Genomic DNA, 230,686 nt, shown 5'->3' with positions numbered 1-230,686 from the left:
GGCACCGACCTGGATGACGAGATCGGCGGCCATGCCGCCGAGTGCGGAGAAAACCGGGCCGGTGACGACGGCCATGAGTTCCTCGACGAGGAGGTGCTCCGCCTCCTTCAGCAGCCGCCGGACGACGACGCGCGTGGCCTGGGTGGCGCCGAGCGCACCGACCTCGGAGAGCCCGAGCGTGAACGGAGCAGCGGCCTGGGCGGCGATGATCTCCGCAGCGAGGATGGCCAGCTGGATGATGGCCGCCACCTTGGCGCCGGCCACCGCGACGGCCGCGCCGTCCAGAGCCATCGCACCGAGATCGGCCGCCTCGGCGAGGCGTTCCAGATGGGTGCCGCTGACCTTGCCCCAGTGCTTCTCGAAGGCCGCGGTTGCCAGGCCCTCGTTGGCCTCCAGGTACTCGCGGACGACGCCCTCCGTCGCGTCCTTTCCGTCCCGCATCTGAGAGGCGAAGGAGCGCAGGCTGTCGGCCATGTCGCGGTAGTCGTCCTCGTCGACATTGGGCCACTCAACGCCGATGAGGTCCAGCACCCAGGCCGCCTCGTCGGGCAGCACGACTCCCATCCCCGTTCCCCCTCCGCCTTGAGGACCACTTCTGATCACCTCTGCGAAGATCGAACCCTACTACTAATAGGAATATGCCCAGTCGTCCGACTAGCCGGTTGAAACTGTGACCTGCGGAAACGACCGGCACAGCGCCAAGTGCGACCGTTCGGGCCGTCCAGTTACGGACGGCTGCACCCCCAGGATGTTGCAGCCCGTCGGCTAAGCAGTCCCTGATGGTTCGCAGACGCCGAAGACGGCTTCCTATCCAGGCGGTGCCGGCACGGTCAGCCCACCGCGGGGAAATGGGTGGCGTGAGACAACACGGCTCGGGTAGTGCACCGCAAGTAGAGGCCGAGGCCACACCACAGCCGTCGGGTGTCCTGGGCTCGTCCCCGCGGCCATACGGCGCAGATGACGCCACTGCACGTCCACCACGGTCGACCTCGACGCACCCACGCTCCGCACACCAGCCGCCCTGCCAGCCGTCACCGCCCCACGCGTGGCCTCGGCGCCCCACGCCCCGCAAGGCGACCAGCCGCTATCCGGCGCCATTCACGGACAGCTGGCCGACCACCATTGCAGCCGCCCGGGGGCCCTCCGAGCCGCCCCCTCTTGAGTGACGCCCCACAGGATCCCATGAACGACGAATTACCGGTGAACCCTAAGGATTCAACCGGTAATTCGTGAACACGCGGGGAGCGATCTCGCGAACGTCCCATGAGTTGTGTGTCCGAGGGGGGACTTGAACCCCCACGCCCGATAAAGGGCACTAGCACCTCAAGCTAGCGCGTCTGCCATTCCGCCACCCGGACTAGGTGTGATCTTCGCGGGGCGTTCCCCGCGGCGACATGGACAACAATACCAAGGTTTCGGAGTGCCTTTCACCTGCGTATCCGCTCGCCACATAACCTCGATTTATGGGCAATGAGGGACATGTCGCGCATATCAGTGGTCCCCGCAGGCCACGGGCGCTCTCGCCGCTGCGGGAGCATCTGCGGGACACCTTCTGGTTCGCGCCGGCCACGGGGCTGGCGGGCGCGGTGCTGCTGTGGTGGGCGGCCTCGTCGCTCGACCTCAAGATCATCGAGTTGCTGCAGGGTGCGCACGCGTACGGGGCGGTCCGGGAACTGGCCTCCATCGCCGAGGACACCAAGACGATCGTCACCACGATCAGTTCGGCGATGATGACCTTCATCGGTGTGGTGTTCAGCATCTCCCTGGTCGCGGTGCAGATGGCGAGCGGTCAGCTCACACCGAGGGTGGTGCGGATCTTCATCCGGAGCCGGATCACCAAGACCACCCTCACGGTCTTCCTGGCGACCTTCCTCTTCTCGCTGCTGGTGCTCACCTCGTACGAGAGCGAGACCGATGTCCGTCAGGTCACTTCGGTGCCTGTGGTGCAGAGCCTGCTGACGATGGTGCTGGTGGGGCTCAGCCTGCTCCTGTTCATCGCCTATGTGTCGGCCACCTTGCGGTTGATGCAGGTGGGGCCGGTGGTCGACCGGATCACCCGGGAGGCGCTGCGGATGCTGGCGCGGCAGGGCACGGGTGGGGAAGGCGGGGAGGACGGCGCTCTTCTCGCGCCCGAGACGGGGCGGATCGCGCACGAGGGGCGCGCGGGGGTCGTCCGGGATGTGCATGTGGCGCGGCTGGTGCGGGTGGCACGGCGGCAGGGGGTCGTCCTGCGGCTGATCCCGCGGATCGGTGACTTCGTGATGCCGGGGACGCCGGTACTGGCGGTGCACGGCGGAGCGCCGCCGCCGCGGCGGATACTGCGGTACACGGTCTCGGTAGGGGTGGAGCGCACCTTTCACCAGGATCTCGGGCTCGGGCTGCGGCAGCTGTCGGACATCGCGCTGCGGGCGCTGTCGCCGGCGGTGAACGATCCGACCACGACCGTGCAGTGCCTCGACCGGATCGTGCAGATTCTGGCGGCGGTGGTGCAGCGGCCGCTCGGAGCGGTGCAGCACCGGGATCGCCGAGGGGTGGTGCGGCTGGTGCAGAACGTTCCCGGTTGGGCGGATCTGGTGGACCTGGGGCTGACCGAGGTCCGGGTGGCCGCGGTGCACAGTCCACAGGTGACCCGGCGGATCGTGGCGGGCATCGGTGATCTCCTGCTGCTCGCGCCGGAGGGACGGCAGGCGCCACTGCTGCGGCACCGCACGCTCCTGTTGCAGGCGGTGGAGGGTGCGGTGCCGGCAGCCGCCGACCGGCGGTTCGCCCTGCACCCCGACCGGCAGGGGATCGGGTAGGGCGGGTCCGGTGGGGTGGAGCGGGCCCGTTGGGGTGGAGCGGATCCGGTGGGGTGGAGCGGGTTCGGAGGTCTTGCGGCGGTGCGGCTACGGCATCAGGTGGTAGTCGGGGAAATTGCCCGGCAGCCGCTCGGCGGCCGGGCCCTCGGTCACCGCGCGGACCAGGAGTTCACCGCCGACGAAGGCACCGCTCCAGGAGTTGCCGAAGCCGCCGAAGAGCTCATCGCGGTCGCCGCGGGAACGGGGCTTGCCGTGGCCGACCTTGAAGGCCCGGATCTGCGGGGCGAGACGGTCGTAGGTGCCCTTGTCGTCGCAGGACAGGCTGGCGACCAGGGCGCCGTTGCTGGCGTTCATGGCGGCGAGGAGTTCGGCCTCGGTGTCGACGAGAACGAGGGTGTCGACGGGGCCGAAGGGCTCGGCGTGGTGGAGCGGGGAGGAGGAGGGCGGGGCCAGGAGGGTGGTGGGCGGGAAGTACGCCGAGGTGTCCTGGGAGGGCAGGAAGTGGCCCTCGGCGAGGCTGCCGCGGTGCAGGGGAACGGCGCCCCGGGAGATCGCCTCGGTGGTGAGGTCGGCCAGTTCCTTGGCCTTGGCGGCGTTGATCAGCGGGCCGAAGTCGAGCTCGGGGAGCGGGTCGGCGGGGTCGGCGACGGCCAGGGGGTGGCCGAACCGGACGCTGCGTACGGCCGGGAGGTACGCGGCGAGGAAGTCGGCGAACGCCTCGCGCTGGACGACGAAGCGGGGGTAGGCGGTGCAGCGCTGCTTGGCGTAGTCGAAGGTCTTGCGCACCAGGGGGGTCAGGGACTGCCAGTCGGTGTAGTTCCAGATGCCCCAGGTGTTGAGGCCCTCCTGTTCGAGGACATGGCGTTTGCCGAGGTCGGCAACGGCGGTGGCGACGCGGGCACCGGTGTCCCGGCCGCCGACGAAGGAGACACAGCCGATTTCCGGCGAGCGGACGAGGGCGGGCGAGAGCTCCTTGCCGCTGCCGCTGACGAGGGTGGCCGGGACCCCCTCGCGGGCGGCCAGGGCGCAGGCGAGGGTGAGACAGACCAGACCGCCGTCGGTGGGGGTCTTGGCGATCACCGCGTTGCCGGCCAGCGCCTGGACGAGCATCGCGTGGATCAGCACCGACATCGGGTAGTTCCAGCTGGCGATGTTGCTGACCGGACCGGGCAGCGGCGTGCGGCCGGCGACCATCCGGTCGATCTCGGAGACGTACCAACGGACGCCGTCGATGGCGCGGTCGACATCGGCCTGTGCGAGCTTCCAGGGCTTGCCGATCTCCCAGACGAGCAGCAGCGCAAGCAGTTCGCGGTGTTCGGTCAGCGCGTCGAGGGTGGCGGAGATCCGGGCCTTGCGTTCGGTCAACGGGACGTGGCGCCAGGCCCGGTGCTGGTCGAGACAGGCGCGCACGGCGTGCAGCGCGGCGTCCGCGTCGAGGCGGGGTGGGCCGGCGATGGGGGTGTTGTCGATGGGGCTGGTGGCGGGCAGCGGGTCACCGTCCGGATGCCAGGCGCCGGCCCAGAGGTTGAGGGCCTGGTCGTCGCGGAAGGCCTCGGGGGCCGCGGCCAGGCTGCGCCGCCAGGCGTCCTGCCAGGACGCTCCGGGTTTGAGGAGGAGCGTCGGGGCGGGCGCGGGGTGCTCGTTCCGCTGCGGGTTCGAGGTGGATTCGGTGGTGGGGGCCATCGGATGTCTCCGCTCTCGGTGCACGGCCGGAGGGGCAGGGTCATGGCGCTCGGGCGGCTCCCGGAGGAACCGTGTTACTGGACGGTAGTGGGCAGGGTGGCACCGCGGGACGGTCCGGCGTCAGGTATGGCGAGTGTCACTCGGCGCGGGCGACGGGGCCAGCGGGGTGAGGCGACCGCGTGGCCCCCGGCGGCGGCACGGGCCTCCCGCGGACGGCGGGCACTCCCGGCGGCCGTCACCAACACGGCGTGGTGGGCGGACAGTTCCGTTTTCCGGCAAAGGGCTGGGTTGCCGCGAGACCGGCCCGGCATACGCGACGAGGGTGGGCGGTGCCCTCGCGGCACCGCCCACCCTCGTCGGTCGTGCGTACGGTCTCAGCCGGCTGCGGGCTCGGCCGGCTCCCCCGTCCCCTCCTGCGTACGGTCGGCGATCGCCCGGTGGTGGCGGACGACCTCCCCGATGATGAAGTTGAGGAACTTCTCGGCGAATGCCGGATCGAGCTTGGCGTCCTCGGCCAATCGGCGCAGCCGCTCGATCTGCGCGGCCTCGCGGGCCGGATCGGCGGGCGGCAGGCTGTGCCGGGCCTTGAGCTCGCCGACCTGCTGGGTGCACTTGAAGCGCTCGGCGAGCAGATGCACCAGGGCGGCGTCGAGGTTGTCGATGCTGCCGCGCAGATAGCTCAGCCGTTCACGGGCCGCCTCGTCGGCGACGGCGGCCGCTTCGCCGGCCGCCGGTGCTGTCCCCTCGCTCATGTGCGTCTCGCCATTCGTGATCGGTCGGTACCTGGTGCGGTGTCGTGCTGCTGATGCTTGATGTCTTGATCGGGTGCACATTACCCGGCCGGTGGCCGGCGGCCGGGCGGGTCTCGCGGATCGGACCGGAGGGGACCCGTTCCGGCGGGAGTAGCCGGCAAGGCGTTGAAGAGGAGGCCGCTGACGGTCGTGACGGCGACGAGAGCGCGACGGAGGAAGCCGGGGAACCCGCTCATCGGTGGCAGCGCGGCAACGAGAAGGGCCGGGTGCCCATATTTTGCTGTGCCAATTGTCAGCAGCCTCTGACCGGCGGGGTGGCGCCGGGGGAACCACGGAAGATTTCCGGACGGACGCCGGGCCATGAGGTCGTTCCGCCTCGGATGGCCCCAGGGCACTTCAAAATGAGTTTCGACAGCAGCCTTCTGATCCTTCGCCCGGATGACGTTCCCGGGACGGCGCTTCACCCCGATCCACGGCGCGTCAGGGGTTGCTGCGGGCTCGCCGGCCTGGACGGAGCCAGCCTCGTCCGTGCCGGATGCGGTGTCGACGTCGCGACGAAAGAGTCCGGCTGCTGGACCGACGACCTCGTGGCATTGATCGTTGCCAGCGTGACGGACGGGCCCAGAGTGTCGTAGAGGTACGGCCCGGGCGAGGGGGCAGCGGGTCGGCCTTCCTGGCCTCGAGGGCGAGACGGTAGTGGTCGGCCTCGCGCAACAGGTCCCGGTAACGCAGCTGATGGATCTCGATGTTCATCCTTGCTCCTCCTCAACCGGGCACGTCAGCCGGCCCCCTGATGCTGTGGCTTCTCCCGGGGGCAAGGTCAACGAGCGGCCGCGTCCCCTGGCAGGAGGCGCCCAGGAGGTGCCGTCGATCGGCGCTGTCCAGAGCGTGTGGGGGCTGCCTCGTTGACCGATATGATCCGTCGTTCCCGCCGCTGAACGGGACAGCCTGTTCACCGAGGGCAGCCCCGGCACGGAGCTCCACCCCGACGTGACGGCCCGGCACGGCGAGATCGTGGTCACCAAGAGGCGGGGGAGCGCGTTCTCGGGCAGCGGCCTCGACCTGGTGCGAAGCCCTCGCCTCGTAAGCGCCCCCGAACGAGGGGGCTCCGATTGCGGAAGCAGTGGCCGAGCGGTCCCCCGCGTAGCTGACGCCCGGTGGCGGGATCCCCCACAGATCCCGCCACCGGGCCGCTCTTCATGGGTCGCGGCACTCGGCCGGCCCCGGGACCACGGCGCTGCCAGGGTCCCGATTCATGCACATACCCAGGTCACCACCCCGCCACCCCTCCTTCAGGAGCTTCAGGGGGACGGTTCGGGCGGGTGGCGGTGCAGGGGCGGCGCGGGGAGCGGTTTCGGTGAGCGGCCGGGGCGGCACCGCGCTGCGAAGATGTGCCCGGTCACACCAGGCAGCCGACCGACCACCGGCGCCGGACAACGCAGGGAGTATCCGCGTATGAGCAGGGACCGCATCAGGATCGCAGGAGCCGACGTCGCCGTCGTGGGCGGCAGCATCGCCGGTTGCGCCACGGCACTGGCCGCGCACCGGGCCGGCGCCGGCCGGGTCACCGTGTACGAACGCACCGCCGGCCGCCTCGCGGACCGTGGTGTCGGCCTCGCGGTGCACAACGCCCGGTATGCCGAGCTCGCCGCCGCCGGGTATCTGGACACCGCCATGCCTTGGGTGCAGCTGGCCACCCGTCGCTGGTACGTACGCGACGGCTCCGGACCGCTCGGCCGTCAGATCGGCGCGCTGCCCTTCCCGTTCCGCTCGTACTGCTGGGGGCCGCTCTGGCAGGAGTTACGGCGGCGGCTGCCGGAGGAGACCGTCTTCCGGCCGGGGGTACGGGTGGACGCGGTCAGCGACGCGGCGGACGGCGCCACCGTCCATCTCGGCGGCGGCGAAGGAACCAGAGCAGGCGAGGGCGGCTCGGGCAGCGGCGAACGGCGCGGCGCCGACGGCAGCAGCCGCCGTACGGAGCGCTTCGACCTGGTCATCGGCGCGGACGGCTACCGTTCGGTGGTCCGCGAGACCGCCTTCCCCGGTGTGCGGCCCGGCTATGCCGGCTACCTCGCCTGGCGTGGCGCGGTTCCGGCCGACCGCCTGACGGAGCTCAGCTTCCCCGGCCTGCCGGCCGCCCCCTGGGCGGAAGAGGACTGCATCTACGGCGTCTTCCCCGGCGGCCATGTCATCATCTACCGCATCCCGGACGGCCAGGGGGGCCACCGCGCGAACTGGGTCCTGTACACCGCCCCGCCCGCCGGCCTCGACCTGGGACTCGACACCCCCACCAGCCTGCCGCCGGGCACCCTCACCGATGCCCTGCACGCCCATTTCACCTACGTCACGGACGAGTTGCTGCCGCCCTACTGGGGCGGGCTGATGCGGCTGACGCCACGTCAAGAAGTCTTCATCCAGCCGATGTACGACTTCACCGCGGCGCGCTACACCGCCGGCCGGCTGCTGCTCGCGGGCGATGCGGCCACCGTCGCCCGCCCGCACACCGGCGCCGGTGCGGTCAAGGCGCTGCAGGACGCCGCCGCCCTGGAGACCGCGCTGCGCGCCGTACCGGAGCGGCCCGACGCGCTCACCGCATACGGGACCGAGCGCGGCGCGACCGGCCGGACGATGGTCGAGCTGGGTCGCCGGCTGGGGCGGACCCTGGTCCAGGACACCCCGGACTGGCGGACCCTGGACCAGGCCGGTCTGGAGGCCGCCTGGGCCGCGGCCGACGGCTCGGGCGCATTCGGCGGCCGTGAGCTGAGGAGCTGACACCTCCACCGACACCCCCTCCGGACACCACGCACCACGCACCCACGCACCACGCACCGTCGGCCGGCTGACCTGCTGCCCGGCTGACCGGCCGACCCGCCGACCCGCCGACCCGCCGACCCGCCGACCCGCCGACCCGCCGACCCGCCGACCCGCCGACCCGCCGACCCGCCGACCGAGCCTGTGGCACGTGGTGCGTGGTGCGTGGTGCGCCGCCGACCATCACCCCGTACTCCCCGTGCAGGAGAATGGGAGCGTCGAGGTCACTTCGCCGCACAACCTCCGGTGGCCACGGCGGCAACCACCGCATCGAGCAGCACCGAACAGCGGCGAGCAACACCACGTCGCACCAAGGGCTGCTTCGGCTCTCCATACAGACACCACCGCGCCGATCCGGCCCGGTGAGGACAGGACTGATCAGACATGGGACGGGTCACCGAGCGACGCCGCGTCATCCGCATCCGCGACGGTGCCGTGAGCACCCGCCCTGACACCCTCGTCGCCGAGGAACCGCTGGAGATACGGCTCGGCGGCAAGCCGCTGGCGATCACGATGCGCACACCGGGCGACGACTTCGCACTCGCCGCCGGATTCCTCGTCAGCGAGGGCGTGCTGGCGAGCGCCGACGAGCTGGCGAACATCGTCTACTGCGCGGGGGCGACGGCGGACGGGGAGAACACCTACAACGTCGTGGACGTCCGGCTCGCGGACGGGGTACCGGTCCCGGAGATCACCCTGGAGCGCAATGTCTATACGACGTCGTCGTGCGGGCTGTGCGGCAAGGCCAGCCTGGACGCGGTACGCACCACCACCCGCTGGCCCCTGGACTCCTCCCCCGCCACCCCGGTCGGTATCGACCCGATCCGTATCGATCCGATCCGTATCGGCCCGGCGACCCTCGCCGCCCTCCCCGACCGGCTGCGGGCCGCTCAGCGGGTGTTCGAGCGGACCGGGGGCCTGCACGCCGCGGCGCTGTTCACGACGGACGGTGAGCTGCTCGACATCCGGGAGGACGTGGGGCGGCACAACGCCGTCGACAAGATCGTGGGGCGGGCGCTGCAGCAGGGGCGGCTGCCGCTGTCGTCGAGTGTGCTGATGGTCTCCGGCCGGGCGTCGTTCGAGCTGGCGCAGAAGGCCGTGATGGCGGGCATTCCGGTGCTGGCCGCGGTCTCGGCGCCCTCCTCGCTCGCCGTCGATCTGGCCGCCGAGACCGGGCTGACGCTGGTCGGGTTTCTGCGCGGCTCCTCCATGAACGTCTACGCGGGTGAGCACCGCATCGCCCTGCCCGCAGAGGCCGCCACGCCTACGGACTGAGGCCGCGGGCCCGCCACACCGGCCGGCGCACGGCCCGTCGGCCAGGCAGGCGCACGGCCCGTCGGCCGGGCCGGCGCACGGGCTGTCGGCCGGGCCGGCGGCCCCTACAGGCGGGGGCGCCCCGGCGCCGACCGGCCTCGTGGCTCACTCCCCCGGGAGTGCGATCCGGGTCAGCAGGGCGACCAACTGCTCGCGTTCGGCCGGGGTGAGGTCGGCGGTCAGCTCCGCGTTGGCCTCGTCGCCGAGCTGTTGGGTGCGGCGCAGCCGCCGTCGGCCGTCGGCGGAGATCTCGACGGCGTTCTTGCGCCGGTCCCGGGGATCGGGGGTGCGGGTCACCAGCCCTTCCCTCTGCAGGTCGTTGACGAGCGCGACCATGTCCTTGGGGTCGATGTGCAGCGTCCGGCCGAGCTCCGCCTGCGAGACCGGGCCCAGTTCCCCGACCGCCGACAGCACGGCGTGGTGCATCATCCGCATGCCTTCGCCGGCCAGCGCATCGGCGACCAGGCGGTGGCCGCGGGCGGCGGCGCGGCCCAGCAGCCAGCTGGGGAGCGCGCGGATGTGGCGGGGGGCGTAGGGGGTGTCGGCCATGGGGCCACCGTACCGAGCGTTCCCTTGGCGAGCCCAACGAAAAACCATTGGCTGAGCCAACGATTAAGGCTATCGTTGGGGAACCCAATGAAAACCGCCCGGCGCGTACCGTCCGGCGACAGGGCAGCCGCCGGGCTGCCCGTCCGCCGCCGCGCGCCGGGCGACGATCCCGGAGGTGTCCGCCCATGCGCCGAGTCCGATTCCATACCTACGGCGGCCCCGAGGTCCTGTGTGTCGAGGAGGCCGAGGCACCGGTACCCGGTCCCGGTGAACTGCTGGTGCGCACGGAGGCGATCGGGGTCACGCTGCCGTGCGTGCGACGGGTGCGCGGGGACGGCAAGGGCGGCGGCGATCCGCTCCCCGCCATGCCCGGCGGGGAGATCGCCGGTTCGGTCGTGGCCGTCGGCCCGGACGTCACCGGATTCACCCCCGGCGACCGCATCACCTCGCTCACCCTCACCGGCTCCTACACCGAACTCGCCCTCGCGCCCGCCTTCCTGGCGAGCCGGATACCGGACGGCGCCGACGCCGTGCAGGCGGTGGCGCTGGTGCGCAGCGGCCAGGTCGCGCTCGCAGCCCTCAGCACCGCGGCACCGCAGGCCGCCGAGTCCGTACTGATCACCGGCGCGGCCAGTGGCACCGGGCATCTCGCCGTGCAACTGGCCAGGCTCCAGGGGGTGCCACGGGTGGTGGCCGCCGTCAGCTCGCCCGCCAAGGCGGAGTTCCTGTACGGGCTGGGGGCCGATGAGGTGGTGGTCTACGACCAGGAGTCCTGGGGCGAGCCGGTCGACATCGTCCTGGACGGCGTCGGCGGCGAGCTGCTGCCGCGCGCACTGGCCGCGCTGGCTCCCGGTGGCCGGCTGATCTTCTTCAACTCCGGCGGCGGGACGGTCCCGGCGCACGAGCTGCTGGCGGGCGCCAAGACCATCACGGGACTGACGATGCGTCGTTTCTCCACCGTCCACCGGGAGCTGTACGAGCAGCACGGGGCGCGGCTGTGGGAGCTTGCCGGATCCGGCCGGCTGCGGGCCGCGGTCCATGCCGAACTTCCCCTGGACCAGGCCGCGCAGGCACACGAGATCATCGAGGCCAGGGCCAACCTCGGGAAGGTGGTGCTCCGGCCGTGAGGCACAGCGGTCGCGGGCGGCACCTGCGGCACACCGGGCACCCACGGCGCGCCCGGCCCCCGGATCGCACCGGGCGGGCCCGGCCCTCGTACCGCACCCGGCCCCCGTGTCGCGCCGGGCGCGCCCGGCGCAGCTCCTGCGGGCCGGGAGAGTGAATCGGGAGAGTGAATTGCGGCCGCGGCGCGGAGAACCCGCGCACGCTCCTTGTCGCGGTCCGCACACGGCAGTACCTTCCGTCGCGATGCACATAGGACGTGGGATGTCCTGATGACCCGACGCCGATGCCTCGAAGGGCAGGCCGGACCATGACGTCAGTTCTCCGCGCACACCCCAGACCCCCCTGCAGACCCCGGTGCCACCGCGCCGCGGCCCTGCTCACCGCGCTGACCGCCACCGCCCTCGCCCTCCTGCCGACCGCCCCCGCACAGGCCACGCCTGACAGGGCATCGGGCAGCACCCGTACCGCCGCGGCGCCCTCCCCCGCCGGCGGCTTCGAGCAGCGGATCCTCTTCAAAGCCTCCCAGGAACAGGGGTACTTCTGCTTCCGTATACCGGCCGTCGTGAAGTCCGTGCGCGGCACCCTCCTGGCGTTCGCCGAGGGCCGGCGGCACGACTGCGGTGACGCGGGCGATATCGACCTCGTCCTCAAGCGCTCCACCGACGGCGGCCGGACCTGGGGCCCGCTCCAGGTCATCAACCACGGCAACGGCGACACCCATGGCAACCCGGCGCCCATCGTGGACCGCCGCACCGGCCGGATCGTGCTCGCCGAGACCTACAACAAGGGCCGCGCCGACGGCCTCAGCTGCGAGGTCCCGTGCGACCGCACCCCGCACCTCCAGTACAGCGATGACGACGGAGCCACCTGGTCCGCGCCCCGGGACCTGACCGCCGCCGTCCGTCCCCCGCAGTGGAATTCGTGGTACGCCACCGGGCCCCTGCACGGCATCCAGCTCACCCGGGGACGGCACGCGGGCCGGCTGGTGTTCGGCATCAACTCCGAGAGCTACGCGGACGACCGGGTCACCGCCAACCATGCAGCCCTGGTCCACAGCGACGACGGCGGCGCCACCTGGAAGGTCGGCGCGCTGGACACCTGGCCCATCGCCGCAGACGGCACGTTCCGGCAAAAGCCCTCGGAAATGGCGCTCCTGGAACGCTCGGACGGCTCGGTCTACGTCAACGGGCGGGAACAGGACGGCACCGACCTGGGCCACCGCACCGCGGCGGTCAGCCGTGACGGCGGCAACTCCTTCGCCGCCCCCTTCCGCGCCCTCCCTGACCTCTACGCCCCGATGGTGCAGGGCTCGGCGCTCCGGCTGCCGAACCCGCGCGCCGGCCGCAGCCGCACCCTGTTCGCGGCGCCCGCCGACCCCGACCGGCGCCGGACCATGACCGTCCGCTCCTCCTGGGACGAGGGCCGCACCTGGGAGAGCGTCGACCGGGGTGCCCGGGTGACCACCGACTGGTCCGGCTATTCGGACCTGGTCGCCGTCTCCGACGACGTCACCGGCCTGATGTACGAGGGCGGCGCGGCCGACGCCCGGGACGAGATCCGCTTCGCCCGCTTCACCGAGGACTGGCTCGGTCCGCGCCGCGGCCCGGATCCCACGACGGCCGACTCCGCCCCGGGCGCCCGGCCGGCCTTCGTCCTGGGCGGCGCCCGGACCACCGGCGGCCGCTTCGGCCGGGCGCTGTCCTTCGACGGTGCCGACGATGCGGTACGCCTCCCCTTCCGCGGTTCCCTCCCGCTCGGCACCCACGACTTCACCTGCAGTCTGTGGTTCCGCCATGAGGCCACCACCGGCGAACAGCCGCTGTTGTGGACGGGCGGCGTGGGCAGCAAGTCCCCGCAGGTCGCGGTGGAGGGCGACCCCGGCCACGACCGGATCATCGCCCGTGTCACCGCGGTCGACGGCCCCGCACCGGCCGCCACCGCCCAGGCCGTGACCCACGGCGGGTACCACGACGGGCACTGGCACCACCTGGCGCTGCGCCGGACGGGCGGCCGGCTGCTGCTCACCGTGGACGGCGGGGAGACCACCGTCGTCCCCGACGTCCCGGGGTCGGTCAGCCGCGGCTCGGTCTTCGGTGTGCACCTGGGGCAGCGGCCCGACGGCCGCGCCCAGTTCACCGGTGCGCTGGACGAGGTACGCGTCTACCGGCGGGCCCTGACCGACGCCGAACTGTCCGGCGTACGCAGGGGCAACGCCCCGGTGGGCGGCCCGCTGGTCCTGGGGCTGTCGCTGGACCGGGTGCGCGGGGGTGCCGAGCGCTGAGCCGCACCGGCCGGCGAGACACGAGGGCCTCGCGGAGGCCGGGCGGCCCGGACGGCGACCATGACGGCCACGGCGGCCATGACGGGCCCCCGGGCCGGGCGGCCACGGTGGCGGCTTCGGCGGGTTCCCGCACCGCTGGCCTGTGGTGACACAGCCAAGGCGACCCGGAGCACATCGCCGCATCGCAGGAGATCCTGATCTGCGCTGCGCCTGCCGGCCAGAGCGTCCGAGACCTAGCCTCTGACCAGCGGCGACCAGCCCTTACCGGCGGCCTGGCGAGGACGGGAGACTCCGAGGACCGGCCCCGCTGAGCCACCGGACACGCCCTTGGTCACGGGCCCCGTACCGGGCCGGCCGGCCGAACCCGTGCCGGTGCCGGTGCCGGTGCAGAGATTTGGTGCAGATATGGTCCCGGCGTCGTGATCGTCCGGCGTTGAACCAGCTGGGTCATGTCCAGGCTTCTCCGAAGTGGCCCGATTTCGGCGGTTGGCCAGATCCCATGCCGCCGGGTTCACGACGTGGTACGGCTCTGCCGGATGCGGTCACGTTGGGGTACGGTCGCGGCCTTGTGAGCAACACCACGAGGAGCTGGGTCATTGCGCGAGTTCACCGTCCCGCCACTGGCGACCGCGCCCCGGGTCGGCGGGCTGGCGGATGTCGTCTACGAACAAGCCGAAGCCGATCCCGGACGCGTCTCACTGGCGCGTAAGGACGATGAGGGAAACTGGCAGAACGTCACCGCCGGACAATTCCGGGACGAGGTTCTCGCCCTGGCGAAGGGGCTGCTCGCGCAGGGCGTCCGGTTCGGTGACCGGATCGGCATCATGTCCCGTACCCGCTACGAGTGGACCCTGTTCGACTTCGCGCTGTGGTCCATCGGTGTCCAGTCCGTACCGCTGTATCCGACGTCGTCGGCGGAGCAGGTCTTCTGGATGCTGCACAACGCGGGCGTCTCGGCCTGTCTGGTCGAGCACGAGGACCATGCGATGACCATCGGTTCGGTCATCGACCGGCTGCCTCACCTGCGCAAGCTGTGGCAGCTGGACGCCGACCCGGTGGCCGAACTGACCGCGGCCGGTGCGCATATCGATGATGACGTGGTGCACCGGCACCGGATGGCCGTCACCCCGGACGCCACGGCGACAATCATCTACACCTCCGGCACCACCGGTCGCCCCAAGGGCTGTGTGATCACCCACGCCAATTTCATGGCCGAGTCCGACAACATGGTGCTCCGCTACGAGAAGGTCTTCCACTCCAAGCCGGGCGACGAGGCATCCACCCTGCTCTTCCTGCCGCTGGCGCACGTTTTCGGCCGGATGGTGCAGGTCGCCGCGATCCGCGGCCAGGTCAAGCTGGGCCACCAGCCCGAGCTGGCGGCCCGTGCCCTCCTGCCCGATCTGCAGTCCCTCCAGCCGACGTTCATCCTCGCGGTGCCGTACATCTTCGAGAAGGTCTTCGCCGCGGCCCGGCGCAAGGCGGAGGCGGACGGCAAGGTCGGCCCGTTCGACAAGGCCGTCGAGATCGCGATCCGCTACGCCGAGGCACAGGAACACAAGGCCTTCGGCACCGGGTCAGGACCCAGCGCCTCGCTGCGCATGCAGCATCAGTTCTTCGACAAGGTCGTCTACAGCAAGGTCAGGGCCGCGATGGGCGGCCAGGTGCGGCATGCGATGTCGGGTGGCTCGGCGATGGAGCGGCGCCTCGGGCTGTTCTTCGCCGGCGCCGGCGTACGGATCTTCGAGGGCTACGGCCTGACGGAGAGCACCGCGGCCGCCACCGCCAACCCGCCCGAGCGGACGCGCTTCGGCAGCGTCGGCACCCCCGTCCCCGGCACCACCGTGCACATCGCGGAGGACGGCGAGATCTGGCTGTACGGCGGGCAGATCTTCCACGGCTACCACAACGACCCCAAGGCGACCGATGCCGTGCTGCACGACGGCTGGTTCTCCACGGGTGACCTGGGCGAGCTGGACGAGGACGGCTATCTGACGATCACCGGCCGCAAGAAGGAAATCCTGGTCACCTCCGGCGGCAAGACGGTCTCGCCGGTGGGCCTGGAGGAGCGGGTGCGGGCGCATCCGCTGGTCGCCCAGTGCATCGTCGTCGGCAACGACCGGCCGTTTATCGCGGCGCTGGTGACCCTGGACCCGGAGGCGGTCGCGCACTGGCTGGCCATGCGGGAGAAGCCGAAGATGCCGCCTACCGACCTGGTGCGCGACCCGGACCTGGAGACCGAGATCCGGCGCGCCGTGGTCGCCGCCAACACGCTGGTCTCGCAGGCCGAGTCGATCCGTACCTTCCGGATACTGGCCAACCAGTTCAGCGAGGAGCACGGGTTGCTGACCCCGTCGCTGAAGCTCAAGCGCAAGGCGATCGAAACGGCGTACCAGGCCGAGGTGGACGCGCTGTACCAGACGTGACGGGCGGGGCGCGGCTTCCCGGGGCCGCCGGGGAGGTCTCCCGGGAAGCCGCGCCCCGGCAGGTGGTGCTCCGCACCGGCGCGTTCACTCTCGGCGAACTCACTGCCGCGACGGCGTGGCATGCCCCGCAACAGCGGCGTCGGGGCGCGGCCGGCCGGTCCCGCTCACGGCGCGTTCCCATGAATACTCGGCCTTCCCCCGCATCCCGTCGGCCCGCGCGGGAATGCGCGTCCACGGATGATCGTTGACATCAGTGAACGAGAAAGCCGACGTAAGGATCGATTCCCCCGTGAGCAAGGTTCCCTCCATCACGCTCAACAACGGCGTCGCGATGCCGCAGCTCGGCTTCGGCGTCTGGCAGGTCGAGGACGACCAGGCGTTCACCACGGTCGGCCAGGCCCTGGACGCCGGATACCGCAGCATCGACACCGCGGCGATCTACGGCAACGAAGAGGGCACGGGCAAGGCGCTCGCCGCTTCCGGAATCGCCCGTGACGAACTGTTCGTCACGACCAAGCTCTGGAACGCCGACCAGGGTTACGACTCCACGCTGCGCGCCTTCGACGCCTCCCTCACCAAGCTCGGCCTGGAGTATGTGGATCTCTACCTGATCCACTGGCCGCTCCCGTCGAAGGACCGCTACGTCGAGACGTACAACGCCCTGGAGAAGATTCAGGCGGAGGGCCGCGCCAAGGCCATCGGTGTCTCGAACTTCCGGCCCGAGCACCTGGAGCGGCTGCTGGGCGAGACCTCCGTCGTCCCGGCCGTCAACCAGATCGAGCTGCACCCGCAGTTCCCGCAGGCCGAGTCCCGCGCCTTCCACGCCCGGCACAACATCGTGACCGAGGCCTGGTCGCCGCTCGGCCAGGGCAAGGGCCTCCTGGAGGACCCGACAATCGCCACGCTCGCCGCCAAGCACGGCAAGACCCCCGCACAGGTGGTCCTGCGCTGGCACCTCCAGCTCGGCAATGTCGTCATCCCGAAGTCCGTCACCCCTTCGCGCATCGCCGAGAACATCGACGTCTTCGACTTCGAGCTGACGGACGACGACCTCGCCACCCTCGCGGACCTGGACACCGGCAACCGGATCGGCCCGGACCCGGCCACCTTCGACGTGGCCTGACCGCCGCTCGGTAACGGCCTTCCGTAGCGGCGCCGCCCGGCTCGTCCGGGCGGCGCCGTTGCCGTACCCGAGTGGCGGGCTCGGCGGACGGCAGGAAGTGTGGAGGTGAGCGTGGGGCGGACCCGGCATATGCCGGCCGGGGCCGGTACCCCTCGCTTTGCCCTGCGCCTCCCCCGTGCCCTGGCAGGGGAGGTGCCCCCAGCGAGGAGGCACGATGCCTGCAGTCACCTCTCCCTACCAGCCCGGAACGCCCTGCTGGATCGATCTCGCGGCCCCTGACCAGCAAGCCGCCATCGACTTCTACTCCGAGGTCTTCGGGTGGGCCGGAGAGATCGGGCCCGCGGAGACCGGGGGCTATGCCGTCTGCACGCTGAACGGCAAGCCGGTGGCCGGAATCATGGCCGCCGTCCCGATGGGCGGTCAGCCCGCGCCGCCGACCGTGTGGACCACCTACCTGTCGGCCGCCGACGCGGACGCCACCTCCGAAGCGGTGAGCCAGGCCGGCGGCACGCTCCTGATGCCCGTCACGGACGTGATGACGCTCGGCCGGATGTGTATCGCGGCCGAGCCCACCGGAGCGGTGTTCGGTATCTGGCAGCCCGTGGACTTCCCGGGCGCCGGCATCGTCAACGAGCCGGGCGCACTGGTCTGGAACGAGCTCAACACCACCGACCCGTCCGCCGCCGCCACGTTCTACAAGGCCACCTCCGGTATCGACAGCGCCCCCATGGAGGGCGCCGAGAACTACTACGCCCTCACGGTGAACGACCGGCCGGTGGGCGGTATGCAGCCGATGTCGGAACAGATGCCGTCCGGCACTCCCTCGCACTGGCTGGTGTACTTCGCGGTGACGGACACCGATGGCACGGTTGACAAGATCACCGCGGCCGGCGGTGCGGCGCTGCAGCAGCCCTTCGACATGGTCGCCGGCCGGATGGCCGTGGTGACCGATCCGCAGGGCGCGACCTTCGCCGTGATCAGCCCGAAGCCGATGAATCAAGGCTGAGGGGCCGTTGACCGCTCGCTACTGCGCGCGGGCCGTGTGGACGGTCTGCACGCAGAGCAGGAAGGCATCGGGGCGGCGGACGATGCCGAAGGCGTCATCGGGGTCGGCGAGGCGGGCGAGGGTGGTCTGGTCGTCCTCGTCCAGCCGGTCGCCATAGAGCTCGAGACCCTGGGTCAGGGTGTCCTGGACGTAGGCGCGCGCCTCGTCGGTCAGCGGGGCCGGCAGGTCCAGCAGGAAACTGCGGGTGCGCGGGGTGCGCAGGCCGGCGTCGGCGAGGAAGGCGGGCCAGTCCTCGGTGTCGTCGACGGCGCCGGGCAGCGCCGCGCGCATCTCCACGAACCAGTCCTCGCGGGCCGCCTCGAGCCGGGACTGCAGTCCCGGACGCCCGATGCCGATGTCGCGCGGCAGGAAGCGGGGGGCGAGGCCGCCCTCGGAGACGGCGAGCAGCCCGCCGGGCCGCAGATGAGCGCCGAGGGCGGCGACCCCGGCACGCTGGTCACCGACATGGTGCAGGGTCCTGGCGGACCAGATGAGGTCGGCGCCGCCGAGGGCGTCCAGCCCGTCCGGGAGTTCGGCGAGATGGGTGCGGACCCGGTCGCCGAGGCCGAGGCGCCCGGCCCGGGCATGTGCCCGCTCCAGCAGTGCCGCGCCGGCGTCCACGGCCACCACTTCGGCGGCGGGGAAGGCCCGGGCCAGCAGACAGCTGACGACGCCCGGCCCACTGCCGACGTCGAGCACCCGGTCCACCCCCTGGTCGCCGGCCGCGGCCGTCCCGACGAGGAGCTGCCGCAGCCAGGCCGCGGCCTGCTCGTAGAGCGGCAGGTGCAGCTCGGCCCCCCGTTCGAGGAGCGGGCCGAACACCTCCCAGTCGATCTGCGCCGTGTCCTGAGGGCCGTGCCCGGGCGCGGGCCGTTCGTCGTTGCTCATGACATCGAGCCTCCGTTACCGGTCAAGCGCGTGCAATCCGCGTTGCCGCTCCGGCAACCCCGGATTCCGGCGGGACAGGGCGCAACCGTAGGGTCTGCCCGTGGCTACTCCGGGATGGATACCGCCGACGGATACCGAGCGGCGGCTGTACGAAGCGACGGCGCGTGGTGACTGGGACGGTCAGATCGCGGCGATCGCCGGTGAGGATCTGTATCTGGCGGCACCGCAGCAGGGCCAGGACCCGCTGCCCGTCTACGACGATCCGGCGGCGGGTGGTAAGTGCATTCCCGTCCTGACCCGCGGCATGCTGCCGCCGTGGCAGCCGCAGCAGTTCTTCGACCGGGTTTCGCTGGAGGAGCTGGCGCAGGACTGGCCGAACGACAAATGGCGGCTCGCGGTCAACGCCGGGACGCCCTGCGCCGCGTACCTGGCCGCCTCCCCGGCCCACCGCACCGGCTGGCTGCAGCGGCGCGCCCAGGTCGGGGCCCGGCCCGGCGGCCTGCTCGTCACGCACTTCGGCGGTCCGCTGCACGGCCCCGTGGCGCAGGGGCTGGCGTGCGGTGCGCCGCTCGCGGTACACCACAGCCTGCCGTGGAACGAACTCGGCACGGCCTTCCTCGATCACGCCACCGACGCACAGACGCTGCGCGAACAGTGGTCGGTATCCGATGCCGCCGGTTGGCAGCAGCGCCTGGACCAGTTGCTCGCCGGGCAGTTCGTACCGGCGGAGACGGAGACGGCGCTGCGGGCACGGGCCGGCGACCCCAGCGCCGGGGCCGTTGCGGACGCGGCGAACGAGGCGGACAAGGTGAACGAGGGGGACGCCGCGGACAAGGGCCGGACCGGTGAGGCCGGGGCGGGCTCCCCGGACACCGCCGCCACGCCGGCCGTTCCCGAGCTCGTGACCCGGTACGAAGAGCGGTTCCGCGCCGACGGACTGCTGCCGGCCGACGGCCGGGTCGTGTCCCTCGTCGCGCTGGACCTCGCGCATGCCGTCGCTCTCGTCCGCTGGGGCCTGGGCGCCCGTCTGTGCGCACCGCAGCAGGCCGAACAGGCCGTGACGCAGGCCGGCGCGAAAGCCAGGGAGGTGTACGGCTCGTGGGAGGAGTTCGCCGCGGGCTATGCGCTGGGGCGGATGCTGGCGTTCGACAACGGCTGGTTCGGACCGGAGTACGCGCAGGCCGTGCACCTGCACCGGGTCCTCACCCAGGACCCGGCCTCGCCGTGGCGCGGTCTGCCGTTCGCTTGACGGCGGGCCCGTCGCTTGGCGGGGCGCGTCGGTCGATGGGGAGCGGGTCATCTGCCGGACCGCGGGGCCCCCCGCCCCCCGGGGGGCCCCCCCCCCCGCCGGGGCCCGGGGCCGGGGGGGGGGGGGGGGGGGGGGGGGGGGGGGGGGGGGGGGGGGGGGGGCCCCCCCCCCGCCGCCCCCCCCGGGGGGGGGGGCCCCCCCCGGGGGGGGGGGGCCCCCCCGGTCCGGGTTCGGTGTAGACGTAGGGCATGGATGTAGCTGTTTGCCTGTTCAGCTCCGACCTCCGGCTGCACGACCAGCCGGTGCTGCATGCCGCGCTGCGCTCCGCGGCGCAGGTGGTACCGCTGTTCGTCGTCGATACGGGGATCGCTGACGCGGGATTCATGGTGCCCAACCGGGCGGCATTCCTGGCCGGCGCGCTGGCGGATCTCGATGCCGGGCTGCGCGGTTGCGGCGGCCGGCTGGTCATCCGTACGGGGGATGTGGTGGCGGAGGTCTGCCGGGTGGCGGCGGAGACCGGAGCCGGCGAGGTGCATCTCGCGGCAGGGGTGAGCGGCTATGCGCTGCACAGGGAACGGCGGTTGTCCGACGGGCTGGCGGCGGCGGGGCGGGCCCTGGTGGTGCACGACGCGGTCATCACGGCACTGCCGCCCGCCGCGGTGCTGCCCTCCGGCCCGGGCAAGGACCACTTCGCGGTCTTCACGCCGTACTTCCGGCGCTGGCAGGCCGCGGGGCTGCGGTCGGTGCTGCCCGCGCCGCGGTCCGTACGGGTCCCGGACAAGGTCCGGTCCGAGGACCTGCCGTCGGCAGCGGACCTGTGCCCGGGCGGGAAACCGTCGCCCGCGCTCCCGGAGGGCGGCGAACGGGCGGGGCGCCGCCGGTTCGGGGCCTGGCAGCGCTCGGGTATGGCCGACTACCAGGACCGGCAGGACGACCTGCCGGGCGATGCCACGTCGCGGCTCTCGCCCTATCTGCACTTCGGCTGCCTCTCGCCGGTGGAGCTGGTGCACAAGGCGTCGGCCCGCTCGGACGCCGGTGCCGAAGCGTTCGTACGGCAGCTGGCCTGGCGGGACTTCCACCATCAGGTACTGGCGGCCCGCCCCGGCGCGGCAAGCGCCGACTATCGCACCAAGGGCGACCGCTGGCGGTACGACGACACCGAGGTGACGGCGTGGAAGGAGGGCCGCACCGGCTATCCGGTGGTCGATGCGGGGATGCGGCAACTGCTGCACGAGGGGTGGCTGCACAACCGGGCGCGGATGCTGGTGGCGAGCTTTCTGACCAAGACGCTGTACATGGACTGGCGGGTGGGCGCGCGGCACTTCCTGGACTGGCTGGTGGACGGCGATATGGCGAACAACCAGCTCAACTGGCAGTGGGTGGCCGGGACCGGCACCGACACCCGCCCCAACCGGGTGCTGAATCCGCTCGTCCAGGCCAGACGGTTCGACCCACAGGGCGAGTACGTACGGCGCTGGGTGCCGGAGCTGGCCGGCCTCGCGGGCGCGGCGGTGCACCAGCCGTGGAAGCTGACCCGGCCGGAGCGCGCGGCGTACGACTATCCGGATCCCGTCGTGGACCTGGCGGACGGGCTGGTGCGGTTCAAGCGGGCACGCGGGCTGGAGTAGCCGGGGGTGGAGCGGCCGGGCCGGAGCGGCGGGGGTCCGCGGACGGTCCCCGTGTCGTCGGCGGCAGCCGTGCCGTGGCCGGCAGCCGTGCCGTGGCCGGCAGCCGTGCCGTGGCCGGCAGCCGTGCCGTGGCCGGCAGCCGTGTCGTGGGCGGCAGCCGTGCCGGGAGATGATGCAGGGCGGAATACGTCGGATGCGACGGAGAGGACGGATACGACATGGCCGGGAGCGGTATGCGCCGCGGGCTGGACCGGACGCTGCTGGACCGCGCACTCGGGGCGGCGGGGCCGAGGCAGCCGGCCGCGCTGCCGACGTGGGCCCAGTTCCGTACCGCACTGCGCCGTACACCGTTGTCGGTATGGCACGACGATGTGACGGACTGGGCCGCGAGCCTGACGTACTACTCGGTGCTGGCGCTGCTGCCGTCGCTGATCGTCACGGTGTCGCTGATCGGTCTCGCCGATCCGGCGGCCACCGAGCAGCTCATCAACCAGATCACGTCGATCGCACCGGCGCAGTCGGGCCCGACCGTGCACCGTGCGCTGGTCGGCATGGCGCATCAGCGCACCGCCGCCTGGGTGGTGCTGGGCGGCGCCCTGGTCAGCGCCCTGTGGTCGTCCTGCAGCTATCTGGCCGTCTTCCGCCGCGCGCTGCATGCCATGAACCGCGCCAAGGACGACCGCCCGCCGTGGCGCAAGGCACCGCGGATTCTGATGACGGCGCTGCTGCTGATGGCCCTGCTGATCAGCAGCGCGGTGGCACTGCTGGTAAGCGGTCCGATCGCGACCGCACTGGGCCGGGCCGTCGGACTGGGCGAGGCGGGCGAGGCGACCTGGAACCTGCTGAAGTGGCCGCTGCTGCTGCTCCTGGCCACGGTGCTGGCGATGGTGCTGTTCCGTTCCGGCCCGCCCAGCTCCCGCGGCGTGCGCAGAGCCGCGCCCGGCGGCGTCGTCGCCGTACTCCTCTGGCTGGTCTCCTCCGCCGGCTTCGCGGTCTACACCTCGTACGTCGGCACCTTCAACCGGCTCTACGGTTCGCTCGCGGGGCCGGTGGTTTTCCTGATCTGGCTGTGGTTCTCCCATCTGTCCCTGCTGTCCGGCGCCCAGTTCAATGTGGAACTGGCCCGCGCGGGACGGGTGGTACGACCGCGCTCGGGGAGCTGAGGCCGACGCGGGGCGGTGCGGCCGCGGGGCCGGGGTCGGTCACGGTGGTGCGGCCGCGGGGCCGGGGTCGGTCACGGCGGTGCGGCCGCACTCCGGGAACGGTGCCCCGGGGCAGCGGATCAGCGGCTCCGGACCCCGGACCCCGGACTCCGAGCACCGAGCACCGAGCACCGAGCACCGAGCACCGAGCACCGAGGAGACCGTTGCGAATCAGCGGGCTCCGTGCCCCGGGGCGATCGCCTCGATCCGGTGGGCCAGGCCGAAGTCGAGATGAGTGATCCGTCCGCCGATGCTGTGGGTGTTCACCGAGACCGCGAGCCGGTTGTACCCCAGCGTCAGATCGGCGTGATGGCCCAACTCCTCCTGGATCTGCGCGATATGGATGACCATGGCGGCGGCCGGGAAGTGCCCGTGGAAGGCGTAGCCACGGCACAGCAGCCCGCCCTCGACGGACCAGCCGGGCAGCTCCGCGAGGCGGTCCTCGATCTCCTTGAAGCTGAGCGGTTCCAGCTGAGCAGTCATGGCGTTCGCCTCTCCCCGTGTGCCGGCCGCCGATGAGCCGGTTCCCGATACGCATAAATATGCAAGGTTGCCCCGGCCGCCCGCCCACTGCCGCGGCGGCCGCGACCATTCCAGCGTGGCACGCCGACGACACTTTCGCGCACTCACGGCACGCGCCCCTCCGGTACACCCCGCCGGCACCGGCGCTCGACTACCGTCCCTCCCATGACAACTGCTGAGGCGTCCTCGCCGGAGACGACCACAGGCGTGGGCTCCCTGCTGCGCGAATGGCGCGACCGGCGCCGGATCAGCCAACTGGAACTGGCCCTGCGCGCCGACTCCTCCGCCCGCCACATCAGCTTCATCGAGACCGGCCGCTCCCGCCCCAGCCAGGAGATGGTGCTCCGCCTCGCCGAACACCTCGACGTCCCCGTACGGGAGCGCAACGCCCTGCTGATCGCCGCGGGCTACGCCCCGACCTTCCCGGAGACGCCGCTGGACGACCCGTCGATGGCCGCCCTGCGCTCCGGCATGGAACGCCTCCTGACCGGCTACGAGCCCTTCCCCGCCCTGGTGGTCGACGGGACCTACCACGTACAGGCGGCAAACCGCGGCGTCACCCTGCTGCTGGACGGCATCGCCCCCGCCCTTCTCCAGCACCCGCTGAACTCCATGCGCCTCACCATGCATCCCGATGGTCTGGCCCCGCGCATCCGCAACTACCTGGAATGGCGCAGCCACCTCCTCGCTCAGATGGAACGCCAGTTGGCCGTGATGCGCTCCTGTCGCCTCCGCGCGCTCTACGACGAGGTGAGCGCCTACCCCCTCCCCCCGGGCGGCCGCGAGAAAGCAGCCTTCGGCGAACACGCCCCCTTCGCGCTCCCCATGATGCTCGAACACCACAACACCGTGCTGTCCTTCATCTCGACCATCGCCACGTTCAACACCCCGATGGATGTGACCGTCTCCGAGCTGGCGGTGGAGACCCTTCTCCCGGCTGACCCGGAGACGGCGGCGTATCTGCGGGACGCGGGCCTGTAGCGGGCGGCGGCCGCCCGGGCCGTACGGGACGCCCCGGCCCGTACGGAAGGCCCGGGCCGGACAACGGGACTGGACAACGGAGGGCCGGGACGGTGGGCCGGACGACGGCCTCCCCCGCGGGATCACACGACGGGGTCGCCCGACGGGGTCGCCCGACCGGCTCAGACTGCCGACGGCACCCGGTCCAAGAACCCACACACGGACCGAATCCGTCCGTCCTCCCCCAGCCGCACCACATCGAACCCGGCCACCGGCGCCGAACCATCCGCCACACTGACCAGCTCCCACCCGAACCGCGCGATGTCATGGTGACCGTCCACGCCCCCCAACTGCCGGAACACAAACCCGGGGAACTGCGCATGCGCCCCCGCGATAACCGCCGCCAGCCCCTCGTGCCCCACGACATCGGCCAACGGATCGGTATACGTGGCGTCCTCGCCGAAGGCCGCCGCGACGGCCTTACCCCGTGCCCCCTCGCCCGTCGCATTCCACGCCGCGAAGTACCGCGCAACCGCCGCCGCGTACCGCTCCCCCGCACCCGAGGACTCCTGCGCGACCTTCTGCTCCTGCTTCTCCTGCTGAGTCATGACGTACCCCTGCTCCTGATGAGATCCGAACGGCACCGATACCGGGCTCTGTTGCCGGTACCGCTTCACGGGCCGGAGTGCGCCGGCCCGTGAACCGATGGCTTCACCTTGCCGGGCGGGCGGGGTGGGGGTCGATTACCCGGGAGGTAATGGCAAACGCGGCAGGTACGACAGGTGCGACGGTCAGCAGTACGGCGGCTGGCCGGTAAGGGATGCCGCGACCCGCATCCATATGCCGAATTGGCGGTAGAGGGTGGGGAGTTGACCTTCCGCCTGGACGGTCCGGCTGTCCACGGAGGTGACTCCGGGGATTCCCAGAAGCGTCGATGCCACCGAGGACGACTGCCAACGGACTCGGAGGGCGGACGAACTCGGCGTCGCGGCGCGCCGGGGCGCTTTCCGCGGTACGGAGAGACTGGCCGTGACCGCTTCCTCGATCGCCTGGCGCGCTTCTGCAGCCGGGCGCAGCTTCGCGGCGAAGCGATCATGTGCGCTCTTCACGGCCACGGTGGTGACGGAATCGTCCCACGCCAAGGTCTCCGCACAGGCGCTGTCGTCACCGGTGAGGGCCGCCATGGGCACGCCGAGCATCGCTGCGGTGGCGTGGGTCAGGCCGATCTCGCCCACCGGCATGCCGTCCAGCCATATGTCCTCGATCTCGTGCCCCATAAAGCTGTGGCTCAGCACACCGAGCGTGCCGGCTCGAGAGTGGTAGCCGACGCAGATCATGGCATCGTGTTCGGGGGTGAGGCCTTCGAGCATGCCCATGTGCTTGGGCTTGCCGCGGATGAGGCGGGCCTCTGGGTGCAGCGTCTCGGGCACCAGATTGCGCATGGGGCCGTGTGCATCGTTGACGACGATATCGGTGGCGCCCGCCGCCAGAGCACCGCGGACGGCGGCGTTGACGTCCTCCGCCATCATCAGACGTCCGCGCTCGTAGTCCCGACCGCCGGGCTGGACGTCGTCGGCGTCGACGAGCCCTGTGATGCCTTCCATGTCCGCGCTGAGATAGATCCGCACTTCGCATACTCCTCAAGCCTCACGTTTGACCGCTTGGGAGACGCTGAGCGCTCCTCGCCCGGTTCCTGGGCGCAGGCGTGGCGGGGAGGAGCGGACACCGTACGGAGGGAAGGCCCGGAAGCGAAAACGGCGGAGAAGCGGAAAAGCGGAGAAACAGAGAGGCAGAGAGGCAGAAAGCTCCTCAGGGGACGAGCCTTGCCGACGGCTGACTGAACTCCTGTATCTGCGGGATCAGTCAGCCGGGAACGAACGCAGCCCCGCGCGCAACGCGCCGCAGCGCCCCGGGTGGACGAATGCCCCCTCGTGCCGGAGCGGAGAGGGGGCGTGGTGTCACGTTCGCGGGGTCAGGACAGGGTGGCGGTGAGGGTGATGGTGGTGCCGGTGAGGGCCTGGCTCACCGGGCAGTTGACCTTGGCGTCCTCGGCCGCGGACTTGAAGGCGGACTCGTCGATGCCGGGCACCTGGCCCTCCACGGTGAGGTGGATTCCGGTGATGCCGGTGCCGGGCTGGAAGGTGACCGCGGCCTTCGTCGTGAGCCGCGTCGGTGGGTTTCCGGCCCCGGTGAGCGTGTTCGACAGGGCCATGGAGAAGCAGCTGGAGTGGGCGGCGGCGATCAGCTCCTCGGGGCTGGTCTTCCCGTTGGGCTCCTCGGCGCGGGAGGCCCAGGTCACGGGGAAGTGGCCGACTCCCGAGGAGTCGAGCGTGACCTCCCCCAGGCCCTTGAAGAGCTCGCCCTCCCACTCGGTGTGAGCGTTACGTGTAGTGGCCATGGTGAACCCTTTCTGTAAACGGATACGCGGTGTGTACGGATGACGTCGACGCTCCGATCGTCCGCCCTGGGACGGTCTGCCCGGGTTCACGACGCGCCGCACCACCCGACTCAGCGGTCCGTCTGCACTCCGAGGCGTCGCCCGGCCGGCCACCCGACCAGCCGCCTGACCAGGCCGATCGTGGTCATTGCCGATTCCCTGACCGGGAACGTTGCGGAGAACGTGGGGCGGCTTAGCCTTGGAGGTATTGCCACGCTTGCCCCGGCCCCATGCCGCTGGGCGGCATCCGGCGGCGACTGCGGCAACCGCGCCGACCCGTGTCGAGCGGGTGGCCGGTGAGCAACGCCGACGAGAGGACAAGCCATGAGCCCCCTGACCCCGGACGAAAACGCGCCCCCGACCGGAGACCCGTCCACCGACGGCACACAGTCCGCAGCGGAGGCGGCGGACACCCAGGCCGCCCTGGTCGAGCTCGCGGCCAGCGTGGCTCTGCTGCCGCAGGCGCCACCGGCCGAGGGCGAGGAGGAACGGCCCGAGGGCGCTGTCTCCCTGCCGGTGATCGAACAGGACGGCAACCGATACGTCCCCGTCTTCACGACCGAGAATGCGCTGCTGACGGCCGGGGGCGACCTGGAGACCGCGCTCCGCATCCCCGTCGTCGACCTGGCCGCGAACTGGCCGGCGGACGACCTGTGGATGGCGGTCGACCCGTCTTCCGAGGAGGGCCTTGCCCTTCCCCCGGACCTGGTGCGGGCGCTGCCTGTCTTCAGCCGGCACGCCGATGACGCGACCGGCCGGCCCGGCGAGGCCGGCGCGGAGGGAATGGAGGGCTCGTAAGGGGGCGGAGACGGAGAACCTGATCCGCCCAGGGCCGGATAACTCGCATTGTCCGCCGCGCAACGGGGGGTATGGCTGCCATGAACCGGCTGCACGAGCTGAGCACGAGCGGATGCGCCGGCCACGAGCCTGGTCCCCACCCCGGAGGGGTCCATCCACGTGCAAGCCGGTCTCCGGAGCGTCAGCCAAGCTCCCGCGGTCCGTAGATGGCGTGGCCGGCGCCGGTGGCAAGTGCCCAGTAGCGATCGCCGTAGGACCAATGCCACCACTCAGTGGGGTAGTTGACCATGCCCGCCGCGGTCAGGGCCTCAGCGAGGATCTGCCGGTTCGCACGCGCCTCCGAACTGATGTTGCGCGCAGCGGTATAGCAGGCGCCCTCACTCACTTCCGGGCTGGCATCCACCGGCGTTCCCATGCCAAGTTCCTGGCCATCGGCGGCGACGAGAGTCACGTCGACGGCAGCGCCGGCGCTGTGCGGGGCGATCTCCGGGGGAGACACGAACCGGCTTGCGGCAGCACGAACCTGCTCCGAAGACCAGCCAGGGTTGTCGTTCCGGAGCCGTTCGGCATACCGCTCGAAGTAGAAACTTTGCACCGCAGGCGGCCGATACCCCTCGATGAACAGCAACTGGATGCCGTGCGGCAGAAGTTTCCGGGCATCGAGAAGGCGATTGAAGACACCTTCGCGCACGTGTGCGAAGGCCCCGGCATCGTCTTGCTCACGAGTGTCGACGGGGAAGGGATCCCGACGTCGGACATCAAGGAGTGGTTCGTCGCAGTCCTTCACCGGTATGGCTGCGATCTTCGGATCTGACATCAAGACGATCTCGGTCATGCACTGATCATTGCGCACCGGCCTCGACGACGTTCGCTCAACCGCCTGATCAGAGCCACGCGGTCCACCGGCTGCAATGAGGCGATGGCGCCTGACAGCACGGTGAGGACACCCGCCGCACGCCTCCCCCCTGCTCCAACCCACCTGCAAAATTGGTCACTTGAGAGGACTGCGCTTCTCGTACTGTCACGATCAGTAAGTGGCAGGATCAGGTCATGACCGATGACTTACTGGCCCGTGCGCGGAGTGTCTGGGAGCAGTTGGCGGAGGTGCCTGTGTCGTTCCCGTCCAGTGGTGGCGCCGTGGTCGTTGTCTCCGCCGCGTCGCAGCTTTGCCCACCCGCCTGGGTGGGGATCGCGAAGCTGGGCGATGCCGCGGTGATCACGGTGCCGGACGAGGCTCAGGCGCTGCTGTTCCGTCGTGCGGTGGTGGACACGCCGGTTGAGACCCTGATGCGCACCAGCACGCTCCGGGCGCTGCTGCCGGTGGTCGACATCCTCGGCCCTGCCGCGCTGGCCTACCTCTCGAAGGACGACTTCCGCCCTGAGCGTGGTGGGGCGGCGGTCGGGTGCTTGCCACCGGGCCATGGTGACCTTCGGGCGTTGGCGCAGTCGGCGGGGCCGGAGGATGCGGCTGAGAGCGGCATCGACGAGATCGGCTCTCCGGTGTTCGTGGTGCGTGACGGCCCCGAGGTCGTGGCTGCCGCGGGATACCGGAGGTGGCCGGCGTCGACCGCGCACCTGTGTGTGCTGACTGCTCCGCAATGGAGAGGGCACGGTCTGGCGCGGCAGGTGGCCTCCCGGGCGGTGGCCCACGCGCTTGACGCCGGTCTGTTGCCACAGTGGCGTGCGCGTCCCGAGGCCTCCCGACGGGTGGCTGCCACGCTCGGATTCCGGGAGATCGGCGGCCAGTTGAGTGTTCGGCTGGGGCTCGATCAGGGCGTGTGACGAAAGTCGGTCAAGTAGGTTCGGTTCATGGGGCTATGTAGATCAAGCCGACCTCGGTGGGGGCTGGAGTTCCCGCCTACCGGCTTTGATGTGCGAGGGGCGGGAACGGTGGAACGTGCGGGAACGGTGGAAGGGGCAGGAGTGGTGGAACAGGCGGGAGCGGTGGACGTTCGCGTGCGGACCCGTGTTTCGGCGTACGCCATCGCGGTGGAGGAAGACCGGTTGCTCGTGGCCCGTCTGTCTGACGCGTCACCGATCTTCAGTCCAGGGCTGTGGCACCTGCCGGGTGGCGGAATCGACCCCGGCGAGCAGCCCGTGGAGGCTCTGGGCCGTGAGCTCCGGGAAGAGACAGGGCTCGAACTCACCACTGCTCAACTGCTCGACGCGCGGACATACGCAGCTCAGCGACACGGAGTCAGCTGGCACCTCACCGCACTGTTCTACGCCGTCGGCCTCAGGCCCGGGGCGCCCACCGTGACCGAGATCGACGGTTCCACCGACGCGGCGGTCTGGACCCCCGTCGCGGACCTGCAGGAATCCGTGCTGTCGCCGCCGGCGGCCGATGCGCTTCGCCTGTTTGTGCCCGGGGTTCGGCGTGGGAGTGCCGGCCAGGGCCAGGCCTTGCCGCACGGCATCGTTCTTGGCTCCGAGCCGGCCTCAGCCGATTCCGTGTAGAGCTTTTCCGGCCCCAAGCCCCCCTCCTCCGGTGGTGGTAGCCCCCGCCCGGTCCGGGGGTGGACCGGCCGTGGACGCGGGGGTGGACCAGCTATCCGGACGGGGGTGGACCGGCTGTCGGGGCGGGCGCCGCGCCAGAAGACTCGTCCGTATGACGACGAGTCTTGAGACCCCTCCCCCACCCGCCGATGCGGCAGCACCCGTCGGCAGCGACTTTGCGCGGCTGTCGCGGCGTATCGTCGCGGCCGGGCTGCTGAAACGCCGGCCCGGGTACTACGCGGTACGGCTGTCGGCCGTGAGCGCGGCGTTCGCCGGGGGTTGGGGGGTGTTCTTCGCGCTGGGCGACAGTTGGTGGCAACTGGCCGTGGCCGTGTTCCTGGCGTTCGTCTTCGGGCAGATGGCGCTGGTCACCCATGATGTGGCGCATATGCAGGTGTTCCGTCGGCGTCGGCCCAGTGGGATCGGTGGGCGGCTGTTCGGCAACCTGGGTGTGGGCATGTCGTACGGCTGGTGGATGGACAAGCACACCCGGCATCACGCCAACCCCAACCATGAGGAGCTGGACCCGGATGTCGCGCCGGACATCCTGGTGTGGTCGCAGGACCAGGCGCGGGCCGCCACGGGGCTGCCCCGTTTCATCGGCCGCCATCAGGCGCAGTTGTTCTTCCCGCTGCTGACGCTGGAAGGGTTCAATCTGCGGGTGGCGAGCATCCGCGCGCTGCGGTCGCCCACCATGAAGCACTGGGGCAGCGAGGCGGCGCTGCTGCTGACGCATATCGGCCTCTCTCTCGCCGCGCTGTTCCTGGTGCTGTCACCCGGTAAGGCGCTGGCCTTCCTCCTCCTGCACCAGGCCGTCTTCGGCGTGTATCTGGGGTCCACCTTTGCGCCCAACCACAAGGGGATGCCGACGCTGACGGGTGACGCACGGCCGGACTTCCTGCGCCGTCAGGTGCTGACCTCGCGCAACATCCGGGGCGGGGTGCTGACCGACTTCCTTCTCGGCGGGCTCAATTACCAGATCGAGCACCACCTCTTCCCCAGCATGCCGACGCCGCATCTGCGCCGTGCACAAGAGATCGTGCGCGCCTACTGCGCCGAGATCGGTGTCCCGTACCACGAGACGGGGCTGATCAGGTCGTACGCGGAGGCGCTGCGGCACTTGCGGCGGGTGGGGGAACCTCTTCGGAGGCCGCGGGCGTAGGTACCGCCGCCGTGGCCGCCTTTTCCGCGGTCTCCGCCGTGTCCGGGGTCTCCGCGGTCTCCGCCTGCCGTGCCGTACGCCGGGCCGCCATGAACGCGTAGACCAGGATCCCGGCGAACAGGAAGAGCACGCCCTGGTAGATCGCGGCGTAGCCGGCGCCGGCGACGAGCCAGAAGGTGAAGCCGAAGGCGGTCAGGGCGAGCGTCAGATCGCGGGCGAAGCGGGCGGGGCGGACCTTGTCGCGGCGGCCGGTGAGCAGGAAGTAGACCTGGGCGCCGGCGGCGAGGAGGTAGGGGACGGTCGCCGAGAAGGTGGTGATCAGGACGAGGATCTCGAAGACGCCGCCGGACCCGGTGAGGTAGTTGATCACCGTGAGGGCGCTGGCCAGTACTCCGGCGGCCAGGACGCCGAAGGTCGGGACTCCGCGCCGCTTGGTCAGGAACGGCGCGGGGAACAGCCCGTCCTTGGCGGCGGCGTACGGGGACTGGGCGCTCATCAGGGTCCAGCCGTTGAGGGCGCCGATGATCGAGACGACGGCGGCGAGCGCGACGACCGTGCCGCCCCAGTGGCCGCCGAACATGGCGTTCACCGCGTCGGAAAACGGCGCCTGGGACTTCACCAGCTTGTCGTGGGCGACGGTGCCGAAGACGGCGACGGTGCCCAGGAGGTAGACGACGGCGGAGCCGATGGTGCCGAAGACGGTGGCCCGGCCGACGTTCCGCTCCGGGTCGCGGACCTCGCCCGCGCTCATCGCGGCGGACTCCACACCGACGTAGGAGTAGAGGAGGATCGCGGCGGCCGCGGACATCCCGCCGGCCACGCTGCCGCTGCCTTCGTGGAACGGGCCGAGGTTGGCCGGGTCGAAGAAGAACAGGCCGACGACGGCGATGAAGAGGAGCGGGATGAACTTGAGGACGGTGGAGATCGTCTGGACCAGGCCGACGTAGCGGGTGCCGGCGAAGTTGGCGATGGCCGGCAGCCAGAGCGCGCCGAGGGCGATCGCGAGGTCGGCGCCGCGGGAGGGGTGCCCGGGGAGCAGGACGTGGACGTAGCCGACGATGGCGACCGCGAGCGCCGCGTTGCTGACCCAGGTCATGGTCCAGTACGACCATGCGGAGAGGAATCCGGCGAAGTCGCCGAACGCCTCGCGCGCGTAGACGTAGGGGCCTCCGGTGTCCGGATGGCGCTCGGCGAGCCGTCCGAAGACCAGGGCGAGGGCGAGCGCGCCGATGGTCAGTGCGCCGAAGGCGACCAGGCTGACGGTACCGAACGGGGCGACCGAAGCCGGCAGCAGAAAGATGCCGCCACCGATGATGTTCCCCATCACCAGGCAGGTGGCGGTGAACAAGCTCATCCGAAACGGGGTCTTGGCTTGAGTTTGCAGGTCAGAGCCGGTCTCGGAGTGCTGAGCGGCAGGGCTGCGGTGCATGTGGGGCGCATCTCTCGTCGTGCCGGGCTGTCCGGTGCGCCGGACTGGTGCACATGGTCACCGGATCGGCGGCACGCTTCAAAATCGCCGTGAATACTCCCGCCACAGGGGCTTCCAGATGAAAGATCTGCGGTCAAGTGAGCGGAATGCAGGATTCCCTGGGCAGGGATCGCTTATTGCGTATGCTGTGCAATAGCTAAAACTTTGCAGCTATGCAATACCTGGCCGCTGCCGTGTGCGAGATGCGAGATGCGAGATGCGAGAGGAGAACGGCGTGGGTGGGACACCCGTGGTGCTGGGCATCGAGTCGTCCTGTGACGAGACGGGCGCCGGCCTGGTGCGGGACGGCCGGCTCCTGGGGCATGCCGTGGCGTCGAGCATGGACGAGCACGCCCGGTTCGGGGGCGTGGTGCCGGAGATCGCCGCCCGCGCCCATGTCCACTCGTTCACCCCGGTGGTGCACCGGGCGCTGCGGGAGGCCGGGCTGCGGATGTCCGATGTCGGGGCGGTCGCGGTGACGACCGGGCCGGGGCTTTCCGGTGCGCTCCAGGTCGGGCTGGCCGGGGCGAAGAGCCTGGCGTACGCGCTGGACGTGCCGCTGTACGGGGTGCACCATCTGGCGGGCCATGTCGCGGCCGACACCCTGGAGCACGGTCCGCTGCCCGACCCCTGCGTGGTGCTGATCGTCTCCGGCGGCCACACCTCGCTGCTGCTCGTCCGCGACCTGGCCCGCGACCCGATCGTGCACCTCGGCGATACGTTGGACGACGCGGCCGGCGAATGCTTCGACAAGGTCGCCCGGGTCTTCGGCCTTCCCTACCCCGGCGGGCCGGCCATCGACCGGACGGCGCGCGAGGGCGACGCGGGGGCCGTGCGTTTTCCCCGTCCGCTGACCGGGCCGCGTGATGATCCGTACGGCTTCTCGTTCTCGGGGCTGAAGACCGCCGCCGCACGATGGGCGGAGCGGCACCGCGGCCAAGTCCTGCCGGTGGCGGACGGAGCGGCCGGGCTGCAGGAGGCGGTCGCCGACGTCCTGACCCGCAAGGCGGTGGCCGCCTGCACCGCCCACGGCGTCGGCACCCTCGTCGTGGTGGGCGGGGTGGCCGCCAACTCCCGGGTCCGGAGCCTGGCGGAGGAGCGCTGCGCCGCCGCCGGGATCACCCTGCGGGTGCCGCCGCTGCGACTGTGCACCGACAACGGCGCGATGATCGCCGCCATCGGGGATCTGCTGGTCCGGGCGGGCGCCGAACCGGCGCCGCTGGATGTCTCGATCGACCCGTCGGCACCCCTGGAGTACGCCGCGCTGCACCCGGTCGCCCGTGCCGCCGTCGTGAACGTCCCCGCCTGACAAACACCTCCCGCCTGACAGCCCACCTCCCGGCTGACAACCAAGCTCCCGCCTGGCAATCACAGACCGGGTCCGGGGTCGCATCCGGCGGGCTCTGGCGAGCGGGAGCGGGAGCCGGGGGGGCGGGAGCCGACGGGCCAGGGCAGGGACCGGCGCGCGGAAGCAGGAGCCGACGGGCCGGGGACGGTAACTGGCGGGCCGGGGACGGGGACTGGACGGGCGGGGCGCGATGGTGATCAGCCGTCCGCGGAGGTCGTCAGCCCGGCCAGCGCCCGCGACAGGGCGGTCAATGCCTGGGTGACGTGCGGGAGTTCCAGTGGGTCCGGCGCGGCCAGGACGCGTTGTCGCAGCTCCCGGTCGGCGCCGAGCAGCGCGTCGGCGCCGAGGCGTACCCGCAGGGCGCCCGGCGCGTCGCCGAAGCGGTGTCCGCCGCGCGCGCCCCAGGGCGCCAACTTCCGCTCCAGCGCGCGGGATTCCACGGTCCCATGGGCGGCCATCGGCCGGCGCAGTGGTTCGAGGTCGACGTAGAGATGGCTGCCGGAGTGCGGCGGGCGGCAGAGGGCGCCGGCCTCGGTGACGATGTGGTGGAGCGCCGCGGCGAGCACCCCGTAGACCCGGGCGACGGTGGCCGTACGGGCGCGTACCTCGTCGGGTTCGCCGAGCGCATGCGTGACGGCACAGCCGACCGGCCCGGGAATCGGCACCGGGACCGCGGTGAGCGCGTCCAGCGCGGCGGCCCGCAGGACGGCTCCGCGGTCGGTGCCGGGGAAGCGGGCCAGCGCGGCCGGCCAGGAGGCGGGCACCAGGGTGGCCCGCAGGTCGGTGAGTACCACGACCGCGCCGGGCAGCATCTCGGCGGGGCTGAGCAGCACGGTGTCATGCGGATCGTGCAGCAGATCGCGGCGCGTCTCGTCGCTGATGATCCACAGCCCTTCCTGCGCCGCCGCTTCACAGACCTCGTGCAGTTGCTCGGGCGCGGGGCCGGTGCCGGTCGGATCGTCGGCGACGGACAGGACCAGGACGCGCGGGCTGTCGCCGTGCATCCGGGCCCGGCGGACCGTCTCCAGCAGTGCGAACGGGTCGGGGACACCGCCCGATTCCGCCGGTACGGGCGCGAGATGCACCGGCCGCCCGAGCTGGCGGGCGGGCGGTGCGTACCACTCGGAGCAGGGCCGCGGCAGCACCACCGCCCCGTCGGTCGCGGCGTAGAGCGCGAGGAGCAGGGCCGGCGCCCCGGGGGCGGCGAGGACCCGGTCGGGGGTGGTGACCAGGCTGCGGCGTTCCCAGTAGCCGCAGGCGGCGGTGCGCAGTGGCGCGCTGCCGCCGAGGGGCTCGGCTTCGGTGCGGTCCGCTGCCGCGGAGAGGTACGCGGCGAGCGCCGGCAGGACCGGCAGGCCCACCGGCGGATCCGGGTCCGGCTCCCGCTGCGGATCCTGGGCGGTCCGCTGCATCCGTACCTCCACTCCACGACGGCGGGTCGATCGTGGGCCCCTCACTCCAGGGAAACACCCCAAGACACCCCCTGGGGCGGCCCCGTCCACCTTGGCAGATCGCGGGGGTGGCGGCGGGGCGACACGTCAGCGCGGGGCGGGACCCGCGCTCAATGCGCCGGGCGCGCCGCGGCGGACTCGTAGCGATGCACCCACACCACCTCACCGCCGCCCCACTCCTGCCGCTCGGTGGCGCGGCGGACCCAGCCCAGCCGCTCATAGAGGCCGATGGCCGCGGTGTCGGTGGCCTTCACCTCCAGTACGGGGCGCAGTCCACGGGCGGCCGCCGCCGTCTCGACGGTGCGCAGCAGCCGTCCGCCGAGGCCCGCGCCGCGGGCGGAGGGGGCGACACACAGCCGGCTGACCTCGTGTCCGCACAGCGCCGCGTGGCCGACGACCGTACCGTCCGTCTCGGCGACCCAGGCGGCGGTCAGCGAGTCGGGGGTCAGCCAGCCCGCCGGATCGTCCGGCCACTGGTGCGGATAGCCGCTGTGGGTGTGCACCTCGGCCAGGAGCGCCACACAGGCGTCGAGGTCGGTGTCGCGCCGTTCCCTGATCATCCCGACATCGAAGCATGGATGGTGGGCGCACGGGAGGTCGGGGCACACGGGCGGCCGGGGCAGAGGGACGGCCGAGGCGGGGGCGGCCGGGCCAGAGACGGCCAAGGCGGGGGCGGCGGCCGGGGCGCAGCCCGGTCTGCGTGCGGCACCGCCCCACAACGGCCACGCACGCCCCGCAACGGGCCATGCACCGCCCCACAACGGCCGCGCACCACCCCACGAACGCCGCGCACCGCCCCCAGCAGCTCCTTCCTGCCTGGTGCGCCGAGTCTGGGGTACAAGAGGGCGCATGCGATCGCTACTTCCCCAAATCGACCGGCGGACCTTCCACCTCATCGCCTCCCGCGAATGGCCGGGCGCGCAGCGGGTCCTGCCCCGGCTGACCCGCAGCGCCAACCACGGGCTGCTGTGGTTCGGCATCGCGGCAGGCGCGGCGGCACTGGGCGGCCGGCCGATGCGCCGGGCCGCGCTGCGCGGGGTGGCATCGCTGGCCGTGGCGTCGGCGACGGTGAACACCCTCGGCAAGCGCTCGGTGCAGCGCCAGCGACCGCTGCTGGACGCGGTGCCGGTCATACGGCAGCTCCACCGTCAGCCCTTCACCTCCTCGTTCCCGTCCGGGCACGCGGCCTCGGCGGTGGCCTTCGCGACCGGTGTGGCCTTCGAGAACAAGTGGTGGGGCCTGGCGCTGGCGCCGGTCGCCGCCTCCGTTGCGTTCTCCCGCGTCTATACGGGCGTGCACTATCCGGGTGATGTGCTGGCGGGTGCCGCGCTGGGGGCCGGTGCGGCGTTTGCGGTCCGGGGTTTCGCGCCGACCCGCGCCCAGCTGGCGCCGCCGGCCAGACCCCGCGCCGAGGCGCCCGCGCTGCCGGGCGGCCGGGGTCTGGTCGTGGTGGCGAACCAGGGCTCGGGGCAGCGCACGGGCCCCGGACCGGACCGCGCCGAGGAGGTGCACGGGGTGCTGCCGCAGGCCGAGGTGACGGTGTGCAGCGGGCCGGACGGGGAGCCGCTGGACAAGGCCCTGGAAGATGCCGCGGAGCGGGCCAAGGCACTGGGCGGTGCGCTGGGAGTGCTCGGCGGGGACGGCACCGTCAATGCCGCGGCGGAGGTCGCGCTCCGGCACGGGCTGCCGCTCGCGGTGCTGCCCGGCGGCACCCTGAACCACTTCGCGTACGACCTCGGGATCGAAACCTATGCGGCGGCGGCACGCGCCGTGGAGACCGGTGAGGCCGTCGCGGTGGACGTGGCGCGCTTCCGGGCCCGGCCGCATCCGGAGGCACGGCACTTCCTCAACACCTTCTCGATCGGCGCGTATCCGGAGCTGGTGCGGATCCGGGAGCGGTGGGCCGGGAAGATCGGCGCCTGGCCCGCGGGGGTGCTCGCGGCGTGGGAGGTGCTGCGCACCGCCGAGCCGCTGACCCTCACGATCAATGGCGAGCGGCGGGCCGTGTGGCTGCTGTTCGCCGGCAACTCTCAGTACCGGGGGCTGGGGTTCGCTCCGGTGCGCCGGCACGACCTGGCGGACGGGGTGCTCGATGTGCGGGTGGTGCACGGTGGCCGGCTGGCCCGCACCCGGCTGCTCGCCGCGGCCCTGCTGGGCACCCCGCGCAGCTCTCCGGTGCTCGGTGAGGCGCGTTTGTCCCGACTGCGGATCAGCGGGCTCCCGGAGGGCACGACGCTGGCCTTCGACGGTGAAGTAGCCCCCGCTCCGGCCGAGTTGACCCTGGACAAGCAGAACGAGGCGCTGACCGTCTATCGACTGCTGCCCGAATAATGAGACCCCACTCTCATGATGCGAGATTGCGGCGTACGGTGTGATCACCACACCGCAGAGCGGCCGCGCGGGGTACGTGCGGCCGCCCGGGCGGTGGACGGGATGCCGTGTGCACCCCGTCCACCGCTCCCCGCATGCGAAGGAGCCGGTTATGCCGCAGGAATCCGCTGTCTACACCCACGGCCACCACGAGTCCGTACTGCGCTCCCACACCTGGCGCACCGTCGACAATTCGGCCGGATACCTCCGGGACTCGCTGCGGCCGCACATGCAGATCCTGGACGTCGGCTGCGGCCCCGGCACCATCACCGCCGACCTGGCGGCCCTGGTGCCGGACGGGCAGGTCACCGGCCTGGAGCACGCACCGGACGTCCTGCGGCAGGCACGCGCCACGGCCGCCGACCGGGGCCTGACGAACGTCCGCTTCGCGGTCGGCGATGTCCACGCACTGGACTACCCCGATGACACCTTCTGCGTGGTGCACGCACATCAAGTGCTGCAGCACGTCGGCGACCCCGTCCAGGCGCTGCGCGAGATGCGCCGGGTCACCAAGCCCGGCGGGATCGTCGCCGTCCGGGATTCGGACTACTCGGCCATGACCTGGTACCCGGAGGTCGACGGGATGGCCGAATGGCAGCAGCTGTATCTGCGGGTGGCCCGCGCCAATGGAGGCGAACCGGACGCCGGGCGCCGGCTGCACGCCTGGGCGCGGCAGGCCGGTTTCGCCCCGGACGCGGTCACCGTCACCACCGACACCTGGTGCTACCACACTCCTCAGGAGCGCTCCTGGTGGAGCGAGCTGTGGGCGGAGCGTACGGTCAGCTCCTCCTACGCACGGATCGCGGTGGACGGCGGGCACGCCACAACGGAACAGCTGGACCGGGTCGCCCAGGCCTGGCGGGCCTGGGGCGCCGAGGAGGACGGCTGGTTCGGCATCCTGCACGGCGAGATCCTGTGCCGCGTCTGACGACCGGGACCACCGGGGCCACCGGGGCCACCGGGGTGGCAGATCCGCGGGGCCTGCCACTGGTGGCCGGGGTCCGGAGGGCCGGGGGGCGGGGGTCAGGCTCCGTCGTCCGGGGCACCTCCTTGTCACAAGACCCGACGGAGAGCGGTCGATGATGACCAAGTGATCGCGTACCCGCCGGCCATCCAACTAGGGTTGCCCGTATGGACATTCTGGGGACCTCATTGCGGGTGTGCGTCGGCGATCTCGATGCGGCGGTCGGCGTCTACGAACGGCTGACCGGCGCCGAAGCGGTCCGCTTCCAGCGTGGCGGAGTGGCGGTCGCGGCCGTCGGGTGCTTCTTCCTGATGAGCGGTCCCGAAGCGGAGTTGTCGGTGCTGCGGAAGATCACAGCGACCCTCGCCGTCAAGGATGTGGACGATGCGGTGGCCGACCTGAGGGCCGTCGGCGCGGACATCGTCGCCGGTCCGCTGCCGACACCCATCGGCCGCAATCTGGTCGCCCGCCACCCGGACGGCTCGATCTTCGAGTACGTCGACCGGAAGCAGGAGGCGGATGCCTAGGGTGCGTGGGGGTGCGTAGGGGCGTGCAGGAAAGGCGCAGGCCCCGCCCCCTCTACCCCGCGACCGCCTCTGCGGCCGTCCCCACCCCGAGCGCGACGAGCACCCCGCCCGTCGCGCGCTCCAGGTTGCGGTGCACGCGGGGTCGCCGCAGCCGCTCCAGGAGTCGGCCGGCGCAGACGACGACCAGCAGCAGCCAGCCCGCCGCGATGACGGCATCGATCGCGCCCAGGAACAGCGTCGCCCCCAGGACCGAGTGCCCGTCGGGCAGGAACTGCGGCACCACGGCCACGAAGAAGATGCCGACCTTGGGGTTGAGCAGACAGCTCAACAGCCCCTGCCGGAAAGCCCGTACCGGCCCCAGGTATGCGGCGGAGCGGTCCGGTGTCGCCGCCGCCGAGGGCACGTCCGCGGACTCGGCGACCGCGCCCGACCGCCGGTGGGCCCACAGCGCCTGCGCGCCCAGCACTGCCAGATAGGCCGCGCCGGCCAGCCGTACGACGGTGAACGCCGCATCCCACCGCTGCAGTGCCGCCGCGAGCCCGACCGCCGCGGCGACCGCCCAGGCGAGCGAGCCGAGCGCGGCGCCGGCGGCCGTGGCCGCCCCCGTACGCCGTCCGCCCCGCACGCAGTTGCGCAGCACCAGCAAGGTGTCCGGGCCGGGAGTCATCGTCATCACCAGGGCGAACAGCGCAAAGCCCACTACCGCAGCCGTCACGGCGACCTCCTGTCGTACGAGGATCCGGCCGGACGACCCTATCCGGCACCCCTGCCCTTCGGCTCTACCCCTCCGGCTCTGCTCTTCCTGCTCTGCTCTTCCGGCCCTGACCATCCGGCAGGGCCCGAGGGAGCCCGAGAAGGCCGGGCAGCCCTTAGATGTCGCCTGTCAGTTCTCCGACGGTGCGCTCCAGCCAGGCGCGGTCGGCCTTGCTGGTGGCGTGGGCGAGTTGGAGCATGCCGCGCCGGAAGCGGTCGGTCATATCGCCGGCGCGCAGCGGGCGGCCGTCCTCGTAGAAGTAGCTGCCGGGCTCGTCCATGAAAGCGAGGCGGCGGCGTAGTACGCGGGCCTGGTCGGCCGGGTCGGGCAGCCGGCCGAGGAAGGCGAGCAGGATGAAGAAGGAGTTGCGGTCGGTGATTTCGAGGTCGGCGGGCTCGCGTAGCCGGCGCAGGAATTCGGCCCGTCCGGATGCGGTGAGGGTGAGGACCTGGCGGGGCGTGGCACGTTCGCCGGGTTCGGTGTGGCGGGTGAGGTGCCCGGCGGCCTCCAGTCGCTTGATGGCGGGGTAGAGAGCGCCGTCGCTCACGGGGCGCACATGGCCACTGAGGCCGGAGATGCGGGCGCGCAAGTCGTAGGCGTGCAGGGGTTCCTCGTCGAGGAATCCGAGGATGCAGAGGGTGAGCACCGGGCCTCCGAGGTGCGTACTTCGCGGTCGTCGTGGCTGTCCAGAGTAGCCGCGCCGGAGCCTATACCTCTACTAGAGATGCCTCTAATAGAGGTACCTCTGTTAGAGTCAAAGACATGACGACGGCAACCACGCAGTACTTCCGCACCCCGGACGGCATACGGCTCGCCTACCTCGACCTCGGTGGCGCCGGCCGCCCCGTCCTCGCACTGCACGGCGCCTATGGACGCGGCCGCTCCCTGCTCGGGCTCGCCGACCACCTCGGCCCCGGATACCGGCTCATCGCGCTCGACCAGCGCGGCCACGGCCTCTCCGACCACCCCGACGACCACGGGCGGGAGGCCTATATCGGCGACGCGGCGGCCCTCGTCGAACACCTGGGACTCGGCCCCGTGGCGATCGTCGGACACTCACTCGGCGGCATCACCGCATACCAACTGGCCGCGAGACGACCGGAATTGGTCTCGGCCGTGGTCGTGGTGGACTTTCCGGCGGAGTACCGGGCACCACTCGGCGACGATCAACTGCTCGCACTGCCGACGCACTTCCCGAGCATGCGGGCGATGCTGGACGCACTCGCGTTCGTGGACGAGCCCCGGCACTTCACCGAGAGCGCGGTGGAGGATCCGGAGGGCTGGCGGTTCCTGTGGCGGGCGGAGGAACTGTATGCCGCCAAGGTCGCCGTCCGGGGCGACTGGTGGGACGACTTCACCGCCGCCCAGCAGCCGCTGATGGTCGTACGGGGCGAACGCAGTGCGGTCGTGCCGCGCCGGCACGCCGAGGAGATGGTGCGTCGCCGGCCCGGCACTGAAGTCGTGACGATCGACGGGCACCACGACTTCTACCTCACACACCAGGCGGAACTGGGCGTGACGGTAAGGGAATTCCTCGACCGCACGGCCCCCTCGGCGGCGTAACGCCTCCTCGCGACGACCGGAACGGCAAACTCTGCGCACGCGAACCGGTTTGCCGATAGCCTGGAAGGCTTTCCACTCCTGTGGATGGCGCCCCTGCACTGCCGGCCCGCCGGACCGGAGAGGGACTGGGGGGCGGCCCATTGCCGTGGACGCGTGGTTGCCGTGGCGGGTCCTGGTGGGTTCACCAGGACCCGCACAAGGGGCTGATTCCGTCCGGCCGGAGCGCAGAAAACCACTGGCCGGTGCCGCAGACGAAGGAAGGAGCGTGTCGCCGTGAAGTGGCGAACCCAGCCGCCCGCCCGGAAGGTCCGGAGCCCGGGCGGCGGTTCCGGAAGGAACGAGATGTCCCGTACGGACAGGACGAAGCCGTTGTGGGTGCGCTACGCGGAGCACGACCCCCGGCCGGTCCACGATCACCGCTACGGTGCCTGTGATCTGCCGCCGGACCCGGCGCAAACGGCAGAGGCCCCGGACACCCGCTGCCGGTGGGAACACCCCGGCACGCTGCTGTTCGGTCGCACCTGCTGTTCGGGGTGCAGTGTGCGCGGCTGCGTCAGGGAGCGCCAGCAGATGGCCAGGCAGAGCAACCGCAAGGAGCGCTACGCGGGTCGGCGCGAGGCCCGCCGTTTTGTCGTCGGCGAGGTCAGCGACTGACCGGTCAGAGGTCAGCGACTGACCCCTCCTCGGTCACGGCCCTGTGCCGTCATCACGGTGGTGCGGGCCGCCGCCTCCGCCAGGGGGCGGCGGCCCCGATGCCATTGCGCCCCGCTCCCACGGCGCCCCACGCCCGCTGCGCCGGTCGGCGGTTGCGCACCGGACGTGGTCAGGACACCTCAAGGACGATCTTGCCGCGCGCCCGCCCGGCCATGCTCCGCCGGAACGCCTCGGCGGCCTCGGGCAGCGGGAGGATCGCCTCGATCGGCACGGCCAGCTTCCCGGCGTCCGCGAGTGCCCCGAGCGCGGTCAGATCGGCGGTGTCCGGGCGCACCCACACCATGTGGCCGCCCTTGTTCTTGACCTCGCCGTCGGCGATCGACGCCACCCGGCTGCGGTCCTTGAGGAGTTCCTGCGAGACCTCCACGACACCACCGCCGACGAAGTCCACGGCCGCGTCGACTCCTTCGGGCGCCAGGGCCCGCACCCGGTCGGCGAGGCCGTCACCATAGGTGACCGGCTCGACGCCCAGGGAGCGCAGGAAGTCGTGGTTGCGCTCGCTCGCCGTGCCGATGACGCGGGCGCCCTGTGCCACCGCGATCTGGACGGCGAGGGAGCCGACACCCCCCGCGGCGGCATGCACGAGGACCGTCTCGCCCGCCTGCGTGCCGACCCGCTTGAGCGACTGATAAGCCGTCAGCCCGGCGAGCGGCAGCCCGGCGGCCTGCTGCCAGCTGAGCGAAGCGGGCTTGCGCGCCAGCGTCCTGACCGGCGCGGCGACCAACTCGGCGTAGGTGCCGTGCTGCACCTCGTCCCTGCGCACATAGCCGATGACCTCGTCGCCGACCGCGTACTCCGTGGCGTCGGCGCCCACCGCCTCGACCACGCCCGCCACGTCCCACCCGGGAGTGAGCGGGAAGTGCCCGTCCATCATCGGGTCCAGATAGCCGGCGACGATCTTCCAGTCCACCGGGTTGACCCCGGCCGCCTTGACCCGGATCAGGAAGGAGTCCGGGCCCACCTTCGGATCGGGACGGTCGGTGTATTCAAGGACCTCGGGGCCGCCGTAGCTCTTTGCGATGATTGCCTTCATGGCCGTCACAACGCGTGACGGCCGGGGATCATTCCAGGGTCGCGGAAGGTCACCGAATCGGCGTACGCGACGTGCGACGAGCGGGGGGCGGCGGCGGTGACGGCCCTCAGCCCGAAGCCCCGGCCCGGGGTCTGGCTCAGCCGGACGGCGCTCCCACGGCGCGCAGCAGGAACGGGAGGAGTTCCCGGGTCGCCGCCTCGCCGGACGAAGGGCCGTCCGTCGTGCCGGAGTGGGCCGCGTCAGGGGTCAGGAAGAGGCGGCTGACCATCGAGCCGACGACCAGGTCGGCCAGCACATGCGCGTCCTGGAGCGGTGGGATGTCGCCGCGGGCGACCGCACGGCACACCACGTCGGCGGCCCGGTCGCGGACCGGCTGGATGATCGCGGTGTCCAGGACGCGGGCCAGCGCCTCGTTGTGCGCGGCCTCGCCGATCAGGACGTGCAGCAGCCGGCCGCCGGGGCCCTCCAGGGTTTCGGCCTTGTCCTTGAGCAGGGCGGTGAGGTCGCCGTCGAGGCTTCCGGTGTCCGGCTGGGGGCCGAGGTCGCTCGCCCAGCGGACGGCGGTGCCCACGACCAGATCCTCCTTGGAGCGCCAGCGGCGGTAGAGGGTCGCGGTGGAGACCCCGGCCCGTTTGGCAACCGCAGCGGTGGTGAGGCCGCCGTAGCCGCTTTCCTGGAGGACCGCGACGGTGGCCTCCAGCAACGCCCGGTCGCGTCCGGCGTCCCGCGGCCTGCCGCGGGACGGCTGCCGCGCTGTGGATGCGGGCCGGCTGCTCTCGGTGCGTTCGGTCACACCGGGAGTCTACCGGCAGCATTACGAAACGAAATGTTTTCGTTTCCTGTAGCCTCGCGGCCATGGCCTCACAGACCCCCTCCCCCGAACTGGACGCCGCCGCTGCCGTCAGCCGGCTCCGCCGCACCTTCGCCACCCGCCGTACCGCCGCCACGGACTGGCGGCGCGGCCAGCTCGCCGCCCTGCGCACCCTGCTCACCGACCACAGCGACGAACTGCTCGCCGCGCTCGCCACCGACCTCGGCAAGGGCCCCGAGGAGGCCTACCGCACCGAGATCGGCTTCACCCTCCACGAGATCGACCACACCCTGGCCCACCTCGACGCATGGCTGGCGCCCCGGCCCGCCGAGCTGCCCGACCGGCTGCTCCCGGCGACCGCCCATGTCGTCCGCGAACCGCTCGGCGTCGTCCTGGTGATCGCGCCCTGGAACTATCCGCTGCAACTGGCACTCGCCCCGCTCGTCGGCGCGCTGGCCGCGGGCAACTGCGCCGTCGTCAAGCCGAGCGAACTCGCCCCCGCGACCTCGGCCGCCCTTGCCCGGCTGCTGCCGCGCCACCTGGACCCCGAGGCGGTGACCGTCGTCGAGGGCGCGGTACCGGAGACCACCGCCCTGCTGGCCGAGCGCTTCGACCACATCTTCTACACCGGCAACGGCACCGTCGGCCGGATCGTGATGACGGCCGCGGCGCGGCATCTGACGCCGGTCACCCTGGAGCTGGGCGGCAAGAGCCCGGTCGTACTCGACCCGGGTACGGATCTGGCCGCCGCGGCCCGGCGGATCGTGACCGGCAAGTTCCTCAACGCCGGCCAGACCTGTGTGGCGCCCGACTACGTCCTGGCGATCGGTGACACCGCCCGCGCCATCGAGCCGCACCTCGCCGAGGCGGTGCACGAGGTCTACGGCGCCGATCCGGCCGGCGCCGACGAGTACGGACGGATCGTCAACGAGCGGCACTTCGACCGGCTGACCGCTCTTCTCGACAGCGGCCGCACGGTCCTCGGCGGCACGCACGACCGCGCCACGCGGTACCTCGCACCCACCGTCCTCGCCGATGTCGCCCCCGACGCACCGGTGATGCGGGAGGAGATCTTCGGCCCGGTCCTGCCGATCGTGCCGGTGTCCGACCTCGACGCGGCGATCGCCTTCATCAACGGGCGCGACAAGCCACTGGCGCTCTATGCGTTCACCGCGTCCGACGCCACCAAGCAGCGGCTGCTGACCGAGACCTCCTCGGGCGCGCTCTCCTTCGGGCTGCCGGTCGCCCATCTCACCGCGCCCGACCTGCCGTTCGGCGGGGTGGGCGAGAGCGGGATGGGGCGCTACCACGGCGAGTACTCCCTCGACACCTTCAGCCACAGCAAGGCGGTGCTCGACAAGCCGCTGGGGTGACGGCGGGCACGCGGCGGTGCCACCCGCCGGGCGCAACGGCCGGGCCGGGCGGGCCGGGCGGGCCGGGCGGACCGGGCGGACCGGGCGGACCGGGCGGACCGGGCGGACCGGGCGGAGCCTTCCGGGCCGGGTGGCCCACCGGAGCCCGCTGGACCGGGCGGACGCCGGAGCCGGCCGGACCGGCTGGAGGGGCTACGGCGGCTGCACGGCCTACACCGGCCGCATCCGGTATTCGTACCGCTCCGGGAGCGGATGCCGGGAACGGGCCTCGGCGCGGACCTGTTCGGTGACCGGACCGCCGCCCGCGACCAGCCGCTCGGCGATGGCGTACCAGGTGTCGGCCGGCGCCTCCTCGCCCTCCCGCAGCGCGGCGATCTCGAAGCCGGCGTCGAAGATCTCCCGGGCCGCGGCCGGCTGCCCCTGGGCGAGCAGCACCTGTGCGGTCAGCAACCGGAAGCGGCCGTCGGCCGGAGCGGGTTGCGGCAGGTCCGCCAGCAGCCGCGCCGCCTCGTCAATGCGGCCGGCCGCGAGCAGCACGGGCACCGCCTCCCGGACGAGCGCCAAGAGCACCGGCCGCCAGTCCCGCGCGGCCGGCCCCGGCTCCGCTGCCGCCCGCGCCGCTTCGTCGCAGGCCTGCAGAGAGCGGTCGGCGGCGCGCCCGGTCTCGCCCGCCTCCGCTTCGGCCACGGCCAGGCAGTACAGCGCCAGAGCGCCGGCGCCGTGCCCGAGCGCACGCTCCCAGCTGCGGACGGCCTGGGCGCGGTCACCGGCATGCCACTGGGCGAGCCCCAGGTGATAGTCGGTGGCCGCGCCCGAGGGGGCGGACTCCAGCAGCTCGCGCCAGGCCGGCCCGACCAGTGCCGGTCCGGGTACAGGGCGGGCAGCCGGCAGATCCCCGGTTCTGAGCAGCGTCAGCCAGGGCTCCTGCTCCGCGCCCAGCGTGGCCGCGTCGAAGGGCGTACCCGGCAGGTCCAGGCCCGCGCGGGCGGCCTCCAGTGCACCCCAGCCGGAGCCGGTCGCCAGCGACTCCTTCGGTTCCTGGTCGGCGTACGGCAGCCAGGCGGCGTACGCGGCATCGACGTCCGCGCGCGGCAGGGCGGCTTCCAGCCGGTCCGCGACCTCGTGGCGGGCCGCGTCCCAGTCCGCGCCGTGCACGGTCGCGGCGTCGGCGCCCAACGGCCCGTAGGCCTCCAGCCAGGCGAACTCCCCACCCGCGTCGAGCGGTACCTGCTCCAGTTGCGTACGGGCCAGACCTGCCTGGATCTCGGCGTAGCCGCCGGTGCCCGGCTCGGTGAGCCACTGCTGCCAGCGCCGCCCGGCCCGGCCGGCGCCCCACAGGAAGAGCTTGCGGCCGCGCAGGGTGTCGGTGGAGGTCTGCACCAGGCCGCGGCCGTCGGCGTCGAGGGAGGTGATCCAGCGGCGGGCGCCGTCGGGCACCTCGTAGAAGTAGTCGGCGGGGAACTCGCTGCGCAGCGGGTACGTCCGGTCGATGCCGTCGAAGCCGGGGACCGGAACGCGGCGCAGGCACCGTTCGTAGCCGAAGTGCCAGGCTTCGTCGGCGGGGGCCAGGACACGGGTGCGCTCGCCTTCGGGAACGGCGATGTTGGACCACCAGTAGACGGGGACCGTGTGGTGGTGCGGGTTACGGATCCGGACGCCCACGTGGAGGAAGTCGGAGCCGTCGGGCAGCCACAAGTCCACCTGGAAGGGCAGGTCGCGCAGCCGTTCCCACTCCCACAGCCGCAGCATCTCCCCGCCGTCCGGGGCCGGGACACGCGCGGCGTGCAGCGGGGCGCAGGAGAGGGTGGTGTGGCCGGTGGCCCCGATGTTCCATTCGATGCCGCCGGAGAACCAGGCGCCGTTGAGGGCGAAGGCCGCGGGCTGCCACACCGGATTGCGGTACAGCAGTTCACGGCCGGTGGGCTTGTGGTGCAGGGAGTACACCCGGCCGCCGAGGCCGGGCAGGACGGTGGCGCGCAGCCGGTCGTTCTCGATGACCAGCGCGTCGAGGCCGGTGGGACGGCGGGTGCGGCCGTAGCCGTCACGCATCCGTGTCGGCAGGATCGAGCGCAGTGGCGCACCGTCGATCTGCCGTGCCATATCGGCGGGCAGGCCGGCATCCCGGGTCTCGATGCGGTGCGGGTCCTGTCCGCCGCGCAGCGCGGGGAGGGGGTTGTCGGGGCCGAGGGGGGCTGCGGGGAGGGTCAGGGTGGTGCGTCGCACTCTCGTGGCCACGGCTGCCTCGCAATGCTGGACCGGGCCACCCCGGCTGCGGCGGCCTCCTGTTGACCATGGAACCGCGTGCCCGCCCCTCTGCACAGGGCTTCTTGCGGCCGGGGGAGGTCAGGGTTGCGCAAAAAGGTCCTCAAGGAGGTCGGCGAGCAGCGCCGCACCGGTTCCTTCGGGGTCGCGGTCCGGGTCGTAGATGGTGACGTTGATGCCGGCACAACGCGGTGAGGCGGCCAACGGGTCCAGCAGTGCGCGGAGTTCGGAGGCGAGCAGGCCTCCCGGGTCGGGGCTGTCGACGGCCGGCATGACCGACGGGTCGAGGACGCCCGCGTCGAGATGGATCCAGAAGCCGTCGAGGGGCGAGCGCGCGAAGTGGGTGAGAACGTCGCGGGCCACCGCCTCCGGGCCGCGGCGGCGGATCTCGCCGACCGGGGCGTGGCCGATGCCGACGGCGGTCAGCTCCTCCTGGTCCTCGTCGGCGTCGCGCAGACCCAGCGCGCGCAGATCCTCATCGCGAACGTACGGCCGCAGCCCCTCGATGTCGGTGAGATCCGCCTGCCCGCGCCCGGTGATCTGCGCCAGGCTCTCCCCCGCCGCGGCACCGAGCGGTCCGGAGACCGCCGTATTGCCCGGGTGCCGGAAGTCGCCGTGACCGTCGAGGTAGACCACGCCGTACCGCCCCAGCCGCCGCAGCGCGAGCACCACCCCGAGCAGAATGCTGCAGTCCCCGCCCAGCACCACCGGGAAGTCACCGCTGCCGACGTGCTCCTGGACGCGTGTGGCGAGCTTGCCCGTATAGGCGGCGAGGGCGGGGGCGTTGAAGTCTCCGTCTCCCTCCCGCCACTCCCCCAGGTCGTAGCGGGGCGGCACCACCACACCGCCCTCCAGCGCGCCAAGCCGCCGCAGCAGCCCCTGTTCGCGCAGTGCGCCCGCGAGCTTGTAGCAGCCGGGGACGGTGCCGGGCGCGGGCGGCCGCAGGCCCAGGTTGGAGGGGGCATCGATCAGTACGGTCCGGCGCATACGGGGATCGTCACATATGCGTACGGAAAATGTGGAGGCATCGGAAGATCCTCCGGCATAGTCTGTCCCCTCGGCTCACCGGCGAACGGCAGAACGGACAACGGTCCCCATGGCGCCCCAGCACACCTACCGAGTCATCGTCCGCGGCAAGTGGGACGGCCTCACCCCGCGGTCCCGGGCCGGGCTGCTCGCCGAGGTGGACGACCACGGCCTGGCACAGCACCGGTTCACGCCCGACGGCTCCCTGGTGTACGACAGGGCGCTGCACTCCTTCAGCTACCGCTTCGTCATCGTCTCGGACGCGGCGGACGGCGAGGAGATGGCGGCCGCGCTCGCCGAGGACAAGGCGGAGCGTGCGCTGAAGGCCGCCGGCCTCGGCTGGCGCGAACTGCGGTCCACGGCCACCGACATGGATACCATGAAGATCAATCGCAAGTCCCGCTAGGGCGTGTCCCGCGAAGTCCCGTCGCCCGGCTCGTTGAAGCGCAGCCGGTTCCCGAAGGGGTCGGTCAGGGTGAGCGAGGTCCCCGTCTCGTCCTGCTCCAGACCGGGGCGCAGATACGGATAGTCCTTGCCGACCAGTTCGGCATGGAGCGCGCGCACCCCGCTGAGCTCCGTGTAGAGCGTGGAGCCGGGCGTCGCATCCCCGTGGTGCTCCGACAGATGCAGCACCAGGTCACCGCGCGAGACCTGGGTGTAGAGCGGCATACCGGGCTCGAAGCGGTGCTCCCAGTCGACCGTGCAGCCGAGGTAATCGACGTAGAACTCATGGGCCTTGGCCACGTCGAAGATCCGGAAGACCGGCACGCTGCGGTGGAAGACGATGTCCATGGCGGACAGAGAATCACATGGTGTCCCCGGCGGCCATCTCGGCGGCGACCATCTCGGCAGTGATCGCCCAGCGCTCGTGGTCACGCCAGGCGCCGTCGATGAAGAGGAAGTCCGGGGAGAACCCCTCCAGCCGGAATCCGGCCCGCTTGACCAGGGCGATCGACCGCTCGTTGGCCGGCTGGACATTGACCTCCAGCCGGTGCAGCCCCATCTCCCCGAAGGCATGGTGCAGGACGAGCCGCAGGCCCTCGCTCATCAGCCCCCGCCCGGCGGCGTGCGCAAAGGCGCCGTAGCCGATCGCGCCGCAGCGGAACGCGCCGTGCACGATGTTGTTGATCGTGAGGTAGCCGGCGATCCGGCCGCCGTCGAGCTCGCAGACCAGGAAGCCCTCGCGCTGCGGGTCCTGGAGCCGGTGCAGATAGGCGGCGTAGGCGGCGTCCTCGGCCGGCGGGAAGAGCCAGGGGCGGTGCTGCTCCGCGCTCTGCCGGGCCAGCGCGGTGAACTCGTCCCGGTCGGCGGCGGTGAAGTGCCGGATGCCCACCCGCGGGCCGTGTGCGAGGTAGCGGTCGTTGGTCGTCACCGGAGGATCGTACGGAGGGGGAGGGCAGCGGACCAGCGGTTTGCGGTGGTGCCGCCGCGGGGCCCGCCCCTACCGCCACAACGGCGCATCCGTGCCGCAGCGGCCGGGCGGGGTCGCCCAGGTGGCCGGGGCGCCGTCGAAGGAGACGGGCGGGAGGGCGTGGCGGAGCCGGCCGAGGGGGCTGTCGGTTTCGCGGAGGTGGTGCACGGGGTCGTAGCTGTCGGCACCGGGCGCCTCCGGTTGCGGTCCGGGGGCCCCGGGTCCGGGGTGCGGCTCGCCGTCGTCCGCCAGGTCGTGCATCAGCCATCGCGCGGTGCGGGCCAGGGCGAGGGTGGCGAGGTACGAGCCGCCGGTGCGGGACTGTTCGGTGAGGGCGCGGAGCACGGCCGCGGCCAGCAGATAGCCGGTTCCGTGGTCGAGTGCCTGGGCGGGGAGTGCGCCGGGGGTGCCACTGCGCATCGCTCCGCCTCCGCTCTCTTCCGCATCCCCGGGTACGGAGCCCGCGTCCGCTTCGACGGCGGCGATCCCGGTGGCCACCTGCACCACACTGTCGAAGCCGCGCCGGCCGCCCCACGGCCCGTCGTCGCCCCAGGCGGAGATCCGGGCCACCACCAGCCCCGGGCGGCGCGCGGCCAGCGCCTCGGGGCTGAGGCCGAAGCGGTCGAGTGCGCCCGGACGGTAGCCGGTCACCACCACATCCGCACGGGAGAGCAGCTCCTCGAAGGAGGCGCGGCCGGCGGGTGAACGGAGGTCGAGCGCGGTGGACCGTTTGCCGAAGCCGGTGTCGCTGTGGGCGTCCTGGCTCTCCGGCAGTTGCGGGGGGTCGATCCGCAGGACCTCCGCGCCGAGCAGGGCCAGCGTGCGGGTGGCCACCGGCCCGGCGATCACCCGGGTCAGATCGAGCACCCGCAGCCCGGCGGCCGGGAGCGCCGGTGGGCCGGCCGGCGGCGGCAGCCGGCGAGCCGGGGCGTCACCGAGGGAGGCGAGGGTCAGCAGCGGGTGGGCGGCCACGGCGGCGCCCTGCGGGTGGGCGCGCCACTCCTCGGGGGTGCGGGCGGCGACGGCCAGTCCGCCCGCGGCACAGACCGTCTCCTCGATCTCCTCGGCCCGGCGGCCGGACAGCGCGGCCCCGGCCTCCGCTTCCCCGGCGGTCTCGGGGAGGTCCAGCGCGCGGAGCAACCGGGCGCGGTGGTGCGCATAGTTGGCGTGGGTGCGTACCCAGCCGTCGGCGGTGCGCCAGAAACGGGAGAGCGGCGCGAAGGACGAGCAGGCGCGGCCGTCGACCCGCAGGTGGCGTTCGCTGAGGAAGGCGGTGGCCACCGCGCCGTCATCGACCCGTACGGCGGGCACCGGGCCCCCGTTGCGCCGGGCTGCCAGTTCGGCCGCGGCCAGCGCGCAGACCGCGACCGTGGACCGGGCCAGCGACATGACCGGCAGCCGGGCCGGCAGCAGACCGGGGGGACCGCCGTAGGCGATCCGTTCCGTCAGGGCCGGGTCGCCGCCCAGGGCCGCCCAGGCCAGATCCGTTCCGCCGTGCCGCGCACCCGCTTGCCCTCGCCCCATGGCGGCAGTCTGCCACGAGCCCAAAGCAGGCCCGTCGGGCGCCGGGGGAAACGGCGCAGCACCCTTGGTCCGTACGCCCGAGGAGGGAAGCCCGCCGGCCCTGCCCCGCCACACCTGCCCTTCCCAGCTCGTCCCCGCCCGGTGATCGAAACCCTCGTCCGGCCCCTGAACGGAGGTGATGCTTCCGAAAATGTGCGAACCTGAACGAAAATGGCCGAACTGCGCGTAGACGTGTCCGGCACCCGAGGCATGAGGTGAGATCAGCGCGGCGAACACGGCGCGCTTCAGCATTGACATCTCACACCCGAGCAGCTCGATCCACTTGAGCTCCTCGTACGGGAGGAATTCCGTGACCGAAGCCATCTCCTACTTTCAGGACCGCACCTGTCCCTACCACCCGCCCGCCGACTACCAGCCGCTGCGGGAGACCGGACCGCTGACGCATGTCACGCTCTATGACGGCCGCAAGGTATGGGCGGTAACCGGCCACAGCGAGGCGCGGGCACTGCTGAGCGACCAGCGGCTCTCCTCCGACCGGCAGAACCCCGCCTTCCCGATGCCGGTCGAGCGCTTCGCGGCGATCCGCCAGGTCAGGACCCCGCTGATCGGGGTGGACGATCCCGAGCACAACACCCAGCGCCGGATGCTGATCCCCAGCTTCAGCGTGAAGCGGGTCGCCGCGCTGCGGCCGGACATCCACCGGATCGTCGACTCACTGCTCGACCGGATGCTGGCGGAGGGCCCGCCCGCAGAGCTGGTCTCCGCCTTCGCGCTGCCGGTCCCCTCGATGGTGATCTGCTCGCTGCTCGGCGTCCCGTACTCCGACCACGAGTTCTTCGAGGGCGCGTCCAGCCGTCTGCTGCGCAGCCGTACGGCCGAGGCGGCGGAGGCAGCCCGCATCGAGCTGGAGGAGTACTTCACCGAGCTGATCGCCCACAAGGTGAAGAACCCGGGCGAAGGGCTGCTGGACGAGCTGGTCGAGGAGCGGCTGCGGCCCGGCGACCTCGCCCACGAGGACCTGGTCCGGCTCGCCATGATCCTGCTGGTGGCCGGCCATGAGACCACCGCCAACATGATCTCGCTCGGCACCTTCACCCTGCTCGAACACCCCGAGCAGCTGGCGCAGCTGAAGGCCGAGGAGAGCCTGATGCCGGCCGCCGTCGAGGAGCTGCTGCGGTTCCTGTCCATCGCGGACGGCATGCTGCGGGTGGCCACGGAGGACATCGAGATCGGCGGGCAGCTCATCCGCGCCGACGACGGCGTGCTGTTCCCCACCTCGCTGATCAACCGGGACGAGGCCGCCTATCCGTCGCCGGACGAGCTGGACCTCGACCGTTCGGCCCGCCACCACGTGGCGTTCGGCTTCGGGATCCACCAGTGCCTGGGGCAGAACCTCGCCCGCGCCGAGATGGACATCGCGCTGCGCTCGCTGTTCACCAGGATCCCGGACCTGCGGCTCGCCGTGCCGGCCGCGGAGATTCCCTTCAAGCCGGGCGACACTCTGCAAGGAATGATCGAACTGCCGCTGGCCTGGTAGCAGCCATGACGGCAGACGAACGAAAGGGGTCCGGGATGCGGATCACCATCGACACCGACCGCTGTATCGGCGCCGGCCAGTGCGCCCTGACCGCGCCGGGAGTCTTCACCCAGGACGACGACGGTTTCAGCGCCCTGCTGCCCGGCCGTGAGGACGGCGCGGGCGACCCGCTGGTGCGAGAGGCCGCCCGCGCCTGCCCCGTACAGGCCATCTCGGTCACGGACGACTGAGCCACCACCCCCGCGGACGGCCCGGCTGACGCGCGCGGCTTCCGGCTGACACCCGGCCCGCGGTGCGCCCGGCACCTTCCGCCCTCCTCCTTCTGTCCCTACGGCATCCACCCCATCCGCTACCGCAACACCCCTTGTGTGACGGGAAGTTCCAGCACTCCGGTGTCCGAGGGTGCAGAGCGGACCGTCACCGGCTTGATCCCCCGGTTGCCCGCATAGGCGTCGTCGCTCGCGGCGAGGACCAGGCGCAGCCGGTGCCCCGGCTCGTAACGGTGCACGATGCCCGGCAGTTCCACGGTGAACCTCCGGGTCACATCGGCCACCCGGGCCGGGGCCACCAACCGGTGCACCAGCGTCTTCCCGCCGTCCGGCGCGATGTCGTAGAGCTTGACGAAGAGCACCAGCCTGTCGGCCGCGTCCGAGGAGTTCCGCACCCGCTCGGCCTGCGGCGAGGAGACCTTCAGCGTCACCGTGGGCACACCCACCACCTCCACCGGTCCGCCGCTCACCGGCCGCGACGTCCAGTCCAGGTAGGTGCCCCTGGCGTCGTAGGGCGCCACGTCCGGCAGGCCGAGCAGCCCGGCCAGTGAACTCTCGGAGTGGCTGGTGGCCGTCCGCAGATTGCGGTACTCCCGGCTGCCGCGCACCACCTCGCCGCGGCGGCCGACGAGTGTGCCGTCCCCGGAGAGGTACAGCCGCCGGCTGCCGCCCGCCGGGAAGACGGGCGAGGTGGCGTAGGCGGCCCCGTCCGTCACCCAGTCCCGGTAGTAGGCGAAGGCCGGGCCGGTGGCGGCAGCCGTCCGACGGCGCAGATACCGGTCGAACCACGCAAGGACCCGCCGCCCGGCATAGCTGGTGTCCAGATTGCCCTGTGCCAGGTCGAGTTCCCCCTGTGCCGGCTTCCTCATCCCGCCGCTGTGGCCCCAGGACTGCCAGATCATCGCGGCCGGGGTGCCCTGTGCGGCCAGCGTCCGGTAGCTGGCGGTGGCCTCGTTGAGGTTGAACAGGCTGTCGTTCTGGCCCTGGACCAGCAGTGTCGGCGCCTTGACCGAGGCCAGATAGGAGACCGGGGAGACGCTGCGCGCATAGGCGAGCACGGCCCGGGTCCGCCGGGGCGGGTACCTGCCCGAATCCAGCAGCCGTTTGGTCTCGCAGGCCTGCGCGACGAAGTGCAGACAGCCGGCGCCGCCGGCCCGCGACGGGTCGAGTTGCGGGTGCAGCAGCCCCTGCGCCTCACCGATCAGGAAGAACCCGTTGGTCCACTGCCACTTGTACGCACCGGGCAGCGGCCCGCCGGCGCCCTGCGTACGGCCGGCGTTGTTGGGGTCGAGAGAGTAGGAGAGGTCGTTCCAGGTGATGAGGGGGACCAGCGCGTCGACCCGGTGGTCGACGGCGGCGGTGGCCAGTTGCACCGCCCCGCCGTAAGATCCGCCGATCATGCCGACCCGCGGATCGCCCGGCCCGTCCTTGGCGACATAGTCGATACGTGTCCCGTCGTCGGCCGTCCGGGCACCGGCCAGCAGGTCGACCAGCCCGCTTGCCGCCCGGCCGTCGATCCGGGGGTCGTCCAGGGAGATCGGGCAGTTGGTCTTGCCGAAGCCGAGTCCGGAGTAGGCCAGCGCCACATAGCCGCGGGCTGCGAAGGCCTTGGCGAGGGCGTCGGTCGGGCCGTCCGCCTTGTCGCCGCCGAAGCCGTTGGTGGTCAGCACGGCGGGCGCCGGACGGGCGGCGACGGCACCGGCCGGCCGGTAGACATCCGTGTCAAGGGTGCACTGGCGGTCACCGGCCCGGACGGTGACCTTCAGCGCGGTGACGGTGTACGGGGCGGTGGCGGCCACCGCGGGTGCGGGGGCGGTCAGGACGAGCGGGGTGACGAGGGCGGAACCCGCCAGCAGGGCGAGGGACATACGGAGCAGGGGGCGGCGGGACACGCCTCGGGGCACTCCTTGGAACACGCCTCGGGACACGCCTTGGGACATGCCTCGGGACACGCTGGGCACGTAGACCTCCACACACGTCGTACCAACCAGTCGGTAGCGGCGCGCTCATGCTGTGTCACGGGGAGGGGGAATGCAACGGCCGCGGCGTGCGTCGTCGTTAGGACGTCAGTTCAGCGCCGCCCCCGTTGCGCGCCCGGCGGACGCCCCCGTTGCGACACGGGGCGACGCGGCAGGCCGACCACCCCGGAAGCGACGGACAGTGGCGGGCCATCAGGAGAATGACGGACCCGTTCAGACGGTCGCCGTTCGCTCGAAGGTCAGCGTGCCGGCCGTCGTGTCCAGCTCCGCGGGGACGCCCAGCGGCAGGGTCAGCGCACTGTCGCCGTGCCCGAAGCCGAACTCCTCGGCCACCGGCACCCCGAGCCCGCCCAGCCGGTCCCTCAGCACCGCCCGCACCCGGTCGTAGGGACCGCAGCCGGCCCAGGAGCCGAGCACGATCCCGGCGACACCGTCCAGCCAGCCGGCGCGCAGGAGTTGGGTGAGCGCCCGGTCGAGGCGGTACGGCGGCTCCCCGATGTCCTCCAGCAGCAGGAGGCCGCCCGCCGCACCACGCCTGGCCCGCGGGGCGCCCACCTCGGTGGCGAGCATGGTCAGACAGCCGCCGAGGGTGACGCCGCGGGCCCGCCCGGGCACCAGGGGCCGGGCGGTCGGCGACACCAGGGTCCGGACGGTCTCGGGCGCGAAGAGCGTGCGCCGCAGATGCTCGCGGGTGGCGTCGTCCTTGAGGAAGACCTCACCCGCCACGGCCGGTCCGTGCAGGGTGGACACCCCGGCGCGCACCGCGAACGCCTCGTGCAGCACCGTCACATCACTGAAGCCGACCAGTGGTTTGGGGGCCGCGGCCCGGAGGGCGTCCCAGTCCAGCAGATCGACCATGCGCTGGGCGCCGTAGCCGCCCCGCGCCGCGAACACGGCCTTGACGTCGGGGTCGCACCACGCCTCCTGCAGGTCGCGGGCCCGTTCCTCGTCGGCCGCGGCCAGATAGCGCAGGGTCGGGTGGGTGTCCCTGGCATGGGGCGCGGCGACCGGGTCGAGGTCCCAGCCCCGCAGTACGTCCAGCCCGCGGTCCAGCCGCTCCGGTGCGAGGGGGCCGCTGGGTGCCACCACCGCCACCCGGTCGCCGGGCCGCAGCCGCGGCGCCCGTACCGGCTCCGCCGCGGTCATCCGCGCAGCTCCAGCACCGGGACATCGCTCCGGGCGAGGCCGAAGGTCTGGGAATACAGGGAGAGTTCGGCCTCCAGGGCGCGCACGATGGTGTCCGCCCGGCGGAAGCCGTGCCCCTCCCCGGCAAAGGCCAGATAGGCGTGCGGGATACCGCGCCCGGCGACCGCGGCGAGGAACCGTTCACACTGCGCGGGCGGGCAGATCACATCGTCCAGGCCCTGGAGCAGCAGGAACGGCCCGGCGATACGGTCCGCACGGTGCAGCGGCGAGCGTTCACGGTAGCGGTCGGGCACCTCCGCGATCGGGCCGACCAGCGACTCCAGATACTGCGATTCGAAGTCATGGGTCTCGTCGCCGGCCCAGCCGGTCAGGTCCAGGATCGGGTAGCTGATGGTGCCGCAGGCGTAGACGTCGGTGGCGGTCAGGGAGGCGGCGGTCGTCCAGCCGCCCGCGCTGCCGCCGCGGATGGCCAGCCGCGCACGGTCGGCGGTGCCCTCGTCGGCCAGCGCCCGGGCGACGGCGGCGCAGTCCTCGACGTCCACCACGCCCCACTGGCCGCGCAGCCGCTCGCGGTACTCCCGGCCGTAGCCCGTCGACCCGCCGTAGTTGACCTCGGCGATACCGATGCCCCGGGAGGTGAAGTAGGCGATCTCCAGGTCGAGCACCATGGGGGCGTGGCCGGTGGGACCGCCGTGCGCCCACACCACGAAGGGCGGCAACTCGCCGTCGGGCGCCCGGTGGTCGGGGTTGTGCGGCGGATAGATGTGGGCGTGGATGTCCCGTCCGCCGGGGCCGGTGAAGGTACGGCTGCGCGGCCGGGGGTAGTAGGCCGGGTCCAGGACGTCGGCGTGCCGGCAGGCGATCACCCGGGTGCGTCCGGTGCAGGTGTCGAGCTCGACGATCTCGTACGAGCTGTGCGGGCCGGCGGCGATACCGAGGACGCGGCTGCCCTGCACGGCGAGGGTGGGTGCCCACTCCGTCCACGGGCCGGCGGAGTCGACGAGTTCGCCGGTCACCGGGTCGAGGATGCCCAGGGTGGTGGATCCGCGGCCGTGGATCACCGCGACGGTGCCGTTCTCCAGGGGCAGGAACCAGCGCTGCCCGACATTCCACAGCGGCCCGCCGAACTCCTCCTGCCGGGAGGGGCAAAGGGCCACCGCGCCGTCGCCCTCCCCGGGTCCCGGCCCCTCTCCCGCACGCGGCCGCGCGCCCCCGCCGTCGGGGTCGATGCGCTGCACCTCCCACCAGCCGCTGCGGTCCGAGACGAAGAGCAGCGAGCCGTCCGCCGCCCACTCGATCTGCGCGACGGACTCCCCTGCCGCGCCGCCGTCGGGCTCGCCGGTGCCGAGGTCGCCGACGAGCGGCCGGACGTCCTCGAACTCGCCCTTGCCGGTGATCCGGGCCACCATCGCCAGCGTGCCCTCCCAGGGCATCAGGGGGTGGTCCCAGGCGATCCATGCGGCCCGCCGCCCGTCCGCGGAGATCCGCGGGCCGGTCACAAAGCGGTGCCGGTCATCGCTCAACTCCCTTACCCGGGAGCGGTTTCCGGCCGCGGATCCGTCGAGCGGCACGGCCGCGATCACCCTGCGCACATCGGTCGGCCGGTCGCCCGTGAACTCCTCCAGGACGCACCACACCTCGCCGAGTTCGGGGCGCAGTACCGGATCGACCCAGCGCAGTCCGGCGCCGACGCCGGAGAGCGGGGTGAGCGGGCGCGGGGCGTCGCCACCGTCCGGTGTGCAGACGTACAGCCGCTGGTCGGCGAAGTTGCTGAAGACGAGGAGCGGTCCCTGCTCGGTGACCGTGCCGGCCCAGGGCTGGCCGCCGTACTCCAGCACCCTGCTGCGGACGTTCCAGGGCGCGGGCAGCACCGGTTCCTCGGTGCCGTCCGGCCGCCGGCGGACCAGCGCCCGCCGGCCGCCCTCCGCGGGCCGCGGCTCCGTCCACCACACCTCGTCGCCGACCGCGCCGACAAAGGCGGGCCGGCCGTCGTGCGCGGCCACCACCTGGGCGTCTACCGGGGACGTCCAGCCGCCGTACGGAGCCGTGGTCACCATGTGCAGTTCCTCTCCTCCACCGGTCGGGCGCTCCGGCCGGTCAGACCGTGCGCAGGAAGTGCTCGAGCACCCGGACGCCGAAGTGCAGCCCCTCGACCGGTACGCGCTCGTCCACGCCGTGGAAGAGCGCCTGGTAGTCGAACCCCTCGGGCAGTTTGAGCGGCGAGAAACCATAGCCGGTGATGCCCAGCCGGGAGAACTGCTTGGCGTCCGTGCCGCCGGACATGCAGTACGGCACGACATGGCCGTCCGGGTCGAAGCGCTCGATCGCGGCCCGCATCGCGGCATACGTCGGGGAGTCGACCGGGGCTTGCAGCGCGACCTCGCGATGGTCGTAGTCCCAGCTCACACCGGGCCCCGTGAGCTCGTCCATGGTCGTACGGAACTCCGTCTCTCCCCCGGGGAGCACCCGGCCGTCCACGTACGCCACGGCCGATCCCGGGATCACATTGACCTTGTAACCGGCCGAGAGCATCGTCGGATTGGCGCTGTTGCGGACGGTCGGCTCGACCAGCTTGGCGGCCGCGCCGAGCCGGCCGAGCAGCGCATCGACGTCGAAGTGCGGTGCGTCGGCGGCCACCTCGACGGCGTACAGCTCGGCGAGCCTGCCGAGTGCGGCCCGCACGGTCGGGGTGAGCCGGACCGGCCACTCGTGCGCGCCGATCCGGGCCACGGCGGCGGCCAGCCGGCTGACGGCGTTGTCGCGGTTGACCTTCGAGCCGTGCCCCGCCCGGCCCCGGGCGGTCAGCTTCAGCCAGGCGGTGCCGCGCTCCCCCGCCGCGACCGGGTACAGCCGCATGCCGCGGTCCGCATGGAAGGTGAAGGCCCCGGACTCGCTGATGCCTTCGGTGCAGCCCTCGAAGAGCCCGGCGTGCCGATCGGCAAGGAAACCCGCGCCGTCCTCGGCACTGGCTTCCTCGTCGGCGGTGAAGGCCAGCACGATGTCACGCCGCGGTCGCACTCCGCTGCGGGCCCACTGGCGTACGGCGGCGAGCACCATCGCGTCCATGTTCTTCATGTCGATGGCGCCCCGGCCCCAGACCACGCCGTCGCGGACCTCGCCGGAGAAGGGGTGCACGCTCCAGTCGGCGGGCTCGGCGGGGACCACGTCCAGATGACCGTGCACCAGCAGGGCGTCGGCCCCGGGGTCGGTGCCCTCGATCCGGGCGACGACATTCGTACGGCCCTTGCTGCGCTCCAGGAGTGTCGGCGTCAGCCCGGCCCCGGCCAGCCGCTCGGCGACGTACTCGGCGGCCGGCCGTTCCCGGCAGGCGCCGTCACCGGCATTGCCGGTATCGATCCGGATCAGCTCGGAGGTGAAGCGCACCACCTCGTCGAGCGCCTGCCGGTCGACGCCGGCGGCCTGTTCGTCCGCCGGCCCCCCGGCCGTCTCCCGCTCAGCCATATTGCTCCTCCACGGCGGACGACACGACGGTCGTGACCGCCTTGAAGCACCGGATGGCGTCGTACATGTCCTGACAGGTATACGCAACGCGGCGCTCCCCCGTTCGCTCCACGCCGGGAACGCAGGTCGCCGCGCCCACCAGATGCTCGGCGTCGAACTCCAACTCGAACCGGAACGGCCCGCGCCGGCAGGGTTCGTGACGTACCGCCAGCGCCGCTCCCTTGCAGGCCGCGGCCCGGATCTCGGCCGCCGTACGGGCCGGCGGCCGGCACACCGCCGCATAGCGCGACACATAGTCCTTGACCGCCACACCGGGTGCCTGCGGGGCGTAGCCCAGCGCGTCCTGGCAGGTGCGGTCGTCGCCGGTGACCAGCACCACCGGTACGCCGTACTCGGCGACCACAAGGGAGTTGAGATGGCCCTCGCTCGCGCGGGTGCCGTCGACCCAGACCCCGGTGAGGGTGTTGGCCAGGTAGGTGTGCGCAAGGACGCCTTCGGTGCCGGCCCCGGTGTGGTAGCCGACGAAGGCGATGCCGTCGACATCGCCGTGCTGCACGCCTTCGACCATGCTGAGCGATTTGTGCCGCCCGGTGAGCATCTGTGCCCGCTCGTCGAGCTGTTCCAGCAGGAGATTGCGCATGGTCCAGTGCGCCTCGTTGACCAGCACCTCGTCGGCCCCGCCGTCGAAGAATCCGGCGATCGCCGCATTGACGTCGGACGTGAACATGTGGCGGCAGCGCTCCCATTGAGGGGTGCCGGGCAGCACATCGGCGGGCCAGGTCACGCCCGTGGCGCCCTCCATGTCCGCGGAGATGAGGATCTTCACATTCACCAGTCCTATCGCAGCTAGGAGGCGGTCCGCACGATTCCCGACATCACTCGTTCACATCACGTTCGGAGGGCCCGAACAGCTCCCCCAGCCTAACCAGGACCTCCGGACTGACGCCCCGTCCAGGTCCCGCCGGTGCGGCCCCGTTGGCGCGAGCATCACGTTTTCTTCGCCGCTGCACCACGATTCCTTCCAACCGGAACCTGGGGGTACGCTCTTGTGGCACCGCATCTCAGGCAGTTTCTGTCGCAAAGCGGAAGAACTTCTGACGGATTCCGAAAGGGCATCCGAACGAGTTCTGTCAGCTGCCGACGGCACGTGCCAGGTGAGGTAGAACAGGCTGGACCAGCTTCCCACGCGATGAAACAGAGGCAGAATGGTGAGCGAAGCCCTCAACGACGCCTTACCGCAACGCGGCATCCGGGCCGACAGCGAAGACGACCAACTCGCGATCCTGACCGAACTGATCGCGCAAACACTTTGCGATCGCAATCCAGGCTTCCGGGAAGTCATCGAGCGCGGCGGTCACCAGCAGGTCACCCGCCTGATCGAGGAGGTACTACGACGCGGCCGGCCGCTGCCCGACAAGGTGCGTGCCGTCATGCTGCGCACCGACACCGACATCCATCTCGTGGCGTCCGCACTGGGCGACTGTCTGGTCAGCGCGCCGCAGGAGGCGCCGGGCCTGCTGATCCCCGCCCAACTCGCCGACGGCAAGAGCGGCAGGGCGAGGCTGAAGGGCGTACTGCGACACCGCGCCGCCGTGGTCGGCCACGCGGTGCCGGCGCACGAGGCCGCCGCGTCCGTACGCTCCGCATCGCGGCTGCTGGATCTGGCGTCCCCGCACGACGGCCCCGAGGCCGGCGTGGTGTTCGTCGACGACCACCTCTCGTCCCTCCTGCTCCTCCAGGACGAATCGCTGTCCCGCACCCTGATCGCCCGCCATCTGAGCCCGCTCGCGGGACTGACGCCGGAGCGGTGCGAGCGGCTGGAAGCCACCCTGCTGGCCTGGCTCGGCGGCATGGGGGCTCCCGAGGTGGCCAAGGCGCTCAGCATCCACCCGCAGACGGTGCGCTACCGGATGCGCCAGCTGGAGAAGCTGTTCGGGGCCGGCCTTCGCGATCCGCGGACCCGCTTCGAGATCGAGATGGCGCTGCGCAGCCGCCAGCTGATGGCCGGCGCACGGCGGCGGCGCGCGGCCGCCACCCGTCGCCCACGCGCCGCCGCCAAACCCCGCAGGGCCCTGCCACGCCCCTAGAAACCACCCGCACCACCGAAACCAGGACGCACCCAGGACACCCCCGGAACGCACCCACCCCACGCGCCCACCCACATCTGACCCACCGCCCGATTTGTCGAATATCACACCACGACACGCGACACGAAAACGGACAATTCACCGCATTCCATCAAGGCGCCCAGACCCCCGCCACGTATCGTCACTGTGACCTTTCAACCGGGACCCCGGCCGCAGCGCGGCCACAGCGGCCCGGCGCACCATCGGTCACCCGAGGCCGGCCCCCGGTAGCGGGTCTCCGATACACAGCGGGACAGGACACCACCTTCATGCACGGATCACGCATAGCGACCCGCACGCGCCGTGGGCTGGCCGCGGCCGTGGTCGCCGGAGCACTGCTCACGGCACTCACCACGGCGACCTCGGCCTCGGCCAGCACCTCCAGCACGCCGGTGGGCGACTCCCGGGTCGTGTGCACCTCCAAGAAGCCGGGCCTGGCGCCCGCTCTGTCCCAGGACATCGCCGACGCCCTCCACGGGCGCAAGGGCGCCTCGGCGCTGGCGATCTACGACCGGCCGACCCGTACCCGCTGCGAGTTCAAGGCCGGCACCCACTTCGACTCGGCGAGTGTGGTGAAGGTCACGGTGCTCGGCGCCCTGCTGCGGCAGAGCCAGGAGGCGCACCGCAAGCTGACCCCGCACGAGGTGAAGCAGACCACCGCCATGATCACCAAGTCGGACAACGCCGCGACCTCGGCGCTCTGGCACCAGATCCGCCCGGCCGGTATCAAGCACTTCCTGTCCCTGGCCGGGATGCGGCACACCGTCCCCGGCGCGGGCAAGGCCTGGGGCCTCACCCAGGTCACCGCCGGCGACCAGCTCAAGCTGATGCAGCTGCTCACCACGGACAACGCGGTGCTCACCGCGCCCTCCCGCGGCTACGCCCTCGACCTGATGCACCGGGTCGAGGCCGACCAGCGCTGGGGAGCCCCCGCCGGCGCCCCCGCCGCAGCGTCCGTCCACGTCAAGAACGGCTGGCTGCCGCGCGACACCGGCGGCTGGCGGGTGAACAGCGTCGGCACCTTCACCTGCAGCGGCCACGACTACGGCATGGCCGTCCTCTCCACCGGAAGCCGCACCATGGACTACGGCGTGCACACCGTCGAGAGCGCCGCCCGGGTCATCCACCGCGATCTGGCGCACTGATCTTCACGGGCCGGAGCGCCCACTCCGCTCCGGCACCCGTCCCGCTCCGCGCCGGCACCCGTCCCGCTCCGGGACCGGCTCCTCGCCGGGCCGGCCGTCCGCCGTCAACCGGCCTTTTTTGAGGGCACGTCGCCGACGCCCCCGGGCTCCCTGCGGGGGCAGACAGGCATCCGAGCAAGCACCTTCTCCTGCTCGCCACCCGGCAGTTGCCCGGTGCCGGTCAAAGAGCACAGCGCATTCCGCGGTACGACTATGCACTCCCGGGGGTGACCGCTCCCCGGATCGGCCCCCTGCGGGACAGCAGCGGCGGTATCAACGCGGCACCGGGCAGTGCATCCGGCGGCCCGAGAGGTGTCGCGCCGCCGGACCGCCGCCACACCGCACTCTGGGAGGAACTCGGTGCCAGTCCGTGTCACGGCAGACCTCAAGGGAGTTCCCGAAACGGCGTTGTGGACGCTCTACCACCGCGCCGCCGAGGCCGCCCGTCCGGACACCGTGCTGACCGACCCACGCGCCGTACAGCTCGTCGCCGAGGTGGACTTCCCCTTCGGGGAACGGCTGGGTGGCGCCCGCCCGTGGCTGGCGCAGGCCGTCGCCCTCCGCGCCCTCGGATTCGACGGCGTCGTGCGGGACTTCCTCGCCGCCCACCCGTACGGCACCGTGATCGCTCTCGGCGAGGGCCTGGAGACCCAGTTCTGGCGGGTCGACAACGGCCGGGCCCAGTGGGTCACCGTCGACCTTGCCGAACTGCTGGCGCTGCGCGGCCGCGTACTTCCGCACGGAGCACGGCAGCGGCTCGTCGACTGCGACGTGCGCGAGCACCGGTGGATGGCCGGCATCGACCCCGTACGCGGTGTGCTGGTGACCGCGCAGGGGTTGCTGATGTATCTGCAGCCCGCGCAGGTGACCGAGCTGATCGCCGCCTGCGCCGAGGCGTTTCCCGGTGGCTCGATGGTGCTCGACACCGTGTCGCGGCGCTTCAGCGCCCGTACCCGCACCGGCGCCAAGGGACCCGGCGGCCATCGTCTGCCCCCGATGCCGTGGGGCATGGACGCGGCCGGGCGGGACCAACTGCGCGCCGCCCATCCGGCCATCGGCGACGTGACCGACGTCCCGCTGCCCGCGGGCCGTGGGTTCCTCGGCTATCTCGCGCCGCGCGCCGCGGCCGTTCCCCTGCTCCGCGGGGACCGCCCGCTGATCACCCGGCTGCGTTTCGGGCCGGCGGCACCGAGTTTCGGTACGGCGCCGCCTGGTTGACCGGTCCGGCACTCCCGAACAGGCGGCACTCCCGAAGAGGAAGTGCCGCCCGCGCACCGTGCGCACCGTCCGCCGCTGCCGTCGCGCAGCGCTCAGTCCTCGTGCCCCAGCTGGAGGTCGCGCTCCGTGCGGCCGCCGCCCGCCATCCGCAGAACGGTGGCCACCGGCGGGTACCCGGCGGCGATGACGGTGTACTCGCCGGCCGAGAGGTCCACGAAGCGGAACAGCCCGTCCGAGCCGGTGGTCGCGGTGTCGACGACATTGCCGGCGGCGTCCAGGAGGGTGACCCTGGCGTCCTCGACGGGGCGGCCGCCGCCGGCCCGTACGGTCCCGCGCAGCACCGCGCCGCCGGCGAGCTCGATGTCCTGGCGGGTCTCCCGCGACGCCTGCACGGTCACCGGCAGCGCGGCGGGGCGGAACGCCGGGGCGCTGGAGGCGAGGGTGTACTCGCCGGCCACCAACTCACCGATGACATAGCCTCCTTCGCGTCCGCTGCGGGTGGTGGCGACGACCTCGCCGCGGACATCGGTGAGGGTGACCATGGCATCGCGTACGGGTGTGCCGTCGGCGGTGGTGACGGTCCCCGCGAGGCGCCCCGCGCCGCCGAGCACGACGTCCAGTTCGACCGGCCGCTCCCCGACGGTGACGCTGACGGCCTGCGGCTGGTGCCCGCCCGCGGACGCGATCAGCACGTACGAGCCGGCCCCCGGGGTGCTCAGGGCGTACCGCCCGTCGTCGCCGGTGGCGCCGCGGCCGACCTGGCGGCCGGCGACGTCGATGAGGGTGAGCGCGGCGCGCGGCACGATGCTGCCGTCGTGGTGCTGGACGGTGCCGCACACCGGGACGCCGGCCGTGACGGGGGGCGCGCCGGCGCTGCCGTAGCCGTGCGTCCGGGGGTAAGTCGTCCCGCCGTCAGGGGTGTGGGGAGCGGCCGCGTCGGTCGTGGTACGGGCCGGTGGAACGACGGCGGGATCGGACGGATCGCCGTACGGGGCGTGCGGGGCGTGCGGGGCGTACGGGGTCGGGGAGGCCTGCGGGGCAGGAGAGGCGTGGGACACCAGGGGTTTCCCTTTCAGGAAGAAGGCGAGCACAAGGCCCAGGACGAGCACCGGCACAAGAGAGAAGAAGATCCCCGGCATGGCCTGCGCATACGCGGCGATGTCGCTGTCACGCAGCGAGGCGGGCAGGGCGCGCACCAGTTGCGGGAGGATCGACTCCGGGGCGGGCAGCCGCGCCGACGCCGGCAGTCGGTCGGCGAGCCGATGGGCCAGCCGGTCGGCGAAGAGGGTGCCGAAGAGGGCCGCGCCGACGCTGCCGCCGAGCTGCCGGAAGTAGGGGGTGGCGCCCGTCGCGGTGCCGAGGCCGGCGGCGCGTACGGAGTTGCGCACGGCGAGCGCCAGCACCGGCAGCACGAGGCCGATGCCGATACCGAGTCCGAGGAGGCCCGCCCAGAGGGCGTAGACCTCGCGCGGGGTGTTCTGCGGCATCCGCGACAGCAGCCACATCCCCACCCCGGCCACCACGCAGCCGAGGACGGGGAACACCCTGTGGTGCCCGGTGCGGCTGATGAGCCGGCCGGAGACGAGGGAGGCGAGGACGATGCCGCCCGTCAGGGGCAGCATCAGCAGCCCGGACTCGGTGGCCGTGCCCGCGTCGGCCCTCTGCAGGAAGGCCGGCAGGTAACCGGCGGCGCCGAAGAGTGCGATGCCGATGACGGCGCCGGTCAGGCCGGTGACGTTGAAGACCGAGTCGCGGAACAGCCGCAGCGGGACCAGCGGTTCTGCGACGACGTGCTCGACCGCGAGGAACAGCACGGCACAGCCGAGCGCACCGGCGCCGAGTCCCAGGATGACCCGCGAGTTCCAGGCGTACTCCGCACCGCCCCAACGGGTCAGCAGCACCAGACAGGTGGTGAAAGCGGCGAGCAGCAGCGCTCCGGCGAGGTCCGGCCGGGCGCGGCGCACCGGCCGGGACGGCTTCAGGCCGACGGTGAGGACGAGCAGCGACAGCACGCCGGCCGGAACGTTGAGGTAGAAGCACCAGCGCCAGGAGGCGTGGTCGGTGCAGAGGCCGCCGATCAGCGGGCCGGCCACGGCGGCGAGTCCGAAGGCGGCGCCGGCCACGCCCGTGTAGCGGCCGCGGGCCCGCGGCGGTACGACATCGGCGATGATCGCCTGGACGCCGATGATCAGCCCGCCGCCGCCGAAGCCCTGGACGGCCCGGAAGGCGACCAGTTCGTCCATCGTCCGCGACCAGCCGGCCAGCGCCGAGCCGGCGGTGAAAACGAGAAGGGCGAAGAGGAGGACGGGCTTGCGGCCGAAGAGGTCACCGAGCTTGCCGTGGAGCGGCAGGCCCACGGCAGAGGCGAGGAGGTAGGACGTCACCGCCCAGGAGATCGTGTCCAGGCCGTGCAGCTCGCCGCTGATCTTGGGGAGCGCGGTGGCGACGATGGTCTGACCGAGCGCCGCGAGCAGCAGCGCCGGCATCAGGGCGAGGACGACCATGCGGACGCGGCGGTGGCCGGCCGGTACAGACGCACCGGGGGCGGGGCGCTCGGTCCTGCCTTTCCTGCCGTTCCCGTTGTGCCTGTCCGTCCCGCCGTGCTTGTCCGTCCCGCCGTGCACGGCCGCGGCCGGGGCCGTGATCGCGCCGGCGGCGGGCGAACCGGTCCGTCCGGCCCGCTCAGCCCGTTCGGCTCTCTCGCCCCGCTCACTCAGGGTGGTCCCGCCCACGTGCTGCTCCCCTCGTCACGCCTGTTGCCGCCCAATTTCTCGCATTGGGCGACAACACCGATCAACCACGACGAAAGGGTGCGGGCGGGGCGGGAAGGGACGTCAAGTACGTTGCCAGGGGCGCCTCTTGGGCTCCCATCAGGGCTTTCCGTACGGAAGCGTTCCGGCGGGCCGGACGCGTCCGCTCACCGGAAACCACCCGAACCGGTGAGAGTGACGGCATGCGCTCAGGGTGACGGGCGGGAAAGGCCGATTACTTCGTCACGTGGGCGGTGAGGTTGTCGAGGAGGGTGTCGTAGATCCGGCCGAGCCCCTTGGGGGCAAAGGTCCGCTCGAAGAAGCCGCCGATACCGCCGGCGCCCTGCCAGGTGGTGGTGACGACGACCCTGGCGCGCTTCTCGCCGGCCGGGGTGACGACCCAGGTGGTCACCATCGAGGAGTTGCGGTCCTTCTCCACGAGCTGACCGTCGGTCGGCTCGTCGACCTCCAGCAGGCAGTCGCGCACCCGCTTGCTCGTGGCCTGGAGCTTCCAGTGGACGAGGGTGCCCTTGCCGTCGCCGCCCTCGCGGACCTCGTACTCGCTGAAGTGCTCGGGCAGCAGCTGCCGGCGCGTGCCGGAGTAGTCGGCGAGCGCGTCGAACACGTCCTCCGGGTCCGCCGCGATCTCGCGCTGCGTGATGGCCTCGACCTGCCCCATGTGTGTGTCCTCCAGTGCTCGGCTGCCGGTCCTGCGGTGCGCCGCCAAGCCAACCACCCCAGGGCGGCGCGCCCAAATTCAGGGCCGCCCCCACACAAGGGAACAGGGGTTCCATTATGGCTCCGGGGGCTCTGACGGATCCAGAAGGAGGCCGTCCGCCGGGACCACCTCGGCGCGAACCCGTCGGCGCTGTTCGGTACGGACATCATCAGCCGGGCCGTCGACCCCCCGAAGGGCGGTGCGGTCGCAGCCGGCGGGGCGGTCGCCGGTACGGGCTCAGGTTGGCGGGGCGTCGGCCGCGGCGCCGATGTCCAGGAGGATCGACCGGGCGCGTTCCCGGCTGGACCGTGCGGCTCGGGATCTGCCCGTCGCCTGCAAAAGGTCGGCCAAGACCATCAGGGTGTCGGCCTGGCCGTGACGGTCGGTGATGCGCTGTCGGATGGTGAGGGCCGTGTCCAGGAGTTGTTCGGCTTGGTGGTGATGTCCGAGTTCCGTGCAGGCATGACCGAGGCCGGTGAGGGCCGTGGATTCGGTGAACGGTTCGGCGGTGGCCCGGGCCAGGTGGAGGGCTCGCCGATGCCACTGTGCTCCTTCGTGCGGTTGCCGGCGGGCGCTGGAAGCAAGGCCCAGCGTGATCATGGCCAGGGCCTCGCCGTGCGGATGGCCGAGCTGCCGGACGTGGGTCAAAGCCTGCTGCGCCGTTTCGGTGCAATGGTCCGGCTGCCCCGTGGTCAGGCTGGTCAAGGCCAGACCGACGAGGGCGTCGGACTCGCAGTGCCGGTCCCCGATCTCCCGGGCGACGTCGAGCGCCTTGTGGAGGTGGCCCCGGCCTTCCTCGGTACGGTGCAGACGCCGGCAGAGGAACCCGAGCGAGGTGAGCGTCCACGCCTCGGTCTGGCGGTTGCTGATGCTGGTGCCGAGTGCGAGGGCCTGGCGCAGGAGGTCCTCGCCCTGCCGGTACGCGCCCGCGGACCACGCCACACAGCCCAGTCGGTGCAGTGCGATGGCCTCGCCACGCCGGTCCGAGAGTTCCCGGAAGACGCCGAGGGCATACCGGTGGTGGTCCCGCGCCACCTCGGGCCGTCCCAGGTGCCATGCCGCGAGGCCGAGGCCGTGGCGGGCGATCGCCTGCCCACGGAGGTCGCCGTTCTGCCGGAACAGGGCCAGCGCCAGGCCGTGGTACCGGGCGCACTGGGTGTAGTTGCCGAAGAGCCAGTGCGCCAGGCCCAGGTTGCTGGCTTCGTGGGCCTCTCCGCGGCTGTCGCCGGTCACCTTGAACAACGCCGCCGCCCACCGGTGCTGCTTGGCGCTTTCGTGGAGGTTCCCGGGAAGGAACCAGTGCGCCACAGCCAGCCCACCGCGCGACCGGGCCTGTCCGTGCCGGTTTCCGGTCTTCTCGAACAGCGTGAGCGCCCGCCGGTGGTGCTCGGCACTCTGCGGATAGCGCCCGAGTGCGTACGAGGTGCGGCCGAGCCCCGCGTGTGCCTCGGCTGCGCCTGCCGCGTCTCCCTCCTCCTGGGACAGGGCCAGAGCGGCGTGGTGCTGTGCCGCGCTGTCCTGGTGTCTGCCCAGCCCGTCGTACATGCGGCCCAGATCCCGCAGGATCTCGGCCTGCTTGACGGGGTCAGAGAGCCGGCGGGCCGCCTCGAACCCCAGCCGCAGGCCCTCACGACTGTCGGTGCCGTACGAGTGCTGCGCCAGGAAGGAGTGGGCCGTGGTCGCCAGTCGCCAGGTGCTGTGGTGCCACTCAGCGGCTGCGGCCTCACGGGAGACGGCCAGCAGATTCGCGCGTTCCTGCTCGAGCCAGTCGGCTGCGGAGGCGGAGTGGACCAGGGCGGCGGGAAGGGCGGCATGGTCCGCGGCGGCGGGTTCAGCGGCGGAGTCGGTCCCGGTGCCGTCTTCGCCACGCGGCCGCCAGGGTTCCAGGGCATGACGGGCAGCGCCGGCGGCGCGGCAGTACCAGTTCACCAGGCGTCGTACCGCGGTGCGCCACTCCGCCCCGTCATCCTCGGTACGGGCCAGTCCGGCGGCGTACAGCCGCAGCAGGTCGTGGTAGCAGTAGCGGCCGGAGGAGTGCTGTTGCAGCAGGTATTCGTCCAGCAGCGACTCCAGCTGTCGCTCGGCCTCGGCACAGGCCACACCGAGGAGCGCACCGGCCGAGCAGGGCGTGACGTCGTCACCCGGGTGGAGGGCGAGGAGCCGGAACGCCCGCCGCAGCTCAGCGGGGAGCGAGCGGTAGGACAGCTCGAAGGCGGTGTTCACCGTGCGCGTTCCGACAGAGAACTGCTGCAGCCGGCCTGTGTCGTTCTCCAACCGCTCCGCCAGTTCCTCCACCTTCCAGGCCGGACGGGTTCGCAGCCGCCGTGCCGCCAAGGCGAGCGCCAGCGGCAGCCGTCCGCTCAGCTCGACCACACGTCGCGCGGCACCGGAGGCCGGCTCCTCGGCCGGACGGCCGGAAACCCGCGCGATCAGCGTCAGGGCTTCCTCCGGCGACAACACGCCCATCCGCACGGTGTGTGCGCCGTCGAGCCCGGACAGCACCCGGCGGCTCGTGAGGAGCAGCGCGCAGGACGGGTTGCCGGGCAGCAGCAGCCGCACGTGGTCCTCGTCGACGGCGTCGTCCAGCACCACCAGAGCGCGCTTGCCCGCCAGCCGGTCACGGTACAACGCCGCTCGCGCCTCGGCTCCCGGGGGAATCCGGCTGCCCGGCACGCCGAGCAGCCGCAGGAAGTCCTCCAGCACATCGGCCGGGTCCGCCGGAGGGCGGCTGGAGGAGAAACCCTTGAGGTCGGCCCACAACTGCATGTCGCCGAAGTGGCCCTCGGCGACGAAGCGGTGTGCGGCGTGTACGGCGAGACGTGTCTTGCCCACCCCTGCCATGCCTTCGATGACCGCGAGGCGCACCGCTCGGGCATCGCCCTCGGCCCCGGCCGCAGGCCCGCACAGCGAATGTTGCAGTTGGCGCAGTTCTGCTGCGCGCCCCACGAACCCCCTTATGTCCATGGGGAGTTGGCGCAGGCCGGTAGTGGTGTCCGCTTCCGCCGGCGGGGGCTGGGGCGGGGCCGTCCGCTGAAGTCGTTGCACCGGCCGCGCGCGTGGGGTCAACGAGGGGTCCGAGCGCAGTATCCGAGCGTGCAGTTTCTGGATTTCCGAGCCCGGGTCCACCCCGAGGTCGTCGCGCAGGAGGCGTCGGGTCTCCTCGTACACCGCCAGCGCCTCCGCCTGTCGCCCGCACCGGTAGAGGGCCAGCATCCGACGGGCCCGTAACCGCTCCCGGAGGGGGAATTCGGCCACCAGGGCGGTGAGTTCGGCGATCACCTCTGCGTGCCGCCCCAGCTCCAGATCGGCTTCGATCCGCTCCTCCGTCACCGTGGTGTGCCACTCGGTGAGCCGTTCACGTTCCCCGTCCAGATAGAGACTCGACACATTGGCCAGAACCGGCCCACGCCACAGCGCCAACGCCTCGTGCAGACGGGCGGCAAACCGCTCCGGGTCGCCTTCGGCCCGGGCGATGCGGCCCTGCGCGACCAGCGCTGTGAAGGTTTCCAGATCGAGCCCGCCCGGCGGTACGGAGAGGACGTAGCCGCCGTCCGACCACCGCACCGTCTCTGACCGGGTCCGCGGCTGACGCCCCGGATGCAGTGCCTGCCGCAGCCCGGAGATGTATTTCTGGAGCTGATTGACGGCGTATGCGGGCGCGGGTTCACCCCAGACAGCCTGGATCAGCCGCTCCCTGGCGACGACCTGGTTGGCATGGAGGAGCAGCACCGCCGCAACAGCAGATCTGCGGGGGCTCCCCAGATCGAGTTGCCTGTCTCCGGCCCAAGCGCGCACCGGACCCAACACCTCGAAGCGCAGCGATTGCCCCGCGTTGCGCTCAACTCCCATGAAATGCCTCTCCCGTGAACCCTCGCTCAGCAGTGTGCCTACCCCCTTACCAGTGCCCCGCCCAGAGGTTCGTCCAGCGAATCGTCCAGACGAAGCGTCCAGAGTGGGGTGGGAAGCACGAGGGGCGAACAGCGACCGCCCCGGACGGCACGGGGGCACCCGGGGCGGTCGCGAGGACAGTCGGCCCGGGGCCCTGGCCCGCCTGGGCCACGGGGCCCACGGGGCCCACGGGCCCTCGGGCCCACGGGCCCACGGTCACCCCTCACCACCCGTGACCGCCCCCGCATCCACTCTGCGCATCGGGCGTCCCGGCTGCACCAGGCGCCAGAATGAGAGGTTTCCATGCACAAGTTCAGTCATGCCGCGAGCGCCACCGCCGTGGCGGCGGTGCCGCTCATCGGCCCGGCCCTCACCACGTCCGCCGCCGAAGCTCCCGCCTCCCCCGCGGCCCCGCCCGACCGCAACCAGACCTGAGGACGCCCCGGGCCGTGCAGGTATGTGCCACGGCGCCGAGTCCGCCCTCGGGGGCTCCTGGCCGGAATGCCGGGAACTCCGGCCTGCCGTGTCCAACGGCCGGTCAGGCGCCTTCGAACCGTTCACCCGACAAGAGGGACGTCACCTGCCTCGCAAGCTCCACAGCACAGTCGGCAGGCCAGGGCTCGCCATGTCCAGGGGCCCGCCGGTTGCGCCGGTCCGCGCGTGGAGTGCATGACGTTCCCACCGAAAGGAGTTGAATCATGGCTCAGCCACGAGCGATCGTCCTGACGATGGCTGCCGGCACGCTGGCTCTGGGCACGGCCCTCCCGGCCGATGCCTCCGACCGCGACACGCAGGCCACCACGCAGCCCGTCGTGAGCCGGCAGGCACACGTGAAGTCGCGCATCGATTTCGTGCGTGTGCCGAAGTGCGCGAAGAAGGGTGCGAAGCTCAAGACTTCGGGCTACACCGATCACCTGTGGATGAAGAACCACTGCGGTCACTCCGTCAAGGTGAAGGTGATCCTGCACAGCCACCGGGACTTCGGGTGCAAGAAGCTCCCGAAGGGCGGCTCGCACTGGTGGTCCTGGTCGTGGCCGGCCAAGCTCGACAAGGTCGTCAAGTGCTGAACCGGGTGCGCCGGTTGCGGCCGGAACAGCACCCGACCGCTGCCCACTGACGCCCGCGCACCGGTGTCCGACCGCTGCCGGGCCACGGTACGCCTCGGCCCCGGGACCACTGTCGTGGGCCCGGGGCCGAGGCACGGCAGTCCACGGCTGCGGCCGCCCGCGATCCCGGCACGAGCAGCCGCCGCACCCCGTACGGATACGGGCGATGACCGGGACCGGCGTCGCGCCGGGGTCCCGGCGGCCCCAGTCCGCTCCCCCGTCCCGGGCGGCTCGTCTCCCGTGGCCCCGCCGCCGCACTACCCCGGCACCTCGTGCACCCCCAGCCGCGCCAGTGAGGCGGCCGCCGCGGCCGCCAGCCGGGGGTGGGCGACAGCTGTGGTGAGCGCGGGCACCGCCCGACGGTCGCCCAGCGCGCCCAGGCCCTCGACACAGGCGAGCGCCACGCGCCAGTAGGGGTTGTGCGGGGTCAGCAGCCGCTCCAGGGTCGCGATCAGCGCGGGTACGGACTGCGGTGCGCGGAGTTCGGAGAGCAGCCGGACCGGGTGCAGGGCGTAGGCGGTGCGCAGCGGGTTGGTGGCGAGCGCGGCCGCCGCACGGGCGGTACGGGGGTCGCCGAGGCGGGCCAGGGCGTGTGCGGCGGTGGCGCAGCGCACCGGGTCGCGGTAGTTCAGCAGCAGGACCAGCGTCTCGAAGGCCCGCTTGTCGCCGGCGCAGCCCAGGATGAAGGCGGCGACCTCCCTGGCCCACAGCGGACGTTCGACGGCGACCAGCATCCGGGCCAGTTCCTCCCGCCCGGCCGGAGTGTTCTTGCGGGCCAGCCCCAGCAGCCGTTCGTAAGCGACCAGATCCTGCGGGGAGCGGAGTTCGGCCCGCACCCGGTCCGTCAACTCGTGGAATTCCTCTTCCATTTGCCGATCCCCTCCCGCCGGGACGCCCCGGTTCCCGCGACGTGGTCTGCACCACAGCCTAATGACCCTCGCTACCCCTGGCGCTCTGGTTACTCACCGGTTAACCTGCTGGAACGAGCAGCACCACTGCTCGGGCGGCCTGGTGACGCAGCCGCCACAGAGTGAAGTCGGTTCGGTACAGCACGACATCAGTACGGAGAACACGGCACGGCCCCGGGACAGGGCGCGCCGTATCTCCCGCACCGCCGGTGCTCCCGCAGCGCTGCGGCTCCCGCGGCTCTCCGCAGCCGTTCCGCCGCTGTGCAGTGCAGGTCTCACACCGCGCGGATACCCCTCAGTCGTCACTTCTCCCCTGTTGTCAGGGGAACACCCTCAGGAGTCTCGCGATGGGCCCTCAGTCCACCCCTGATCTCTCAACTGAAGCCTCCCCCCTGTCCCTTTCCACCGTCGCCATCGTCGGCCTGGGCACCATGGGTACCGGTATCGCCGAGGTGCTGACCCGGGCCGGCCGCGAGGTCATCGGTATCGACACCGACGAGGCCGCGGCCCGGCACGCCGTCACGGCCCTCGAGGCCGCCACCGCCCGCGCCGTGCAGCGCGAGCGGATCACCGAGCGGGAGCGGCAGGACATCCTGGCCCGGTTCCGCACCTTCACCGACCTGCAGGCCGCCGCGGACGCCGACCTCGTCATCGAGGTCGTGCCCGAGGACTACGAGCTCAAGCGGCAGGTCTTCGCCGGACTCGACGCCGTGGTCCGCCCGGACACCATCCTGGCCACCGGCACGAACGCCCTGTCCGTGACCCGGCTCGCCGCCGATTCGCAGCGCCCCGAGCGGGTGCTCGGGGTGCACTTCTTCAACCCCGCACCGGCCATGAAGCTGGTCGAGGTGGTCTCCTCCGTGCTCACCGCGCCGACCGCGGTCGCGGCCGTCACGGAGCTGGCGCACGCCCTGGGCAAGGACCCGATCGCGGTGGGTGACCGCCCCGGTTTCGTCGCCGACGGCCTGCTGTTCGGCTACCTGAACCAGGCCGCGGCGATGTACGAGTCCAAGTACGCCACCCGCGAGGACATCGACGCCGCGATGCGGCTGGGCTGCGGCCTGCCCATGGGCCCGCTGGCGCTGCTGGACCTGATCGGCGTGGACACCGCGCGGACGGTCCTGGAGGCGATGTACGCCGAGTCCCAGGACCGGCTGCACGCCCCCGCGCCGATCCTGGGCCAGCTCGCCGAGGCGGGGCTGACCGGCCGCAAGGCGGGCCGCGGCTTCTACACGTACGAGGCCCCGGGCAGCCCCACCGCCGTGCCGGACGCGGAGAGCCCGTCGGCCGCCGACGAGCTCGCCGGCGGGCGGACCGTCGCCGGCGTCGGCGTGGCCGGCTCCGGGACGATGGCCAGCGGTATCGCCGAGGTCTTCGCCAAGGCGGGCTTCAAGGTCGTGCTGGCCGCCCGCAGCCTGGAGAAGGCGGAGAAGGCCAAGGCCAGGATCGCCAAGTCGCTGGGCCGCTCCGTGGACAAGGGCCGGATGAGCGCCGAGGACCGGGACACCGCGCTGGCCGCGATCACCCCGGCCGGGTCGCTGGACGCGTTCGCGGACGTGGACCTCGCGGTCGAGGCGGTGGCCGAGGACCTGGCGGTCAAGCAGGAGCTGTTCAAGACCCTGGACAAGGTCTGCAAGCCGGGCGCCGTCCTGGCCACCACCACCTCCTCGCTGCCGGTCGTGGCCTGCGCCCGCGCCACCTCGCGCCCGCAGGACGTCATCGGGATGCACTTCTTCAACCCGGCGCCCGCCATGAAGCTGGTGGAGGTGGTGCGTACGGTCCTGACGGCCGACGATGTCCACGCCACCGTGCGGGCGGTCTGCGCCAAGGTCCGCAAGCACCCGGTGGACTGCGGCGACCGGGCCGGGTTCATCGTGAACGCGCTGCTGTTCCCGTACTTGAACAACGCGATCAAGATGGTCGAGGAGCACTACGCGACGCTGGACGACATCGACGCCGCCATGAAGCTCGGCGGCGGCTACCCGATGGGCCCGTTCGAACTCCTCGACGTGGTCGGCCTGGACGTCTCCCTGGCCATCGAGAAGGTGCTGCACGCCGAGTTCCGCGACCCCGGGCTGGCCCCGGCGCCGCTGCTGGAGCACCTCGTCGCCGCGGGCTGCCTCGGCCGCAAGACCGGCCGCGGCTTCCGTGAGTACGCCCGGCGCTGACGCGTGGCGGCACCCCGGCCCGGCCGGGGGAGGGTGGGGTGGACTGCTGGAACCGGACGGCGGCCCACCCCCGCTCACGGGGGCACAGGCTGTACCTCATGCCGCAGGTCGCGTAAATATGCAGTACCGTCCCCACATGTCCCAGCCCGCTCGTACGCACCCCTCCGACACCCCCGACAACGCCACTCCCGGTACCCGCCGGGCGGCCGCGCAACGGCTCAAAATGCGCCGTGAATTGTCGTCGGCGGCGATGGAGCTGTTTGCGACCAAGGGCTACGAGGCGACGACGGTCGACGAGATCGCGGCCGCCGCGGGCGTCGCGCGGCGGACCTTCTTCCGCCACTTCCGCTCCAAGGAAGAGGCGATCTTCCCCGACCACGACGACACCCTCGTCCGCGCGGAGGCCGTCCTGGACGCCGCTCCCCCGCACGAGAACCCCCTGGACACGGTCTGCCGCGGCATCAAGGAGGTCATGCGGATGTACGCGGCCTCCCCGGCCGTGTCGGTGGCCCGCTACCGCCTGACCCGCGAGGTCCCCACCCTGCGGGAGGCCGAGATCGCTTCGGTGGCCCGCTACGAGCGGCTGTTCACCCGCTATCTCCTGGGCCACTTCGACGAGGGTGCCCACCGCGAGGGCGACGACGACCCGCTGCTCGCCGAGGTCGCGGCGTCCGCCGTGGTCACCGCGCACAACCATGTACTGCGGCGCTGGCTGCGGGCCGGCGCCCAGGGCGATGTCGAGGCCCAGCTCGACCATGCCTTCGAGATCGTCCGGGAGACCTTCGGCGCCGGCATCGGCGCGGGCCGCACCGGCAGCGGGGAGAACCCCCCGGCGGCCGTCTCGCGAGAGGGTGAGGTGCTGGTCGCGGTGGCCCGCACGGACGCCCCGCTGGACGAGGTCATGCGCACCATCCGCAAGGCGATCAAAGAACACCAGTGACGGCCGTCCGGCCGGAACCCGACAAGAACGCGGCCCGGCGCCCTTGGACCGACCGGGCCGCGACACGGATGGCGTAACGCGCCCCCTGCGCACTCTGCGCATCCATCGCATTCCTTTGCGTCACCGAGAGGCCCCCCAGCGGGCCTCTTTTGCTCATGCGTGCCGTCCGGATGACATCTGAGAGAAATTCTTGGCACTCAGTGTCTTGTCGACTGGCACGCGGTGTCATACGTTGAGGGTGTCCGGGCGGCCGGCGTGCTGCGAACCCACGCACGCCGGCTGTCCCACCAGCCCTATGCGGCTGTCCGCCCGGATGCCTGCGTCACAGGCACTTCCCAGCTGCTGCTGGGCACCGCGCTCACCAAGCGCTGCCAGGCACCGCGGCCGACGGCTCTGCGACCCCCGCAGAGGCGACGGAAGCGGCGCCACCCCGGCCGAACCGACGGCACCACCTCCGCACCACCCCCGACGTTCCCTCAAGCCGTTCCCAACGGACTTCGCCGGAGGCACACCGTGAACGAAATCCTGGACGCAATCCTCGCGCCTGACACCACCGGCGCCGACTTCGCCGGCCTGACCATCCCCGAGTCCTACCGCGCGGTGACCGTGCACAAGGACGAGGCCGAGATGTTCGCCGGCCTCGAAAGCAAGGTGAAGGACCCCCGCAAGTCACTGCACGTCGACGAGGTGCCGGTGCCCGAGCTGGGCCCGGGCGAGGCGCTGGTGGCCGTGATGGCCTCCTCCGTCAACTACAACTCCGTGTGGACCTCGATCTTCGAGCCCGTTTCGACGTTCGGATTCCTGGAGCGCTACGGCAGGCTCTCCCCGCTCACCAAGCGGCACGACCTGCCGTACCACGTCATCGGCTCCGACCTCGCGGGCGTGGTCCTGCGCACCGGGCCGGGCGTCAACGCCTGGGGCCCCGGCGACGAGGTCGTGGCGCACTGCCTGTCCGTCGAGCTGGAGTCCTCCGACGGCCACAACGACACCATGCTCGACCCCGAGCAGCGGATCTGGGGCTTCGAGACCAACTTCGGCGGCCTCGCCGAGATCGCGCTGGTCAAGTCCAACCAGCTGATGCCCAAGCCGAAGCACCTGAGCTGGGAGGAGGCGGCGTCGCCCGGTCTGGTCAACTCGACCGCCTACCGCCAGCTCGTCTCGCAGAACGGCGCGGCGATGAAGCAGGGCGACAACGTCCTGATCTGGGGCGCCAGCGGCGGACTCGGCAGCTACGCCACCCAGTTCGCGCTGGCCGGCGGCGCCAACCCGATCTGCGTGGTCTCCTCCGACCAGAAGGCCGAGATCTGCCGGAAGATGGGCGCCGAGGCGATCATCGACCGCAACGCCGAGGGCTACAAGTTCTGGAAGGACGAGCACACCCAGGACCCCAAGGAGTGGAAGCGCTTCGGCAAGCGCATCCGCGAGCTGACCGGCGGCGAGGACGTGGACATCGTCTTCGAGCACCCCGGCCGGGAGACCTTCGGCGCGTCCGTCTACGTCACCCGCAAGGGCGGCACCATCGTCACCTGCGCCTCCACCTCGGGCTACAACCACGAGTACGACAACCGCTACCTGTGGATGTCGCTGAAGCGGATCGTCGGCTCGCACTTCGCCAACTACCGCGAGGCGTGGGAGGCCAACCGCCTGATCGCCAAGGGCAAGATCCACCCGACGCTGTCGAAGACGTACAGCCTCGAGGAGACCGGACAGGCGGCGTACGACGTGCACCGCAACCTCCACCAGGGCAAGGTCGGCGTGCTGGCACTGGCCCCCGAGGAGGGGATGGGCGTGCGCGACGAAGAAATGCGCGCCAAGCACCTCGACGCCATCAACCGGTTCCGGAACGTCTGAGGCAACTCGGACTCCGGACCACGAAGATACGGGCCTGATATGACTGAGCGTCAGAAGGATCGTCCGTGGCTGATGCGGACCTACGCCGGCCACTCCACCGCCGAGGCGTCCAACGAGCTGTACCGGCGTAATCTCGCCAAGGGCCAGACGGGTCTGTCGGTCGCGTTCGACCTCCCGACGCAGACCGGTTACGACCCCGACCACATCCTCGCCCGCGGCGAGGTCGGACGGGTCGGGGTCCCGGTGTCCCACCTCGGCGACATGCGACGGCTGTTCCAGGACATACCCCTGGACCAGATGAACACCTCGATGACCATCAACGCGACGGCCATGTGGCTGCTGGCGCTGTACGAGGTGGTCGCCGAGGAGCAGGGCGCCGACATCTCCAAGCTGTCGGGGACGACGCAGAACGACATCGTCAAGGAGTACCTCTCGCGCGGGACGCACGTCTTCCCGCCGGGACCCTCGCTCCGGCTGACCACCGACATGATCACGTACACGGTGGCGCACATCCCCAAGTGGAACCCGATCAACATCTGCAGCTACCACCTGCAGGAGGCGGGCGCCACGCCGGTCCAGGAGATCGCGTACGCGATGTCCACCGCGATCGCGGTGCTGGACGCGGTGCGGGACTCCGGGCAGGTACCGCCGGAGAAGTTCGGTGATGTCGTGGCCCGTATCTCGTTCTTCGTGAACGCCGGCGTCCGGTTCGTCGAGGAGATGTGCAAGATGCGCGCCTTCGGCCGCATCTGGGACAAGATCACCCGTGAGCGCTACGGCATCGAGAACGAGAAGCAGCGCCGGTTCCGCTACGGCGTCCAGGTCAACTCGCTCGGCCTGACCGAGGCGCAGCCGGAGAACAACGTCCAGCGGATCGTCCTGGAGATGCTGGCCGTCACGCTCTCCAAGGACGCCCGCGCCCGGGCCGTCCAGCTCCCGGCCTGGAACGAGGCCCTGGGGCTGCCGCGGCCCTGGGACCAGCAGTGGTCCCTGCGCATCCAGCAGGTCCTCGCCCACGAGAGCGACCTCCTCGAATACGAGGACATCTTCGCCGGCTCGCATGTCATCGAGGCCAAGGTGGACGCCCTGGTCACCGACTGCCTCGCCGAGATCGAGCGGATCCAGGAGATGGGCGGCGCGATGGCCGCGGTGGAGTCCGGCTACCTCAAGTCGCAGCTGGTCACCGCGCACGCCGAGCGGCGGGCCCGGATCGAGGCCGGCGAGGAGAAGATCGTCGGCGTCAACTGCTTCGAGGGCACCGAGCCCAACCCGCTCACCGCGGACCTCGACACCGCCATCATGACCGTCGACCCGGCCAACGAGGCACGCGTCGTCCGGGCGCTGCACGACTGGCGGGACAACCGCGACGAGGCGCGCGCCCAGGACGCGCTGTCGGTGCTGAAGAAGACCGCGGCCGGTGACGGCAACCTCTTCGCGGCCACCGTGGAGTGCGCCCGTGCCGGGGTGACGACCGGCGAGTGGGCGTGGGCGCTGCGGGACGTCTTCGGCGAGTTCCGGGCCCCCACGGGCGTCTCCAGCGCTCCCCTGGCGGTCGCCGCCGAGGAGGGCAGCCCGCTCGCCGCGGTCCGCGAGAAGGTCGCCAAGACCGCCGCCGAACTCGGCAGCGGAAAGCTGCGGCTGCTGGTCGGCAAGCCCGGCCTGGACGGCCACAGCAACGGCGCCGAGCAGATCGCCGTACGGGCCCGTGACGCCGGCTTCGAGGTGATCTACCAGGGCATCCGGCTGACCCCGGAGCAGATCGTCTCGGCCGCGGTCGCCGAGGACGTGCACTGCGTGGGCCTGTCGATCCTGTCCGGCTCGCACGCCGAGCTGGTCCCGGACGTCCTGGCCCGGCTGCGGCGCACCGGCGTCGACGCTTCCCCTGGGCCTCACGGCCCGGGAGATGCCCCTATGCCGGTCATCGTCGGCGGCATCATCCCCTCCGCCGATGCGGCAGCGCTCCGGGAAGCCGGAGTGGCGGCCGTGTTCACCCCCAAGGACTTCGGTATTACGGAGATCATCGGCCGTATCGTCGACGAGATCCGGAAAGCGAACCAGCTCGACCCCCTGGAGGTCCCCGCATGACCCAGGCCGCACCCCCGGTGTCCCGGCTGCGCCCGCGCCGCTCCTGCCTCGCGGTCCCCGGCAGCAACCCCCGCTTTCTGGAGAAGGCCCAGGGCCTCCCGGCCGACCAGGTCTTCCTGGACCTGGAGGACGCCTGCGCGCCGCTCGCCAAGGAGGGCGCCCGCCACCACATCGTCGAGGCGCTGAACCAGGGCGACTGGACGGGCAAGACCCGGGTCGTACGGGTCAACGACTGGACGACGCACTGGACGTACCGGGACGTCATCACGGTCGTCGAGGGCGCCGGTCAGAACCTCGACTGCATCATGCTGCCGAAGGTCCAGGACGCCCAGCAGGTGGTGGCGCTGGACCTGCTGCTGACGCAGATCGAGAAGACCATGGGCTTCGAGGCCGGCAGGATCGGCATCGAGGCGCAGATCGAGAACGCCAAGGGCCTGGTGAACGTCGATGAGATCGCCGGCGCCTCGCCGCGCCTGGAGACCATCATCTTCGGCCCGGCCGACTTCATGGCCTCCATCAACATGAAGTCCCTGGTGGTCGGCGAGCAGCCGCCCGGCTATGGGGCGGATGCCTATCACTACATCCTGATGCGCATTCTGATGGCGGCCCGTACCTACGATCTGCAGGCGATCGACGGCCCGTACCTTCAGATCAAGAATGTCGACGGTTATCGCGAGGTCGCCGGCCGCGCCGCCGCCCTCGGTTTCGACGGCAAGTGGGTGCTGCACCCGGGCCAGGTCGAGGCCGCCAACGAGGTGTTCTCCCCCTCCCAGGAGGACTACGACCACGCCGAGCTGATCCTGGACGCCTACGAGTGGCACACCTCGGAGGCGGGCGGCGCCAAGGGTTCCGCGATGCTCGGCGACGAGATGATCGACGAGGCGAGCCGGAAGATGGCCCTGGTCGTCGCCGGCAAGGGCCGGGCCGCCGGCATGACCCGCACATCCAAGTTCGAGGCCCCGGAGGCATAAGCACCATGCAGTTCGGCCGTACCTATGAAGAGTTCACCGTCGGCGATGTGTACAAGCACTGGCCCGGAAAGACCGTCACCGAGTACGACGACCACCTCTTCTGTCTGCTCACGATGAACCATCACCCGCTGCACATGGACAGCAACTACGCGGAGCGGACCACCGACTTCGGCAAGAACGTCGTCGTCGGCAACTACATCTACTCGCTGCTGCTGGGCATGTCGGTGCCCGACGTCTCCGGAAAGGCCATCGCCAACCTGGAGATCGAGTCGCTGAAGCATGTGGCGCCGACCTTCCACGGCGACACGATCTACGGCGAGACGACCGTGCTGGACAAGACGCCCTCGCGCTCCAAGACGGACCGCGGCATCGTGTACGTCGAGACCAAGGGCTACAAGCAGGACGGCACCCTGGTCTGCGTCTTCCGGCGCAAGGTCATGGTCCCCACGGCCACCTACATCAAGGAGCGCGGCGGCGAGCAGCCCGGCCGCCCGGAGCTGCAGGCCCCTATGGCCAAGAAGGAGAAGTAGCCATGACCCGTCTCGCGCAGACCGAGGGCCTGACCGACATCCAGCGGGAAATCCTCTCCACCGTCCGCGACTTCGTGGACAAGGAGATCATTCCGGTCGCCACGGAACTGGAGCACCGCGACGAGTACCCGTCGCAGATCGTCGAGGGCCTGAAGGAACTCGGCGTGTTCGGCCTGATGATCCCCGAGGAGTACGGCGGGCTGGGTGAGTCCCTGCTCACCTACGCACTGACGGTCGAGGAGATCGCCCGCGGCTGGATGAGCGTCTCGGGCATCATCAACACCCACTTCATCGTGGCGTACATGCTCAAGCAGCACGGCACGCAGGAGCAGAAGGACTACTTCCTGCCGAAGATGGCGGCCGGTGAAATCCGCGGCGCCTTCTCGATGTCGGAGCCGGCCCTGGGTTCGGACGTCTCGGCGATTTCGTCCAAGGGCGTCCGCGACGGCGACGAATACGTCCTCAACGGGCAGAAGATGTGGCTCACCAACGGTGGTTCGTCCACGCTCGTCGCGGTGCTGTGCCGGACGGACGAGGGCCACCCCGAGGGCACCGCCCCGCACAAGTCGATGACGACCTTCCTCGTGGAGAAGGAGGCCGGCTTCGGTGAGGTGCGCCCCGGCCTGACCATTCCGGGCAAGATCGACAAGATGGGCTACAAGGGCGTCGACACCACCGAGCTGATCATGGACGGGCTGCGGATCCCGGCCGATCGGGTGCTCGGCGGCGAGACCGGACGTGGCTTCTATCACATGATGGACGGCGTCGAGGTCGGCCGGGTCAACGTGGCCGCCCGCGGCTGCGGTGTCGCCCAGCGCGCCTTCGAACTGGGTGTTTCGTACGCCCAGCAGCGGCACACCTTCGGCAAGCCGATCGCGCAGCACCAGGCCATCCAGTTCAAACTGGCGGAAATGGCGACAAAGGTCGAAGCGGCGCATGCGATGATGGTTAATGCCGCTCGCAAAAAGGACTCGGGCCAGCGAAACGACCTTGAGGCGGGCATGGCGAAGTACCTGGCCTCCGAGTACTGCAAGGAGGTAGTGGAAGACGCTTTCCGCATCCACGGCGGCTACGGCTTCTCCAAGGAGTACGAGATCGAGCGGCTCTACCGCGAGGCCCCGATGCTCCTGATCGGCGAAGGAACCGCCGAGATCCAGAAAATGATCATCGGGCGACGGCTACTGGAGGAGTACCGGATCCAGGGGTGAACATCCCGTTTGGGCTGCTTTGGCCTAGACGAAGATCACACCCCGTCATCGTTCTTCGGCCACGGATTGGCTCTGGCTCTTGGCCAGTTGCCGCTCGTAACCGATAGCATCCCCGGAAAGCCGCCGTCCCCCGTATCCAAACGCGGCATCCTCCGCTACGAAGGTCATCCATGCCCCACAGCCAATCCTCTGCACAACGCGGTAGCGTCCGCCTCGCGCGCGGAGCGTCGCCGTGGCTCCTGCCGACCGTTGCCACGGCAGCGGTCAGCCTCGCCCGGTCCCGCCGGTCGGGTCGCTGGGCCGCCGTTGCCGTGCCCACCACCGCACTGGCGGCGGGCATGCTGTGGTTTTTCCGCGACCCCGAGCGGGAGATCGCTCAGGGCCGGGTCATCTCTCCGGCTGACGGCGTGGTGCAGAGCATCATGCCGTGGAAGGACGGGCGCACCCGCGTCGCGATCTTCATGAGCCCGCTGAACGTCCACGTCAACCGTGCGCCGCTGGCCGGCACGGTGACGTCCGTGGAGCACATCCCCGGCGGGTTCGTCCCGGCGTTCAACAAGGAGAGCGAGAACAACGAGCGGGTCGTCTGGCACTTCGACACCGAGCTCGGCGACATCGAGATGGTGCAGATCGCCGGCGCGGTGGCGCGCCGTATCGTCCCTTACGTGCCCCAGGGCACGAAGGTCGAGCAGGGTGAGCGGATCGGACTGATCCGCTTCGGCTCGCGCGTCGACGTCTACCTCCCGGAGGGCGTCGAGGTGGCGGTCGAGGTCGGCCAGGCGACCACCGCGGGGGTGACTCGTCTTGACCGTGATTGATCCCGAGACACAGGCGGGCTGGGTGCCCGAGGCCGACGAGGACGAGGACGACATGCCGCTGTCCACGCGGCTGTCGATAGCGGACACCCTCACCCTCGGCAACGCCATCTGCGGCTTCATGGCCGTGTACTTCACCACCACCGGGGTGCTGATCCCGCATCTGACGGGCACGGATGACGGCGGCATGGCCCGGCACAGCGCGGCCATGGCCGTGATCCTGATGCTGCTGGCGTCGGTCTTCGACCTCTTCGACGGGATGGTGGCGCGCAAGCTGCGGGCCTCGGCGATGGGGGCCGAGCTCGACAACCTCTCCGACCTGATCAGCTTCGGCCTGGCACCCGCGTACTTCGTCGTGACCTGGGGCATGGTCGCCCAGGACGCGAACCAGCGGGTGTCCGTGGTGGCGGCCGTCGTGGTGCTGCTGGCGGTGGTGCTCCGGCTTGCGCGGTTCTCCTGCGTGCCGATGCGGGACGGAATGTTCCAGGGCATGCCCGGCCCGTTCGGCGCCCTGACCGTCGTCGCGATCGTGCTGCTGGAGCTGCCGTTCGTGCCGACGCTGCTGGCGATCGTCGGGGTGGCCTGGCTGATGGTGAGCCGGGTCGAGTACCCCAAGCCGCGGGGGCGGCTCGCGGTGGCGATGCTCAGCTGGATCGTGCTCAGCATGGGCATGCTCACGGCCTGGGCGCTGGACGCCCCCGGCGGCCAGCTGCTGCTGCAGACCGGCTGCGCCCTGCAGGTGGTCATGGGCGCGATGATCCCGCTGTTCGCGACGGCCCGGAGGGTGAACACCTTCCGCGACAACCGCCGCGAGTCGCGGGCCGAGTCCCGCGCCGCACAGCTCCCCTAGCACCACCCGGACGCAAAAACCGGACGTAAAAACCGGACAACGCCGCGGGCCCCGAGCGAGTTCTTCGCCGGGGCCCGCGGCGTTGTGGTGGGTGCGGCCCGCGGCGGGCCGCACCACGCCTCAGACCAGGAAGTCCCGCGCCAGCTGCTCCGCCGCCCGCTCCAGCAGCGGGCCCGCCTCGGCCATACAGCGGGCCGGGTCGGGCTCCAGATCCGTCAGGGCGTAGGCCCGCCGGATGCCGGCCGCGCCGAGCGCTTCCCGCGGCAGCTGGAGCCGGCCGCAGACCGCGACCACGTCCAGGCCGGCCGCACGGGCCGCGGCGGCGACCCCGGCCGGCGCCTTGCCGTGCAGCGTCTGGGCGTCGAGCGAGCCCTCACCGGTGATGACGAAGGTGGCCTTCGCCAGCGCCGGGGCGAAGCCCAGGACGTCGAGCATCACGTCGATGCCGGGCCGGAACGCCGCGTCCAGGCCGACCAGCGCGCCGTAGCCGACCCCGCCCGCGGCGCCCGCGCCGGGTGCCAGGGCGGCTTCCGCGGCCTTCGGCCCCACCGCACGCCCCAGCACCTCGGCGTAGCGCGCCAGCGCGGCGTCCAGCGTGGCCACGTCCTCCTCGCTCGCGCCCTTCTGCGGGCCGTAGACCGCCGGGGCGCCCTTGGGGCCCGTGAGCGGGTTGTCGACGTCGCTGGCCAGCACGATCGCGGTCTTCGCCAGCCGGGGGTCGAGCCCCGACAGATCGGCCGTGGCCAGGTCGCGCAGCGGGCCGCCGCCGGGGGCGACCGGCTCGCCGTCCGCGTCCAGGAACCGGGCGCCCAGCGCCGCGAGCATGCCGGCGCCGCCGTCGGTCGTGGCGCTGCCGCCGACGCCGAAGACGATCGAGGTCGCGCCCGCGTCGAGAGCCGCGCGCAGCAGTTCGCCGGTGCCGTACGTGGTCGCCGTCAGGGGCGCGAAGACGCCCGCCGGGAGGTGCTGGAGCCCGGAGGCCTCCGCCATCTCCACCACCGCGGTGCCTCCCCCGGCTGAGGGTGCCCCCGCGCGCAGCGCGAAGGTGGCCGTCACCGGCGCACCGGTCGGGCCGGTGACCCGTGCCTGGTGGCGGGTGAAGCCGGCCGCCAGCGCCGCCGCGACCGTGCCGTCGCCGCCGTCCGCGACCGGCACGGCCGCCACCTCCAGACCGGGAACCACCCGCCGCAGACCGGCCCTGACATGCTCGGCGACCTGGACTGCCGTGAGCGAGCCCTTGAATTTGTCCGCGGCGATCAGCACCTGTGCCGAAGGTGTCCTTGCTGCGTCCGCCACCGTGTTTCCCCTTGCTTTCGTACGGGCAGTCGCGCCGCTGTGACCTTATCCGGCGAGGGGTCCGGCGACCAGGGCACTTCGGTCCGCGGTGCTGCCGAGCGCCCCCGGGGTGCGCCGCGAAGATCGGCGGGACCGGCCCCGGCCCCTGACCCGTTCCGTCTAGGCTCGCGCCGTGACCACCATGGACTACGCCACCTACCTCGCCGGCCTGCCCCGCGTGCTCGCGGGCGCGGGCGTCATCTTCCGCGACGCCGAGGGCCGTCTCCTGCTCGTGGAGCCCAATTACCGCGACACCTGGATCCTGCCGGGCGGCACCGTCGAGTCGGACCAGGGCGAGTCGCCCCGGCAGGCCGCCCGCCGTGAGACCGCCGAGGAGATCGGCCTGGACATCAAGCCGGGCCCGCTGCTCGCGGTCGACTGGGTACGCAGCACGGACCGGCCGCCGCTGGTGTTCTACCTCTACGACGGCGGAGTGCTGGACGCCGCGCAGCTGTCCGCGATCCGTGTCCAGGAGGACGAGCTGCTCTCCTGGCGCATGGTGCACTGGGACGAGGCCCAGACCCTGGTCAACCGCGGGATGGCCCTGCGGCTCGGCGCCGCTCTGAAGGCCCTCGCGGACGGCGGCGGACCGGCGGAGCTGGAGGACGGCGTGCTGCCGGCCGGGGCTGACGGTACGTCGTAAATAAAGCGGGCAGCGGCCGTGGCGCCTCGTCTAGCGTGGCGGGATGGATGAGATTGCCGCGAAGGTCGCGCAGGTGCCGGGAGTTGTCGGGGTGATGCTCGGGGGGAGCCGGGCACGGGGCACCCACCGGCCGGACTCCGACTGGGATCTGGGCGTCTACTACCGGGGCGAGCCGGATCTGGGGACTCTGGAGGCGCTGGCCGCCGAGGTGACCGGCGCCCCCGTCGGGGTGTACGGACCGGGGGCCTGGGGCGCGTGGGTCAACGGCGGGGCCTGGCTCGTGCTGCCCGACGGGAGGCAGGTGGACTGGATCCTGCGGGATGCCGACCGGGTGCGGCAGGTGTGGGAGGAGTGCCGCGAGGGCCGCTTCGAGATCGGGGTCCAGGCCGGTCACCCCCTCGGCTTCTGGTCCCCCGCCTACCCGGGCGAGGTGGCGCTGGGCCGGGTGCTCGCCGATACGGACGGGGAGCTGGGCCGTCTCCGGCAGGAGACCCGGACCTATCCCGGGGCCCTGCGCACGGCCCTGACCCGTGACGGGGTCTGGGACGCGGGCTTCTCGGTGGCGATGGCGGGCAAGTCGGCCGGGGCCCGGGACGTGCTGCATGCGGCCCTGTGTCTGTCCCGGGCCGTCGGCCACCTCGTCCAGGCGCTGCACGCCCATCACCGCCTCTGGTGTCTCAATGAGAAGGGCGCGCTCGCGGCGGCCGCGGCGATGCCGGAGACTCCGCCGGGCTTCGGTGCCCGGGCCACCGCTCTGCTCGGCGGCATCGGGCACGGGGGAAGGGAGTTGAAGCGCTCGCTGGAGGCCGCGGCGGAGCTGGTGGACGAGGTGCGGGGCGTGGTCGGCGTGTCCGGCGTGGTCGGGGGCTGATGCCGGAGACGGCCGGGCGCGGCTCGGCAGGGCAGGGCACGGCACGGTTACGGCTGCGGCACGGGCGCGGCCGCGGGCACGGGAGGCGCATCCGAGCGCCGCCTGGCGGACACGGAGCGGCGGGCATGGGCGCGGAAGGCAACCGGAGGCCGTTGCGCTTCCTCTTCGAGAGCGGCACTCGACCCGGAGCGGCGTGAACCGGGCAGACCTTCCCGCGCCGGCTTCTCGCCGGCCCCGGCCCCTGGGGGGCAGCATGACCTTCGCAGTGATGCTCTGCGTCTTCCTTCTCCTCGTCTCCTGCGTTGCGTTCGTCGTGGCGCGACGCTGGTTGAGGACGGGCGGGGCGCTTGCCGTTTCCGCCGGTGTGCTGGTGGCTCAGGTCTGCGGCCTGTGCGTGGTGGCCGACCTGACCATGGCCAACATGGGCTGACCCGGCCCTGCGAACTCCGGATCGGGCAGAGAACGCTTCCGGCCGGCCCGGAGTCCGCAGGGGCGCTTCCAGCGGCCTATTCGCCAACAGCTCCGTCCGCCAATTCACGTGCGACGTCGAGGTGCCCCACGTGCCGTGCGTACTCCTGCAGCAGATGGAAGAGGATCCAGATCAGGGTCGGCCGGTCTTCCTCGGCCGGAACGCGCCCGCCGAGGGTGGCAGCCTGGTCCTCCAGACGTGCCCCGGCGACAATGGCGCGGGACCGGGCGCACTGTTCCTGGAAGAATTCCTTGACCTCCTCGAAGGATTCTTCGGAGTCCACGTGCCACGGACCGGGTCTTTCCTGAAATTCACCCCAGGGATTTTCGACATCCGCACCGAGGAACCCCCATTGCAGCCAGCGTAGTTCCACGCAGGCCAGGTGCTTGAGCAAGCCCAGTGGTGCCCAGCCGGTGGGGAGCCGGCTGTTTCGCAGCTCTTCGTCGGACATTCCCTGCACCTTGCGCACCACCGCGTCCCGGTAGAAGTCGAGGTAGCCGGTCAGCAGTTCGTACGGGCTGGTGAGCGTCACCGGGGGTTCTGCCGCGGGCTCGATTCTGTGCACCATGACGAGGATCTTAAGGACGGGAAAATGGGACTGTCCAACCTTCCGCCTCTCGGGCTCGTGTGCCTTCGTCTTTAGTCTGAGCCCCATGAACTCAGAACTTGTCCTGCTCGAGAGTGATGGCCCGCTCCGCACCATCCGCCTCAACGCGCCCGAACGCCGCAACGCCCTCGACCTCGACCTGCTCGGCGCACTCTCGACCGCGATCGCCACCGTCAAGGCCGACGCGGACGCGCGCGCCCTGATCGTCGCCGGTGCCGGCACGGCCTTCTGCGCGGGAGCGAACCTGGAGAGCATGTTCGGCGACGTCACCAGGCCGGTGCACGAACTCCGCGAACATCTGAAATCGGTCTACGCCTCGTTCCTCGGCCTCCGTGAACTCACGATCCCCACGATCGCTGCCGTCCAGGGCGCGGCCGTGGGCGCCGGACTCAATATCGCCCTTGCCTGCGACATCGTCATCGCCGGTCCGCGTGCCGCTTTCGGGCCGACATTCGCCGAAATCGGCCTCCATCCCGGGGGTGGCTGTTCCTTCCTGCTGACCGAACGCATGGGTCCCGCCCACGCCACCGCGGCACTGCTCTCGGGCGACATCATCAAGGCCGAGGACGCCGTACGACTGGGCCTGGCCAATCTGCCTGCCGACGATCCCGAGGCCAAGGCCACGGAGTTGGCCGCTCGGTACGCGAAGCGCAGCAAGGATCTCAACGCCGACATCAAGCGGTCGGTGCGGATCGCTGCGACGTCCGACTTCCCCACCTCGCTCGACTTCGAGTCGTGGGCGCAGGCGTCATCCGTGGGCAGCGAGGAATTCGGCCGCTACATGGAGGACTTCCTCAAGCGCTAGCCGGGAGCGCGGTCCGGCACGAGGTGCGAGGAGCGCGGAGCGTGCGGAGCGTGCGGAGCGTGCGGAGCGCGAGGGTGTCCGGGTTGTTCGTCACCGAACAGCCTTGGACACCCTCGCCGTTGTTTCCGCCCTCATCCTCGCTGCCGCCCTCATCCTCGCTGCCACGCTCATCGTCGTCGCCACGCTCGTCCTCGCTGCCACGCTCGTTGCCCGCCCTCGCCTTCGTTCCGCGAACCCGTTGGAGCGGATCGCCGATTTACCTATAACCTATAGGCAAAAGCTTAGTCACTTAAGGTGCGCGAAGGGGAGACCATGGCACGGGCAGGACTCACCACGGAACGTCTGGTCCAGGCAGGGGCGGAGCTGGCGGATGCGGTCGGTTTTGAGCAGGTGACCGTCTCGGCGCTGGCGAGACAGTTCGACGTCAAGGCCGCGAGCCTGTATTCGCACCTGAAGAATTCCCAGGACCTCAAGACCAGGATCGCCCTGCTCGCACTGGAGGAGCTGGCCGACCGGGTCGCCGCCGCCCTGGCCGGGCGAGCCGGCAAGGACGCCCTGGCCGCCTTCGCCGACGTCTACCGCGACTACGCCCGGGAGCACCCCGGCCGCTACGCCGCGGCGCGTCTCCGGCTCGATCCGGAGACGGCGGCGGCGAGCGCGGGCCCCCGACATGCGCAGATGACGCGGGCGATCCTGCGCGGCTACGACCTGACGGAGCCGGACCAGACGCACGCCGTCCGGCTGCTGGGCAGCGTCTTCCACGGCTACATCAGCCTGGAGACGGCCGGCGGTTTCAGTCACAGCGCTCCCGGCTCGCAGGAAACCTGGTCATGGATCCTGGACCGCCTCGACGCCCTCCTGCGGAACTGGCCCGCGCCCTGATCCCCGCCGTCACCGCCTCAACGCGTAAGCGCGAAGGCACGCAAGCACGAAGGCACACAAGCACGCAGGCACACAAGCACGCAGGCACGCAGGCACGCAGGCACGCAGGCACGCAGGCATCACCGCATCTGACACCGCACGCCTTCGGCATCTTGATCACAAGGCTGGGACATGAACACCGAACACCACTGGATCACCACACCCCTCACCGCGGATCTCCTGCGCGGAGCCCTCGACCTGGAACACACCCCACACGGGGTGCTGCCGCACCGGCTGCCCGCCCGGGCCCGCGCGCAGTACCTGGACGGGCAGCTCGCCATGGCGGAATCCCAGCCCTCCGGCGTACGGCTGGTCTTCCGGACCCGGGCCACCGCCATCGAGCTGGACGCGCTGCCCACCAAGCGGGTCTACGTGGGTGCCCCGCCCCGCCCGGACGGCATGTACGACCTGCTGATCGACGGCCGCCTGGCCGACCGGGCCTGCGTGAGCGGCGGCAACACCCTGACCATCGACATGGCCGCCGGGACCGCCGAGCAGCAGCCCGGCCCGGTCGGCACCCTCCGCTTCTCCGGCCTGCCCGACGGCGCCAAGGACATAGAGATCTGGCTGCCGCACAACGAGACCACCGAACTCGTCGCCCTGCGCACCGACGCCCCCGTCGAGCCCGCGCCGGACCGGGGCCGCACGGTGTGGCTGCACCACGGCAGTTCGATCAGCCACGGCTCCGACGCCGCCAGCCCTACCACCACTTGGCCCGCACTCGCCGCCACTCTCGCCGGCGTGGAACTGATCAACCTGGGCCTGGGCGGCAGCGCCCTGCTCGACCCGTTCACCGCCCGCGCCCTGCGGGACACCCCCGCCGACCTCATCAGCCTCAAGATCGGGATCAATGTGGTGAACGCCGATCTGATGCGCCTGCGGGCCTTCGTCCCCGCCGTCCACGGCTTCCTCGACACCATCCGCGAAGGCCACCCCACCACCCCGCTGCTGGTCGTCTCCCCCCTCCTGTGCCCCATCCACGAGGACACCCCCGGTCCCAGCGCCCCTGACTTCAGCGCTCTGAGCGCCGGGCAACTGCGGTTCCGGGCCACCGGCGACCCCGCGGAGCGCGCGCACGGCAAACTGACCCTGGGCGTCATCCGGGACGAGCTTTCCCGGATCGTGCGGCAGCGGGCGGCCGAGGACCCGAACCTGCACTACCTCGACGGCCGCGACCTCTACGGCGAGGCCGACTTTGCCGAACTGCCGCTGCCCGACCAGCTCCACCCGGATGCCGCCACCCACCGCCGCATCGGTGAACGCTTCACCCAGCTGGTCTTCAGGGCCGACGGCCCCTTCGAGGACCACAGCAGCACGGATCGCGACTTCCCGGACCGCAGCCGCACGGACCGCAGCGCATGACACCAGAGGCCCGCTCGCCGCCCATGAGCGGCGAGCGGGCCTCTGGTGCTCCGTCACCCGCACGCCTCCGCCGGGAACAGGCCGTCCGCCGTCCGCTCGAAGGCGAGCAGGCGGCACTTGCGGTCGAGGCCGCCCCCGTAACCGGTGAGACTGCCGTTGGCGCCGACGACGCGATGACAGGGGACGATGATGCCGACCGGATTGCGCCCGTTGGCCAGACCGACCGCGCGGGCCGCCGTCGGGACGCCGAGCCGTTCGGCGAGCTGCCCGTACGAAAGGGTCTCGCCGTACGGGATGGTGCCCAGCGCCGCCCAGACCCGGCGTTGGAAGGGCGTGCCGCGCAGTGCGAGCGGCAGGTCGAAGGTGGTCAACTCGCCGCGGAAATAGGCCCGGAGCTGGGCGATGGCCGCGGCGAACGGCGGGTCGTCGGGGTCCGCCGGAGCGCCGAAGGTCTCCTGGGGCGGGCGGTGGCGCTGGTCGGTCATGTACAAGCCGGTGAGGGTCTGGCCGGCGGCGACCAGGGTGAGCGGCCCCACCGGGGTGCCGTCCAGGACGGTGTGGGTGCGGGGCGCGTCGGGCGTGGAGGGGTGAACCGTCATGGCTGCGGCCTCAGTTCGTCGGAAGGTGGTTGATGGGGTGGTCGTCGGTCGCCCAGAGGTACTGGACGGCGTAGGCGCGCCAGGGGCGCCAGCGCGCGGAGTGCCGGGTGAGGGCGGCCGGGGTGTGCGGCAGGCCGAGCCCGGCGGCCGCACGGCGCAGCCCGAGGTCGGTCGGTGTGAAGGCGTCCGGGTCGCCGAGCGCGCGCATGGCGATGCATTCGACGGTCCAGGGGCCGATCCCCGGCAGCGCCGCGAGCCGGTCGCGGGCCTCGTCGCGGTCGCTGCCGACGCCCAGTCGCAGCGCGCCGGAGCCGAGGGCGGCGATGACGCCGGTCAGCGTGGCGCGGCGGGTGCGGGGCATCGCCAGCGCGTCCGGGTCCAGCCCGGCGAGCGCGGCGGACGTCGGGAAGAGGTGACTGAGGCCGCCGTCCGGGTCGTCGACGCGTTCGCCGTGCGCACGGACCAGCCGTCCGGCGTGGGTGCGGGCCGCCGCGGTGGACACCTGCTGGCCGAGGACGGCGCGGACCGCGAATTCCTCGGCGTCGACGGTTCGCGGGACCCGTCGTCCCGGCGCCTTGTCGACGAGTGGCGCCAGCAGCGGATCCTCACGGAGCAGCCCGTCGACGGCCTCCGGGTCCGCGTCGAGGTCGAGCATCCGGCGGCAGCGGGCGATGGCGCCCGCCAGATCGCGCAGATCGGTGAGGGAGAGACGGCAGTCGATGTGGTCGGGGCGGGGTGCGAGGGCGACGATGCCGTGCCCGTAGGGGAGGTTCAGGGTCCGGCGGTAGGCGCCCTCCCGCCACTCCTCGACGCCGGGGACCGCGGTGGCGGCGAGGTGCCCGAAGAGGTTGTCCGGGTTCAGTGGCTGCCGGAAGGGCAGCCGCAGCGCGAGCGCGCCGGGCACCGCCGCACGGGGCCCCGGCCGGGCGCGCTGCCGCAGCTCCGTCGGGGACAGCGCGAAGACCTCCCGTACCGTCTCGTTGAAGGTGCGGATGCTGGCGAAACCGGCGGCGAAGGCGACATCGGCCATCGGCAGTGCCGTGGTCTCCACCAGGAGGCGGGCGGTCTGCGCGCGCTGGGCACGGGCCAGGGCGAGCGGCCCGGCGCCCAGCTCCGCCAGCAGCTGGCGCTCCGTCTGCCGGGTGCTGTAGCCGAGCCGGGCCGCGAGGCCGGGGACACCCTCACGGTCGACGATGCCATCGGCGATCAGCCGCATGGCGCGGGCGACGAGGTCGGCGCGGGCGTTCCACTCGGGAGAGCCCGGGCTGGCGTCCGGGCGGCACCGCTTACAGGCCCGGAAACCGGCCTGCTGGGCGGCGGCCGCGCTCGGGTAGAACCGCATGTTCTCCGGCTTGGGCGGCACCACGGGGCAGCTGGGGCGGCAGTAGATACGGGTCGTGAGGACGGCGGTGTAGAACCAGCCGTCGAAGCGGGCATCCTTGGACTGCACGGCGCGCAGACAACGCTCGGTGTCGGTGTGCATGACCTCAGGATTGCTCAGTCAGGGCCATCCGGCTGGCGAGAATCCGACATCAACGTCGGGCTACCAGGGACGGCGCAGGTCGCCCGCCCGCCAGGGTGACGCAGGCCGCCGTCCCAGGAGCGGCGCAGGTCGCCCGGCCCGCCAGGGAGGATGCAGGCCGTCGTCCCAGGAGCGGCGCAGGTCGCCCGTCCCCCGGGCCGCCCCGCAGGTCACCCGGCCGGCCGCCCCTCGGCAGTCACGTCCCGCATGTCCCGGCGAACCGGTCGAGCGCACCGATCACCGCCTCACGCATCGCCTCGCTGCCCTTGTGCCCCGCGTCGGGAATGATGGTCAGCCGGGCGTCGGGCCAGGCGCGGGCCAGCTCCCAGGCGGTGTGCGGCGGCCCTCCCATGTCCTGGCGCCCTTGGATGAGCACGCCCGGGATACCTGCCAGCCGCCCGGCGTCCCGCAGCAGGGCCCCCTCCTCCAGCCATGCGCCGTGCGAGAAGTAGTGCGAGCAGATCCGGACCAGGGCCACCCGGGCATCCGAGGGGCGGCCGCTGTAAGGGCGGGGAGCGCCGTACGACTCCAGGGAGAGCACCGCGTCCTCCCAGGCGCACCAGTCCGTGGTGGCCCGCTCGCGCACCGCGGGGTCGGGGTCCGCCATCAGGCGTGCGTACGCCCCGACGATGTCGCCGTCCGGCCCCACCCCCGGAGCACCGGCGAGGAAGCGTTCCCACGCTTCCGGGAAGAACCGGCCGGCGCCCCGGTAGAGCCAGTCGATCTCGGAACGCCGGGTCATGGTGACGCTGGGAATGACGATCTCCGACACCCGCTCCGGGTGCCGCTGTGCGTACGCCAGGATCAGTGTCGAGCCCCACGATCCGCCGAACAGCAGCCAGCGGTCGATGCCCAGGTGCTCCCGCAACTGCTCGATGTCGGCGAGCAGATGGCCGGTGGTGTTGTGCCGCATGTCGGTGGCCGGGTCACTGGCGTGCGGCGTGCTGCGTCCACAGCCACGCTGGTCGAAGAGGACGACGCGGTAGCGGTCCGGGTCGAAGGTCCGCCACGTGCCCGTGCTGCATCCCGACCCCGGCCCGCCGTGGACGACCAGCGCGGGCTTCCCTTCGGGATTGCCGCAGACCTCCCAGTACACGCGGTTGCCGTCGCCGACGTCCAGCAGCCCGGTGGCGTACGGCTCGATGGCCGGGTAGAGCTCCGTCATCTTCGGTTCCCCTTCTCCTGTTTCACCTGACGGGCATGCTGCCTCCTTTCCGGGGCCGGTGTGCTTCGGTTTGCCGTAGAGGCTTCGGTTTGCCGTGTAGGGGCTTCGGTTTGCCGTGTAGAGGCTTCGGTTTGCCGTGTAGGGGCTTCGGTCCGCCATAGGGGCTTCGTCAGGCCGGGTGGACCGCGCTCAGCCGGCGGTGCGCCCCCGGGCCGCCCGCCCCATCCGCGCGGCCGGCTGACGTACCCGCCGCCAGTGACCGGCGGGCGAGCCAGCGTCCGTCCATGGCCTCGTACCTCCCTCCGCACCCGTACCGCCGGCGGGCCCGTACGGGTCCGCGGTCAGTCGCCCTGGGCGGCGAACGCCGCGTACGCGTGGTCGTCGAAGAGGACGAAGCGCGCCTCTTCGACGGCGGTGTCCGCGTCGCGCACCGTCTCGACGGCGATCCGGGCGGCGTCCTCCACGGGCCAGCGGTAGACGCCGGTGGAGATGGCCGGAAGGGCGACGGTCCGCGCGCCCAGCTCGTCGGCCACCCGCAGCGCCTCGCGGTAACAGGAGGCGAGCAGTTCGCTGCGGTCCTCGCTCTCGGAGTGGACGGGGCCGACGGTGTGAATGACCCAGCGGGCGGGCAGCCGGCCGGCGGTGGTGGCGACCGCCTGACCGGTGGGCAGGCCACGGCCGTACTGGGAGGCGCGCAGCGCGCGGCACTCGGCCAGGATCTCCGGGCCGCCGCGTCGGTGGATCGCGCCGTCCACACCCCCGCCGCCGAGCAGCGAGGAGTTGGCGGCGTTGACCACGGCGTCCACGGTCTGTTCGGTGATGTCGCCCTGGACGAAGGTGAGGGAAGTGCTCATGGTGTCCGAGCCTAGGGAGGGCCGGGCCGTGCGGCCACCTGGATGTGGATTCAGCGTCGGTGCGCGCGCAGGCGGCGCCAGACCGCCTTGGCGGCGTAGTGGCCGGACATGCCGTGGACTCCGGGGCCGGGCGGGGTGGCCTGGGAGCAGAGGAAAACGGCGGGGTGGGCGGTTTCGTAAGGGACGCGGGCGAGCTTGGGGCGGATCAGCAGCCGCAGGCCGGCCGCGGAGCCGGTGGCGGTGTCGCCGCCGACGTAATTGGCGTTGCGGGCGGCGAGTTGGGGCGGTCCGGCGACCGCACGGGCCAGGACGAGGTCGCGGAAACCGGGGGCGAAGCGCTCGATCTGCCGCTCGACGACTTCGGTGGCGTCGCCTTCCCAGCCGTGGGGGACATGGCCGTACGCCCAGAAGGTGTGCTTGCCCTCGGGGGCGCGGGTGGGGTCGATCAGACTGGGCTGAGCGGTGATCAGGAAGGGGACGGAAGGCGGACGGCCCTCGGTGGCGGCGTTCAGCGCCGCGGAGATCTCGCCGCTGGTGGGGCCGATGTGGACGGTGCCGGCGCGGTGGGCCTCCTCGGCCGTCCACGGCACCGGGCCCGAGAGGGCGTAGTCGACCTTGAAGACGCTGGGGCCGTACTTCACATCACGGTAGGCGTTGCCCAGGCCCGCGATCCGGGCGAGCGCGGTCGGTGCGGTGTCGAAGACATAGGCGCGGGCCGGCGGCAGGTCGTCGAGGCGCTTGACCTCGAAGTCGGTGTGCACCACGCCTCCGTGGGCGCGCAGCAGACCGGCGAGCGCGTCGGAGATGGCCTGGGAGCCGCCGCGTGCCACCGGCCAGCCCTTGGCGTGTGCGGCGAGCGCGAACATCAGGGCCATACCGGAGGTCCCGAAGCCGCCGAGCGGGGCGTTGGCGTGCGCCGCGAGCCCGGCCATCAGGGCGCGGGCCTTCTCGTCCTGGAAGCGGCGGTTGAGGAGGGTGACCGGCTGCGCCGCGACCAGGCCGAAGCGGGCGTAGGTCAGCGGGTCCTGCGGCAGGCCCAGCCACTGCGTACGCAGGAAGTCATGGGCCATCGCCTCCCACTTGCCGGTGAAGGGCTCGACGAGCCTGCGGTAGGTGCCGGCGTCACGCGGCCCGAAGGACATGGCGGTCTCGCCGACGGAGTGGCCGAGCACGGCGGCCGTACCGTCCGGGAAGGGGTGCGCCATGGGGAGGTCGGCGTGCAGCCATTCGAGGCCGTGGCGGTCCAGCGGCATGGTGCGGAAGGCGGGCGATCCTGCTCCGGTGGGGTGCACCGCCGAGCAGGGGTCGTGGCGGAAGCCGGGGAGGGTCAGCTCCTCGGTGCGGGCGCCGCCGCCGATGGTGTCGCGGGCTTCGAAGACCTCCACGGACATACCGCGGCGGGCGAGTTCGACCGCCGCCGTCAGGCCGTTGGGCCCCGCCCCGATCACCACGGCATCGAGCATCCTCGGCACCTGCGCCACTCCCCTCAAGTCCGACCCTCGTCGGTGAGGGTCAGTTGGCGGCTGCCAGCAGTCCGAGGATACGCCGCGCCGTTGCGGTGTCCCGCGCCGCGGTGAAGGGCAGCGCATTGCCGCCTTCGATACGGAACGGCTGCCCGGCGACCGTGCCGCTCGCGCCGCCCGCCTCATGGACCAGCAGCAGTCCGGCCGCGTGATCCCAGACATTTTCCCAGCTGAAGGCCGTGGCGTCGATCTCGCCACGGGCAACGTGCAGATACTCCAGGCCCGCCGAGCCACAGGGGCGCGGGGCGATGCCGCCGGTCTCCAGGGTGGCGAGCACCCTCTTCTCCTCGTCGGTGGTGAAGTCGAAGTGCGACGTGGCGACATCGAGGACCGCACCGGACGACGGGCTGCCGGCCCGGAGCGGTACGCCGTTCAGCCGGGCGCCGGCGCCGCGGCGGGCGACGGCCATCAGGCCGAGCGCGGGGGCGTACGTCCAGGAGGCCAGCACCTCGCCCCGGTGGGCGAGCGCGACGAGCGTGGCGAAGCCGGGGTCGCCGTGGACGAACTGGCGGGTGCCGTCGACCGGGTCGACGATCCAGACGGGGGCGTCGCCGTGCAGCGCGTCGAGCACGCCCGGGTCGGCGTGCACCGCCTCCTCGCCGACCACCAGGGAGCCGGGCAGCAGGGCCGTGAGGGAGGCCGTGAGGTGCTCCTCGGCGAGCCGGTCGGCGACCGTGACGAGGTCGTGCGGGCCGTTCTTCTCGACGATGTCCTCGGCGGCGAGCTGCCGGAAGCGCGGCATGATCTCGTCCGCCGCGGCACGGCGGACGGCGGCCTCGACGGCGGCCAGGTCCAGCGCCGACAGGTCGAGCGACGGCTCTGGGCGGTCGGTGGCCGGGGCCGCGGCGGGCGGGGTGGTGGCAGTCGGGGTAATCGCGGTCTCTCCCGAATTGTGGGTACGAAGTGCTTCGATCATGCGTCCATCGAACCACGAGCCACTGACACGACGGCTGGACTCCAGGTGAATTCCGGATGCCACGGCGGGCACGACCGGGGGCCGGGCCGCTGGGGGGCCGGGCCACTGAGGGCCGGGAGGGCGGGGAGGGCGGATGTCCTCCACGGACCACCGGTGCGGGCACCGCGGGCCGGACCCCGACACCGACAATTGACAGGACGGCCGGGCGCAAAATGCCTACGCTCACCCCATGACCGGCACCCACCCCTCCCCCGACCGGCCGACCGGCCGCCCGCTCGTCGCGATCCTCACCGGGGCGGGCATCTCCACCGACTCCGGGATCCCCGACTACCGCGGTCCGAACGGGCTGTGGCGGCGGGATCCGGAGGCGGAGAAGCTCGTCACGTACGACACGTACATGGCCGACCCGCAGATCCGTCGGCGGTCGTGGCGGATGCGTCAGGAGAGCCCGGCGTTCCGGGCCGAGCCGAACGCCGCGCACGAGGCGGTGACCCGGCTGGAACGCTCCGGGACGCCGGTACGCGTCATCACTCAGAACGTGGACGGGCTGCATCAGCGCGCCGGGATGCCCGAGCGCAAGGTGCTCGAACTGCACGGCACCGTGCGGACCGTGAGCTGCACCCGCTGTCATGCCCGGTCGTCGATGGCGGAGGCGCTGGCGCGGGTGGCCGCGGGCGAGCCCGATCCGCCGTGTCTGGTGTGCGGCGGGATCCTGAAGTCGGCGACGGTGATGTTCGGGGAGCGGCTGGACCCGCAGGTGCTCGGTACGGCGGTGAGCGTGGCGAAGGCGGCGGAGATCTTCTTCGCGGTCGGGACGACGCTCCAGGTGCATCCGGCGGCCTCGCTCGCCGGGGTGGCCGCGGAGCACGGTGCGCGTCTGATCATCGTCAACGCCGAGCCGACGCCGTACGACGCACTCGCCGCCGAGGTGATCCGCGAACCGATCGGCAGTGCGCTGCCGAGGCTGCTCGCGGGCCTGGAGGAGCGCGCCTGAGACGCCGCCTTCCGGCCCCTGTCGGGCGACGCGTCCCGGGTCGTGAGCCCTGCCCGCCCTCATCGACTACAGTGCAGTAGACCGTCTACTTACCTGTAGTCACTCCGGGCCACCGTCGCCCGTCGTGCCGGTGCCGATGACGTCGGCGGGGAGACCGAGTCCGGACCGGCCACCGGGACGGGTGACCGCCGCACAGGGGGCGTCCGCGGCCTCGCCGCTTCCGCCACGGTGCCGCGGGTGGCTGCCGCCGGCGGCCGGCCGTCCCGGAGCCCTGTCCGGCGGACCGGGCGGACGCGGCGAGGACGCGGACCGGCGCCCCGAGCTTGTGAGGATCATCGTTGCGTCTCACCATCCTGGTCGTCGAGGACGACCACGCCCTGCGGGACGTGCTGGTGCGCGGACTGCGTGACGAGGGCTTCGGCACGCTGGCCGCCCAGGACGGCACCACCGCCCTGCGGCTGGCCGACGACGGCGTTGACGCGGTGGTACTGGACGTCGGGCTGCCGGATGCGGACGGACGCGACGTGTGCCAGGCGATGCGGGCGCAGGGGTTCTTCGGCCCGGTCGTCTTCCTGACCGCACACCACCAACTCCACGACCGCCTCAGCGGGTTCTCCGCCGGGGGTGACGACTACCTCCCCAAGCCGTTCCACCTCGCCGAACTCGCGGCCAGACTGCGCGCCGCCCTCAAACGTTCCGGGCCAACCGCCCCCACGAACGCCGGGGACCTGATCCTGGACCCGGTGCACCACAGCTTGTGTGTACGGGACGTCGACGTGGCCCTGACGCCGACCGAGTTCCGTCTGCTGGCCGCGCTGATGGCCGGCCTGGGGGCAGTGGTGGGCAGAAGGGAGCTGGTCCGGGCCGGCTGGCCGGAGGGCGCGCAGGTCAGCGACAACACCCTCGACCAGTATCTGAGCCGGCTACGCCGCAAGATCCGGGAGGCGGGCAGCGAACTGACGATCAGCACCCTCCGGGGGATCGGACACCGGCTGTCATGAGTACCGTCCCAGGCCTCCTCGCCGCGGCGGCCCGCCGTTGCCGCCCCCGTACGCTGCGGGGCCGGCTGTCCCTGATTGCGCTGACCACCGCCGCGCTGGTGATGGTGGTCCTCACCGTCGTGTTCAACACCATCGTTCGCCAGCGCCTCCAGCAGCAGGCGGACAACGAACTGCACGCCCGGGCCGGCGCCGTGGCGGCGACCGTCGACACCCGCCATCACCCGGTACGCGTCCTGGAGACACCGGGCGACGCCGCCCTCGACACCAACGTGTGGATCTACGCGGGCACCCGGCTGTTGGAGCACCCCGCCTCGGCCCCGCCCGGCGACACGGTCACCCGCACCGCCACCGGTCTCGCCGCGCACGGCGACAAACGCTGTGCCGAGGTGACGGCCGGTGATCGGATACGCCTGTGCGCCGAGCCCGTGGGCGGCGTCCGGCCGGGTGCCGGGCCCGCTGCCGCCGTCGTCACCGCCATGGACCTCGCGCCGTACCGCGCCTCGGCCGACACCCTGCTCATCGCCTCCCTCGCCCTGGACACCGGTGTCCTGGCCTGCACCTATGTTTTGACCCGACTGGCGGTGGGGCGCGCCCTGCGACCCGTGCGGACGATGACCGAGCAGGCCACCCGGTGGAGCGTGGTCGCCTCCGACCAGCGCTTCGGCGCCGGGGACCGCCCCGTCGAGCTCACCCGGCTCGGGGCCTCACTGGACGAGCTGCTGGACCGGATCCGTGCCGTGCTGCGCCACGAACAGCAGCTCACCCAGGAGCTCTCCCACGAGCTGCGCAACCCCCTGGCGCGGATCACCGCCGAACTCGACTGGTGGCAGACCCGCCCCCGCTCGAACGCCGAAACCCGCGCCACGCACGCCTCCATCGCCGATGCCGCCACCTCCATGCGCACCATCTGCGAGACCGTCCTCGACGACGCCCGGGCCGGCGCACACACCGTTCCCGGCACGGCGGACATCATGGCCGTGCTGCGCCGGCTCGCCGCCCGGCTCGAAGCCCCCGAGAAGACCACGATCACGGTTTCCGGTCCGGACACCCTGGTGGCCGGGGTGCCCGCCGCGCTGCTGGAGCGCATCGTCGCCCCGCTCCTCGACAATGCCCTGCGCTACGCCCGCACCCGGGTCGCGCTCCGGGTCTCGCCGGAGCCCGACGGCATGCGCGTAGCGGTCGTCGACGACGGTCCCGGTGTCCCGGCCGCCTTCACCGCGCACCTCTTCCAGCCCGGTCGGCGCGCGGATCCCGAGGACGGACACGGCGGAGCGGGCCTGGGACTGCCGCTCGCGCGACGCCTGGCCCGCTCCGCCGGCGGTGAGGTGACCCATGACGCCGGGCACACCCCGGGCACGCGCTTCGTGGTGAGCCTGCCCGCCGGGTGACCCGGCCCCGCCCGGCGCCCTCAGGCGGGACGGCTGCCTGCCACCGCCGCGCCTGTCCCGGTGATACTCAGGAAACGCCCGTGAGGGTCTTGTCCTCGGGAACCGCGGTCCTGCGCTCCTGCACGTGGGCGTATCCCATGAGGCCCAGCAGCACCGCCAGGATTACTGCCGACGAACCGGCCGTGCCGAGGTCGAGGCCGCCCTTGGCGACCGGCTTGGTGAGGAAGTCACCGGCGGTCGCCCCGAGGGGCCGGGTGAGCACGAACGCGATCCAGAACAGCACGACGTTCGGCACGGCCGGCACCCGCATCAGGGCGACGAGTACGGCGAGCACACCGGTGACGAGCAGGGCGCCGCCCGCGTAACCGAGTCCGGAGCTGTCGGAGAGGAAGTCCCCCATGGACGTGCCGAGCGTGTTCGACACCAGGATCGCCGCCCAGAAGAGGGCCTCCGCGCGGAAGGTGACGATGTCGCGGATGGCGAACGTCAGACCGGTGGCCTTCCAGATGACGAAGATGGCGATCAGCAGCGAGATCAGGATGGCGGCCCCTGTGGGGTAGCCCAGCCCCAGGCCCTGCGGCCCCCAGCCGAGCGACGTCGAGCCGTCGGTGAGGAACTTGGCACTGGCGTCCCGGTTCATGAAGTCGGACATCGTGGTGCCCGCCATGCTGGTGGACAGGATGACGGTCCAGTAGAAGAAGGGGTTGTAGCGCCGGGACCGGAGCTGCACGACCAGCGTGACCACGAAGATCAGGAACAACGCGATGGTGGTCAGGAAGTAGCCGAGCTTAAGGGTCTGGGCGAAGAGGTCACCGGCCGTCTCTCCGAGGGTCGTCGCGGCGGTCTTCATGACCCAGAAGGCCAGGGTGACCTCCGGGAGCTTCCGCATCACGTACCTGTCGGTGCCTGCGACGTCCATGTCGGTCAGGACTTCGGGCTCAGGCATTGTCGATCCCTCCTGGGGGGCGCCTCCGCACCGCCTCACATCGTGCCGTGGGGGGCCTTGCGAAGTGCGCACAGTGGCGGCAATGGGCGGGTACGAGGCACACCGCAGTCAGCGATGACGTCGCACACCGCCCCACGCTCCCAGCCGCAGCCTGAACGCATCCTGAACACCGCCGACCGCACCCGCGAGGCAGCCCCGGACGGGTGAAGCCGACCCCCGAAGCTCAGAGGGGACCGGCTTCACCCGTCCGTGCCGGGACGAGCCCGCGCTCAGCTCGCCCGGACAGTGAGCCGTTCCGGCTCGGAAACGTCTCGCCGGGTGACCGTCAAGAACACCACCAGGCCGAGGATGACGGTCAGGAACAGCACGCTGGTGATCACCGTGCCCAGGCCGAGTCCGCCGCCCGAGGTGGGCTGGGACAGGTAGTCGCCGATCGACGCGCCCAGCGGCCGGGTCAGGATGTAGGCGATCCAGAAGCTCCACACCGCGTCCAGACCGAGGGCGAAGTGCGCCACCGCGACGGCGGCGATCACCAGGGCGAACAGGCCGGCCGAGATCCAGTACCCGAGGTCCATGCGTTCGGCGACCAGGTCACCGGCCGCGGTGCCCAGGGCGAACGTGAACAGCACGGCGAGCCAGTAGAAGGACTCGCGGCGGGTGGTGTCGATGTGGTGGATGGACAGCGTCCGCTCGTTGCGGTACCAGGCCACGAACACCACGACGAGGGCCACCGCGAAGGCCAGGGTGCTGGTCTCCAGCGGTACGCCCAGGTTGTCGGTGAGGTTGTCGCTGATCAGCGTGCCCACGATGCTGATCAGCGCCACGGCGAGCCAGTAGGTGCCGGGCCGGTAGGCACGGGTGCGGAACTGCGCCACCAGGACCGCGACGAGCAGCACGCTCATCATCAGCGACACACCCGTCAGGCCCAGGCCTAGCTTCTCGTTCAGCAGGTCGGCCGCGGTCTCGCCGACTGTGGTGCACAGGACTTTGATGACCCAGAAGTACGCCGTGACTTCGGGAACCTTGTTCCAGCGGATGCGCCGGCCAGTGGGGGCGGAAGGGGGGCCGGACGCCGCGTGCGCCTCAACGGCCCCAGGGATATCAGCTGTCATGGTGCCCGACCGTGCCAGCCGCAACCTGAACATATCCTGAGCACCCTCAGCCGTCTGCCGGGCCCGGAGGTAGCACAGTGCACGGTGAGTACAAGGTCCCCGGGGGCAAGCTCGTGGTCGTGGACCTCTGCGTCGAGGAGGGGCGGCTCAAGAACGTACGGGTCGCGGGTGACTTCTTCCTCGAACCGGACGAGGCCATCCTGCAGATCGACGACGCGCTGGAAGGCGCCCCGGCCGACACGGACACCGCCGGCCTCACCGCCCGGATCGACGCCGGGCTGCCCCCGTCGGCAGTGCTGTTCGGATTCACCGGCGAGAGCGTGGCCATCGCGGTGCGCCGTGCCCTGGCCCAGGCCACGGACTGGCGCGACTACGACTGGCAGCTCATCCACGAAGCGCCCCAGCCACCGGCCCTCCACATGGCGCTCGACGAGGTCATCACGACCGAGGTGGCTGCCGGGCGGCGCCCGCCCACCCTCCGGGTCTGGGAGTGGGATGCGCCCGCCGTCATCATCGGCAGCTTCCAGTCCCTGCGCAACGAAGTCGACCCCGACGGCATCGCCCGCCACGGCGTCACGGTCGTACGCCGGATCTCCGGTGGCGGCGCGATGTTCGCGGAGCCGCAGAGCACCATCACCTACTCCCTCGCCGTCCCCGACGCTCTGGTGTCCGGCCTGTCCTTCGCCGACAGCTATGCCTACCTCGACGACTGGGTCCTCACCGCACTCGGCGACATGGGCATCAAGGCGTGGTACCAGCCGCTCAACGACATCGCCACCGAGATCGGCAAGGTGGCGGGCGCCGCGCAGAAGCGCGTGGTCGGGCCGGGCGGCGGGCCCGGTGCGGTGCTGCACCACGTGACCATGTCCTACGACATCGACGCCGACAAGATGCTCGACGTGCTGCGCATCGGTAAGGAGAAGCTGTCCGACAAGGGCACCAGGAGCGCCAGGAAACGCGTCGACCCGCTGCGCCGGCAGACCGGCCTGCCCCGCGAAGCCGTCATCGAGAAGATGATCGGCTCCTTCCGCTCCCGCTACGGCCTCACCCGCGGGGAGGTCACCGACGAGGAGATGGCCCGTGCCAGGGAGCTCGTCCGCACCAAGTTCGAGACCGCCGCGTGGACCACACGCATCCCCTGACCGGCCGTCATGGCAAAGGCCCCGCCCGTGCGCCACGGGGGTCACGCACGGGCGGGCCGGTCTCTCTCAGAGCGTCCAGGAGTTGGCCGGACCGTCCAGCCACACCCTTTCGCCCTCGGCGGTCACGGTCAGACCGAACCGCGAGGGGTCCGGGCGGCCATGCCCGTCCCACCACCGGAACGCGGCCTCCGCTTCGTCCCACAACCGGCGGGGGCCGGACTGCCAGACGCGCGCCGCCTTCCCGTCGCGGAACATGCAACAGGCCCAGGACCGGTCGCTGAGGCCGTAGAACCAGACCGGCCGTGCGCCGTCGCGCTTCTCCGCCTCGACGTACGAGCACTGAGGGACGCGGAGCCCCATGGCGAAGCGCTCCGGGCCGAATTGCTCCCCGACGAACTCCGCTTCGGTGACCGTCGTGGACGACTCGTCGCCGTCGGCCACGCTGCCCGTGACGTACTCGGAATGCGCCCGCGGGACGAACCGTTGGGAGCGGAGCTTCATGAACTCCACGGGTCCCGTGAAGGAGCCCGAAGCGCTCTGCCCGTCCGGCGCGACCACCAGGCGGGCCACCGCGTCGCGGTGGCTGTAGTGCGTTCCCCACGGGGCCACGATGATCCCGCCGGGACGGCACTGCTCGACCCACGCGAACGGGACGGACCGCAGGCCGCACGTGGCGATGACCCGGTCATACGGCGCCCCTTCCGGGTAGCCCTGGAACCCGTCGCCGTGCACGACGTGAAGGGGGATCCCCAGCCTCTCCACCGTCGCCATGGCGGCCGTGGCCACCGCCCGGTCCACCTCCACCGTGGTCACGCACCCCGGCCCCGCACGGTGGGCCATGAGCAACGCGTTCCAGGTGGTGGCGGCGCCGATCTCCAGGGCCCTGTGGCCGGGCCGGAGGTCCAGGGCCTGGAGCATCCGGAACACCACGGAGGGCATGGACGCGGAGCTGGTCGGCACCTGCCCCGGTTCGGTGCCGGCGTGTTTCCCGTCGTCCCATTGCGTCACGATGGGTACGTCGGAGTCCGCGAACTCCTGCCACCTTGCGGGGTCGTTCGCTTTGGAGACGGCCACGCTCCGGCCTGCCGCCATGTCGAACGGCCAGATGAGGTCCGGCAACACGGTGGAGCGGGGAACGGCCGCGTACGAGGGTGCCCAGTCGCAGGAGAGGGCCCCTGAAGACATGAGGACACGCCCCGGCCCGTCAAGGCCGGGGCGCTCCTGTGGTGCGTCGGTGGTCACCGGGTCAGGCACCCTTGGGCGGGTTGGGCCGACCCGGGCCACCGTCGGGGGACGGGGGCTGATGCGGGCCGGGGTACGGCTCACCCGGGAGCCCGTCGCCGCCATCGTCGGTAGCAAAAATCACGGTCACTGCTCCTCCATATATCTCTCGGTGGTTGCTTACCCGTCCGACTGCCGCTGTCCGTGGGACAGTCGCACGGGGCCTTGCCCGCCTCCCCCTGCCGGGATCCCTCGACAACGCGGGGGGGGACGCCGGAAGGGGCATGGACATCCGGCAAAGGGGCGGAGTCCGGGGCTAGCCGGCGTCCGGCTTGCCGTGGATACGCTCCCGCATCCGGGCCAACAGGTCGGCTTTCCGGGCCTGTTGGCTGTCCTTGTTGCGGTCGTCCTTGACCACGGCGCTGGTCTTCTTCAAGTCGCCCCGCGGCTTGCGTGCGCCAAGCGGCCTACTCACTCCTGCCACCTCCCTTTCCCTTCCGGGCATGCGCAGCGGCCTCCACGGGTACGTCGTCGTGTTGCGGATGGCGCCGGAGCAGAACCCGACAGTCCACGGTCCGGGTCCGGTCACCAGCCCTTTCGGCTGCCTTCAACTCCCGTTCCAGGTCAGCACACTTCGTACAGCTCACGGCATACCCCGCGGCCGTGCCCGCTGGAGCTTCGCCAGGGCCTGGAGCTGTCTTTCATCGCGCTTCGTGCCGGGCCGCAGGCCCGCGTAAGTCACCCCCCGGACAAGGCCCGTGGGTCGCTCCAGAGCGCCCCTCAGGCCCGTCGCCTCTCGCACCACGGCCACCATGTCGGCGTCCCGGTCAACGACGACAGTCCCCACCGTGACCTCTTCGGGTGATCCGAGGGATGCGGATGGCATCTCAGTCGTGGTCATGCAAGTACCTCCCTTCCGTGTGGATGGCCCGCGATGACGGCGTTACAGCTCCGGAGGGTCAACGAATGTCCGTCCCTGCGCGCCGGCTCCCGCTCCAGGTCGCAGGACTGGCACACGTCGCACCCGGGAACGGCGACGGGTTCCGGTTCCGGGCCGGCAGCCCTCACGACGGCCCGGGCACGATCAGCGGCAGCCATGACGCACGCTCCATAACCCCGCCAGGGTGCGTTCCATGAGGGCACGGCTCTGCTTCGCATACGGGTGATGCGGCGGCGCCAGTGTGTCCAGGTGCCACCGTCGTCTCTCCCACCGGAGGACCGTGGTGCCCAAGGGCGTCAAGGCACCGTCTTCCGGTACTTCCTCGTCTCTGCGCGGGTCACCTGCCATGACGCCAGCATTCCGGTCCCGTTGTGCTTCCGGAGCGGCCTGCGTGTATGCCTCTGTGTGGGCCAGACTGGGATCATGACTGGGGAGACCATCCGGGCAATGATCAGACGCCTCCGCAAAGCGCGCGGCTGGTCGCAGGATCGCCTGGCGGAGAAGCTGAACGAAGTCGCCCGCGATCTCCCCACACTGGGGCTGAATGCCGCCCTTGGGCGTCAGGACGTGTACCGGTGGGAGGCAGGGAAGCGGAAGCCGCGCGAATGGCTGCCCGTTCTGGCTACCGCCTTAGGGGTGTCCAGGGAGGAATTAGAGGCAGCAACGGCTGTAGAGGAGGCGACCGCCCCGCCCGAACCACGCACGGTGGATGACTTCCTCCCGCCCGGTGACCCGTTCGCCCCGCTGGTCGGAGGTCTTGGCCGGCGGATCGGGCAGTCCACGGTGGTGGACCTGGCCAACCGGGTCCACGGCCTTCGGCTGGCGGACGACGTGGTGTATGGACGAGACCTGATCGGACGCGCACGCCGTGATCTGAAGTCCGCGGTCGACCTCTACCGAACGACCACGCACACCACAGCTGTTGGGCGGGATCTCCTCAGGGCGATTGCGGAGCTGGCGCAGATCGTGGGTTGGGTGGCCAGTGACGCCGGAGCGTACGCGGAGGCGGAGAAGGTTTACCGCCTGGGGCTCTCTGCCGCGCAGAAAGCCGGAGACGGCACCCTTGCGGGTCAGCTTCTGGGCACGCTCGCTTACCAGGTGGCGAATCAAGGTGATCCCCGTGAGGCCGTGGATATGGCGGTGGCCGCCGTTGACGCCGCCGGACCGGACGCCCCACCCCGCGCACGCGCGCTGTTCCTGGACCGCGTGGCATGGGCACACACCAGGGCCGCCCGCCCGCAAGAGGCGATCCGGGCACTGGGCAAGGCCCACGAAGCGCTCACGGATGAGCACGGGGCGGATGAACCGGACTGGACTTACTGGGTGTCCGTGGAGGAGCTGGAGGTCATGGACGCCAGGGTCTACACGGAGCTGCACAGGCCGCTTCGTGCCGTTCCGCTCCTGGCCCGGGTCTTGGACCGCTACGACACCACGCACGCACGGGAGTTGGCGCTCTACCTCTCATGGCTGGCGGTGGCTTATGCGGACGCCAACGAGCCGGAGGAAGCCGCAGCAACCGCAGCACGCATGCTGGCTCTTTCCGTCGGCAGCGCATCTGAGCGAACGGCTGACCGGGCGCGGGTGGTTCTTGAGAGCTTGAAGCCCTTCCGAAGGGTGCCGGAGGTAGCGGCGCTCCTCGGAGATCACCCCGCCGCCTGAGGACCGGACATGGCTGTGCCCCTCTCCTGGGTGCTCTTCGCCGGCTCGCAGCACGGTCTGGTCTGTTGCCGGTCGTTCGCCAGGGAGTACACGTCCGCGGCAGACACGTTCCGGTGATCTCCGCCTGCATTTCGCACGCCTGCCCGATGCGGGATCACTAAGGTATGCGGCATGACGCTGCAACTTGTTCAGGTGAACTTCAAGGCCCGGGACGACTCGGCGCTCGGCCAGTTCTGGGCGGAGGTGCTCGGCTGGGGAGTTTCCAGCGAAGGGCCCGGAGTCACCAACCTGCTACCCGTCGGCTTCGACTGGCCGGACCCGTCCGCCGTCTGCATCGATCTCGTCCGCGTCCCGGCCCCGGAGACGGTGAGGTACCGCGTGCACCTCGAACTCGCCACCACCTCCGACGCCCATCAGGCGGAGTTGGTCGCCCGTCTGACGGAGCTCGGGGCGACGCCCGCCGATGCGGGCCGGGGCGACGTGCCGTGGACGGTGATGGCCGACCCGGAAGGCAACGTGTTCAGCGTCCTGGAGCCCCGGGAGCTCTACCGGGACACCGGGCCGATAGCCGCCGTGGTCGTCGACTGCGCCGACCCGCGGGCCATGGTCCGGTTCTGGGGCGAGGCGATCGACTGGACCGTCCACGAGCTGACCGACGACCACGCCCTGCTGCGCTCCGTCAAGGGTGTCGGGCCGTACCTGGAGTTCCGCCGCACGCCCGACGACGAGGTCGTAGGGAACCGCGTCCACCTCGACGTGATGGCCGACCCCGTCGATGATCAGGCGAAGGAGGTCGCCCGGCTCGAAGGCCTCGGCGCGGTACGGGCCGACGTGGGCCAGGGGGACGTCTCCTGGGTCGTCCTGGCCGACCCGGCGGGCAACGAGTTCTGCGTCCTCGGGCGGGGCTGACGCGGAACTCCGTCCTCGGGCGGGGCTGACGCGGAACTCCGTCCTGGCCGGGCCGTCGCACCGCCGCGCCGTCGTCAGACGGGCCGGGTGGCCCGCCCGGATGCCGTGGCCATCAGCAGCGTGTAGAGCGTCAGCGCGGTGGCCAGGCCCACCGCCCAGCCGTAGTCGGCCAGGGGTTTGAGGAACGGGAGCAGACCGTGGGCGGGGAAGGGGCCCTTGCCGGGCTGGGAGTAGGAGCCGCCCACCGCCAGCAGGCCGCCGACGGCGAAGGCGAGGACGGCACGCCAGTTCCAGCCGGCCGTGTACCAGTAGCGGCCGCCGGGCCGGTAGAGGTCGGCGAGGTCGAGGACGGTACGGCGGATGATCCAGTAGTCGGCGATGAGGATGCCTGCGACGGTGCCGAGCAGCCCGCCGACCACGCCGAGCCAGGTGAAGATGTACAGCTCGGGGGTGGCGGTGAGCTTCCACGGCAGGATGATCACGCCGACCACGCCGGTGATCAGCGCGCCCGTACGGAAGGTGATGAACTTCGGTGCCAGGTGGGCCAGGTCGTAGGCGGGTGAGACGACATTGGCGGCGATGTTCACGGAGATCGTCGCGATCAGGACCGTGACCAGGGCGAAGAGCAGGCCGAAGACGCTGTCGGACTTCCCGGCCAGCGCGACCGGGTCCCAGATCGGCGCCCCGTACACCGCCTGTGAGCCTGAGGTGACCAGTACGGAGAGCAGGGCGAACGCGGTCATCGTGGTCGGCAGCCCGAGGGACTGCCCCCAGACCTGGGCCCGCTGCCCGGCTCCGAAGCGGGTGAAGTCGGGGATGTTGAGGGACAGGGTCGCCCAGAAGCCGATCATTCCCATGAGGGACGGGAAAAAGACCCGCCAGAAGTGCTCGCCCCAGCCCAGTGCGCTCGGCTGGTCCAGCAGCGGGCCGAACCCGCCCGCCTTGGCCGCCATCCATCCGAGCAGTGCCAGGGCGCCGACCAGGACGAAGGGCGCGGCCCAGTTCTCGAAGCGGCGCAGGGTCTCCATGCCCCGGTGGATGATGGCGAGTTCGATGACCCAGAACACCAGGAAGCAGAGCCAGAGGGTCCAGGGGTAGCCGCCGACCGACGCCGCCCCGGCCCAGTCACCGCCGAAGATCTTGCCCAGCAGGACGTAGATGCCCTGGCCGCCGATCCAGGTCTGGATGCCGAACCAGCAGCAGGCCACGGCGGCCCGCACCAGCGCGGGCAGATTGGCGCCGCGCAGCCCGAACGACGCCCGCGCCAGGACGGGGAAGGGGATGCCGTACTTCGGCCCCGCATGCCCGGTGAGCAGCATCGGTACGAGGACGACGAGGTTTGCCAGCGCGATGGTCAGGACTGCCTGCTTCCAGTCCATGCCGAGCGCGACCAGGCCGGAGGCGAGGGTCCAGGAGGGGATGTTGTGGGCCATGCCTACCCAGAGGGCGGTGAAGTTGTAGGTGGTCCAGCGGCGTTCGGAGAGCGGGACGGGGCGCAGGTCGGCGTTGACGTACCGGCCGTCCACGGCGATGGCTCCCGGGGCGGGTTCGACGCGGCCGTCCCGGGCGGTGAGCTGGCCCGGGTGCGCTATGGGGAGTTCCGGCGGCACGGGTGAGGGGGTCGCGGACATGCGGGGGCCTTTCGTCCGGGTGCGGGCCGCCCGGTGGCCGGGCGGCGCGGCATTTCATCGGTCGTGGCGCCCGGCCGGGGGGTGGACCGCCGTCGGCCGCCGGTGCGTTCGCCGGGCGCTCGCCGGGCGCTCCGGTGCCGCCCCGGCGAAGGCGGGGTGCGCCGCCCCGCCCCCGCGCCCGTTCAGTCGGCGAACGCGGGAAGGATCTCCGCTCCGTAGGCGTCGATGGTGGATTCCTTGGCGTCGTGCATGGCGTAGAGCGCGAACTGGTCCACGCCCAGGGCCTTGAGCTGTCGCAGCTTTTCGACGTGCGCGGCGGCCGGGCCGAGGAGGCAGAAGCGGTCGATGACCGCGTCCGACACGAAGCCGGCGTCCGGGTTGCCCGACCGGCCGTGGTGCGCGTAGTCGTAGCCCTCCCGGGACTTGATGTACGCGGTCAGCTCGTCCGGCACCATGCCGGAGTGCTCGCCGTAGCGGGCGACGAGGTCGGCGACGTGGTTGCCGACCATGCCGCCGAACCAGCGGCACTGCTCGCGGGCGTGGTCCAGGTCGTCGCCCACATAGGCCGGTGCGGCGACACAGATGGTGATGTCGGCGGGGTCGCGTCCGGCGTCCTTCGCCGCGGTCCGTACGGCCTTGATCATCCATTCGGTGAGGAAGGGGTCGGCGAGCTGGAGGATGAAGCCGTCGGCCAGTTCGCCGGCCATGGCGAGGGCCTTGGGCCCGTAGGCGGCCATCCATACCGGGAGCTTGCCGTCCTTGATCCAGGGGATCTTGATCCGGTGGTCGCCGACGTACGCCTCGCGCCCCTCGGCCAGGTCGCGGATGACGCCGATGGCCTGGCCCAGCCGGGCCAGGGTGTTGGGCGGCCGCCCGGCCACCCGCATCGCGGAGTCGCCGCGGCCGATACCGCAGACGGTGCGGTTGCCGTACATCTCGTTGAGGGTGGCGAAGGTGGAGGCGGTGACCTCGGGGGCGCGGGTGGAGGGGTTGGTGACCATCGGGCCGACGATCAGCCGCTCGGTGTGTTCCAGGACGCGGCTGTAGAGGACGAACGGTTCCTGCCACAGCACGGTCGAGTCGAAGGTCCAGCCGTAGCGGAAGCCGTTGCGCTCGGCACGGCGCATCAGGGACACCACGGCGGAGGAGGGCGGGTCGGCCTGCAGAACAACTCCGAAGTCCACGGCGGCGCTCCTTAGATGAGGTACTGGCAGGTGCCACGCGGGATGTACTGGCCGTGCCCCGCGCGGCCGGTGAACTCCCGCCTGTCGATGACGAGTTCGCCCCGCGAGAGGACCGTTTCGACCTGTCCGGTGAGCTCTTTGCCCTCGTACGCCGAGTAGTCGACGTTCATGTGGTGGGTCTCGGCCGAGACGGTCTGCTGTGCGGTGGGGTCGTAGATGACGAGGTCGGCGTCGGCGCCGGGGGCGATGGTGCCCTTCTTCGGGTAGAGGCCGAACATCCGGGCCGGGGTGGCGCAGGCGATCTCGATCCAGCGGCGGCGGCTGATCCGGCCCTCCACGACGGCCTGGTGGAGGAGGTCCATCCGGTTCTCCACCCCGGGCATCCCGTTGGGGATCTTGGAGAAGTCGCCGCGGCCGAGCTCTTTCTGCCCCTGGAAGCAGAAGGGGCAGTGGTCGGTGGAGACCACCTGGAGGTCGTTGGTGCGCAGCCCGCGCCACAACGCCTCCTGGTGCTCACGGGGCCGCAACGGCGTGGAGCAGACGTACTTGGCGCCCCCGAAGTCGGGCTCGGCGAGGTTGTCGGTGGACAGGAACAGATACTGCGGGCAGGTCTCACCGAAGACGTTCAGCCCCTTGTCGCGGGCCTGGGCGATCTCCGCGAGGGCTTCCTCGGCGGAGACATGGACGACGTAGAGCGGTGCGCCGGCCACCCGCGCGAGCTGGATGGTGCGGTGGGTGGCCTCGGCCTCCAGCAGGACCCGGCGGACCTCGCCGTGGTAGCGGGGGTCGGTCTTCCCCTCGGCCAGCGCCTGTTCGACGAGGACGTCGATGGCGATGCCGTTCTCGGCGTGCATCATCACCAGGCCGCCGTTGTCGGCGGAGCGCTGCATCGCGCGCAGGATCTGTCCGTCGTCGCTGTAGAAGACGCCGGGGTAGGCGGTGAACAGCTTGAAGGAGGTGACGCCCTCCGCCACCAGGAGGTCCATCTCCTTGAGGGTGTGCTCGTTGACGTCCGAGAGGATCATGTGGAACGCGTAGTCGATGGCGCACTGGGCGTCGGACTTGGCGTGCCAGGTGTCCAGGCCGGCGCGGAGCGACTTGCCGCGGGACTGGACCGCGAAGTCGATGAGTGGTGGTGCCGCCCCAGGCGGCGGCGCGGGTCCCGGTCTCGAAGTTGTCGGAGGAGAAGGTCCCGCCGAAGGGGAAGTCCAGGTGGGTGTGGGCGTCGACGCCACCCGGGATGACATATCTGCCGGTGGCGTCGAGGATGCGGTCCGCCGTCTCCCCCCAGCGGTCGGCGGTGGGGTTGCCGTGCGCGGCGAGGGCGGCGATCCGCCCGTCCTCCACCAGGACATCGGCGTGGATCTCGTCGGCGGCTGTGATCACCAGTCCGCCCCGGACGACCGTACGGCTCACCATCCTGCTCCTTCCACACCAGCGACATCGGCGGCACGGGAAGGCGGAGCCGACGCGCACCATCCCCTCGGCAGGTCCGCTCCGCTGACGCCACGCCACAACCGGTCTACACCCGTAGATCGCGGTCGAGAAGGAGACCGTAGAAGCATGTCACCCACGGTGGCAATACCGTGACCGTTAATCAGCGGAGACGTTCGTGTTGCGCCGACGATCATCTGGACGGTTCAACGCGGGGCCGGGCGCGGGGGCGGGTGCGGGTGCGGGTGCAGCGGTACCCGCCGGAGGGGTGCGGGCGCGGCCCGTTGGGCAGGTATGCGCCGACGCCGGCGGGCAATCCTCGCGAGCGCCGCAGCATCCTGGCGGACGATGCAGAGAGGCGAGAGGGCATGGAGCACAGCACACCGTGGGAGTTCTCCGACGACCGGGGGCGCCTTGCGGTGGCCGGGGACCGGCCGTTGCGGATCGTGGCGTACATACAGGCGGGGGCGACGCTGTGGGACCACGGCATACGTCCCGTGGGGCTCTTCGGGTCCCAGCACGACGGCGCCGCCCCCGACCCCGCGAAGGGCGGTGAGCTGCCGCTCGCGGAGATCCCCTACCTGGGTTCGGGCAGCGCGCTGCACCCGGACACCCTGCTGGAGGCGGAGCCGGACCTCGTCGTGGCCGTGACGTACGACGGCGAGCAGGTCTACGGCCTGGAGCAGAAGACCGCGCTGGAGCTGGAGGCGCATGTCCCGGTGGCCACGGTCGCGGTGGGCCCGGGGCGGAGCCTGGCCGGAGTGCGCGAACGGTTCGCGGCGCTCGCCGGTTCACTCGGGCGGGGCGAACCCCTCGGCGTCGCACGCGAGTTGGACGCCGCGGAGGATGCCCTGCGGCAGGCGACCGGCGGCCCGGTGCGGCCGCGGGTACTGGCGCTGTCGCCCGCGGGGCCGGAGCGGGTACATCTGGCGCGGCCCGGTTCCTGGCCGGACCTGCGGGCGCTGACCGAACACGGCCTCGGCCTGCTGGAGCCGGCCGCGGGCGCCGGGCTGAACTGGTCCACGGTCGGCTGGGCGGAGGCCGCGCAGATGGGTCCGGACATCGTGCTCGGGGACGTACGGGCCAATGCCGCCCGGCCGCAGGAGCTCCGGGCCGACGAGCACTGGCGCGCGATCGAGGCCCGGGCCCGGCTGCTGCCGTGGAACCCGGAGGCCCCGTGCAGCCGGCGCGCGCACACGCGGTTCTTCACCCTGCTGGCCGACACGGTGCGCGAGTTCGCCGGGACGGGGTGAGTCGGGCCGGGGCACACCGCGCAGGAGCGGGGGCGCCCCTCGGCGTGAAGCCCCCGCCCCGGCCACGGCGGCGGCCGCTACGAAGTGGCCGGCATCCCCTGCACCGACCGCAGCGCGTCCGCGAGCAGTTCCGCGCCCTCTTCCGCCTCGGCGACCGTCAGCGTCATCGGCGGTGCGATCCGCAGCGAGGCACCGCCCTGGCCGCCCTTGCCGACCAGCAGGCCGCGTTCCCTGGCGGCCTCCACGACCAGCGAGGCGGCCTCGGGTGAGCGCTCGTCGGTGCCGGGCCTGACCAGTTCGATGCCGATCATCAGGCCGCGGCCGCGCACCTCCCGTACGAGATCGACGCCGGCCGCGACCGCCCGCAGCCGCTCGATGAGCAGGCCGCCGACCCGCCGGGCGTTGCCCTGGAGGTCGTGTTCGAGGAGGTAGTTGAGGTTGGCAAGGCCCGCGGCCATGGTGACGGGGCTGCCGCCGAAGGTGGAGATGGAGTTCGCGGAGAGCGAGTTCATCACCTCGGCACGGGCCACCACCCCGCCGATGGACATGCCGTTGCCGATGCCCTTGGCGAAGGTGAGCAGGTCGGGCGGGCCGTTGCCGTCGTGCGCCTGCCAGCCCCAGAAGTGGTCGCCGGTGCGGCCCCAGCCGGTCTGCACCTCATCGCTGATCCAGAGGATGCCGTGCCGGGCCAGCACCTCGCGGAACGCGGCGTAGAGGCCGTCCGGCGGCATGGTGAACCCGCCGACGCCCTGGACCGGTTCGGCGATCAGCGCGGCGACGCCGCCCGCGGTCTGCTGGAGCATGTCCTCCAGGTCGGCGACGCAGGCGGCGATGTACGCGGCGTCGCTCAGCCCGGCGTACGGGCCGCGGCTGCGTACCCCGCCGTGCACATAGAGCGTCTGCAGCGGCGAGAGGCTGGTCGGGGACCAGCTCTGGTTGCCGGTGATGCCGACGGTGGAGAACGACCGGCCGTGGTAGCTGTTGCGCATCGCCAGGATCTGGTTGGAGCGGCGGTGCGTGGTGGCCAGCAGCAGGGCCGCGTCATTGGCCTCGGTACCGGAGGTGGTGAAGAAGACCCGGGCATCGGGGATGCCGGAGAGCGCCACGATCCGCTCCGCCAGCTCGACCATGGGGCGCGAGAGATAGAGCGTGGAGGTGTGGATGATGCGGCCGGCCTGCTCGCTGACTGCCTTGGTCACCTCGGGCAGCGCGTGGGCCGTCATGGTGGTGAGGATGCCGCCGAAGAAGTCGAGGTAGCGGTTGCCCTCGGCGTCGAAGACGTGGCGGCCCTCACCGTGGGTGAGTTCGAGAGGCCGCTCGTAGTACAGGCTGAGCCAGGAGGGCAGGACGGCCTGGTGGCGGGCGTGCAGGCTCGCCGGGTCATGGGGGGTCCGGGTCATGGCTGCACCAGCCCGTCGTACGCGTCGGGGCGGCGGTCGCGGTAGAACGCCCACTGCTGGCGGACCTCGTCGATCAGATCGAAGTCGAGGTCGCGGATGACCAGTTCCTCCTTGGAGTCGCTGGCCACGTCGCCGACGAACCGGCCGCGCGGGTCGACGAAGTAGCTGGTGCCGTAGAAGTCGTTGTCGCCGTACTCCTCGACCCCGACCCGGTTGATCGCCGCGATGAAGTACTCGTTGGCGACGGCCGCCGCGGGCTGTTCCAGCTGCCAGAGGTAGGCGGACAGGCCGCGGGAGGTGGCGGAGGGGTTGTAGACGAGCTGGGCGCCGTTGAGGCCCAACTGCCGCCAGCCCTCGGGGAAGTGGCGGTCGTAGCAGATGTAGACGCCGACCTTGCCCACGGCGGTGTCGAAGACCGGCCAGCCGGCGTTCCCCGGCTTGAAGTAGTACTTCTCCCAGAAGCCCTTGACCTGCGGGATGTGGTGCTTGCGATAGGTGCCCAGGACCGTGCCGTCGGCGTCGATGACGGCCGCGGTGTTGTAGTAGAAGCCGGACTGTTCGACCTCGAAGACCGGGACGACGATGACCATGCCGGTCTCGCGGGCGAGGTCCTGCATCCGCCGTACGGTCGGCCCGTCGGGCACCGGCTCGGCCCAGCGGTAGTGCTCGGGCTCCTGGACCTGGCAGAAGTACGGAGCGTTGAAGACTTCCTGGAAGCCGATCACTTTCGCGCCCTGCGCGGCCGCCGCTCTGGCGTACTCCTCATGCTTCGCGATCATCGATTCGGTGTCGCCGGTCCAGGTCGCCTGGACCAGTGCGGCACGCACAACATCGGCCATGAGCTGCTCCTTTGTCGATGCGTCAGCCTGCAGCCCGCGCGGGATCTACGCGTGTGGAGGTGACCGTAAGCCCCGTCACGCACCGTGGCAAGACCATCTCCGCATGGCGCGTCCGCGATATCGACAGGAAAACTTGCAAGTTTCCCTGTCGATATTTACGCTGGAGATATGCCGGAAAAAGACCAGGAACGCCTGGCGACGGAGCTGGGCGCCACCGTCTCCCTGCTCATGCGACATCTGCGCGCCGCCTCGCCGCACGGGGAGCTCACCCCGACCCAGCGCGCGGTGATCAGCCGGATCGACACCGACGGCGAGGCCACCATCGCCGCCCTGGCCCGCGCCGAGCTGGTCCGCCCTCAGTCGATGCGGCTGACCGTCGGGGCGCTGGAGGAGCGCGGCATCCTCGCCCGCAACCCGCATCCGACGGACGGCCGGCAGGTGGTCTTCTCGCTGACCGAGGAGGGCCACCGGGTGCTCGCCGTCGTACGGCAGGCCAAGCACAACTGGCTGGCCGAGGCCATCGCCGACCGGCTGACTCCGCAGGAGCAGCAGACCCTGGAGTCGGCCACCGCGCTGATACGGCGGCTGATGCCGGAATGAACACCAGGAGGAAGGCCGGAGCGGAAGCCGGGACGGAAGCCGGGACGGATGCCGGGACGGATGCCGGGATGCACCCCGCCCCGGCCGGTCCGGGCGCGGGCGGCCCAGGTACGGGCTGCCCAGGTACGGCCACCGTCCCCGACACGGCCACCGGCTCCGGCCCGGCCTTCGGCGCCCGGCTGATGGCGCCCCTGCTGCTCGGCTCGCTGCTGAACCCCATCAACTCGACGATGATCGCCACCGCCCTGGTGGCCATCGGCCAGGATTTTCACGTCGGTGCCGCCGACACCGCCTGGCTCATCTCCGCGATGTACCTCGCCAGCGCGGTGGGCCAGCCGTCGATGGGGCGGCTGGCGGACCGCGTCGGGCCCCGCCGAGTGTTCGTCGCCGGCGCGCTGACCGTCTGCGCCGCGGGCGTCGTCGGGGCGCTCGCGCCCACCTTCGCGCTGCTGATCGTTTCCCGGGTCGTGCTCGGGATCGGCACCGCGGCGGCCTACCCCGCCGCGATGGCGGTGCTGCGCGCCGAGTCACGGCGGACCGGCCTTGCCACCCCCCGCCGGGTGCTCGGCCGGCTCTCGCTCGCCGCGCTGGGCAGCGCCGCCGTCGGCCCCACGCTCGGCGGACTGCTCGCCGCGACCGCCGGCTGGCGCGCGGTGTTCGCGGTCAACGTCCCGCTCGCGCTGCTCGCTCTGCTCGGCGCGCTCGCCTGGCTCCCCGCCGACCGGAAGGGCGCCCGGCCGGAGCGCGCCGGGCCCGCCTCCGGTTCCCTCGACCCGCTGGGTATCGCGCTGTTCGCCGCGGCGCTCACCTGCGCCATGGTCTTCCTGTTGCGCCTGGCGGACCCGCAGTGGCTGCTCCTGGCACCGGCCGGGGTGCTCGCGGGCGCCTTGGTGTGGTGGCAGCTGCGCCACCCGGCACCCTTCATCGACCTGCGGATGCTCACCCACAACAGCCCACTGGTGCGCACCTACCTCCGCCAGGGACTGACCTATCTGGTCATCTACTGCGTGCTGTACGGCTTCAGCCAGTGGCTGGAGCAGGCGTACGGGGCCTCGTCCTTCCAGGCCGGACTGATCATGCTGCCGATGTCCCTGGCGGCCGCGGTCTGCTCGCTCGTCGGCGCCCGGACGAAGGGCATCCGCGCTCCGCTGACCCTCGCCGCGGTGTGTCTCGCCCTGGGCAGCGCGGTCTTCCTCCTGCTGCAGGGCACCGGCCCGCTGGTCGCGCTGCTGTGTGCCGGGGCGCTCTTCGGTATCCCGCAGGGCCTGGCCTCCACCGGCAATCAGGCCGCCGTCTACGCCCAGGCCCCGGCCGACGGCGTGGGCGCGGCGGCCGGGCTCCAGCGCACCGCCCAGTACCTCGGTGCGATCACCGCGTCCGGCCTGATCGGGCTGCTCTACGGGCAGCGCGCCTCGGACTCCGGGCTGCACGAGATCGCGCTGATCGGCATCGTGCTCGGCCTGGCGCTGCTCGTCCTGACCCTCGCCGATCGCGGTCTGCGGGCCGGGGCCACCGGGAGCGGCGTCTAAATCCGGCCACCGGTCACCCGCCGCAACGGCCACACCCGCACCACCTCCACCATCTCCACCGCCCATCACCACACAAGGAGCACCCATGCCCGCCACCACCCTCGACACCACGACCGCCCTGGTACTGATCGACCTGCAGAAGGGCATCGCCGCTCTGCCCGGCGCGCCGGTGCCCTCCAAGGAGGTCGTCGAGCGGGGCGCGCGGCTGGCCACCGCGTTCCGTGCGCGCGGACTGCCGGTCGTCCTGGTGAACGTCGCGGGCGGCGCCCCGGGCCGTACGCAGACCGCGCGGCCCGCCGGCAGCCCGCCCGCCGACTGGGCCGAGCTGGTGCCCGAGCTCGACAGGCAGCCCGGCGACATCCTCGTCACCAAGCAGCAGTGGGGCGCCTTCCACGGCACGAACCTGGATCTGGAGCTGCGCCGCCGCGGGGTGACCCAGGTCGTCCTCGCCGGCATCGCCACCAGCATCGGGGTGGAGTCCACCGCCCGTGCCGCGCACGAGCACGGCTACCACGTCACCCTCGCCACCGACGCGATGACCGACCTGGACGCCGACGCACACCGCAACAGCCTGGAGAAGATCTTCCCGCGGCTGGGCGAGACCGATACCACCGAGGCGATCCTCGAACTCCTCGGCTGAGGCGCGGCGCAAGCATCTCGGGGGGCGTACGTCCGCCGCGGGCAGGTACGCCTCGGGGGCCCGGGTCTCAGGGGTGTGTGTCACGGGACGTGCGTCGCCGGGGATGTCCGCCTCAGGGGTGTTGCCTCGCGGGATGTACGTCTCAGGGAGGTACGCCTCAGGGTCGTGCGCCGTCCGGCGACGCCGGATGCTCCGCAGGCCGCCGCTCGTGCCAGCGCAGATCGTCCTGGAGCTGGGCGGCCAGCGAGATCAGCCGCGGCTCGGCATGGGCCGGGCCGAGCAACTGGGCACCCAGCGGCAGACCTCCGGCGCTGAATCCGGCGGGGACGCTCACGCCCGGCCAGCCGAGGACGTTCCACGGCCAGGCGTACGGGCAGGCTGCGATCATGGCCTGATCCGTACGCCAGCCGCTGAGCTTGGCGAGCGTACCGATCCGCGGGGGCGGGGTGGCGGTGGTCGGCGTCAGCAGGACGTCATAGGGGCCGAACAGCGCGCCGATCCGGCGCTGTTGACGCCTCTCGACGGCCCGTGCCCGGCGCAGTACGGGCCCGCCGAGCAACCGGCCCATCCGCGCCGCCTCCCGCGTACGCCGGTCCAGGAGGGAGGGGTCGGGGACCCGGCCCGCCCACTCCCCCACCCCGGCCGTGGCACGCGGAACGAAGGCCAGTCCGACCAGCCCGTAGTCCGGCTCCGCCTCCTCCACGAAGTGCCCCAGCCGGGCCAGGGTGCGGGCCACGCCCGTCACCGCGTCCCGGACGTCGGGGTGCAGCGGCTTGGGGGTGAAGGTGAAGGCGGCCTTCCACGAGAGCGCGATCCGCAGCCGGCCCGGGTCGCGGCCGGCCGCCTCGCGCGCCGCGATGGCGGGCGGCCGGTGCAGATCGCCGTTGTGGTTGCCGCTGGCCACGTCCAGCAGCAGCGCCGCGTCCTCGACCGTACGGGCCAGCGGTCCGATCCCGGTGATGCCCTGGAAGGCCTCCGGGTCCGGCCAGGTGGAGATCCGGCCGCGCTGGGGTTTGATGCCGACGAGATGGGACCAGGCGGCGGGGATGCGGACCGAACCGGCGCCGTCGGTGCCGAGCGCGGCGGGTACCAGCCCGGCCGCGACCGCGGCGGCCGAACCTCCGGAGGAGCCGCCCGGGGTGTGGGCGAGGTTCCACGGGTTGCAGGTGTTGCCGAAGGCCGGGCCCTCGGTGAACGGCCACTGTCCCAGTTCGCAGGCGTTGGTCTTGCCGACGATGATCGCTCCGGCCGCGCGCAGCCGCCGGACGACCTCGGCATCGCGCTCCTTGGGCGGGAACTCGCCGGCGCAGCCGAACGCGGTGGGCTCACCCGCCACATCGGTGTCGTCCTTGACGGCGACCGGTACCCCGAGCAACGGCAGCCGCTCGCCGTGCGCCAGCCTGCGGTCGGCCTGTGCGGCCTCCGCCATCGCCGCCTCGGCCCGTACCCGCCGGAAGGCGTTGACACTGGCCTGGGTGGCCTCGATGCGTTCCAGCGACCGACGTACCAGGGCGGTCGAGGTCACCCGCCCCTCGGCCAGCGCCCGCGCCTGCTCGGCGAGGCCTTCCCACTCCCCGGCCTCGGCGCCGGTGCGCCGGGCCGGGGCCGGGCCGGTCTCGCTGTCCTGACTCTCGTCAACGCTCACGCTGCGTGCCCTCCCTGGGACCGCTCATTCGAACGAACGGTCCCAGGAGGCTAATCGTCTCGGCGAGGGCCATCAACGATGCCGCGCGGTGCGCCACATAGACGACACACGGACGGCACACAGCGGCCCGCCGTGTTTCCGGCAGTGTGACGCCCGGTCACGAGCCGGCGGCGGGACGAGCGGTGCGCCACCACCGGCCGGCCGTGGCGCAGCACGACCGCCGGCGAGATGGACGAGCGCGGCCGCTCGCCGGGCCCCGGAAGGTTGGGGTCATGGACCGCCGGATCCGCGGGCGCGAAGGAGAAGTCCGTGAGCTCGTCGTCGAGCAGGAAGCCGCGGTGCGGGACGACGATGCCGCTGCCGCCGGTCTGCTCGATGGTCAGGGTGCAGGCGGCGACGTTGCCCAGGTGGCGCGGCGGCGGCCGGGACCGCCGCCAGGGAGCCGGGCGGCGCGGCGGCCGCTCCCAGGACCGTGGCAGGCGTCGGGCTCTGCTCATACCGGATATTCCTCCCGAGCGTGCGCACGGGGGGCGGCAGGGGCCGGAGCCTACCCGGCCCAACAGCCCGCGGACAGAGGGCTTTTCGCCTGACGGCGTCGGCGCGGGACGGCCGGTCGGCCTTGAGGACGGCAGGGATCAGCTGCCCCTTTTCCGTACGGATCAGGTAGGCCGGTACGGACCGGGGCAAGCCGCCCCGGGGCCCCTCCCCGCCCTCGAACACCCACCCGGTGAGCCGCTACGCTCCCCGGCCATGGACGACACCCTGCTGCTCCTGACCGCGGCGGCCGTGGCCCTGATCGTGGGCCTGGCGGCCGGCTGGGCCGTGCACGCGGCGACGGTCCGGCGGAAGCTGACCCGCGAACAAGGCTTCTTCGGGCTGCCGGACGGTTCGGAGTGCGTGCTGGTCACCCACCGGGACAACTCCTCGGCGCACTGGAGCATCCCCCGCCATGACGCCCTGGCGCTGCTCGGGCTGGCCGCGGTGATCGAGAACTGTGGTGCGCACCCCGAGGTGGCCCCGCACGACACCGGCCTGCAGGGCTTCGGGGCGCGCACCGAGTTCTGTGTCGGCGACCCGACCGCGCACCGGCGGCTGGCGGCCCATCTGGCCAATCTGCTGCCGGGTGTCGCGGTGCACCCGGGCGACGAGTCCGGCGCGGGCCGCGGCACCTTCACGATCGGCGGGACGGCGTACCGGGTGGAGCCCGGCGCGGTCGAATATGTCCTGCTGGCGCGGCTGACCGCCGGTGAGGGCGGCGACCGCCCGGTGTTCCTGGCGGCCGGCCAGCGGCCGGTCACCCACCGGGCCGCCGTCCGCCATCTGGTCCGCAACCGGGCCCGGCTGGCCCGTAAGCACGGCACCGACGGCCAGTTCTGTCTGCTGCTGAAGGTGGTCAACTCGCAGGCGTACGGGCCCGACGTCGTCGAGCTGGTCGCCGATGTCACCAAGGCCGCGCTCACCGCCGCCGAGCCGAAGGGCCACCGGGCGGCGGCCTGAGACCGGCGGGAGCGGCAGGACCGGCGGGGCCGGCGGGGCCCCGGCGGCCCGGTCCGGCGGTCAGCTCGCCCGTCCGCCCGTCCGCCCGTCCGCCCGTCCGCGCCCGGTCTGCTGGGGGGTGTCTCCGCTAGGCGCTGCGGTCGCGCGCCCTGCCCGACGGGAGCCGGTAGGGCACGTTGACCACCGTCACCCCCGGCGTGAACAGCAGCCGGGCCTTGAGCCGCAGTGCGCTCTGGTTGTGCAGCGGCTGTTCCCACCAGCGCCCGACGAGGTATTCGGGGATGACGACCGTGACGGCGCCGCCCGGATGCCGTGCACAGACGCCCAGGACGTGGTCGATCACCGGCTGGGTGAAGTCCCGGTAGGGCGCGCTGAGCACCCGCAGGGGTACGTCGATGTCATGGGCGTCCCACTGCTCGCGCAGCCCGCGTACATCGCCGGGATCGATGGCGACGATCAGCGCGTCCAGCGAGGTGGGACGCATCGCACGGGCATAGCCGAGGGCCTTGAGCGTGGGCGCGTTCAACGCGTTGACCAGCACCAGGACATAGTTTCCTGCGGGGTCCCAGGGCCGCGCGTCCGGGGCGACGGCCACCTCCCGCGACACCCGCGTGTAGTGCTCGTGCACCGCGCGCATCCCCATGAAGAGCAGGGGCATGGCGATCACCACGATCCAGGCGCCGTGCGTGAACTTGGTGATCAGGACGACGACCAGGACCACACCGGTCAGTACCGCGCCGACCGCGTTGATCGCCTGGGAGCGCCGGTGCCGGCCCCGTTCCCGGGCCGGCAGCCCGCGTTCGGCGAGTACGGTCCGCCAGTGCCGGACCATGCCGGTCTGGGAGAGCGTGAAGGAGACGAAGACGCCGATGATGTAGAGCTGGATGAGGTGGGTGAGTTCCGCTTTGAACAGGATGATCAGCCCGATGGCGGCCAGCGCGAGCAGGATGATGCCGTTGGAGAACACCAGCCGGTCACCGCGGTTGTGCAGTTGCCGGGGGACGTAGCGGTCCTCGGCGAGGATCGACGCGAGCATCGGGAAGCCGTTGAAGGCGGTGTTGGCGGCGAGGATCAGCACCCCGGCCGTGAACGCCTGCAGCAGATAGAAGAGCACGGTGAGATCGCCGAAGGTGGCGCGGGCGATCTGGGCGAGGGCGGTGGAGGTCGGCGTGTTCGGCGGCAGCCCCAGTTCGGTGGGCTCCACCGCGACATGCACGTCGTAGAGCATGGCCAGGGCCGTGATCCCGGCGAACATGGTGATCGAGAAGAACCCCATGACCAGCAGCGTGGTGGCGGCGTTGCGGCTCTTCGGCCTGCGGAAGGCGGGCACTCCGTTGCTGATCGCCTCGACGCCGGTCAGGGCGGTGCAGCCGGAGGCGAAGGCCCGCATCCCCAGCAGGACCAGCGCCAGGCCCGTGTAGGAGGAGACGGCGTGCAGCGGCAGCTCCGCGGATTCCGCGCGCGGGGTCGCGCCGGTGGCGATCCGCACCGCCGCGAACACGAACATCAGATAGATGAAGAAGACGAACCCGTAGGTGGGGACGGCGAAGACCCGCCCCGATTCCCGCACGCCGCGCAGGTTCATCATCGCCAGCAGCGCCACGAACCCGACCGACAGCGCCATGTCATGGCCGCCGAGCGACGGAATCGCGGAGGTGATCGCGGCGACGCCGGAAACCACGGACACCGCCACGGTGAGCACATAGTCCACGAGCAGCGCACTGGCGGCGGTGAGCGCCGCGTTCCGCCCGAGGTTCTGCGCGCTGACGATATAGGCCCCGCCGCCCCCGGGGTACGCGTAACAGGTCTGCCGGTAGGACGCCACCACGACGACCAGCACCAGCACGATGGCGGCCGCGGCGTACCAGGTCAGATGGAGCAGCGCGACCCCACCGAGGCCGACGACCAGCAGGATCTCCTCGGTGGCGTAGGCGACCGAGGAGAGCGGGTCGCTGCAGAAGATCGGCAGCGCCAGTCGCTTCGGCAGCAGCGTCTCACCGAGCCGCGCACTGTCCAGCGGACGGCCCACCATCATCCGTTTCGGCCTGAAGAATGGACTCATAGGCGGACAAACTATGGGCCTCCTGCCGGAGGCGGAGGGAGGCTCGCGGAGCCGCCGCGCCATGCGGCCGCGGGCCGGCGACCCCTCCCGCGGGCAGGTCCCCGGCCCCTTCCCCGCGCGTCCCGTGCGAGCCGATCGGGTGCGGAACGCGGCCCGGCCGGTGTCGTTCCCGCTCCCGCCGCGGGCCGCATGAGAGCACGTGGAGGATGGCATCCGATCAGCGCACGAAGACGCGGCGGAGGTTCGTGCAGGCCGCGGTGGCGGTCGGGGTGCTCTCCGCCGGCCGCGCTCTGCTTCCGGCCGGCAGCGGCGCTCCGGAGACCGGCGGTCCGCCACGGGCCCGGCCCCGGCCGCCGGCCCCGCACGCCGTGCCGGCCGGGCCCGCCCCGGCCGGCGGTCCGGCCGGCGGTCCGGCCGGGGCTTCGCACGACCCGCGGTCCTACCGGCTCCGCCCGATGGCCGGCGAGACCTCCCGGTCCGGCCCGGGCGCCTCGCCACCGCATCCCGAGGTCGCCTTCCACCTCTCCACCGACCGCCGCGAAGTCTTCCTCACCTTCGATGACGGGCCCCACCCCTTCCACACCCCCGATGTCCTGCGGATTCTGCGCCGGCACGACGTCCGGGCGACGTTCTTCGTCATCGGCGAGAACGCCATCGAATTCCCGGGGCTGCTGTGTGACATCGCCGACGAGGGCCACGCCGTCGGCAATCACACCTGGACGCATCCGCAGCTGACCGCACTGCCGCCGGGTGCCGTCCGCAGCGAACTCGGCCGCACCAGCAGCCTGCTCGACGACATTCTCGGCACCGCCCCCGCCCTGGCCCGCGCCCCGTACGGCGAGTGGGACGGCCCCGCCCTGAGCATCTGCAACGACCTGGGTATGTCCCCGGTCGGCTGGGCGATCGACTCGCAGGACTGGACCCTCCCCGGGGCCGGGACCATCGCGCACACCGTCCTGGGCGCGATGCACCCCGGCGCGATCGTCCTGTCGCACGACGGGGGCGGTGACCGCCGGCAGACCGTCGCGGCTCTGGAGTGGTATCTGCCGCGCCTGCTGGACGAGGGGTACCGTCCGATCCGCATCGATCCCTGAGGGCCGAGCGGCGACGGCAGGCGTCGGGTGAGAGCGGTCACCCGATGCTCCGGAAGCCCACCCTATGGTTTATCGTTCAATTGGAAGCGGGCACCGGCACGACGGCGTCCGAGGGCCCTCCCCCAGGGAAGCCGGCCCGCCGCCGCACGGCAGCAGGCCCGCAGGCCACCGCCGTCACCGCCCGCGCCCCCACAGCCGCCCCGGCCGAATTCCCCCGTTCGGCCGGGGCTTCCCCTTTTCCCGTCCTTGCCCCGCCCCCCTGCCGCCATTGCCCCGTCGTCTCTTCCTCCCCGTTGCGGAGACGGAGCTCAGCGCAGATACGACGCCCCGTTGACGTCGAGCACCGTCCCGGAGGCCCAGACCGCCGCCGGTGAGGCGAGGTAGTGGACGGCGGACGCCACCTCCTGCGGTGTGGCGACCCGGCCGAACGGGCTCTGCTGCCGGACTTCCTCCGTGAGGCGGTCCGCGACCCGCTCGGTGGCCACGAAACCAGGGGCCACGGATGCCACGCCGATGCCGTACGGCGCCAGGTGGACCGCCAGCGACTGCCCCATCGCGTGCAGCGCCGCCTTGGACGCGCCGTACGCCGGATGATCCGGCTCACCACGGAACGCCCCACGCGACCCGATACTGACGATCCGTCCCTCCACCTCCCGCTCGATCATGCTGCGCGCCGCGTGGTAGGTGACGTCCGCCGCCCCCAGCAGGTTCACGTCCACGATCTGCCGCCAGGCGCTCCGCCAGTCGTCGAACGACGTACGGTCCAGTGGATGCGCCCGGTTCGCGGCCGCGTTGTTGACGAGCACATCGACGCCGCCCAGTCCGTCCACGGCCGCCTCGACGATCGCCGCCGCCCCCTCCGGCGTGCTCACGTCCCCCTGCACCAGCACATGCCCGCTCCCCGCCAGCCCCTCGAACGCCTCCTGCGCCGCCGCCCGCCGTGACGCGTAATGCAGGGCGACCCGGTCGCCGTGCGCGGCGAAGATCTCGGCAACCGCCCGGCCGATTCCCCGCGAAGCCCCGGTCACCAGCACCGCCCGGCTCATCGGACGCCCTCCGCTCCGGCGCGCGGACGGCTCGCGCCGCCACCACCGCTACGGGACAGCGACCGCTCGGAAAACGACCAGGGATGGTTCATCAACAGATCAATCCTTACCTCGTGCCATGTCACACACGTGCGGAGGGAATCGTAGAGAGCCGCGCCGGGCACCGGCGCGGCCGGCCGGACGAACACGCCCCCTGGTCGGACGACCACGCACCGCCGGCCGGACGACCGCAGACCGCCCGCCGGACAACCGCGCCCCTCGGGCTGCGCAAGGCGCTGGCGCCGGGTGGCGTGCTGGTCATCCTGGGCTGCTATCCGGAGAAGTCGGCGGCCGACTGGGCCTGGAGCCTGGCGGCCGTACCGGTGAACGCGGTGGCACGTCTCGCCGTCGCCGTCGCGGAGGGCCGCCGTCCGGCCGGTGCCGCTCCCGTACGGGCCCCGTCGCACCGCCGGACGTGCCGCTGTCCCGGATTCGCCGGGACGCCGCCGCGCTGCTTCCCGGGTGCCGGATCCGGCGGCTGCTCTTCTGGCGCTATCTGCTGGTGTTCCGCGAGGACGGGCTCCCGCCGGGCGGGTGACCGGGGCTCCGGGGGCGGGGGCGCACCCGTTCGGGCGGCACCCGTCTCCCCCTGTGGGCATGCCGCGGCGGCAAAACCGCCGTTGAATGCTGTGTGTCCGCCTGTGCCAGGAGGGCCGGCCCGCACCGGGAGCACGCATGTCGTTGCCGAAGACCCCGAGCGCTCCCGCCGCGCCGGGCACCCGGCGCTCCAAGGGAGTGCTGCGCCGCACCGGCGAGTGGTGTGCCCGGCACTGCGTCCTCGTCATCGTGCTGTGGCTGGTCGCCCTGGCCGGACTCCAGGTGCTGCAGCGCGCCTACGGCGGTGACTACTCCGACAACTTCGCGCTGCCCGGCGTCCAGTCCACACAGGGCCGCGAGGTGCTGCAGAAGCACGAGCCGAAGGCCGGTGGCTACAGCAGCCAGGTCGTCCTGCACGACAGGTCCGCACCGCTCACCGCCTACCGCAGCCGGATCGACAGCGCCGTCACCGCACTGGGCAAGCTGCCGAAGGTGCTCTCCGTGCAGAACCCGCTGCCCCCGCCCGGCGCGCCCCCCGCCAAACCGCCGCCCGGCACACCGGACGTCGGGCCGCTCTCCACCGACGGCCGCACCGCGTACCTCACCGTGCGGTTCGGCGTGCAGCCGTCCACCCTCGCCCCGGACTATCTGAACGGTGTCGACGCGGCAGTGCGGCCGCTGCGCTCCGCCGGCGTGGAGGTGGAGTACGGCGGGCCGCTGGGCGAGCTGGCCCGGCCCGCGCCCAATGACCTCGTCAGCGAGGTGATCGGCTTCGCCTTGGCGATCCTGGTGCTGCTGGTCGGCTTCGGCAGCGTGCCGGCCGCCGGGGTGCCCTTGCTGACCGCGCTGGTCGGCGCCTTCTGCGGACTGGCCTGCCTGGGGCTGTTCGCCGCCGTCTTCGTCTTCGCCACCGTCTCCCCCACCCTGGCCACCATGATCGGCCTCGGCGTCGGCATCGACTACGCGCTGTTCCTGATCACCCGGCACCGGCAGAACCTCATGGACGGTGCGGACCCGGTCACCGGTGCGGGCAAGGCCGTGGCCACCAGCGGCCGGGCGGTCCTGGTGTCCGGCTGCACGGTCATCATCGCGCTGATGGGGCTCTGGGTCTCGGGCCTCTCCTTCATCGGCAAACTGGGCGTGGCGGCCGCCATCACCGTGGTCTCCGCGGTGCTCGGCGCGCTCACCCTCGTACCGGCGCTGCTCGGGCTGATCGGCCGCCGCATCGACCGGCTCCGCGTCCGCAGACCGATCGCCGAGACGGACGCCGCACCGGGCGAGGAGGCCCGCGGCACCTGGCACCGCTACGCGCAGCGGGTGGAGCGCCGCCCCTGGTGGTACCTGGCGGGCGGGGTGCTCATCGTCGTCGTGCTGGCCCTGCCGGTCTTCTCGATCCAGCTGGGTCATATCGGCGACGGCGCCGACCCCAGGTCCTTCACCGACCGGCGCGCCTACGACCTGATGTCCTCGGCACTCGGACCGGGCTCCAACGGCCCGCTGACCCTTGTCATCGACGAGTCCGCCGTCCCGCAGGCGGACCGCCCGATGCTGGCGGCACAGGCACGGAAGGTGCTCACGAAGGTGCCGGGCGCCTCCTTCGTCACCCCGCTGAAGGCCACCCCGGACGGCGCGGTGCTGAGCGGTACCGCGTACTCCGCCCAGGCCCCGCAGAACGCGGACACCACGGACCTGGTCAACCGCTTCAAGCACGACCTCCTGCCGCAGGCGGTGCGGGGAACCGATGCGCACGGCTATGTGACGGGCACGACCGCCGGCCAGGTGGACTTCCTCGACCTCGTCGCCAGCCGGCTCCCGCTGATCATCGCCGTGGTCGTCGCCCTCGCCTTCCTCATCATCCTGATCGTCTTCCGCGGGGTGCTGGTCGCCCTGAAGGCGGCGGTGCTCAACGTACTGTCGATCGCCGCCTCGTACGGGGTGGTGGTGGCGGTCTTCCAGTGGGGCTGGGGCGGCCCGGCGCTCGGGGTCTCGGGCACGGTGCCGATCGAGAGCTATGTGCCGATGATGATGTTCGCGATCATCTTCGGGCTGAGCATGGACTACGAGATCTTCCTGCTGTCGCGGGTGCACGAGGCGTGGCTGCGCACCTGTGATGCGAAGGCGAGCGTGGCGCACGCGCTGGAGATCACCGCCCGGGTGATCACCTGTGCCGCGCTGATCATGGTGAGCGTCTTCGCCGCGTTCATCGTCAGCGACAACGTCGTGGTGAAGATGCTGGGCCTCGGCCTGGCCGTGAGCGTACTGATCGACGCCACCGTGGTCCGGCTGCTGCTGGTCCCCGCGGTGATGACGCTGCTGGGCCGGGCGGCCTGGTGGACGCCTCGGTGGCTGGACCGGATCCTGCCGCACGTACGGACGGAGGGCGACGAACAGCTCCCGACGGCCGGATCGGCCCGATCGGCCTGACCGGCGCCCATCCGATCTGCGAGCGCCCCCGGATCCGACGACCATCGACATATGGCCCCGTCCGCCGAGCCCGGCTCGGCTTCGTACCCCGTGATCCGGCCGATGCTGGCCACGGTCGGCCCGTTGCCCGCCGAGCACGAGGAGGCGGCCTGGGCGTTCGAAGCCAAATGGGACGGTGCGCGCTGCATCGTCAACACTCCCGGCGACGGGACGATCCGGCTGATCACCCGGGCCGGCAACGACGCGACCACGACCTACCCGGAACTGGGGCCGCTGGGCGAACAACTGCGGGGCCGGTCCGCGGTCCTCGACGGTGAGGTGGTGGTACTGGACGGGCGTGGCCGTCCCGATTTCGGGCTGTTGCAGCGCCGGATGGGCGTGGTGAACCCACGCCGCACGGCCCGGCTCGCCATGGAGTACCCCGTGCAGCTCGTCCTCTTCGACCTCATGTACCTGGACGGATCGCTGCTCGGTTCGCCGTACTACGAGCGTCGCCGGCTGCTGTCCGCGCTGCGGCTGCGCGGTCCGAACTGGTCGGCGCCCGAGTATGTGGAGGGCCATGGGCAGCAGGCCTGGGAGGCCTCGCTGCAAGGCGGCCTCGAAGGTGTGGTGGCGAAGCGGCTGACCTCCGCGTATCTGCCGGGCGTCCGGTCACCCGAGTGGCGCAAGACGAAACATCTGCTGACCCTCGATGTGATCATCGGGGGCTGGACCGAAGGCCATGGCGGGCTGGCCGGCCTGCCCGGTTCCGTCCTGGCGGGCGTCGCCGAACCCGCCGGGCTGCGGTACGTCGGCTCCGTCGGCTCGGGGCTGTCCGGCCGGGAGCGGCAGGAGCTGGCGCAATACCTGGGAGTGATCCCGCTCGACCACTCCCCGTTCCTCAACCCCGTGGACACACCGGGCGCTCACTGGGCCGAGCCCCGGCTCGTCGCGGAGATCACGCTGAGCGGCTGGACCTCGGCCGGCCGGCTGCGGCATCCGATCTGGCACCGGCTGCGCCCCGATCTCACCCACCTCGGCTGAGTGCGGGGATACCGGCGCCGCGCCGGGAAGGCTCGCACTGAAGACCCCGCGCAACGGCAGACGGAAGGAGCCGGCGATGAACCGCCCCACCGACAGCACCACAGGCGGCAACACAGTCAGCGCCACGGACAACGCCTCGCCCGCCCTCACCGAGGGCAACACGGCCTACGGCAAGAAGCCCTTCACACGTTCCAAGAGCCACTTCGCGGACCGCATCACGGCGGACGGCCGCGACGGCTGGCCGGTCGAGGCCGGCCGCTACCGCCTGGTGGTCAGCCGCGCCTGCCCCTGGGCGAGCCGCGCCGTCATCTCCCGACGGCTGCTCGGACTGGAGGACGCGATCTCGCTCGCCCTCACCGACCCGATCCAGGACGACCGCAGCTGGCGCTTCACCCTGGAGCCGGACGGCCGCGACCCCGTCCTCGGCATCCGCTTCCTCAGCGAGGCCTACGACGCCCGCGAGAAGGACTACCCGGGCGGCGTCAGCGTCCCCGCCGTCGTGGACGTACCCAGCGGGCAGCTCGTCACCAACGACTACCAGCGGATCACCCTGGACTTCGCGACCCAGTGGCAGGCGCTGCACCGGCCCGGCGCACCCGATCTCTACCCCGAGCCGCTGCGCGAGGAGATCGATGTGGTCATGGCGGGCATCTACCGGGACGTCAACAACGGGGTGTACCGGGCCGGTTTCGCCACCGGTCAGAGCGATTACGAGGCCGCCTTCCACGATCTGTTCCGGCGCCTGGACCTGCTGTCCGAGCGGCTGGCCGACCGGCGCTACCTCGTGGGCGACACCCTCACGGAGGCCGACATCCGGCTGTTCACCACCCTGGTCCGCTTCGACGCCGTCTACCACGGGCACTTCAAGTGCAACCGGTTCAAGCTGGCCGAGGACCCGGTGCTGTGGGCCTACGCCAAGGACCTCTACCAGACCCCCGGCTTCGGCGACACCGTCGACTTCCACCACATCAAGCAGCACTACTACCGGGTGCACACGGGCATCAACCCGACCGGCATCGTCCCGCTCGGACCGGACCTCTCCGGCTGGCTGACCCCGCACCACCGTGAGGAGTTGGGCGGACGGCCGTTCGGCGACGGCACCCCGCCCGGCCCGGTACCGCCGGCCGAGGAGGTCCCGCCCAGCGGACGACCCGACCCTGCGCCGAGCGGCTTCTGAAGCGGGCCCCGGCCGGCCGTCGAAGCGGTCCCGGCCGCCTCGCCGGCTCCTGGCCGCCGGACCGGGCCCAAGCTCCCGGAGCATGAGACCCTGAAAGCAGACAACGATCCCCCTCCCCACCCCCACTCCCCTCCCTCCACGATCCACACACTCCAACGAGGAGTGAGCCCGATGAGGATGGTCCTGACGGCCCGGATACCTACCCGGACAGGCAATGAACTGATCCAGAGCGGCCAGTTGTCGAAGATCATGGAGTCGGCCTTCGCCGCTCTGCGGCCGGAGGCGGCCTACTTCACCCTCGACGACGGCGAGCGCACCGCCTTCTTCTACTTCGACATGAGGGAGTCCTCGCAGATGCCGACTCTCCTCGAATCCTTCTTCATGGACCTGAACGCGAAGATCTCGCTGCGGCCGGTGATGAACGCCGACGAATGGCGCACCGGTCTCTCGGAGCTGATGAGCGGCACCTGAACCGGACACCCGGACCGGGCGCCAGAGCCGGGCATCTGCATCGGGCACTTGCCCGGGCACCTGCACCGCACCGCGGCGAACCGCCCCCTCCCTCACTCCGGCGCGGTGTCCTCCGGCATCCCCCGCGCCAGCCCGGCCAGGACATCGAGCGCCCCGGCCAGGGTGCCGACGGGCGGCGAGGCGAGGGCCAGGCGTACGGCGCCCGGCGCATGGCCCGGACCGACGGCGAACGCCCCGGACGGGGTGACCGCGATGCCGCGGCGGGCAGCGGCGGCGACGAAGGTATCGGCCCGCCAGGGATCCGGCAGTTCCCACCAGCAGTGATACGCCCGCGGATCGGCCCGGACCCGGAAGCCGGCGAGCCTTTCGGCAACGATCCGCTGGCGCGTGGCGGCATCACTGCGCTTCTCCTCCTCGATGGCCGCCGCGGTGCCGTCGGCCATCCAGCGGGTGGCGGCGTCGAGCGCGAAGCGGGAAGCCGCCCAGGTCCCCGACCTGAGGGCGGTCGCGAAGTCCTGGGTGGTGCCCGTGGGCACCGTGAGGAACCCCAGCGACAGGCCGGGCGCGAGCCGCTTGGACAGGCTGTCGACGACCACGGTGCGCTCCGGCGCGAGGGCCGCGAGGGGCGGCAGGTCGTTGCGGAGGAATCCGTAGATGGCGTCCTCGATGGCATGGATGTCCAACTCCCGCAGAACGGCGGCGAGTTCCGTGCGACGAGGCCCGGGCATGGTGGTGCCGAGCGGATTGTGCAGGGCCGGCTGGAGGTAGACGGCGCGCAGCGGAGCGGCGGCCCGCAGCGCTTCGGGGGTCAGACCGTGCTCGTCCATGGCGAGGGGGACGAGCGTGACGCCGAGGCGGGCCGCGATGCCCTTGACGACGGGGTAGGTGAGCGCTTCGACGCCGAGGCGTTCACCGGCCGGGACCAGTGCGGCGACCGCCGCGGCCACCGCCTGCCGGCCGTTGCCCGCGAAGAGCAGCCGCCCGGGGTCCGGTGCCCAGTCGGCGCGGGCGAGGTGGGCGGCCGCGGTCCGGCGGGCCACGGCCGTGCCGGCGGCACCCACCGGGCGGAGCGCGGCGGCGAGGGCGTCGGGGCGCACCAGATGCTCCAGGCTCTTGGCGAGGAGCGCCGGGTGGTCCGGCAGAACGGGGAAGTTCATCTCCAGATCGACCCTGGCCTCCCCCGGCTCGGCCAGGGCGGGCTCGGCCGCGGGCGCGGCGGTGCGGACGAAGGTACCGCGGCCGACCTCCCCCACCGTCAGGCCACGTCGGCTCAATTCCCGGTACACCCGGGCCGCCGTGGAACTGGCGATGCGCCGGTTCCTGGCGAACCTGCGAAGCGGCAACAGCCGGTCCCCGGGGCGGAGCCGGCCGGCAGCGATGTCGGCCGCGAGCTCATCGGCAATCACGCGATAGTCGTCCATCGATCCCTTTCCAACATTGCACCGAGTACATTATTAATATTGTGCCGAGCGATTGCCCTCTATAGCATCGAGGAGTCAAGCCGCAGCAGAGGGGACACCTTCCATGGGATCGGTCTTTCACCGAGAGATCACCGTCGGGTACGAGGACGAGGGCAGTGGCGAGCCCCTGATGCTCGTGCACGGACACCCCTTCAACCGTTCGATGTGGCGCCCGCAGACCGAGTACTTCAGCCGGGCCGGCCGGCGGGTGATCGCCCCGGACCTGCGGGGCTACGGGGACAGCACGGTGCTCCCCGGCGCGACCCCGCTGGCGACGTTCGCCCGGGACCTCGTCGACCTGCTCGACCACCTCGGGATCGAGCGCTGCGTCCTCGGCGGCCTCTCCATGGGAGGTCAGATCGTCATGGAGTGCTACCGCCTCTTCCCGGAACGGATCAGCGCCCTGCTGCTCGCCGACACCTTCGCCGCAGCGGAGACCCCGGACGGCAAGAGCGCGCGCTACGACATGGCGGAGCGGCTGCTCCGTGAGGGAATGGACAGCTACGCACACGAGGTGCTGGCCAAGATGGTCTCCCCGGACACGATCGCCGCCCGGCCGGACGTCGCCGCGCACGTCCTGGGGATGATGACCGCCACGCCCCCCGAAGGTGCCGCCGCCGCCCTGCGCGGCCGCGCCGAACGCCCCGACTACACCGAGCTGCTGTCCCGCATCACGGTGCCCGCCTTGGTGATGGTCGGCACCGAGGACACCTACACCCCGGTGAGCGACGCCCGTGACCTCCACGAACGCATCCCGGATTCCCGCCTGACCATCATCGAACAGGCGGCCCACATGCCGAACCTGGAGCAACCGCGCACCTTCAACGCGGCACTCCACGAATTCCTCAACTCACTGCCCCATGCCGCAGCAACGAGCACGCCGCACGGCTGAACGGCACCGAGGCCGCGCGCACCACCACCGCGTCCCCGCCCCGCGGAGTCGTGGCCGGGCTCCCGCCTCCGGATCATCAGGCACCGGCCCGCCCCGCCCCGCATCGGCCCCGCCACCCGCCCGTACGCCGGCAACGCCCGGTGCGGAATCACCAGCCGGCCTTCGCCCTCGGTGAACTCCGCCGCCGTTACGACGAAGTGCTGACGGATACGTTCGGCCACGGCCGCCCGGACCTGGGCCCGGGCGGCGGAAGCCGCTTTCTGCGTTCGGCGCCCGGGCCGGACGAGCAGTGACTTCGAGCGGTCCGCCCGGCGACGGCTGCGGGCCGACACCCTTGTAGCCGACGGCGCGCCGCAATCGCCCGTGACCTACTTGGTGAAGCTCTTGCCCCTGTTGCGGAGTTGGGAAGCCCCCATGGCAAGGATCACCAGCCCGAAGCAGAGCCACATCGCGGAAGCCAAGGTCGCCCCGATCCCGACCTCCCGGAAGTGCATGTCGCTGCCCAGCCAGGCCTCGACCACGTCCAGCTCCTCGCCGGCCGGATAGTCCTCCGCGTTCTCCAACGTTCCGCTCCACCCGTCGTCGGCAACCCGACCACGAGGGATGAAATCGCCACCACACTCGTAGTCGGAGTTCTTCCTGCTGGGGTTGGTGTCGGTGCAGTAGTCGACCGTAAAGGTGCCCCGTGTGCCTGCCAGGCCAGTTGCCTGCACACCGTGGACAGCGTTGACGAAGACCGCTGCGGCGCCGACAAGCGTGAGCACGAGTCCGAGCAGGAGCCCGGTAACCCGCCGGCCCAACGCCGGCTTCGGCTTCTTTTGCTGATTCCTGTTCCTGCTCGCCTCACGCGATATCGCACTGCTCACCCGAGCACCTTAGGGCCACGCTCCACCCGCTACCGTCGCCCTACTCAGCACAATTTGGCACACTGAGGGCCTGCATCTCCCTACGCATTGATCAACGGGCTCACCCCGATGCCACCGTGTGCGAGCACGCGGCCCCCCTGAAGCCTCGCAACCCGAACTCCGAGTGCGTCGGCCACAATCCTGCAGGAGTGTGCGATACAGCTTCTGCGGCTCTCCCCGGGTCGACGCCGACCCGCGCCCGCTGCGCGCCCAGGAGCCGGCCGTCTCCACGAGCGCGACGACAGCATCGACGAATGACCAACGCTCCGTTGACCATGAGCAATTGACGGAGTGAGCACTCACTCCGTACTTTGGAGGCATGACAGAGACCTCCCCCACTCCTCCCCGGCGCCGTGCGGCGCCCATGGAACCCGACCGGCGCCGTGCGATGATCGTCGCTGCTGCCCTTCCCCTCGTCGTCGAGTACGGTTCCTCCGTGTCCACCGCGAAGATCGCCCGCGCCGCGGGCATCGGAGAGGGCACGATCTTCCGGGCTTTCGCCGACAAGGACGCCCTGCTCGCGGCCTGCATGGCCGAGGCGGTACGTCCCGATGACACCGTCGCCCACCTGGAATCGGTCGCACTGGACCAGCCACTGACGGCACGGCTCACCGAGGCGGCCGAGGTGATGCACGGCTACATGACACGCATGGGCGCGGTCGCCGGAGCGCTCGCTGCGGCCGGGCGGTTGGAACGCCCCGCACCGTCCGCATCCGGCAAGGACGGTCGCTCCCTGGATCGCGAGGCGGGCCTTGCTGCGCCGCGGGCGGCCCTGGCCGCCCTGTTCGAACCCGATCGGGACACCCTGCGGCTGGCGCCGGAACGCCTTGCCGACGCCTTCCAGCTCATGCTCATGTCTGCCGGCCGTCCCGGGGCCCCGGACCCACTGACCACCGAAGAATTGGTGGGCCTCTTCCTGAACGGCGCGCTCACCACGCCCGGGGAGGCCCGATGACCACACCTGACGCATACGACGCGCTCACCCCCCGCCGCCGGACGGTGATCACCTTCGCCCTGCTCGGCTGCGCCTTCCTGGCCATGCTGGACGGCACCGTGGTCGGCACCGCCCTGCCGCGCATCGTCGAGCAGATCGGCGGAGACGGTTCCTGGTATGTCTGGCTCGTCACCGCCTACCTGCTCACCTCCTCGGTCAGCGTCCCGCTCTACGGCCGCTTCTCCGACCTGTACGGCCGCCGCCGGTTACTGCTCGGCGGACTCACCGTCTTCCTGGTCGGCTCACTCGCCTGCGGGCTGGCCGACTCCACGGCGGTGCTGATCGCCTCCCGCGCCCTGCAGGGTCTGGGCGCCGGAGCCCTGCTCACCCTCGGCATGGCCCTGATCCGCGACCTCCACCCGCCCTCCCGGACCCAGGGCCTCGTCCGGATGCAGACGATCCTGGCCACGATGATGGTGCTCGGCATGGTGGGCGGCCCGATCATCGGCGGCCTGCTGGCCGACCACGCCGGCTGGCGCTGGGCGTTTGGGCTCAACCTCCCCATCGGCCTCGCCGCCTCGGCCGTCCTTGCCCGGCTCCTGCCCGACCACCGCCCCACCACAGCACCATCCGGCCGCCTCGATGCCGCGGGGATCGCACTGCTCGCTGCCGGTCTCTCCCTGGCGCTGACCGGCCTCAGCCTCAAAGGCAACACCACCTCCGGGCAACCCCTGTCCTGGACCGATCCCACCGTCGCAGGCTGCCTGCTCGGCGGCCTGGCTCTCCTCGCCCTGCTTGTTCCCGTCGAGCGGCGCGCGGCCGTGCCCGTCCTGCCCATGCGACTGTTCCAACACCGCACCTACAGCGCCCTCCTGGCCGCCGGGTTCTTCTTTCAGGTCGCCGCGCTGCCGGTCGGCGTCTTCCTTCCCCTGTACTTCCAGTACGTCCGCGGCCACTCGGCCACCGTCTCCGGCCTCCTGCTCCTCCCCCTGCTCATCGGTATGGCACTGGGCAACCGGCTCACCGCCACCGCCGTCCTGCGCAGCGGACACCCAAAGCCCGCACTCCTGGCCGGCGCCGGACTGCTCACCCTCGGCACCGCCGGCTTCTTCGCTCTGGACCCTGCGACACCGCCGGCATGGACGTGCCTATGGCTGCTGATCGCCGGACTGGGCACCGGACCGGCCATGGGCGGCATCACCATCGCGACCCAGAACTGCGTCCCTCACGCCGACATGGGTACCGCCACCGCGGGCTCCGCCCTCACCAAGCAGATCGGCGGCGCGTTCGGCCTGGCTTTCGGCCAGTCCCTGATGAGCTATCACGCCACGCCCACCGCTGCGATCGGATCCACCATCGCCTGGAGCGGATCCATCGCCGGGCTGCTCGCCCTCGTGGCACTTCTCCTCATGCGCAACATCGCCATCTCCACACCCGGAAGTCGCCGTATCGAGCCGGCGGCTCGCGCCGCGGCGCCGACGACCGAGGGGTCCGCCACACGCCCCCCAGCACCTGTCGTCAATCGATCGAATCGACCAGCGGTTCTCAACCGGCCAGCAGTCGACCGCCCGGCAGAACCTCGCCCTGGACGAGGCCGGGATCGAGGCCCCGGTCCCGTTCGAGGGTAAGTCCGATACTTCCAGCCGCCTCCACCGGACATCAGGCGCCGGCCCGCCCCGGCCTGGCCACCCGCCCGGACGCCAGCAGCGCCCGGTGCGGAAGCGCCAGCCGGCCATCACCCTCGGTGAACTCCGCCGCCAGCACGACGAAGTGCTGACGGATACGTTCGGCCACGACTGCCCCCTGGCTCCGCACGATCCGGCCGATGGTTGCCACCCCTGCCGCCGGACCACTCCACCATTCCACCGGCGTGGTGTGGTGGTCCCAGGACACCGGGCGGCAGGCCGCCTCCGCCAGCCCCGCTTCCCGCAGCAGGTCGACGAGTCCTTCCGCGGTGCGCGGGAAGTCGTCTTCGGGGGCGAGCGGGGGCAGAAACGACGGACGGGACACTCCGGCCGCCTGTACGGCACGGCCGAGCAGTGCCTGCCCCGGTGCGGCGGGAGCCGCCCAGAGCGTCAGCGCGATCCGGCCGCCCGGCCGGGTCACCCGGCGCAGCTCGTCGAGGGCCGCGCGGGGCCGCCCCACGTGATTGAGCACAAGGTTTCCGACCACGGCGTCGAACTGACCGTCCGCATAAGGAAGTTGGGGTAGGGCACCGATATGAACACATGCGCCGGGGACCGCGCGGGCAGCCCGCCGGGCCATATCGGGCTCGGCATCCACGGCCACCACCCGCGCCCCGCGCACACAGGCCGCCGCGGCGGCCGAGCCGGTCCCCGTTCCGACGTCGAGCACCCGCGCGCCCCCGGCCACCCCGGCGGCGTCCAGCAACCACGGGACCACATGGGCGCAGAGCCTGCCGAACCCCGCCTCGTACGCGGCAGCACTCCCCGCCCAGGCCTGACGCTCACTCTCATCGAACGGTGTCTCGGGCACCCCTCCCCCTCCCCTGGCCGGCACCACCCATTCTCGCCCGCTCCCGCCCCGACTCCCCCTGGACACAAGGGCGTTACCCACCCGTAACCTACCGATGGGTTACCTCAGGTAAGGAGTGGACCTTACTCTCCAGTCAAAATCGGGTCACCGTACGCCCCACCTGTCCCTCTCGGACAGCGTGCGGACGGCCCGCATCGAGATCTGGAGCAGAAGATGAGGCCCTCCCGTACGACACTGCGCGCCGCGATCAGTACCGTCTCCGCGGCGGTGCTGGCCACCACGGTCCTCGCCGGCGCGCCGGCCACCGCCGAGGCGGCAACGCCCCAACCCGCCTCCGCGGCAGCGGCGTCGGGCTCCCCCTCCGTGAGGTTCGTCGACATCCAGGGCGACGGCGGCACCACTCTCAAGGCGAATGTCTTCACTCCGGCCGGTGCCGACGGCACCCGGCGCTACCCCGTCATCGTGTTGCCCACCAGCTGGTCGATGCCGCAGATCGAGTACATGGCGCAGGCCAAGAAGCTGGCCGAGGCGGGCTACGTCGTCGTCGGATACAACTCGCGCGGGTTCTGGCAGTCCGGCGGGGAGATCGACACCGCCGGGCCGAAGGACGTCGCCGACGCCTCGAAGGTCATCGACTGGACGCTGGCCCACACACCGGCCGATCCGCAGAAGGTCGGGATGGGCGGGGTCTCCTACGGTGCCGGGATCAGCCTGCTGGCCTCCGCGTTCGACAAGCGGATCAAGGCGGTTGCGGCGCTCAGCGGCTGGGGCGATCTCGTCGGCTCGATCTACAGCGGCCGCACCGAGCACCGGCAGGCCGCGTCGTTCCTGGGCGGCACGGGCGAGCTGACCGGGCGCCCCAGCCCCGAATTCCGCACCATCATGAAGGACTTCCTGGCCTCGAACCTGGACAAGGAGCAGGACCTCATCGCGTGGGGACGCAAACGCTCCCCCGCCACGTATCTCGACAAGATCAACGCCAATGGCGCCGCCGTCATGCTGGGCAACGCCTGGGGCGATTCCATCTTCCCGCCCAACCAGACCGCCGACTTCTACGAGAAACTGACCGGCCCCAAGCGGCTGGAATTCCGTCCCGGTGATCACGCCACGGCCGAAGGGCTCGGGCTGTTCGGGCTGCCCAACGACACCTGGACCGACACCCAGCGGTGGTTCGACCACTACCTCAAGGGCACGGACAACGGCATCGACCGGGAGTCGCCGGTGCTGCTCAAGTCCCGTTCCACCGGCGGGTACGAGAGCTACAAGAGCTGGAAGGACGTTCCGTCCGCCCAGCGCCGGATCGAACTCGGCGACAGCAAGCAGATCAACACCAACTGGGACTCCGGTGCCGACGGCGGGCTGGTCATCCTCTCCAGCATGCTGGACCAGTTCCTCCGGCTGCCGCCGATGGCCTCCATCCCTCTGCTGCCGCGCTCCCTTGCCGCCGTCTGGCAGTCCGAGCGCTACGGCACCGGGCAGCGCGTCAGGGGGACCACCCGGCTGCACACCACCCTGACCAGCACCGCGGAGAGCGGCACCGCCATCGCCTACCTCTACGACGTGGGCCCGCTCGGCATCGGCAAGCTGGTCACCCATGCGCCGTACACCTTCCACGACAAGACGCCGAACCAGCCGTTCGGCGTCGACCTGGCTTTGTTCTCCACGGCCTACGACGTCCCGGCCGGCCACCGTCTCGCGGTGGTCGTCGACACCGTCGACCCGCTGTACAACGAGCACAACCCGAGCGGCGCCCGGCTGACGTTCTCCTCCCCGGCGAACGACCCGTCCTATGTGTCGGTGCCGGTGCGCGATTAGGCCGTGCCTCCTTGACGGGTGGGTGACGGGTCGGCCTGGTCTCCACCACGTCGGCGGACGGGGACGGCACGCACCACCTCGCGCCTGCGAAGCTCCGAGGAAAGTGGCACAGGAAGTGGGAGGCCGGTCCGGGTCGGACAAGCGGGCAACGAGTTACCGTCCGCTCCGGACGGCGGTGGTGGCTCCCGTCAGGTCTGCCGCCTGAAGGCCCGCTGGGCCAGCAGGTCGTCGGCAGAGAGCACGGCCCCCTCCCCGTCGGTGGCCTGCAATTCTTCGATCCGGACAGTTCGGTCCACCGGGCCGGGGCCGGCCAGGCGCTCCGCATAGGCCGAGCTGGGATGGGCAGCAAGCAGGCGCACCCGGCCATCGCCCGAGCCGCGTGGGGAGATCGGCACCACCGCGGCCGGGAAACCTCTGTCGTCCGTGACGAACAGCTCGAAGTCGTCGTACCGGAAGTGGTCGATGTCCACGATGGGCTTCGGGTAGTGGTGGTACCCGGCGGCCTTCGGGAGCACCCCGGAGTGGGTACCGGCGGGCAGCGGAACCGAGGCGTTGAATATCGAGTCCGTCCACTCGGCCACCTGTTCGACAGTCTCTATGGGGGTGTCCAGGAGCCGTTGACCGTGGTCGTAGCCGAAGCTCTCGTACCCAGGCAGGGTGTCCGGGAATGCGCCGACCACCCGGGCGGCGCAGCGGCGGATGCGGTCCACCTTCGAAGGGTCCGCGCAGAATTGCGCCGACCACTCGATGCCGAGCGGCAGCAGCAGGCACAGCCAGCCGTCGCCGTCCTTTACCCACACTCCGCCGCCGTGGTGGTCCTGATACGGGCCGGGCGCGAACGCCCAATCACCCGTTGTCCCGACGAGCTTGACCATCAATTTACGGCTCGCCCGGTACTGGGAGCTCTCGGTACGGGGCGGATGGTCCGCCACAGAGATGGTCCACGGAAAGTCTTCGTGCTCCGGGTGTCCCCGTTCCGGACTGGGCATCGCAATCTCCTTGGGGGAGGTCCCGGCTGCTCCGGGAGCACACTCACGTTCTCGAAAGTCAGGGCCATGCAGGCCGTTGACAGGCATCTGGAATCCGGAGGAAAGGCGCTTCACCGAAATCGGGAAGCAACTACCGTCGGCTGCAGGCCGTGCCACTGCACCGGAGAGTTTCAGTTGCATCCATGCACTGCGACAGGGATTTTCTCCCGGATCGGTCCGCGCTGATTCCGCGGCTCCCTCCAAGCCCCGGGGTCATTTCCACGCGGCGAAAAGAGAGAAGCCACTGGCACCGGCGATGCTACCGCCGGCCTGGAAGACGCGCCTGCCGGGCAGCGCGACTCTCCCCGTGCGGGGGCATCCGAATGGCAACCCGATGGGTCGCCACGGACGATGGTGCTCGAACCCTCGGCGCGGCGGCAGATCTCCTGAGTCCGTGCTGCACACGTGCAGGGCACGACCGGCGGCCTGTGGAGGCGATCGCGTGCGGACACCCCCCAGGCCTCACTCCCGCCCGCACCCGAAAGCGCGACGGCCCTCGCTGAGAACCTGGCAGTCGCGGGTGGCCCTGGCAGTGATCGTGCTGGTGCTCCTTATGACCACGCTGCTGCTGGCCCAGATCGGCCTCCTGGACTTCGCCCAGGATCTGACCTTCGCCGGTCGTCTCACCGGTGCCGTCCTTCTCGTGGTCTCGTTCACCACGCTAGTGGCCGCCGCCGCGGTCCTGGACCACTGCATCCGGCAGAGCTTTCCCTACTCCGGCCTGGTCGCGCTGATTGGCACGTTCGCGGCCTTGCTGACCAACGCCATGCTCCTGGCGCAGACAGTCAAGGACGGCGAGACCGTGGCCTACCCGACGCTGTTCGGCGCGCTCACGGCGGGTTCGGCATACGCCGTCGTCGCGGTGTGGCGGACGTCGGTCGTGATCCCTGCTCCGAAGCGGGTGGCCGCCGCGGTGATCGTCTCCTCGGTCATCGCGATCGCCAATTTCGGCTACCAGAACCTCTATCAGCCGTACCAGCGACAGACCCAGCCTCTCATCACGGTGTCCATGGGAAAGCCGGTACTGAGCCAGGACCGCACGGCATTCGCCGTACCGGTCGACATCACCCTGCAGAACCACGGCGACGTGGGTTTCTACGTGCTCGGCACCGAGTTCCACGCCATGGGAAAACAGGTGCCGCTGAGTGCGAAGGACCGGCTCCGCCAGCAGTGGCGAACCGATGCCGAGCAGTGGAGCAACCCCTCGGGGGAAGTGAACCCGCTCTCCCGCCGGGAGATTCACCAGCCCGGCGAGTTGGTCGAGGCAAAACCGTGGATGCAATATGGAACTTGGGTTGAGTCGAACGACACCTACGCCACGCGAGTGGTGGTGCAACTTCCCATGAACACGCCGTACGACCAGGTGGCGTTCTATGCCACCGCGAGCCTCGCACGCAAGGACCGGCTCGTGCTGCAGCCGCCGCTCAACTTCGTGGCGTACTCCTGGGGTAGGGAAAAAGTCCCCGGATGGGTGAAGAAGCAACAGAAGAGCGGTACTGACTCTCTCATCTACCGTGCCAGGGTGCACGAGAACAATGCGCTCGATGAACGCACGAGGAAACCGCGTTTCGTCACCGTCTACTGGCAGTTCGGCACGCACGGCGCGTACGTGCACTCATCCATTAGGCGAAAAGGTGAGGAAAACCGCGACCCCAACCCGAAGGAAGATTTGGAGGTGTTGAGCCGGTACGGCCTCATCGACCTCATCACCGGCCCGGTAGAGCGGACCCTGTGGGACATCAAGAGCCGGCGGTGACGGGCACCGCCGCGCCGGGCGTGCCGGAGCGCCGGTCCAGTCGCTCCAACCAGGCCACCAGGGCGAGCGAACTGTTCACGCGATCCCAGGAGTACGAGTCCCCCAGGCCGAGCTGGGCCTCCCGCACGGCCCGGCACAGCGTCTCGACGTCGAACATCTCCGCGATCAGCGGATGCCGGGCTGAGCGGCACAGGGCGATGAGTTCGTCGCCGTGTGTCCGCAGGCCGCGGGCGTAGAGGTCGTTGAAGGGGACCTTGACCGCCCTGCCGCGGATCGGGGCCGGCAGGAGATCCGCCATGGCCGCACGGAGCACGGCCTTCGGACGGCCCGGCCGGAACGTGGCTGCGGCAGGCAGTCGGCTCATCGTGGCGACGACCTCCGGGTCGAGGAAGGGATGCGAGAGGAAGAACCCGTCCCGTCGTGCGCGCTGCCAGGACAGGAGGTCGGGAGCGGCGACGTAATTGGCGGCGTCGTAGAGCGACTGTTCCGGCTTGCGTCCGAACACGAACCGGCTCTCCGCGATGCCCGCATCCCGATAGCCGTGAGCGCGCGCGAATCCGGATCGCAGCCATCCGGGGCGGTTGAAGGTGCCGAGGCCGCCGAGCACCGTTCCACCGCCGCGGAGCGCGGTGATCCGTTCGGCTGCCAGCGGAAAGGCCGGCTGCACCACGTAGGCGCGGACGGTTTCCCGCAAGCCCCGCTCGCTTCCCGCGGCCCAGGCCCGTGCCTGCTCGGTCATCTGCCGGAGGTGTCCCGTGCGGGCCAGCCTGTGCAGATGGAACGGGTTGGCGTCCGCGATCGGATCGGCCCCGCAGCCGGTCAGGAGCGTGTCACAGCCCAGTCCGGCGGCCGCGGCGTGCAGCCTGGCCCAGAACGGGGCGCGGAAGGCGTGTGCATGAGGCTCGTCGGCGTCTCCCGCGTGGTGCTGGAAGTCGTCGAAGTCGGCTACGTCGTCGGCATCGACGATCACGGGGCGGGCCGCGGGTGTGTGACGGCGGATCGCCTCCATCGCGACGTCGAGGTACGGCCGCTCCGCGGCCAGCTCCCCGCGGGAGAAGCGCCCGGCGAGCAGGACCAGGTCCCCGGCGTCGCCCCGTTGTGCGGCCAGCAGGCGTGCGGCGAGCAGGGCGACGCTGGTGGAGTCGGTGCCGCCCGAGACATGGCATGCCGTCGTCGTGCCCAACCGGCGTCCGACAGCGGTCTCCAGCGCGAGGCGCAAGTCCTGCGCGGCGTCATCGAGGCAGGAGCCGTCTGCGGGCGGGTCGGCGGCCCGGCGGGCCCGTCGCAGCGTACGACTGCGCATCTGCCCGGTGATGGACAGCTCGACCACTTCGCCGCCGAGGACGCGGTGCACCCCGGCGAAAGGGGTGAGGTCCGAGTGCGGTTGTGCCAAGTTCCCGGTGAGGTATCGGCAGAAGTAGCGGGGTTCCAGCTCCGTGACGCTCCCCAGGCAGCGGACCGAGGTGCTCACGGCACTCACGCGGCCACCGGACTCCCTGAAGAACAGCGGGATACGTGCCTGCTCGTCGCGCGTCAGAAGGATGCGATCGCGGTACACCAGAACAGCCGCGTAGTCGCCGGCCGGCACGGGCGGGGCGGCCCCCTGCCTGTCGGAGTCGTCGAGGAGGCCCCGCGCGCCCGCCGCCCGGTCACGGGCCGAGCCGACCCAGCCGACGACGGCCGCGGTGCCGGCCCGCGAGGAGACCGTCGTCACGAGTCCCTGACGCGCCATGGTCTCGCTGGGCCGGAGCGTCGGTGCGCCCGCGGCCCACTCGAGGCGGAGCGCTTCCATGTCAGAGTCCTCCGCAGCCGATCGAGAGCACCGGTGTGAAGGCGTGCCCTCGCGGATCGGCGTCGGGGATGCACAGGCCGCCCGAGACTGTCCACGCGTGCAGGGCGAACGGGTGTTCACGCACGCCGACGTGGAGTACGGCTTGCAGGCCACACCGCCGCAGCAGGACGAAGGCCGTCACCGCCTCGGACTTGCAGTCGCCGTTGACGAACCAGCTTCTGCTGCTGTGTGACTGCACTGCTCGTTTCAGCCGTCCGAGCTCCCCCGCGGAGGGGAGGTCCGCACGGGCATATTCAGGAGCGGCCAAGGACAGCAACCGGAGGACGCGCCCGAATCCAAGGGTGCGGATCAGCAGGTGCACTCCACCCAGCCAGAGCCCGACGCCGACGTCCGCGTATTTCTTCCGGCGGCCCGTCGCGCACCCGGCACGCCTGAGACCGATGACAAGTGCGGCGCGTTCCTCAGGGCTTCCGGAGACGAATTTCTGGACTTCCGTCATCGCCAATCCGAGAAAACGCGTCCGCTTCCAGTCCGCGATCAGCGCTCCGTCGGACATCCGGGTGACACGGCAATGCGGTGACAGGCTCTTCGCCATGGCTGCCACCGCATCGATATCCTCTGCCACCGCATATCCTCCGGGATCCCACCGTGAACGGGGTCAGTGCTGGTATCCGTGACCGTCGTAGAATCCGCCGCTGAAGCCGCGGATCATAGAGCCGTTGCCGAGAAAAACGAGCCGATGCGGCTTACGGCGCCGCAGCAATCGGAGAAACATCGCCTACCTCCAGAACCGGGCAGCACATCAACTCCAGGCTACTCTCGCCCGAATGCCCCGCAACCGGGCTGACGACGCCAATTGGCCGATGTTCGGCACCTTTTAGCCCGAAGCCACCATGTTCATCACGCACGCCGAGAGACAGCTCTGCTTGCTCTGCAGCCCCACGCAGACGCAGCCCGCCGGTGGTGCGGAAAGCACCGGTAGTGCAAGGCCCGGGGCGTTCCCGGGACCTATTGGATGGGGTAGTCGGGCGGGGGGAGCTGGATGGTGCGCTCCCGGTCGACGGATTCGACGCCGTCGACTGTCTCCAGGGCCGGTACCCGGTCCTCCGTGACGGTTCCGGAGAGCGTGCCGAGGGCCGGCTGCTCGCCCGTGACCGTCAGTCCGGCACGTCGCAAGGCCTCGACCACTTCCGCGAACCGGCCGGGGTCGACCGCGAGGATGACCCCGACCGGCGCGGGCTGGGACGACTCGCTCACGGCGCCTGGAGCAGACCCGAGCCGACATCCCTGGCGGGCTGAGTCAGCGGGAAGGCACCGGACATCAGACCGGTTCTGAGATCGGCCGCGGAAGCGTTGGGGTTTGCCTGGGCGAGCAAGGCGAGGACGCCCGCGACATGCGGCGTGGCCATGCTGGTGCCGCTCAGGCTCTGGTACCCGCCGCCAGGGGCAGCCGAGTGCACGTCCCTGCCGGGCGCGGCGATGTTGACCTCGCCGCCCTGGCCGTTGATGCCGCCGTTGGAGAAGAACGACGGCGTGAGTGCCTTGTCGAGCGCGCTCACCGCGAGGATGGAGGGGCAGTTGGCGGGCCGGCTGACGGGCCGGATCTCCGGGGGCCGATGGCTGTCGTTGCCCGCGGCAGCGACGATCACCGTCCCGCGCTCGAGCGCCCGCTGGGCCAGCTTCTCGTACGTCTGCGGGAAGAGCTCACCCGGTCGGACCCGAGCGCCGAGCGACATGGAGATCACTCGCGCACCGTGGGCAACGGCCCAGGCCATGCCCGCCAGGATCTGGCCATCGGTGCCGCTGCCCGCGTTGCTGAGCACCTTCGCCGCGAGGATCCGGGCGTCGCAGGCCACCCCGTAGCGGGGTCCCTGCCGGGGGTGTGCCGGACCGGCAACCGTGCCGATGCAGTGCGTGCCGTGGCCATTGCCGTCCTCGACGGCCTCGCCGGGCACGAAGGAGGCCGACGCTTCGATGCGCCCGACCAGGTCCGGGTGGTCGGTGTCCACGCCGGTGTCGATGACGGCGATCTTCACATCGCGTCCGGTCAGGCTGGACAGATTGGCCCGGATCGCCTGCAGGCCCCAGGTCCAGCTCTGCTCGTCCAAGGCCGGGCCCTGGGCAGCGGCGATTTCGGCCATGGTGTGGTGGGCGACCACTTCCTCGTCGCTGCGGTAGGCCGGGAAGAACTCGGTCGGCGCCTGCTGCGGGGCGGTGATCGGTGAGGCGTAGACCATGCGCTCCGGTTCTGCCGCGATGATCGAGGATTCCGCCTCGGCCGAGGTCACCAGCGCGTGGCGCTGCTCGGGCCGCACCTCGACAACGGCCGCGCCGAGCTCCTCGAAGAGCACCGAGACGTCAGGGCGCTCAAGGAGTTCGGCGACATGCGCCGCCTCGGTTCCTCGGACCCGTTCGACGGACGCGATGTCGGCGGAGGCACGCAGTGCGTTCAGGCCGCTCTCCTGGTCAGTCGGTTCGAGCAGGACTACGTATCGACCTGTGTACTCCGTGCCCTGGCCCGTGACGGTGCCATGAGGCTGATCGGGATGCTCGCCGAAGGCGCGCCTGTCCATGGGTCCGTTCACCATTGAATTTCCCGCTCTCTGTGCGCTGCCCCCGGTTCGTGGACGCGCGCCGATTCACGGAGTGTCAGGCGCCAAGGACGGTGGGGCGCGGATCAGTCGCGTATCGACGCGTAGTGCCGTCGCCTGCAAGGCTGTCCATCGTCAGGCCGTCGGCATTGCCCCCCGTACACCGTCTCACCGGGCGCGAAGGCCCGCAACACAACGCCGCCACCCGCTGGCAGGAGAGCGTCGCCCCTCACCGGCCGGTGTTTCCGGAAATGCCGCCTCCCTGGATTGCGGCCTCATCTGCTGGACGGCAGCATCACAGCCCATCCCACGGCCACGGCCACGGCCACGGCCACGGCCACGGAAATCAAGATCGGGCCGCGCGGCGACAGGCTGGTCCCCGTATCGACAACGCCTACGTGCCCACCGCCCACCGGGCCCTCGTCCACCCGCGCCCACATGCCGGAGGGTGGGCCTCAGCCGCGATGGCCGGCAAGGTTTACGGGCACGTCCACGTCCCGGCCTTCGACGCCGCGCTCCGCACGGGACGGGGTGAGACGAAGTGATCGTGAAATCGTTGTTGTCACCCCACACCGGCGCTACCGGCCGTACGCTCGTTCGCCGTTCCCCCACACCGACCGGTCCGGCACGGGCCCGTCCCGTAGTGCCGGACCCGCGTGCCCCCCGGTCGTCACCTTCTCGCACGAGTGAGGAATCCATGACACAGCAGTCCGCCCGCACCCCCTACACCAGCGGCATGTTGAGCAATGACGCCGGCCGTGAGCGGGACCGCCTGACGTCCATCCAAGGCAACGTGGACACGTTCACCACCGGAATCCTGGACCGCCTCCCCGTCGAAGCCTCCTGGAACTGCCTGGAGTTGGGCGCCGGTGCCGGCTCCATCGCCTACTGGCTCGCGGGACGGTGCCCGCAAGGACGTGTGGTCGGCGTCGATCTCGACACGCGCCACCTCGACGCCGGCCGTGCCGCGAACCTGGAGGTCCAGGAAGCCGACATCACGGACGAGGACTACGCCCCCGGCAGCTTCGACCTCATCCACGCGCGCTACCTGTTCTGCCATGTCGCCGCGCGCGACGACATGGTCGCGCGGGTCAGCCGCTGGCTCTCCCCCGGTGGCTGGCTCGTCATCGAAGAGCCCTACCACCTGCCCGGCGCCACCTCCCCCTTCCCCGTGATGCGGCGCATCCTCGACGCCTACCAGCGCATGTACCACGAGCACGGCGCCGACCTCACCTGGGTCCGGGGCCTGCCCGCTCTCCTGGCCGGCAGCGGTCTGTCCGACGTCGCCTTCGCCGCGAACCCCGCCTTCATGGGCGGACTCGACAAGGACCGCTGGCTCCCGCTCATCAGCCAGGCCGCACCCACCCTCCTCGCCGACGGCCTGATCACGGAAGCCGACCTGGCGGAGTTCCACACCCTCCTCAAGGACCCGGCCTTCATCGACGTCCCCCAGATGACCCTCTCGGCATGGGCCCGCCGCCTGGCGGAGGCACCGTCCGCCGGCGGGCCGGTCTGACGCTGCCGCGGGGACCGGCGCCGGGGGCGGTCCCCGGACCTTGCACCGGCTCTCAGGCCGGCGGTCGCCGGCCCCCCGGCAGCAAGGCCCCCGGTTCCGGGGCGGCCACCTCGGCGGCCTCCACCTTGGGGTTGCGCCGCTGGCGCCGGGAGACCCAGTGGGCCAGCCAGGAGAGCAGCATGCACATCCCGATGTAGATCGGCGAGATGATCATGACGACGGGGATGAACGGCAGGTCGTAGTCGAGGTTGGAGGCGATCAGCTTGCCCGCGTGCAGGAACTCCTCGTAGGTGATGAGGTAGCCGAGCGAGGTGTCCTTCAGGGCGACCACCAGCTGACTGATGATCGCCGGGAGCATCGCCCGCACCGCCTGCGGCACCAGGACATGCGTCATGACCTGCGTCTTGTGCATGCCCAGTGCGTAGGCGGCCTCAGGCTGGCCGCGGTCGACGGAGTGGACGCCGGTACGGAAGACCTCGGCCAGCACCGAGCCGTTGTAGAGCGTCAGTCCGGCGACCAGGGCCACCAGCGGCTCCGCCTTCAGCGCCACATAGATGAAGAAGATCATGACCAGGACGGGCATGGCGCGGAAGAACTCCACCAGCAGCGTGCACAGCCAGCGCACGATCCGGTGCTCGGAGAGCCGGCCGGTCGCCAGCACCCCGCCCAGCGCCAGCGACAGCACCGCCGCGAGGGCGAAGGCCCTCAGGGTGTTGCCGAGGCCCCGCAGCAGGAGCTCCTGAATTCCCGTGTAGGTGAAGGGATTCCATTTCGCCGCGGTGAACTGGCCGGTGTCGAAGAGGAGGTAGAGGATCCAGCCGATCAGGGCGAGGATCAGCGCCGTGGAGAGCAGGCCGTAGAGCCGGTGACGCTGCCTGGTCCGCGGGCCGGGGACGTCGTAGAGGGCGGTGGTCATCGGGCGACTCCGAAGCGCTTCTCCAGCACGTTGAAGAGCGCGCTGATGGTCAGGGTCACGATCAGATAGCCGACGGCGATCCAGACGAAGGTCCAGATGATCGCGTAACCCATCTCGCTGAGCGGTTTGTAGACCCCCAGCAGTTCGGTGACGCTGAAGGCGCCGGCGATTGCGGAGTTCTTGGCGAGCGCGATCAGGGTGGAGCCGATGGGCGGGATGACGGAGCGGAAGGCCTGCGGGAGGACGATCCCGCCCAGCGTCTGCGGGAAGGTCATGCCCAGGCTGCGGGCCGCCTCGCCCTGCCCGACGGGCACGGTGTTGATGCCGGAGCGCACCGCCTCGCAGATGAAGGCGGAGGTGTAGCAGCCCAGTGCGAGGATGGCGAAGAGGTTGAAGGGCAGGACGAACCCGAAGCGTGGCAGGCCCAGCACCACCGCGAAGAACAGCAGCGTCAGCGGCGTGTTGCGCAGCACCGTCACCCATGCCGTGCCGAAGGCCCGCAGGGAGCCGACCGGCGCCACCCGGAACGCGGCCATCAGGAAACCGAGGACGAGCGCGAGCAGCGAGGCGAAGACGGTGAGTTCGACGGTGCCCAGCAGGCCCTTCCCGTAGAGGGAGAGGTTGTCGAGGAGAACGTTCATCGGTCAGTCCTTGGCGGCTCAGGTCGCCGGGTAGCGGTCGATCGGGGGCGGCTTGGGGGCGGGCACTCCGGACAGGCCGAGGGTCGCGTCGTACGCCTTCTTCCAGTTGCCGTTCTTCTCGTTCGCGGCGAGGGCGTCGTCGAGTGCGAACCGCAGCGCGTTGTCGCCGCGGGGCACGCCGATGCCGTACGGCTCCTCGGAGAACGGCTTGCCGACCACCTTCAGCTCGTCGCGCGCCTTGGCGGCGTAGCCCAGCAGGATCGCGTCGTCGGTGGTGACCGCGGCGACCTGGTAGGTGAGCAGGTTGTCGACGCACACCGAGTAGGTGTCGTAGGCGACCAGTACGGCCCTGGGGTAGTCGGCCTGGATGCGCTGGAAGGGGGTCGAGCCGGCCGCCGAGCAGACCCGTTTGCCGGCCAGGTCCTGCGGGCCCTTGATGTCGTTCTCGTCGGTGCGCACCAGCAGCGACTGGCCGGCCATGTAGTACGGGCCGGCGAAGCCCACCAGCTTCTTGCGCTTGTCGTTGATGGTGTAGGTGCCGACGTAGAGGTCGATCTGGCCGTTCTGCAGGGCCGTCTCGCGGTTGGCGGAGGCGATCGTCTGGAACTGGATGGTGTGCGGCGGGAAGCCGAGAGCGGCGGACATCATCTTGGCGATCTCGACGTCGAAGCCGGTGTACTGACCGGTGGCCGGGTCCTTCTCGCCGAGGTAGGGCTGGTCCTCCTTGACGCCGATGATGAGGTGGCCGCGGCGCTTGGCCCGCACCCAGGTCGGGGAGGCGGGCAGCGAGAAGTTCTTGGCGACCGGGTAGCGGGGCAGTTCGCTGCCCTTGGGGCCCTTGACCGGCGGGCTTCCTTCCCGGCCGCAGCCGGCGAGGGCCAGCGCGAGCACCGCGAGCACGACGGCCACGAGGGCACGGCGCAGGGGCGAGGAGTGGCTGTGCGGCATCACGACGCCCCCGTTCAGTGCTTGAGGATCTTGGAGAGGAAGTCCTTCGCCCGTTCGCTGCGCGGCGCGGTGAAGAAGTCCTCGGGGGTGCGGTCCTCGACGATGCGGCCGTCGTCCATGAACACCACACGGTTGGCGGCGGAGCGGGCGAAGCCCATCTCATGGGTGACCACGACCATCGTCATGCCGTCCCGGGCGAGCTGCCGCATGACTTCCAGCACCTCGTTGATCATCTCCGGGTCGAGGGCGGAGGTCGGTTCGTCGAAGAGAAGCGCCTTGGGGTCCATGGCGAGTGCCCGGGCGATGGCGACGCGCTGCTGCTGGCCACCGGAGAGCTGCGCCGGATACTTTTCGGCCTGGGAGGCGAGCCCCACCCGGTCCAGGAGTTCGCGGGCGCGCCGCGCGGCCTCGTCCTTCTTTGTCTTCCTGACCTTCATCGGCGCCAGCATCACGTTGTCCAGCACGGTCTTGTGGGCGAAGAGGTTGAAGGACTGGAAGACCATGCCGACTTCGGCCCGCAACTGGGCCAGTGCGCGGCCCTCTTCGGGCAGCGGCCGGCCGTCCAGCTCGATGGTGCCCGACTCGACGGTTTCCAGGCGGTTGATGGCCCGGCACAGGGTGGACTTCCCGGACCCTGAGGGCCCGATGACCACGACCACCTCCCCGCGGCCGACGGTGAGGTCGATGTCCCGCAGGACATGCAGTTTTCCGTAGTGCTTGTTGACCCCGCGCAGTTCAATCAGCGCATCACCGGCCATATGCAGACCTGCCCACTCTCATCCGTACAGCGGAGAACTCGCAACCTACCGGGGCGAATAGGGCGCTTCTTCACTGACACGCACGTATGCGCAGAGATGGGCGGGTAAATCAGGGCGACGGGGGAACCTGGGGCGAGGCCGGTGCGGCGTTACGGCCCTGCGAGCCGGCACGGGTCTGCGGGCGGTTACGGGCCTGCGGGCGGTTACGGGCCTGCGGGCGGTTCCCACGGCTTCCCGGCCGGAGGTCAGCTCTCCGAGACCTCGGCGTAGACCTGCGACAGCTCCGGCGCGCCGGTATCGGCCCACTCATGGCCCGTGGCCACCACGTCGATCTCCCGCCCGGACTCCAGCCGGACCACCGGCTGCCCGTCCGGCCAGACGTGCCAGACGGCGCCGGGCACCGTGCGGACCACGACCGTGCCGAGGTAGAGACCGGCGTCGTTGCCGAGCCAGGGCAGCACCTCCGGGTCGTCCCGCCAGACCGGCCGCAGCTGATCCAGCGCCTCCAACGACCTTACGGAGTCGTCCAGTTCCACGCCCTCCGTGGCGGCCTGGGCCCGCAGCAGTCCGCACTCGGACAGCAGCTCGACGACGCTTTCGGGGTCGGCGCGCACCGACTCCGCGAGCGGCACGGACCGGTGCGCGTTCTGCCGCTTGCGCCACTTGTCCAGGAAAGACATGTTCATGGTCTGCAGGGTCCCACCCGCCCTGTGGTCGCGGCCACAGGCGCGCGGCACACCCGTAGCCCGTTCGTCACCTTGACGCTTCCCCCGTACCTCCCTACCTTCATGGCGCTCGGATCGGATCTGACCGGCCCCCAGAAGTCCCCCGCCTCTCGCGGGACCGGCCGGGAATGCCCGCTCATACCTGCCCGCCCGCGCCCACCGGAGGGATACGGACCGATGCGTGTACGACGATGGGGCACCGCCCTGATCCTGCTGCTCACCGCTACCGCACTGCCGGCCACCGATGCCCGAGCCGCGGCGACCGGCGCGGCGCACGCGTCACCGGCCGCAGGACCGCCCGGCCCGCTGCCCCTGGCCAGACTCTTCGACAACCGGGCGGTCAGTGACAACTCCCGGCCCGGCGCGGCCGATTTCGACGGGGCGGGCCGTTCGCTGTCCGCTCAGGACCTGGCGGCGGCCGGCTGGTCGCCCGGGAGCGTCCTGACGCTCGACGGGGCCCGGCTCACGCTGCCGCGCACCGCGCCCGGGACGCCGGACAACGTCCTCGCGGACGGCCAGCCGGTGGCGGTACGCGGCCGGGGCGAGGCGCTGGCCTTCCTGGTCGCCGGGACGGGCGGTACGGCCATGGGCACCGGGACCGTGCGCTACCGGGACGGGTCGCACAGCACCTATGAACTCACCGCGCCCGACTGGCGGTCGGGGCCGCCGGCCACCAAGGCGGTGACACTGCCGCATCTCAACGGCCCGGGCGGGCAGCTGCCCGGGACGACGCGGCTGTATGCGGTGACCGTGCCGCTGCGGGCGGGGCGGGAGGTGAGCTGGGTGGTGCTGCCGGAGGCGTCCGGGCAGTCCGGTGCGCTGCATGTGTTCGCGGTATCCGTACGGGACACCGGGCGCGGCAGGACCGGGAGTTGGGCGGCGAGCACGGCGGGCTACCGGGCGGTCGGGCCCTGGACCGACCGTACGCTGCGGCTGGTGGTGCACAGCGGCGCGGGCGGGCCGCGGGCGCGCATACGGATCGCCAACACCTTCGCCGCCGCACCGGTGGACATCGGGGCGGCCAGCATCGCGGTGCGGGGCGCGGGGGCGGCGGCGGAGCGCACACCGGTGCCGCTGACCTTCGGCAAGGGGCACACCGGGGTCCGCATACCCGCCGGGGCCGAGGCGTTCAGCGATCCCGCCGCCTTCACCGTTCCGGCCGGCGCCGATCTGCTGGTGAGCCTCCATCTGCCGGGGACGGTGACGGCGGCGCCGGTGCACCAGGAGGCGGCCCAGCAGTCGTATCTGAGCGCCGCGGGCAGCGGGGACCGCACCGCGGACACCGGGGGCGCCGCGTACCCCGCAACGATGACCTTCTGGCCGTTCCTGACCGGCGTCGACGTCGCGGGCGGGCCCGGCTCGATCGTGGCCCTGGGCGACTCGATCACCGACGGGGTGAAGTCGACGAGCGGCACCAACCGGCGCTGGCCCGATGTGCTGGCCCGGCGCTTCCAGGCGCAGCAGGCGCTGCCCCGCTACGGCGTGCTCAACCAGGGCATCTCGGCGAACCGGATCGTCACCGACCGCTATCCGGGCGAGGGGGTCAGCACGGACACCGGCGGGGTGAGCGCTCAGCACCGGCTGGAGCGCGATGTGCTGGCGCAGCCCTCGGCGCGGACGGTGGTGGTGTTCGAGGGCATCAACGACGTGCGCTGGGGGACCTCGGCCGATGAGGTCATCGCCGGCCTGCGGGCCCTCGCGGGGCGGGCGCACGAGCGGGGGCTGCGGGTGGTGGTGGCGACCATCGCGCCCTGTGAGGGCTACCCCGACTGCACCGCGGCCGTGGAGGCCCGCCGCCAGGCCGTCAACGCCTTCGTACACGAGGCCGCCGGCACCGTCTTCGAGGCGACGCTGGATTTCGACGCCGTGCTCCGCGATCCGCAGCGGCCCGCACGGCTGCTGCCCGCGTACGACAGCGGCGACCATCTCCACCCCGGCGACGCGGGCCTTGCGGCGCTCGGCAACGCGGTGGACCTGCGGGCGCTGGTGCCGGGGCGGGGCTGACGCCGCCCCGGGGCGGAGCTGAACCGTCCCGGGGCCTGCCGCCCGCCGGCCCGTAGCCCCCGGCCGGCCCGCGGCGGGCTCCCAGCCGGGGCCGTCACACCGGCCTAGACATCCAGGTCCACCACGACCGGGGCGTGGTCCGAGGCGCCCTTGCCCTTGCGCTCCTCGCGGTCCACATACGCGTCCGACACGGCCTTGGCGAACGGCCCGTTGCCGTAGACGAGGTCGATGCGCATACCGCGGTTCTTGGGGAAGGCGAGCTGGCGGTAGTCCCAGTAGGTGTAGGGGTGGTCGTACTTGAGGGGGCGCGGCACGACGTCCGACAGGCCCGCCTCGCGCAGGGCGGCCAGGGCGGCGCGCTCGGCGGGCGTGACATGGGTGGCGCCCTCGAAGACGGCCGGGTCCCAGACGTCCTCATCGGCCGGTGCGACGTTGTAGTCGCCGAGGACCGCAAACGGGCGGGAGCCCGCCGCGTCCTCGGCGACCGCCGTCTTCAGTGCCTCGAACCAGCCGAGCTTGTAGGTGTAGTGCGCATGACCGACCTCGCGGCCGTTGGGGACGTACACCGACCACACCCGGGCCGGGCCGCAGGTCGCCGAGACAGCCCGCGGCTCCTGCACCCCGTCGTACTCCGGGCCGCCGGGCAGGCCCTTGACCACGTCGTCGAGCCCCACCTTGGACAGCAGGGCCACGCCGTTCCACCTGCCGTCGGCGTTGACCGCGGCTTCATAGCCGAGCTCGCGCAGCTCGTCGTACGGGAACTGCTCGGCGCTGCACTTGGTCTCCTGGAGGCACAGCACGTCCGTGCCGGTGCGCTCCAGCCAGGCCAGCAGCCTCGGGAGGCGGGCGGTGATCGAATTGACGTTCCAGGTCGCGATGCGCATGCCGGTAAACCTACCGCGCGGCACTGACAGTCAGGCCCTCAGCCGAGGGCGGTCCGGTGGCCCGGGGTCAGACGGCCGTGATCGGTTCCGCCGCCCAGCTTGTCGATCATGGAGTCGTAGATCGGGCGGGCGTGGTCCTGGAGCAGGCTGTCGTGGATGTCGATGGCGCGTCGCGGCGCGACCTCGCGCACATAGTCGATGATCTCGGCGACCTTGTTCCAGGGGGCGTGGACGGGCAGCAGCAGGGTGTCGACCGAACGGCCCTCCGGGACGGTGAGGGCGTCGCCCGGGTGGAAGACCGTGCCGCCGTCGATGAGGTAGCCGACGTTGGTGATGCGCGGGATGTCGGGGTGGATGACGGCGTGCAGCTGGCCGTGCACCTCCACCTCGAAGCCGGCGGCGGTGAAGGTGTCGCCGTCGCCGACCGTGTGCACCCGGCCGGGGAACGCCCCGGCGAGCTGGTCGGCGACGCTGGCCAGCGTCCAGATCTCGGCCGCCGGGTTGGCCTCCATGCCCGCCCGCAGCCGGTCCTCGTTGAAGTGGTCCATGTGCTCATGGGTGACCAGGATCGCGTCCGCGCCGACGGCCGCGTCCTCCTCGCTGAAGACACCGGGGTCGATGACGAGCGTCCGCCCGTCCTTCTCCAGCCGGACACAGGCGTGGGTCTTCTTGGTGAGTTCCATGGGCCCATTTTGCCGTGGCGGACCGCGATGCGTACGTCCCCGCCCCTCGCCGCGGCACGTCGTCCGCGCGCCACCCCGTGGGGGGCTCCTCAGCCCTCCGGCGTCGTCTCTTCCCGTATCACCCGCTGGGCGACCGCGAAGGCGGAGTTCGCTGCCGGGACACCGCAGTAGATGGCGGTGTGCAGCAGGACTTCCTTGATCTCCGTGGGGGTGAGGCCGTTGCGCAGGGCCGCGCGGGTGTGCAGCGCCAGTTCGTCGTGGTGGCCGCGGGCGACCAGTGCGGTGAGCGTGATGACGCTGCGGGTACGGCGGTCCAGGCCCGGTCTGGTCCAGGTCTCGCCCCAGGCGTAGCGGGTGATGAGGTCGTGGAAGTCGCCGGTGAAGTCGTCGGCGGCGGCCTCGACCCGGTCGACATGGGCGTCGCCCAGGACCTCACGGCGGACCTTGATGCCTGCCTCGTAGGTGGCGCCGCGGGCCTGTTCCGGCTGGGCGAGGCCGGACTCTATGGCGGCGGGCGGCGCCATCGGGGGCGGCGGGGGCGCGATCTGCGGCTTGGGGGCCGCGGCACCGATGGCGCTCTGGGCACCGGGGCCGGGCTTGTCGTGCCAGGCCGTGGAGAAGTGCCGGATGAGGAGTTCGGTGACGGCCGAGGGCTGCTCGACGGGCGCGAGGTGGGAGGTGCCGGGCACCAGCGCCAGGCTCGCGTCGGGTATTCCGGCGACGAGGGTGCGGGCGTCGGTGGTCGGGGTGACCTGGTCCTCGGAGCCGACGACGGCGAGGGTGGGGACACCGATCCGGCCGAGGGAGGACCGCACGTCGAAGGACGCCAGCGCCTCGCAGGCGGCGATGTAGCAGCCGGGGTCGGTGGTCCGCACCATCTGGACGGCCCACTCGACGATCGCGGGCTGGGCACCGGCGAAGCCCTGGGTGAACCAGTGCTCGGGCGCGGTGCGGGCGATCGGTTCCAGCCCGTTCGTGCGGATGACCACACCGCGCTGGCGCCAGGCGTCGGCCGTGCCGTACCGCGGCGAGGTGGACACCAGGGCGAGCGAGGTGACCTGATGCGGGCGGGTGAGCGCCAGCTGGATGCCGATGGCGCCGCCGATGTCGCAGCCGGCATAGCCGAAGCGGTCCACGCCCAGGGCGTCGAGGGTGGCGACCAGCCGGTCGGCCAGCTCGGCGATGGAGGCCGCCGCATGGGCGGGCGAGCCGCCGTGTCCGGGCAGGTCGAAACGGATGACACGCCAGTGACGGGTCAGCTCGGGGATCTGCCGGTCCCACATGTGCCATGTGGTACCCAGCGCGGCGCCGAGGACGAGTACGGGGGCGTCGTCGGGACCATCAATCCGGTGTTGCAGGGTCTTCTCACTCACCCGGCCACGCTACCGGGCCTCCGACGCCGTCCTGACGCCCGGGTCAGGAAGAGCCGCCGGAGTGCGCCCGCCGACCACGCCCGAAGCGGAGTTTGCGCAGGTCAGGGCCTCTACGGCCTAGACGACGTGGACAACCGGATGACCCGGCTCGTCGTAGCTCACCATGATCCGCCGGTACGGACGCGGGTGCCTTGCTCGTGATCAGGACCGGGGCGCCTTCTGTCCCATCAAGGCAGCCTTGCAGGGTGTGCCGATGTCTCACTTACCCCCTACGCGCTCTCAGATCTCACAACAGCCCCTATGACGGGGGCCAAGGCTATACGGGCCTGACCAGGTGGAAGACCTCCCGGGCAGCGTAGCGTTTGAGGCATCGGACGATTTCGCGTCGGGTCTTCCCCTCCTTGATGCGGCGTTCGCAGTAGTCCTGGGTGCGGGGGTCGAAGCGCAGACGAGTCTGCACGATCCGGTGCAGGGCGGCGTTGGCCTGCCGGTCGCCTCCGCGGTTCAGGCGACGGTACTGCCGGTTGCCCGAGGAACGCTCGACGGGGCTGACCCCACAGAGCGCGGCGAAGGACGCTTCGCTGTTCAGCCGTTCCGGGTTGTCCCCCACCGTGATCAGCAAAGTGGCGGCCGTGTCCGGACCGATACCCACCACTGCGAGCAGCTGCGGGGCGTGGCGTTCCGCGAGGCGGGCCAGGCGATCTTCCAAGTCCCGGATCTGGTCAGTGAGCTGCCCGATCCGGTGAGCCAGCAGGCTCAGGGTGATGCGAGTGGCGTGCAGCACCGGGGCTTCACCGTCCTCGTCCTTCTGGCGTACATCGGCGAGCAGTGCGCAGGTGCGGAAGAGTTCCGCATTGTTCAGCCCGGCCAATTCTTCCCGCAGGTCGGGGTCGGCAGTAAGGAGGACGGCCTTGAGCTGGTTGATGGCCTGAGTGCGGGCTTTGACGGCCGATCCCTTGGCCAGTTTGTATAACCGGGCGATCTGCACGGGTCCGTCACCTGACTTGGCCCTGGCGCGGGCTCGCCCGCTCAGCACCGTCCGGGCCGCGTTCTCGGCATCGAGCGGATCCGTCTTGCCGCGCCGACGGCGATCTGCCCGGTCCATCCGATTCACGTCGAACACGACCACACCATGGGACAGCAGATGGCGGGACAGAGCCGCCCCGAAGGAGCCGGTCCCCTCAACCCCGGCTCGCCTCACCACGCCCAGACCCCTGACCCACCTCAGCAGGTCGCGGTATCCAGCCGCGGTGGCCGGGAACTCGCCAGTGGCGAGCACTGCCCCCACCAAGGAGAGCACCGCAGCCACATGAGCATCCCGGTGCGTGTCCACTCCCAGCACCACCTCCCTCGTGGGGCGGCGACGGCGCGTACGCGGGGCAGGCGACGTACTGGACGTGCTCGTTGGGGACATGCTCGTTCCCTTCCGGTCCGATGGCTCGTCGCGTCGCCGGCACCGGGTCGCGTGGGGCGGTCAGAATCGTGATGACGCCTCATGGACCGGCAGGCCCCTATCGAGACACACCCCGCCAGCCCGGTGCCGACAACGCACCTTCCTCGGCCAACGGCCGACACTGTGAGAGAAGGACATCGCGGTCAGAGATCTCATGAGTCAGACTCCGGACCGGGGAAAGCACCCACCCATCCTCCCGCCCCTCACGACATGTGGACCCCCGTTGTTCAAACCCGACCGTCAGTCGGGACCATTCGACAGCTGGCGCCCACTGACGACAGCGAGAGGACCGAACAAGGAGCCCCACAGCATTGTCATTGTGAGACCATGCCCGCGCGCTGAAGTGGTCGTCGAGTGGCAGCGCCTTGCCGTCGCCGTGGACCCGGCCGATGCCGACCCGGACAGCGGTGGCCCTGCCCGCCCGACATGCGCGATCGGTGTGGCCCTGGCCAGGGTCCTGGGCTACGAGCCGGTTGAGAACCGGATCAAGTAGTAGTTGACGTTGGATGCGGTGCTGCTCAGCTGGTCGCCTTGGAGGACCGGCAGTGCCGCCAGTGCTGCGCCACGACCGAAACCGCGGGCGGCGGCACTGGTGGTGTACCAGCCGCTGGCGGTGAGCTGGACGTCGGAGGAGACCCCGCGATCGGATGTGGTGACGATGAATCCGTCGCCTGGAGCGGGGTCGTAGGGGCCGATCTCGGTACCGCTGCGGAGGTCCTTGTCGAAGATCTCGACGGGTCCTCCCTGAATACTGAGCGACTCGTCGCTCTGGAGGGTGCCAGTCACGGTAAGCTCACCCTCCGTGCTCAGCCGCGACCCGCTGTCAACACTGGTGGCGGTTGCGCGGACGGTCAGGGACTTGGTCTCCACGGGGCCGGAGGCTACAACCGCGGTGGCGGAGCAGGTACCGGTGACGTCGGTCTCGCCATCGACGGTGAGTGGGCCGTTGATCGTGAGCGGGGCCGTGATGGTGAGGGCGGGGCCGCTGACGAGTTCGCCGACTTCGATGCCGGGCAGTACGGGCCGGTCGACGGTGACCGTGAGCGAGTCGTAGCGCATCATCCCGCTCGCGACGCTCTTCAGGGTGAACACGGAGTCCCGGGTGAGCGGTTGGGTGATGTACGGAAAGGTGACGAGCCTGCCCGACGGTTCGTCCTCGCTGTACAAAGTGTGTTCCCCGGCCGGTCCGCTCCACTGGAGGACGACCATGTCGCCCGGACGAACCAGGGTTGCCGGGGTGGGGTGTGGCGGGTCTCCAGGGAGGTTGAGATGGGCGGTGAAGTTGACAGCCGTTGATGCCATGGGGTCAGACCTCCTCGGCAAGGCCCGCGGTGGCGAGTCCGAGCCCTCGCTTGATGATCTCGAAGGAGTGGGTGCGTCCTAACGGTGGCCCGTCGGGGGTGGTGGCAGCGGATTCGGCGACCTCGACGACTGCGGTGCCCGGCTCCCGGCTGATCCGGAGCCCCTTCAGTTCGATGGCCAGGCTCGGCGTCACCGTCTGCCGTGGCGCATGTTCGGAGGGGGTGAACCTGGCTGTGCCGTCGTGCGGTACGGCGATCAGCACGTCTTCCTGCAACGCTACGACCGACCACGTGGCGGGTGTGGCGAGAGGGGTGATCCCGCTACCGGATGCCACGAGTTGCCGGGCCCCGGCGCCGACGGGCAGTCGGATGGTGAGGAGTGGGCAGTAGACGGGCTCGGTACGGTGGTTGGTCACGGTGATCAGCAGGTCGCACAAGGAGAGTTCGCCGTCCGGAGGACTCGCGTACACCTGATCCGGGACCGTTGCCAAGGTGTAGGTGAGCAGCGTCTGTTCGTCTGTCGGGCTGGGGGAATTCATGGCTGCCCTTCGCGATGGAGGCCGGGAGAGGTCCGTGCACGCGGTTAAACGCCGAATGCGAACCAGTAGAAGCTGACTTGGCCTGAGTCGGGAGTCCCCTCAACGGCCCATGTGACGTCCCTGCCGGCGCGGACGGGGACCGTCAGATTGCCCAGTCCACTCACGGTGGTGGTCTGGAATGTGTCTACCTTCAAGGTCAGTTCACCGCTCCCTCCGTGGGCGCTGGCCACCACCACCCCGTCCGTGGTCATGGTCCGCGTGCCTCCGTTGGCGGACAGCTCCTCCCTGCCGGCTCTGAGGATGCGTACGGTCCCGGTCGCGGTGAGCCCCCGCCTGGTGGTGACCCTGGCCGCGGTGAGATCCGTGGGGAAATGCATCTGTGTGGCGTTCACGGTCCCCGAGAAGCGCAGACGGTCGGCGTCGACCGACGGCGTGCAGAGTGTGCCCTGCGTCTTCAGCTCTCCGGAGACCAGGGCGCACGGCGCGGTGAGAGACTCCGTGATCGTGAGCTGTCCGTCGACGCGCATCGGGGTGGAAGGGGCAGGCGTACCCACCTCACCGGGCACCGTGATTTTCGTGTAGGAGGGCACGTCGACTGCCACGGTCACCGAGTCGTACCGGTTCGTGGTCTCACCTTCGGCCTGGGAGACGGTCTGGAGGGTGAATGTCGTGTCCCGGAGCAGAGGGCCGCACACCAGGCTGCCCGCACCGTCCGCGATCTCGGTTCCCGTGTCACTGTCCTTCCAGTGCAGAATGCGGGCCAGCCCGGGCGCAGGTTTCCAGGCGATGGTGACCTTGCTGCCGCGAGCGACCCGGACCAGCGGCAGGTCCGCCTCGGTGTGTTGCTCTGGGAAGACCGCGAGGTTGGTACCCGTGGCCGCGCCGCTGCGGACCCCGACCGGGAACTTGGGCAGCTTGAGGATGACGGGCCGCTCCTCCGCCGGCTCGTCTCCGGTAGCAGTCGTCTCGGTGACCTCGGGGTAGGACACGCCCACAGTGCTGTTGACGGCCATGGGGAAGAAGTCGAACCGAAGCGACCTGTCCGTGATGACCGTGGAGCCTCCGGACGGGGTGAAGGCAAAGCGTACGAACCTGTTGGTCCGGATCGGGTCCTCCGCCTCCCAGCCATCGGGCACCGATGTGGCATTGACGTTCTGTGAGCTTGCGGCCAGGTCCCGGGCGCGTTGGCCAACAGGGATGGTGACGGTGATGCCGGTACACCGCACGGGGCTCCAGCCTCCGTTGGTGACCAGCAGGGTGACCTCCGCTTCGGTGGGACCCCAAGGGTCGGATTCCAGCGGATCGGGGTCCGTGTAGAAGCTATGGGTGAGCAGGGGTGTGGCAGCGGCCTCGGTGGTCATGTCTGCCTTTCTCAAGGGCGGTGCGCATCAGGGTGGACGCTGTTCGCCAGTCCCCCGAACGGCATCCACAGCACCAGGGTGGTGTTGCCGCCCGGCACTTGCCCGCTGAGTGTGAGTGTCTCGCCACGCAGCATGGGCATGAAGACGGCTTGGCTGGGGTGCCTCATGCTCGCGTGAGCGTGCATCGGCCGCTGGTCGCCGTTCACGTGCAAGTGGAAGTTCGCACCGATATTCGAGCCGATGTAGAACGCATGGGCCACGCACAGGCCGTCGGATTCGGCGGTCAGGGAATCGCCTGCTAAGCCCAGGCGGCGCGTGTCGCCGAACATTTTGACGGTCTTCTTCGCGGTGAGGTTCCCGGTGGTGATGTGCTGCGCTTCGACGTCGAGCACCTCGATGGAGCCGTCCACCTGGAGCGGGCCGTCGATGGTCGCGCCCACCTCCGTAGTCAGGGTGTCCCTCACGGAGACGGCGGTGGACGCGTGAAACGCGCTGGATGCTTCGATTCCCTGTTGTGCGACGAGTTCTCCGTCCACGGTCACCGGTACGGCGAGGGTGAGCGTGCCGTCATACCCGCTCAGGGGGCCTGTGAGGGTGAGCCCGGCCAGGGTGGGCGAATCGACCTGCACCGTTACCGTGTCGTAGGTCGTCTCGCCGGTTTCCTGGTGGCGGGTGCGCAGGGTGAAGGTGGTCGCGCGTTGCAGCGGTTCGGTGTCGAAGCGGCTGAGGTGGGAGACGTCGGTTCCGGGTGCCGAGTAGTCGGCGGACAGGTACTGACCGAACAGGTGGCGTTCGACGCCCTCCCGGTATTGCCAGCGGAGGGTGACTGCGGACCCGGCCTTGACGAGGGTGGCGGGGGCGGTGTCGGCGCCGCTGCCCGAGTAGCGGTGCGCGGAGAAGCGGTTGGGGGATCCGGATTCGATCTCCGGGCGGTAGGGCACCTTCGCGAAGACCAGGGTCACCGGTTGCCTGGTGGTGTTCAGTTCCAGTGGTTCGGAATCCTCGAACACCTTGAGGTAGGTATTTCCGTGTTCGCGGTTGATGCCAAGGCCACGCAGCCCGACCGTCAGGCCGTCCTCGTCGAAGATGAATCCGTCGTCCTTGGCGGTCAACAGGCAACGGACCGCGGTGTCGGTGGTCTCCAGCGACCAGCTCCAGAAGTCGTCCGACAGGGCGATGCTGATGCCGTCGGCGGACTCCACCAGGTCCTGGGCGGTGGTCCCCATCGGCAGTTCGATCACCAGGCCCCGGCACAGCACCTCCTCGCCGGGGGCCGCGGAGATGACGAGGTCCAGGTCGGCACGGTTCAGTGGTGCGGTGACGTGGCCGGCTTGCAGGGGGAAGGGGGCGGAGGTCAGGGCGTGGTCGAGGGCTCCCCGGCCCAGGGCGTAGGCCGGTGGTGGAAGTTCTTCGCCGGTGATGCCGGTCGTCATGCGTGGTCCTCCTCGGGCTCGGCCGGGTGCAGTTGGAGCCAGCCGGTCCGCAACTGCGGGCTTGGCAGGGGAAAGTGCGGTTCCGGAGTGCTCGGGCGGGTCGGCAGTTCCTGCCATGTGCCGGCCGGGGACCTCTGCTGCCAGCTCCAGGTGCCGTGGCGGTCGGAGGGGCGTGGCAGGGCCGGGCTCTCGTTGCCCGGTACGGGGAGCAGGGGCATCGGCCCGAACCGGAAGGCTGCGGCCAATGCCTCCAACGGCTCCTCGAACACTCGCCCAGGCAGCTGAAGGTGGGCGGTCGGCAGGATTCCGGTGGTGGCGTGGACCGCTCCGTACGGGTCGACGAGGAGCGTCAGCCGTGCCGAGCTGGCGGTGTCGTGGTCGCGCGGTGCACGCGCGGGCAGGGCCAGTCCGTACCCGGCGGCGATCGGCCGCAGGTAGCCGTCCGGATCGTCCAGGTCGCTGAGGTCTTCGTCGGCCAGGACGGTGTGCAGGGTGCCGTAGTCCCGTTCCAGGAAGTGGCCGAGCAGCCCGTCGTCCAGGTCGTCGCACTCGCCGAGCCGCACCGGCCAGCGGTAGCCGAGCAGCGCCGGGGGCGCGGGGTCCAGCAGGTTGCGCCAGGACGGGTCGTAGCGTGCGGGGCCGTCCAGGTCGATCCTGGCACAGGCCCGTACCAGGGCCAGCGGACGGCCGAGCAGGCGTCCGAGGGTGGTCCCGGGGGTCTGGTCGCCGTTCGGTGCGATCGTCGTCAGGGTACGGTCGAGGGCGCGCAGCAGGGTGACCAGGGTGCGGGGGTCGCGCTCCAGCAGGGTGGCGACCAGGTCGTGCAGGTGCCGGTGGTCCTCGGCCAGGTCCTCGTGCTGTTCGTAGGGAGAACCGGGAAGCGGCAGCCAGGCCAGCCGGGTGACTCCGCCAGTGGTCACCGCCGTGTCGACGGCGCCGAGAGCCGCTCCGTCCGGGCCATAGCACAGCAGGGTGCGGTCCAGGTAGTTGGGGATCAGCCAGCCGCACAGGGCGGCGCCTGCGTGATCCCCCTCGGCGGGGGTGTCGTCGTCGGTTGCAGAAACGGGATAGAGCCGCGTGCGTGCGGGCTGCGGCAGCCGCGGCTTGACCTCCACGAAGCGGCCGGCGTCCTGAGTGACCACGGTGATCGGGTGGCCGTTCTCGTCCAGGCCCGGACACAACTCGTCGGCGATCCAGGGGCGGAAGGCGTGGGCGGGTGTGCCGTTGCCGATGGACTCCCGCAGCTGGATCTCGTCGGGCACGACCACCGGCAGAGCGCGGCCGAACCGGTCGACGATGCTCAGCCGGTGGAAGGCGAACTGCCCGGAGCGAATCTCCTGGAACCGGGACGTCGGCCACAAGACGAAAGGATGGGGCAACGACCCCAGGTCGGGAGGCCGGATGAGGGCGGCCTGCTCCGCCACCGCGGCGCTGCGTACCCGCGAAGAACCATCCGTCTCCAGCGCGTTGTTGACCGAACGAGCGGAGAGCTGGTCCTGGAAACCATCAAGCGTCTGGGCGATGAGGTCGCCTTCACCGGCCAGCGCGGCCAGTGCCATCAGCTGCTCCCGGTACGGTCCCGAGCGGTCCGCCGCGTACTGGCGCAGCCTCCCCTCCTGCTGCTGGGAGGGTGTCGGAGTGAGGAACTGGCGGCCGCGCAGCGTGATCGCTTCGCCGACACCACGCCGCCGGGGCCAGCGATAGCGGTAGCCGTCGAAGACCCAGTTGGCGTTCTCCGGGGCCTGGGCCGAGTCGGGCTCCGCAAGGGCGATCGGGTAGTAGTCCACCTCCCATTGGAAGAACAGTGGCGACCACGGCTGTGACCACGGAGCGGTGCCGTGCGCGGGCGCCACCCCGCGTGCCTGTCGCTGTGGCGCTGTCATGGCCGCGCGCAGGTCCTCCAGCAGTTCTTCCGGCACTGCTGTGGCGGCGGCCAGCTCGGCCGCACCGGCCGGGTCCAGATGGAAGAACTCTGCGAGGAGCGGGCGGAGTTCCTCCGGACTGTGCGGCAGGTTCGGCGGGAGGGGGACAGCGGAGGCAGGCGCGGCGGCCAGGTGTGTACGCCCGGCGTCCAGGTACACCCCGGTGACCAGCTCGGCGGGGCGGCGACAGCGCAGGGCTTCGTCGGCCTTCGACCGGATCTGCTGGTCCGCCTGCGTCCCGCGCAGGATCACCACTGGTTCGTTGGGCCGGTGGTAGTCGGGCAGCGGGGCCCGCTTGAGCACGAATCCGGGAGCGGCGTCGCCGAGATATTCCTGGATATCCGCGGCCAGCTTGTCGGGCGTCATCCCCCAGGGGATGAGGGCGCGGGCCTGTCGCAGGGCTTCCTCGCAGGCGGTGGCTTCCTGCTCGGCGGCGGCGAGCTGCTGGTTCAGCTGTTCCCGGTAGGCGTCGGGATCCTGCTGGTTCCCTCCGGGCAGCAGCATCGGTGTCTCCGGCATGCCCTGTGCCCACCACAGGTCATAGAGCCTGCGCCGGGCCGTTGCGAGATCCTGGGCCGCTGCGTCGTGCACGGCCTGGGCGCGGTTGAGGCGGTCGAGCAGGCCGGTGAGGGACCGGCGGGCTGCCCGTCGTTCGCGGCGGGAGGCCCGGGGGGCGTGCGGGTCCTCCTCCAGGTGCCAGGTGTAGCCGGCGGGGGCGGGGGTGAACCAGGCGGCGAAGGCCCGTCTGGCCTGCGCGAAGGGGCTTTCCGCGTCGTCCAGCATTCCGTGCTGGAGCGCCCCGAGGAGCGCCGCCGCGCTCCAGGGACCTCGCGCGTCGTCGCCCGGCTCGGTTTCCTGGGGAAGGGCGCCGGTGGCGTGTGCGGTGGTGTTGCCGACCGCGGCGTTCACGACGTCGGGGCGCGGCGAGGACGGCATCGGCCCGGTGCGGTGCCAGGTCAGGCCCAGCACCGTGCCGTGGCACAACAGGCGGGTCGCGGGGCCGTCCTGGTCTTCGGCGACCGTCCAGTCGTGCGTGGTCAGGAGGGTCTTCAGCTGTTCGGTGGTCAGTCCTGTCACCGGGTCGGCGCTGGTGTCGCTGTACCAGCCGGCGACGAAGTAGGAGACGGCGTGCTCCCGGTCGTCGTCGAGGCCGTCCATCGTGTCGTGGAGGGAGAACACGTTGGTGTTGTAGGGCTGGTAGGCCGCGAAGGTGGCCAGGCCGGGACCGATGACGGTCAGGAACAGCTCGCCGGCCGGTGCTTCGGGTTCGCTCCACGGTTCGTCCGCCAGGGCGATCCGGCGGCCGATGCGGGTGATCTGCCCGTCGCGGGTGACGTAGGGGCTGGTGCCGGTGGCGGGGTCGAGGTGATCGCTTTCCACGATCCAGGCGGTCCGCTCACGGATGCCGCCCGCGGAGGGGCCGTGGGTGCGCACCACCAGCCAGCGGTTGGGTACCAGCGGGAAGGTGATGTCGGCCTCGGGGTTCTCCTGGCAGCCATGGATGAGTGCTTGCGGAAGCTGCCACTGGAGGTAGACGCCGCTGCGTTCGGGCCGGACGGCGAACTCAGTGTCGATGCCCGCGAACGGCGGCGGCTCCGGTGAGAGCCGGTGGCGCAGCAGAGCGTAGTTGGGCTGCCAGCGCTGGAAGTTCTCACCGATCCGTACCTGATCGTTGACCACGAGTGCGTCCACCTGGACGGGGACCAGCAGGGCTGTGGGCTCATTCATGGCCGGCTCCCGGTGGAGGCGTGGGGGTGAGGGGTGGGGTGACGATCATTTGCCGGTAGGGAGCGTTGAGGAGCTGGAGCCCGAAGGGGGCGGGCGCCAGTGGCCCATCGGACAGCTGGCCTGCCTCGCGGAGCCGGGTGGCGAGTGCGCCGATCAGCGCGTCGGGATCCGCCGGGCGCAGATCGAGCACACGCCGCTCGCGCTGCCCCTCCGCGTTGGGTCGCAGGTACGCCAGGAGGCCGTCCTCACCCGGTTCCTGTGGGAAGTACGCGCCATCGAGCGTCTCCCCCGGCGGATCGTCGCCGCCGCCCAGGCTGCGCAGGTTGAGGACGGGTGTTCCGTCGACCGGGTGCGGGTCGGCGCCGAACGAGAGCCCTTCGGGCGGCTCGGACAGCTCCACCGCGTCCGGCACCTTGTCGAAGAGGACGAGGAGGATGTCGCCCGCCAGCAGTTCCCGGCGCAGCAAGCCGACGGCCTCCTCGCCCTGCCACGCCTGGATGCTGAGCTCCGGGCATTCACGGGTGAGCGCGGACCGGATCAGCATGCCCGCACACGGGCCCGGGTCGTCGGCCGCGGTGATCTGGCTCCGCCAGGGGCCGGCGAACGCAGCGAGGGCCCGGTCCGCCTCACCAGCTGCGCCGACGCTCTCGGCCCCGGCCTGCAAAGCGGTGAGCCAGCCGGGATCGACGTGGAAGAACCGCAGCGACTCGGGGGGCAGCATCGTCTCGGACGGTACGAGGTAGGCGAACGGCACGCCGTGCAGCAGGCGCAGCCTCGCGAACCAGTCGGCGAGCGGCTTCTCCCCGTCCTCGGCGAGTTCCTCGCGCAGGGCGGCGCGCAGGGCGGTGAGCCGTTGGGCGTGTGGGCCGGAAGCGGTGCCGGGGCCGGCCAGTGCTTCAGCGAGCACCCGGTGCAGGGGCGCTTGGCGTGGCGGAGCACCGGTCTGTGTCAGGTCGGCGGTAGCGCTTCCGGAACGGCCGCGATCGGCCGATCGCGGCCGTTCCGGCCCTGTCCTGACCTCGCTCAGCTCGCGGATGAGCCGCTCAAGGGTCCCGTCCTCGACGCGCTCCCGCAGGGCCCGCGACCGCGGTCGCGGCCCGAGACAGGCCGCCGCGTCGGCCTCCGGTGGTGCCGCGGCCAGGCGTTGGGCCAGTTGCGCCGCCCGGAATCGCGCCCGGTCACGCCAGTTGCCCAGCCTGGCGGCGAAGTCGTCGTCGGCGAGTGCCAGGGAGCGGCCCACCGTCCAGGCCACTGCCCAACCCGTGTCGAACACCGCCCAGTCCGGGTCGTACGCCAGCAGCCCGCCGGCCGTCGTCCAGCCGCCCTCGGGCATCGAGGGCAGCTGGTGGGAAGGAGCGGCGGTGAAGGGGCCCCGGTACCAGGCGTACGCCTCCTCTCCCGAGTCGACCTGGTACGGCAACGGCACCCATCCCTGGGCGAGGCGGTCGGTGGCCCGCTTGCGTGCCTCGTCGCCCGGCCCGGTATCGACTCCGTCGGAAGGCCCCGGCACGGGGATCCGCAGCAGCAGGTCGCGTGCGGCCCCTTCCGCCGCGTCGTCGAACAGCAGGTCGTGCACCCGCTGGACGAACCCGGCCCCGCCCTCGCCCTCCGGTAGCGCGTCGAAGCACCAGTGATGCAGTGACACCAGCCGTACGTCCTGCTCGTGCGGGCCGGCGGACGCCGCGTACGCGAGTGCCTCGCCGCAGCCCTCCAGCGACACCAGATGCGCGACGTGCCGACCACCCGCTGGATCCGGCAGCCGCCCGGAGATCACCACCGAGAAGTCGCCCTCGGTCAGATCGTCTCTGAGTGAGTCGGAGTCGGCGTCGCGTACGGAGCGTACGTGCGCGAGGTGGCGCAACTCGTCCTCACGAGGGCAGACGGCGGCGAAGGCGGCACCGGGTACTCGGAGCACCCGGCACTCCGTCGCCGCACCCTCGGCGACTTGGGATGGCGGGATCGTCGGCCTGATCTCCCCGAGGGCCGGTTCAGCAGGCCACAGCAGATCACTGACGGCCATGGTGTCGGTGATTCCTGCCGCGTTCGGGTCGTCCGGGAGTTCACCGGCGGCGAAGACGAGTAACGCGAGCCACGGCGGGCGAGGTTCGATGGGCCCGGTGTCCAGCTCGCCGGGGTCGGTGGTGCGCTGCCACGGCAGGATGCGCGCCGCCAGCGTGACGTGCGCCAGGACGCGGCCGTGGCACCCTTCCGTCTCCGGCGCTGGATTGACCGCGTGCACGACGCCGGGAGCCAGCTGGAACTGCGGCGCCCTCACCTCGAAGATACGTGCTGCCCCTGGTAGTTCGCCTCCGTCCTGGATGCCGGAGATGGTCTGCGTCGCCTCGATCCGGAACTGGCCGGCCGGCACACGCGGCACGTAGTCGTCCGTCAGGTGCACCTCGAAGCGTGGCGCCTGGGGCTGCGTCTCACCGCGTGACATCGGCATTCCTCCCCTGCGGGTCATGCGCGCCGGAAACCACGAGCAGCGGGTCGGCTCTGAGTCCCTCTTCGCGGACATGACCGGCGAAGGCGGCCAGCGACCCGTCGGGCAGGCACCCGTGCCGCTCCGGGGCCAGCAGTTCCGTCAGCGCTTGGTGCAGCCGCCCACGCTCGCCGCTCTGCATGTCGATGGTGTCCGCGACCCGCTGCACGCCGGCGCCGGGCGCGGGCGCGGGCTGTGTCCGGTCGCCGGCGGGCAGGGCAGCGGGGTCGAGTGGGCCCTCGGCGTCCGGCATGGGCTCGTACCTGAACGAGCTGTCGGCAATCGGCTCCCACAGGTCGCCGGTGGTCTTCGGCGAGGGCACGGTGATCTTCAGTCCCGTACGCCCCCCGACCAACCGATTTTCGGGGTCGAGCAGTTCCTCGTTCAATGCTCCGGGTGCCCCCCACAGCGCGGAGGAGGCACTGCCCAAGAGCACGGTCTCCTTCCAGGAACCGTCGTCGACCAACGGCTCCCACCGGGCAGTGGCTCCCTGCGCGGCAATGTTGCGGGCCACCCGCACGGTCAAGGGGCTGTCCAGCCCGGTGAGCTGCATCGGTCGGATGTTGAGCTTCGCTCCGGTGCCCAGGTCACGGCCCTGGAAGGTGACCTGGGAGGCAGGCACCGTGGTCTCCGCGATGAAGGAGAACCCGTCGGCGTCGACCAGCCACCGCCGGTCCGGATCTTCACCGGAGAGCTCTTGCTGGTCGTCCGGGAGCAACCCGCACGCGGCCGAAATCCGCAGAATCTCCCCGGGCGGCGGCAGCAGTTCGGTGAATTCGTTCCACTTCAGCTTCTCCGGAGTGGTGGTGCGGTCCCGCCCAAAGCCGATCGTGACCGTGACGAACACCAGCTTCGCGGTGACCGTTCCCCCGGTGGGCGGCCCCCACAGGTCCAGCTCCGCCCCCAGCTCTCCCTTGAGGGTGACGAACAGCAGGTTGAGCGACGCCCCGACGGTCACCCCGATGCCCACCCGGAAGTACAACGGCTTCCAGCTGATCAGGATCTGGGCCCACGCGGTCAGCCACGCGCTGACCGGCCCCGCGGAGTAGCGAACGTCCAGAGTGCCGCCCGCCATCACCGCCGACGGGGTGAGGGCGAAGAACGCGGTGCCGGTGATGCTGACCCCGCCCGGCGTCCAGGAAAAGCCGAGCCGGGGCACCTGGGGATAATGCGCGGGCGCTGCATACAAGGGGTGGTAGCCGCCCACCGTCAGCGCGAAGTCCCCCCTATGCGTACTGGGCGAGAACCACATGGTGTACGCGAATCCGCCGGTGAGTACGCACTCGGAGTCGATCACATAGGAGTCGTACAACTGCGCCGACGCGCTGAAGTCCCCGTATGCCGACCGGTACACCAGCCTCAGCTGCAGCTGCACCTGCGCCAGCGCGCGTCCTGTGGGCGGGAAGGCGCCGCGCGCCGTGCCCAACAGCCCGAGCGTGAGCCCGTCCCCGACCTCAAGGAACAGGAGCAATCGCCCGTGAACCAACTCGAAGGAGGAGAAGTCCAGGCCGGCCGCGAGCCAGATGCCACCCTCGCGGGGAACCACCCACTGACCGTTCGTCAGCTCGCCGAGCACCACCATCGGGTCGTCGGACAGCCCCCCGCCCAGCCCGGACACCAGCGGGAAGTCCGCCACCCTGTCGGCGGCCGGGAGCCGGACCGAGCTGTTGAAACCGAACCCGGCGGCCACGCCCCGCAGCCGGAACGGCGCCGGCCCGCCGAGCGCCAAGGTCCCGCGACCGAACACGAACAGCGACGGCATACCACCCGAGCGCTGATACGCCCCTACGGCAGTCACCCCCACCGTCGGCATCTGCACGACGAGCGCGCCGCCCACCATCAAGTCGGGGGGCGGTAGCTGCCGGTTGACCAGTGCGCCCCCGATGCGCAGCGGCGGCCGTTCGAACTCGACGCCGAGGCCGGCCAGGCGGGCCCGCACGGGGAATCCCTCGCCACCGAGGTCCACCCCCAGGCCGAGACCATCCACAGACATGGTGAACCCGGACGCGGTCAGCGCCCCGTCGACCATGAGCCAGACGGCACCTTGCTCATAGGTGACCCCGATCCGGCGCACATGCAGTGGCCCGATGGAGAGCCCGATGTCCACCCAGGCTCCGGGGCGGGTGGTGACGGGCACTCGTCCGGGTTCGGGCACGGCGTCTGTGGGCGCGGTGCGTTGCTCGTCGGGGAGCTGTTGTCCATCGGGGAGCTGGGGCAGCCGGTGCCCGTCGTCCCCGGTGCCGGTAGGTAGGGCGGGCGGCCGGGAGCCGGCCGACTTGCCCAGGGACACGGTGAGGGTGTTGGGCGGCATGCCGGGGACGGCGCACTCGACGCACAGGAGCCCGCCACGCGGGAGGCCCCCGCCCGGAGCCACGGCCGGGAAGGAAGGCAAATCCGCGGCGTTGACCATGATGTTGAGCGTTTCCAGCAAGGGCTTCTCGACCGCGGCCGAGGCGAACACTCCGCGCAGGGAGGTGAGTCGTAGATCGGCCTCCTTCGGCAATGCCCCGGCAAGCAACGGGACGTCTCCCAGCCCTGCGTCCACGGCGGCCTTGACCTGTACGCACCAGATCAGACCAGTGGTGGCCCGCACCGGGGCGAACACCACGGTCAACGCCCCGACCGTAACGGCGAGCAAGGGCCCGGTCCTGGAGTCGTACGCGAGCGTCACTTCCCGCAGCTCGGGCTGCAGCGCTGACGGAAGATCCTCCAGCAGCTCCCCGGCATCCGGCCATCCGAGAGCAGCACCGAGGTCGGCGAGCGACAGCCCCTTGTCGTCGGCCTTCCACGTACCGCGCACGGACCATGCGCTCTGAGAACCGGTGGCGCGTCTCATTTCGCCTTCGAACCACATGCGGGTCTCCTCCTCGTCGATGACGAGGGTGAGTCCCGCCTGCGCCGACATGGTGAACTCGCTCTTCGGCTGGCCACCGGCGGTCGATGTCTGACGGCGCAGAGAGATCAGCAGGTCCGTGGCGAGGTCGCCGAACTTCGTTTCCGCAGCAATGGTGAAATTCCAGTCCTCAATGCCCGGGCCGGTAAGCCTCTCCAGCGTGAGGTTGCGCAGGACGAGTTCGCGTAATCCCTCCGGAATCTCAGGACCCACTCCCCACTGCTCGTCGATCCACTCGATGAGTTCACCGATCGCGATGTCGGTCGCACTGCCACGGAGCCGACGGTGATTGTCTTCCTCGTACCAGACATCGAGTTCGATCGTCTTGCCGGAGATCTCCACGCGGTCATCTGTCCAGTCGGACGAGTGCTGGCCAATTCCTTCCACCGGCCTGAGCTCCGGGACGCCCCGGATCCCCCACCGATTCGGATTCTTTTTCCCCCTTTCCCAGTCAACGTGCCTGAGTGGCCAGATTCTATCGCCCGTTCCCTCCTTTATGAGCTTGATGTACTTATCAACAAACTCCTTCCCTTCCGACGTCAGCCCGGGATTCTGAAGATATCTTTCCAAGTTCGCGAACGCACCCCTTCGAATCCTGAGTGCATCCTCCCCGACAATCGGCGCACAATCCCTCTCGAAGCCCCCCTTCGGGTCTTTGTAGCGATGCTCACTATTGGGGCCGATGAATAGATTGCCCGGCAGCCAGGCGAAGAATCTAAGTACCCTGTAGAACCCTTCGGGGCGAGACTTGGGGGGATCGGGCGGGTCCGCCACACGGTGAGCATACTCTGAGGCGATGAATTTATCGACGAAATCCCTGAAAGAGCAGATGTTGCCTTCGAAGCCCTGATATTCACCGCAAACATCCAAAATGACTTTGACTAGAGCCTGAAGTTTTTCTTTGAGCCCCTCGGGGGACGGCGATGTTTTATTGTACTCATTCTCAACAACCCTGTTCCAGAAATTGAGAAGGTGAGCATAAGGGATGACATGATGGCGCGAAAGCGGGATCCCACCTTCCATTACTTGCTCTAGGTTTTCCGGATTCCGACTGACCAGTTTTTCCAGATACGGATGCGAGATGTTGTCCTTCCTGTCCTTTGGCTTAGCAGGGGAAAGGAGGTTCACTTCTTCTTTTTCCGGCATGGCAACCCTTTCAACGGCAACCGTCGAAGCGTGCAGGCAGGCGTCTATGCCCGGCAAGTATGCCCCTGAGCTAGGCGTCACCTTTTAGACATCGGCGAACATGAAACAATCACACCAGAAACAACAGAAGGTACTCTCCGCCCAACGATTCCGCGAGGACCGAGCAACCACCGACCCGAGCCGTTGGACATGCCGGTAGTGGCCGGGAACCTGGAACCGCCCGTACCGGACGGTCGGAACCACCTCAGCCGCGGCCGTCCGCCCCTTGCCCGCGTACTCAAGGTAGAACACGGGTGCGCGTCCCCTCGTCCCCCGTAATCATGAGGGCCAGTTCAAAAAACAGGGCGAGCGCGACATCGGCCCAGCCTCAACCGCCTGACCGATTCGGGTCGCTGACCGGTGGCATCGCGCCCAAATTTTCGCTGTCATGTTCTACGAGGAAAAGACTGTCCACCGAGGACGTCGGCAACATCACGCGAGCGGTCGTCGAAGTCCTGTGCCCGCAGTCCAGGCGCCGCCCACAAAGCTTGGGGTTCCGGCAGTGAAGCGCAAAGGGATGCCCCATCCACCGGCCCGAGTGGTTGCGCACAGCTCTATCTGCTCCTCCGCCTACGGAAGTTGCGCCCAAAACAATGAGCCTGAGAAGCCGCCCGCAGGCGACTTCCGCGCATCCATGACCCGGAAAGTCCCTGTGGCCGGCGGCATGCCCCGGGGGACGGAGGTCCGCGGTGCCCGAATCCAGAGGCCCTTGGGGGTCGAAGTAGATCCCCGGTTTTCGGCAACCGGGGATCTACAGCTGAGTATCGCGCCGCGCGGCTGGTCCCCTCAGGGCGGATCAGTGATCGAACCAAGGAATTTCCCCATGCTTCGTGCGGCACACCCTGCTGGCTCCGTCGACGAGGCCGAGGGGCTCCTGACCGTCTATGCCGATGCCACCTCTGTGCTCGCCCACACACCGGCCACGAAGGGTCTCCTCGACGTTGCGGAACCCAGCCCGGTACGGGCGCACGCTTACACCACTTCGCGAGACGCGCCCTCTCCCACACAGGCGGTCATTCCAGGACAGGGTCAAGCAGGCATCGAGGGCGACCCAGTCCCGGGCAAGACCGTGCAGAGCGCCCTCGCCGGGATCCGAGCCGCGCGTATCGAGCACATCGGCTCCGTGACGTAGGCTCTCACGCGCAGAACCCCGCCGGAGCAGTCCGGCGGGGTTCCTCTCGTCTCACGCGGTATCACAGGCGTCTCACCAACAGCGTTGATGCTCTTGGACCACAAGGCCCTGTCCTGTGCCTACGCCCCTGACCTGGACCCCCTGGACCACACGAGACGCGATCTACAACCTGTGCCAGGTGGTACCCAGAGCGGCGCCGAGGACGAGTACGGGGGCGTCGTCGGGACCGTCGATCCGGTGTTGCAGGGTCTTCTCACTCACCCGGCCACGCTACCGGCTCTCTGACGCCGTCCTGACGCCCGGGTCAGGAAGAGGTTCGAAAGGTGACCGCCAGCCACGCCGGAAGCGGAGTTTGCGCAGGTCAGGGCCTCACCGTCTACCCGACGTAGACAACCGGATGATCAGGCTCGTCGTAGCTCACCATGATCCGCCGGTACGGACGCGGGTGCCTTGCTCGGGATCAGGACCGGGGCATCTACTGGCCCATCAAAGCGGCCTTGCAGGGTGTGCCGAGATCTCGCTCACCCCCTACGCGCTCTCAGATCTCACAACTGCCCCTATGACGGGGGGCATGGCTGTGTGGGCCTGACCAGGTGGAACACCTCGCGGACGGCGTAGCGTTTGAGGCATGGGACGATTTCGCGTCGGGTTTTGCCCTGCTTGGTGCGGCGTTCGTAGTGGTCCTGGGTGCGTGGGTCGCAGCGCAGGCGGGTCTGCACGATCCGGTGGAGGGCGGAGTTGGCCTGACGGTCGCCGTCCGTGGTTGAGGCGACGGTAGTTCCGGCGGCCTGAGGAGCGTTCGACGGGGCTGACCCCCGCACAGCGCGGCGAAGGACGCCTCACCCGCCCAGACGTTCGGGACTGTCCCCCCTCGTGATCAGTGGAGTGACGGCCGTGTCCGGGCCGTCCCCCCGCCGCTGGTATCCGGACGTCACCCTCGCCCGCGCCCGGGGCGCCGCCCGCAGGTGTCGTTGCCGGATCGCGCCAATCACCGTTGCTTGGCGAGGGACCGCGGAAAGTACCGAAAGTGGGGAGCCGACGGGCGCCGTCGGGCCGATTCCGGAGGTGTTCGGGAATCGGTGGGTGTCGGGATTTCTCCTGCGGTCTTGAACGAGCCGCGGCCGTAGCTTCATTATCTGATCCGTCGCCCAGGTCGGTCACGTTGTCATGCCCGGAGTCGCCATGCCGAGGCTGCCGTCCGGACTGTTATCCATGGGCCGACTGCGCATCACTGGTACAGAATCGAAAAAGGGAGCGCGGATGAATTTCGACCTCATGGTGGGAGCCAATGCCGACGTCGTGAACGAGACTTCCAAGGAGGTCTATGGACAGCTCTATCCGCAGTACTTCACCGGCTCCCATCCCTTCGATGTGGAGCAGGTCACCTTCACCGTCTCGTGGGACGTCAAGGAGGCCCCGGTCTTCGATCTGACCCCGCCGGCGCAGTCCGAGGCCGCCTTACGGGCCCGCCTCGCCGAGGGGCCGGCCGCGGGCAGGATGACCGAGGGCGAGCTGGCCGAACACGTCGCCGCCCTGCGCGACTCGCTGGACGGGAGCACCTTCCAGGTGCGGCTGAAGCTGGTGCACGTGAAGGTCGACTCCGGGGACGGGAACCCGGCGGAGGAGGACATCGCGGTGACCGTCCAGGTCCAGGCCGTAACTTCGCAAACGGGTCTGTTCAGTCTCAATCCCCTCGGCGCCACCGCCGATGCCCCGAGCAGGGTCGACAAGATCTTCCTGGACAAGGTGGTGCTCCCCAACGTCCTGGACCAGTCCCGGAAAGTACTGTCGGGCATCACCCTGCCCGCCCCGCAGATCCCGGGCCTGTCCCTGTCGACGCCCGTCCCCGTCATCCAGCCGCAGCGGGCCGTGGCCGCCCTGAACCTGGCCGAGCACGGCATCCCCAAGCCCCCCTTCCCCGACAGCTGGCCCGAGAGCCCCTTCGTCGCCGTGCTCGGGCGGGACACGGTCGAGCGGATCGCGCAGGTGGCGACCGGGTACCTGGAGGGGAAGACCTTCCATGCCGGTGATCACAAGGAATTCCTGGGCAGCAGCGGGTACTACAAGGCAGACATCACCATTCACCACGTCCGGTGCGAGGTGGTGTGGGACGACGTGCCGACCGTACGCGTCCGCACCTCCGTCTCCGGCAGCGGCAGCGCCGGCATCAACTGGCTCTGGGGCGGGTCGACCGACGCGTTCTTCGACCTCCACCTGGAGCCCGACCCCACCGTCACGCTGACGCTGACGATGTCGGGGACGACGCTCAAGGCCACTGCCGTGGAGGTGAGTTCCTTCGATCTGAAGCTCGTGCCCACGCGCGGCGACATCGTCAGCGTGATCGTCTCGTGGGTCGTCGACGCCCTGTCGTCGACGTTCGGCGGCATCGTCGGGAGTGCGCTGCGCGGCGTCGAGTTCCCGGTGGGCAACTTCCCGGCCATCCCCGTCGATGTCGAGCCCGTCCACCTCGACGTGACGCCGACGGACCTGACCCTCGCGCGCTTCGGTGACGCACTCGCGCTCCAGGGCACGGTGACCGTCACCAAGCGGTAGGAGACCGCGAAGCCGGTGCCGGGCCCAGGGCTTCCCGCCTCGCGCCCGGCACCGGAACGCGTGTCCGTACGCGGAGACCGGACGCGTTCCGGCCGGAGTCGTGTTTCCGTCCGGCTGGCCCTCCGGCACCGGCTGAATTGCGGCAGTTTTTTTCCGCCGCAGCACCATCTGCTCGGCTTTGCGCTGCGCATGTGCGGCATCGAATTCGGCACCAACGGCAATACCGGAGGGGCTTTTTTTGTTCGCTCTGGTGACCGACTTGGACAATGGCCGGGAACCGATTGTTTCTCCGTCCGCACAGCCCTTTAGATCAAGTACCGTGACCGAAACGCCATATGACCTCGCACTCGGAATCCATGCCGACGCACTCAACTCGGGTATCAAAAACCTGCACAGTCAGCACCGTGCGGTGTTCCAGGGCAGCTACCCCGAGACCATCGGAGGTGTCGAGTACACCTTCGCCTGGGACTTCCTCGAACCGCCCGGGCTCACCCTGCGGAAGCCGGACGCCGATCTCTGGAACAAGATGATCAAGGCGCAGGGCGTCACGGACCTGCCCGACTCGGGAGTCCTACAGATCCACGTCCCGCAGTTACAGGTGAACGGCACGATCGCCGGCGACGCCCTTCCCCAGGGCGTCAGCGAGGTCAAAGTCGCGGTCCAGGCCAAGGTCGACGGCGGCGGCATCACCGTCGTCCCGCTCGGCGTGTGGCTGTCCGAGATCCCGGACGCGTACACGAGGATCATGGTCGAGAAGGTGATCGTGCCGAACGTCCTCGACCAGGCGAAACACCTGGTGAACGGGGTGAAGTTGCCCATCCAGGACCTCTTCGGCCAGCAGGTCGCCCTCACCCCCGTCCTCCTGGACGTCACCGGGACCCACCTGGTCCTCACGGCGACCGCGAGCCCGAGCCGGTCCACGGCCCTCACCGCCACCGCCGGTCCGGCCGCGGACTGGCCGTCGGACAAGCAGGTCTTCCTCCTCGTCGGCCGGGGCCTCCTGGCCCGGCTGCTGCAAGGCGCCCTCGACCAGTGGCGGGACACGAAGCTGGCAGACGACGACAGGACCCTGACCGGCGTCGCCTCGGTCTGGTGGAAAGCCACCTTCCGCAAGGCCGACAACGTGAAGGTCGACGAGAGCGACCCGACCACGGTCTCGGCCGACTTCGACATCCCCTGGTCCGTGGGGCTGGACCTGTTCCCCATCGCCCCAGGCAAGGGTTGCGGGCTGTTCAAGGCGTCCCAGGAGTCGTAGGCCCGCACCGTCGTCCCGCACCCGTCCCCTGCAACCCAGGAGGTCCGCCCCGTGGATCCGCTGCTCGACTTCGAGGTCGTCCTCGACCCGACCGAACCCAACGTCACCCTGAAGGCCACCGGCCTGACGGACACGGCCCTCTCCGCGACCCTGGAGAAGATCGTCCTCAACTCACTCTGGCTGTACCCCAAGTCCGATGCCGCCAAGATGGCCGCCGCGCCCGCCAATCTGCTGGCCGCCGCGGCCCCGACCGTCCTGAAGGGCGCGCTGGAGGGCAAGAAGAGCGTCGACGTCCCCCTCGGCAAACCGCTGGGCACCGACATCACCGTCCAGGGCCAGACCGTTTCCGTGAAGCTGACGTCGCCGGAACTGGGCTCCCACGACGGGATGCTCATGGTCAGCGGCACGTTCGTCGTCTCCTGAACGGTCCCCGCACCGCCCTCTCATGTCCGATCGACCACCGCAGGAGACCCGTTGAGCACGCCACAGCCCCCGCAGTCCGGCGACGCCCGGCCCGGCCGCGAGGCCGAAACGCTCCACCTCGCCGACACACCCGGCTACCCTCTCGCCCGCAGCGTGGAGATGCCCGGCACCCTCGACTACCCCACCGGATCGCTGAGCTTCCGCCTCGGCGCACTCCGGTTACGCGCCGAGGGACAGCCGGAGGCCCTCTCCGAGGAGGCCCGCGGCGACGCCCGCCGTATCACCCACCGCATCCCGGCACTCGTCCTCACCGGACGCTACGCCCTCGATACCCGGCCCGACGAAATCCGGGAGATCGACACCGCCGGGAACCTCCGCCCGCTCTCGGAGGAGGCACGTCAGCCCACGCTCCCCGCCGGAGCCCGCCCCGCGACCCCCGGCCACCCGGACGAAGAGACCGTCCGCAGGTGGACCGGCCGCGCCGACGCCCACCGCACCAAGCTGATGAAGACCGAGAACGGCCGCAAGGTCCTCATCCAGTACGGCACCCACAACGAGAGCTACTACGACATCTTCAACGGCAGCTCCTCGGTGTCCTCCGCCCTCCGCAAGAAGTGGGCCGAGAAGGGCGTCACCCAGCGCATGTCGCAGCACACCTACGACGCCACGGATCCGGAAACGGCCGACGGCGCCCGCCCGTCCACCGACGACCATCAGCAGCAGGTCAACAACTGGCAGGACCCGCACGAGGGCGTCACGTACAACGGGCACGCCTGGCAGCAGCGGACCACGGTGCAAACCGCGCTCACCACCGAAGCCGCCCGGATCAAGCGGAAGGATCCCGCGAAGGCCGAGCGTCTGGCGGCTGCGGCGACGGCCGCCGAGAGCTTCTCCAAGTCCGTCCAGCAGACCGGCAACGACGGCTCGCAGACCACCCCGATGACCCAGGACAACGTCTACACGACCATCGACCAGCACTCGGGGGAACCGGCGGCGGTCTCCCATGGGGAAATGGCCCGCTACAACGGACTCGCCATGTTCACCGACGGGGAGGTCCAGGCACCCGGGGCGGAACAGCAGGACCAGCCGGAGGAGCAGGAGGACTGGATCGCCCTGTCCGACGAGGACCGCGCCATCGTCCACGAAATCGGCGCCGCCGCCTACCACGAGGAGGCGCGGCAAGGGCCGCGGGCCACCGACACCCTGCACACCGGCGACTGCGCGGCGCGGCTGGAGGACGTCCGCATCACCACCCGCCTCACGCCGGACGGCACACCGGAGGACGTCACGGTCGAGCTGCCGGACCTCGCTCTGAGCATCGACGACGAGCAGTGGCAGGGCAGCGCCGCCGACGTGGCCCGCGAACGCCTCGCCGCCATGCGGTTCGTGCACACGCTGCTGCAGGACGCCATCGCCGAGACCGTCCGCCACGCCGCCCTCACCGGCATCGCCGGCTACGCCCTCCCGCAGGACGGGCGGTCCTGACCCGTGCTCATCCTCGACACCAACGCCCCCGCCGAGAACGTCCTCGGCGGGGTGTGGAAGAACCTTCTCGCCGACGACGAGCCGCGCTTCGAGGCGTTCCTGGAGCAGGCGCTGGCCCCGCAGCAGGAGTACCTCACCGACGGCGAGCGGGCCCTGTACCGGCACGGTAAGCGGCTGCGCCCGGCCGTCCTGCTGCTGGCCGCCCGCATGGTGCACGGCCCCGCGCCGCTTCCCGACAAGGTGCTCCAGGGCGCCGTCTCTCTGGAGATGCTGCACGTGGCGACGCTGATCCACGACGACATCGTGGACGGCGCCGCCCTGCGCCGCGGCCTGCCCTCGGTCAACGCCGCGCGGGGCACCGAGGCCGCGGTGCTCGTCGGCGACCTGCAGTTCGTCCAGGCCATCCGCGGCTTCGTGGGGACGATCGACCGGGACAGCGACATGGGCCTGGTCGAGCTCGTCCTCGACACCGCGTTCCAGATCGGCTGCGGGGAGCTCGACGAGCTGCGCACGGACCTCTCGCAGGACCCGGAACTGCTGGCCAGGACCTACTGGCGCACCGCCGACCGCAAGACCGCCGCCCTGTTCGGGCTCGCGGCCGAGGCCGGGGTGACGCTGGCTGACGGGAGCAGCGGCGACGCCCGCCGGGCCGGGTTCTACGGCCGCCGGCTCGGGCGCGCCCTGCAGGTCATGGACGACCTGTTCGACCTCGCCCAGGACGAGTCCGGCTCCGGCAAGCCACGCGGCATGGATCTGCTGCGCCGTCGCGCCTCGCTGCCTCTGATCTACGCCATGCAGGAGCGGGGTCCCGACCACACGGTCAGCCGCATCATGCGCGGCGAGGCCACCGATCCCGCCGCCCTGGAGCGCACGCTCGCCGAGGTCCGCGGCGGCGCCGGCTTCTCGCGCGCGTACACCGACGCCCGCGGCCAGGCGCTGGAGGCCGTCGAGCTGCTGCGCCCGTTCCCGGCCGGACGGTACCGCTACGCCCTGGAGGACCTGGCCCTGCACGTCGTGGACCGCGGGGTCTGAGCAGCACGGCGGCCCGTCCCGGTCCAGTACACCGAGCCCCTGAAGGAGAGGTCCATGGCCACCGAGCTGGTCGGCTTCATCTACGCCACCATGTACAAGCGCATCAACAACCCGGAGAGCCCTTACTGGTTGCCCACCGTCCTCAAGGACGTCCGCACGGCCGACGGCCACACGCTGAATCCCCTGGCCGTCGACCGATGGGACATCGGGCAGCTCGACGGCACCGAGGGGAAGACGATCGGCGACACCATCGGTTCCGCGTGGTGGATCTTCGTGGGCGCCGCCTTCGACGACGCGAAGGACCGCGGCGTACCCGAGCTCCCGGACAACCTCGACGCCTTCACCAGCCAGCGCGACGCCGACCGCCCCTACCCCTCGCTGTCCCTGACCACCCTCACCGTGGACGGGCTGCCGAACGCCTCGGTCGGGGAGCTCCAGCACCTCACCCCCACCGACAGCGGCTACCGGGGCACGGTCCGGGTCACCACCGCGGCGTACGGCACACACGGGTGGAAGAAGCAGATCGCCATCCAGGGCACGTACAGCCTGGTGCAGCACGTCGTGGTGGTCGACGACCCCGGGAACGGGGGCGGGGGCGGGGGCGGGGGCGCAGGAGACCTGAAGCCGCCCACGAAGGTCGTGGTCAAGGGCCTGGAGGGAGTGGAGTGGCCGCACCAGGAGATCGAGGGCCACGGCCAGTTCACCGTGACGGCCGAGAACCTCGCCTTCGACGTCGTCCTCGGTGCCGAGACCACCGGCACCGGCGCGGACCGCACCCCGCGGCTGACCGTCGAGTCGATCACCGTCGCGGCGCAGCCGACGTTCCACCTCGACGAGAAGTCCCTGACCATCGAGGGGAGCACGATCGACGAGAACACCCTCAGAACCTGGAAGCAGGCCGCGGCCGACGCCTTCAACAGCCCCGACGCCGGCCAGGCCCTCACCACGAAGCTTGTCGACACCCTGGCCCAGCCCTCCTTCCACGACCAGTTCTCCACCACGGTCACCGCCCAGCTGGCCAAGGCGCTCGACGGGGTGCTCGGGGCGGTGCCGGCAGGCACCCTCCCGTCGGACGACAGCGGCTTCCCGAGGAAGTACGGACCGCTGGAGATCTACCTCTTCGACCGGCTGCGGGCCTCCGTGAACGACACCGGTTCCGGCTTCTACCCCCCGTCCGTCGTCCTCGGGGCGACCGGCCCGCCGCTCGAACCGTACGGCGTCGGGGACATCGAACTCGGCTCGTACAAGATCGGCGTCGCGACAGCCGACCTCAGCTTCAAGGGCGGCACGATCAAGGGCATTTCCAACGTCCTCATCCCCGTCAAGGACGCCGCCCTCACCGACGGGGGCATCGGGGCGACCCTGAGGTTCGGCCGGCTCCCCGGCGACGCGAAGGTTCCCGCGCCCCCGCTCACCCTCACCGGCACGGTCGTCGTCTCCTTCCCCGACACCCGCGGCAGCGCCGCGGGCGACGACGACACGATCCAGGGTGACCTCACCGTCACCATCGACCAGCCCTCGGCGAGCGCCGGCCTGTCCGTCACCGGCCGCGACGCCGACGAGCTCACCATCGGCCTGGACTCGCTCACCCTCGCCCTCGCCACGAAGGACCTGCAGGTCACGATCCACCTCAAGGAGCCCAGCCCCTTCGAGAAGGTCATCCAGCAGGTGCTGAACAAGGACGAGATCAAGCAGAAGATCATCAACGGTGTGCAGGAAGCGGCGGATGCGCACCGTGCCGACCTCGCCAAGGAACTGACCGACAACGCCCGCGCGGTCATCCACACCAAGCTCGAGGGCTGAACTCATCCATGACGCTCGAAGAACTCCGGGCCCTGATCACCCGGCACACTCAGGACAGCACCCTCACGCTCCCCGCCGCCGACCTCGGAACCGGGCCCGCCGTCGCACTCATCGGCACCTGGCTCGACGGCACGCTCACCGTCACCGACCCGCAGCGCGAGGACCGCGAGGACCGCGTGATCGTGCACGGCACGCTCACCGTCACCGGCCTCGGCCTCACCGACCAGCCGGTCCACGGGATCGCCTTCGGCCTAGACCCCGTCGACCACGAACCCACCCTCTACGTCCCGCTCGTCCTGCCCACGGACTGGACCTTCGCCACCTCCTTCCCCGCCACCGGCGACACCGACCTGGCCACCCTCGCCTACCCCACACCACCCGCGCTGCTGCTGAGCTCGGTGGCCCGCCCCGCCCGCGACGGGTACCCGGCACTGGACCCCGGCCTCACCTTCCACGCCCCCGAAGTCACCGACCCCGGGCAACTCGGCGCCCTCGCCGCGCTGCTCCGGCCCCGGCCCGGAACCCTGTCGCTGACCGGACCGGTTGTACGGCGTCCCGTCAAGGGCCCGGACAGCGAGGTCCGCACCGACATCGCCCTGAGCTCGACGCCCCAGCCGAACGGGGAGTTCTCCGCCTCCTTCTCCCTGTGGGCCGGATCGCGCGAAGACGGGGCGAACGGCTCCCCGGTGACGTACGGTCTGCGGCTGGCCGCGGACCTGGTTCTGGGGCAGGCGGCCGGGACGACGATCAGCACCCCGCTGCCCTCCGGCGCCGGTGCGCTCATCCTCAGCGCCGACCGGCTACCCGGGCAGCTCGCCCCGGGCGACCTCGCCGCGTGGAAGGGCACCGGCCCCGCGGCCCACCAGCTCGTCGACCAGGAGGGCTTCGCGCTCGGCGACTCGGTCCGCCTCACCGGGATCACCGCCACCATCGACCCCGCAGCGTTCGGCAAGGGCGGGCTACCGGCAGCGCTGACCCAGGTCACCGCGACCGTCGAGACCATGCCCGGCACCACCTGGCCGATCGTGGGCGACGACCTCGCCCTGACCGGCGTCGGCGCCACCCTGACCGTGACGGAACCGCTCCAGAAGTCCCGCGCGGCGAAGGTCACCGGTCACGGCGAGTTCACCGTCGCCGGGGACGTCAGTCTCCACGCAACGGCGGAGATCCCGCCCGGCACGTTCCGCCTCACCCTCGACGAGAGCACTCCCGCCGAACTGCGCGACGTACTCCGCCACTTTCTGCCGCACGCCGACCTCACCGGCGCCCCCGAGCTGAAGCTGAAGAAGTTCTCCGGCACCGCTACGCCCAAGAAGGGAGCGTACGAGGTCGACGCGTCCGTCACCTCCGAGTGGCACATCGATGTCGGCGCCGCCCGTATCGGCCTCACCGAAGCCGGACTGAAGCTGGCACGCACCGGCAACGAGGGCACCGGCGGTGACGTCGTGCAGCAGCCGGAAGGCGCAGCCGGTGCCGGGAACGGCGCCTCGCGGACCACTGGCACGCTGTCGGCCAAGGCCGAGCTCGGACCCGCCGAGGGCGGCGACGGCAACGGCTCCGTCATGAAGTTCGCCGCCGAATGGACGCTCCCCGGTGCCTTCGAGCTCGATGGGGCCTTCCCCGACGTCGACCTGACCGCACTCCTGAAGTCCCTCGCCTGCCAGGCCGATGTGCCCCTGCCCGACGGCCTGCCGCAGGTCCGCCTCCTCCACCCGGCCGTGACCGTACGCCTGGGGAGCGCGCTGTCGGGGCAGCCGGCCGCGGGGAAGAGCTACGAACTGGCGGTCAGCACCACGGCGACGTTCGACGGGGCGCAGCTGACGTTCTTCGGCAAGGCCGCCAAGAAGGCGGAGGGAGGCACCCTCTTCGCCGCCGCGTTATGGCAGCAGGACTGGATGTGGTCGCCGGGCAAGGTCTCGGACTGGGCACCGGTGCTCGGCTTCCTCGACGGCATCACCTTCGCCAAGTCCGGGCTTGCCGTCAGCTCGGCCGACGGGGTCACCGTCGATGCCGGGGCCAACCCGCCGGACACCCTCCCCGCCACGCTGGACAAGGGCCTCACGTTCTTCACCGAACTGGGGCTGACCGGTCCGCTGGCGCCCTTGAACGAGCTCTTCAAGGACGCCGGCGGCATCCATCTGACGGCCCGTCTCACCACGCCGGTCCAGAATTCCGAGTTCACCGCGTCCATCGCCGAGCAGAAGACCAGGGACGGCTTCGGCGGCGTCACCCTCGCGTTCCGCCCGGCGAAGCGGGAAGTGTCCCTCCAGACCTCCTGGATCTTCACCGTCCCGGCCGTCGGGTCCGCCCCCGCGACCAACCTCCAGTTCGTCGCGGGAGGCGCTCTCAAGGGCACCGAGTTCCACCTCTTCCTGGTGCTCAAGCCCGCCGCCGGCGCCGAGGCGGAAGAGACCGCCGGACGGCCCGCGCCGCACCAGCTGGCCTACGCCCTCCGGGCCCCCAGACACACCCTGCTCACCGCCGACCCGGTACCCGGCGCCGACGGCCGCCTCCTCCACGACGCCACGCCCCACCAGGCGAGCGAGACCACCGTCAACCTGGTGCGCGACGCCGCGAGCCGCCTCGCCGGGCTCTCCGGCCCGCCCCCGTCCGACGACCGCCCCACGTGGAGGAACGCCTTCGGCGTCGAGGGCTTCGACGTCCACTACTTCTACCTGCAGATCGGTTACGGGCCGGAAACGGGCCTCACCCTGGGCGCGGGCGGTTCGGTGGTCATCGGCGAGGCCACTCTGGACCTCGACATCGAGGGTGGGTTCAACCCGGAGCCCTTCGTCACCGTCTTCCGCTTCGACCTGGGGACCGTCCACAAGGACAAGGGCATCTCGATCTGGGACATGCTCACCGTGCTTGCCAACCCGCCGGACTGGCTCGTCTTCCTGAAGCAGATCGTGCTCCACAAGCTGGCGATCTGCGTGGTCACCGCGCCCGTCGGCTGGACCAACCCGGTGACCCACGAGGAATGGAAGCAGGGCTTCTACGCCAAGGGCGACATCGACTTCTTCGGCAACAACTGGCGCTTCGAGGTCAACGTCAGCGACGACGGCCTCTACGCGTACAGCAACATCGCCCAACCGCTGAAGCTGGCCGACGTCTTCACCCTCTCTGACGCGAGCGGAACCAAAGGTCCCCAATACCTCCTCGACACCCGGGGCATCCGGAACGGGCAGCTCCCAGCGAAGATCTTCTACCTCTCCGGCCGGCTCGACCTCCTCGGGCTCTCACGGGTCGCGGTCGAGGCCGAGCTCGGCAACGCGGGCTTCGCCTTCACCGTGGCCGCGGATCTGCTGGACATCCTCCACAGCGACCTGAGCTGCACGCTCAACAGCACCGGGCTGCGGGCATCGGCCCACGTCAAGCTGGACTTCGACGTCGACATTCCGCGAGGCGTGGTGCTCGGTGGCCTCCCGATTCCGGCCGGAAAGCTGGTCGGTATCCATGCCGGGGGAGGCTTCGACCTCACCATCGACGGTAACGGGGTCAACCTGCACCTGACGGCGAGTTGCGACGCCTACCTGCTCGACGTGCACCTGGTCCAGTTCCACTTTGACCAGCAGTTCACGATCGGCAAATGGGGCGACATCGTCTCCTGGCTCCAGAACCACCCGGAGGAGCTCTTCGAATCCCTGGGCGAGGGGATCTGGGACGCGCTCAAGGACTGTGCCACGACGACGGCCGCACAGCTCACCTGACACACCCCGCGGTGCGCGCCGCCTCCCGCCCGCCCGGTACGAGCGCCGTGCCGGGCGGATTCCCGCCGTCAGGAGACTGAACGGCCTACCAACGGCTTGCAGGGGGAACGGTGAGGATCTGCTGTGCGTGTCCGACGGTTCCGGTCAGGTCGTGCAGGAAGGGGGCGGAGCCCAAGCCCTCGCACAACGAACCCCGCCGGAGCCACTTCAGCCGACGGGGGTTCCTCACCTCTCACCTGCTATCACAGGCGCCTCACCAACAACGTCGACGCACCTGGACCACAAGGATCTGACCTGCGAAAACACTCCTGATCTAGACCACCTGGACGGCACAAGACACTATTTACAACCTGTGCCATGTGGTACCCGGCGCGGCGCCGAGGACGAGTACGGGGGCGTCGTCGGGACCGTCGATCCGGTGTTGCAGGGTCTTCTCACTCACCCGGCCACTACCGGGCCTCTGACGCCGTCCTGACGCCCGGGGGGGGCAGGAAGAGCCGCCGGAGTGTGCCCGCCGGCCACGCCCGAAGCGGGGTTTGCGCAGGTCGTAACGCCTGCGGAGCAGGCGGTGGGTTCAGCCTGCCAGCTGTCGGAGCCATTCGCGCAGCAGAGCCGTCTCCGTGTCTCGCAGAGGTACCCCTGCGCCCGCAGCCGGGAGCCCGGTGGTGAGCGCGGTTTGAAGTGCGGCATCGAGGGCGAGTGCGCGCGAGGCCAGGTCCGACCCGGATGAGGCGGGCGAGTCCGTGGTGATGGAGGCGATGACGGCGTCCCGCAGCCGTGCCGAAGTGGCCAGGTCCCGCTTCGAGGACTCTTCGCCGATCAGCGCCAGCGTGGCACCCGTCGTCGCCGCGTGGATGACGCGGGTCGCCTGCTCCACCGGAACCCGAAGGCGCCCGGCGTCGGCCGCCCGGCCCAGCAGTCTCACCAGCAGGGCGTGCGCCTCGTCCGCGGCCGGGGGCCGCCGCCCGGGCTGCACGGTGCCGTACATGAGCATGTAGAACGCGGGGTGCCGCAGTCCGAAGTCGACGTGCAGGTCCCAGCCGCGGTAGAGATCGGCCACCGGGTCGTCGGGGGTCAGCGCCAGTGCCTCCCGTTTCTCGGCCAGGTACATCTCGAACCCGTAGGCGGCCAGCTCGGCCAGGAGTCCGTCCTTGTCGTCGAACATCCGGTAGAGCGCGGGGGCTGTGACGCCCGCGGCTGCGGCGACAGCGCGCGTGGAGACCGCCTCGCTGCCGCCCTCCTCCAAAAGCTTGGCGGCCACCTGTAGCACCTGGCGCCGCGCGGCGCGTCGTCCCTCGTTCACGGAACAACGATATCTCATTTTGCGTATCGGCGCCTTATCGATGCTACGGTTCAAAGCGGAACGGCGATCCACACCGATGGTGGCCGGCTCCGGCCCGCGGCACCCGGGCATGCGCCACACCCCGGCCGGGGCCGCCGGTTCCCCACGCGTGGAGCAGTGCGGCCGACAGCCGCGGTGGCAGCTCAGCGTCCGTCGGGCACCACCACCGAACACGCCGCCATCGCGGCAGGAGAGGAACAACCATGCCCGATATCTCGATCGTCATCGCGTCGCATTCCGGCTACGGCCATACCGCGCAGATCGCCATGGCCGTGGCCGACGGCGCACGCTCGATCGCCGGAACGCACGTCCACCGCGCGGACGTCGCCTCCCTCGGCGACGCCGACTGGGAACTGATGGATGCCGCGGACGCCATCATCTTCGGCACCCCCACCTACATGGGCACCGCGTCGGGGGCGTTCCACGCCTTCGCCGAGGCCAGCAGCAAGCGGTGGATGACCCGCGCCTGGAGCGACAAGCTCGCGGCGGGATTCACCAACTCCGGCTCCATGAGCGGCGACAAGCTGCACACCCTGCAGTACCTCTCGCTCCTGGCGGCCCAGCACGGAATGCTCTGGGTGAGCCTGAACCTCCTGCCGGGCTGGAACACCACCACCTCCAGCCCCCAGGACGACAACCGCCTCGGCTTCTACCTCGGCGCCGGCGCACAAAGCTTCAACGACACCCCCGCGGTCCACGACGCAGACCTGAACACCGCCCGCCACCTCGGCCGGCGCGTCGCCGAGCACACCCACATCCACCGGGCCGGGCTGGCCGCCGCACCGCACTGACACAACGGTCCGACCAATCACCTTTCAGCTTCTTCCAGAGGAGTGCACCATGCAGAACCGAACACTGGGGAGGCAGGGCCTTGAGGTCTCGGCGATCGGCTACGGCGCGATGGGCCTGACGATGGCCTACGTACCCACCGACGAGGAGGCCGGCGTCGCCGCCCTCCGCCGCGCCCACGACCTGGGCGTCACCTTCTTCGACACCGCCGAGATGTACGGCTGGGGCACCGGATCCAACACACCTTCATCACCGTCACCTCCGGCATCGCCTTCCTGCCTTTCCCGCCCATGCCCACTGCCGCCTCGAAGGCCGCGGTGCACGCCTACTCCGAGGCACTGCGCGCGCAACTCGACGGCACCGGCGTCAGCGTCGCCGAACTCGTCCCGCCTGCCGTCGCCACAGCAGACCAGGAAAAGGTGAACCCGCACGCGCTGCCGCTCGACGACTTCACCACCGAGGTCATGCAACTGCTCTCAGAGGACCCCACCCCCGCGAAATCCTGGTGAAGGGGGTCCTCATGCACCGCTGGGCCGAGCGCGACGGCACCTACGACGACCTCGTCGCACAGCGTTCCCGGCCCTGGCCATGCTCCCCAGCCGCGAAGGCTGCCCCCTTCCCCCCATCAGGGGGCGCATGGATCATCGTCCCCCGGCGCCAACGAGCAGCCACGCGCGTCCTGGACACGAAAGCCACCCTCAACCAGCCTGCCGTCGCACGGCTCGCCGTCATGTCCGGGATCTCCACCGAGCGGCTACGGAGGGCGCTGCCCGCAATCTCCTGGTCGACACATGAGGCCTCAGCGCTGCCCACCGACGTTCCCACGTTCTGGATGCGCCAAGCCCGCTCGCGCAACGCGGTCATCTGCCACCAGTGCGCCCTCCGCCGCGGCATCAGCACCCAGGTCCGAGCGCACTTGGCCCTGCCTGACCTCGTGTGTCACCGCCACCACATCGGGCAGGCACCCGAACGGCAGGACACCTCGGCGGTCCCCGAGATCGCGCGAGCGCAGCGCAAGCTGCGCACGTTCCGCAAAGCCCATGGCAGCCACACCATGGCCTGCTGCATCCGCGACGCCCGATGGATCACCGCGCCGCACCGGCTATCGGGAGTGGAAGTTCAAGACACACCTACGGTCCTGCCTCGGCCTGGCCCCCCGGCGACAACCCACAGGCGACCCCATCAACAAGTTCCTCCCAGCAGTCCAGGCGGACCGGACCCGCTGACGGAGCCCCAAAACCGTCATGATCACTGGGACGGCGGCACCGAGAACCTCTCAATGATCACGGCGAACGGCGATCCGGACACGCCGTCAGCCTGAGGTCCAAAAGCAGCTTCTGTCCTCGCCTGTCGGTCTTCGTGGATCAGGCCCGCGGCTCCCCCACATGCCCGGGAGGCCTGGGGAGCATGTGGGCGACTTCGTCAACGCGGCGAGGCGCGGTGGCCGGGAAGAGGCCCCTCACGACCCGCGACGAGCCCGGAGCCGACGGACAGCGGCGGCCGTCCCCCGGCCCGGACGACGACGGTCACGGCGTGCCGTCCATCGCACGCCTTGAACTGGGGTGTGGCAACGACCACTCAGCTCCACGTTGCGGGCCACATCGCGTGGCAGTTCGTCGTCTCGTACGGCGTGCCCGGGTTGGGCTGTGCATTGGTCTGTCCGGGTGATATCCGGGTCAGGACGGTGGTGTTCCATTGACCATTTCGGGTTAATGGTGGGGACCGTTTTCCGGTGGGTTGCCCATCTCTCCGGGGAGAGATGGGCAACCCCTGTGGTGCGCGGGTGCGTGGTACATGTCGGCGTGCCCTCTTTCTGTCCCGGTGTGCAAGCGGTGGTCCGGTTCGCGTATACCGGCGCCGTGCGACGCGGGCCCCGGTGGGAGTTCTTGGGCGGCCCTCTCAGCTGAGAGAGGTTTGTCATGGAACCGATTACGGGTTGGTGGGGAGCTCCGGCGGTAGCCGGCGGGGTTCGGCCGGTTGTACCGGCCGGTGGATCCGAGGTGGCCGCGATCCGGGGGCTTGCGGTCGCGCCCTTCAGTGCGGCGTTCTCCACGGTGACGATCCCGGCGGGCACGAGCCCACTGGCGGTGGCGGTGGCGCCGAACGGCAACGTCTACGTCGGCAACGCCAATTCCAACAACGTGACGGTGATCAGCAGCACCACGAACACCGTCCTGGCCACCGTCCCCGCCGGCTCAAGCCCGGCCATGATTGCGGTGGCACCGAACGGCAATGTCTACGTCACCAACCAGGGCTCGAGCAGCGTGACGGTGATCAGCAGCGCCACCAACACCGTCCTGGCCACCGTCCCCGTCGGCGGGGGCCCGTTCGCGCTGGCGGTGGCGCCGAACGGCAACGTCTACGTCGCCAACAGCGCTGCCAACAACGTGACGGTGATCGACAGCACCACGAACACGGTCCTGGCCACCGTCCCCGTCGGAGCGGTCCCGGACGCGGTGGCGGTGGCGGCGAACGGCAACGTCTACGTCGCGAACCGGAACGCGAACACCGTGACGGTGATCAGCAGCGCCACGAACACCGTCCTGACCACCCTCCCCACCGGTGGGTTCCCGGGCGCGGCGGCGGTGGCGGCGAACGGCAACGTCTATATCGCCAACCAGACCTCGAACAACGTGACGGTGATCGACAGCACCACGAACACCGTCCTGGCCACCGTCCCCGCCGGCACGGTCCCGGGAGTGATTGCGGTGGCGCCGAACGGCAACGTCTACGTCACCAACACCATTTCGAACAACGTGACGGTGATCAGCAGCACCACGAACACGGTCCTGGCCACCGTCCCGACCGGCGGGGGCCCGTTCGGGGTCGCGGTGGCGCCGAACGGCAACGTCTACGTCGGCAACAGCAATTCCAACAACGTGACGGTGATCAGCAGCACCACGAACACGGTCCTGGCCACCGTCCCCGTCGGCGCGTTCCCGTTCTCGGTGGCGGCGGCGCAGAACAGCAACGTCTACGTCACCAACGCCAATTCCGCCAACGTGACGGAGATTTCGCCGTTGACGGTGACGACCTCGCCGGCGTCGCCGGTGTGCGGGCAACCGGTGACGTTCAACATTTCCGGGGGGACTCCGAACGGGACAGCGGTGGTGGACTTCGGGGACGCCAGCCCCACGGTCACCGTCCCCCTGGACGCCACCGGGAGCGGGCAGACCACCCACGCCTACACCGCCGGTACGTTCACCGCGACCGTGAACGGCAACCCCACCTCCGTCACCGCGAGCCCCAACCCCACGACGACGGCGCTGTCGGTGACGCCGAACCCCTCCACCTGCGGGCAGAGCGTGACCGTGTGCGCCACCATCACCCCGGCACCAGCCACCACCTCCGTGCCGACCGGCACGGTCACCTTCACCCTCCCCAACGGCCAGAACCAGATGGTTGCCGTCAACGCCTCGGGGCAGGCCTGCTTCACCACCACCGCCCTGACCTCCGGCACCCTCACCGCCAACTACAACGGTGACAGCTGCTTCACCGGCTCCACCGCCAGCACCCCCGTCACCGTGAACCCCACCCCCACAACGCTGACCGCGCAGCCAGGCACGATCCGGCTCCGGCTGACCCCGCTGCCCGAGTTCTACATCCCCACCCTCAGCGCCACCCTGACGACCACCTCGGGGATGCCGGTGGCCGGTCAGCCGGTGACCTTCACCGCCACCACGCTCTTCGGACCGGTCAACCTCGGCACCGCCGTCACCGACGCCAACGGCACCGCCACCATCCACAACGCCATCGTCCCCGTCTTCGCCATAGCCACCCCCTTCTACACCGCCACCTTCCCCGGCACTGCCTGCTACACCGCCGCCACCACCCACAACATCCTGCTGTTCATCCCCCTCCCCGGCTGACCTCGTCGGCTCCGAAACGCCAGGTCACCACGGCGGCGCCGCGCCGCGCCCTGTCGTAACTCCCGTCGTCCGCCCGCGGGACAGGCCAGGCGTCGCCCGGCAGGCGCGAGGCCGGCAACAGGGCTCCAGGACTCCGGGCTGAGGACCCAGGGCTGAGGGGATCACCCGGACGGCGCCTACCGGATTGCGTCGGGCGCCGACGCGCGGCAGGGCGCGGGCGCTCTTATGCTGGATGTTCAGGACCTTGCGGCCCGTGTCCCAGGGCGCTGCCGTGACCTGCGGCTTCTGTGCAGTCGCGTCGTAGGCGGACACATGTTCATCCCGCGCTCGTGCTCGCCCGGGTGTGCACACACGCTCGTGCTCGGAGTTGCGGAACGTGGCCTCGCATGGTGGGGAGTCACTCCATGACGCATTCCCGTTTGTGTCGGGCTGCTGCGACGGCTGCCGCGGCAGGGATGTTCGCACTGCCGATCGCGGGCGTGGCCGGGTGCGGTGGCCCCGCCGTGCCGGCGAAACCGTCGCCGTCCGTTTCCACATCGGCGTCCCCGGACGAGGTCCGTGACATCACCCCTGGCGTGACGCAGCAACTCGACACCGTCATCCAGCGGATCATGCGGGAGGCGAACATCCCGGGTGTGACCGTGGGACTGTGGACGCCCGACGGCAACTATGTGCGGTCCTTCGGGCTCGCCGACCAGAGCAACGGCCAGGCCATGTCGCCGGATCTGCACATGCGGATCGGAAGCGTGACAAAGACGTTCACCGTGACGGCGCTGCTGCAGTTGGTCGACCGGCACAAGGTGAACCTGGACGATCCGATCGGGAAGTACGTCGAAGGCGTACCCAACGGAAGCAAGATCACCCTGCGCGAGCTGGCCGGGATGCGCAGCGGCCTGTTCAACTACTCCAAGGACGAGGCCTTCTACGAGGCGCTGACGACCGACCCACTCCAGCCGTTCGCCCCGAAGGAGTTGCTCGGCTACGCCTTCCAGCACCAGGTGCTGTTCCCGCCGGGAAAGAAGTTCGAGTACTCCAACACCAACCTCATCCTGCTCGGCCTCGTCATCGAGAAGGTCACCGGTCAGCACCTGCACGACTACATCAAGAAGGACGTCCTTGAACCGACCGGTCTGGACCACACTCTCCTGCCGGTCGACGCCACCTTCCCGACCCCGCACGCGCAGGGATACACAACCCAGACCGCGAACGGCGACGTCCAGGACGCGGCCGACTGGAACCCTTCATGGGCCTGGGCGGCCGGCGCGATGATCTCCAATCTGCAGGACCTGCGCGTATGGGCGCGTGCGGTGGCCACGGGCAAACTGCCCGGCGGCGGCGACCTGATCAGTCCCGACCTGCAGAAGCAGCGGCTCACCACACCCCCGACCCCCATCCCGGGCATCGGATACGGTCTCGGCGTCTTCAGCGTCCAGGGGTGGATCGGGCACAACGGTTCGCTGCCGGGCTACGAGTCCCTGGTGGTCTATCTCCCGTCGGCACGGGCGACCCTCGTCGTCCTGTTGAACACCGACATCGACCATGACAACCAGGAGCCCACCACGCTTTTCGGCGAGGAGATCACGAAGATCGTCACGCCGGGCCACGTCTTCAACCTGCCCGCGGAGCCCGCGGCCAGGTAGGCAAGGCTGCCGGGCCGGTGCGGACGGGAGGGAGAAATCCAGCGCTCCGCCGCCGACCGGTTCTCACCAGGCAGTGCGCGCCGCCCCGTTCTCGCGGCGCGCGTTCCGTGACGAGTGAGGGGAGCCAGGCCGTGCGGGAGCGCACCGCTGTCGCCGTTCCCCGGTCACGGTACGAGGTGAATCCACGCGACCCGTCGGACGCGTACCAGAGCAGCCGCAGGACCGGCCGGGTGTCCGGCATACCCAGCAGTTCGCGCACCTGGGCAGGCTTCCAGGCCGGTTCTTCGGCCAGTTCTCGGATCGTCAGCCCTGTGTCGGACGCTGCCAGTTCGAATGCTTGCTGGTCTGCCGGGAGGAGGCGCGGAAGCAACTCCGGCCGTGGACGATGGGTGCCGGCCCCGTACTGTCCCAGGGCCGCAGCGGAGACGCCGATGCCGCCGGCACCCTACCGCTTCGTGCGGCCCGCCAGCCGGCGGGCCTGGGTCAGGCGGGGGGGCGTGGAAGCCGTCCCAGATGACACGCCTCACGACGGCGCGTGCCTCTCGTGCAGATCACCGTCGCACGAGAGACTTGACCCGTTGGCTTCGTTGATCTCCAGGAACAGCTTTTATCGACGGGCGAACTCAGGGGAGCTGAACGCTCAACGCGTAGAGACGGGTCGTCTGTTCGCTGTTGGTGTTGTCGTCCGACACGAGGTAAAGCGGACGTCGGCCCTTGTGCGAGCCAGTGGTCCACGGCGCACCGAGGGCCATTCCCTCGACGTTCTCCAGCAGCGGACTGACGATCCGTCCCGAGTGGGTGGGAACGACACCGGGGTCACCGGCAGGGCACTGCCCGAGGTCGAAGAGCAGGCTGTGCTCGACGAACACATCGGCCGGCTGGTCGTAGAGCGCCTTGCGCGCGTCCACGGGCTGGGCGCCTTTGAGGGGGACGTCATAGACCCGGATCGAGTTGCCGACGCCGTCCACGTACTGCCGTTCCAGGGCGAGCAGCCGGTCGTCGGCGGACGCGACCAGTTCAGCGAGGTACATGCCCTCCTTGGCCTGGTACGCGTACTGCTGGTCGAGGCGGTAGGCGCCGCCCGGGGTGCCGACGTAGCGCTGGATGCGGAGCATGTTGCGGCCGCGGGAGTCACCGTCCTTGGCCAACGCGCCCTCCATCGCGGCGTAGAGATACCTCCCGTCCGGGGAGACGGTCAGCGACTCGATCATTCGCCCGGCCTGTCCCTGGCCCTGCGGGCTGGCCCGGAACTCGGGCGGAATGGGCAGGTCGGGGCCCACCTGTGTGCCCGTGGCCATCTTGAAGCGGCGGATGGCGGGCCCGGACTCCGAGGCGACCAGGATCGTCTTTCCGCCGCGCTCGACGACCAGGCCCTCGCCGTCGAACCACTCGGAGGGTTTGGTGCCGCTCTGGGTGCGCAGCGTCTTGGCGGTCAAGGCCTCAGGGTGGAGCTTCTCCGGTGAACCGAGGCGCAGCGGGAAAATCCGCCCTGTCTGATTGTCCGTCAGTGCCAGGGCCTGGCCGGGACCGGTGAGCGCGAGCGCGGAGAGGCCGCCGATGGTCTCGCCCGACGCCTGCTGCTTGTCGAGCGCGTCGGAGTAGCTCAGCAGGGTGGCCCGCGGCGAGCAGGCGCCGCCCGGCAGACGGGGATGGAGTTCCCGCGCCCACTGCCACACGGCCGGTGCGGCGAGTCCTGCCACCAGGCCGAGGACCAGGGCGCCTGTCGCCAGCGCGCGGCGCGGGATGCGCACGCGCGGCGCAACAGGCGGGTCCGTGACTCTCGGGGGCGGCACCATCGCCAGATTGCGGATGAACGGCAGGAGGCCAACCCCGCCCTCGTCCCGGTCCTGGGGCTCCTGCGGCTGCGGCAACCTGCGCTCGGCCATCCGGTCCCGGACCGCCTCAAAGATCGCGTGCAGCCCCAGCAGCTCGGGCCCGTCGGGCACGCCCTCGCGTAGTACTCCCACGAATTCACCGGTGAATGCTGTACACCGGCGGGGGTCAGGAGCGTGGGACTTGCGGTCCGCTGACGTGGACGTCATCACATAGGCGCCGCGCACGCCCTTCAGCGTCTTCCCCGATGCCCGCACGCCACGGTCCGCGACGGACATGCCGCCCTTGAGGACCCGGCCGCTGTAGCAGCAGTCCAGCAGGAGGACCCGACGCTCGGCGGAGCCGTGATCGCGCATGGCGCGGCGGATGTAGGAGTCGCTGACGGCCGTCTCGGGCTGGTCCTCGACTGAGTCGGGGAGGGTGAGGTAGAGCTCCTCCTCCGCGCGGTCCAGCAGGCCGTGCCCCGCGTAGTAGACGATGAGCGTGTCGGCGGCCACCCGGGCAGCCGCGCGGATCGGGCCGACAAGAGCGGCCGCGGACTCCGGGTTCCGGACCGTTGTGATCCGCTCCGCGGGGATCCCCAGGATTGCTTCGTCGGTCAGCGCGGCAGCCAGTTCGGTCAGGTTGTGCCGCACGCTGCGCAGCGGTTCGAGTTCGGAGTAATGGTCGACGCCGATGAGGACACAGGCCGAGCGCGCGGCGTCGATGCCAAGTGCGTCCTCGGTGCCCGTGCCTTCCGTCGTCGCGTCGACGGTCACCTCCCCGCCTCCTGCTCCGTGTCTGGACCCGTCTCCGGCTCTTGACCGTTCCCGGCGATCGGCCGCACCGAGACGTCCGGGAAGGCCTCCCGGACCGCTTCCAGTTCCCCGGGCATGGCGCCCACGACCTGGATGGTGACCTGGGACCGAGGCCTGCGCCCGTCCCGCCAAGCAGCGTAGGAGAACGGCAGCTGCGCCAGCGTCGCGAGCGTGGACACCAGCGCGAGCACGGCCTCCAGGTCGCCGCCCATCTCGTCCGGCCTGGCCGGTCCGCGCACCGGCTCGATCGGGATCCGGCCGCGCAGCGAACGGTCGTCGCACAGCCAGGTGTAGAGCGACCGCAGCTCCTGCCGGCTGTCCGGACCGATCAGCTCGAACCTGATGTCCATCGCACTCCCCCGGGCTCACACGTCAGCTTGCTCTCAGTGTGCCCCCTGTCACTGACAGAACTTCCCTGTTTTCACGGGATGTTCCTCGTCCGGACACTTTCCGGCTCCCTGGAGCGGGACCAGTTGGGGGGCCACGTCGTGGCGACACTCCGGCCCCGTGACGGACGAAAACACGTTGGCCGGCCGCCGACGAGCTGCCACGATTCTCCTGATTTCCAAGCGGAGGACATTTGTTCGTGTTCGTGTGTGCGGGGTGCGGGGTGCGGGGTGCCCTGCTGCTGCGTCGAGGCCGGCCTGGCCTGGCTGCTCCTTGCGAAGTCACCGCGATACTGGGCAAGTTGGGAATTCCCAATCCGGGCCTACGGTTAGCCGCTCTCATCCAATCGAGGCGATTACTCAGCGAACCCAGATGGCCGGCCTTTCGTCTCAGCGAATCCAGGCGTGAGGTGTCCGGCGCGCGGAGGTCGGTCAGGGGCAGCAGCGACTCGAAGCTACCAGTGCGAGTCCCTCCCCGAGCGCTGCCTCATCACCCTTCACCTCGCGCACGAAGTCTCCCCGGACACGGGCGTCGAGGCCCCGTCCGCGCGTGGAGCCGGTTTCTCTGGGCGGTTCATCGCAGCGGTGAGCCTCACGCCACGCATGAGTCTCGCCAGATCGAGCAAATGATCAGGCCATCCCACGGGCTTCGTCTCCTGGGGTGATCAGGCGTCGATAGGGTCATGTCCGTTGTCGAAAACGGGGGTTGGCCAGTGCACACCAAGCAGCGTCGAGTCACCGGGGCAGCAGCAGTTGCTGCCTTCGGAATCCTGGCTCTGACGACCGGATGCAGCAGTACACCTGCCACTGGCAAGCACCACACCAAGCCGACGGCCTCCCGGGCCGCAGGTTCCCCGGCATCCCCGGGGCCGTCCCCCGTCGACCCAAAGCCTGTACAGGGCCAACGGCTGCGTCACTACCTACTGACCCCCGACGACCTGGGGCCGGGATACACGCAGACCGAGACTCCCGACGATGAGAAGGCCGCCGACCCTCACCGATACGACGACATAGGAATGAGCGGCTGCCCCGCGCTCGAAGAGCTGAGCAAGCACAGCGACGAAGTGCAGTTCGCGACGAAGACCTCTGCCGGCTTCTCGTTCGGCGCGGACTCGAAGCTGGGTGAGGAGCTCCACAGCGATTCGCCGTCCAAGCTCTCCGCAGGGCTACGCAGGCTCGTGCATGCCCAGACGTCCTGCCCCACATACACCATGACCTCCGGCAGCACCCCTCTCACTGTCAGCGTGCACAAGGATGCCCCTCCCGGCCCAGGTCCCGACGCCTACGCGTACACGACCACGCTCCACGGTCCAGGAGGCACTTCGGTGCTGAAAACGGCCACCGTCCGTCGCGGCAACGTGCTGGTCATGCTCGTGGGCGCGCCGGCCTTGGTCGACGGGCACATTGAGGCCGCGGTCGCCAAACTCCCGGCCGGCTGAGCAGCTTCCTTCTCGGCTAGGCACTGTTCTCGGCGGCGTCGTACCTGGGACTATCCGGCATCACGGGCTCAGCCTGCGCACGGCAGCTCCCGCCGCGAAGGTGCGGGTGGACTTCACCGTCCAGCGCAGCTACGACACCGGATCGCCCCGCTCGTCCGGCTCGACCGGCGCCGGCAGCGCGGGCCGCAGCCCCGGTGCCTCTTACGCCACGTTGACTGCGGTCCAGGCCTTCTCGACGGTCCGGTACTCGGTGCTGTTCTTGCCGTACAGGGCGGCTGCGGCCTTCAGGGTTCCGGACCTGGCGCCTTTGTAGTCCGTGGTGGAGGTGAATTGGGTGGTCAGTGCCCGGTACCAGATGCGGGCGGCCTTGGACCGGCCGATGCCGGTGACCTTCGAGCCGTCGTAGGCGGGGCTGTCGTAAGCGGTGCCGTTGATGACCTTCTTGCCGCTCCCCTCGGCCAGCAGGTAAAAGAAGTGGTTGGCCACCCCGGCCGCATGGTGGGGGTTGTCGAGGCGGCCGAGACCGGGCTTGTAGTAGTCGGGGGACTTGCCGTCCTTGGAAGGCTTGTCCATGTAGCGGAGCGGCTTGCCGTCACCGTGGTAGTTGACCTTCTCGCCGATGAGGTAGTCGGGCTTGTCCGCCGGAACACCGGCGGTGAACTCCACCATCGTGCCGAAGATGTCCGAGGTCGCCTCATTGATCCCGCCGCCTTCGCCGCTGGATGCGAGTCGGGCGGTGGCCTGATTAAGAGAGTGCGTGTACTCGTGGGCCACGGTGTCCAGAGCGGTGACCGGGTGCTTGCCGTCTTTCCCGTCACCGAAGGATGCGCCGTTGTGGTCCGAGAAGGCGTCGGCCTGATTCCTGCCGTAATGGACCGTCATGGCAGGGCCTTTGCCGTCATCGTGTACACCGCGGCGGCCGAAGGTGTTCTTGAAGTAGTCCCAGGTTTTCCCGGCAGCGAAGTGGGCGTCGACCGCTGCGGACTGGCGGCTGTTCATGGTGCCGTCGCCCCACACATTGTCCCTGTCGGTGAAGGGTTTCTCGTTGTCATCGGCGAAGAAGTCATGGGTGGACAGGCCTCCTCGGGTGGGGTCAATGAGCTCATAGGTGCCGTTACGCAGACGAGTGCTGATCTTCACCTTCCCGACGTGCACCCCATGGCCCGCACCGATCACACTTCCGTCAGGCGCCCCGCCTCCAACGGCATCCTTACCGTCCCCGAACCCTTGGGCGTGACCGACGGCTGCGGCGATCAGCATCCCCCAGGTCCCTCCCACGACAGCTGCGAGGGCCAACTTCCTACGCATCGTCCTTGCCTCTCCCTCCGGTGGTACTCGCTGCCTTCGTACGCCTTTGAAGAGTGCTGAGCCGGCCGAAGCGTCCCGTGGCAGCACGCCGTTGTTACAGAATGCGGACCATCGGCATTCGCTGCGGGCAAACAGTCGGGCGGCGCGCAGTCGGCCGGAGCCACGACGGGGTCCCCGGTCCGCACCCAGACCCTGTTGGACGGCAGCACGGCCAAGATCTACGACCAGGAAGACGAACTGGGGCGCTACACCTCGGCAATCCCCGCTATGGCCCGAACGGAGGCTTCCTCCCGCTCGGCACGCAGCTTCCTGGGCCCCTGCGGCTTCCGCACCTTGCGGAGCTCGACGTCCATCGCGCCCCTTGAGCTGGGGTGTCGCGACCACCACTAGGACCAAGGCGCTCCGGCGGGGCCTCTCGTCCAGCGTGCTCTCGCGGACGCCCCTATGACAGGAGGCCGGTGGACACCGGTCTGACCAGGACGGCGGAGACCGGCACCGGCATCCGTCGACCTGCTGCCCGCCCTCGCCCGCGCCACGAACCGGGAGATACAACCGTGAGCACACCCGACGAGCTCGCCGGCGTCCGCTCCATCGTCGACGACGTGGCCGCCGCGGTCCACTTCTACGCCACCCACCTCGGCTTCACTCTGCACACCCACCCCGCGCCCGCCTTCGCCAAGCGGCCCGCGCCGGACGAGGTCTGAGCTCGAGCCGGGCAGGCCATCGCGAAAGTCGGGATGCCGTCCGAGTGTCACCCCGCGCGCTGCCTCATGACTCCACGAGTTCTGCGCCACAATCCCGGCGTACCCAGGAGCAGCGTCTGCGCACCGATTTCTCGTTGGAGCCGCCATGCGCACCACCGTTAAATGCCGTCGCACCCGGTCATTCGGGGCTTTGACGGCGACGGTCACCGCAGCTGGCCTGCTGCTGACTTCCTGCGGCGGCGATGGCTCGCCGCCCGGGGCCACAAAAGGCAGCGGCAAGACCACTCTGACCGAAATGGACTATTATATTTCGGAACCCGGGCGAAGTGCGCTGGCCAAGCAGCTCACCCGGTGCGGGAAGCTGGCGGGGGTTGCCATCAAGCGGCAGATTGTGCCGGACCTGCGCACAAAAGTGCTCCAGTTGGCCAACAGCCGGGCGCTACCTGACCTGATTCTCCTGGACAATCCTGACCTCCAGCAGCTCGCTGCCACGGGAGCGCTCGTCGACCTCGGTGCGGCCGGCGTAAAGACCGACGGACTGTATCCGAACATCGTCGCCGCGGGGAAATACCGGGGCAAGACGTACGGTGTGGCGCCCGGTGTGAACCAGTTGGCGCTCTACTACAACACGTCGATGCTGGCGAAGGCGGGCGTCAAGCCGCCTGCCACGTGGGATGAGTTGCGCATCGCGGCCAAGAAGCTGACCCAGGACGACAAGGTGCACGGAATCGGCTTTGCGGTACCGGCCACCGAAGAAGGCAGTTTCCAGTTCGAATCCTTCTTCTTCAGCGCAGGCGCTTCCCTGAAGAAGCTCGATTCACCGGAGGCCGTGTCGGCGCTGAGCCTCCTGAAGGACCTGGTCTCCTCCGGTTCGGCGCCCAAGGACGTGCTCAGCTGGAATCAGATGAATGTCGGGGAGCAATTCACAAACGGTTCGCTGGCTATGATGATCAATGGCCCCTGGGAGATTCCCCTGCTACGAAAGGCAGGCATGAAGGATTTCGGCATCGCGCCGGTGCCCGCCCCGGCCGGGAGAACCTCCTCCGGTGCGCTCGGCGGTGAGGTGTGGGCGGCCGGCAGCAGTGGAGCCAAGTCTCCCAAGGCAGCCGAGGTCATCAAGTGCCTGGTGGCGAAGGGAAACAGTCTGGAGTGGGCCAAGCTCACCAATTACGTGCCGTCCGACCCGAAGGTGGCCGCGGAATTCAGTGCCGCTGTGCCCACGATGAAGACCTTCGTGGAGACCATCGGAAGCGCCAAGAGCCGCACGGCGGAAGTCGGGCCGGACTATCCGAAGTACTCGCAGGCGCTGTGGACCGCAGTGCAGGCAGCATTGTCAGGGGGCCGGTCGCCCGGCGCGGCACTGACTGACGCACAGAAGCAGGCGGCGCAATGAGCACCGAGCCGCCGATCCGTGGGTGGTACCCGCCGACGGCCCCCCTCCCGGAAAGGTAGCCGTGGTTCCGGCAGCGCCCAAGCATTCGGCGTCGGTCGTCGGCGGCAAAAGGCCGCCGCCGGACCGCTCCGTGGCTCCGGCGGCTCGCAACCGACGGCTCGGGGTCGGGTTCATCGTGCCGGTCGTCGTATTCGTCGCGGTGTTCTATCTCTATCCGCTGGCCCGCAATGTGGTGCTGTCCTTCCAGGACTACGACATCAATTCCCTCTACAGCGGCGACGCCCCGTTCATCGGCCTCGGCAACTACCGCCGACTGCTGAGCACCCCCGCCTTTGCCACTGCCGTCGTCAACACCGTGGTCTTTGTCGCGGGCTCGCTCTTCTTCCAGTTCACGATCGGTCTGGGACTCGCCGAGTTCTTCCGCCACTCGTTCCCGCTCAGCCCGCTGTTGCGGTCGCTCATGCTGATCCCCTGGCTCTTGCCCCTGGTCGTCTCCGGCACGCTGTTCCGGTGGCTGCTCGACACCAGCAACGGCGTCGTCAACCAGATCCTGCTCACCCTCCATCTGATCCAGGCCCCGGTGCCGTGGCTCAACACCCCCCACACCGCGATGGCGGCGGTGCTGATCTGCAACATCTGGATCGGTGTGCCGTTCAACATGGTGATCCTCCACAGCGGAATGCAGGCCATCCCGGCGGAGCTGTATGAAGCGGCTTCCCTCGACGGCGCCGGCCGCCGGCAGCAGTTCCGCTATATCACCCTGCCCCAGATCGGCCCCGTGATCGGCATCGTCGCGGCGCTCGGCCTGATCTACACGCTCAAGGTCTTCGACGTGATCTGGGTGATGACCAAGGGCGGCCCGGCAAACGCCACCCACACGATCACCACCTACGCCTACCAGCTGTCCTTCGGCGGGCTGTCGGAGTTCGGGCTCGGAGCCGCCGCGGGTGATCTGCTCATCGTCGTGGCCGCCGTCTTCGCCCTGCTGTACCTGCGTGCGCTGCACGCTGATCCCGGAGCCCGTGCATGACCGCCACCCGCGCCGCTCGGAGCCGGCCCGCCACGGTCCGTGGCAGGCGGAGCCGGACGGCCGTGGTCACCTGGGCGAAATCCGCGTTCGGTGTCGCCGTCGTCGCCGTCATGCTGTTCCCGCTGTACTGGATGGTGAACGCGTCCTTCCAGACCAATCAGCAGTTGGCCCGGCCGTCACCGCACTGGCTGCCCCTCGGCGGCACACTCAACGGCTACCGGGACGCGCTGTCCCAGCAGGGGGGCCATCTGCTGGCATCCCTGATCATCGCCGCGGGCGCCACCGTCCTGACGCTGACCCTGGCCGCGCCGGCGGCCTACGCGCTGGCGCAGCTGCGTTCCCCGGGCGGCAGGACGCTCCTGAGCGTGCTGCTGGTCGTCCAACTCGTGCCCGGCATCGTCATGGCCAACGCGCTGTACCAGATCTTCGCCTCGGTCCGGATCCTCAACTCTGCCCTGGCGTTGATCCTGGCCGACGCCACGCTTGCCGTCCCCTTTGCCGTGCTCATCCTGCGGGCCTTCATGACCGCCATCCCCCGATCCCTGCTGGAGGCAGCGGCATTGGACGGTGCGGGCGCGGTGCGCACCTTTTGGCAGATCGTGCTTCCCATATCCCGCAACGCGCTGATCACATCAGGCCTTTTCGCGTTCCTCTTCGCATGGGGCGACTTCCTGTTCGCCACCACGCTCAATCTCAACACCACCACGTGGAAGCCGATCACGCTGGGTCTGTACGACTACATCGGTGGCGGCACCGATATCACCACCTGGAACTCGGTGATGGCCACCGCCGTCATCTCTGCCCTACCGGCCGCATTGCTGCTGACCATTGCCCAACGGCACATCGCTGCCACAGTCACCAATGAAGCGGTCAGGGACTGACCGCGCCGTAACCGCCACTCGCGCCCCTGCACCGCCACTGACCCGTGCGACAGTCCTGCAGAAAGGAGCAGCATGTCTCCGCCCGACGGCACGAGGCCCGCACCCTCCGCCGCCACGTCCGACGCAGCCGGGAGCAATTCCCGGACTCCCGCCTTCTCCCCTCCGGCCGTCTGCCTTGAGTTCGGTGACGCCGAGCACGTACTGCGGGTGGAGCCCTGGGGAGCCGACAGTGTCCGGGTGCGCTCGGCCCGGCATCGGGTGCGCGACGACCTGCCGGGAGCCTTGAGTGCGCCCCCTGCCGCCGTGGCCGCGGAGTTGGGCGTGGGTCCCCACGGCAGCCGGATCCTCACCGTCGGGCGGCTGCGGGTGGAGCTGTCTCCCCAGGGCCATCTGCGTTTCGCGGGTACGCAGGACGGAACCGAGCTGTTGCGGGAGTCCGCCGGCCACTTCGCCTGGCCCGGTCCCCGCACGTTCACACCGGTCGGCGAGGGCCGCTATCAGCTGAACCAGCGCTTCGCCGCCTATGACGGGGAACAGTTCTTCGGGCTGGGCCAGCACTCCCACGGGCGCCTCGACCACAAGCATCTGGTGATCGACCTGGTGCAGCGCAATGGGGAGGTCACCATCCCCTTCACCCTCTCCTCCCGAGGCTACGGGCTGCTGTGGAACCTGCCCGCCGTCGGACGTGTGGAGTTGGCCGCCCATCAGACCCGGTGGGTCGCCGACGCCGCCGATCAGATCGACTACTGGGTCACCACCGGTCCGACTCCCGCCGCCATCTTGGCCAACTATGCCGATGCCACCGGACACGCCCCCGTGCTGCCGGAATGGGCCCTGGGCTTGTGGCAGTCCCGCCTGCGTTACCGGACACAGGAGGAACTGCTGGGCGTCGCCCGCGAATACCGGCGCCGGGGACTTCCGCTGTCGGTCATCGCCGTGGACTTCTTCCACTGGCCGCATCTGGGCGACTGGCGCTTCGATGCTGCCGACTGGCCCGACCCGGCCGGGATGGTCGCGGAATTGGCGAGCATGGGCGTACGGCCGCTGGTGTCCGTGTGGCCGTCCGTCAGCTTCGTGAGCGAGAACTACCGCCACATGCGGGATGAGCAGCTGCTGCTGGGAACGGAGCACGGCCAGCCTTTCCAGCATGTCTTCCCCGACACTCAGGTCGGCGACGAGCCGCTGCCCGTGGTGTTCTACGACCCCACCAACGAGCGGGCTCGTGACTACCTCTGGAGCCGTATCAAGCGCAACTACTACGATCTCGGCTTCCGGCTGTGGTGGCTGGACGCCTGCGAACCGGAGATGTACCCCGAACAATTCGGCAACCTGCGTTACGCGGCGGGGCCTGGCCGGGCGGTGGCCAACTTGTATCCGCGCGAACATGTGCGCGGGTTTTTCGAGCATATGCGGGCCGAGGGCGAAGACGTTCCCGTTAGTCTGGTGCGTTCCGCCTGGTCCGGCAGCCAGGCCTACGGGGCGGCTCTGTGGTCGGGTGATATCCCGGCCACCTTCGAGGCACTCGCGGCCCAGGTGTGCGCTGGGCTGAGCGCGGGCCTCAGTGGCATTCCGTGGTGGACCACCGACATCGGCGGTTTCCACGGTGGCGACCCGGACGACCCCGATTACCGGGAGTTGCTCATCCGCTGGTTCCAGTTCGCCGTCTTCTGTCCGCTGCTGCGGATGCACGGCCACCGCGAACCGCGGGACGCCATCCCTGCCGGCCGAAGCGGGGGGCCCAACGAACTGTGGTCCTACGGTCAGGATGCCTACCGGATCCTGACCCGGCAGCTTCGGCTACGCCAGGACCTTCGTGCCTACCTTCACCGTCAGATGGTCTCCGCAGCCGACTCCGGTGCACCGGTCATCCGGCCGCTGTGCTTCGGCTTTCCCGACGATCGGGCGGCGTGGACGGTCGAGGACCAGTTCCTGTGCGGCCCGGACCTGCTGATCTCCCCGGTGACCCGACTCGGTGAGCGCCGCCGCCAGGTCTATCTGCCGGCCGGTGCCGACTGGCGGTCCGCCGCCACAGGAACTGACCATGCCGGCGGCCAGACCATCACAGCTGACGCTCCCCTGGAATACATCCCCGTACTCGTACGTCGCGGCTCCACGCTGGATGTGAGGTTTCCGGGCTGATCTCCGACCGGATCCGCCGCGGTCCCTGAGTTTCAGTGCAGCTTGTTCGATTCTTTTCACGCAGGCACTATGGGACTGTGAGTAATGACGCTCGGGTGAAATGAGCAAAAATGGCCACTTCCGTGGGGGAGAATGGTCACTCTGGGTGGTTGAACCATGTCCCCATGGCCATCATCAGCGTGGGGGGCACGGTCACAGGGTGGAGTGAAGGGGCGCGGAAACTGCTGGGCTATCGCCCCCCGGAGGTTGTCGGACACCCCGTCTCGGACCTCCTGATCAACGGGGAGTACCCCGCGGTGGCCGGGCCCTGCCTGAGCGAAGCCCGGGAGTGGAGCGGCACAGCGGCAGTCCGCCACCGGGATGGCCACCGCGTCGATCTGCCCCTGCGTCTTCATCCGACATTCAGTGACGACGAAACGCCCCAGGCGTTCGTCGTGACGGCGGGTGCGGGCGAGGCGGAGCCCGACCGGCGGATGGTGGAGTGGGCGTTCACCCAGTCCTCTGTCGCGCTCTCCACCTACAGCACCACGTCACGCTCCTGGCAGTGGAACGCGGTCGCGCACGGGGGCGAGCAGCCCACGCCGACCGGGCGCACGACGGGCAGCCCCGCTGACGGCGACGGGGCGCAGACGGCCGCAGGGCAGGCCGGAGCTGTCGAATCCAGGCAGGGGCAGGGGCAGGGGCAGGGGCAGGGGCAGGGGCAGGGGCAGGGGCAGGGGCAGGGGCAGGCGGCTGAAGGGGACACCTGGCCCTACTCGGACCTGCTGGGCGCAGGCCGCTCCGACGAGGGGTTTTTGCGCTGCGTCCGCCGGGTCGCCGAGGAGGCCAAGCCAAGCCGCTATGAGCACCTTGCGCCGGCTACGCCGTCCGCTCACCGGCGTGCCTGGACCATCGAGATGTGGCCCGTCCGCAGCCCCGACACCGGCCAGGTGGCCGGTGTCGGAGCCGCTGCGTTCGACAGTACCGAGCAGGTTGCCGCACGGCAGCGCCTGGCCCTCCTCAACGAGGCGGGCAACCGTATCGGAACCACCCTGAATGCGCGGCGCACGGTTCAGGAACTCGCCCACCTGGCCGTTCCGCGGTTCGCCGACTCCGTCACCGTGGACCTGTTCGACTCCGTGACCCGTGGGAAGGAACCGCCGCCCGGTCCGGCCGACGCCGCCGTGGTGTTGCGCCGGGTCGCGCACCGGACCGCCGACGGAGTGCCCGAAGCCGGCACCGAGATCGGCGCGGCCGACACCTGTCCTCCGCGCTCACCCCCCGCACGTGCCCTGACAAGCGGTCGAACGGTGCGGTGCGGAGCAGACGACCCCGAGTTCGCCCGATGGGTCGCCGCCGGCGTCGGGGGATCCGCTCACGCGACGGAGCACGGATTCCACTCGATCATGGCTACCCCGCTGCGAGCTCGGGGCTTGACCCTCGGGGTCGTGGTCTTCGCCCGCGCAGAAGGCTCGCAACCGTACGAGCAGGATGATCTGCTCGTCGCCGAGGAGCTCGCAAACCGGGCGGCCGGCAGCGTGGACAACGCGGGCCGCTTCTCCCGCGAACGCGCCAATGCCCTGACCCTCCAGCGCAGTCTGCTGCCCCGTCACTTCCCCAAGCAGGCGGCCGTCGAGGTGGCACACCGTTATCTGCCGATCGGCAGGGGGGCCGAAGTGGGCGGCGACTGGTTTGATGTGGTCCCCCTGTCGGGCACTCGCGTCGCGCTGGTCGTCGGCGACGTGGTCGGCCACGGCATCCATGCCTCGGCCGCCATGGGCCGACTGCGTACAGCGGTGCGCACGCTCGCCGGAGTCGACCTGCCTCCGGACGAGCTGCTCACCCACCTCGACGAACTGGTCACCCACCTGACCTCGGACAACGACGTCCGGAACGCGCCCGACCCCGGCCAGATCGGCGCGACCTGCCTGTACGCGGTCTACGACCCGGTCTCCCGCCTCTGCACCATGGCCAGTGCCGGCCATGTCCCACCCGTCGTGCTGTTCCCCGACGGCACGTCCAGCGTCGTCCAGCTCACCCCGGGGCCGATTCTGGGTGTCGGCGGCCTGCCTTTCGAGCCCACCGAGCTGGAACTCCCCGAGGGAAGCCTGCTCTCCCTCTACACCGACGGCCTGATAGAAGCCCGCGGCCACGATCTCGGCGTCGGCCTTGAACGACTCTGCGCAGCCCTGGCTTCCGCCGAACCCTCGCTGGACGTCACCTGCGACATCATCCTCAGAGCCCTGCTGCCCGAGAGCCCCGCCGACGACGTGGCGCTGCTCCTGGCGCGCACCCGTGCGCTGCACACCGATCAGGTCGCCGCCTGGTCGCTGCCGTCAGATCCCGCCATCGTGGCCGACGCCCGGGCACAGGCCTCCCGTCAGCTGGCGACCTGGGGGCTCACCGACGCAGCGTCCATCACCGAGCTGGTGGTGAGCGAGCTGGTCACCAACGCCATCCGCTACGGGGACGCCCCCATCGGGCTACGGCTGATCCGGGACCGGACCCTGATCTGCGAGGTCTCCGACGCCAGCAGTACTTCCCCCCATCTGCGCCGGGCCCGCACCTACGACGAAGGGGGACGAGGCCTGCACATGGTGACCCAGCTGACCCAAGGCTGGGGCACCCGCCACACCCCCACCGGCAAGACCATCTGGGCCGAACAACGTCTACCGGCCAACGGACCATGACGGAGCGCACAGTCGACCTGTCAACAGGACGCGGCGCCCAGACCCATAGTGGTGCTGCGGCCCGGGACCTGACACATACGCTCGCCCTGCTCTACCCGCCGTCCGGCGCCAACCGGGACTACCCGGCGGTGCAGCTCGCCTTCGTCGGCGGGGTGGCGGAAACCGCCACCACATACGGCTATGACCTGCTGCTCACGCCCTGCAAGTCGGGCAGGGACCCCGCGTTCCGGCGGATGGTCAGCGAACGGCGCGTGGACGGCGTCATCGTGATGGAGGTCCGCCGGGAGGACGACCGCATCCAGCATCTGACGGAAGCGGCCTTCCCCTTCGTCACCATCGGCCGGAACAGCGGAACCGACGGGGTCGGCTGGGTCGATCTCGACTTCGCCGGCCTGGCAAGCGGATGCGTCCGGCACCTGACCGAACTGGGCCACCGCAGCATCGCCTTCGTCAACAAGTCGGAGCAGATCGTCAACAGCGGGTACGGATACGCGCTGCTCGGGAACGAGGGCTACACCGAGGCGATGACGGAGATGGACCTGACCGCGCGTGCGTACCCCAGCGGCGACGATGTCGGCGCCGGGGAGGACGTCGTGGAACGGATCTTGCAGGACGATCCGGCCACCACATCCCTGGTCGTCATGAACGAAGCCGCCCTGGAAGGCATTTACCGCGGGCTGACCCGTCACGGCCGCAGCGTACCGCGCGACTTCTCGGTCGTCGGCGTGGCGGCCAGCCGCTGGGCGGAAGAGGTGAGCCCGCCGCTGACCGCTGCCGAGATACCGGCCAAGGAGATGAGCCGGATCGGCGTCGACCTGATGGTGGAGCGGCTCACCTCGCCTGCCTCGTCACCCCGGCACATCCTGCTGAAACCGCTGATCACGCTGCGCGCCAGCACCGGCCCCTGCCGGCCGGTTCTCGATTCGGAGCCTGACCTGGAGGACGAATTCCCTGACCTGGACTTCTGACCCGCCAGCCGCCCCCGGCTGTGACCAGGTGACCGGCGACGCGGGACAAGGGGATCCTCGTCAAGTTCTCCGTCGACGCCCGTGCCCTCGTCAGGGAATGACCGGCAGGAACAAGCCTTGCGCAGATCCTCCGGGATATAGCCGGCCTCGGCCGAGGTGGGGCGATGCCGGCATGGATGCGATGCGGCCGGCCTCCATCTGGGCCTTTTCAGCCGGCCGGCGGGGTGAGGCTGGTTCGGTCGAACGGGCCACTGTGCGCGGCGGCGTACGCGATGGCGTCGTTGACGGCATCGAGGCCGAACGACCGGACTCGTTCGGGGGCGAGATCCAGAGTGCCCGAGGTGAGGAGCCGGATGATGCCGACATTGGCTGTGCGCGGGTACATCCACTGCCCGCGCACGGTGATCGAGTTGCGCATGATCCATGGGTACGGGAGTGCGAGGTCGTCGCCACCGAGCATGCCGACGCCGCCCATGAGGACGACCCGGCCGTACTCGCGCACGGTCATGGCCGCCGCGCGCGAGGCCGAGCTGGGTGCGCTCGGCGGTAGCAGGTCGATCACCATGTCAATCGGGCCGTCGGCCGCCGCGGACATCGCCCCCTGGTCGGTGGCTTCGTCCCCGGTCAGCGGCACCGGGCGCAGACGCGGACCGAACCGGTCGGCGAGGAGGTCGAGCGCGGCCTTGTTGCGGCCGGGGGCGACCACGCGGCCCGCGCCCATCGCGAGCGCGACCGCGACCGCGCTGCTGCCGAGGTTTCCGGTGGCCCCGCTGACGAGCAGCGTCTCGCCCGCCGCGAGCCCGCCTGCCAGCAGCCCGCCGTAGGAGATGGTGTGCACGGTGAGCGCGGCCCAGCGGGCCGGATCCTCCCCGGCCGCGGCCGGCAGCGGAAAGACGTTCTCCGTCGGGACCCGCATGAGCTCGGCGAACGCGCCGTCGTGCAGGTACTCGGCGAGCCGCGCGCCGCCCTCGCCGCGTGAACTCCAGCCCTGGAGCGTGATGTCGGGCGTCAGGGCATCGTCTCGCGAGCGCACCGTCGAGTCGCACCACACCAGGTCGCCGCCCCGCAGCCGGGTGGCGTCAGGGCCGACGTGGACGATCCGCCCCACCGCGCCAACGCCGGGCACGACAGGAGGGACGAGGGGGTACTTCCGCCTGCCGCTGAAGACTTCGGCCGCGTAGGGCGCCACGCCGGCGGCGAGGACCTCGACCACCACCTCACCGCTACCGGCCTCGGGGTCCGGCGCCTCCCGTACCGCGAGCGGGGCGCCGAAGCGCGTCAGAACTGCTGCTCGCACGTGATGACCTCCGTGTTCGTCCGTGCTCTTGAGATCAACCCTAGGAGCGGGACGAGCATGCGGGAAGCGATGATCTCGCATCTATGGTATGCGTATGACGCATGGACATCTCCAGCACGGGACTGCGGGTCCTGCGGCAGATCGCCGAGTCCGGCAGCTTCACCGCGGCGGCCGCCCGACTCGGATACACACAGTCGGCCGTCTCACGCCAGGCCGCCGCCCTCGAACACAGCGCCGGCACCACCCTGTTCGAGCGCCGCCCGGACGGGGTGCGGCTCACTCCCGCCGGGTTGACCCTGCTGCGGCACGCCCACACGATCCTCGCCTCGCTCGCAGCGGTCGAGCGTGAACTCACCGGCAGCGTCCCGCGGAACGAGCTGGTGCGGCTCGGGGCAGTCCTGAGCGCGGGCTCGGCGATCCTGCCCGCCGCACTCGCACACCTCGCGAAGGCTGACCCGCAGCTCACGGTCACCACCCGCGAGGGCACCACGCCCTCCCTGATCCGGGCGTTGCGCGCGGGCTCGCTCGACCTCGCAGTGCTGACATCCCGCCCGCCCCACCGGCCCTTCGACAGCGAGTTGCCGCGCCTGCACCTGGAGACCGTCGCGGACACCGAACTGGTCGTGGCCGTGTCTTCGACCGGAGACTTCGCCGGACGCACCACCGTGCACGTCGACGAACTGGTCGACGCCGCTTGGATCGCCGCCCCGTCGTCGAACTCCGAGCCGCTGCTCGGCGTCTGGCCCGGCCTGCCCGGACGGCCGCGCGTCGTCCACTCCGCGCGCGACTGGCTGACGAAGCTCCAGTTGGTCGCCGGCGGCTTCGGCGTGACCACGGTGCCGTCCGGGCTCTCACCGATGCTGCTGCCCGGGGTGAGCGTGCTGCGCGTCGACGGCGCGCCCCCCGAGATTCGCCGGGTGCTCGTGGCACGCCTCTGCGGCCACCCCACCCCGGCGATCACGGCCGTCACCCAAGCGATCACTTCGACCGCCTGAACCGCCATCAAGGCCGCACACATCGCGGATACCCACTGGAGTACTTGCCAGGCCAGCATCGGGGCGTTCCCGTTGAAAGGCCCTGGTCATGCCGCGGATGTCGAAGGTCGAGCTGTACGCGGCGATCCGGCGGGACCACCGGGCCGGCATGACGATGCGGGAGCTGGAGCGCACGTACAACGTCGCCTGCTCGCAGAATCCTTCGACGGTTTCGGAGCCGGTTCCTTCCGCCCGGCGGGTGCAAACGGTGTACTTCGCGGATTCACCGGATGGTGTAGATCATCCGTCGTTTGGCGTATCACCGTTCGTCCCTGCCAATGATCGGGGAGCGTCCGTCGTCGTCCGGGGAACGTTGTCCGAGACCTCGGCATGCCCGGTCGCAGGCACCATCCGATCAACAGAAACGGCTCGTCGTGCATTTGACTCCGCATGAGCAGGAACGCTTGCTGATCCATGTCGCGGCCGACGTGGCAGCGAAGCGCCGCGACCGGGGCCTGCTTCTCAACTACCCCGAGACCATGGCCCTGCTGTCCGCGTACGTCTTCGAGGCGGCGCGCGACGGTAAGACGGTGAGCGACATCATGGACTCGGGCCGACGGGTGCTCACTCGTGACGACGTGATGGACGGCGTCCCGGAGATGATCAAGAACGTCCAGGTGGAGGCGACCTTCCCGGACGGCACCAAGCTGGTCACGATCCACGACCCCATCCCAGAGGCCACTGAGGACCCCGAGGTCTACCCGGGCAAGGTCGAGCACCCCCAGCCGGCACGCAGGCCGGAGTGCCCGGTCGACCGCGACGACACCGACTCGTCCCCCTGCTGCCATGAGTGCGACGACGCCGCGTCCTGGCACGAGGCGATCGCGTTCAACGAGCACCTGCAGAGCGGCAAGAAGGCGATCAAGGTCCAGAACACGTCCGACCGTCCCGTCCAGGTCGGCTCCCACTACCACTTCGCCGAGGTCAACCCCGGCCTCAAGGTGGTCGAGAACCCCCTCGGCGCGCCCGTGGACGACAAACCGCTCTGGGACTGTGCCGAGGCGAAGGGGCGACGGCTCAACATCGCCGCGGGCACGTCCGTGCGGTTCGAACCAGGAGACGTGTGCTGCGTCGAGCTGGTGAGCATCGAGGGCGACGCCAAGAGCGACACCGGCAAGATTCAGGGACTGCGCGAGGGGAACGTCGGATGAGTGGCCAGCCGGGGAAGACGGGCCGGCAGAAGAGGCCGGGCAACTTGGTGAAGCGGGCGGAGTACACCGCTCTGTACGGGCCCACCACCAAGGACCGCGTCCGCCTTGCCGACACCGATCTCACCGTCGAGATCGAAGCCGACTGGAGCGGCGGGCCGAAATACAGCGGCAATGAGATGATCTTCGGTGGCGGCAAGGTGATCCGAGAGTCGATGGGCATGTCCCACATCGCGAGGGACGGGGGCGGCAACCCGGATCGCATTCCCATGGACACGGTCATCACAGGGGCGCTGATCCTCGACTGGTGGGGTGTGGTCAAAGCCGACGTCGGCATCAGGGATGGCAAGGTTCATGCCATCGGCAAGGCGTACAACCCGGAGACGATGGACCCGATCTCGGACTTCGAGCAGCCCGCCCGTGAGCAGCCGGACGACCAGCTACCGGTGACGGCTACGAACTTCGTGGTCGGCCCGAGCACCGAGGCCATCTCCGGCAACGGCCGGATCCTTACCGCGGGGGGTGTGGACACCCACGTTCACTTCATCTGCCCCGAAGAGATCCACGAGGCCCTGGCCTCGGGCGTGACCACTCTCATCGGCGGCGGCACAGGCCCCGCCGAAGGCAGCACGGCCACCACCGTGACCCCCGGCGAGTGGCACATCACCCGGGTCTTCGAGGCCCTGGACGAGTACCCGGTCAACATCGGTCTGCTCGGCAAGGGCAGCACGATGAACGAAGACGCTCTGAACGAGCAGGTGGATGCCGGTGTCATCGGCTTGAAGGTGCACGAAGACTGGGGTGCCACACCCGCGGTGATCGACAGGGCGCTGGCAGTCTGTGAGGAGCGCAAGATCCAGGTCGCCCTGCACGCCGACTCGCTCAACGAGTCCGGTTTCCTGGAAAGCACCAAGGATGCTTTCAAGGGGCGTTCCATCCACATCTTCCATGTCGAGGGCGCTGGAGGAGGCCACGCTCCGGACATGATCGAGCTGGTCAAGGAGCCGAACGTGCTGCCCGCCTCGACCAACCCCACCCGGCCCTTGACGGTGAACACCGTCAAGGAGCACATCGACATGATGATCGCGTGCCACCACCTCAACCCGGACATTCCGGCGGACATGGCCTTCGCGGATTCCCGCATCCGACCGTCCACCATGGCCGCGGAGGACCTCCTCCACGACATGGGCGCCATCTCGATGATGTCCTCGGATGCCCAGGCGATGGGACGCATCGGCGAGATGATCATGCGCACCTGGCAGACCGCGCACGTCATGAAGTCCCGCTACGGCGCGCTGCCCGAAGACCTGCAGAACGCGAAAGTCCGAACGATCCGACAAGACACGGACCCGTCCCACCCGTTCAATGAGGACAGGCTGACGCCGAACGACAACTACCGGGCACGCCGGTACGTCGCCAAGTACACGGTCAACCCGGCGATCACGCACGGCATCAAAAAGTACGTCGGTTCCGTGGAGCCGGGGAGGCTGGCAGACCTGGTGCTGTGGGAGCCGAAGTTCTTCGGCGTCAAGACGCACATGGTCCTCAAGGGCGGCCAACTCGCCTACGCGCAGGTCGGCGACGCCAACGCTTCGATCACCAAGCCGCAGCCCTACCTGCCGCGGCCGGTCTGGGGGGCCACCGGGCGTGCCCCGGGGAGCAACTCGGTGAACTTCGCCGCCGAGGACGTGGCTGACAGCTTGAACACCCGATTCGCCCCCGGCCGGCACAGGAACAACGAGGGGACGGGGACGGAAACGGTCGGTCTCCACAAGAAGTTCGTCCCGATCGAGAGCACCCGGAACGTCAAGAAGACCGACATGAAGCTGAACGACAAGGTGCCGGACAGCCTCGAAGTCGACCACAACAGCTTCGAGGTCACCATCGGCGGCGCGACGACGGGGGACGCCCGCACCGAACTCAACGGTGCGACCGTGCCGCGCACCTACGTCAACGAAGTCCCCTTGGCTCAGCGGTACTTCCTCTTCTGAGCCGACACCTGCCCGGCCATCGGCGCCGGCGCCACGGTCGGGCCTGGGCGGGCACGGCGTGCCCGCCCAGGGCACCGCCTCACCATCCGCCCCTGTGAAAGGCAGCCGCTCGCCCATGAGCCGCGCAGCCCTGCTCCTGTTGGCCGACGGCCGCTTCCCCGCCGGTGGGCACGCCCACTCCGGCGGCGTCGAGGCCGCGGTCGCCCATGGAACCGTACACAACACCGACAGCCTGGAGGCGTTCTGCCGCGGGCGTCTGCACACCACCGGTCTGACGGCGGCCGGGCTGGCCGCCGCAGCCGCCGCCGGACATGACCCGCTGCTGCTCGACGACACGGCCGACGCGCGCACCCCCGCCCCCGCACTACGTGCCGTCGCCCGCAGACTCGGCCGGCAGATGATGCGCGCGGCCCGTGCCACCTTCCCGTCGGCCGAGCTCGAACGCCTGGCCGCCGCGCGTCCCCAGGGCGCCCACCAGCCCATCGTTCTGGGCCTCGCCGCCCGCGCCGCCGGGCTCGCCCCGGTGGACGCCGCCTGTGCCGCCGCGTACGAGAACATCGGCGGCCCGGCCACCGCAGCGGTGCGCCTGCTGAGCCTCGACCCGCTCGACGCCTCCGGTCTGCTGGCCCGCCTCGGCCCCGAGACCGACGGCGTCGCCCAGGCCGCGGCCGACGCAGCGACCCGCGCCCTGACCGAGGGCCTCGACGCCCTGCCGTCTGCCTCCTCACCCCTGCTGGACATCACCGGGGAGCAGCACGCCGCCTGGACCGTCCGCCTCTTCGCCTCCTGAACCCCGAACCCACCACTGCACAGCGGAGTTGCCATGCACCTCGACCACTCTGAGACCTTTCCCGAGCGGCACACCTACAGCGCCGATCCGCTCCGTCCCGACGGCAGTCGCCGCGCCCTCCGCGTCGGCCTGGGTGGCCCCGTCGGCTCCGGCAAGACCGCCACCGTCGCCGCGCTCTGCCGCACCCTGCGCGACCGCTGGCGCATCGCCGCTGTCACCAACGACATCTACACCCGTGAGGACGCCGAGTACCTGCTGCGCGAAGCCGTCCTGCCGCCCGAGCGCATCGCCGCCGTCGAGACCGGCGCCTGCCCGCACACCGCGATCCGCGACGACATCTCCGCAAACCTGGAAGCCGTCGAACACCTGGAAGAGACCCTCCACCCCCTCGACCTCGTGCTCGTCGAGTCCGGTGGCGACAACCTGACCGCCACCTTCTCCAAGGGCCTCGTCGACGTACAGATCTTCGTCATCGACGTGGCCAGCGGCGACGACATCCCCCGCAAGGGCGGCCCCGGCATCACCACCGCCGACCTCCTCATCATCAACAAGACCGACCTCGCCCCGCACGTCGGCGCCGACCTGGACACCATGGCCATCGACGCGAAACGACAGCGCGGCGGCCTTCCCGTCATCTTCACCCACCTCACCTCCGACGACGGCATCCGCGAAGTCGCCGACTGGGTCACCGGCCACCTCGCCCAGTGGCGCGCCGGGGCAGCCGTATGAGTCCATCCACCCAACTCGCCGCCGCCCGACCCGCGTCCGACCGCGACGCACCCCCAGCCGGCGCCCAAGAGCCCGCCGGACACCCTCACGGCGTACGTGCCACGGCCCGGATCCGCGCCGCGCACAACGGACGCGTCACCACCCTCCCCCAGTTGCGCAGCGACGGCCCCTTCCACCTGCGGCGCATGCGCACCGACGGCAGCGCCGCCACAGTGGGCATCATCGGCGCGATGAGCGCCCCACTCGGCGGCGACCGGCTCACCCTCGACATCACCGCCGAGGACCAGGCCGAGCTGGAGGTCACCACAGCTGCCGCCACCCTCGCCCTGCGCGGCCCCACCACCGAAGCAGCCACCTACGACGTGCGGCTCACCGCCGGAGAACACGCCCGTATGCGCTGGCTGCCGCAGCCCCTGATCAGCGCCGCCGGCAGCAACCTGCGGCAGACCTGCACCGTCGAACTCGCCGCCACCTCACGGTTCGTACTGCGAGAAGAGCAGCTCCTGGGCCGGGCCGGCGAGGAACCGGGCCACCTCGTCAGCCGGATCCTGGTCCACCGAGCCGGGCGCCCGCTACTCGACCAGCGCACGACCTACGGGTCCCCAGAACCCGGCTGGGACGGCCCGGCCGTCCTGAACGGGCACCGCGCCGTCGGCCAGCTCCTGGTCGTGGACCCGCGCCTCGACATCCGACGAGACGCCGTACTGCTCGGCGAAGGCACCAAGGACGGGTGCGCCGTCCTCGCACCGCTGGCCAACGGCCCGGCACTGCTCGCCACCGCCGTCGCACCGACCACCTCGGCACTGCGGGAACTGCTCGACGAGGCGCACGCACGCGCCCTCGCCCGCTAGACCGTGCCTCTTCGATCATGTGATGCGTCGAGTTCGGGTACGGGGACCGGTATGCGACGGGTGCTGACGGGCTGACCATGGCAGAGCGATTCGGAGGCCGACGGCAGTGGCCCATCGCGGGAGTTGGCGGACAGGAAATTGCGTCGAACGCCGAGTCGTTCTTTGAGAAGGTCGTGAGTGTCCCGGGTCTACGACGAAAGGAAGCCCGTGCCGCGTGCTGTCACGTTGATCCGTTCTGCATCCCTGTCCGATGTTGCCGAGTACTCCTACGCTGCCACGGCCCCGGCCGAGTCGCGGCTGATCTTCCTGGCCGGAGCATGTCCGCTCAATGAGGACGGTTCCACTGCGGCAATCGGAGACGTCGCGGGGCAGGCGGCCAAGGCCGTGGAGAACATGCGGACCGCTCTGGCAGACTCCGGCGCGTCACTCCACGATGTCATCAGCACCCGCGTTCTCGTTGCCTCCCACCGGCGGGAGGACCTGGTGACGGCGTGGGGGGTTGTCCGGACCGCGTTCGGCGACCACGACGTGCCCAGCACGTTGATGGGTGTCACCGTGCTCGGCTACGACGGCCAGCTCGTAGAGATCGAGGCCATCGCCGCCGTGCTCGATTCCTGAGCCGACGGACCATCTTCAGTCATCACCCGCGGCTCGGCGTGCGGCGCAGGGCAGTGCAGCAGCGGAAAAGCAGCCTCCCCGTGTACGGGAGGACGCCGAAGCTGTCGACGGAGCCGTCCGATTCGTGCTCGGGTGCTACGCGCCTCCGCAAGAGCAACGCTGGGAACAGGTGCTGAGCAAATCCACGATGACGGAGCCGGTTCGTGAATTCGTCGACCGCAGCCTGGCCAATCCCTGGACCCGGCCGCGCTGAAGGGTGACGACAAGGTGCGGCTGTGGGATCAGCCGAAACGCAGATGCGTGGGCAGGGTGAGAATTTCGGCTCCGTTGTCGGTGATGGCGATGGTGTGCTCGCTGTGCGCGGTCCGGCAGCCCGTCGCGCTGCGCAGCGTCCAACCGTCGGCGTCGGTGACGAGGGTGGCAGTGTCGGCCATGACCCAGGGTTCCAGGGCGAGCAGCAGTCCGGGGCGCAGCTGGTATCCGCGGCCGGGCCGTCCGGTGTTCGCGACGTGTGGGTCCTGGTGCATGGTCGAGCCGATGCCGTGGCCTCCGAACTCGGTGTTGATCGGGTAGCCCGCCTTGCTGAGGACCGTGCCGATGGCGTGGGAGAGGTCGCCGATGCGCGCCCCGGGTTTGGCGGCGGCGATGCCGGCGGCGAGTGCACGTTCGGTCGTCTCGATCATCGCGACGCTCTCCGCCGGCCTGGCCTTGCCCACCAGAAAGCTGATCGCGGCGTCCGCGGCCACCCTGCCCCTGGCTACGGCAAGGTCGAGAGTCAGCAGATCTCCGTCTGCCAGCGTGTAGTGGTGAGGCCGCCCATGGAGCACTCCGTCGTTGACGGCCGTGCAGATGTAGTGCCCGAACGGGCCGCGCCCGAAGGAAGGCGCGTAGTCGACGTAGCAGGACTGTGCCCCCGCCTCGGTGATCATCTCCTTGGCCCACTGGTCGATGTCCAGCAGGTTCGTCCCGACCGTGCTGCGCTGCTTCAGCGTGTGCAGGATGTCTCCGACCAGCGCGCCGGTGTCCCTCGCCCGCTCAAGCTGCGCGGAGTTCAAGATCTCAATCATGGGGGACCTCTCATGTACGTCCAATAACTATCCCGGTCTAACTGTACCGGTATTAGAATGGGGTCATGGTCAGGTTGCCGCTCACCCCCGCCGAGGTAGAACGCGGACAGCGCCTTGGCGCCCTGCTCCGCCGAGCCCGGGGCTGCCGCTCGATGCTGGACGTGGCGCTCGCTTCGCACATCTCGCCGGAAACCCTGCGGAAGATCGAATCCGGCCGTGTGGCTACCCCCGCCTTTCCGACCATCGCAGCGATCGCCGACACCCTCGGCCTGTCTCTCGACGCCGTCTGGGCCGAGATCAGCCGGGCGGAGCGAACCGTCGAGGATCAGTCGGCCCTGTCTGTCACGCGGCATCCATCGCTGGTTTCCTAACGCCGAACTCGGAGAGCCAGCGGTTCACTGACCGCGCTGTACCGGTACACCTGCGCACACGCTGATCACTGATCACCTCGTCGACCAGCCCGGGCACCGCCTCGCGGACCCCGGCGGCTACACCGCCTGGACCCCGTCGGCTCCGTCGCTTCCTGCCCGAAGGGCGCGAGCGCCCGGCCCTTTGCACCACCGTCACCGGGTCCGTGTCGGGCGACACAGTGCACACGGCTCCACCGCGTCCGTGAGTGCGCGCGTCGCTTCGGGGGACGACGTTTGTGTGTCGTGTAGGGGGGCACACGCTTGTCAGTCCCCGGCTGATCTCCCCCGTTCAGCCGGGGACTTCTGCTGCCGGTTCGAAAATCTTCGGCCTTGTGCAGCGCCGTCGCAGCCTGAGTTCTTGCCGGGCTGAGGGCCGGGTCCGTCATAGTCCCGGCCCTCAGGTCATTGCGTGGGTCTACCGCCGCACAGCGCTGCCGCAGTACCGGGCCGAGCTGCTCGACATCACACAGCAGGCCCGGTCTCGCACGCCGCTGCACCTTCAGCCACGCCGCCTCACCCGCCCGGCTCGCACCAGGCATCTCACCGGGGCAGGAAGAAGCCGAACCGCCTGCCCATCACCTCGCCCCAGGTGGCGCACGCAGCGTGAGACATGCCTCGAACGGCGTGGCTGGCTGACGGGCGTTTCAGGCATCGCGTACATAGGCGGTCGGAGCTTGGCCGTTCTGCGCCTGCTGCGCCCGTTCAGCCATCATTCTCGCCAATACTTCCAGCCGTGGTGTGGAGGAGGCCTGGTCGTCAGTGTCATCGCCATGGATAGTCACGAGAACGGTGCCGACACGCAGAGCCAGGTAAGCGCCGCCGGAGTACATACTGCCGGCGGGCATTGCTACGGCCCAGAGTTCATCCCCGATTTTCGGCATCGGGCCGCTGATGCCCTTCTTCTCCGCCTGTCCGTCCGGGGCATTCGAGTTCTTCATGGCGCGGAGGAAGTCGCTGTCGCTGGCCTTGCCCGCGTCCGTGAAACCGGCGGCAACAATGGACAACTCGGCCTCCGGATCCCCCATCAGGTAGCCGGCGGCCTCGGCCGTGTTCATCAACTGCCTGTACTGCCGAACGGCCGCGTTCATCTGTCGCGAAACGCTCACGCACGATGTCTGATACCGCTTGTCCCACCCCGGTACCCACCGAAGTCAGAGCCCCGCCGGCCATCTGCGCGAAGATCTGAACCACTGTCTCAACCATCAGCGGCCCCAACTGTGTTTGCAACAAAGCCCATTGTTGCCGTGGGAGGGTCGCCCTGGTACCAAAAGGCTCAGCCCGGCCTGTATGCAGCGGTATCAGACACCACGAACAGCCGGAGAGCTGGCCGGACCGCGGGCTGCCGGGCGGAGAGGGCAGCGTTGGCCGTGCGGACCACCAGGAAGTGGTGGCCGCCGCGGCGACGGCCGTGTGGCCGGTGAGGGTGAGGGTGAGGGTGAGGGTGAGGTAGAGGATGCCGGCCCACACGGCGTCCCGCGCGACGGGGGCGAACAGGTCGCCCGCGCCCTGGGTGAGGGCTGCGCGCCTCCCCGTACAACGCGTTCACGTGCTGGGCGTCTGCTCCGTCGTTTCACCCTAGGACCCGGACCGAGGTGCGGGTCTCGGCGAGGACTGCCGGCTGCGATGTACGCGCTGTCCGGCCCGTTCGAGGGGGGAGTACGCGCCTCCTGTTCATCGTGGGGCGGGCTTGACTGCCAGGAGGGTCTCGCCGAGGTCGGTGTGCTGCCAGGCCGCGAGTTGGGCGCGTATGTCGTGGGCCTGGCCGCCCAGGGTCATATTGCCGGCGATGAGAAGACCGCCGGGGCGCAGGGCCGCGGCCAGTGCCCCGATGGCTGCGGTGGTGGGCGGGTAGCCATCGAAGAAAGCTACGTCCGCACCGGTCAGGTCAAGTTTGGGCAGGATGTCGGTGCCCTCTCCGGTGTGGAGGGTGATGCGGTCAGCCAGGTGGTGGCGGGCCAGGTGGTCTTGCGCGCGTCGGCTGTGGGTGGGGTCGCGGTCGATGGTGTGGACGTGGGCCCCGGTGGAGGCGAACCAGGCGGCCGAGTAGCCCAGGGCGGTGCCGAGTTCCACCACGGTCGTCGCTTTGGCGGCTGCGGTCAGGGTGGCCAGCAGACTGCCGTCGGAGTAGGGGTAGCAGCCGCATCCGTGGTGTTCCAGGTGGGCCAGTGTGGCGGTCTTGATGTCGCTGAAACGGTCGGCGGTCGCGGTGGTGGTCATATGGGTTGCCCGATCGGTCGGATGGTGAGGGTGTTGAGGTCAACGCCGGTGGGCTGGTCGAGGGCGAAGCCGATGGCCTCGGCCACGGGCCCGGCCGGCATGGCGAAGGGGGGTGGCGCGCCGTCGTCCCAGAAAGGGGTGTCGGTCATCCCGGGGGCGATGAGGGTGACGCCCACACCGAGGGTGGTGGCGTGCATGCGGAGGTTCTCCGCCAGCCCGGTGACGGCCCACTTGGTGGCCGAGTACAGGTTTCCCGGAGCATTCTTCAGCCCTGCGACGCTGCCGATGAGAACCAATCGCCCACGGCTGTCCTGCAGATGGGGCAGCGCGGCCCTGGCCAGCAGGGCGGGGCCCAGGACGTTGGTGAGGACCATCGAAGGCCACAGGGCCGGATCCCCGTCGCTGATGGCCGTCCCGCCGGCGCGGAAGTGGTCGGTGGACGTGAAGCCCGCATTCGCGACAGCCGCGTCGAGGTGTCCGAAGCGGTCGACGGTCCGGATGACCGCGTCCTGGGTTTCGTCCCAGTCGGCGGCATCGGCGACGAGGGTCATCAGCTGCTTCGGCCGGCCGGTCGCCCTGGCGAAGGTATCCAGCTTGTGCGGGTCGCGTCCGGTGACGGTGACGCGATGGCCGCGGTCGAGCAACAGGCGGGCCGTGAGGGCTCCGATGCCGCTGCTCGCGCCGGTGATCAGAACCGTCTTGGCTTCCGGTGACGACGGCGGCACCGTAGTGGCCGTCATGCCGACACCTCCTGGCGAACGGCCCGGGCGGCGAAGTCGGCGAGGGTGACGGTGCCGCGTTCGGGTGTGCCTTCGAAGCAGATGTGGCCGCTGTTGAAGCCGTCCCACATGGCGATGAGGTCCGCGGCGAGCCGCGCCGGCATGCCGCGGTCTGCGAGCGCCTGCTGCCACTGCGCGCGGGGGACGTCCCGGGCAGTGACGGGGCGTCCGAGAGCCTGGGAGAAGGCGGCGGCAACGTCGAGGGGCGAGTAGTCGGCCGGCGCGGCGATCTCCACGGTCCGGGTGCCCGGCCGTCGCAGTTCGCGTACGACGGTGGCGGCGATGTCGGCCGCGGCGGTGTGCGGGACGGGGCGGTCCAGCGGGGTGAAGAAGCTGGTCAGGAGGCCGTCACGCATGGCCGGGAGGCTGGAGAGCCAGTTGGACAGGAAGTTGCCGGCCCGTACGAAGGAGGCGCCCAGCGGTGCCAGGGTCGCTTCCAGAATGTGGGTGGTGGCGATGTTGCCGGTGCCCTCGGCGTGCTGGGCTCCGATCGAGGACAGCGCGACGGCGCGCGTGCCGGTGGTGGCCAGCGCGCTGCGGTACGCCTCCGCGACCTGCCGGGCCGACCGGAACATGTCGCCGCCGGTGTAGTCGGGCGGGTTGAGCACGTACGCGGCGTGCGCGCCGGTCAAAGCGGCGGTGAGCGCGTCGGCGTCGGTGACGTCGGCGAACGCCACCTCGGCCCCTCGGGCCGTCCAGCTACTGCCGTCGCGCCCCGGCCGCAGGACGACGCGCACGGGCTGCTTGTGTTCGAGCAGGGTGTGGGCGACAGCTCCGCCGGTCTGCCCCCCTGCTCCCATGACCACGTACATGGCGCACTTCCTCCGAAGGGTTGAGAGCGCCCCGCGTTCCTCGACAGGGTTGCGGGGCCGGTGGATCCACCGTGCGCGCCAGGGGCAAGTCCAGTCCAAGACCTGTTCCGCACCAGCTCATGCAGAACGGGCATCACCGCAGGTCATCACGGTTTCAGGCGCTGCGGGAAGGCGGCGGGGCGGTTACAGTCGAAGCATGCCTGACACGTCCGACGCCCATGCCGATCTGGACCTGAGGCTGGTGCGGTACTTCGTGGCGGTGGCCGAGCAGCGGCACTTCGGCCGGGCTGCTGCCGCCTTGCACATCGCCCAGCCTGCGCTGAGCCGGCAGATCCGGCGCCTGGAGGAATTGGTGGCGGCCCGGCTGCTGGATCGCACCCCCAAGGGCACCGAGCTGACCGAGGCCGGCGCGGTGTTCCTGCCCCGTGCCAAGGCGCTGCTGCGTGCCGCCTCCCAAGCAGTGGTCCAGACGCGGGCCGCGGCCGAGCCCACGGCCCTGACCGTCGGCTACACGACGGGACTGATCATCACCCCCGCGGTACGGGCGGTGCGCCGGCGCCATCCCGATGCAGAGATCCAGACCCGGCACCTGGCCTGGCACGAACCACGCACCGCACTGCTGGACGACCGGGTGGACGCTGTGGTGGCGCGGCTGCCGTTCGCCACCGACCAGCTGCACGTGACGATCCTCTACGACGAGCCCCGTCTGCTGCTGGTCGCGGCCGACCACCGGCTGGCCGGGAAGGAGTACGTCACCCTCGACGACATCGCCGACGAACCCACTCCTCGCCTGCCCGACCCGGCCTGGAACGCGTTCTGGCGCATCGATCCCCGCCCCGGCGGGCACCGGCCACCGGAAGGTCCCCTCGTCGAAAGCCTGGAGGACAAGCTCGAACTCGTTGCCGCCGGCGTGGCCGTCTCCATCGCCCCGGCCGGTGCGATGGCCACCAACAGCCGTCCCGACCTGGCTACCGTCCCTCTGGAGGGCGTGGAGCCCGGACACGTCGTCCTGGCAACCCGAGCCGGCGACCAGAACCGCCTGGTCGCCGCTTTCCGCACCGCGGCCCAGGCCCACCTCACCGCCCCGCACCTGCCCGACCCGCCTCCCCCCGCAGGGGCGTAGCACCCAAGCTTCCGGCCGAACGGCAGCCCCTGCGCCTAAGACGGTGTCCTATGTGGTGATGGCTCGTTGGTCTGAGTATGGGGCGGGGTAAGTGGAGTTGGATTATTCCGGACGGGCTGTGGGAGATCGCGGAGCCGCTGATCCCGCCGTCGAAGGTGCGTCCGCGGCGGCGGAACGCAGGACACGTCTGATGAGACGCTGTTCGCGGCAATCATCTACGTCTTGGTCAGTGGGTGTGCCTGGCGGGCTCTGCCGCCGTGTTTCGGGATATCGAAGTCGACGGCCCACCGCAGATTCCTGATCTGGTCAAGAGCCGGTGTCTGGGGCCGGCTGCACGAGGAGATCCTGCACCGCCTAGACGATGCCGTCCTACTCGACCTCTCCCGAGCGGTCCTCGATTCCGCCCACGTCAGGGCTAAAAAAGGGGCGAGCTCACAGGTCCGAGCCCCGTGGACCGAGGCAAGCCGGGTTCCAAGATGCACGTCCTGTCGGACGCGAACGGACTGCCCCTTCTCGTCGGCCTCTCGGCAGCGAACACCCACGACAGCCTCGCGTTGAAGCCGATGATCGAGGGGCACCAAACGAGACACGACCGGAGCGAGGCGGGTCGCAGGAAGCCGCCCGTCCCGACGGTCTGCACCGAGCGTCCGCGGATCCGCAGGACATCCGCCAAGCGCGCCGCCAGCCCTTCCGGATGGGCGGTCGGCGCCCCGTCGATCGCGACGCGCAGCCACGGACCGCCGTCCGCCGCCGTCAGCTTTCCGATCCGGTCAGCGCGCGCATCGGTCAGCCGCTCCCAGGAGATCGCTTCCAGCCGCACCCCTCCATCATGCCCGGGCACTGCCGTACGGTGCCGGGTGGGCGCCCGTGGCCGAGCGGCGTCAGCTGCGCGGGTAGCGCCCGGGGGCGAAGAACGACTCGTTGTACGGCTGGTGGGTGAGGGGGTGGAACGCCGCCGAGAAGTCGTCGGCCAGCTCGGTGATCGTGCCACGGCCCTCGACGGCGGTGAGCCAGGACGGGGGGAGGGCGAGGTCGCCGTGGTGAGCGCCGAGGAGGTTGCCGCAGATGGATCCCGTGGAGTCGCTGTCACCGGAGTGGTTGACGGAGAGCAGGAAGGCTGACTCAACGCGCGTGTGCCGGGGTACCGGGTCGGCGGGGCGGGCGAGGGCACAGTAGACGGCGATGGCCAGGGCCTCCTCGGCGATCCAGCCTCCGCCGAGGGTCTCGACCTTCTCGGGGGTCGCTGTGCCGTCGGCAGCCAGGTCGACCGCCTTGCGGAGGGCGGCCGTCGTCTCCTCGTGGCCGGGATAGCGGGCGAGGAGTTCCATCGAGCGCAGCACGGCGCCTTCGAGGGAGTCGCCGTCCAGTAGGTGTCCGATCATGGCGGCGAAGGCACCGGCCGCGTAGTAGCCGGTGGGATGGCCATGGGTGATCTGGGCGCAGCGGGCGGCGAATTCGAAGGCTCGGCGAACGGGCATCCCGGTGAGGCCGAAGGGAGCCGAGCGCATGACCGTGCCGCAGCCCTTGGAGTCGGGGTTGACCGGCCCCGGCGCTCCGAGCTCGCCGAGCGTGCCGGGGATGTGCTCGTAGCGGAGGCCGGAGACGCAGGCGTTGCCGGGGGCACGGCGGGCGTAGAGCCAGGTCTGCTGGCGCAGCCAGCCGGTGCGGTCGTAGGCGAGTTCGGCCGGCGGCGGGGGCGCGGGGTGGTTCTGGGTGTCGAGCCAGCGCAGATAGGCGTTCCGCACGATCACGGGCCCGGCGGAGCTGATGCCGTTCTCGGTGGCGGGGCCGTAGCGGGCGTAGGCGCGGATGAGGCCTTCCGCGGTGAAGAGGGTCATCTGGGTGTCATCGGAGACCTGGCCGAGGACGACGCCGCCGACCGGCAGGAAGCCGGTGACCCCGGACGGCCCGTAGCCGTTGCGGATCGAGGCCAGCGGCTGGAACTCGATCGGGTATCCCAGGGCGTCGCCTATCGCCCCGCCCAGAAGACAGCCACGGACACGGGCACGGCGGGCGACGATGTCGCCCCACGACTGACTGTTCAAGCCGGTTCCCTCACTTGATGGTTGTGCTCATGGTAATTGCGTCGATCGGTCGCGTGGTCGGAGCCTTCCGGCTCAGAAGATCCAGGCCAGGTAGAGGCTGAGCGCCGCACCACCGGCGCCGCCCAGGACCAGCCGCTTCATCCAGGCACTCGCGCGGGTTCCGGCGATCAACCGGCCCACGGCCACGGCCTGTCCCCTGCTCGGCATGATGCCGGTCGCGGCGAACGGGATCCCCAGCGCGGCGACGATCCAGCCGAGGAAGAACAGCGCGCACCAGCGCCAGATCTCGCCGAAGCCGGTGGCGAGGTAGCCGCTCACGGTCTGCTGGACGGGGATGCGGTCGCCCCGTTCGCGGTCTGCCGTGATGGTCGCCTCGTGATCGACGGTCGTTCCGTCGTCTGCGCGGAAGGTGCCGGCGCACACCGTCTTGTCGCTGTGGTGACGGCTTCCGTGGTCGATCCAGCAGCGCTCCACCGTGAGCGTGCCGTGACGACCGACGAGGCCCGCTGCGTGCGTCGAGTTGTACAGCGAGAAGCCGGCGCAGAGGAGCGCCAGAAGGAAGAAGAGGCCGCCGAAGAGACGCCCTTTCACACTCGGCGCGGGCATCGAGACGAACGGATCCGGCGTCCCCAGTCCTTGCTCCAGCATGGCGCTACCACCCCCTCCACTCCGGCTGCTCCCATGATCGCTCACCTTACCCATGCCCTAGATGAATGAGTCCGATGTTTGTGCTGGCCGCGACCATGGCGAAGGGCGCCCGTTGGCTCGTGTGTGACGACAAACCTGGACGCCCTTCTG

General features: G+C 70.7%; 186 protein-coding genes, 1 tRNA gene and 9 pseudogenes (1 of these 196 cut by a window edge). 104 read left to right on the top strand and 92 right to left on the bottom strand.

Annotated features, from left to right (window positions below; genetic code table 11):
* Positions 1–564 carry the 5' portion of a hypothetical protein gene (locus ACGFR7_RS21585; protein WP_393321518.1) on the bottom strand. 123 nt of this gene lie to the left of the window's left edge, so 564 of the gene's 687 nt are visible here — the first part of the coding sequence; it begins with the start codon at positions 562–564; its stop codon lies beyond the left edge, outside the window.
* Between the two features lie 709 nt (positions 565–1,273).
* Positions 1,274–1,358: transfer RNA gene (locus ACGFR7_RS21580), tRNA-Leu, on the bottom strand.
* A gap of 105 nt (positions 1,359–1,463) precedes the next feature.
* Between ACGFR7_RS21580 and ACGFR7_RS21575 the strand changes: the two genes are divergently transcribed.
* Positions 1,464–2,798, top strand: coding sequence for a DUF2254 domain-containing protein (locus ACGFR7_RS21575; RefSeq protein ID WP_393321515.1), 1,335 nt, complete (start codon positions 1,464–1,466; stop codon positions 2,796–2,798).
* Positions 2,799–2,885: 87 nt separating this feature from the next.
* On the opposite strand, the gene ACGFR7_RS21570 is transcribed toward ACGFR7_RS21575, so the two are convergent.
* Both ACGFR7_RS21570 and ACGFR7_RS21565 read right to left on the bottom strand, forming a co-directional pair.
* Positions 2,886–4,481: an aldehyde dehydrogenase family protein gene (locus ACGFR7_RS21570; protein WP_393321512.1), complete on the bottom strand. Its 1,596-nt coding sequence runs from the start codon at positions 4,479–4,481 to the stop codon at positions 2,886–2,888.
* A gap of 374 nt (positions 4,482–4,855) precedes the next feature.
* Complete coding sequence (locus ACGFR7_RS21565; RefSeq protein ID WP_311621703.1) at positions 4,856–5,233, bottom strand: chorismate mutase; 378 nt, start codon at positions 5,231–5,233, stop codon at positions 4,856–4,858.
* Between the two features lie 1,455 nt (positions 5,234–6,688).
* Here ACGFR7_RS21565 and ACGFR7_RS21560 point away from each other — a divergent pair.
* Both ACGFR7_RS21560 and fdhD read left to right on the top strand, forming a co-directional pair.
* Positions 6,689–8,005: an FAD-dependent monooxygenase gene (locus ACGFR7_RS21560; RefSeq protein ID WP_393321509.1), complete on the top strand. Its 1,317-nt coding sequence runs from the start codon at positions 6,689–6,691 to the stop codon at positions 8,003–8,005.
* 423 nt (positions 8,006–8,428) lie between these two features.
* The gene (gene fdhD / locus ACGFR7_RS21555; RefSeq protein ID WP_393321506.1) at positions 8,429–9,319 is read left to right on the top strand and encodes a formate dehydrogenase accessory sulfurtransferase FdhD; all 891 of its coding nucleotides are present in this window, start codon (positions 8,429–8,431) and stop codon (positions 9,317–9,319) included.
* A gap of 144 nt (positions 9,320–9,463) precedes the next feature.
* On the opposite strand, the gene ACGFR7_RS21550 is transcribed toward fdhD, so the two are convergent.
* The gene (locus tag ACGFR7_RS21550; protein WP_393321503.1) at positions 9,464–9,907 is read right to left on the bottom strand and encodes a MarR family winged helix-turn-helix transcriptional regulator; all 444 of its coding nucleotides are present in this window, start codon (positions 9,905–9,907) and stop codon (positions 9,464–9,466) included.
* Positions 9,908–10,092: 185 nt separating this feature from the next.
* On the opposite strand from ACGFR7_RS21550, the gene ACGFR7_RS21545 reads away from it, so the two are divergent.
* The 5 genes from ACGFR7_RS21545 (at position 10,093) to ACGFR7_RS21525 (ending at position 17,865) form a co-directional block, all read left to right on the top strand.
* Positions 10,093–11,034 (top strand): zinc-binding alcohol dehydrogenase family protein, encoded by a 942-nt coding sequence (locus tag ACGFR7_RS21545; RefSeq protein ID WP_393321500.1) that lies wholly within the window; start codon positions 10,093–10,095, stop codon positions 11,032–11,034.
* 305 nt (positions 11,035–11,339) lie between these two features.
* A complete protein-coding gene (locus ACGFR7_RS21540; RefSeq protein WP_393321497.1) occupies positions 11,340–13,313 on the top strand; it encodes an exo-alpha-sialidase in 1,974 nt (657 codons plus the stop codon).
* Between the two features lie 596 nt (positions 13,314–13,909).
* Positions 13,910–15,736, top strand: a complete 1,827-nt coding sequence (locus tag ACGFR7_RS21535; RefSeq protein ID WP_393321494.1) for an AMP-dependent synthetase/ligase — start codon at positions 13,910–13,912, stop codon at positions 15,734–15,736.
* 289 nt (positions 15,737–16,025) lie between these two features.
* Positions 16,026–16,859: an aldo/keto reductase gene (locus ACGFR7_RS21530; protein WP_393321491.1), complete on the top strand. Its 834-nt coding sequence runs from the start codon at positions 16,026–16,028 to the stop codon at positions 16,857–16,859.
* A 214-nt stretch (positions 16,860–17,073) separates the two neighbouring features.
* The gene (locus tag ACGFR7_RS21525) at positions 17,074–17,865 is read left to right on the top strand and encodes a VOC family protein (protein WP_393321488.1); all 792 of its coding nucleotides are present in this window, start codon (positions 17,074–17,076) and stop codon (positions 17,863–17,865) included.
* 18 nt (positions 17,866–17,883) lie between these two features.
* On the opposite strand, the gene ACGFR7_RS21520 is transcribed toward ACGFR7_RS21525, so the two are convergent.
* Positions 17,884–18,792 (bottom strand): class I SAM-dependent methyltransferase, encoded by a 909-nt coding sequence (locus ACGFR7_RS21520; protein WP_393321485.1) that lies wholly within the window; start codon positions 18,790–18,792, stop codon positions 17,884–17,886.
* Positions 18,793–18,910: 118 nt separating this feature from the next.
* Here ACGFR7_RS21520 and ACGFR7_RS21515 point away from each other — a divergent pair, with 118 nt between their 5' ends.
* The 3 genes from ACGFR7_RS21515 to ACGFR7_RS21505 all read left to right on the top strand — a co-directional run bounded on the left by ACGFR7_RS21515 (position 18,911) and on the right by ACGFR7_RS21505 (position 22,832).
* Positions 18,911–20,041 (top strand): DUF1266 domain-containing protein, encoded by a 1,131-nt coding sequence (locus tag ACGFR7_RS21515; protein WP_393321755.1) that lies wholly within the window; start codon positions 18,911–18,913, stop codon positions 20,039–20,041.
* A 248-nt stretch (positions 20,042–20,289) separates the two neighbouring features.
* Positions 20,290–21,669: a cryptochrome/photolyase family protein gene (locus ACGFR7_RS21510; RefSeq protein ID WP_393321482.1), complete on the top strand. Its 1,380-nt coding sequence runs from the start codon at positions 20,290–20,292 to the stop codon at positions 21,667–21,669.
* A 218-nt stretch (positions 21,670–21,887) separates the two neighbouring features.
* The gene (locus ACGFR7_RS21505) at positions 21,888–22,832 is read left to right on the top strand and encodes a YihY/virulence factor BrkB family protein (RefSeq protein WP_393321479.1); all 945 of its coding nucleotides are present in this window, start codon (positions 21,888–21,890) and stop codon (positions 22,830–22,832) included.
* Positions 22,833–23,042: 210 nt separating this feature from the next.
* Here the strand turns inward: ACGFR7_RS21505 and ACGFR7_RS21500 are convergent, their stop codons facing one another.
* Positions 23,043–23,354 (bottom strand): 4a-hydroxytetrahydrobiopterin dehydratase, encoded by a 312-nt coding sequence (locus tag ACGFR7_RS21500; RefSeq protein WP_393321476.1) that lies wholly within the window; start codon positions 23,352–23,354, stop codon positions 23,043–23,045.
* Positions 23,355–23,558: 204 nt separating this feature from the next.
* Between ACGFR7_RS21500 and ACGFR7_RS21495 the strand changes: the two genes are divergently transcribed.
* Complete coding sequence (locus ACGFR7_RS21495) at positions 23,559–24,374, top strand: helix-turn-helix domain-containing protein (protein WP_393321474.1); 816 nt, start codon at positions 23,559–23,561, stop codon at positions 24,372–24,374.
* A gap of 161 nt (positions 24,375–24,535) precedes the next feature.
* Here the strand turns inward: ACGFR7_RS21495 and ACGFR7_RS21490 are convergent, their stop codons facing one another.
* The 3 genes from ACGFR7_RS21490 to ACGFR7_RS21480 form a co-directional block, all read right to left on the bottom strand.
* Positions 24,536–24,961, bottom strand: a complete 426-nt coding sequence (locus ACGFR7_RS21490; RefSeq protein WP_393321471.1) for a nuclear transport factor 2 family protein — start codon at positions 24,959–24,961, stop codon at positions 24,536–24,538.
* A 183-nt stretch (positions 24,962–25,144) separates the two neighbouring features.
* Positions 25,145–25,981 (bottom strand): M55 family metallopeptidase, encoded by an 837-nt coding sequence (locus tag ACGFR7_RS21485; protein ID WP_393321468.1) that lies wholly within the window; start codon positions 25,979–25,981, stop codon positions 25,145–25,147.
* Positions 25,982–26,325: 344 nt separating this feature from the next.
* Entirely contained in the window at positions 26,326–26,751 is a 426-nt protein-coding gene (locus ACGFR7_RS21480; RefSeq protein ID WP_393321465.1) for an OsmC family peroxiredoxin, read from the bottom strand.
* 363 nt (positions 26,752–27,114) lie between these two features.
* Here ACGFR7_RS21480 and ACGFR7_RS21475 point away from each other — a divergent pair, with 363 nt between their 5' ends.
* Positions 27,115–27,588, top strand: a complete 474-nt coding sequence (locus ACGFR7_RS21475) for an SseB family protein (protein ID WP_393321464.1) — start codon at positions 27,115–27,117, stop codon at positions 27,586–27,588.
* Between the two features lie 181 nt (positions 27,589–27,769).
* Here the strand turns inward: ACGFR7_RS21475 and ACGFR7_RS21470 are convergent, their stop codons facing one another.
* Positions 27,770–28,423, bottom strand: a complete 654-nt coding sequence (locus ACGFR7_RS21470) for a M15 family metallopeptidase (protein WP_393321461.1) — start codon at positions 28,421–28,423, stop codon at positions 27,770–27,772.
* Between the two features lie 215 nt (positions 28,424–28,638).
* Between ACGFR7_RS21470 and ACGFR7_RS21465 the strand changes: the two genes are divergently transcribed.
* From ACGFR7_RS21465 to ACGFR7_RS21455, 3 genes are all read left to right on the top strand, one after another.
* Positions 28,639–29,370 carry a GNAT family N-acetyltransferase gene (locus ACGFR7_RS21465; protein WP_393321459.1) on the top strand — a complete coding sequence of 244 codons (732 nt, stop codon included), beginning with the start codon at positions 28,639–28,641 and terminating at the stop codon, positions 29,368–29,370.
* Between the two features lie 141 nt (positions 29,371–29,511).
* Complete coding sequence (locus tag ACGFR7_RS21460; protein ID WP_393321457.1) at positions 29,512–30,045, top strand: NUDIX hydrolase; 534 nt, start codon at positions 29,512–29,514, stop codon at positions 30,043–30,045.
* Between the two features lie 151 nt (positions 30,046–30,196).
* The gene (locus ACGFR7_RS21455; protein ID WP_393321454.1) at positions 30,197–31,246 is read left to right on the top strand and encodes a fatty acid desaturase family protein; all 1,050 of its coding nucleotides are present in this window, start codon (positions 30,197–30,199) and stop codon (positions 31,244–31,246) included.
* On the opposite strand, the gene ACGFR7_RS21450 is transcribed toward ACGFR7_RS21455, so the two are convergent.
* The gene (locus tag ACGFR7_RS21450; RefSeq protein ID WP_393321452.1) at positions 31,176–32,600 is read right to left on the bottom strand and encodes an amino acid permease; all 1,425 of its coding nucleotides are present in this window, start codon (positions 32,598–32,600) and stop codon (positions 31,176–31,178) included. The genes ACGFR7_RS21455 and ACGFR7_RS21450 overlap by 71 nt on opposite strands.
* Before the next feature lie 349 nt (positions 32,601–32,949).
* On the opposite strand from ACGFR7_RS21450, the gene tsaD reads away from it, so the two are divergent.
* Positions 32,950–34,023 carry a tRNA (adenosine(37)-N6)-threonylcarbamoyltransferase complex transferase subunit TsaD gene (gene tsaD, locus ACGFR7_RS21445; RefSeq protein WP_393321449.1) on the top strand — a complete coding sequence of 358 codons (1,074 nt, stop codon included), beginning with the start codon at positions 32,950–32,952 and terminating at the stop codon, positions 34,021–34,023.
* Between the two features lie 236 nt (positions 34,024–34,259).
* Here the strand turns inward: tsaD and ACGFR7_RS21440 are convergent, their stop codons facing one another.
* The gene (locus ACGFR7_RS21440; protein WP_393321446.1) at positions 34,260–35,474 is read right to left on the bottom strand and encodes an aminotransferase class I/II-fold pyridoxal phosphate-dependent enzyme; all 1,215 of its coding nucleotides are present in this window, start codon (positions 35,472–35,474) and stop codon (positions 34,260–34,262) included.
* Positions 35,475–35,623: 149 nt separating this feature from the next.
* Positions 35,624–36,073, bottom strand: coding sequence for a GNAT family N-acetyltransferase (locus tag ACGFR7_RS21435; RefSeq protein ID WP_393321443.1), 450 nt, complete (start codon positions 36,071–36,073; stop codon positions 35,624–35,626).
* Between the two features lie 289 nt (positions 36,074–36,362).
* Here ACGFR7_RS21435 and ACGFR7_RS21430 point away from each other — a divergent pair, with 289 nt between their 5' ends.
* The 3 genes from ACGFR7_RS21430 to ACGFR7_RS21420 all read left to right on the top strand — a co-directional run bounded on the left by ACGFR7_RS21430 (position 36,363) and on the right by ACGFR7_RS21420 (position 39,374).
* A complete protein-coding gene (locus ACGFR7_RS21430) occupies positions 36,363–37,844 on the top strand; it encodes a bifunctional phosphatase PAP2/diacylglycerol kinase family protein (protein WP_393321440.1) in 1,482 nt (493 codons plus the stop codon).
* A gap of 151 nt (positions 37,845–37,995) precedes the next feature.
* Positions 37,996–38,811, top strand: a complete 816-nt coding sequence (locus ACGFR7_RS21425; protein WP_393321437.1) for a class I SAM-dependent methyltransferase — start codon at positions 37,996–37,998, stop codon at positions 38,809–38,811.
* Between the two features lie 203 nt (positions 38,812–39,014).
* Positions 39,015–39,374 (top strand): VOC family protein, encoded by a 360-nt coding sequence (locus tag ACGFR7_RS21420; RefSeq protein WP_393321435.1) that lies wholly within the window; start codon positions 39,015–39,017, stop codon positions 39,372–39,374.
* A 52-nt stretch (positions 39,375–39,426) separates the two neighbouring features.
* Here the strand turns inward: ACGFR7_RS21420 and ACGFR7_RS21415 are convergent, their stop codons facing one another.
* Both ACGFR7_RS21415 and ACGFR7_RS21410 read right to left on the bottom strand, forming a co-directional pair.
* A complete protein-coding gene (locus ACGFR7_RS21415) occupies positions 39,427–40,089 on the bottom strand; it encodes a LysE family translocator (RefSeq protein ID WP_393321432.1) in 663 nt (220 codons plus the stop codon).
* A gap of 154 nt (positions 40,090–40,243) precedes the next feature.
* Positions 40,244–40,774, bottom strand: a complete 531-nt coding sequence (locus tag ACGFR7_RS21410) for a PadR family transcriptional regulator (RefSeq protein WP_393321429.1) — start codon at positions 40,772–40,774, stop codon at positions 40,244–40,246.
* 116 nt (positions 40,775–40,890) lie between these two features.
* On the opposite strand from ACGFR7_RS21410, the gene ACGFR7_RS21405 reads away from it, so the two are divergent.
* On the top strand, positions 40,891–41,691 hold the full coding sequence (locus ACGFR7_RS21405; RefSeq protein ID WP_393321426.1) for an alpha/beta fold hydrolase: 801 nt from the start codon (positions 40,891–40,893) through the stop codon (positions 41,689–41,691).
* A gap of 342 nt (positions 41,692–42,033) precedes the next feature.
* Positions 42,034–42,345 carry a hypothetical protein gene (locus tag ACGFR7_RS21400; protein ID WP_393321423.1) on the top strand — a complete coding sequence of 104 codons (312 nt, stop codon included), beginning with the start codon at positions 42,034–42,036 and terminating at the stop codon, positions 42,343–42,345.
* A 169-nt stretch (positions 42,346–42,514) separates the two neighbouring features.
* Here the strand turns inward: ACGFR7_RS21400 and ACGFR7_RS21395 are convergent, their stop codons facing one another.
* Complete coding sequence (locus ACGFR7_RS21395) at positions 42,515–43,438, bottom strand: NADP-dependent oxidoreductase (RefSeq protein WP_393321420.1); 924 nt, start codon at positions 43,436–43,438, stop codon at positions 42,515–42,517.
* A 136-nt stretch (positions 43,439–43,574) separates the two neighbouring features.
* Positions 43,575–44,231 carry a TetR/AcrR family transcriptional regulator gene (locus ACGFR7_RS21390; protein ID WP_393321417.1) on the bottom strand — a complete coding sequence of 219 codons (657 nt, stop codon included), beginning with the start codon at positions 44,229–44,231 and terminating at the stop codon, positions 43,575–43,577.
* Between the two features lie 62 nt (positions 44,232–44,293).
* Between ACGFR7_RS21390 and ACGFR7_RS21385 the strand changes: the two genes are divergently transcribed.
* On the top strand, positions 44,294–45,622 hold the full coding sequence (locus tag ACGFR7_RS21385; RefSeq protein ID WP_393321415.1) for an aldehyde dehydrogenase family protein: 1,329 nt from the start codon (positions 44,294–44,296) through the stop codon (positions 45,620–45,622).
* A gap of 210 nt (positions 45,623–45,832) precedes the next feature.
* Here the strand turns inward: ACGFR7_RS21385 and ACGFR7_RS21380 are convergent, their stop codons facing one another.
* Together ACGFR7_RS21380 and ACGFR7_RS21375 are read right to left on the bottom strand one after the other, a co-directional pair.
* The gene (locus ACGFR7_RS21380) at positions 45,833–47,857 is read right to left on the bottom strand and encodes a DUF5107 domain-containing protein (RefSeq protein ID WP_393321413.1); all 2,025 of its coding nucleotides are present in this window, start codon (positions 47,855–47,857) and stop codon (positions 45,833–45,835) included.
* A gap of 108 nt (positions 47,858–47,965) precedes the next feature.
* Positions 47,966–48,871 carry an arginase family protein gene (locus tag ACGFR7_RS21375; RefSeq protein WP_393321410.1) on the bottom strand — a complete coding sequence of 302 codons (906 nt, stop codon included), beginning with the start codon at positions 48,869–48,871 and terminating at the stop codon, positions 47,966–47,968.
* Positions 48,872–48,980: 109 nt separating this feature from the next.
* On the opposite strand from ACGFR7_RS21375, the gene ACGFR7_RS21370 reads away from it, so the two are divergent.
* On the top strand, positions 48,981–49,316 hold the full coding sequence (locus ACGFR7_RS21370) for a DUF6204 family protein (RefSeq protein ID WP_393321408.1): 336 nt from the start codon (positions 48,981–48,983) through the stop codon (positions 49,314–49,316).
* On the opposite strand, the gene ACGFR7_RS21365 is transcribed toward ACGFR7_RS21370, so the two are convergent.
* From ACGFR7_RS21365 to ACGFR7_RS21355, 3 genes are all read right to left on the bottom strand, one after another.
* Positions 49,313–49,702 carry a glyoxalase superfamily protein gene (locus tag ACGFR7_RS21365; RefSeq protein WP_393321405.1) on the bottom strand — a complete coding sequence of 130 codons (390 nt, stop codon included), beginning with the start codon at positions 49,700–49,702 and terminating at the stop codon, positions 49,313–49,315. The genes ACGFR7_RS21370 and ACGFR7_RS21365 overlap by 4 nt on opposite strands.
* A 13-nt stretch (positions 49,703–49,715) precedes the next feature.
* A complete protein-coding gene (locus tag ACGFR7_RS21360) occupies positions 49,716–50,282 on the bottom strand; it encodes a GNAT family N-acetyltransferase (protein WP_393321403.1) in 567 nt (188 codons plus the stop codon).
* Between the two features lie 69 nt (positions 50,283–50,351).
* Complete coding sequence (locus tag ACGFR7_RS21355; protein WP_393321400.1) at positions 50,352–51,845, bottom strand: CoA transferase; 1,494 nt, start codon at positions 51,843–51,845, stop codon at positions 50,352–50,354.
* A 349-nt stretch (positions 51,846–52,194) separates the two neighbouring features.
* Between ACGFR7_RS21355 and ACGFR7_RS21350 the strand changes: the two genes are divergently transcribed.
* The gene (locus tag ACGFR7_RS21350) at positions 52,195–53,382 is read left to right on the top strand and encodes a cytochrome P450 (protein ID WP_393321397.1); all 1,188 of its coding nucleotides are present in this window, start codon (positions 52,195–52,197) and stop codon (positions 53,380–53,382) included.
* A 35-nt stretch (positions 53,383–53,417) separates the two neighbouring features.
* Complete coding sequence (locus ACGFR7_RS21345) at positions 53,418–53,612, top strand: ferredoxin (RefSeq protein WP_088800950.1); 195 nt, start codon at positions 53,418–53,420, stop codon at positions 53,610–53,612.
* Positions 53,613–53,731: 119 nt separating this feature from the next.
* Here the strand turns inward: ACGFR7_RS21345 and ACGFR7_RS21340 are convergent, their stop codons facing one another.
* The 5 genes from ACGFR7_RS21340 to ACGFR7_RS21320 all read right to left on the bottom strand — a co-directional run bounded on the left by ACGFR7_RS21340 (position 53,732) and on the right by ACGFR7_RS21320 (position 61,064).
* Positions 53,732–55,519 carry a CocE/NonD family hydrolase gene (locus ACGFR7_RS21340; protein ID WP_393321753.1) on the bottom strand — a complete coding sequence of 596 codons (1,788 nt, stop codon included), beginning with the start codon at positions 55,517–55,519 and terminating at the stop codon, positions 53,732–53,734.
* A gap of 324 nt (positions 55,520–55,843) precedes the next feature.
* Positions 55,844–56,776: an LD-carboxypeptidase gene (locus ACGFR7_RS21335; protein ID WP_393321394.1), complete on the bottom strand. Its 933-nt coding sequence runs from the start codon at positions 56,774–56,776 to the stop codon at positions 55,844–55,846.
* Positions 56,773–58,833, bottom strand: a complete 2,061-nt coding sequence (locus tag ACGFR7_RS21330; protein ID WP_393321391.1) for a prolyl oligopeptidase family serine peptidase — start codon at positions 58,831–58,833, stop codon at positions 56,773–56,775. Before ACGFR7_RS21330 ends, ACGFR7_RS21335 begins: the two co-directional genes overlap by 4 nt.
* Before the next feature lie 40 nt (positions 58,834–58,873).
* Positions 58,874–60,238 (bottom strand): M20/M25/M40 family metallo-hydrolase, encoded by a 1,365-nt coding sequence (locus ACGFR7_RS21325; RefSeq protein WP_393321388.1) that lies wholly within the window; start codon positions 60,236–60,238, stop codon positions 58,874–58,876.
* On the bottom strand, positions 60,231–61,064 hold the full coding sequence (locus ACGFR7_RS21320; RefSeq protein WP_393321750.1) for a M55 family metallopeptidase: 834 nt from the start codon (positions 61,062–61,064) through the stop codon (positions 60,231–60,233). The genes ACGFR7_RS21325 and ACGFR7_RS21320 overlap by 8 nt, the downstream gene beginning before the upstream one ends.
* 379 nt (positions 61,065–61,443) lie before the next feature.
* Between ACGFR7_RS21320 and ACGFR7_RS21315 the strand changes: the two genes are divergently transcribed.
* From ACGFR7_RS21315 to ACGFR7_RS21305, 3 genes are all read left to right on the top strand, one after another.
* Positions 61,444–62,325 (top strand): helix-turn-helix domain-containing protein, encoded by an 882-nt coding sequence (locus tag ACGFR7_RS21315; RefSeq protein WP_393321385.1) that lies wholly within the window; start codon positions 61,444–61,446, stop codon positions 62,323–62,325.
* Positions 62,326–62,633: 308 nt separating this feature from the next.
* The gene (locus tag ACGFR7_RS21310) at positions 62,634–63,509 is read left to right on the top strand and encodes a serine hydrolase (protein WP_393321382.1); all 876 of its coding nucleotides are present in this window, start codon (positions 62,634–62,636) and stop codon (positions 63,507–63,509) included.
* Positions 63,510–63,908: 399 nt separating this feature from the next.
* Entirely contained in the window at positions 63,909–64,766 is an 858-nt protein-coding gene (locus ACGFR7_RS21305; protein ID WP_393321379.1) for a class I SAM-dependent methyltransferase, read from the top strand.
* 92 nt (positions 64,767–64,858) lie between these two features.
* Here the strand turns inward: ACGFR7_RS21305 and ACGFR7_RS21300 are convergent, their stop codons facing one another.
* The 3 genes from ACGFR7_RS21300 to ACGFR7_RS21290 all read right to left on the bottom strand — a co-directional run bounded on the left by ACGFR7_RS21300 (position 64,859) and on the right by ACGFR7_RS21290 (position 72,083).
* Positions 64,859–67,270, bottom strand: coding sequence for an MFS transporter (locus ACGFR7_RS21300; RefSeq protein WP_393321747.1), 2,412 nt, complete (start codon positions 67,268–67,270; stop codon positions 64,859–64,861).
* A gap of 481 nt (positions 67,271–67,751) precedes the next feature.
* A complete protein-coding gene (locus ACGFR7_RS21295) occupies positions 67,752–68,195 on the bottom strand; it encodes an SRPBCC family protein (protein ID WP_393321377.1) in 444 nt (147 codons plus the stop codon).
* Positions 68,196–68,471: 276 nt separating this feature from the next.
* Positions 68,472–72,083: a BTAD domain-containing putative transcriptional regulator gene (locus ACGFR7_RS21290; protein WP_393321374.1), complete on the bottom strand. Its 3,612-nt coding sequence runs from the start codon at positions 72,081–72,083 to the stop codon at positions 68,472–68,474.
* Positions 72,084–72,425: 342 nt separating this feature from the next.
* Between ACGFR7_RS21290 and ACGFR7_RS21285 the strand changes: the two genes are divergently transcribed.
* Positions 72,426–72,557, top strand: coding sequence for a hypothetical protein (locus tag ACGFR7_RS21285; protein WP_393321371.1), 132 nt, complete (start codon positions 72,426–72,428; stop codon positions 72,555–72,557).
* Between the two features lie 263 nt (positions 72,558–72,820).
* Entirely contained in the window at positions 72,821–73,189 is a 369-nt protein-coding gene (locus tag ACGFR7_RS21280; protein WP_393321368.1) for a hypothetical protein, read from the top strand.
* 296 nt (positions 73,190–73,485) lie between these two features.
* Here the strand turns inward: ACGFR7_RS21280 and ACGFR7_RS21275 are convergent, their stop codons facing one another.
* A complete protein-coding gene (locus ACGFR7_RS21275) occupies positions 73,486–74,097 on the bottom strand; it encodes a HEAT repeat domain-containing protein (RefSeq protein WP_393321366.1) in 612 nt (203 codons plus the stop codon).
* Between the two features lie 386 nt (positions 74,098–74,483).
* On the opposite strand from ACGFR7_RS21275, the gene ACGFR7_RS21270 reads away from it, so the two are divergent.
* From ACGFR7_RS21270 to pssA, 9 genes are all read left to right on the top strand, one after another.
* Positions 74,484–76,304 (top strand): 3-hydroxyacyl-CoA dehydrogenase family protein, encoded by a 1,821-nt coding sequence (locus tag ACGFR7_RS21270; RefSeq protein ID WP_393321363.1) that lies wholly within the window; start codon positions 74,484–74,486, stop codon positions 76,302–76,304.
* Positions 76,305–76,440: 136 nt separating this feature from the next.
* Positions 76,441–77,244 (top strand): TetR family transcriptional regulator, encoded by an 804-nt coding sequence (locus ACGFR7_RS21265; protein ID WP_393321360.1) that lies wholly within the window; start codon positions 76,441–76,443, stop codon positions 77,242–77,244.
* A gap of 513 nt (positions 77,245–77,757) precedes the next feature.
* Entirely contained in the window at positions 77,758–79,095 is a 1,338-nt protein-coding gene (gene ccrA / locus ACGFR7_RS21260) for a crotonyl-CoA carboxylase/reductase (RefSeq protein ID WP_393321358.1), read from the top strand.
* Between the two features lie 39 nt (positions 79,096–79,134).
* Positions 79,135–81,180, top strand: a complete 2,046-nt coding sequence (locus ACGFR7_RS21255) for a protein meaA (protein WP_393321355.1) — start codon at positions 79,135–79,137, stop codon at positions 81,178–81,180.
* On the top strand, positions 81,177–82,151 hold the full coding sequence (locus ACGFR7_RS21250; RefSeq protein WP_393321352.1) for an HpcH/HpaI aldolase/citrate lyase family protein: 975 nt from the start codon (positions 81,177–81,179) through the stop codon (positions 82,149–82,151). The genes ACGFR7_RS21255 and ACGFR7_RS21250 overlap by 4 nt, the downstream gene beginning before the upstream one ends.
* 5 nt (positions 82,152–82,156) lie before the next feature.
* Positions 82,157–82,681, top strand: coding sequence for a MaoC family dehydratase (locus tag ACGFR7_RS21245; RefSeq protein ID WP_393321349.1), 525 nt, complete (start codon positions 82,157–82,159; stop codon positions 82,679–82,681).
* Between the two features lie 2 nt (positions 82,682–82,683).
* Positions 82,684–83,889 (top strand): acyl-CoA dehydrogenase family protein, encoded by a 1,206-nt coding sequence (locus ACGFR7_RS21240; protein ID WP_086716538.1) that lies wholly within the window; start codon positions 82,684–82,686, stop codon positions 83,887–83,889.
* A 170-nt stretch (positions 83,890–84,059) separates the two neighbouring features.
* Positions 84,060–84,707, top strand: coding sequence for a phosphatidylserine decarboxylase (locus tag ACGFR7_RS21235; protein WP_093491318.1), 648 nt, complete (start codon positions 84,060–84,062; stop codon positions 84,705–84,707).
* Positions 84,694–85,554 carry a CDP-diacylglycerol--serine O-phosphatidyltransferase gene (gene pssA / locus ACGFR7_RS21230; protein ID WP_393321346.1) on the top strand — a complete coding sequence of 287 codons (861 nt, stop codon included), beginning with the start codon at positions 84,694–84,696 and terminating at the stop codon, positions 85,552–85,554. Before ACGFR7_RS21235 ends, pssA begins: the two co-directional genes overlap by 14 nt.
* A 120-nt stretch (positions 85,555–85,674) precedes the next feature.
* Here pssA and ACGFR7_RS21225 read toward each other — a convergent pair whose 3' ends face one another.
* The gene (locus ACGFR7_RS21225; protein ID WP_393321744.1) at positions 85,675–86,817 is read right to left on the bottom strand and encodes a glycerate kinase; all 1,143 of its coding nucleotides are present in this window, start codon (positions 86,815–86,817) and stop codon (positions 85,675–85,677) included.
* A gap of 205 nt (positions 86,818–87,022) precedes the next feature.
* Between ACGFR7_RS21225 and ACGFR7_RS21220 the strand changes: the two genes are divergently transcribed.
* From ACGFR7_RS21220 to ACGFR7_RS21210, 3 genes are all read left to right on the top strand, one after another.
* Positions 87,023–87,532 carry an NUDIX domain-containing protein gene (locus ACGFR7_RS21220; protein ID WP_393321344.1) on the top strand — a complete coding sequence of 170 codons (510 nt, stop codon included), beginning with the start codon at positions 87,023–87,025 and terminating at the stop codon, positions 87,530–87,532.
* A 43-nt stretch (positions 87,533–87,575) separates the two neighbouring features.
* Positions 87,576–88,403, top strand: coding sequence for a nucleotidyltransferase domain-containing protein (locus tag ACGFR7_RS21215; protein WP_393321342.1), 828 nt, complete (start codon positions 87,576–87,578; stop codon positions 88,401–88,403).
* A 253-nt stretch (positions 88,404–88,656) separates the two neighbouring features.
* A complete protein-coding gene (locus tag ACGFR7_RS21210) occupies positions 88,657–88,833 on the top strand; it encodes a hypothetical protein (RefSeq protein WP_393321339.1) in 177 nt (58 codons plus the stop codon).
* Between the two features lie 76 nt (positions 88,834–88,909).
* On the opposite strand, the gene ACGFR7_RS21205 is transcribed toward ACGFR7_RS21210, so the two are convergent.
* Positions 88,910–89,440, bottom strand: a complete 531-nt coding sequence (locus ACGFR7_RS21205) for a DinB family protein (RefSeq protein ID WP_393321336.1) — start codon at positions 89,438–89,440, stop codon at positions 88,910–88,912.
* Positions 89,441–89,525: 85 nt separating this feature from the next.
* Between ACGFR7_RS21205 and ACGFR7_RS21200 the strand changes: the two genes are divergently transcribed.
* The 3 genes from ACGFR7_RS21200 (at position 89,526) to ACGFR7_RS21190 (ending at position 92,567) form a co-directional block, all read left to right on the top strand.
* Complete coding sequence (locus tag ACGFR7_RS21200; protein WP_393321333.1) at positions 89,526–90,284, top strand: enoyl-CoA hydratase; 759 nt, start codon at positions 89,526–89,528, stop codon at positions 90,282–90,284.
* Between the two features lie 312 nt (positions 90,285–90,596).
* Positions 90,597–91,166 carry a TetR/AcrR family transcriptional regulator gene (locus ACGFR7_RS21195; protein ID WP_393321331.1) on the top strand — a complete coding sequence of 190 codons (570 nt, stop codon included), beginning with the start codon at positions 90,597–90,599 and terminating at the stop codon, positions 91,164–91,166.
* A 171-nt stretch (positions 91,167–91,337) separates the two neighbouring features.
* Positions 91,338–92,567: a GDSL-type esterase/lipase family protein gene (locus ACGFR7_RS21190; protein WP_393321328.1), complete on the top strand. Its 1,230-nt coding sequence runs from the start codon at positions 91,338–91,340 to the stop codon at positions 92,565–92,567.
* Positions 92,568–92,620: 53 nt separating this feature from the next.
* Here ACGFR7_RS21190 and ACGFR7_RS21185 read toward each other — a convergent pair whose 3' ends face one another.
* From ACGFR7_RS21185 to ACGFR7_RS21160, 6 genes are all read right to left on the bottom strand, one after another.
* Positions 92,621–93,166 (bottom strand): methylated-DNA--[protein]-cysteine S-methyltransferase, encoded by a 546-nt coding sequence (locus ACGFR7_RS21185; protein WP_393321325.1) that lies wholly within the window; start codon positions 93,164–93,166, stop codon positions 92,621–92,623.
* Positions 93,167–93,176: 10 nt separating this feature from the next.
* The gene (locus tag ACGFR7_RS21180) at positions 93,177–94,649 is read right to left on the bottom strand and encodes an AlkA N-terminal domain-containing protein (protein ID WP_393321322.1); all 1,473 of its coding nucleotides are present in this window, start codon (positions 94,647–94,649) and stop codon (positions 93,177–93,179) included.
* A gap of 235 nt (positions 94,650–94,884) precedes the next feature.
* Positions 94,885–95,853, bottom strand: coding sequence for a prolyl aminopeptidase (gene pip, locus ACGFR7_RS21175; RefSeq protein ID WP_393321319.1), 969 nt, complete (start codon positions 95,851–95,853; stop codon positions 94,885–94,887).
* A gap of 341 nt (positions 95,854–96,194) precedes the next feature.
* Positions 96,195–96,707, bottom strand: a complete 513-nt coding sequence (locus tag ACGFR7_RS21170) for an O-acetyl-ADP-ribose deacetylase (protein ID WP_393321316.1) — start codon at positions 96,705–96,707, stop codon at positions 96,195–96,197.
* Positions 96,708–96,757: 50 nt separating this feature from the next.
* On the bottom strand, positions 96,758–98,170 hold the full coding sequence (locus ACGFR7_RS21165) for a phytoene desaturase family protein (RefSeq protein WP_393321313.1): 1,413 nt from the start codon (positions 98,168–98,170) through the stop codon (positions 96,758–96,760).
* 49 nt (positions 98,171–98,219) lie between these two features.
* Positions 98,220–99,146, bottom strand: a complete 927-nt coding sequence (locus tag ACGFR7_RS21160) for an inositol monophosphatase family protein (RefSeq protein ID WP_393321311.1) — start codon at positions 99,144–99,146, stop codon at positions 98,220–98,222.
* A 229-nt stretch (positions 99,147–99,375) separates the two neighbouring features.
* Between ACGFR7_RS21160 and ACGFR7_RS21155 the strand changes: the two genes are divergently transcribed.
* From ACGFR7_RS21155 to ACGFR7_RS21145, 3 genes are all read left to right on the top strand, one after another.
* Entirely contained in the window at positions 99,376–100,140 is a 765-nt protein-coding gene (locus ACGFR7_RS21155; protein ID WP_393321309.1) for an NAD-dependent deacetylase, read from the top strand.
* Positions 100,141–100,478: 338 nt separating this feature from the next.
* The gene (locus ACGFR7_RS21150) at positions 100,479–101,141 is read left to right on the top strand and encodes a response regulator transcription factor (protein WP_393321306.1); all 663 of its coding nucleotides are present in this window, start codon (positions 100,479–100,481) and stop codon (positions 101,139–101,141) included.
* Complete coding sequence (locus ACGFR7_RS21145) at positions 101,138–102,529, top strand: sensor histidine kinase (RefSeq protein ID WP_393321303.1); 1,392 nt, start codon at positions 101,138–101,140, stop codon at positions 102,527–102,529. Before ACGFR7_RS21150 ends, ACGFR7_RS21145 begins: the two co-directional genes overlap by 4 nt.
* 67 nt (positions 102,530–102,596) lie before the next feature.
* On the opposite strand, the gene ACGFR7_RS21140 is transcribed toward ACGFR7_RS21145, so the two are convergent.
* Together ACGFR7_RS21140 and ACGFR7_RS21135 are read right to left on the bottom strand one after the other, a co-directional pair.
* Positions 102,597–103,475, bottom strand: a complete 879-nt coding sequence (locus ACGFR7_RS21140; protein ID WP_393321300.1) for a hypothetical protein — start codon at positions 103,473–103,475, stop codon at positions 102,597–102,599.
* Between the two features lie 269 nt (positions 103,476–103,744).
* Positions 103,745–104,587, bottom strand: a complete 843-nt coding sequence (locus ACGFR7_RS21135; RefSeq protein ID WP_393321297.1) for a hypothetical protein — start codon at positions 104,585–104,587, stop codon at positions 103,745–103,747.
* 77 nt (positions 104,588–104,664) lie between these two features.
* Here ACGFR7_RS21135 and ACGFR7_RS21130 point away from each other — a divergent pair, with 77 nt between their 5' ends.
* Entirely contained in the window at positions 104,665–105,729 is a 1,065-nt protein-coding gene (locus ACGFR7_RS21130; RefSeq protein ID WP_393321294.1) for a biotin/lipoate A/B protein ligase family protein, read from the top strand.
* A 66-nt stretch (positions 105,730–105,795) separates the two neighbouring features.
* Here ACGFR7_RS21130 and ACGFR7_RS21125 read toward each other — a convergent pair whose 3' ends face one another.
* Positions 105,796–106,914 (bottom strand): protein-L-isoaspartate(D-aspartate) O-methyltransferase, encoded by a 1,119-nt coding sequence (locus tag ACGFR7_RS21125; RefSeq protein WP_393321291.1) that lies wholly within the window; start codon positions 106,912–106,914, stop codon positions 105,796–105,798.
* Between the two features lie 352 nt (positions 106,915–107,266).
* On the bottom strand, positions 107,267–107,425 hold the full coding sequence (locus ACGFR7_RS21120; RefSeq protein ID WP_393321288.1) for a hypothetical protein: 159 nt from the start codon (positions 107,423–107,425) through the stop codon (positions 107,267–107,269).
* A gap of 888 nt (positions 107,426–108,313) precedes the next feature.
* On the opposite strand from ACGFR7_RS21120, the gene ACGFR7_RS21115 reads away from it, so the two are divergent.
* Entirely contained in the window at positions 108,314–109,549 is a 1,236-nt protein-coding gene (locus ACGFR7_RS21115; RefSeq protein WP_393321286.1) for a helix-turn-helix transcriptional regulator, read from the top strand.
* A 171-nt stretch (positions 109,550–109,720) separates the two neighbouring features.
* A complete protein-coding gene (locus ACGFR7_RS21110) occupies positions 109,721–110,458 on the top strand; it encodes a VOC family protein (RefSeq protein WP_393321283.1) in 738 nt (245 codons plus the stop codon).
* A gap of 74 nt (positions 110,459–110,532) precedes the next feature.
* On the opposite strand, the gene ACGFR7_RS21105 is transcribed toward ACGFR7_RS21110, so the two are convergent.
* The 3 genes and pseudogenes from ACGFR7_RS21105 to hydA all read right to left on the bottom strand — a co-directional run bounded on the left by ACGFR7_RS21105 (position 110,533) and on the right by hydA (position 114,692).
* Positions 110,533–112,089: an NCS1 family nucleobase:cation symporter-1 gene (locus ACGFR7_RS21105; RefSeq protein WP_393321280.1), complete on the bottom strand. Its 1,557-nt coding sequence runs from the start codon at positions 112,087–112,089 to the stop codon at positions 110,533–110,535.
* Positions 112,090–112,271: 182 nt separating this feature from the next.
* Positions 112,272–113,273, bottom strand: coding sequence for a TIGR03842 family LLM class F420-dependent oxidoreductase (locus ACGFR7_RS21100; RefSeq protein ID WP_393321277.1), 1,002 nt, complete (start codon positions 113,271–113,273; stop codon positions 112,272–112,274).
* 11 nt (positions 113,274–113,284) lie between these two features.
* Positions 113,285–114,692 (bottom strand): annotated as a pseudogene (gene hydA / locus ACGFR7_RS21095) (dihydropyrimidinase).
* A 383-nt stretch (positions 114,693–115,075) separates the two neighbouring features.
* Here hydA and ACGFR7_RS21090 point away from each other — a divergent pair.
* Positions 115,076–115,960, top strand: a complete 885-nt coding sequence (locus ACGFR7_RS21090) for an ABC transporter substrate-binding protein (RefSeq protein ID WP_393321274.1) — start codon at positions 115,076–115,078, stop codon at positions 115,958–115,960.
* Between the two features lie 77 nt (positions 115,961–116,037).
* On the opposite strand, the gene ACGFR7_RS21085 is transcribed toward ACGFR7_RS21090, so the two are convergent.
* Both ACGFR7_RS21085 and ACGFR7_RS21080 read right to left on the bottom strand, forming a co-directional pair.
* On the bottom strand, positions 116,038–117,360 hold the full coding sequence (locus ACGFR7_RS21085; protein ID WP_393321271.1) for an aspartate aminotransferase family protein: 1,323 nt from the start codon (positions 117,358–117,360) through the stop codon (positions 116,038–116,040).
* Complete coding sequence (locus tag ACGFR7_RS21080) at positions 117,357–118,199, bottom strand: nitrilase-related carbon-nitrogen hydrolase (protein WP_393321269.1); 843 nt, start codon at positions 118,197–118,199, stop codon at positions 117,357–117,359. Before ACGFR7_RS21080 ends, ACGFR7_RS21085 begins: the two co-directional genes overlap by 4 nt.
* 168 nt (positions 118,200–118,367) lie before the next feature.
* Here ACGFR7_RS21080 and ACGFR7_RS21075 point away from each other — a divergent pair, with 168 nt between their 5' ends.
* From ACGFR7_RS21075 to ACGFR7_RS21065, 3 genes are all read left to right on the top strand, one after another.
* The gene (locus tag ACGFR7_RS21075; protein WP_393321266.1) at positions 118,368–118,799 is read left to right on the top strand and encodes a MarR family winged helix-turn-helix transcriptional regulator; all 432 of its coding nucleotides are present in this window, start codon (positions 118,368–118,370) and stop codon (positions 118,797–118,799) included.
* Entirely contained in the window at positions 118,796–120,328 is a 1,533-nt protein-coding gene (locus tag ACGFR7_RS21070) for an MFS transporter (RefSeq protein ID WP_393321264.1), read from the top strand. The genes ACGFR7_RS21075 and ACGFR7_RS21070 overlap by 4 nt, the downstream gene beginning before the upstream one ends.
* 85 nt (positions 120,329–120,413) lie before the next feature.
* On the top strand, positions 120,414–120,968 hold the full coding sequence (locus ACGFR7_RS21065) for an isochorismatase family protein (protein WP_393321261.1): 555 nt from the start codon (positions 120,414–120,416) through the stop codon (positions 120,966–120,968).
* A 157-nt stretch (positions 120,969–121,125) separates the two neighbouring features.
* Here the strand turns inward: ACGFR7_RS21065 and ACGFR7_RS21060 are convergent, their stop codons facing one another.
* Together ACGFR7_RS21060 and ACGFR7_RS21055 are read right to left on the bottom strand one after the other, a co-directional pair.
* Positions 121,126–122,613 carry an amidase gene (locus ACGFR7_RS21060; RefSeq protein ID WP_393321258.1) on the bottom strand — a complete coding sequence of 496 codons (1,488 nt, stop codon included), beginning with the start codon at positions 122,611–122,613 and terminating at the stop codon, positions 121,126–121,128.
* A 185-nt stretch (positions 122,614–122,798) separates the two neighbouring features.
* A pseudogene (locus ACGFR7_RS21055) lies at positions 122,799–123,017 on the bottom strand (gamma-glutamyltransferase); the annotation flags it as partial.
* Between the two features lie 346 nt (positions 123,018–123,363).
* Here ACGFR7_RS21055 and ACGFR7_RS21050 point away from each other — a divergent pair.
* Entirely contained in the window at positions 123,364–124,110 is a 747-nt protein-coding gene (locus ACGFR7_RS21050) for a hypothetical protein (RefSeq protein WP_393321255.1), read from the top strand.
* Positions 124,111–124,237: 127 nt separating this feature from the next.
* On the opposite strand, the gene ACGFR7_RS21045 is transcribed toward ACGFR7_RS21050, so the two are convergent.
* A complete protein-coding gene (locus ACGFR7_RS21045; protein WP_393321252.1) occupies positions 124,238–126,172 on the bottom strand; it encodes an APC family permease in 1,935 nt (644 codons plus the stop codon).
* A 206-nt stretch (positions 126,173–126,378) separates the two neighbouring features.
* Here ACGFR7_RS21045 and ACGFR7_RS21040 point away from each other — a divergent pair, with 206 nt between their 5' ends.
* Complete coding sequence (locus tag ACGFR7_RS21040; protein WP_393321249.1) at positions 126,379–127,266, top strand: polysaccharide deacetylase family protein; 888 nt, start codon at positions 126,379–126,381, stop codon at positions 127,264–127,266.
* A 308-nt stretch (positions 127,267–127,574) separates the two neighbouring features.
* Here ACGFR7_RS21040 and ACGFR7_RS21035 read toward each other — a convergent pair whose 3' ends face one another.
* Positions 127,575–128,312 (bottom strand): SDR family NAD(P)-dependent oxidoreductase, encoded by a 738-nt coding sequence (locus ACGFR7_RS21035; RefSeq protein WP_393321246.1) that lies wholly within the window; start codon positions 128,310–128,312, stop codon positions 127,575–127,577.
* 454 nt (positions 128,313–128,766) lie between these two features.
* Between ACGFR7_RS21035 and ACGFR7_RS21030 the strand changes: the two genes are divergently transcribed.
* The 5 genes from ACGFR7_RS21030 (at position 128,767) to ACGFR7_RS21010 (ending at position 133,983) form a co-directional block, all read left to right on the top strand.
* On the top strand, positions 128,767–128,889 hold the full coding sequence (locus ACGFR7_RS21030; RefSeq protein ID WP_393321243.1) for a hypothetical protein: 123 nt from the start codon (positions 128,767–128,769) through the stop codon (positions 128,887–128,889).
* Positions 128,890–129,026: 137 nt separating this feature from the next.
* Positions 129,027–131,312 carry an MMPL family transporter gene (locus ACGFR7_RS21025; protein WP_393321240.1) on the top strand — a complete coding sequence of 762 codons (2,286 nt, stop codon included), beginning with the start codon at positions 129,027–129,029 and terminating at the stop codon, positions 131,310–131,312.
* Between the two features lie 51 nt (positions 131,313–131,363).
* Complete coding sequence (gene ligD, locus ACGFR7_RS21020) at positions 131,364–132,335, top strand: non-homologous end-joining DNA ligase (protein ID WP_393321237.1); 972 nt, start codon at positions 131,364–131,366, stop codon at positions 132,333–132,335.
* A 76-nt stretch (positions 132,336–132,411) separates the two neighbouring features.
* A complete protein-coding gene (locus tag ACGFR7_RS21015; RefSeq protein WP_393321235.1) occupies positions 132,412–133,512 on the top strand; it encodes a glutathione S-transferase family protein in 1,101 nt (366 codons plus the stop codon).
* 171 nt (positions 133,513–133,683) lie between these two features.
* A complete protein-coding gene (locus ACGFR7_RS21010) occupies positions 133,684–133,983 on the top strand; it encodes a hypothetical protein (protein ID WP_393321234.1) in 300 nt (99 codons plus the stop codon).
* Between the two features lie 92 nt (positions 133,984–134,075).
* Here ACGFR7_RS21010 and ACGFR7_RS21005 read toward each other — a convergent pair whose 3' ends face one another.
* Positions 134,076–135,404, bottom strand: a complete 1,329-nt coding sequence (locus ACGFR7_RS21005; protein WP_393321231.1) for a PLP-dependent aminotransferase family protein — start codon at positions 135,402–135,404, stop codon at positions 134,076–134,078.
* 103 nt (positions 135,405–135,507) lie between these two features.
* Between ACGFR7_RS21005 and ACGFR7_RS21000 the strand changes: the two genes are divergently transcribed.
* Positions 135,508–136,335, top strand: coding sequence for an alpha/beta fold hydrolase (locus ACGFR7_RS21000; RefSeq protein ID WP_393321229.1), 828 nt, complete (start codon positions 135,508–135,510; stop codon positions 136,333–136,335).
* A gap of 140 nt (positions 136,336–136,475) precedes the next feature.
* Positions 136,476–136,628 carry a hypothetical protein gene (locus tag ACGFR7_RS20995; RefSeq protein ID WP_393321226.1) on the top strand — a complete coding sequence of 51 codons (153 nt, stop codon included), beginning with the start codon at positions 136,476–136,478 and terminating at the stop codon, positions 136,626–136,628.
* Between the two features lie 75 nt (positions 136,629–136,703).
* Here ACGFR7_RS20995 and ACGFR7_RS20990 read toward each other — a convergent pair whose 3' ends face one another.
* Positions 136,704–137,201 (bottom strand): hypothetical protein, encoded by a 498-nt coding sequence (locus tag ACGFR7_RS20990; protein ID WP_393321224.1) that lies wholly within the window; start codon positions 137,199–137,201, stop codon positions 136,704–136,706.
* Between the two features lie 358 nt (positions 137,202–137,559).
* Between ACGFR7_RS20990 and ACGFR7_RS20985 the strand changes: the two genes are divergently transcribed.
* Together ACGFR7_RS20985 and ACGFR7_RS20980 are read left to right on the top strand one after the other, a co-directional pair.
* On the top strand, positions 137,560–138,195 hold the full coding sequence (locus tag ACGFR7_RS20985) for a TetR/AcrR family transcriptional regulator (RefSeq protein ID WP_393321221.1): 636 nt from the start codon (positions 137,560–137,562) through the stop codon (positions 138,193–138,195).
* Positions 138,192–139,802 (top strand): MFS transporter, encoded by a 1,611-nt coding sequence (locus tag ACGFR7_RS20980; protein WP_393321219.1) that lies wholly within the window; start codon positions 138,192–138,194, stop codon positions 139,800–139,802. Before ACGFR7_RS20985 ends, ACGFR7_RS20980 begins: the two co-directional genes overlap by 4 nt.
* A gap of 31 nt (positions 139,803–139,833) precedes the next feature.
* Here ACGFR7_RS20980 and ACGFR7_RS20975 read toward each other — a convergent pair whose 3' ends face one another.
* Complete coding sequence (locus ACGFR7_RS20975) at positions 139,834–140,670, bottom strand: class I SAM-dependent methyltransferase (RefSeq protein WP_393321216.1); 837 nt, start codon at positions 140,668–140,670, stop codon at positions 139,834–139,836.
* Positions 140,671–140,883: 213 nt separating this feature from the next.
* Between ACGFR7_RS20975 and ACGFR7_RS20970 the strand changes: the two genes are divergently transcribed.
* Positions 140,884–142,485 (top strand): alpha/beta fold hydrolase, encoded by a 1,602-nt coding sequence (locus ACGFR7_RS20970; protein WP_393321213.1) that lies wholly within the window; start codon positions 140,884–140,886, stop codon positions 142,483–142,485.
* Between the two features lie 188 nt (positions 142,486–142,673).
* On the opposite strand, the gene ACGFR7_RS20965 is transcribed toward ACGFR7_RS20970, so the two are convergent.
* Positions 142,674–143,474: a DUF6424 family protein gene (locus ACGFR7_RS20965; protein WP_393321210.1), complete on the bottom strand. Its 801-nt coding sequence runs from the start codon at positions 143,472–143,474 to the stop codon at positions 142,674–142,676.
* 592 nt (positions 143,475–144,066) lie between these two features.
* Here ACGFR7_RS20965 and ACGFR7_RS20960 point away from each other — a divergent pair.
* A complete protein-coding gene (locus ACGFR7_RS20960) occupies positions 144,067–145,269 on the top strand; it encodes a hypothetical protein (protein WP_393321207.1) in 1,203 nt (400 codons plus the stop codon).
* Here the strand turns inward: ACGFR7_RS20960 and ACGFR7_RS20955 are convergent.
* From ACGFR7_RS20955 to ACGFR7_RS20940, 4 genes are all read right to left on the bottom strand, one after another.
* Complete coding sequence (locus tag ACGFR7_RS20955; RefSeq protein WP_393321205.1) at positions 145,253–147,061, bottom strand: asparagine synthase-related protein; 1,809 nt, start codon at positions 147,059–147,061, stop codon at positions 145,253–145,255. The two genes, ACGFR7_RS20960 and ACGFR7_RS20955, sit on opposite strands and share 17 nt — an antisense overlap.
* Before the next feature lies 1 nt (position 147,062).
* Complete coding sequence (locus tag ACGFR7_RS20950; RefSeq protein ID WP_393321202.1) at positions 147,063–147,686, bottom strand: lasso peptide biosynthesis B2 protein; 624 nt, start codon at positions 147,684–147,686, stop codon at positions 147,063–147,065.
* A gap of 383 nt (positions 147,687–148,069) precedes the next feature.
* Positions 148,070–148,318: a hypothetical protein gene (locus ACGFR7_RS20945; protein WP_393321199.1), complete on the bottom strand. Its 249-nt coding sequence runs from the start codon at positions 148,316–148,318 to the stop codon at positions 148,070–148,072.
* The gene (locus tag ACGFR7_RS20940) at positions 148,315–149,634 is read right to left on the bottom strand and encodes a S8 family serine peptidase (protein ID WP_393321196.1); all 1,320 of its coding nucleotides are present in this window, start codon (positions 149,632–149,634) and stop codon (positions 148,315–148,317) included. Before ACGFR7_RS20940 ends, ACGFR7_RS20945 begins: the two co-directional genes overlap by 4 nt.
* A 715-nt stretch (positions 149,635–150,349) precedes the next feature.
* Here ACGFR7_RS20940 and ACGFR7_RS20935 point away from each other — a divergent pair.
* On the top strand, positions 150,350–151,168 hold the full coding sequence (locus ACGFR7_RS20935; RefSeq protein WP_393321193.1) for a class I SAM-dependent methyltransferase: 819 nt from the start codon (positions 150,350–150,352) through the stop codon (positions 151,166–151,168).
* 52 nt (positions 151,169–151,220) lie between these two features.
* Here the strand turns inward: ACGFR7_RS20935 and ACGFR7_RS20930 are convergent, their stop codons facing one another.
* The 5 genes from ACGFR7_RS20930 to ACGFR7_RS20910 all read right to left on the bottom strand — a co-directional run bounded on the left by ACGFR7_RS20930 (position 151,221) and on the right by ACGFR7_RS20910 (position 155,117).
* On the bottom strand, positions 151,221–152,084 hold the full coding sequence (locus ACGFR7_RS20930; RefSeq protein ID WP_393321190.1) for an amino acid ABC transporter permease: 864 nt from the start codon (positions 152,082–152,084) through the stop codon (positions 151,221–151,223).
* The gene (locus ACGFR7_RS20925; protein WP_393321187.1) at positions 152,081–152,725 is read right to left on the bottom strand and encodes an amino acid ABC transporter permease; all 645 of its coding nucleotides are present in this window, start codon (positions 152,723–152,725) and stop codon (positions 152,081–152,083) included. The genes ACGFR7_RS20930 and ACGFR7_RS20925 overlap by 4 nt, the downstream gene beginning before the upstream one ends.
* An 18-nt stretch (positions 152,726–152,743) precedes the next feature.
* Positions 152,744–153,673: a glutamate ABC transporter substrate-binding protein gene (locus ACGFR7_RS20920; RefSeq protein ID WP_393321184.1), complete on the bottom strand. Its 930-nt coding sequence runs from the start codon at positions 153,671–153,673 to the stop codon at positions 152,744–152,746.
* A 14-nt stretch (positions 153,674–153,687) separates the two neighbouring features.
* On the bottom strand, positions 153,688–154,431 hold the full coding sequence (locus ACGFR7_RS20915; protein WP_350255460.1) for an amino acid ABC transporter ATP-binding protein: 744 nt from the start codon (positions 154,429–154,431) through the stop codon (positions 153,688–153,690).
* Positions 154,432–154,676: 245 nt separating this feature from the next.
* Entirely contained in the window at positions 154,677–155,117 is a 441-nt protein-coding gene (locus ACGFR7_RS20910) for a DUF6278 family protein (RefSeq protein ID WP_393321181.1), read from the bottom strand.
* 216 nt (positions 155,118–155,333) lie between these two features.
* Between ACGFR7_RS20910 and ACGFR7_RS20905 the strand changes: the two genes are divergently transcribed.
* Complete coding sequence (locus ACGFR7_RS20905) at positions 155,334–157,160, top strand: SGNH/GDSL hydrolase family protein (protein WP_393321178.1); 1,827 nt, start codon at positions 155,334–155,336, stop codon at positions 157,158–157,160.
* 104 nt (positions 157,161–157,264) lie between these two features.
* Here ACGFR7_RS20905 and ACGFR7_RS20900 read toward each other — a convergent pair whose 3' ends face one another.
* The 11 genes from ACGFR7_RS20900 to ACGFR7_RS20850 form a co-directional block, all read right to left on the bottom strand.
* A complete protein-coding gene (locus ACGFR7_RS20900; RefSeq protein ID WP_393321175.1) occupies positions 157,265–158,044 on the bottom strand; it encodes an exodeoxyribonuclease III in 780 nt (259 codons plus the stop codon).
* A 38-nt stretch (positions 158,045–158,082) separates the two neighbouring features.
* Positions 158,083–158,727, bottom strand: a complete 645-nt coding sequence (locus ACGFR7_RS20895) for an MBL fold metallo-hydrolase (RefSeq protein WP_393321172.1) — start codon at positions 158,725–158,727, stop codon at positions 158,083–158,085.
* 89 nt (positions 158,728–158,816) lie between these two features.
* Positions 158,817–160,100, bottom strand: coding sequence for a 4-carboxymuconolactone decarboxylase (gene pcaC, locus ACGFR7_RS20890; protein WP_393321169.1), 1,284 nt, complete (start codon positions 160,098–160,100; stop codon positions 158,817–158,819).
* Positions 160,101–160,416: 316 nt separating this feature from the next.
* Positions 160,417–161,388, bottom strand: a complete 972-nt coding sequence (locus ACGFR7_RS20885; RefSeq protein ID WP_393321741.1) for an IS110 family transposase — start codon at positions 161,386–161,388, stop codon at positions 160,417–160,419.
* Between the two features lie 627 nt (positions 161,389–162,015).
* Positions 162,016–162,855 (bottom strand): hypothetical protein, encoded by an 840-nt coding sequence (locus ACGFR7_RS20880; RefSeq protein WP_393321166.1) that lies wholly within the window; start codon positions 162,853–162,855, stop codon positions 162,016–162,018.
* A gap of 4 nt (positions 162,856–162,859) precedes the next feature.
* Entirely contained in the window at positions 162,860–163,393 is a 534-nt protein-coding gene (locus ACGFR7_RS20875) for a hypothetical protein (protein ID WP_393321163.1), read from the bottom strand.
* 44 nt (positions 163,394–163,437) lie between these two features.
* On the bottom strand, positions 163,438–164,754 hold the full coding sequence (locus ACGFR7_RS20870) for a hypothetical protein (RefSeq protein WP_393321160.1): 1,317 nt from the start codon (positions 164,752–164,754) through the stop codon (positions 163,438–163,440).
* A gap of 11 nt (positions 164,755–164,765) precedes the next feature.
* The gene (locus ACGFR7_RS20865) at positions 164,766–166,187 is read right to left on the bottom strand and encodes a hypothetical protein (protein ID WP_393321158.1); all 1,422 of its coding nucleotides are present in this window, start codon (positions 166,185–166,187) and stop codon (positions 164,766–164,768) included.
* Positions 166,184–169,837, bottom strand: coding sequence for a hypothetical protein (locus ACGFR7_RS20860; RefSeq protein WP_393321155.1), 3,654 nt, complete (start codon positions 169,835–169,837; stop codon positions 166,184–166,186). Before ACGFR7_RS20860 ends, ACGFR7_RS20865 begins: the two co-directional genes overlap by 4 nt.
* The gene (locus tag ACGFR7_RS20855; protein WP_393321152.1) at positions 169,830–172,277 is read right to left on the bottom strand and encodes a hypothetical protein; all 2,448 of its coding nucleotides are present in this window, start codon (positions 172,275–172,277) and stop codon (positions 169,830–169,832) included. Before ACGFR7_RS20855 ends, ACGFR7_RS20860 begins: the two co-directional genes overlap by 8 nt.
* Positions 172,264–176,415, bottom strand: coding sequence for a DUF6603 domain-containing protein (locus ACGFR7_RS20850; protein WP_393321149.1), 4,152 nt, complete (start codon positions 176,413–176,415; stop codon positions 172,264–172,266). The genes ACGFR7_RS20855 and ACGFR7_RS20850 overlap by 14 nt, the downstream gene beginning before the upstream one ends.
* Before the next feature lie 805 nt (positions 176,416–177,220).
* Here ACGFR7_RS20850 and ACGFR7_RS20845 point away from each other — a divergent pair.
* Complete coding sequence (locus ACGFR7_RS20845) at positions 177,221–177,529, top strand: hypothetical protein (protein ID WP_393321146.1); 309 nt, start codon at positions 177,221–177,223, stop codon at positions 177,527–177,529.
* 171 nt (positions 177,530–177,700) lie between these two features.
* On the opposite strand, the pseudogene ACGFR7_RS20840 reads toward ACGFR7_RS20845, so the two are convergent.
* Positions 177,701–177,790: pseudogene (locus ACGFR7_RS20840) on the bottom strand (3-oxoadipate enol-lactone hydrolase); the annotation flags it as partial.
* 999 nt (positions 177,791–178,789) lie between these two features.
* Here ACGFR7_RS20840 and ACGFR7_RS20835 point away from each other — a divergent pair.
* The 7 genes from ACGFR7_RS20835 to ACGFR7_RS20805 all read left to right on the top strand — a co-directional run bounded on the left by ACGFR7_RS20835 (position 178,790) and on the right by ACGFR7_RS20805 (position 189,790).
* Complete coding sequence (locus tag ACGFR7_RS20835; protein ID WP_393321144.1) at positions 178,790–180,082, top strand: hypothetical protein; 1,293 nt, start codon at positions 178,790–178,792, stop codon at positions 180,080–180,082.
* 319 nt (positions 180,083–180,401) lie between these two features.
* Entirely contained in the window at positions 180,402–181,337 is a 936-nt protein-coding gene (locus ACGFR7_RS20830; RefSeq protein WP_393321141.1) for a hypothetical protein, read from the top strand.
* 51 nt (positions 181,338–181,388) lie between these two features.
* Positions 181,389–181,760, top strand: coding sequence for a hypothetical protein (locus tag ACGFR7_RS20825; protein ID WP_393321138.1), 372 nt, complete (start codon positions 181,389–181,391; stop codon positions 181,758–181,760).
* Positions 181,761–181,811: 51 nt separating this feature from the next.
* Positions 181,812–183,245: a hypothetical protein gene (locus ACGFR7_RS20820; RefSeq protein ID WP_393321135.1), complete on the top strand. Its 1,434-nt coding sequence runs from the start codon at positions 181,812–181,814 to the stop codon at positions 183,243–183,245.
* A gap of 3 nt (positions 183,246–183,248) precedes the next feature.
* Positions 183,249–184,277 (top strand): polyprenyl synthetase family protein, encoded by a 1,029-nt coding sequence (locus ACGFR7_RS20815; protein ID WP_393321132.1) that lies wholly within the window; start codon positions 183,249–183,251, stop codon positions 184,275–184,277.
* A 54-nt stretch (positions 184,278–184,331) separates the two neighbouring features.
* Positions 184,332–186,080, top strand: a complete 1,749-nt coding sequence (locus ACGFR7_RS20810) for a hypothetical protein (RefSeq protein ID WP_393321129.1) — start codon at positions 184,332–184,334, stop codon at positions 186,078–186,080.
* 8 nt (positions 186,081–186,088) lie between these two features.
* The gene (locus tag ACGFR7_RS20805; protein WP_393321127.1) at positions 186,089–189,790 is read left to right on the top strand and encodes a hypothetical protein; all 3,702 of its coding nucleotides are present in this window, start codon (positions 186,089–186,091) and stop codon (positions 189,788–189,790) included.
* Between the two features lie 352 nt (positions 189,791–190,142).
* Here the strand turns inward: ACGFR7_RS20805 and ACGFR7_RS20800 are convergent.
* A pseudogene (locus ACGFR7_RS20800) lies at positions 190,143–190,232 on the bottom strand (3-oxoadipate enol-lactone hydrolase); the annotation flags it as partial.
* 132 nt (positions 190,233–190,364) lie between these two features.
* Entirely contained in the window at positions 190,365–191,093 is a 729-nt protein-coding gene (locus ACGFR7_RS20795; RefSeq protein ID WP_393321125.1) for a TetR/AcrR family transcriptional regulator, read from the bottom strand.
* A gap of 242 nt (positions 191,094–191,335) precedes the next feature.
* Here ACGFR7_RS20795 and ACGFR7_RS20790 point away from each other — a divergent pair, with 242 nt between their 5' ends.
* From ACGFR7_RS20790 to ACGFR7_RS20770, 5 genes and pseudogenes are all read left to right on the top strand, one after another.
* Positions 191,336–191,923 carry a flavodoxin family protein gene (locus ACGFR7_RS20790; protein ID WP_393321122.1) on the top strand — a complete coding sequence of 196 codons (588 nt, stop codon included), beginning with the start codon at positions 191,336–191,338 and terminating at the stop codon, positions 191,921–191,923.
* 49 nt (positions 191,924–191,972) lie between these two features.
* Positions 191,973–192,161: pseudogene (locus ACGFR7_RS20785) on the top strand (aldo/keto reductase); the annotation flags it as partial.
* Between the two features lie 2 nt (positions 192,162–192,163).
* Positions 192,164–192,530 (top strand): annotated as a pseudogene (locus ACGFR7_RS20780) (SDR family NAD(P)-dependent oxidoreductase); the annotation flags it as partial.
* 1,391 nt (positions 192,531–193,921) lie between these two features.
* The gene (locus ACGFR7_RS20775) at positions 193,922–195,790 is read left to right on the top strand and encodes an Ig-like domain repeat protein (protein WP_393321119.1); all 1,869 of its coding nucleotides are present in this window, start codon (positions 193,922–193,924) and stop codon (positions 195,788–195,790) included.
* Positions 195,791–196,194: 404 nt separating this feature from the next.
* Positions 196,195–197,430 carry a serine hydrolase domain-containing protein gene (locus tag ACGFR7_RS20770; protein WP_393321116.1) on the top strand — a complete coding sequence of 412 codons (1,236 nt, stop codon included), beginning with the start codon at positions 196,195–196,197 and terminating at the stop codon, positions 197,428–197,430.
* 623 nt (positions 197,431–198,053) lie between these two features.
* Here the strand turns inward: ACGFR7_RS20770 and ACGFR7_RS20765 are convergent.
* The gene (locus ACGFR7_RS20765; protein WP_393321113.1) at positions 198,054–200,021 is read right to left on the bottom strand and encodes an esterase-like activity of phytase family protein; all 1,968 of its coding nucleotides are present in this window, start codon (positions 200,019–200,021) and stop codon (positions 198,054–198,056) included.
* Entirely contained in the window at positions 200,018–200,410 is a 393-nt protein-coding gene (locus ACGFR7_RS20760; protein ID WP_393321110.1) for a hypothetical protein, read from the bottom strand. The genes ACGFR7_RS20765 and ACGFR7_RS20760 overlap by 4 nt, the downstream gene beginning before the upstream one ends.
* A gap of 749 nt (positions 200,411–201,159) precedes the next feature.
* Between ACGFR7_RS20760 and ACGFR7_RS20755 the strand changes: the two genes are divergently transcribed.
* Positions 201,160–201,885, top strand: a complete 726-nt coding sequence (locus tag ACGFR7_RS20755; protein WP_393321107.1) for a hypothetical protein — start codon at positions 201,160–201,162, stop codon at positions 201,883–201,885.
* A 201-nt stretch (positions 201,886–202,086) separates the two neighbouring features.
* Here ACGFR7_RS20755 and ACGFR7_RS20750 read toward each other — a convergent pair whose 3' ends face one another.
* On the bottom strand, positions 202,087–203,193 hold the full coding sequence (locus ACGFR7_RS20750; protein WP_393321104.1) for a M4 family metallopeptidase: 1,107 nt from the start codon (positions 203,191–203,193) through the stop codon (positions 202,087–202,089).
* Between the two features lie 554 nt (positions 203,194–203,747).
* On the opposite strand from ACGFR7_RS20750, the gene ACGFR7_RS20745 reads away from it, so the two are divergent.
* The 7 genes from ACGFR7_RS20745 to ACGFR7_RS20715 all read left to right on the top strand — a co-directional run bounded on the left by ACGFR7_RS20745 (position 203,748) and on the right by ACGFR7_RS20715 (position 212,977).
* The gene (locus ACGFR7_RS20745) at positions 203,748–203,897 is read left to right on the top strand and encodes a hypothetical protein (protein ID WP_393321101.1); all 150 of its coding nucleotides are present in this window, start codon (positions 203,748–203,750) and stop codon (positions 203,895–203,897) included.
* A 145-nt stretch (positions 203,898–204,042) separates the two neighbouring features.
* Entirely contained in the window at positions 204,043–205,290 is a 1,248-nt protein-coding gene (locus ACGFR7_RS20740) for an extracellular solute-binding protein (RefSeq protein ID WP_393321098.1), read from the top strand.
* Positions 205,291–205,420: 130 nt separating this feature from the next.
* Positions 205,421–206,320 (top strand): carbohydrate ABC transporter permease, encoded by a 900-nt coding sequence (locus ACGFR7_RS20735; protein WP_393321095.1) that lies wholly within the window; start codon positions 205,421–205,423, stop codon positions 206,318–206,320.
* A complete protein-coding gene (locus ACGFR7_RS20730) occupies positions 206,317–207,201 on the top strand; it encodes a carbohydrate ABC transporter permease (protein WP_393321092.1) in 885 nt (294 codons plus the stop codon). Before ACGFR7_RS20735 ends, ACGFR7_RS20730 begins: the two co-directional genes overlap by 4 nt.
* 72 nt (positions 207,202–207,273) lie before the next feature.
* A complete protein-coding gene (locus ACGFR7_RS20725) occupies positions 207,274–209,340 on the top strand; it encodes a TIM-barrel domain-containing protein (RefSeq protein WP_393321089.1) in 2,067 nt (688 codons plus the stop codon).
* 164 nt (positions 209,341–209,504) lie between these two features.
* The gene (locus ACGFR7_RS20720) at positions 209,505–212,009 is read left to right on the top strand and encodes a SpoIIE family protein phosphatase (RefSeq protein WP_393321086.1); all 2,505 of its coding nucleotides are present in this window, start codon (positions 209,505–209,507) and stop codon (positions 212,007–212,009) included.
* A complete protein-coding gene (locus ACGFR7_RS20715) occupies positions 212,006–212,977 on the top strand; it encodes a LacI family DNA-binding transcriptional regulator (RefSeq protein WP_393321083.1) in 972 nt (323 codons plus the stop codon). The genes ACGFR7_RS20720 and ACGFR7_RS20715 overlap by 4 nt, the downstream gene beginning before the upstream one ends.
* 208 nt (positions 212,978–213,185) lie before the next feature.
* Here ACGFR7_RS20715 and ACGFR7_RS20710 read toward each other — a convergent pair whose 3' ends face one another.
* Complete coding sequence (locus tag ACGFR7_RS20710) at positions 213,186–214,274, bottom strand: alcohol dehydrogenase catalytic domain-containing protein (protein ID WP_393321080.1); 1,089 nt, start codon at positions 214,272–214,274, stop codon at positions 213,186–213,188.
* 101 nt (positions 214,275–214,375) lie between these two features.
* On the opposite strand from ACGFR7_RS20710, the gene ACGFR7_RS20705 reads away from it, so the two are divergent.
* From ACGFR7_RS20705 to ACGFR7_RS20665, 9 genes and pseudogenes are all read left to right on the top strand, one after another.
* Positions 214,376–215,269, top strand: a complete 894-nt coding sequence (locus tag ACGFR7_RS20705; RefSeq protein ID WP_393321077.1) for a LysR family transcriptional regulator — start codon at positions 214,376–214,378, stop codon at positions 215,267–215,269.
* Positions 215,270–215,366: 97 nt separating this feature from the next.
* Positions 215,367–215,702 (top strand): hypothetical protein, encoded by a 336-nt coding sequence (locus ACGFR7_RS20700; protein WP_393321075.1) that lies wholly within the window; start codon positions 215,367–215,369, stop codon positions 215,700–215,702.
* Positions 215,683–215,979 (top strand): annotated as a pseudogene (locus ACGFR7_RS20695) (urease subunit gamma); the annotation flags it as partial. The gene ACGFR7_RS20700 and the pseudogene ACGFR7_RS20695, both read left to right, overlap by 20 nt.
* A complete protein-coding gene (locus ACGFR7_RS20690) occupies positions 215,956–216,459 on the top strand; it encodes an urease subunit beta (protein ID WP_393321738.1) in 504 nt (167 codons plus the stop codon). The pseudogene ACGFR7_RS20695 and the gene ACGFR7_RS20690, both read left to right, overlap by 24 nt.
* On the top strand, positions 216,456–218,447 hold the full coding sequence (gene ureC / locus ACGFR7_RS20685) for an urease subunit alpha (protein ID WP_393321072.1): 1,992 nt from the start codon (positions 216,456–216,458) through the stop codon (positions 218,445–218,447). Before ACGFR7_RS20690 ends, ureC begins: the two co-directional genes overlap by 4 nt.
* A gap of 115 nt (positions 218,448–218,562) precedes the next feature.
* A complete protein-coding gene (locus ACGFR7_RS20680) occupies positions 218,563–219,237 on the top strand; it encodes an urease accessory protein UreF (RefSeq protein WP_393321069.1) in 675 nt (224 codons plus the stop codon).
* A gap of 33 nt (positions 219,238–219,270) precedes the next feature.
* On the top strand, positions 219,271–219,966 hold the full coding sequence (gene ureG, locus ACGFR7_RS20675; RefSeq protein ID WP_393321066.1) for an urease accessory protein UreG: 696 nt from the start codon (positions 219,271–219,273) through the stop codon (positions 219,964–219,966).
* Positions 219,963–220,817: an urease accessory protein UreD gene (locus tag ACGFR7_RS20670; protein ID WP_393321063.1), complete on the top strand. Its 855-nt coding sequence runs from the start codon at positions 219,963–219,965 to the stop codon at positions 220,815–220,817. The genes ureG and ACGFR7_RS20670 overlap by 4 nt, the downstream gene beginning before the upstream one ends.
* A 207-nt stretch (positions 220,818–221,024) precedes the next feature.
* Entirely contained in the window at positions 221,025–221,435 is a 411-nt protein-coding gene (locus tag ACGFR7_RS20665; RefSeq protein WP_159482891.1) for a RidA family protein, read from the top strand.
* A gap of 281 nt (positions 221,436–221,716) precedes the next feature.
* Here the strand turns inward: ACGFR7_RS20665 and map are convergent, their stop codons facing one another.
* Positions 221,717–222,502, bottom strand: coding sequence for a type I methionyl aminopeptidase (gene map, locus ACGFR7_RS20660; protein WP_393321060.1), 786 nt, complete (start codon positions 222,500–222,502; stop codon positions 221,717–221,719).
* Positions 222,503–222,567: 65 nt separating this feature from the next.
* Between map and ACGFR7_RS20655 the strand changes: the two genes are divergently transcribed.
* On the top strand, positions 222,568–222,873 hold the full coding sequence (locus ACGFR7_RS20655) for a helix-turn-helix domain-containing protein (RefSeq protein ID WP_393321057.1): 306 nt from the start codon (positions 222,568–222,570) through the stop codon (positions 222,871–222,873).
* A 683-nt stretch (positions 222,874–223,556) separates the two neighbouring features.
* Here ACGFR7_RS20655 and ACGFR7_RS20650 read toward each other — a convergent pair.
* The 4 genes from ACGFR7_RS20650 to ACGFR7_RS20635 all read right to left on the bottom strand — a co-directional run bounded on the left by ACGFR7_RS20650 (position 223,557) and on the right by ACGFR7_RS20635 (position 226,720).
* Positions 223,557–223,967, bottom strand: a complete 411-nt coding sequence (locus ACGFR7_RS20650; RefSeq protein WP_393321054.1) for a hypothetical protein — start codon at positions 223,965–223,967, stop codon at positions 223,557–223,559.
* 616 nt (positions 223,968–224,583) lie between these two features.
* Positions 224,584–225,129: an O-methyltransferase gene (locus ACGFR7_RS20645; protein WP_393321052.1), complete on the bottom strand. Its 546-nt coding sequence runs from the start codon at positions 225,127–225,129 to the stop codon at positions 224,584–224,586.
* On the bottom strand, positions 225,126–225,869 hold the full coding sequence (locus ACGFR7_RS20640) for an SDR family oxidoreductase (RefSeq protein ID WP_393321049.1): 744 nt from the start codon (positions 225,867–225,869) through the stop codon (positions 225,126–225,128). The genes ACGFR7_RS20645 and ACGFR7_RS20640 overlap by 4 nt, the downstream gene beginning before the upstream one ends.
* Positions 225,866–226,720, bottom strand: coding sequence for an NmrA family NAD(P)-binding protein (locus ACGFR7_RS20635; RefSeq protein ID WP_393321046.1), 855 nt, complete (start codon positions 226,718–226,720; stop codon positions 225,866–225,868). Before ACGFR7_RS20635 ends, ACGFR7_RS20640 begins: the two co-directional genes overlap by 4 nt.
* 196 nt (positions 226,721–226,916) lie before the next feature.
* Between ACGFR7_RS20635 and ACGFR7_RS20630 the strand changes: the two genes are divergently transcribed.
* Together ACGFR7_RS20630 and ACGFR7_RS20625 are read left to right on the top strand one after the other, a co-directional pair.
* Entirely contained in the window at positions 226,917–227,843 is a 927-nt protein-coding gene (locus ACGFR7_RS20630; RefSeq protein WP_393321044.1) for a LysR family transcriptional regulator, read from the top strand.
* 77 nt (positions 227,844–227,920) lie between these two features.
* Positions 227,921–228,463 (top strand): annotated as a pseudogene (locus ACGFR7_RS20625) (IS5 family transposase); the annotation flags it as partial.
* Here ACGFR7_RS20625 and ACGFR7_RS20620 read toward each other — a convergent pair.
* The 3 genes and pseudogenes from ACGFR7_RS20620 to ACGFR7_RS20610 all read right to left on the bottom strand — a co-directional run.
* A pseudogene (locus tag ACGFR7_RS20620) lies at positions 228,436–228,663 on the bottom strand (uridine kinase); the annotation flags it as partial. The pseudogenes ACGFR7_RS20625 and ACGFR7_RS20620 overlap by 28 nt on opposite strands.
* Before the next feature lie 61 nt (positions 228,664–228,724).
* A complete protein-coding gene (locus ACGFR7_RS20615) occupies positions 228,725–229,888 on the bottom strand; it encodes an ADP-ribosylglycohydrolase family protein (protein ID WP_393321041.1) in 1,164 nt (387 codons plus the stop codon).
* Between the two features lie 72 nt (positions 229,889–229,960).
* Positions 229,961–230,536 carry a hypothetical protein gene (locus tag ACGFR7_RS20610; protein ID WP_393321038.1) on the bottom strand — a complete coding sequence of 192 codons (576 nt, stop codon included), beginning with the start codon at positions 230,534–230,536 and terminating at the stop codon, positions 229,961–229,963.
* Positions 230,537–230,686 lie beyond the last annotated feature (150 nt).

Origin of the sequence: Streptomyces sp. NPDC048516, assembly GCF_043199875.1 — a bacterium.
In the GTDB taxonomy this organism is placed as follows: domain Bacteria; phylum Actinomycetota; class Actinomycetes; order Streptomycetales; family Streptomycetaceae; genus Streptomyces.
Note: the sequence above shows the minus strand (reverse complement) of the source record. Positions and strands in the feature narration are given on the sequence as shown.

Coding starts and splice junctions, on each gene's coding strand:
- ACGFR7_RS21575 (WP_393321515.1), top strand. CDS start 1,464: ATGGGCAATGAGGGACATGTCGCGCATATCAGTGGTCCCCGCAGGCCA.
- ACGFR7_RS21570 (WP_393321512.1), bottom strand. CDS start 4,481: ATGGCCCCCACCACCGAATCCACCTCGAACCCGCAGCGGAACGAGCAC.
- ACGFR7_RS21565 (WP_311621703.1), bottom strand. CDS start 5,233: ATGAGCGAGGGGACAGCACCGGCGGCCGGCGAAGCGGCCGCCGTCGCC.
- ACGFR7_RS21560 (WP_393321509.1), top strand. CDS start 6,689: ATGAGCAGGGACCGCATCAGGATCGCAGGAGCCGACGTCGCCGTCGTG.
- fdhD (WP_393321506.1), top strand. CDS start 8,429: ATGGGACGGGTCACCGAGCGACGCCGCGTCATCCGCATCCGCGACGGT.
- ACGFR7_RS21550 (WP_393321503.1), bottom strand. CDS start 9,907: ATGGCCGACACCCCCTACGCCCCCCGCCACATCCGCGCGCTCCCCAGC.
- ACGFR7_RS21545 (WP_393321500.1), top strand. CDS start 10,093: ATGCGCCGAGTCCGATTCCATACCTACGGCGGCCCCGAGGTCCTGTGT.
- ACGFR7_RS21540 (WP_393321497.1), top strand. CDS start 11,340: ATGACGTCAGTTCTCCGCGCACACCCCAGACCCCCCTGCAGACCCCGG.
- ACGFR7_RS21525 (WP_393321488.1), top strand. CDS start 17,074: ATGCCTGCAGTCACCTCTCCCTACCAGCCCGGAACGCCCTGCTGGATC.
- ACGFR7_RS21520 (WP_393321485.1), bottom strand. CDS start 18,792: ATGAGCAACGACGAACGGCCCGCGCCCGGGCACGGCCCTCAGGACACG.
- ACGFR7_RS21510 (WP_393321482.1), top strand. CDS start 20,290: ATGGATGTAGCTGTTTGCCTGTTCAGCTCCGACCTCCGGCTGCACGAC.
- ACGFR7_RS21505 (WP_393321479.1), top strand. CDS start 21,888: ATGGCCGGGAGCGGTATGCGCCGCGGGCTGGACCGGACGCTGCTGGAC.
- ACGFR7_RS21500 (WP_393321476.1), bottom strand. CDS start 23,354: ATGACTGCTCAGCTGGAACCGCTCAGCTTCAAGGAGATCGAGGACCGC.
- ACGFR7_RS21495 (WP_393321474.1), top strand. CDS start 23,559: ATGACAACTGCTGAGGCGTCCTCGCCGGAGACGACCACAGGCGTGGGC.
- ACGFR7_RS21490 (WP_393321471.1), bottom strand. CDS start 24,961: ATGACTCAGCAGGAGAAGCAGGAGCAGAAGGTCGCGCAGGAGTCCTCG.
- ACGFR7_RS21480 (WP_393321465.1), bottom strand. CDS start 26,751: ATGGCCACTACACGTAACGCTCACACCGAGTGGGAGGGCGAGCTCTTC.
- ACGFR7_RS21475 (WP_393321464.1), top strand. CDS start 27,115: ATGAGCCCCCTGACCCCGGACGAAAACGCGCCCCCGACCGGAGACCCG.
- ACGFR7_RS21470 (WP_393321461.1), bottom strand. CDS start 28,423: ATGACCGAGATCGTCTTGATGTCAGATCCGAAGATCGCAGCCATACCG.
- ACGFR7_RS21465 (WP_393321459.1), top strand. CDS start 28,639: ATGACCGATGACTTACTGGCCCGTGCGCGGAGTGTCTGGGAGCAGTTG.
- ACGFR7_RS21455 (WP_393321454.1), top strand. CDS start 30,197: ATGACGACGAGTCTTGAGACCCCTCCCCCACCCGCCGATGCGGCAGCA.
- ACGFR7_RS21450 (WP_393321452.1), bottom strand. CDS start 32,600: ATGAGCTTGTTCACCGCCACCTGCCTGGTGATGGGGAACATCATCGGT.
- ACGFR7_RS21440 (WP_393321446.1), bottom strand. CDS start 35,474: ATGCAGCGGACCGCCCAGGATCCGCAGCGGGAGCCGGACCCGGATCCG.
- ACGFR7_RS21435 (WP_393321443.1), bottom strand. CDS start 36,073: ATGATCAGGGAACGGCGCGACACCGACCTCGACGCCTGTGTGGCGCTC.
- ACGFR7_RS21430 (WP_393321440.1), top strand. CDS start 36,363: ATGCGATCGCTACTTCCCCAAATCGACCGGCGGACCTTCCACCTCATC.
- ACGFR7_RS21425 (WP_393321437.1), top strand. CDS start 37,996: ATGCCGCAGGAATCCGCTGTCTACACCCACGGCCACCACGAGTCCGTA.
- ACGFR7_RS21420 (WP_393321435.1), top strand. CDS start 39,015: ATGGACATTCTGGGGACCTCATTGCGGGTGTGCGTCGGCGATCTCGAT.
- ACGFR7_RS21405 (WP_393321426.1), top strand. CDS start 40,891: ATGACGACGGCAACCACGCAGTACTTCCGCACCCCGGACGGCATACGG.
- ACGFR7_RS21400 (WP_393321423.1), top strand. CDS start 42,034: ATGTCCCGTACGGACAGGACGAAGCCGTTGTGGGTGCGCTACGCGGAG.
- ACGFR7_RS21395 (WP_393321420.1), bottom strand. CDS start 43,438: ATGAAGGCAATCATCGCAAAGAGCTACGGCGGCCCCGAGGTCCTTGAA.
- ACGFR7_RS21385 (WP_393321415.1), top strand. CDS start 44,294: ATGGCCTCACAGACCCCCTCCCCCGAACTGGACGCCGCCGCTGCCGTC.
- ACGFR7_RS21375 (WP_393321410.1), bottom strand. CDS start 48,871: ATGCGCCGGACCGTACTGATCGATGCCCCCTCCAACCTGGGCCTGCGG.
- ACGFR7_RS21370 (WP_393321408.1), top strand. CDS start 48,981: ATGGCGCCCCAGCACACCTACCGAGTCATCGTCCGCGGCAAGTGGGAC.
- ACGFR7_RS21365 (WP_393321405.1), bottom strand. CDS start 49,702: ATGGACATCGTCTTCCACCGCAGCGTGCCGGTCTTCCGGATCTTCGAC.
- ACGFR7_RS21355 (WP_393321400.1), bottom strand. CDS start 51,845: ATGGGGCGAGGGCAAGCGGGTGCGCGGCACGGCGGAACGGATCTGGCC.
- ACGFR7_RS21345 (WP_088800950.1), top strand. CDS start 53,418: ATGCGGATCACCATCGACACCGACCGCTGTATCGGCGCCGGCCAGTGC.
- ACGFR7_RS21340 (WP_393321753.1), bottom strand. CDS start 55,519: ATGTCCCTCGCCCTGCTGGCGGGTTCCGCCCTCGTCACCCCGCTCGTC.
- ACGFR7_RS21335 (WP_393321394.1), bottom strand. CDS start 56,776: ATGACCGCGGCGGAGCCGGTACGGGCGCCGCGGCTGCGGCCCGGCGAC.
- ACGFR7_RS21330 (WP_393321391.1), bottom strand. CDS start 58,833: ATGGTGACCACGGCTCCGTACGGCGGCTGGACGTCCCCGGTAGACGCC.
- ACGFR7_RS21325 (WP_393321388.1), bottom strand. CDS start 60,238: ATGGCTGAGCGGGAGACGGCCGGGGGGCCGGCGGACGAACAGGCCGCC.
- ACGFR7_RS21315 (WP_393321385.1), top strand. CDS start 61,444: ATGGTGAGCGAAGCCCTCAACGACGCCTTACCGCAACGCGGCATCCGG.
- ACGFR7_RS21310 (WP_393321382.1), top strand. CDS start 62,634: ATGCACGGATCACGCATAGCGACCCGCACGCGCCGTGGGCTGGCCGCG.
- ACGFR7_RS21300 (WP_393321747.1), bottom strand. CDS start 67,270: ATGGTCGTCCTCGCCCTGATGCCGGCGCTGCTGCTCGCGGCGCTCGGT.
- ACGFR7_RS21295 (WP_393321377.1), bottom strand. CDS start 68,195: ATGGGGCAGGTCGAGGCCATCACGCAGCGCGAGATCGCGGCGGACCCG.
- ACGFR7_RS21290 (WP_393321374.1), bottom strand. CDS start 72,083: ATGGGAGTTGAGCGCAACGCGGGGCAATCGCTGCGCTTCGAGGTGTTG.
- ACGFR7_RS21285 (WP_393321371.1), top strand. CDS start 72,426: ATGCACAAGTTCAGTCATGCCGCGAGCGCCACCGCCGTGGCGGCGGTG.
- ACGFR7_RS21280 (WP_393321368.1), top strand. CDS start 72,821: ATGGCTCAGCCACGAGCGATCGTCCTGACGATGGCTGCCGGCACGCTG.
- ACGFR7_RS21275 (WP_393321366.1), bottom strand. CDS start 74,097: ATGGAAGAGGAATTCCACGAGTTGACGGACCGGGTGCGGGCCGAACTC.
- ACGFR7_RS21270 (WP_393321363.1), top strand. CDS start 74,484: ATGGGCCCTCAGTCCACCCCTGATCTCTCAACTGAAGCCTCCCCCCTG.
- ACGFR7_RS21265 (WP_393321360.1), top strand. CDS start 76,441: ATGTCCCAGCCCGCTCGTACGCACCCCTCCGACACCCCCGACAACGCC.
- ACGFR7_RS21255 (WP_393321355.1), top strand. CDS start 79,135: ATGACTGAGCGTCAGAAGGATCGTCCGTGGCTGATGCGGACCTACGCC.
- ACGFR7_RS21250 (WP_393321352.1), top strand. CDS start 81,177: ATGACCCAGGCCGCACCCCCGGTGTCCCGGCTGCGCCCGCGCCGCTCC.
- ACGFR7_RS21245 (WP_393321349.1), top strand. CDS start 82,157: ATGCAGTTCGGCCGTACCTATGAAGAGTTCACCGTCGGCGATGTGTAC.
- ACGFR7_RS21240 (WP_086716538.1), top strand. CDS start 82,684: ATGACCCGTCTCGCGCAGACCGAGGGCCTGACCGACATCCAGCGGGAA.
- ACGFR7_RS21235 (WP_093491318.1), top strand. CDS start 84,060: ATGCCCCACAGCCAATCCTCTGCACAACGCGGTAGCGTCCGCCTCGCG.
- ACGFR7_RS21215 (WP_393321342.1), top strand. CDS start 87,576: ATGGATGAGATTGCCGCGAAGGTCGCGCAGGTGCCGGGAGTTGTCGGG.
- ACGFR7_RS21210 (WP_393321339.1), top strand. CDS start 88,657: ATGACCTTCGCAGTGATGCTCTGCGTCTTCCTTCTCCTCGTCTCCTGC.
- ACGFR7_RS21205 (WP_393321336.1), bottom strand. CDS start 89,440: ATGGTGCACAGAATCGAGCCCGCGGCAGAACCCCCGGTGACGCTCACC.
- ACGFR7_RS21200 (WP_393321333.1), top strand. CDS start 89,526: ATGAACTCAGAACTTGTCCTGCTCGAGAGTGATGGCCCGCTCCGCACC.
- ACGFR7_RS21195 (WP_393321331.1), top strand. CDS start 90,597: ATGGCACGGGCAGGACTCACCACGGAACGTCTGGTCCAGGCAGGGGCG.
- ACGFR7_RS21190 (WP_393321328.1), top strand. CDS start 91,338: ATGAACACCGAACACCACTGGATCACCACACCCCTCACCGCGGATCTC.
- ACGFR7_RS21185 (WP_393321325.1), bottom strand. CDS start 93,166: ATGACGGTTCACCCCTCCACGCCCGACGCGCCCCGCACCCACACCGTC.
- ACGFR7_RS21180 (WP_393321322.1), bottom strand. CDS start 94,649: ATGCACACCGACACCGAGCGTTGTCTGCGCGCCGTGCAGTCCAAGGAT.
- pip (WP_393321319.1), bottom strand. CDS start 95,853: ATGACGGAGCTCTACCCGGCCATCGAGCCGTACGCCACCGGGCTGCTG.
- ACGFR7_RS21170 (WP_393321316.1), bottom strand. CDS start 96,707: ATGAGCACTTCCCTCACCTTCGTCCAGGGCGACATCACCGAACAGACC.
- ACGFR7_RS21165 (WP_393321313.1), bottom strand. CDS start 98,170: ATGCTCGATGCCGTGGTGATCGGGGCGGGGCCCAACGGCCTGACGGCG.
- ACGFR7_RS21160 (WP_393321311.1), bottom strand. CDS start 99,146: ATGATCGAAGCACTTCGTACCCACAATTCGGGAGAGACCGCGATTACC.
- ACGFR7_RS21155 (WP_393321309.1), top strand. CDS start 99,376: ATGACCGGCACCCACCCCTCCCCCGACCGGCCGACCGGCCGCCCGCTC.
- ACGFR7_RS21145 (WP_393321303.1), top strand. CDS start 101,138: ATGAGTACCGTCCCAGGCCTCCTCGCCGCGGCGGCCCGCCGTTGCCGC.
- ACGFR7_RS21140 (WP_393321300.1), bottom strand. CDS start 103,475: ATGCCTGAGCCCGAAGTCCTGACCGACATGGACGTCGCAGGCACCGAC.
- ACGFR7_RS21135 (WP_393321297.1), bottom strand. CDS start 104,587: ATGACAGCTGATATCCCTGGGGCCGTTGAGGCGCACGCGGCGTCCGGC.
- ACGFR7_RS21125 (WP_393321291.1), bottom strand. CDS start 106,914: ATGTCTTCAGGGGCCCTCTCCTGCGACTGGGCACCCTCGTACGCGGCC.
- ACGFR7_RS21115 (WP_393321286.1), top strand. CDS start 108,314: ATGACTGGGGAGACCATCCGGGCAATGATCAGACGCCTCCGCAAAGCG.
- ACGFR7_RS21110 (WP_393321283.1), top strand. CDS start 109,721: ATGACGCTGCAACTTGTTCAGGTGAACTTCAAGGCCCGGGACGACTCG.
- ACGFR7_RS21105 (WP_393321280.1), bottom strand. CDS start 112,089: ATGTCCGCGACCCCCTCACCCGTGCCGCCGGAACTCCCCATAGCGCAC.
- ACGFR7_RS21090 (WP_393321274.1), top strand. CDS start 115,076: ATGGAGCACAGCACACCGTGGGAGTTCTCCGACGACCGGGGGCGCCTT.
- ACGFR7_RS21085 (WP_393321271.1), bottom strand. CDS start 117,360: ATGACCCGGACCCCCCATGACCCGGCGAGCCTGCACGCCCGCCACCAG.
- ACGFR7_RS21080 (WP_393321269.1), bottom strand. CDS start 118,199: ATGGCCGATGTTGTGCGTGCCGCACTGGTCCAGGCGACCTGGACCGGC.
- ACGFR7_RS21075 (WP_393321266.1), top strand. CDS start 118,368: ATGCCGGAAAAAGACCAGGAACGCCTGGCGACGGAGCTGGGCGCCACC.
- ACGFR7_RS21070 (WP_393321264.1), top strand. CDS start 118,796: ATGAACACCAGGAGGAAGGCCGGAGCGGAAGCCGGGACGGAAGCCGGG.
- ACGFR7_RS21065 (WP_393321261.1), top strand. CDS start 120,414: ATGCCCGCCACCACCCTCGACACCACGACCGCCCTGGTACTGATCGAC.
- ACGFR7_RS21050 (WP_393321255.1), top strand. CDS start 123,364: ATGGACGACACCCTGCTGCTCCTGACCGCGGCGGCCGTGGCCCTGATC.
- ACGFR7_RS21045 (WP_393321252.1), bottom strand. CDS start 126,172: ATGAGTCCATTCTTCAGGCCGAAACGGATGATGGTGGGCCGTCCGCTG.
- ACGFR7_RS21040 (WP_393321249.1), top strand. CDS start 126,379: ATGGCATCCGATCAGCGCACGAAGACGCGGCGGAGGTTCGTGCAGGCC.
- ACGFR7_RS21035 (WP_393321246.1), bottom strand. CDS start 128,312: ATGAGCCGGGCGGTGCTGGTGACCGGGGCTTCGCGGGGAATCGGCCGG.
- ACGFR7_RS21025 (WP_393321240.1), top strand. CDS start 129,027: ATGTCGTTGCCGAAGACCCCGAGCGCTCCCGCCGCGCCGGGCACCCGG.
- ligD (WP_393321237.1), top strand. CDS start 131,364: ATGGCCCCGTCCGCCGAGCCCGGCTCGGCTTCGTACCCCGTGATCCGG.
- ACGFR7_RS21015 (WP_393321235.1), top strand. CDS start 132,412: ATGAACCGCCCCACCGACAGCACCACAGGCGGCAACACAGTCAGCGCC.
- ACGFR7_RS21010 (WP_393321234.1), top strand. CDS start 133,684: ATGAGGATGGTCCTGACGGCCCGGATACCTACCCGGACAGGCAATGAA.
- ACGFR7_RS21005 (WP_393321231.1), bottom strand. CDS start 135,404: ATGGACGACTATCGCGTGATTGCCGATGAGCTCGCGGCCGACATCGCT.
- ACGFR7_RS21000 (WP_393321229.1), top strand. CDS start 135,508: ATGGGATCGGTCTTTCACCGAGAGATCACCGTCGGGTACGAGGACGAG.
- ACGFR7_RS20985 (WP_393321221.1), top strand. CDS start 137,560: ATGACAGAGACCTCCCCCACTCCTCCCCGGCGCCGTGCGGCGCCCATG.
- ACGFR7_RS20980 (WP_393321219.1), top strand. CDS start 138,192: ATGACCACACCTGACGCATACGACGCGCTCACCCCCCGCCGCCGGACG.
- ACGFR7_RS20970 (WP_393321213.1), top strand. CDS start 140,884: ATGAGGCCCTCCCGTACGACACTGCGCGCCGCGATCAGTACCGTCTCC.
- ACGFR7_RS20965 (WP_393321210.1), bottom strand. CDS start 143,474: ATGCCCAGTCCGGAACGGGGACACCCGGAGCACGAAGACTTTCCGTGG.
- ACGFR7_RS20960 (WP_393321207.1), top strand. CDS start 144,067: ATGACCACGCTGCTGCTGGCCCAGATCGGCCTCCTGGACTTCGCCCAG.
- ACGFR7_RS20955 (WP_393321205.1), bottom strand. CDS start 147,061: ATGGAAGCGCTCCGCCTCGAGTGGGCCGCGGGCGCACCGACGCTCCGG.
- ACGFR7_RS20940 (WP_393321196.1), bottom strand. CDS start 149,634: ATGGACAGGCGCGCCTTCGGCGAGCATCCCGATCAGCCTCATGGCACC.
- ACGFR7_RS20935 (WP_393321193.1), top strand. CDS start 150,350: ATGACACAGCAGTCCGCCCGCACCCCCTACACCAGCGGCATGTTGAGC.
- ACGFR7_RS20930 (WP_393321190.1), bottom strand. CDS start 152,084: ATGACCACCGCCCTCTACGACGTCCCCGGCCCGCGGACCAGGCAGCGT.
- ACGFR7_RS20925 (WP_393321187.1), bottom strand. CDS start 152,725: ATGAACGTTCTCCTCGACAACCTCTCCCTCTACGGGAAGGGCCTGCTG.
- ACGFR7_RS20920 (WP_393321184.1), bottom strand. CDS start 153,673: ATGCCGCACAGCCACTCCTCGCCCCTGCGCCGTGCCCTCGTGGCCGTC.
- ACGFR7_RS20915 (WP_350255460.1), bottom strand. CDS start 154,431: ATGGCCGGTGATGCGCTGATTGAACTGCGCGGGGTCAACAAGCACTAC.
- ACGFR7_RS20910 (WP_393321181.1), bottom strand. CDS start 155,117: ATGAACATGTCTTTCCTGGACAAGTGGCGCAAGCGGCAGAACGCGCAC.
- ACGFR7_RS20905 (WP_393321178.1), top strand. CDS start 155,334: ATGCGTGTACGACGATGGGGCACCGCCCTGATCCTGCTGCTCACCGCT.
- ACGFR7_RS20900 (WP_393321175.1), bottom strand. CDS start 158,044: ATGCGCATCGCGACCTGGAACGTCAATTCGATCACCGCCCGCCTCCCG.
- ACGFR7_RS20895 (WP_393321172.1), bottom strand. CDS start 158,727: ATGGAACTCACCAAGAAGACCCACGCCTGTGTCCGGCTGGAGAAGGAC.
- ACGFR7_RS20880 (WP_393321166.1), bottom strand. CDS start 162,855: ATGGCATCAACGGCTGTCAACTTCACCGCCCATCTCAACCTCCCTGGA.
- ACGFR7_RS20875 (WP_393321163.1), bottom strand. CDS start 163,393: ATGAATTCCCCCAGCCCGACAGACGAACAGACGCTGCTCACCTACACC.
- ACGFR7_RS20870 (WP_393321160.1), bottom strand. CDS start 164,754: ATGACCACCGAGGCCGCTGCCACACCCCTGCTCACCCATAGCTTCTAC.
- ACGFR7_RS20865 (WP_393321158.1), bottom strand. CDS start 166,187: ATGACGACCGGCATCACCGGCGAAGAACTTCCACCACCGGCCTACGCC.
- ACGFR7_RS20860 (WP_393321155.1), bottom strand. CDS start 169,837: ATGAATGAGCCCACAGCCCTGCTGGTCCCCGTCCAGGTGGACGCACTC.
- ACGFR7_RS20855 (WP_393321152.1), bottom strand. CDS start 172,277: ATGTCACGCGGTGAGACGCAGCCCCAGGCGCCACGCTTCGAGGTGCAC.
- ACGFR7_RS20845 (WP_393321146.1), top strand. CDS start 177,221: ATGCTTCGTGCGGCACACCCTGCTGGCTCCGTCGACGAGGCCGAGGGG.
- ACGFR7_RS20835 (WP_393321144.1), top strand. CDS start 178,790: ATGAATTTCGACCTCATGGTGGGAGCCAATGCCGACGTCGTGAACGAG.
- ACGFR7_RS20810 (WP_393321129.1), top strand. CDS start 184,332: ATGGCCACCGAGCTGGTCGGCTTCATCTACGCCACCATGTACAAGCGC.
- ACGFR7_RS20805 (WP_393321127.1), top strand. CDS start 186,089: ATGACGCTCGAAGAACTCCGGGCCCTGATCACCCGGCACACTCAGGAC.
- ACGFR7_RS20790 (WP_393321122.1), top strand. CDS start 191,336: ATGCCCGATATCTCGATCGTCATCGCGTCGCATTCCGGCTACGGCCAT.
- ACGFR7_RS20770 (WP_393321116.1), top strand. CDS start 196,195: ATGACGCATTCCCGTTTGTGTCGGGCTGCTGCGACGGCTGCCGCGGCA.
- ACGFR7_RS20760 (WP_393321110.1), bottom strand. CDS start 200,410: ATGGACATCAGGTTCGAGCTGATCGGTCCGGACAGCCGGCAGGAGCTG.
- ACGFR7_RS20750 (WP_393321104.1), bottom strand. CDS start 203,193: ATGCGTAGGAAGTTGGCCCTCGCAGCTGTCGTGGGAGGGACCTGGGGG.
- ACGFR7_RS20740 (WP_393321098.1), top strand. CDS start 204,043: ATGCGCACCACCGTTAAATGCCGTCGCACCCGGTCATTCGGGGCTTTG.
- ACGFR7_RS20730 (WP_393321092.1), top strand. CDS start 206,317: ATGACCGCCACCCGCGCCGCTCGGAGCCGGCCCGCCACGGTCCGTGGC.
- ACGFR7_RS20725 (WP_393321089.1), top strand. CDS start 207,274: ATGTCTCCGCCCGACGGCACGAGGCCCGCACCCTCCGCCGCCACGTCC.
- ACGFR7_RS20720 (WP_393321086.1), top strand. CDS start 209,505: ATGGCCATCATCAGCGTGGGGGGCACGGTCACAGGGTGGAGTGAAGGG.
- ACGFR7_RS20715 (WP_393321083.1), top strand. CDS start 212,006: ATGACGGAGCGCACAGTCGACCTGTCAACAGGACGCGGCGCCCAGACC.
- ACGFR7_RS20705 (WP_393321077.1), top strand. CDS start 214,376: ATGGACATCTCCAGCACGGGACTGCGGGTCCTGCGGCAGATCGCCGAG.
- ACGFR7_RS20700 (WP_393321075.1), top strand. CDS start 215,367: ATGTCGAAGGTCGAGCTGTACGCGGCGATCCGGCGGGACCACCGGGCC.
- ureC (WP_393321072.1), top strand. CDS start 216,456: ATGAGTGGCCAGCCGGGGAAGACGGGCCGGCAGAAGAGGCCGGGCAAC.
- ACGFR7_RS20680 (WP_393321069.1), top strand. CDS start 218,563: ATGAGCCGCGCAGCCCTGCTCCTGTTGGCCGACGGCCGCTTCCCCGCC.
- ureG (WP_393321066.1), top strand. CDS start 219,271: ATGCACCTCGACCACTCTGAGACCTTTCCCGAGCGGCACACCTACAGC.
- ACGFR7_RS20670 (WP_393321063.1), top strand. CDS start 219,963: ATGAGTCCATCCACCCAACTCGCCGCCGCCCGACCCGCGTCCGACCGC.
- map (WP_393321060.1), bottom strand. CDS start 222,502: ATGATTGAGATCTTGAACTCCGCGCAGCTTGAGCGGGCGAGGGACACC.
- ACGFR7_RS20655 (WP_393321057.1), top strand. CDS start 222,568: ATGGTCAGGTTGCCGCTCACCCCCGCCGAGGTAGAACGCGGACAGCGC.
- ACGFR7_RS20650 (WP_393321054.1), bottom strand. CDS start 223,967: ATGAACACGGCCGAGGCCGCCGGCTACCTGATGGGGGATCCGGAGGCC.
- ACGFR7_RS20645 (WP_393321052.1), bottom strand. CDS start 225,129: ATGACCACCACCGCGACCGCCGACCGTTTCAGCGACATCAAGACCGCC.
- ACGFR7_RS20640 (WP_393321049.1), bottom strand. CDS start 225,869: ATGACGGCCACTACGGTGCCGCCGTCGTCACCGGAAGCCAAGACGGTT.
- ACGFR7_RS20635 (WP_393321046.1), bottom strand. CDS start 226,720: ATGTACGTGGTCATGGGAGCAGGGGGGCAGACCGGCGGAGCTGTCGCC.
- ACGFR7_RS20630 (WP_393321044.1), top strand. CDS start 226,917: ATGCCTGACACGTCCGACGCCCATGCCGATCTGGACCTGAGGCTGGTG.
- ACGFR7_RS20610 (WP_393321038.1), bottom strand. CDS start 230,536: ATGCTGGAGCAAGGACTGGGGACGCCGGATCCGTTCGTCTCGATGCCC.